At 60.3% G+C, this 182,689-nt stretch carries 162 protein-coding genes and 10 pseudogenes (1 of these 172 running past the window's edge); 115 read left to right on the top strand and 57 right to left on the bottom strand.

The window, feature by feature from the left end; genetic code table 11:
• A protein-coding gene (locus tag DLM46_RS20710; protein WP_115103262.1) for an amino acid ABC transporter permease/ATP-binding protein crosses the window boundary here: on the bottom strand, positions 1-1,011 show its 5' portion. It extends 516 nt beyond the left edge of the window; the window shows 1,011 of its 1,527 coding nt (coding positions 1-1,011); it begins with the start codon at positions 1,009-1,011; its stop codon lies off the left edge, out of view.
• A gap of 75 nt (positions 1,012-1,086) precedes the next feature.
• Positions 1,087-1,956, bottom strand: a complete 870-nt coding sequence (locus DLM46_RS20715) for a transporter substrate-binding domain-containing protein (RefSeq protein WP_115103265.1) — start codon at positions 1,954-1,956, stop codon at positions 1,087-1,089.
• Positions 1,957-2,263: 307 nt separating this feature from the next.
• Here DLM46_RS20715 and DLM46_RS40410 point away from each other — a divergent pair.
• The 13 genes and pseudogenes from DLM46_RS40410 to DLM46_RS20780 form a co-directional block, all read left to right on the top strand.
• Positions 2,264-2,424 (top strand): annotated as a pseudogene (locus tag DLM46_RS40410) (alpha-hydroxy-acid oxidizing protein); the annotation flags it as partial.
• Positions 2,425-2,766: 342 nt separating this feature from the next.
• On the top strand, positions 2,767-3,666 hold the full coding sequence (locus DLM46_RS20725) for a LysR family transcriptional regulator (RefSeq protein WP_115103268.1): 900 nt from the start codon (positions 2,767-2,769) through the stop codon (positions 3,664-3,666).
• Between the two features lie 132 nt (positions 3,667-3,798).
• The gene (locus tag DLM46_RS20730) at positions 3,799-4,473 is read left to right on the top strand and encodes a histidine phosphatase family protein (RefSeq protein WP_115103270.1); all 675 of its coding nucleotides are present in this window, start codon (positions 3,799-3,801) and stop codon (positions 4,471-4,473) included.
• Positions 4,474-4,498: 25 nt separating this feature from the next.
• Positions 4,499-5,515: a phosphotransferase gene (locus DLM46_RS20735; RefSeq protein ID WP_115103272.1), complete on the top strand. Its 1,017-nt coding sequence runs from the start codon at positions 4,499-4,501 to the stop codon at positions 5,513-5,515.
• 42 nt (positions 5,516-5,557) lie between these two features.
• On the top strand, positions 5,558-6,322 hold the full coding sequence (locus DLM46_RS20740; protein ID WP_115103611.1) for an SDR family oxidoreductase: 765 nt from the start codon (positions 5,558-5,560) through the stop codon (positions 6,320-6,322).
• Between the two features lie 80 nt (positions 6,323-6,402).
• A complete protein-coding gene (locus DLM46_RS20745) occupies positions 6,403-7,647 on the top strand; it encodes an acyl-CoA dehydrogenase family protein (protein WP_115103274.1) in 1,245 nt (414 codons plus the stop codon).
• Between the two features lie 218 nt (positions 7,648-7,865).
• Positions 7,866-8,780 (top strand): LysR family transcriptional regulator, encoded by a 915-nt coding sequence (locus tag DLM46_RS20750; RefSeq protein WP_115103277.1) that lies wholly within the window; start codon positions 7,866-7,868, stop codon positions 8,778-8,780.
• 155 nt (positions 8,781-8,935) lie between these two features.
• On the top strand, positions 8,936-9,817 hold the full coding sequence (locus tag DLM46_RS20755) for an RNA polymerase sigma-70 factor (RefSeq protein ID WP_115103279.1): 882 nt from the start codon (positions 8,936-8,938) through the stop codon (positions 9,815-9,817).
• Between the two features lie 188 nt (positions 9,818-10,005).
• Positions 10,006-10,485 (top strand): carboxymuconolactone decarboxylase family protein, encoded by a 480-nt coding sequence (locus tag DLM46_RS20760; protein WP_115103282.1) that lies wholly within the window; start codon positions 10,006-10,008, stop codon positions 10,483-10,485.
• A 73-nt stretch (positions 10,486-10,558) separates the two neighbouring features.
• Positions 10,559-10,966: a cupin domain-containing protein gene (locus DLM46_RS20765; RefSeq protein ID WP_115103284.1), complete on the top strand. Its 408-nt coding sequence runs from the start codon at positions 10,559-10,561 to the stop codon at positions 10,964-10,966.
• A gap of 106 nt (positions 10,967-11,072) precedes the next feature.
• The gene (locus DLM46_RS20770; RefSeq protein WP_115103286.1) at positions 11,073-12,092 is read left to right on the top strand and encodes a LysR family transcriptional regulator; all 1,020 of its coding nucleotides are present in this window, start codon (positions 11,073-11,075) and stop codon (positions 12,090-12,092) included.
• A gap of 232 nt (positions 12,093-12,324) precedes the next feature.
• Positions 12,325-12,498 (top strand): hypothetical protein, encoded by a 174-nt coding sequence (locus DLM46_RS20775; RefSeq protein ID WP_425274008.1) that lies wholly within the window; start codon positions 12,325-12,327, stop codon positions 12,496-12,498.
• 25 nt (positions 12,499-12,523) lie between these two features.
• Positions 12,524-13,039, top strand: a complete 516-nt coding sequence (locus tag DLM46_RS20780) for an Ohr family peroxiredoxin (RefSeq protein WP_115103289.1) — start codon at positions 12,524-12,526, stop codon at positions 13,037-13,039.
• A gap of 55 nt (positions 13,040-13,094) precedes the next feature.
• Here DLM46_RS20780 and DLM46_RS20785 read toward each other — a convergent pair whose 3' ends face one another.
• Positions 13,095-14,213, bottom strand: coding sequence for an AraC family transcriptional regulator (locus DLM46_RS20785; RefSeq protein WP_244306313.1), 1,119 nt, complete (start codon positions 14,211-14,213; stop codon positions 13,095-13,097).
• Between the two features lie 830 nt (positions 14,214-15,043).
• On the opposite strand from DLM46_RS20785, the gene DLM46_RS20790 reads away from it, so the two are divergent.
• Together DLM46_RS20790 and DLM46_RS20795 are read left to right on the top strand one after the other, a co-directional pair.
• The gene (locus DLM46_RS20790; RefSeq protein ID WP_115103298.1) at positions 15,044-17,296 is read left to right on the top strand and encodes a YjbH domain-containing protein; all 2,253 of its coding nucleotides are present in this window, start codon (positions 15,044-15,046) and stop codon (positions 17,294-17,296) included.
• A gap of 132 nt (positions 17,297-17,428) precedes the next feature.
• Positions 17,429-18,160, top strand: coding sequence for a carboxypeptidase regulatory-like domain-containing protein (locus DLM46_RS20795; RefSeq protein ID WP_341868595.1), 732 nt, complete (start codon positions 17,429-17,431; stop codon positions 18,158-18,160).
• Between the two features lie 171 nt (positions 18,161-18,331).
• Here DLM46_RS20795 and DLM46_RS20800 read toward each other — a convergent pair.
• From DLM46_RS20800 to DLM46_RS20810, 3 genes and pseudogenes are all read right to left on the bottom strand, one after another.
• Positions 18,332-18,592: pseudogene (locus DLM46_RS20800) on the bottom strand (SDR family oxidoreductase); the annotation flags it as partial.
• A gap of 89 nt (positions 18,593-18,681) precedes the next feature.
• Entirely contained in the window at positions 18,682-19,302 is a 621-nt protein-coding gene (locus DLM46_RS41430) for an SDR family NAD(P)-dependent oxidoreductase (RefSeq protein ID WP_482811936.1), read from the bottom strand.
• A 142-nt stretch (positions 19,303-19,444) separates the two neighbouring features.
• Positions 19,445-19,828, bottom strand: coding sequence for a hypothetical protein (locus DLM46_RS20810; RefSeq protein WP_115103301.1), 384 nt, complete (start codon positions 19,826-19,828; stop codon positions 19,445-19,447).
• 600 nt (positions 19,829-20,428) lie between these two features.
• Here DLM46_RS20810 and DLM46_RS20815 point away from each other — a divergent pair.
• Together DLM46_RS20815 and DLM46_RS20820 are read left to right on the top strand one after the other, a co-directional pair.
• Positions 20,429-20,683, top strand: coding sequence for a hypothetical protein (locus DLM46_RS20815; protein WP_115103304.1), 255 nt, complete (start codon positions 20,429-20,431; stop codon positions 20,681-20,683).
• 433 nt (positions 20,684-21,116) lie between these two features.
• Positions 21,117-21,515: a DNA-binding transcriptional response regulator gene (locus DLM46_RS20820; protein ID WP_115103306.1), complete on the top strand. Its 399-nt coding sequence runs from the start codon at positions 21,117-21,119 to the stop codon at positions 21,513-21,515.
• Between the two features lie 1,384 nt (positions 21,516-22,899).
• On the opposite strand, the gene galU is transcribed toward DLM46_RS20820, so the two are convergent.
• Positions 22,900-23,781, bottom strand: coding sequence for a UTP--glucose-1-phosphate uridylyltransferase GalU (galU, locus tag DLM46_RS20830; RefSeq protein WP_115103311.1), 882 nt, complete (start codon positions 23,779-23,781; stop codon positions 22,900-22,902).
• A 448-nt stretch (positions 23,782-24,229) separates the two neighbouring features.
• A complete protein-coding gene (locus DLM46_RS20835; protein ID WP_115103313.1) occupies positions 24,230-25,231 on the bottom strand; it encodes a GlxA family transcriptional regulator in 1,002 nt (333 codons plus the stop codon).
• A gap of 662 nt (positions 25,232-25,893) precedes the next feature.
• On the opposite strand from DLM46_RS20835, the gene DLM46_RS39865 reads away from it, so the two are divergent.
• Entirely contained in the window at positions 25,894-26,172 is a 279-nt protein-coding gene (locus tag DLM46_RS39865; protein WP_115103315.1) for a hypothetical protein, read from the top strand.
• Between the two features lie 590 nt (positions 26,173-26,762).
• Here the strand turns inward: DLM46_RS39865 and rfbC are convergent.
• Entirely contained in the window at positions 26,763-27,311 is a 549-nt protein-coding gene (gene rfbC / locus DLM46_RS20850; RefSeq protein ID WP_115103320.1) for a dTDP-4-dehydrorhamnose 3,5-epimerase, read from the bottom strand.
• 1,341 nt (positions 27,312-28,652) lie between these two features.
• On the opposite strand from rfbC, the gene DLM46_RS20855 reads away from it, so the two are divergent.
• From DLM46_RS20855 to DLM46_RS20945, 19 genes and pseudogenes are all read left to right on the top strand, one after another.
• Positions 28,653-30,179: a mannose-1-phosphate guanylyltransferase/mannose-6-phosphate isomerase gene (locus DLM46_RS20855; RefSeq protein ID WP_115103322.1), complete on the top strand. Its 1,527-nt coding sequence runs from the start codon at positions 28,653-28,655 to the stop codon at positions 30,177-30,179.
• Between the two features lie 47 nt (positions 30,180-30,226).
• Positions 30,227-31,606, top strand: coding sequence for an undecaprenyl-phosphate glucose phosphotransferase (locus DLM46_RS20860; RefSeq protein WP_115103324.1), 1,380 nt, complete (start codon positions 30,227-30,229; stop codon positions 31,604-31,606).
• 267 nt (positions 31,607-31,873) lie between these two features.
• The gene (locus DLM46_RS20865; protein ID WP_165848033.1) at positions 31,874-33,046 is read left to right on the top strand and encodes a polysaccharide biosynthesis/export family protein; all 1,173 of its coding nucleotides are present in this window, start codon (positions 31,874-31,876) and stop codon (positions 33,044-33,046) included.
• Entirely contained in the window at positions 33,043-33,483 is a 441-nt protein-coding gene (locus DLM46_RS20870) for a low molecular weight protein-tyrosine-phosphatase (protein WP_115103328.1), read from the top strand. Before DLM46_RS20865 ends, DLM46_RS20870 begins: the two co-directional genes overlap by 4 nt.
• A 3-nt stretch (positions 33,484-33,486) precedes the next feature.
• Complete coding sequence (locus DLM46_RS20875; RefSeq protein ID WP_115103330.1) at positions 33,487-35,691, top strand: polysaccharide biosynthesis tyrosine autokinase; 2,205 nt, start codon at positions 33,487-33,489, stop codon at positions 35,689-35,691.
• Positions 35,692-35,757: 66 nt separating this feature from the next.
• Positions 35,758-36,876 carry a GDP-mannose 4,6-dehydratase gene (gene gmd / locus DLM46_RS20880; protein ID WP_115103333.1) on the top strand — a complete coding sequence of 373 codons (1,119 nt, stop codon included), beginning with the start codon at positions 35,758-35,760 and terminating at the stop codon, positions 36,874-36,876.
• A gap of 5 nt (positions 36,877-36,881) precedes the next feature.
• Positions 36,882-37,832, top strand: a complete 951-nt coding sequence (locus DLM46_RS20885) for a GDP-L-fucose synthase family protein (RefSeq protein ID WP_115103335.1) — start codon at positions 36,882-36,884, stop codon at positions 37,830-37,832.
• Between the two features lie 23 nt (positions 37,833-37,855).
• Positions 37,856-39,253: an oligosaccharide flippase family protein gene (locus tag DLM46_RS20890; RefSeq protein WP_244306314.1), complete on the top strand. Its 1,398-nt coding sequence runs from the start codon at positions 37,856-37,858 to the stop codon at positions 39,251-39,253.
• A 12-nt stretch (positions 39,254-39,265) separates the two neighbouring features.
• A complete protein-coding gene (locus DLM46_RS20895; RefSeq protein WP_115103339.1) occupies positions 39,266-40,414 on the top strand; it encodes a glycosyltransferase in 1,149 nt (382 codons plus the stop codon).
• Complete coding sequence (locus DLM46_RS20900) at positions 40,411-41,646, top strand: glycosyltransferase (RefSeq protein ID WP_115103341.1); 1,236 nt, start codon at positions 40,411-40,413, stop codon at positions 41,644-41,646. The genes DLM46_RS20895 and DLM46_RS20900 overlap by 4 nt, the downstream gene beginning before the upstream one ends.
• Positions 41,643-42,899: a glycosyltransferase gene (locus DLM46_RS20905; protein WP_115103343.1), complete on the top strand. Its 1,257-nt coding sequence runs from the start codon at positions 41,643-41,645 to the stop codon at positions 42,897-42,899. The genes DLM46_RS20900 and DLM46_RS20905 overlap by 4 nt, the downstream gene beginning before the upstream one ends.
• 283 nt (positions 42,900-43,182) lie before the next feature.
• A pseudogene (locus DLM46_RS41295) lies at positions 43,183-43,344 on the top strand (DapH/DapD/GlmU-related protein); the annotation flags it as partial.
• A gap of 366 nt (positions 43,345-43,710) precedes the next feature.
• The gene (locus DLM46_RS41130) at positions 43,711-44,007 is read left to right on the top strand and encodes an LbetaH domain-containing protein (RefSeq protein WP_341868596.1); all 297 of its coding nucleotides are present in this window, start codon (positions 43,711-43,713) and stop codon (positions 44,005-44,007) included.
• Entirely contained in the window at positions 44,004-44,834 is an 831-nt protein-coding gene (locus DLM46_RS20920) for a glycosyltransferase family 2 protein (RefSeq protein ID WP_115103348.1), read from the top strand. The genes DLM46_RS41130 and DLM46_RS20920 overlap by 4 nt, the downstream gene beginning before the upstream one ends.
• Complete coding sequence (locus DLM46_RS20925) at positions 44,831-46,132, top strand: glycosyltransferase WbuB (RefSeq protein ID WP_115103350.1); 1,302 nt, start codon at positions 44,831-44,833, stop codon at positions 46,130-46,132. Before DLM46_RS20920 ends, DLM46_RS20925 begins: the two co-directional genes overlap by 4 nt.
• A gap of 410 nt (positions 46,133-46,542) precedes the next feature.
• Positions 46,543-47,724, top strand: coding sequence for an acyltransferase family protein (locus DLM46_RS20930; RefSeq protein ID WP_165848027.1), 1,182 nt, complete (start codon positions 46,543-46,545; stop codon positions 47,722-47,724).
• Positions 47,725-48,047: 323 nt separating this feature from the next.
• A complete protein-coding gene (locus DLM46_RS20935; RefSeq protein WP_165848028.1) occupies positions 48,048-49,295 on the top strand; it encodes an acyltransferase family protein in 1,248 nt (415 codons plus the stop codon).
• Positions 49,296-49,493: 198 nt separating this feature from the next.
• Complete coding sequence (locus DLM46_RS20940) at positions 49,494-51,005, top strand: hypothetical protein (RefSeq protein ID WP_115103379.1); 1,512 nt, start codon at positions 49,494-49,496, stop codon at positions 51,003-51,005.
• A gap of 49 nt (positions 51,006-51,054) precedes the next feature.
• Entirely contained in the window at positions 51,055-52,461 is a 1,407-nt protein-coding gene (locus DLM46_RS20945; protein WP_133300362.1) for a hypothetical protein, read from the top strand.
• 1,180 nt (positions 52,462-53,641) lie between these two features.
• On the opposite strand, the gene DLM46_RS20950 is transcribed toward DLM46_RS20945, so the two are convergent.
• The gene (locus tag DLM46_RS20950) at positions 53,642-55,015 is read right to left on the bottom strand and encodes a UDP-glucose dehydrogenase family protein (protein ID WP_115103384.1); all 1,374 of its coding nucleotides are present in this window, start codon (positions 55,013-55,015) and stop codon (positions 53,642-53,644) included.
• A 206-nt stretch (positions 55,016-55,221) separates the two neighbouring features.
• On the bottom strand, positions 55,222-55,500 hold the full coding sequence (locus DLM46_RS39105) for a hypothetical protein (protein ID WP_133300363.1): 279 nt from the start codon (positions 55,498-55,500) through the stop codon (positions 55,222-55,224).
• A 179-nt stretch (positions 55,501-55,679) separates the two neighbouring features.
• Here DLM46_RS39105 and DLM46_RS20955 point away from each other — a divergent pair, with 179 nt between their 5' ends.
• The 4 genes from DLM46_RS20955 to DLM46_RS20970 all read left to right on the top strand — a co-directional run bounded on the left by DLM46_RS20955 (position 55,680) and on the right by DLM46_RS20970 (position 58,736).
• On the top strand, positions 55,680-56,141 hold the full coding sequence (locus DLM46_RS20955) for a GDP-mannose mannosyl hydrolase (protein ID WP_115103386.1): 462 nt from the start codon (positions 55,680-55,682) through the stop codon (positions 56,139-56,141).
• 162 nt (positions 56,142-56,303) lie between these two features.
• On the top strand, positions 56,304-56,498 hold the full coding sequence (locus tag DLM46_RS39870; protein WP_208866308.1) for a hypothetical protein: 195 nt from the start codon (positions 56,304-56,306) through the stop codon (positions 56,496-56,498).
• A gap of 544 nt (positions 56,499-57,042) precedes the next feature.
• Positions 57,043-57,396 (top strand): hypothetical protein, encoded by a 354-nt coding sequence (locus DLM46_RS20965; RefSeq protein ID WP_115103387.1) that lies wholly within the window; start codon positions 57,043-57,045, stop codon positions 57,394-57,396.
• A 410-nt stretch (positions 57,397-57,806) separates the two neighbouring features.
• Positions 57,807-58,736: a GlxA family transcriptional regulator gene (locus tag DLM46_RS20970; protein ID WP_115103617.1), complete on the top strand. Its 930-nt coding sequence runs from the start codon at positions 57,807-57,809 to the stop codon at positions 58,734-58,736.
• Positions 58,737-59,835: 1,099 nt separating this feature from the next.
• Here the strand turns inward: DLM46_RS20970 and DLM46_RS20975 are convergent.
• The 3 genes and pseudogenes from DLM46_RS20975 to DLM46_RS20985 form a co-directional block, all read right to left on the bottom strand.
• Positions 59,836-60,921 carry a GlxA family transcriptional regulator gene (locus DLM46_RS20975; protein WP_244306315.1) on the bottom strand — a complete coding sequence of 362 codons (1,086 nt, stop codon included), beginning with the start codon at positions 60,919-60,921 and terminating at the stop codon, positions 59,836-59,838.
• Positions 60,922-61,541: 620 nt separating this feature from the next.
• A complete protein-coding gene (locus tag DLM46_RS20980) occupies positions 61,542-61,835 on the bottom strand; it encodes a DUF1330 domain-containing protein (RefSeq protein ID WP_115103392.1) in 294 nt (97 codons plus the stop codon).
• A gap of 163 nt (positions 61,836-61,998) precedes the next feature.
• Positions 61,999-62,286 (bottom strand): annotated as a pseudogene (locus DLM46_RS20985) (SDR family NAD(P)-dependent oxidoreductase); the annotation flags it as partial.
• Between DLM46_RS20985 and DLM46_RS20990 the strand changes: the two are divergent.
• Positions 62,284-62,487 (top strand): annotated as a pseudogene (locus tag DLM46_RS20990) (helix-turn-helix domain-containing protein); the annotation flags it as partial. The pseudogenes DLM46_RS20985 and DLM46_RS20990 overlap by 3 nt on opposite strands.
• 52 nt (positions 62,488-62,539) lie before the next feature.
• Here DLM46_RS20990 and DLM46_RS20995 read toward each other — a convergent pair.
• Positions 62,540-63,415 carry an SDR family oxidoreductase gene (locus tag DLM46_RS20995; RefSeq protein WP_115103620.1) on the bottom strand — a complete coding sequence of 292 codons (876 nt, stop codon included), beginning with the start codon at positions 63,413-63,415 and terminating at the stop codon, positions 62,540-62,542.
• Between the two features lie 240 nt (positions 63,416-63,655).
• Between DLM46_RS20995 and DLM46_RS21000 the strand changes: the two genes are divergently transcribed.
• The 9 genes from DLM46_RS21000 (at position 63,656) to DLM46_RS21045 (ending at position 74,549) form a co-directional block, all read left to right on the top strand.
• Positions 63,656-64,177 (top strand): DUF3455 domain-containing protein, encoded by a 522-nt coding sequence (locus DLM46_RS21000; RefSeq protein ID WP_115103395.1) that lies wholly within the window; start codon positions 63,656-63,658, stop codon positions 64,175-64,177.
• 466 nt (positions 64,178-64,643) lie between these two features.
• Entirely contained in the window at positions 64,644-65,096 is a 453-nt protein-coding gene (locus tag DLM46_RS21010; protein WP_115103397.1) for a universal stress protein, read from the top strand.
• 133 nt (positions 65,097-65,229) lie between these two features.
• Positions 65,230-65,871 carry a DsbA family oxidoreductase gene (locus tag DLM46_RS21015; protein ID WP_115103399.1) on the top strand — a complete coding sequence of 214 codons (642 nt, stop codon included), beginning with the start codon at positions 65,230-65,232 and terminating at the stop codon, positions 65,869-65,871.
• 169 nt (positions 65,872-66,040) lie between these two features.
• Positions 66,041-67,714 carry an alkaline phosphatase family protein gene (locus DLM46_RS21020; protein WP_115103401.1) on the top strand — a complete coding sequence of 558 codons (1,674 nt, stop codon included), beginning with the start codon at positions 66,041-66,043 and terminating at the stop codon, positions 67,712-67,714.
• Between the two features lie 405 nt (positions 67,715-68,119).
• Positions 68,120-68,782 carry a DUF3313 domain-containing protein gene (locus tag DLM46_RS21025; protein WP_115103403.1) on the top strand — a complete coding sequence of 221 codons (663 nt, stop codon included), beginning with the start codon at positions 68,120-68,122 and terminating at the stop codon, positions 68,780-68,782.
• 57 nt (positions 68,783-68,839) lie between these two features.
• The gene (locus tag DLM46_RS21030; protein WP_115103622.1) at positions 68,840-70,108 is read left to right on the top strand and encodes a paraquat-inducible protein A; all 1,269 of its coding nucleotides are present in this window, start codon (positions 68,840-68,842) and stop codon (positions 70,106-70,108) included.
• Positions 70,101-71,729 carry a PqiB family protein gene (locus DLM46_RS21035; RefSeq protein WP_115103405.1) on the top strand — a complete coding sequence of 543 codons (1,629 nt, stop codon included), beginning with the start codon at positions 70,101-70,103 and terminating at the stop codon, positions 71,727-71,729. The genes DLM46_RS21030 and DLM46_RS21035 overlap by 8 nt, the downstream gene beginning before the upstream one ends.
• Positions 71,726-72,328 (top strand): PqiC family protein, encoded by a 603-nt coding sequence (locus DLM46_RS21040; RefSeq protein ID WP_115103407.1) that lies wholly within the window; start codon positions 71,726-71,728, stop codon positions 72,326-72,328. Before DLM46_RS21035 ends, DLM46_RS21040 begins: the two co-directional genes overlap by 4 nt.
• A gap of 298 nt (positions 72,329-72,626) precedes the next feature.
• Complete coding sequence (locus DLM46_RS21045) at positions 72,627-74,549, top strand: NHL repeat-containing protein (protein ID WP_115103409.1); 1,923 nt, start codon at positions 72,627-72,629, stop codon at positions 74,547-74,549.
• Between the two features lie 70 nt (positions 74,550-74,619).
• Here the strand turns inward: DLM46_RS21045 and DLM46_RS21050 are convergent, their stop codons facing one another.
• Complete coding sequence (locus tag DLM46_RS21050) at positions 74,620-75,642, bottom strand: LacI family DNA-binding transcriptional regulator (protein WP_115103412.1); 1,023 nt, start codon at positions 75,640-75,642, stop codon at positions 74,620-74,622.
• Between the two features lie 365 nt (positions 75,643-76,007).
• Between DLM46_RS21050 and DLM46_RS21055 the strand changes: the two genes are divergently transcribed.
• From DLM46_RS21055 to DLM46_RS21080, 6 genes are all read left to right on the top strand, one after another.
• Positions 76,008-77,165 (top strand): ABC transporter ATP-binding protein, encoded by a 1,158-nt coding sequence (locus tag DLM46_RS21055; protein ID WP_115103414.1) that lies wholly within the window; start codon positions 76,008-76,010, stop codon positions 77,163-77,165.
• A gap of 85 nt (positions 77,166-77,250) precedes the next feature.
• Positions 77,251-78,504, top strand: coding sequence for an ABC transporter substrate-binding protein (locus DLM46_RS21060; RefSeq protein WP_115103417.1), 1,254 nt, complete (start codon positions 77,251-77,253; stop codon positions 78,502-78,504).
• Positions 78,505-78,568: 64 nt separating this feature from the next.
• Positions 78,569-79,474, top strand: coding sequence for a carbohydrate ABC transporter permease (locus tag DLM46_RS21065; protein WP_115103419.1), 906 nt, complete (start codon positions 78,569-78,571; stop codon positions 79,472-79,474).
• Between the two features lie 18 nt (positions 79,475-79,492).
• Positions 79,493-80,344 (top strand): carbohydrate ABC transporter permease, encoded by an 852-nt coding sequence (locus DLM46_RS21070; RefSeq protein ID WP_115103422.1) that lies wholly within the window; start codon positions 79,493-79,495, stop codon positions 80,342-80,344.
• 51 nt (positions 80,345-80,395) lie between these two features.
• A complete protein-coding gene (locus DLM46_RS21075; protein WP_115103424.1) occupies positions 80,396-82,357 on the top strand; it encodes a beta-galactosidase in 1,962 nt (653 codons plus the stop codon).
• Positions 82,358-82,526: 169 nt separating this feature from the next.
• Positions 82,527-83,687: a glycoside hydrolase family 53 protein gene (locus DLM46_RS21080; protein WP_115103426.1), complete on the top strand. Its 1,161-nt coding sequence runs from the start codon at positions 82,527-82,529 to the stop codon at positions 83,685-83,687.
• A gap of 24 nt (positions 83,688-83,711) precedes the next feature.
• Here the strand turns inward: DLM46_RS21080 and DLM46_RS21085 are convergent, their stop codons facing one another.
• Complete coding sequence (locus DLM46_RS21085) at positions 83,712-84,752, bottom strand: LacI family DNA-binding transcriptional regulator (protein ID WP_115103428.1); 1,041 nt, start codon at positions 84,750-84,752, stop codon at positions 83,712-83,714.
• 192 nt (positions 84,753-84,944) lie between these two features.
• On the opposite strand from DLM46_RS21085, the gene DLM46_RS21090 reads away from it, so the two are divergent.
• From DLM46_RS21090 to DLM46_RS21110, 5 genes are all read left to right on the top strand, one after another.
• A complete protein-coding gene (locus tag DLM46_RS21090; RefSeq protein WP_115103430.1) occupies positions 84,945-86,117 on the top strand; it encodes an ABC transporter ATP-binding protein in 1,173 nt (390 codons plus the stop codon).
• 12 nt (positions 86,118-86,129) lie between these two features.
• Positions 86,130-88,115: a beta-galactosidase gene (locus DLM46_RS21095; protein WP_115103432.1), complete on the top strand. Its 1,986-nt coding sequence runs from the start codon at positions 86,130-86,132 to the stop codon at positions 88,113-88,115.
• Between the two features lie 70 nt (positions 88,116-88,185).
• Positions 88,186-89,439 (top strand): ABC transporter substrate-binding protein, encoded by a 1,254-nt coding sequence (locus DLM46_RS21100; protein ID WP_115103434.1) that lies wholly within the window; start codon positions 88,186-88,188, stop codon positions 89,437-89,439.
• An 80-nt stretch (positions 89,440-89,519) separates the two neighbouring features.
• Positions 89,520-90,488, top strand: coding sequence for a carbohydrate ABC transporter permease (locus DLM46_RS21105; RefSeq protein WP_115103437.1), 969 nt, complete (start codon positions 89,520-89,522; stop codon positions 90,486-90,488).
• Between the two features lie 16 nt (positions 90,489-90,504).
• On the top strand, positions 90,505-91,356 hold the full coding sequence (locus tag DLM46_RS21110) for a carbohydrate ABC transporter permease (RefSeq protein WP_115103439.1): 852 nt from the start codon (positions 90,505-90,507) through the stop codon (positions 91,354-91,356).
• Between the two features lie 92 nt (positions 91,357-91,448).
• Here the strand turns inward: DLM46_RS21110 and DLM46_RS21115 are convergent, their stop codons facing one another.
• Positions 91,449-92,462 (bottom strand): LacI family DNA-binding transcriptional regulator, encoded by a 1,014-nt coding sequence (locus DLM46_RS21115; RefSeq protein ID WP_115103441.1) that lies wholly within the window; start codon positions 92,460-92,462, stop codon positions 91,449-91,451.
• 258 nt (positions 92,463-92,720) lie between these two features.
• Here DLM46_RS21115 and DLM46_RS21120 point away from each other — a divergent pair, with 258 nt between their 5' ends.
• The 6 genes from DLM46_RS21120 (at position 92,721) to DLM46_RS21145 (ending at position 98,859) form a co-directional block, all read left to right on the top strand.
• A complete protein-coding gene (locus tag DLM46_RS21120; RefSeq protein ID WP_115103624.1) occupies positions 92,721-93,776 on the top strand; it encodes a fatty acid desaturase in 1,056 nt (351 codons plus the stop codon).
• Positions 93,777-93,793: 17 nt separating this feature from the next.
• Positions 93,794-94,117 carry a non-heme iron oxygenase ferredoxin subunit gene (locus tag DLM46_RS21125; protein ID WP_115103443.1) on the top strand — a complete coding sequence of 108 codons (324 nt, stop codon included), beginning with the start codon at positions 93,794-93,796 and terminating at the stop codon, positions 94,115-94,117.
• 82 nt (positions 94,118-94,199) lie between these two features.
• Positions 94,200-95,234: a sugar ABC transporter substrate-binding protein gene (locus DLM46_RS21130; RefSeq protein ID WP_115103445.1), complete on the top strand. Its 1,035-nt coding sequence runs from the start codon at positions 94,200-94,202 to the stop codon at positions 95,232-95,234.
• Between the two features lie 20 nt (positions 95,235-95,254).
• Complete coding sequence (locus DLM46_RS21135) at positions 95,255-96,502, top strand: NAD(P)/FAD-dependent oxidoreductase (protein WP_115103448.1); 1,248 nt, start codon at positions 95,255-95,257, stop codon at positions 96,500-96,502.
• Positions 96,499-97,341 carry a sugar phosphate isomerase/epimerase family protein gene (locus DLM46_RS21140; protein WP_115103450.1) on the top strand — a complete coding sequence of 281 codons (843 nt, stop codon included), beginning with the start codon at positions 96,499-96,501 and terminating at the stop codon, positions 97,339-97,341. Before DLM46_RS21135 ends, DLM46_RS21140 begins: the two co-directional genes overlap by 4 nt.
• A 345-nt stretch (positions 97,342-97,686) precedes the next feature.
• Positions 97,687-98,859 (top strand): branched-chain amino acid ABC transporter substrate-binding protein, encoded by a 1,173-nt coding sequence (locus tag DLM46_RS21145; protein ID WP_115103453.1) that lies wholly within the window; start codon positions 97,687-97,689, stop codon positions 98,857-98,859.
• 359 nt (positions 98,860-99,218) lie between these two features.
• Here the strand turns inward: DLM46_RS21145 and DLM46_RS21150 are convergent, their stop codons facing one another.
• From DLM46_RS21150 to DLM46_RS21180, 7 genes are all read right to left on the bottom strand, one after another.
• Positions 99,219-99,971, bottom strand: a complete 753-nt coding sequence (locus DLM46_RS21150; RefSeq protein WP_115103455.1) for a FadR/GntR family transcriptional regulator — start codon at positions 99,969-99,971, stop codon at positions 99,219-99,221.
• Positions 99,972-100,147: 176 nt separating this feature from the next.
• Positions 100,148-100,900, bottom strand: a complete 753-nt coding sequence (locus DLM46_RS21155; protein ID WP_115103457.1) for an SDR family NAD(P)-dependent oxidoreductase — start codon at positions 100,898-100,900, stop codon at positions 100,148-100,150.
• A 24-nt stretch (positions 100,901-100,924) separates the two neighbouring features.
• Positions 100,925-101,665, bottom strand: coding sequence for an SDR family oxidoreductase (locus tag DLM46_RS21160; RefSeq protein WP_115103459.1), 741 nt, complete (start codon positions 101,663-101,665; stop codon positions 100,925-100,927).
• Between the two features lie 32 nt (positions 101,666-101,697).
• Complete coding sequence (locus DLM46_RS21165; protein WP_115103462.1) at positions 101,698-102,894, bottom strand: NAD(P)/FAD-dependent oxidoreductase; 1,197 nt, start codon at positions 102,892-102,894, stop codon at positions 101,698-101,700.
• A gap of 36 nt (positions 102,895-102,930) precedes the next feature.
• Entirely contained in the window at positions 102,931-103,761 is an 831-nt protein-coding gene (locus DLM46_RS21170) for an NAD-dependent epimerase/dehydratase family protein (protein ID WP_115103464.1), read from the bottom strand.
• A gap of 9 nt (positions 103,762-103,770) precedes the next feature.
• Positions 103,771-105,453 (bottom strand): hydantoinase B/oxoprolinase family protein, encoded by a 1,683-nt coding sequence (locus DLM46_RS21175; RefSeq protein WP_115103466.1) that lies wholly within the window; start codon positions 105,451-105,453, stop codon positions 103,771-103,773.
• A gap of 14 nt (positions 105,454-105,467) precedes the next feature.
• Positions 105,468-107,567 (bottom strand): hydantoinase/oxoprolinase family protein, encoded by a 2,100-nt coding sequence (locus tag DLM46_RS21180; RefSeq protein ID WP_115103468.1) that lies wholly within the window; start codon positions 107,565-107,567, stop codon positions 105,468-105,470.
• A gap of 533 nt (positions 107,568-108,100) precedes the next feature.
• Between DLM46_RS21180 and DLM46_RS21185 the strand changes: the two are divergent.
• The 4 genes and pseudogenes from DLM46_RS21185 to DLM46_RS21200 form a co-directional block, all read left to right on the top strand.
• Positions 108,101-108,304, top strand: a pseudogene (locus DLM46_RS21185) (ABC transporter permease subunit); the annotation flags it as partial.
• A gap of 44 nt (positions 108,305-108,348) precedes the next feature.
• Positions 108,349-109,098 carry an electron transfer flavoprotein subunit beta/FixA family protein gene (locus DLM46_RS21190; RefSeq protein WP_115103626.1) on the top strand — a complete coding sequence of 250 codons (750 nt, stop codon included), beginning with the start codon at positions 108,349-108,351 and terminating at the stop codon, positions 109,096-109,098.
• A 132-nt stretch (positions 109,099-109,230) separates the two neighbouring features.
• Positions 109,231-110,202: an electron transfer flavoprotein subunit alpha/FixB family protein gene (locus DLM46_RS21195; protein WP_115103470.1), complete on the top strand. Its 972-nt coding sequence runs from the start codon at positions 109,231-109,233 to the stop codon at positions 110,200-110,202.
• A 104-nt stretch (positions 110,203-110,306) separates the two neighbouring features.
• Complete coding sequence (locus tag DLM46_RS21200; protein ID WP_115103472.1) at positions 110,307-111,089, top strand: class II aldolase/adducin family protein; 783 nt, start codon at positions 110,307-110,309, stop codon at positions 111,087-111,089.
• Positions 111,090-111,291: 202 nt separating this feature from the next.
• Here the strand turns inward: DLM46_RS21200 and DLM46_RS21205 are convergent, their stop codons facing one another.
• Positions 111,292-112,260 carry a LacI family DNA-binding transcriptional regulator gene (locus DLM46_RS21205; RefSeq protein ID WP_244306321.1) on the bottom strand — a complete coding sequence of 323 codons (969 nt, stop codon included), beginning with the start codon at positions 112,258-112,260 and terminating at the stop codon, positions 111,292-111,294.
• A gap of 303 nt (positions 112,261-112,563) precedes the next feature.
• Between DLM46_RS21205 and DLM46_RS21210 the strand changes: the two genes are divergently transcribed.
• The 3 genes from DLM46_RS21210 to hpaI all read left to right on the top strand — a co-directional run bounded on the left by DLM46_RS21210 (position 112,564) and on the right by hpaI (position 116,451).
• On the top strand, positions 112,564-114,111 hold the full coding sequence (locus DLM46_RS21210) for a UxaA family hydrolase (RefSeq protein ID WP_115103476.1): 1,548 nt from the start codon (positions 112,564-112,566) through the stop codon (positions 114,109-114,111).
• A gap of 209 nt (positions 114,112-114,320) precedes the next feature.
• Positions 114,321-115,664: an MFS transporter gene (locus DLM46_RS21215; protein ID WP_115103477.1), complete on the top strand. Its 1,344-nt coding sequence runs from the start codon at positions 114,321-114,323 to the stop codon at positions 115,662-115,664.
• Positions 115,633-116,451 (top strand): 4-hydroxy-2-oxoheptanedioate aldolase, encoded by an 819-nt coding sequence (gene hpaI, locus DLM46_RS21220; RefSeq protein ID WP_115103480.1) that lies wholly within the window; start codon positions 115,633-115,635, stop codon positions 116,449-116,451. The genes DLM46_RS21215 and hpaI overlap by 32 nt, the downstream gene beginning before the upstream one ends.
• Here hpaI and DLM46_RS21225 read toward each other — a convergent pair.
• On the bottom strand, positions 116,441-117,112 hold the full coding sequence (locus DLM46_RS21225; RefSeq protein WP_165848030.1) for a class I SAM-dependent methyltransferase: 672 nt from the start codon (positions 117,110-117,112) through the stop codon (positions 116,441-116,443). The genes hpaI and DLM46_RS21225 overlap by 11 nt on opposite strands.
• Positions 117,113-117,639: 527 nt before the next feature.
• Here DLM46_RS21225 and DLM46_RS21230 point away from each other — a divergent pair.
• Together DLM46_RS21230 and DLM46_RS21235 are read left to right on the top strand one after the other, a co-directional pair.
• Positions 117,640-117,813, top strand: a pseudogene (locus DLM46_RS21230) (PIG-L domain-containing protein); the annotation flags it as partial.
• 59 nt (positions 117,814-117,872) lie between these two features.
• Positions 117,873-118,748 (top strand): NAD(P)-dependent oxidoreductase, encoded by an 876-nt coding sequence (locus tag DLM46_RS21235; protein WP_115103485.1) that lies wholly within the window; start codon positions 117,873-117,875, stop codon positions 118,746-118,748.
• A gap of 18 nt (positions 118,749-118,766) precedes the next feature.
• Here DLM46_RS21235 and DLM46_RS21240 read toward each other — a convergent pair whose 3' ends face one another.
• Positions 118,767-120,014, bottom strand: coding sequence for a LysR family transcriptional regulator (locus tag DLM46_RS21240; RefSeq protein WP_115103487.1), 1,248 nt, complete (start codon positions 120,012-120,014; stop codon positions 118,767-118,769).
• Positions 120,015-120,072: 58 nt separating this feature from the next.
• Positions 120,073-120,774: a GntR family transcriptional regulator gene (locus tag DLM46_RS21245; RefSeq protein ID WP_115103628.1), complete on the bottom strand. Its 702-nt coding sequence runs from the start codon at positions 120,772-120,774 to the stop codon at positions 120,073-120,075.
• Between the two features lie 390 nt (positions 120,775-121,164).
• On the opposite strand from DLM46_RS21245, the pseudogene DLM46_RS21250 reads away from it, so the two are divergent.
• From DLM46_RS21250 to DLM46_RS21280, 7 genes and pseudogenes are all read left to right on the top strand, one after another.
• A pseudogene (locus DLM46_RS21250) lies at positions 121,165-121,281 on the top strand (protocatechuate 3,4-dioxygenase); the annotation flags it as partial.
• A complete protein-coding gene (locus tag DLM46_RS21255) occupies positions 121,251-121,490 on the top strand; it encodes a hypothetical protein (protein ID WP_115103489.1) in 240 nt (79 codons plus the stop codon). The pseudogene DLM46_RS21250 and the gene DLM46_RS21255, both read left to right, overlap by 31 nt.
• Positions 121,491-121,622: 132 nt before the next feature.
• A complete protein-coding gene (locus tag DLM46_RS21260; protein ID WP_115103491.1) occupies positions 121,623-122,966 on the top strand; it encodes an MFS transporter in 1,344 nt (447 codons plus the stop codon).
• A gap of 84 nt (positions 122,967-123,050) precedes the next feature.
• Positions 123,051-123,593 carry a hypothetical protein gene (locus tag DLM46_RS21265; RefSeq protein WP_115103493.1) on the top strand — a complete coding sequence of 181 codons (543 nt, stop codon included), beginning with the start codon at positions 123,051-123,053 and terminating at the stop codon, positions 123,591-123,593.
• An 80-nt stretch (positions 123,594-123,673) separates the two neighbouring features.
• Positions 123,674-124,894, top strand: coding sequence for a porin (locus DLM46_RS21270; RefSeq protein WP_115103495.1), 1,221 nt, complete (start codon positions 123,674-123,676; stop codon positions 124,892-124,894).
• 263 nt (positions 124,895-125,157) lie between these two features.
• Complete coding sequence (locus DLM46_RS21275; protein ID WP_244306316.1) at positions 125,158-127,284, top strand: TonB-dependent siderophore receptor; 2,127 nt, start codon at positions 125,158-125,160, stop codon at positions 127,282-127,284.
• 40 nt (positions 127,285-127,324) lie between these two features.
• On the top strand, positions 127,325-128,143 hold the full coding sequence (locus DLM46_RS21280; RefSeq protein WP_115103497.1) for a hypothetical protein: 819 nt from the start codon (positions 127,325-127,327) through the stop codon (positions 128,141-128,143).
• 67 nt (positions 128,144-128,210) lie between these two features.
• On the opposite strand, the gene DLM46_RS21285 is transcribed toward DLM46_RS21280, so the two are convergent.
• Positions 128,211-128,987, bottom strand: a complete 777-nt coding sequence (locus DLM46_RS21285; RefSeq protein ID WP_115103500.1) for an SDR family NAD(P)-dependent oxidoreductase — start codon at positions 128,985-128,987, stop codon at positions 128,211-128,213.
• A gap of 213 nt (positions 128,988-129,200) precedes the next feature.
• Here DLM46_RS21285 and DLM46_RS21290 point away from each other — a divergent pair, with 213 nt between their 5' ends.
• Positions 129,201-129,782, top strand: coding sequence for a TetR/AcrR family transcriptional regulator (locus DLM46_RS21290; protein WP_115103502.1), 582 nt, complete (start codon positions 129,201-129,203; stop codon positions 129,780-129,782).
• 37 nt (positions 129,783-129,819) lie between these two features.
• Here DLM46_RS21290 and DLM46_RS21295 read toward each other — a convergent pair whose 3' ends face one another.
• The 4 genes and pseudogenes from DLM46_RS21295 to DLM46_RS21310 form a co-directional block, all read right to left on the bottom strand.
• Complete coding sequence (locus DLM46_RS21295) at positions 129,820-130,443, bottom strand: ABC transporter ATP-binding protein (protein ID WP_115103504.1); 624 nt, start codon at positions 130,441-130,443, stop codon at positions 129,820-129,822.
• A gap of 190 nt (positions 130,444-130,633) precedes the next feature.
• Positions 130,634-131,536 (bottom strand): metal-dependent hydrolase, encoded by a 903-nt coding sequence (locus DLM46_RS21300; RefSeq protein ID WP_115103506.1) that lies wholly within the window; start codon positions 131,534-131,536, stop codon positions 130,634-130,636.
• A gap of 8 nt (positions 131,537-131,544) precedes the next feature.
• Positions 131,545-132,468 (bottom strand): annotated as a pseudogene (locus DLM46_RS21305) (alpha/beta fold hydrolase); the annotation flags it as partial.
• Positions 132,469-132,533: 65 nt separating this feature from the next.
• Complete coding sequence (locus DLM46_RS21310) at positions 132,534-133,406, bottom strand: M24 family metallopeptidase (RefSeq protein WP_115103508.1); 873 nt, start codon at positions 133,404-133,406, stop codon at positions 132,534-132,536.
• A gap of 282 nt (positions 133,407-133,688) precedes the next feature.
• Between DLM46_RS21310 and DLM46_RS21315 the strand changes: the two genes are divergently transcribed.
• Positions 133,689-134,042 carry a DUF1428 domain-containing protein gene (locus tag DLM46_RS21315; RefSeq protein ID WP_115103511.1) on the top strand — a complete coding sequence of 118 codons (354 nt, stop codon included), beginning with the start codon at positions 133,689-133,691 and terminating at the stop codon, positions 134,040-134,042.
• A gap of 125 nt (positions 134,043-134,167) precedes the next feature.
• On the opposite strand, the gene DLM46_RS39530 is transcribed toward DLM46_RS21315, so the two are convergent.
• A complete protein-coding gene (locus tag DLM46_RS39530; protein WP_165848031.1) occupies positions 134,168-134,329 on the bottom strand; it encodes a hypothetical protein in 162 nt (53 codons plus the stop codon).
• Positions 134,330-134,481: 152 nt separating this feature from the next.
• Here DLM46_RS39530 and DLM46_RS21325 point away from each other — a divergent pair, with 152 nt between their 5' ends.
• Positions 134,482-134,799 (top strand): hypothetical protein, encoded by a 318-nt coding sequence (locus DLM46_RS21325; RefSeq protein ID WP_115103515.1) that lies wholly within the window; start codon positions 134,482-134,484, stop codon positions 134,797-134,799.
• 32 nt (positions 134,800-134,831) lie between these two features.
• On the opposite strand, the gene DLM46_RS21330 is transcribed toward DLM46_RS21325, so the two are convergent.
• A complete protein-coding gene (locus DLM46_RS21330; protein ID WP_115103517.1) occupies positions 134,832-135,752 on the bottom strand; it encodes an ATP adenylyltransferase family protein in 921 nt (306 codons plus the stop codon).
• Between DLM46_RS21330 and DLM46_RS39535 the strand changes: the two genes are divergently transcribed.
• Positions 135,740-135,877 (top strand): hypothetical protein, encoded by a 138-nt coding sequence (locus DLM46_RS39535; RefSeq protein ID WP_165848023.1) that lies wholly within the window; start codon positions 135,740-135,742, stop codon positions 135,875-135,877. The genes DLM46_RS21330 and DLM46_RS39535 overlap by 13 nt on opposite strands.
• Positions 135,878-135,889: 12 nt before the next feature.
• Here DLM46_RS39535 and DLM46_RS21335 read toward each other — a convergent pair whose 3' ends face one another.
• Positions 135,890-136,375 carry an adenosine-specific kinase gene (locus tag DLM46_RS21335; RefSeq protein ID WP_115103636.1) on the bottom strand — a complete coding sequence of 162 codons (486 nt, stop codon included), beginning with the start codon at positions 136,373-136,375 and terminating at the stop codon, positions 135,890-135,892.
• A gap of 355 nt (positions 136,376-136,730) precedes the next feature.
• On the opposite strand from DLM46_RS21335, the gene DLM46_RS21340 reads away from it, so the two are divergent.
• Together DLM46_RS21340 and otsA are read left to right on the top strand one after the other, a co-directional pair.
• Positions 136,731-136,895, top strand: coding sequence for an FmdB family zinc ribbon protein (locus DLM46_RS21340; RefSeq protein ID WP_115103519.1), 165 nt, complete (start codon positions 136,731-136,733; stop codon positions 136,893-136,895).
• Positions 136,896-137,178: 283 nt separating this feature from the next.
• Positions 137,179-138,606: an alpha,alpha-trehalose-phosphate synthase (UDP-forming) gene (otsA, locus tag DLM46_RS21345; protein ID WP_115103522.1), complete on the top strand. Its 1,428-nt coding sequence runs from the start codon at positions 137,179-137,181 to the stop codon at positions 138,604-138,606.
• Positions 138,607-138,645: 39 nt separating this feature from the next.
• On the opposite strand, the gene DLM46_RS21350 is transcribed toward otsA, so the two are convergent.
• The gene (locus DLM46_RS21350; protein ID WP_115103524.1) at positions 138,646-139,791 is read right to left on the bottom strand and encodes an alpha-hydroxy acid oxidase; all 1,146 of its coding nucleotides are present in this window, start codon (positions 139,789-139,791) and stop codon (positions 138,646-138,648) included.
• Positions 139,792-140,046: 255 nt separating this feature from the next.
• Between DLM46_RS21350 and DLM46_RS21355 the strand changes: the two genes are divergently transcribed.
• Positions 140,047-140,820 carry a transporter substrate-binding domain-containing protein gene (locus DLM46_RS21355; protein ID WP_115103526.1) on the top strand — a complete coding sequence of 258 codons (774 nt, stop codon included), beginning with the start codon at positions 140,047-140,049 and terminating at the stop codon, positions 140,818-140,820.
• A 9-nt stretch (positions 140,821-140,829) separates the two neighbouring features.
• On the opposite strand, the gene DLM46_RS21360 is transcribed toward DLM46_RS21355, so the two are convergent.
• The 4 genes from DLM46_RS21360 to DLM46_RS21375 all read right to left on the bottom strand — a co-directional run bounded on the left by DLM46_RS21360 (position 140,830) and on the right by DLM46_RS21375 (position 143,321).
• Entirely contained in the window at positions 140,830-141,522 is a 693-nt protein-coding gene (locus DLM46_RS21360; RefSeq protein WP_244306317.1) for a response regulator transcription factor, read from the bottom strand.
• Positions 141,523-141,555: 33 nt separating this feature from the next.
• Entirely contained in the window at positions 141,556-142,494 is a 939-nt protein-coding gene (locus DLM46_RS21365) for a S1C family serine protease (protein ID WP_115103530.1), read from the bottom strand.
• 170 nt (positions 142,495-142,664) lie between these two features.
• The gene (locus DLM46_RS21370) at positions 142,665-142,928 is read right to left on the bottom strand and encodes a hypothetical protein (RefSeq protein WP_115103533.1); all 264 of its coding nucleotides are present in this window, start codon (positions 142,926-142,928) and stop codon (positions 142,665-142,667) included.
• A 132-nt stretch (positions 142,929-143,060) separates the two neighbouring features.
• On the bottom strand, positions 143,061-143,321 hold the full coding sequence (locus DLM46_RS21375) for a hypothetical protein (RefSeq protein ID WP_244306318.1): 261 nt from the start codon (positions 143,319-143,321) through the stop codon (positions 143,061-143,063).
• Here DLM46_RS21375 and DLM46_RS40970 point away from each other — a divergent pair.
• The 4 genes from DLM46_RS40970 (at position 143,320) to DLM46_RS21390 (ending at position 145,191) form a co-directional block, all read left to right on the top strand.
• On the top strand, positions 143,320-143,442 hold the full coding sequence (locus tag DLM46_RS40970; protein WP_279635211.1) for a hypothetical protein: 123 nt from the start codon (positions 143,320-143,322) through the stop codon (positions 143,440-143,442). The two genes, DLM46_RS21375 and DLM46_RS40970, sit on opposite strands and share 2 nt — an antisense overlap.
• A 62-nt stretch (positions 143,443-143,504) precedes the next feature.
• Positions 143,505-143,996, top strand: coding sequence for a GNAT family N-acetyltransferase (locus DLM46_RS21380; RefSeq protein ID WP_115103535.1), 492 nt, complete (start codon positions 143,505-143,507; stop codon positions 143,994-143,996).
• Positions 143,997-144,288: 292 nt separating this feature from the next.
• Positions 144,289-144,618: a DUF190 domain-containing protein gene (locus tag DLM46_RS21385; protein WP_115103538.1), complete on the top strand. Its 330-nt coding sequence runs from the start codon at positions 144,289-144,291 to the stop codon at positions 144,616-144,618.
• A gap of 204 nt (positions 144,619-144,822) precedes the next feature.
• On the top strand, positions 144,823-145,191 hold the full coding sequence (locus tag DLM46_RS21390) for a DUF190 domain-containing protein (protein WP_115103541.1): 369 nt from the start codon (positions 144,823-144,825) through the stop codon (positions 145,189-145,191).
• Between the two features lie 92 nt (positions 145,192-145,283).
• Here DLM46_RS21390 and DLM46_RS21395 read toward each other — a convergent pair whose 3' ends face one another.
• Genes DLM46_RS21395 through DLM46_RS21405 form a run of 3 tightly spaced genes read right to left on the bottom strand, consistent with a single transcriptional unit; the run spans position 145,284 to position 149,364 of the window.
• Positions 145,284-146,516, bottom strand: coding sequence for an NAD(P)/FAD-dependent oxidoreductase (locus DLM46_RS21395; RefSeq protein ID WP_115103641.1), 1,233 nt, complete (start codon positions 146,514-146,516; stop codon positions 145,284-145,286).
• 19 nt (positions 146,517-146,535) lie between these two features.
• Positions 146,536-148,062, bottom strand: coding sequence for an amidase (locus DLM46_RS21400; protein WP_115103542.1), 1,527 nt, complete (start codon positions 148,060-148,062; stop codon positions 146,536-146,538).
• Between the two features lie 15 nt (positions 148,063-148,077).
• Entirely contained in the window at positions 148,078-149,364 is a 1,287-nt protein-coding gene (locus tag DLM46_RS21405; protein WP_115103545.1) for an MFS transporter, read from the bottom strand.
• 102 nt (positions 149,365-149,466) lie between these two features.
• Here DLM46_RS21405 and DLM46_RS21410 point away from each other — a divergent pair, with 102 nt between their 5' ends.
• Positions 149,467-150,114 carry a helix-turn-helix domain-containing protein gene (locus DLM46_RS21410; protein WP_115103547.1) on the top strand — a complete coding sequence of 216 codons (648 nt, stop codon included), beginning with the start codon at positions 149,467-149,469 and terminating at the stop codon, positions 150,112-150,114.
• Positions 150,115-150,135: 21 nt separating this feature from the next.
• Here DLM46_RS21410 and DLM46_RS21415 read toward each other — a convergent pair whose 3' ends face one another.
• Genes DLM46_RS21415 through DLM46_RS21430 form a run of 4 tightly spaced genes read right to left on the bottom strand, consistent with a single transcriptional unit; the run spans position 150,136 to position 153,633 of the window.
• Positions 150,136-151,428 (bottom strand): NAD(P)/FAD-dependent oxidoreductase, encoded by a 1,293-nt coding sequence (locus DLM46_RS21415; RefSeq protein ID WP_115103550.1) that lies wholly within the window; start codon positions 151,426-151,428, stop codon positions 150,136-150,138.
• 14 nt (positions 151,429-151,442) lie between these two features.
• A complete protein-coding gene (locus DLM46_RS21420) occupies positions 151,443-152,186 on the bottom strand; it encodes an amino acid ABC transporter ATP-binding protein (RefSeq protein ID WP_115103552.1) in 744 nt (247 codons plus the stop codon).
• The gene (locus tag DLM46_RS21425; RefSeq protein ID WP_115103554.1) at positions 152,183-152,839 is read right to left on the bottom strand and encodes an amino acid ABC transporter permease; all 657 of its coding nucleotides are present in this window, start codon (positions 152,837-152,839) and stop codon (positions 152,183-152,185) included. Before DLM46_RS21425 ends, DLM46_RS21420 begins: the two co-directional genes overlap by 4 nt.
• Before the next feature lie 29 nt (positions 152,840-152,868).
• Positions 152,869-153,633 carry a substrate-binding periplasmic protein gene (locus DLM46_RS21430; protein ID WP_115103556.1) on the bottom strand — a complete coding sequence of 255 codons (765 nt, stop codon included), beginning with the start codon at positions 153,631-153,633 and terminating at the stop codon, positions 152,869-152,871.
• 153 nt (positions 153,634-153,786) lie between these two features.
• Between DLM46_RS21430 and DLM46_RS21435 the strand changes: the two genes are divergently transcribed.
• From DLM46_RS21435 to DLM46_RS21450, 4 genes are all read left to right on the top strand, one after another.
• On the top strand, positions 153,787-154,605 hold the full coding sequence (locus DLM46_RS21435) for an IclR family transcriptional regulator (protein WP_115103559.1): 819 nt from the start codon (positions 153,787-153,789) through the stop codon (positions 154,603-154,605).
• Between the two features lie 304 nt (positions 154,606-154,909).
• Positions 154,910-155,191: a hypothetical protein gene (locus tag DLM46_RS21440; RefSeq protein ID WP_115103561.1), complete on the top strand. Its 282-nt coding sequence runs from the start codon at positions 154,910-154,912 to the stop codon at positions 155,189-155,191.
• A 600-nt stretch (positions 155,192-155,791) separates the two neighbouring features.
• A complete protein-coding gene (locus DLM46_RS21445; protein ID WP_115103643.1) occupies positions 155,792-156,370 on the top strand; it encodes a glycine zipper 2TM domain-containing protein in 579 nt (192 codons plus the stop codon).
• A gap of 142 nt (positions 156,371-156,512) precedes the next feature.
• Positions 156,513-157,208, top strand: a complete 696-nt coding sequence (locus tag DLM46_RS21450) for a phosphatase PAP2 family protein (RefSeq protein WP_115103564.1) — start codon at positions 156,513-156,515, stop codon at positions 157,206-157,208.
• A gap of 76 nt (positions 157,209-157,284) precedes the next feature.
• On the opposite strand, the gene DLM46_RS21455 is transcribed toward DLM46_RS21450, so the two are convergent.
• Positions 157,285-158,559: an MFS transporter gene (locus DLM46_RS21455; protein ID WP_115103566.1), complete on the bottom strand. Its 1,275-nt coding sequence runs from the start codon at positions 158,557-158,559 to the stop codon at positions 157,285-157,287.
• 154 nt (positions 158,560-158,713) lie between these two features.
• On the opposite strand from DLM46_RS21455, the gene DLM46_RS21460 reads away from it, so the two are divergent.
• From DLM46_RS21460 to DLM46_RS21470, 3 genes are all read left to right on the top strand, one after another.
• The gene (locus DLM46_RS21460; RefSeq protein WP_115103645.1) at positions 158,714-158,998 is read left to right on the top strand and encodes a DUF4148 domain-containing protein; all 285 of its coding nucleotides are present in this window, start codon (positions 158,714-158,716) and stop codon (positions 158,996-158,998) included.
• The gene (locus tag DLM46_RS21465) at positions 158,998-159,966 is read left to right on the top strand and encodes a LysR family transcriptional regulator (protein WP_115103568.1); all 969 of its coding nucleotides are present in this window, start codon (positions 158,998-159,000) and stop codon (positions 159,964-159,966) included. Before DLM46_RS21460 ends, DLM46_RS21465 begins: the two co-directional genes overlap by 1 nt.
• A gap of 114 nt (positions 159,967-160,080) precedes the next feature.
• Positions 160,081-161,226, top strand: coding sequence for a porin (locus DLM46_RS21470; protein WP_115103571.1), 1,146 nt, complete (start codon positions 160,081-160,083; stop codon positions 161,224-161,226).
• An 88-nt stretch (positions 161,227-161,314) separates the two neighbouring features.
• On the opposite strand, the gene DLM46_RS21475 is transcribed toward DLM46_RS21470, so the two are convergent.
• Entirely contained in the window at positions 161,315-162,562 is a 1,248-nt protein-coding gene (locus DLM46_RS21475) for an MFS transporter (protein WP_115103574.1), read from the bottom strand.
• Positions 162,563-162,668: 106 nt separating this feature from the next.
• On the opposite strand from DLM46_RS21475, the gene DLM46_RS21480 reads away from it, so the two are divergent.
• The 12 genes from DLM46_RS21480 (at position 162,669) to DLM46_RS21535 (ending at position 174,469) form a co-directional block, all read left to right on the top strand.
• Positions 162,669-163,568 carry a LysR family transcriptional regulator gene (locus DLM46_RS21480; protein ID WP_115103576.1) on the top strand — a complete coding sequence of 300 codons (900 nt, stop codon included), beginning with the start codon at positions 162,669-162,671 and terminating at the stop codon, positions 163,566-163,568.
• A gap of 611 nt (positions 163,569-164,179) precedes the next feature.
• Complete coding sequence (locus tag DLM46_RS21485) at positions 164,180-165,226, top strand: LLM class flavin-dependent oxidoreductase (RefSeq protein ID WP_115103578.1); 1,047 nt, start codon at positions 164,180-164,182, stop codon at positions 165,224-165,226.
• A gap of 47 nt (positions 165,227-165,273) precedes the next feature.
• Positions 165,274-166,746, top strand: a complete 1,473-nt coding sequence (locus tag DLM46_RS21490) for an aldehyde dehydrogenase (protein ID WP_115103581.1) — start codon at positions 165,274-165,276, stop codon at positions 166,744-166,746.
• 10 nt (positions 166,747-166,756) lie between these two features.
• Complete coding sequence (locus DLM46_RS21495; RefSeq protein WP_115103582.1) at positions 166,757-167,071, top strand: NIPSNAP family protein; 315 nt, start codon at positions 166,757-166,759, stop codon at positions 167,069-167,071.
• A gap of 62 nt (positions 167,072-167,133) precedes the next feature.
• On the top strand, positions 167,134-168,177 hold the full coding sequence (locus DLM46_RS21500) for an ABC transporter substrate-binding protein (RefSeq protein ID WP_115103585.1): 1,044 nt from the start codon (positions 167,134-167,136) through the stop codon (positions 168,175-168,177).
• Between the two features lie 35 nt (positions 168,178-168,212).
• On the top strand, positions 168,213-169,097 hold the full coding sequence (locus tag DLM46_RS21505) for an ABC transporter permease (RefSeq protein ID WP_115103587.1): 885 nt from the start codon (positions 168,213-168,215) through the stop codon (positions 169,095-169,097).
• Position 169,098: 1 nt separating this feature from the next.
• Entirely contained in the window at positions 169,099-169,899 is an 801-nt protein-coding gene (locus tag DLM46_RS21510; RefSeq protein ID WP_115103589.1) for an ABC transporter permease, read from the top strand.
• 3 nt (positions 169,900-169,902) lie between these two features.
• On the top strand, positions 169,903-170,985 hold the full coding sequence (locus DLM46_RS21515; RefSeq protein WP_115103591.1) for an ABC transporter ATP-binding protein: 1,083 nt from the start codon (positions 169,903-169,905) through the stop codon (positions 170,983-170,985).
• Positions 170,986-171,086: 101 nt separating this feature from the next.
• Positions 171,087-171,770: a GntR family transcriptional regulator gene (locus tag DLM46_RS21520; RefSeq protein ID WP_115103648.1), complete on the top strand. Its 684-nt coding sequence runs from the start codon at positions 171,087-171,089 to the stop codon at positions 171,768-171,770.
• A 272-nt stretch (positions 171,771-172,042) separates the two neighbouring features.
• Positions 172,043-172,630 carry an amino acid synthesis family protein gene (locus tag DLM46_RS21525; protein WP_115103593.1) on the top strand — a complete coding sequence of 196 codons (588 nt, stop codon included), beginning with the start codon at positions 172,043-172,045 and terminating at the stop codon, positions 172,628-172,630.
• Positions 172,620-173,441 (top strand): alpha/beta fold hydrolase, encoded by an 822-nt coding sequence (locus tag DLM46_RS21530; protein WP_115103595.1) that lies wholly within the window; start codon positions 172,620-172,622, stop codon positions 173,439-173,441. Before DLM46_RS21525 ends, DLM46_RS21530 begins: the two co-directional genes overlap by 11 nt.
• 104 nt (positions 173,442-173,545) lie before the next feature.
• A complete protein-coding gene (locus tag DLM46_RS21535; RefSeq protein ID WP_244306319.1) occupies positions 173,546-174,469 on the top strand; it encodes a flavin reductase in 924 nt (307 codons plus the stop codon).
• A 59-nt stretch (positions 174,470-174,528) separates the two neighbouring features.
• Here DLM46_RS21535 and DLM46_RS40425 read toward each other — a convergent pair.
• The 6 genes and pseudogenes from DLM46_RS40425 to DLM46_RS21565 form a co-directional block, all read right to left on the bottom strand.
• Positions 174,529-174,639, bottom strand: a pseudogene (locus DLM46_RS40425) (IS481 family transposase); the annotation flags it as partial.
• A 349-nt stretch (positions 174,640-174,988) separates the two neighbouring features.
• Positions 174,989-175,252 carry a PAAR domain-containing protein gene (locus tag DLM46_RS21545; RefSeq protein WP_115103597.1) on the bottom strand — a complete coding sequence of 88 codons (264 nt, stop codon included), beginning with the start codon at positions 175,250-175,252 and terminating at the stop codon, positions 174,989-174,991.
• A gap of 366 nt (positions 175,253-175,618) precedes the next feature.
• Complete coding sequence (locus tag DLM46_RS21550) at positions 175,619-176,941, bottom strand: T6SS immunity protein Tli4 family protein (RefSeq protein ID WP_115103599.1); 1,323 nt, start codon at positions 176,939-176,941, stop codon at positions 175,619-175,621.
• 1 nt (position 176,942) lies between these two features.
• Positions 176,943-178,718: an esterase/lipase family protein gene (locus DLM46_RS21555; RefSeq protein WP_115103601.1), complete on the bottom strand. Its 1,776-nt coding sequence runs from the start codon at positions 178,716-178,718 to the stop codon at positions 176,943-176,945.
• A gap of 19 nt (positions 178,719-178,737) precedes the next feature.
• On the bottom strand, positions 178,738-181,383 hold the full coding sequence (locus DLM46_RS21560; RefSeq protein ID WP_165848032.1) for a type VI secretion system Vgr family protein: 2,646 nt from the start codon (positions 181,381-181,383) through the stop codon (positions 178,738-178,740).
• Positions 181,384-182,544: 1,161 nt separating this feature from the next.
• A partial coding sequence (locus tag DLM46_RS21565; protein ID WP_133300364.1) for a 4Fe-4S dicluster domain-containing protein occupies positions 182,545-182,689 on the bottom strand: 145 nt, incomplete at its 5' end.

Genomic DNA, 182,689 nt, shown 5'->3' on the forward strand with positions numbered 1-182,689 from the left:
CTGCGCATGCGGTACTTTGCCATGCCGCGCGCGTGGCGGCCACAGGAACGCCTTGTCATGCAGACGCACTTCGCCGCCGTCGAGCGTCTCGAGACCGTTCAGCGTGCGGATCAGCGAAGTCTTGCCCGAACCCGACGGGCCGATGATCGACACCACTTCTCCTGCGCGCACGGTCAAGTCGATCCCCTTGAGCACTTCATGATCGCCGTAGCGCTTGCGGATGCCGATGGCTTCCAGCGCACGCGCCGCGCCGCTGGATCGCGCCGTGCGAACGCCCTTCGTTGCCTGCTCGGGCCGCGGTGTTTCCACGGGAATGACGGCAGCCCCAGCCTGCGTGCGGCGCGTGACATCGAGGTGCTTCTCGAGCAGCTTCAACGCATGGCCGAATACGGTCACGATCAGCACATAGTAGAACGAGACGGCCAGCATCGTCTCGAGCACCTTGAAGTTCTGCGTGTACAGGCGTTCGCCGACCAGCAGGATTTCCGCCAGCGAAATGACGGACACGAGCGACGTCAGCTTGACGATCGTCACGTACTCGTTGATGAGTGCGGGCAGCGCGACGCGAAACGCTTGCGGCAGCACGATCAGCCGTTGCAGGCCGACAAAGCGGATGCCGAGCGCCTTGCCCGCTTCGAGCTGGCCCTTCTGGAGCGATAGCAGGCCGCCACGATGGATCTCGGCGATGTAGGCCGCTTCGCTGATCGAGAGCGCCAGCAGGCCGGCCCAGAACGGGTCGGACAACAAACCGCCCGTCCCCGGCAGCACCTGCGGCAGGTTATAGACGAAGATCAGCAGTACCAGCAGCGGCAGGCTGCGAAAGAGCCAAATGTAGGTGCTGCATGCCACGCGTAGCGGTATGAACGCGGACTGTTTGCCGAGTGCAAGGGCGAAACCCGCGGCAATGCCGATCAGCCAGGTCGCGGCGCTCAGCTCGACCACGAGCCAGGTGGCTTTCCAGAAGGCGGCGTCGAACAGCAGCGAAGCCGTGTAGTGCCAGTCGAATACCATGTGCTTCCCCTCACGGCGCGCAACCACGAGGGCACGGGCGAGCGCCCGGCCTCAGGCTGCGCGTGCTACGCGCAGTTAGTTCGGTGCCGTGCCGAGCGCCTTGGCGATGTCATCGCCGGTCGGCTCGGCGACGTTGTACTGCTTGAGCAGTGCCTGGTATTCGCCCATCTGCTTCATCGACGCAAACGCGCTCTTCAACTGCGCGAGCAGCGCGTCATTGCCTTTCTTGACGCCGAGGCCGATGACGACCGGATAGAGCGGGGTCGCCGACGTAATCGCCACGCGTCCGCCGAGCTTGTTGACGGTCATCTGCGCGACGGCCGAGTCTTCGAATTGCGCGTCGACAGCGTGCGAGAGGACGGCCTGGGCGGCTTCCGGCGAAGTCTCGAACTCGCGCACGTCGATGGCGCCGCGGCCGGCAGGAGCACAGACCTGCTTCGACACATCGTTGAGTTTCGGAATCCACGATGCGCCCTTGATCGAGCTCACACGCTTGCCGCACAGATCTTCTGGCGTCTTCGGTGCGAAACCGGAGTGGCTCATGGCGAGCAGCGAGCCGCCGGTCTTCAGGTAGGGCACGAAGTCGATCTGTTTCGCGCGCTCCGGCGTCACGTAGAGCGCCGACGCGATCACGTCGAAGCGGTTCGCGTTGACGCCGAGGATCAGGTTCGCGAAACGCGTGTCGACGAAACCGGGCTGGAGCTTCAGGTGCCCGGCGAGCTTCGTCATGAACGCGGGATCGAAGCCGGCAGGATCCGCGTCCTGCATGTAGTCGTAGGGCGGATACGTCAGATCCGCGCCGATCGTCAGCTTGCCGGGCGCGACGGTCGGCGCGCCGCTCGAGGCGAACGCCTGAGACGCGGCGCATAACGCGAGCGCGGCGGCGCACTTCGCGATGCGTGGCAGGGAGGGCAGGACAGATTTCAGATCAAGTTGGGCTTTCATGCGGTTCTCGCTCGTCCGGGTGGTAACAATATACATTGTTGAACAATCAAAAAATAATTGTTCAACAATAATTTGTGCATAAGCATGATGCGTGCCAAGGGGATGGCGAAGTAGGTGGACACCACTGTGAGTGGGTCTGGCGCGGCTGTGCGGGAGACGTCGCCTGATCTTCGAAAGGGGCGTGCCCAACGTCGGCGCACCAGTTCCGGGCGCCTACGTGCGCATGCAACTGGCGAACGCGTTCAGGAACGGTGCATGTCGTGACGAAGAAACGGAGCCCCAATATCGGTCTGGTGATCCGTTTGACGGCACGATGATTGGTCGGGCCTTGCTCTGTGAAGTGGCGGCAGCTGGCGGAAGGGCGTGCGACGAATTCTGGAAATCATCGCGGAAGAACTCGATACGACAATGGCATTGTGCGGATGCACAGACATCGCTTCGGTTGGGCCGGAGATTCTCGCGGCTCGTCATTCGCCGCGGTTTTGGCAATCTTTGCGGCGCCGTGGTGCGGCGGTGGCCAGCGGCCGGGAAGGACATCAGGTGGTGTGAGCGCGCTGGCTGGCCAGGTTCGATGTCTTTTTCAATTCCGGGCAGGCAGACGAGCCGATCAGCGTCTTTACGATTGCGCAGAACCGAAGGATAAGCGTGCGGGAAGCGTTGTCATTTCCGTGTTTGGCCCTCTCGCAGCGGCAGGAGTAGACTCGCCGAGGTTGCTCCGCGATACCACGCCGATCGTCGCATTGCGCCGATGCATGCGCGTGAACAAGAGGAGTCTGAAATACAGTTCGAGTGGCGTCGGGGAATTTGAAAATGCGTCTGTCAAAGGTTGATCTGAATCTCTTCGTTGTCTTTGAAGCCGTCTACAGAGCGCGAAACCTGACGCGCGCAGCGGAGATGCTGTTCATCACTCAGCCTGCTGTCAGCAATGCGTTGGCGCGGATGCGCAAAGCATTCGACGATCAGCTTTTTGTCAGTACGTCGGCCGGCATGATACCGACTCCCGTTTCGGAAAACATCATCGGCCGGGTTCGTGAGGCGCTGCAGCTGCTTGACTCGAGTACTCACGTCGGAGGACGCTTCGACCCCGCCTCGTCTGAGCGTACGTTTCGGCTCAGCATGACCGACCTTACGGAGGCGCTTCTTCTGCCCGCACTGGAGGACGTGCTGCAGCGACTGGCGCCCGGCATTCGCATCGAAAGCTACTTCACGACGCGTAGAGAGGTCCCGGAAGCGCTGGCCAGCGGTGCGGTCAATCTTGCGATCGACGCTCCGCTGATTGACGACCCATACCTCGAGCAGGAGCCGGTGGGCCGCGACCGGTATGCATGCATGCTGCGTCACGACCATCCGTTTACCAGGAAGAAGCTGACGATCGACGACTACCTCGGGTTCGGTCATATCCACGTATCCAGTCGCCCCCAGGGAACAGGTCTCGTCGATGCGGAACTGAACAGGTTGGGCCTCAGGCGATCGATTCAGACGCGGGTTCAACACTATCTGGTCGCCCCGTTGATCGCGATGCGAACCGATCTCGTCCTCACGGCGCCCCTCGTGCTCCTTCAGCGGTACGACGCGCGGATCCTTGCGCTGCCGTTCGATCTTCCGGATCTCCAGTCTCATTGCTACTGGCATCGAAGCGTTACCGCGGACCCGGCTCATCGTTGGCTGCGCGAGCAGGTTGGCCGTCTCATGCGGGAAATGAACCAGTAGCCGGAGACGGCGGGGGCATGCGGGGCCTAGGCGTCAGGTGTCACGAAAATTTATTGCTGGCTATCACGACAATCAATTTCCTGAATGACGCAGCGCTGGGTATTCTGTTAGCCATGTTGAAGCGGGGACGGCATGGCAGAACTCTATCTTGTACGGCATGGTCAGGCGTCTTTCGGAGCCGCGAACTATGACGAGCTATCACCTTCCGGTCGTACCCAATCACTTTGGCTGGGCGAGTACTTCGCGCAGGCGAAATTGCGGTTCGATCGCGTTGTCATCGGAACGATGCAGCGGCATCGGCAAACTGCCGATGGAATTCTCGCCGCAATGGGTGGCCCGCAAGTCGAGATCGCGCAAGACGCGGGTTTGAACGAATACGATTTCCAGGCATTGTTTGCAGCCCTCGGCGAAGAGGGCTTGCCGCAGGGTTGGTCGGTTGCAAGTTCAAAGAAGGACTTTTACAAAGGGCTCCAGCAAGTGCTGCAGCTTTGGGCCGACGACCGCTTGCCGGGCCGTGTTCCAGAGACCTGGCATCAATTCCAGGCGCGTGTCCAGCGTGCGCGGATCGACATCCAACGGGCCGGCGGCAGGCGCGTTCTGGTGGTGAGTTCGGGTGGTCCGATCGCGGTCACTGCCCAACAGGTTCTGCAGGCGCCTGCTGCGACCGCGATTGCACTCAACATGCAGATTCGAAACAGCAGCGTTTGCCAATATGTCTTTAACGACGGCGCGATGTCGCTAGTCAGCTTCAACTCATTGCCTCATCTCGAACGTGCCGAGAGGCATGAATTTGTCACGTACGGCTGACCTCAACTGGGATTCCTGCTCAATCATGCATGCCAGTCTTCAATTCGACGTCGAAGATCTCACACGTTATCTGACGGCGCACGTGCCCGGGTTTCAAGGGCCGTTGTCCATCGAGAAATTTCCCGGCGGACAATCCAATCCGACGTTTCTTCTGAAGGCACAAAGCGGTAGCTACGTGCTGAGGCGTCAACCTCCCGGCGCACTGCTCAAGTCGGCACATGCCGTTGATCGTGAGTTTCGCGTGCTGTCGGCGCTCGGCCGAACACGGGTCCCGGTCGCCCGGGCATATCACCTTTGCGAGGCCCGTGACGTCATCGGCAGCCTGTTTTACGTCATGAGCTACGAAGACGGACGAATCTTCTGGAATCCGGCGCTGCCCGAAGTACCCATCGAGGAGCGCGGCTCCATCTACGATGCGCTGCTCGGCACGATGGCGGCGCTCCACGATGTGGATATCGACGAAGTCGGATTGTCGGACTATGGCCGCCCGGGCAACTATTTCGCGCGCCAGATCGACGTCTGGACCACGCAATATCGCGCCGCGCAGACCGATATATTGGAGGCGGTGGAGTCGCTGATCGAGTGGCTGCCTGCCCACTGTCCGGCGGAAGTTGGAAAGCCTTCGCTCGTGCACGGCGATTTCCGTATCGACAATCTCATTTTCATGCACGATGCGCCGCAAGTTCGCGCCATTCTCGACTGGGAGCTATCCACGCTCGGCAATCCACTGGCTGACATCGCGTACTTCTGCATGTGTTTGCGGCTCCCGCCCAACGGTATTATCGCCGGACTCGCGGGCTTGAATCGAGGGGAGTTGGGGGTGCCGGACGAGGCGTCGATTGTCGAGCGGTATTGCGGGCTCCGGGGAATTTCGTCGATTGAGAACTGGAACTTCTACCTGGCGTTCAGCTTCTTCCGGCTCGCAGCTATCGCACAGGGCGTGAAAAAGCGGGCCTTGAGCGGTAACGCATCGAACGAAAAGGCGCGACAGGTGGGGGAGATGGCTGGGGCGCTTGCGAAGATGGGCATTGACCTGATCTGAAGACAGGCAGGAAATCGGAACGTAGACATATTGGGGCTGATTGTGACTACTAATTTGTTTGATCTGAAAGGAAAGATTGCTCTGGTTACTGGCGCCAGCCGAGGTATCGGTGCGGAGATCGCCAAACTACTGGCTGAGCAGGGTGCCCACGTGATTGTGTCGAGCCGCAAGCTGGAAGATTGCGAATCTGTGGCGTGCGAGATCAAGGATGCGGGCGGGAGCGCCGAAGCGCAACCGTGCCATGTCGGGCGAGTCGAAGACATTCTCACGATCTTCCAGCATATTCGCGCACGGCATGGTCGTCTGGACATTCTCGTCAACAACGCGGCGACAAATCCGTATTTTGGCCACATTCTCGACACCGATCTGTCGTCCTTCGAAAAGACGGTGGAAGTCAACTTGCGCGGTTACTTCTTCATGTCCGTGGAGGCGGGCAAGTTGATGCGGGAGCACGGCGGCGGTGCGATCGTCAACACGGCTTCGGTCAATGCATTGCAGCCCGGCGACAAGCAGGGAATCTACTCGATCACCAAAGCCGCCGTTGTCAATATGACGCGGGCATTCGCGAAGGAGTGCGGGCCGTTGGGGATTCGAGTGAATGCGCTGCTCCCCGGATTGACCAAAACCCGATTTGCGGGGGCGCTGTTCGCAGATCAGGCCACGTACGAAAACTGGATGCAGCGCATCCCGCTGCGGCGCCACGCGGAGCCTCGTGAGATGGCGGGTACGGTGCTTTACCTGGTGTCCGACGCTGCGAGCTATACCAATGGAGAGTGTGTGGTCGTCGACGGTGGACTGACGCTCTAGTCAAGGGGGCGAAGCGCGCTCTTGGCCGCGCTGTCGGCTGATGCCTCGGCGACATTATTCAGGATTCTGGAGGAGTAGAAATGGATTTTGCATATAGCCCGAAAGTCGAAGCGCTGCGCACACACGTGCGTACGTTCATGGACGCTCGCATCGTTCCGCGCATCCGGCAATGGCACGAGGAAGTGAGTGCGGGTCAATATCCGGTTTCCTTTATGGAAACCTTGAAGGAGCAGGCGCGTGAAGAGGGTCTCTGGAACCTGTTCCTTCCGCATCTGCGCGATGACGAGCCCGGTACCCGCCTGACGAATCTCGAGTACGCGCCCCTGGCTGAAATCATGGGGCGGGTGTCGTGGGCATCGGAGGTGTTCAACTGCAATGCGCCGGACACGGGCAATATGGAGCTGCTCCATATGTTTGCCACGCCCGCTCAGCGCGAGCAGTGGCTCAAGCCCCTTCTCGACGGCAAGATCCGCTCGGCGTTTGCGATGACAGAGCCGGCTGTGGCCTCCTCGGACGCGACCAATATCACGACGTCGATTCGTCGCGACGGGGATGACTATGTCATCGACGGCCGGAAGTGGTTCATCACAAATGCAGCACACCCGAATTGCAAGCTCTTCATCGTGATGGGCAAAACGGATCCGGACGCGCCGAGCCACCGTCAGCAGAGCATGATTCTCGTGCCCCGCGATACACCCGGCGTCAAGATGATCCGCAATATCACGGTGCTCAATCACCTAGCACCGGAAGGGCACTGCGAAATCGAGTTCAATGGGGTGCGCGTGCCCCGGACGAGTCTCCTCGGTGAGGAGGGCAGCGGCTTTGCGCTTGCGCAGGCTCGCCTTGGGCCGGGACGGATTCACCACTGCATGCGTTCGATCGGCGCCGCGGAACTGGCGCTCGAGTTGATGGTGGAACGGGCCCAGGCCCGCACGGCATTCGGAAAGATGCTGGTTGAGCAGGGCGCCGTCGCCGAATGGATCGCGAAGTCGCGAATCGAAATCGATCAAGCGAGGCTCTTTGTTCTCAAAGCGGCGTGGATGATCGATAACGTGGGCGCAAAGGAGGCGCGCAAGGAAATCTCGATGATCAAGGCGCTGGTGCCGAGTGTTCACACCGCCGTTTGCGACCGGGCGATGCAGGTGTTTGGCGCGATGGGGCTGAGCCCCGACACGCCATTGGCCGATAGCTGGACGTGGGGCCGTGCGTTGCGGTTCGCAGATGGTCCGGACGAGGTTCATTTGCAGAGCATTGCACGCATGGAAATCAAGGCGCAGCCCTACGAGCCGGGGAAGGATAATCCCTACCTGATGGCGTCGGCGTAAGGCATAGAGCCAGTTTCAAAGCGTGGCCTTGCGGGGGGAGCCTTATCCCCCCGACAGGGACCGCGTTTCCTCCGACGGCTCCGCCTGCGACCGTTGTCGATGCGGCCGTCAAATGACGCTTATACTTTTCCAGTTTGAGCAGGATGACGGGTAGGTCATGGCTTGGGGGAATCCAGGCGAGCCGACGGCACAGAACGACAGGACAACAGGAAGACATCATGGACCGCTTCGTTGCGATGAGAGTTTTTGCGCGCGTGGTCGAAGCCGGCAGTTTCGTGAAGGCGGCGGAGTCGCTGCAACTGCCGGTGGCGAACGTCTCCCGGATCGTTCAGGCGCTCGAAGCGCATCTCGGCGCGCGCCTTCTGAATCGAACGACGCGCAGCATCAGCATTTCCGAAGACGGCGAAATGTACTACCAGCGATGCCTGAGCGTGCTTGCCGAGGTCGACGACATGGAGGCCGAACTCTCGCATGCGAAGCTGAACCCGAAGGGCAAGCTGAAAGTGAACCTGCCGGCGGTGGTCGCGCGGACGACTGTCATTCCGGCGCTGCCGGAATTCTTCGCGAAGTATCCGGACATCGGGATCGAGATGGGCTTGACCGACCGGCAGGTCGATATCGTCGAGGAAGGCGTCGACTGCGTGATCCGCGTTGGCGAGCTCGAAGACTCGGGGCTCGTCGCGAGGCGCATCGGCAATATGGCGCGACTCACGTGCGCCGCGCCTGCGTACCTCGCGACGCACGGCGAGCCGAAGACGCCGGACGAGCTGCGCCATCACATCGGCGTCAATTACTTGTCGAGCAACACCGGACGGGTACGCGGCTGGGACTTCGTGATCGACGGCAAAAACGAACTGATCGAGATGAAAGGCATGATCGCCGTCAACGATGCGGATGCCTACCTGACATGCGGGCTGCACGGACTGGGCATCGTGAAGGGCCCTCGCTACATACTCGGGCCGTATGTGGCGACCGGCGCGCTGCGCGAAATCCTCGTCGACTATCCATCGGTGCCGCGGCCGATATCGATTCTCTATTCGCCGAACCGGCACCTGCCGCATCGGATCCGCGTGTTTGTGGATTGGATTGCCGAGGTGTTCGCACGCGAACCGTTGATGCAGTGCAAGAACTGACGCTGCGCATCAATGCGATCGAAGCAAGCCGGACGCGCGGGCGCATCCGGCTTGCCGTGCCGGGAATCTCGAGCGTTGTCCCATCCGTGGCAATATGCAACTGCTAGCCCGCTGTGCGGGCGGCGCTTGTGCCAAACGCGAGAAGAAGTCTGTTCATGGACGACGACACACAGGTCTTTAACGGGCTCCGTCCCCGATTGCAGAAGATTGCCTATCGAATGCTGGGGTCTGTCGCCGAAGCCGAAGATATTGTGCAGGACGTCTGGCTGCGTTGGCATGCGGCGGCCCGCGAGAGCATCGATAACGCGGAAGCGTGGCTCGTCGCGGTCACGACACGGATGTCCATCGACCGTCTGCGCGCCGCGAAGATTCAGCGCGAGCACTACACGGGCATCTGGTTGCCCGAGCCGCAGATGACCGACTCACCGGCTACACCCGAGGAGGTCACGGAGCGTGCGGACGACGTCTCCGTGGCATTTCTGACGCTGCTCGAGCGGCTGACGCCGGAAGCGCGGGCAGCGTTCCTGCTGCGCGAGGTCTTCGACGCGGACTACGGCGAAGTCGCCGAGGCCATCGGCAAGACGGTGGCGGCGTGCCGGCAACTGGTAAGCCGTGCAAAAGCGCAACTACGTGATGAACGCCCGCGTTATGCGGTGCCGCGCGAGACGCATCTTCGCCTGCTGCGAACCTTCGCGAACGCGCTGGAAAGCGGCGACTTCCCTGCGATCAACGCATTGCTGGCCGAAGACGCAATGCTGATCGGCGACGGCGGCGGACAAGTCCCGAGCTTCCCGAAGCCGATGGTGGGCGGCCGGCGTATCGCGCAGCTTTTTTACGCGTCGTCGCTGCGTTACGGCAGCGAAATCGGCGTCAGGCTCGTGGTGCTCAACGGTCAGTGGGCGCTGCTGCGCTTTATCGAAGGCAAGCTCGAGTCGGCGCAGTCGTTCGAAACGGACGGCGAGCGCATCGTTCGCATCCACGTGCAGCGCAACCCCGACAAGCTGGCGCGCATCGCCGCGGCATGCGCCAACGGTTGAACGCTGATATCTCTGCGGCGCCCATGCGCGTCGCACGTTGCCGATTGGTGCCGGGCGGGCAACACCGTGAGCCCGTTCGCATGCCTACCGCGACACGCCGCGCCCACCTACGATGACTTCGTGCGGCTCATTGCCGCTAACGGCACCCGCGAAGCTCGGGTGTTGACTCATCGTCGCCAGGAGAAATCATGACGCAGCGTATCAACTACGTTCAGCAATCGCCGGAACTGTTCAAGAAGTTCCTCGAACTCAGCAATCTGCTTAAGGACAGTGCAATCGAAGAATCGATCCGGGACCTCATGTCGATCCGGGCGTCGCAGATCAATGGCTGTGGATTCTGCCTCGACATGCACGTGAAGGAAGCGCGCATCCACGGCGAGCGGGAACTGCGCATCCATCATCTCGCGACGTGGCGCGAGTCGACGCTCTTCGCGCCGCGCGAACGCGCCGCGCTCGCCTGGACGGAAGTGCTGACGAAGCTCCCCGAACACGGCGTGCCCGACGACATCTACGAGCGCGTGCGTACCCAGTTCTCCGAGAAGGAACTGTCGGACCTGACATTCGAAGTGATGGCCATCAACGGATGGAACCGTGCGAACGTCGCGTTCAAGACCGTGCCGGGTTCGTCAGACAAGGCGTTGGGTCTCGACAAGGCAAACCTGGCCTGAACGGCGGGTTCTGCTGTCCTTCCTTATCTTCGGCCCGCGCGTGCGGGCCGCGTCATTTGGGGAGCACACCACCATGCTTCGCTTGAAATACACAGTACTGGCGATAGCCGCCGCAGTAGGCGCATTGATGGGCGACGCCCGCGCCGCGGCGCCCGCAGCAATCGTCACGCCGTTGATGACGAAGCCGCTCGACGAGTATCCGGGCAGGGAAGCCTTGATGATCACCGTCGAGTATCCGCCGGGTGCCGTCGATCCTGTCCATCGGCATCATGCGCACGGGTTCATCTACGTGCTGGAAGGATCGATCGTGATGCAGGTCAAGGGCGGCAAGCAAGTCACGCTGACGCCCGGACAGACCTTCTATGAAGGCCCGAACGATATTCATACCGTCGGACGCAACGCAAGCCAGACCCAACCGGCAAAGTTCATCGTGCTGCTGTTGAAGGACAAGGGTGCGCCCGTTCTCGTGCCGGAGAAGTAAGCCCGAGCGCACGCCCACGCCTACGCCCCAGAAAAACGGCGGACGATGTCACAAATGGCAGCGCTGATACGTCTAGTCGCGTATGGACTCCACAACTCGCGCTGCCATGTCAGATTACCCATCACGCCGACCCGCTGCCGGCGCCGCCGATCCGTTCGCAAGCAGCTTTGCGACCAGTTACGCCGGCGTCGTTTCTTTTCTGGCCGTCGCCAATGAAGGCAGCTTTGCCCGCGCGGGCGATCGCCTCGGCATCGGCCGATCCTCGGTTAGCCGCAACGTGCAGAAACTCGAGGCCCAACTCGACGCGCGTCTCTTCCTGCGCACGACGCGAAGCACGTCGCTGACGCGCGAAGGTGAACTTTTCTACGAGAACTGTCAGCCGGGCATAGAGCGCATCGCCCAGGCGCTGGAAGACATGCGGGAGCTGCGCAACGGGCCAGCTCGCGGCCATCTGCGCATCGGCTCGACGCCCGGCTTCGGCCGCAAGATCGTCGCGCCGCTGCTGCGAGGCTTTCACACGCAATATCCGGAGATCGCTCTGGAATTGCTGCTGAACGATCTCCCCGCCGACTTCACAGCCGATCGCATCGACGTATCGTTTCGCGATGGACGCATGGAGGACAGCGGGATCGTGGCGCGGCAGCTGATTCCGATGCAGATGATCGTCTGCGCATCGCCCGCCTATGCACGGATTCACGGCTTGCCGCGCCATGTCGACGAACTGGCGGATCATCGCTGCATCAACTTCCGGACGGCCTCGGGCCGCGTCAGGGAGTGGGAATTCAAGGTCGACGGTCTTGCGCAGCGGCGTCAGCCCCCCGCGCAGCACACGTTCAACGACGCGGATCTGGTCCTGCAGGCAGTGCTCGACGGGCTGGGCATCGCGCAGTTGCCGGCCTATCAGGTGTGCGCTCTGCTTGGCGACGGGCAGTTGCTCAGTTGTCTCGCGCAGCACGCACCCGACGACGGCGGCCACTACCTCTGCTATCTCAGCCGCAAGCATCTTCCTGCCCGAATCCGTGTGTTCATCGACTATATGACCGAGCATACGAGAGCGCTCGACCTGCAGTGCGTGACGACGGTGACGACGTTATCGACGTTATCGCCGTTATCGACAGTCGAGTGACGACACCCCGAACGACGATGCGGTAACTGATGCTACTGATGCAACACGGTGGGTCCCGGGCGGCGCTACCGCATGACGTAGTGCAGGCCTACGATGCTTCCTGTACGGACGTCGCGCGAATCGCGGCCAGTCCGGCAAAGCACCGGCCATCCCATACGCAATGGGATGCAAGCCGGATTCGAGAAATTGGCAGCGGCTTGACAGCCGCGCACAAGCCCATGGAGAAAGAGATATGGTGCAGCGTTTCCTCTCAGCGAGTCACGATTCGCGCAAGGCCGTCGAAGATGCAACCGCGCGTTACTTCGGTGCGCAGTTGCAGGACGACACGCTCGTCCCGGGCGCAAATCCGCGTCTCGTTACGGTGAACTTCGACGCGTGGTTCGCCCAGGCACAGGCTGCGAAATAAGCGGCAGCCACAGACGAGGTGCGCCATGACCACTTTGCGTCCACCGCCGCTGACGCTGCTCGACAAGTATCAGGGGCAAGATACGCAAACGCTGTATTCGACTACTGTCACCGTGACGGGCGGCGACGCGGGTCACGGACGCGCGTCGGGCGGAGCACTTTCCGATGACGGCAATCTATCAGTCGATTTGCGAATGCCGAAGGCGCTGGGCGGGCCTGGCGGCGGCACGAATCCGGAGCAGCTGTTCGCGGCGGGTTACGCCGCCTGCTTTCATGGCGCGCTGAGTCTGCTTGCGGCACGGGCGGGTATTCGGATTGCCGGTGCTTCCGTTGACGTGACGGTCGATTTCGGCCGCGACCCAATGGACGGCCTCTTCATGCTGACGGCGCATACCCGCATCCGCTTGCCCGGCGTCGAGCGTGCCGTCGCGGAGGAACTGGTACGCAACACCGAACGCTTTTGCCCTTACACCAAGATGGCACGGCACGGCATTGAGAACATCGTCGCGCTCATGCCGCCGGCCGACGCCGGCGAAACGTAACGCCATCTGTCTGCATCTGTGGACGGTAACGGGACGGCGCCGCCGATACGGCTGGCTACCGCCATTCAGCATGGGGATATCGGTAGTCGTTCAGGCGCATTTCTTGAGGTGTCATTTCGTAGGCGCGCCGAAAGGCGCGCGTAAAGTCGGATGCACTTTTGAAGCCGACTGAATAACCGACGTCCTTGATCGGAACGTTCGGAAATCGAACGAGCTCGTCTGCGGCGGCGCGCAAGCGAAGATGACGGATGAAAGCACCCAGCCCGCCTTCATGTTCGAATAGCCGATAAATCGTGCTGCGTGAGAGCCCCAACGATTCAACCACGCTATCGGGCGATAGTTCGTATCCGTGCAGGTTTGCGCGAACGTAGCGTCGCGTATATTCGAACATGAGCGCGCGGCCTACGGCTCGCTTGCTGCCGCTCAAACCAGCCTCTTCCCCGAATGCGTCTGCGATCAGTTCAATTAGACCGGCGAGCCTGCGGTGAGCATCCTCGAACGGCATGTAGCGGAGGTTTTCGACCAGCGTCCTCGCGCGCTCGACGATAAGCCGCGTGGCAGGCCTGCTCGGCTCGAGCGCGCGTCCGTGTATTGCCCACGGGTCGGAGAACACGTGCCGCAGCAGGTTGGCGGGCACAACGAGCGTGATATACCGGCACGCCTGCCGCTGCAGGCGTATGGGTTGTTCAAAGTCGGTGGCAAGTACGCTGCCTCCACACACGGGGTACTCACGCTTCCTGGCGAGCGTCGTCGCCAAATGAGCTGCGCCATCCAGGAAGATGGTAAAACCGATGCCGCGTACGTTATCGCGCGAAATGCGGGCGACGGTGCGTTCGATCACGACATGATCGGTATAGGTGTCGCTGATACGGAATTCGCCGATGTCGTAACGGTTGTTGATGCAGATAAAGGACTGTCGAACCTGCTCACGCGACGGTACGACCTCGATGATATGGCCGAGCTGCTCCCAATAAGCCAGCAATTGCTGTTGCGGCGGCAGCCCGGAAACATCGAATCGGTTGTAAGCGATTCCATTCGCGAGCATATCGTGATCCCGTGGCAAGGTAGGACGATGAGGATGCGATCCGGCAACGATCTCGCCGCTGAGTATCGGGCGAATGACGAGGTGGCGCCCCGCCGCCTCCGCGCATCCCGCTAACGCTTTTAACTGCACGAGCTTATCTTAACATCGCGAATTTACGCAGGCCCGGCCCTGTAGTGCATTGCCGTTGCCGTATCGAATAGCGAATCTGCTCAGGATGGGATATCCCATCATTAATAGAACACTTGCCAAACCAATGAAAAAATCCGCTCATTAAAATTTCCCGGATTGCATGGAGATGCGAGGCGAGTAGATGTCGCCCTTCGTATGGCCGCATTCGCCAACATTGGGTTTCATTCAGACACGCGGTGTCGGAAATTTTAATTGTTCTATAGGATCGACTCCAGCGACTAAAGACTAAAGCTCTTCAGGGAAGACCCAGGCATTTCTACGTTCAAACGGCACGATTCTCGTGCTGTGCAAAAGTAGCACCAGGAAGGTTTGCCCCGTTGCAATCGTGCGTTTGCCGGGTCTGCAGCGTCGAGGTGGGCTGCAGGCCAATGGACCAGAACCGCGCTCGACCTAGGTCAGTTGCGGATCCAAAAGGAGCGACGTGTCGATTCGAGACTGCGTTGCCCCTGCTCGCCGTCTATAGATGTGCTGGGTCGTTTAGGACCGCGTCCTATTCCATCAGCAGGATCGATCCAACACTGCTCAAGCGCATCCCGTTGGTGCGTCACGCGGGGACCGAATCCTCCGCGCCTGTATAGCGTTTGTCTTTGCTGCGTGACAGTGAGGTGTGTCGGTGTTGCGCACCTTCGTGCGTGCCGGCGACATTTTCTGATTCGTCGAAAGAAGCTAATTGCGTGGAGAAATCCATGAAGTCGACCGGTCCTGTCACGTGGTCTCTGCTTTGCAACTATGTCCGTCAACAGGTTCATCACTAAAAAGGACGCCGCAGATTGCACGCATATCGACCTCAATTCGCGCCGCAAGCGCTGGCGCTCGGCGCTGCACTGGCATTTTCCACGTCGGCGCATGCTGTCGATCCGGCGCTGAACTCGCTCGGCCAGGCAGGCGGCCTGGTGATTCCCTATGCGTACCCGTTGCCGGAGGGTGTCGGCGAAGCACAGTACAACAACTATATCGACCCCCGGTACGGCAAGAAGGCGACCGGTTCCCAGATCTACTGGGGTGCGGTCGGGCTCCTGCCGTATGTTGAGGTTGCCGGCGGGCTGGCGAACTATCCGGGGGATGTGCCGGCGCCGTACTCCGGAGCGGATCATTTGATCCTTCGTCATTTGATGGCCGACGTCAAACTGGCGGTGCCGCAGTTCTTCAAATATCAGCCGGCCATCGCGTTCGGCGTGACCGACATCGGTGGTCAAACACATTTCTTTCGCTCGAAGTACGGCGAGGTATCCCAAGCCTTCGGGCCGCTCAACCTGACAGCCGGCTACGGGCAAGGCGATCGGCTCGATGGCCCGTTTGGCGGTGTTCAGTTGTCGCTTTGGCAGACAGGACTATCGCTGCTGGCAGAGCATGACTCGAAGACGCCCTACGTGGGCGTGCGCTATCAATCTCCCCGCATCAGCTGGCTGGCAGACGCTAATGTAATCGCTACGGTGACGCGCGCGGTCAGATCGACAGACGGCGTATCGCCGCGCACATCGATTTCGGTGGGCATTCAGATACCGTTCGGCAAGCGGTTCAGTCCACAGCGCTGTGCAGGCGGTCTGTGCGACGGTACCGACGCTCCAGTGCAGCATGGGTCAACCGACGCGGGCGCAAGCGAAGCTATCGTGCCGCGTAGCTTGCAGCCGCTTCACGAGGCAGGCATAGCAGAACAGCCGAATCGCCTTGCCGGAGAGGCGGTTCCATTTGTGCCGCCGCTGCAGTCTTACGCGTCGGTCGTCGTGGGCGATGCATCCTCCGCAGTGCCCGCTGAGCGCACGCCGCTCATTTCAGAGTCGCTGGACACGTCCGCGCTCGATTCGATCGCGGCGCAGCTGTTTGCCGCAGGCCTCGAACGCGTGCGGGTGGGGATCAGCGGCCGGGATGTCATCGTCGAATACGAGAACCACAGGTACAACCAGAACGAAGCTGACGCGCTTGGCATCGTGCTGGGCGTAGCGAGCATCGATGCACCGCATGGCATCGAGCGAATCCGCGCGGTGCTCAAGAAGGCCAATGAACCGCTCGCCGACATCGCCGTCGATCGTGAAGCCTACGCACAGTTTCTCGCCGGTGGGACACCCTCAGCGGCAAGCGCATCGATGACGATGCGAACGCGACCGACTTATGACGCGGACTCAATTGCATGGCATGGCAATGATCGGCATCACGGACTCACGCGCATTCAGATCTCGCCTGTGACGAGTTATCTCTATGGCACCGAGTACGGAAACTTCGATATTTCGGTCGGAGCGAATATTCAAGGATTCGTTCCGCTCTGGCGGGGCGCTGAGCTGTACGCAAGCTACATCGCGCCGTTGTACAACACGAAGAATATGGACAATCACAGGGTGTTCAGCCAATACCGCTTGCGTGGCGGGCTGGCCACTGCGGCGTTGGCGCAGAGTTTCTGGATCATGCCGCAAGTCCTGAACGTGGCCGCCGTAGGCAGGTTCAACTACCGCTACGTTGGCATCGAGAACGAAACCACTGCTTTCGTCCCAGGCCGTCCGGATCTCGTGCGACTACGTCTCGCCTATCTGCACCACGAGCCCGGGCAAGATACGCTGCCGCACCAGGAAAACGCAATGATCACCTACCGATGGGTTCAACCTTCGTGGAACCTATGGATCGAGGCTGGGGTGGCGCGCTATGTGGGGGGCGACAAGGGGCCGCTTATCACGCTGACGCGCTGGTTCGACGATGTATTTGTCAGTGTGCATGGCGAACACAGCGGCCGCGGAAGCTTCATGGGTGCAAGCATCAGCTTCCCGCTCACACCACGTCAAGGTATGAAGCCGGGTATCACTCAGGTCGACGGGGCCCAGGCATTTTCGCTGGATTTCCGTACGCGCGTCGGATCGACCAACTACCTGTCGGCCGGTGTCGCGGAGAACCTCAACTTCCCCTATAGCACTGGGCAATATCTGCTGAACCAGGGACGTTTTAGCGCGGCCTATTTTTCGACGCAAATGTATCGCATGCGTGACGCGTATGACCGCTATGCGAGGCCGGGCGATGTTCCGCATAAGTCGAACTGAGATGGCGAGGCAACCGGGTACACCGCTATTAAAAATGGCGCCACGGTCGTGTGTGAAATCTGTTTGCGGGATGTAACGACAGTACAGGCTATTTCGCCTGCCACATTGTGAGTGACTTTCTTTCGGAGAGAAATGATGAAGCTACTTGACGCCCGCGCGTGGCGCGCGCTGCAGTTTGGATCGATTGCACTGGCAAGCAGTGCGCTCGTTGCATGTGGAGGCGGCGGCGATTCGCCAGGCGCGACGATTAAAGGAACGGCGGCGGTCGGCGCTCCGGTGTCTAACGGGACCATCCAGATAAGCTGCAAGAACGGCTCCAGCAGTGCAGCTTCAGATTCGAATGGGGCCTTTTCGAGTACGTTTCACTTCGACGGTCCATGTTTGCTGACGGTCACAAGCGGGTCGATCGTCCTCAATTCATTTGCTGCCGGTGCGGGGACATACAACATTACGTCGCTCACACAGTTGCTTCTGAGCTATCTTGCCGGGCAGCTCGGTACGACGCTCAATGGCTTGATTGCCGGCCTCTCGAGCAATACAACCTACCAGAATGCGCTGACGAATAGCACGGTGATATCGAACGCAGAAAACGCGGTGGCACAGCTGATTAAAAGCATGTATGGCATCACGCTGTCTACGAACTCGTTTCTGACCGTATCGTTCACGCCGGGGCAACCCGGGGCGGACGCGGATCTCGATGCCCTGCAGGCAGTTGGAGCGATCACGAGTAATGGCCAGCCCGCCGCAACGCTTGCGAGCGCGGCGCTTGCCGCGGGCGCCGCGGCACCCATCTCAGGCGGCGGATCGCCTACGCCGACTGGCGGGACGGGTGGAACGGGTGGAACCGGCGGAACAGGGACGTAGACGAGATGTTCCGCGGTGGGGCGGGCAGACGCATCCCGACGCTGCTGCAACTCGGACGGGTGTGAAATGCAGCCTTCAGGCCGTCGCCTCTGGCTCAAGCGCTCCAATCTCGGGCGCGCCAGAGCCAGAGGCCTTCGGGGTGCACACCCGTTCGCGCCTCATCGCCGATTTCTAACCCATGTGCAGGCCACCGTTTAGCGAGAAGTCGGCCCCGGTCGAGAAGGCCGCTTCGTCGCTAGCAAGCCACGCGACGATTGATGCGATCTCAGTAGCGTCCCCAAGACGGCGAACCGGGATGCTCTGAACAATGGCATCGAGTACTTCGGAGCGCACAGCCTTAACCATATCCGTTCCGATGTATCCCGGCGAAACTGTATTCACAGTGATGCCTTTGCCCGCCACTTCTTGCGCGAGCGACATGGTGAAGCCGTGTGTAAGCACCTCGCGAGGGCCGTTCGCAATACGGTGCGCGCGTGAGGCATGATCGGGTATCGGGCGGTCTGGCTCTTGCCCGCTAGCAATCAGTCCGTGGAGGCGGGTGGGCACGGCTGCCTTGGCAGCTTCCTGGCGACGAAGCCGTGAATGCCAGCCTTCGCAGTTGAATAGTTGGTCCGGCCGAACTGCCCCTTCTGTCCGTTCACCGAAGAAATGTTGATCACCCGTCCCCACCCTTTGCTGATCATTCCCTCGATAACCTGCTTGGTCACGTTGAAGAGGCTCGTCAGGTTCGTGTCAATGACATCATTCCAGCTCTCACGCGACATCTTCCGAAACACGCCATCTCTCGTGATGCCCGCATTGTTCAAGACGACAAAAAAAAAAGCCTGCCGCGGGGACGGCAGGCCTAGCGTAACCTCGAGGGGAAAATCCCGTGGGGAAATCACTCGAGTTGCCGATTCCGAGGGCGGCGAACCAAGTTTAGACGCGCGCAAAGCTGCCGTGGGGCCAACGGCGGTGCGGGCCAATGTCTTGGCGAAATTGGCTAATGAAAAGCAGTCCATCAAATAGATGATCCCGACATCACTCATGAAGCTTGGATTTGCAATAGATGATTGGCAGTCGCGAGCAAAAAAAAGCCCGCCCGGATGGAGTCCCGGGCGGGCTGAATCTTGATGGGTGCGAGGACCGATTCGGTCGTCCATCAAGGGCCAGTCAGCAAAATAAACCAAAATAAACCACGCGTTAATGCGATGGCCGCAATGGATACGAGATTGGCGGAATGAGTCAATTCAGGAAGCCGAGGATGGTCTGTGTAGCTCACCCGGCAACAGGTGAAACCAGATGTCAGGTAATACCCGACTTGCCGCGGAAGGATAACTGCCCCGGAAGATTGGCCGCGCAAGCGATGAAGATTTCGAGCACCGCCGGAGACCGGAAGTCGAGGCGCAGGCCGCCGAAGAACATGCCTGCTACCGTTTTTTCGTCATACCTTCTTTGCGAAGTCCGTGCTACATGTTCCGCCAGATGTTGCGCGCGGTAGGCCAGCGTCACGCGCTGCAGCCAGTCGGCTTCGCGACCGTTTAATCGCAGCCAAATATGTGTGGACTCCACAAGATGTTCGACCTTGAGCCAGTGACTGGTTTTCTGGCGCATTGCCAATTGCGAGGCAACTAGATAGGTCAGCAGTTCCGTGCGCGCTCTCATGTCGAAATCAAGCAGCCGAGTCATCGTGGATTGGGTGTGGAGACGGAGTGATATCGCAATGTGTGATTGGCGCGGCATTGCGAGGCATGAGAGCGCAAAAAGCGGTTGTCCCTGTCGCGCGGGCGGCCGCATCTGGCTAACGCCACAAGATAACGCCGCAGGAGATCCAGTATCCCGACGCAGATGGTCCTCCGCACGATCTAACTGCGTGCGCCAAAGCATTGGCGGATTCCGCCGAGCGAATTCACCGCTGTGAGTTGCGCGGTTGACAGTATTGCGCCGCTTGCTCTTTCATTGTCGCTCCCAGTCAATCTAGTGGTCTTGTTCGCCATTCCCATCGCTGTCTGTTCCGGGTGATCTATGATCGAACCCGGTCGTCTCTGGGCGTATCCCTCGTCGCGCCCTCAGATCTTAGCCTGCCGCCTCCAAGGCGAGCAGGCTTTTTTCTTGTGCGTGCCCCTCCAGTGGCGGGCGATCCGCCTAATTGGCCGTGAGCAGTTTCGACGCGATAGGCGTTGTCATTGTCGAGGTGCTGATAGTGGCTTGGATATGTCACTAGTGAGGCAGCTGGTACGGTGATCCCGCCGCCACACACCGCGGCGTATGCGCCGAATGTAGGAAATCGTGAACGAAATCGTTGATCTCCTGGATGAGTATGAGGCGATTCTTGATAAGGACTCGCTATACGCACGCGTGTTGATGTCCTTCATTGTCGAGCGCGAAGTGCGTGTGCGGCACGACCTGGAGAGACGGATCGAAGCGACCACAATAGATCGGAAGCAGTTCGCGCGACTGAGACACTTCGCGCGAACCGCTCCGCTTGGATGCCTCGCCAAGCTATATGAAGAGAATCGCTCCGGGAGTGATGAAATAAGGTGATGCCTTGATGAGTTCGCCCTGCGTCGCGTGGAGCATCGGGCCAATAGTCAGTGTGAGGCCGGAGGTGCAGCGGTCGCTGTGCCACGGAGTTCAGGCAGTAGGATGCTTGCGGCAAAAAAGCTCAATAGCGTCGTGACCGAAGGTCGATTGTGTCTTAATTCGAGAAAATTCACCGCCGTGCTTCAAACGATGCTTCCAGGGGCGATGCGTGCGGTGTGCCGTCGATACTTCGGCCCGATAAAAAATCGAGGGTGTTGAGCAATGTCGGTTGACGGTCGCCCAACCAGCGCGACGCGTCACAGTTCTACATTGTTGGCATTGACATTTGTTAACAAATTTGTTTGATGTTTTCGCGTAGACTTGCCGGCTAATTCGCCGACCTGCTCGCCGTCGACCACTCTCGTCGCTGCGCTCCGCGAGCGCACTTGTTCATATGAGAATCGCCATCCTGGAATCCGATGCCACAGCGCTTGATTCCGCGTTCGAAATCCTGTCATCTGCCGGGCATCTCTGTTTTGGCGCGCTATGCGACAGAACATTGCACGATCTGCTCGATCAGGTGTCGGTCGATCTGGTGATACTCGATTGGGCCGGGCCAGATGCGCTCCGATACGATACTTTGCACTGCCTGTGCAGACATGATCCCGTGGTCCCCGTCATCCTGTGCGTGACGTCGAGCACGTCGCACCAAGCGATAGCTTCTGGGCTGAAAAGCGGCGCAAGCATCTCCCTCGAGAAGCCGCTCGGCAACGCGCGGTCGCTTGCGTACATTCATGCATTGGGGGTGGGTAGCGATTACTTTTCGGCAATCGGTTCAACAACACTCATGTAACTGGACCGCGCGAGCAGGCAGACGTCGATTCCCGACCAGGTTGGACGGTGTCGAGGCAAGGCGCTTCTCTACCGGCGCTGAATTCATCTCATGGTTCCGGACGTGTCCGGTATCGTGCGATCAAGTGATCGCCATATGCGATTATTCGCTTCCCCAACGAGAACGCGCGAAAAAGTGGTCCCACAGACAACGCACCTGTAGTACTCAACCGCCGGCATGCCGCAAAGTTCTCCAATGCCGAATTGGGTGAGCCCTCGGGCCGGTTTCACCATTGACGGGACACCGTGAAGGTCCGTACACAATTCACAGGTTGGCACGTTGCGTTCTCCCGTCTCGCTTTTCTGAATCGAGCGTATCACGACGCAGCGCCGTGTGTGCGCCCATCTCGTGGGTTGACTCTTTCCGCCAATCTCATGTCCGGTACGACCGCAATGCCAACCTCGTATTTATCTTGATCAGTTTCCTGTCCGGCGTTTGATGGGAAACCGTAGCGGTTCTCGCACCCCATCAAGATTCTGCTTGTCTGGAACTCTGTCCGACTGGACTCCTTTTTATTCTCGACTGCAAGTCGTCTATTGCAGGACATGAGTCGTGACTTGTGTCGTGTTCGTATTTGATGGATTCCGACAAGCAACTGATGCTCAGCCAAATCCAGTCGAACGCGGGGTGGCTGCCCGTTATGAAGCGATTCGCCGCTGAGGCGATAAGTTCGGCGAGAGCTTTGGCGGCGTGCGTCAATCCAGGAACCGCCTCATTCATGCCGCCAAAGGCTGTCTAACAGGATGAGTCGAACCTCAAGCCTGAGCCTCCGGTTCAAGTACGGCTCACGTCATCGTGTGCGCATCACACGTGGAAACACAAGCGTCCGGGCGATCTCATGAAGCGTGTCTATTTCGGAGCGCGTCCTCGCGATTGCCCACAGACCGTAGCGCGGCGTGGGTAGCCGACGGGCGTCACCGGAGAAGAGGGCGACGTGCTGTGCCACTCCGCCTTGCGCGCGGCGAATGGTCCGATTCGCACCGACACAATTCCAGCAAAACGGGGCGAGCACGTCAGAGGACCTCACGAGATGGATTACCAAGCCGGCTCCGTCGCCGTCGCGATCGTGGGTAATCTCCCACGAAAGGCGGCCGCCAAGCGTCGGCAGGCCCGTGATCCAGCCGCTCACTTCATGTTCGTCGAAGCCCCATAGGCGCAGGCCGACTCGAAACGTCGCATGCCTGGCGCGCGCGACGTCACCGTGTGGGCGGGAATGCTGACTGACCGCGTGCGTGAGATGCATGGACGTGCTTTCGTGGCGCATGATGAAGGATGGTTGGACCGGCGCCCGCCCGCGGATTTGCGAAGCCGCCGCCGGTCATGTGAAAGGGGATGCGGATGGGCGTCAGCAAGCGAGATCGAGTGGACGCGTGCGTAGATACGCATCGAAATCCGCTGCCACTTCCGGGTGCCTCAGCGCGAACTCGACCGTCGCCTTCAGGTAACCGAGCTTGCTGCCGCAGTCGAAACGCGTGCCGTGGTACTTGTACGCGAGCACCTGTTCGTCGGCGAGCAGCGACTGGATCGCGTCCGTCAGCTGCAGTTCGCCGCCCGCGCCCGGCTTCAGCGCGCGCAGATGGTCGAAGATGCGCGGCTTCAGCACATAGCGGCCCACCACGCCGAGATTCGACGGCGCGGCTTCCGGCGCCGGCTTTTCGACGATGCCCGACATCTTGATGATCGAGTCTTCCCACTCCTTGCCATCGACGATGCCGTACGACTTCGTGTCCGTGGCCGGGATCTCTTCGACACCGATCACCGAGCTGTGATAGTGGTCGAACACCTCGATCATCTGCTGCATGACGGGAGGCTTGCCGTACAGCAGGTCGTCCGCGAGGATCACGGCGAACGGGTTGTCGCCCACCAGTTTTTCGGCGCACATTACCGCGTGGCCGAGGCCAAGCGCTTCCGGCTGGCGCACATAGAAGCAGTCGACATGGCTCGGCTTGATGCTGCGCACCAGCTCCAGCAGCTTGGCCTTGCCGCGCGCTTCGAGTTCGGCCTCGATCTCATAGGACTTGTCGAAATGGTCTTCGATCGCGCGCTTGCTGCGCCCGGTGACGAAGATCATTTCCGTGATGCCCGCTGCCATCGCCTCTTCCACCGCGTATTGAATCAGCGGCTTGTCGACGATCGGCAGCATCTCCTTCGGACTTGCCTTCGTGGCAGGGAGGAAACGGGTGCCAAGACCTGCTACCGGAAATACCGCCTTGGTAACTTTGAGCATGAGTTGTTCTGCTATCCGTAATAGCGACACTAAAAAAGTAGCCTGCACTCTGAAAGAGGCAGGCCAAAGACCGAGGATGACTAAGCCACGTTTGCGCGGGGCCTGATAGATCATCTTTGGGATGACCAGACACAAGCATAAGAGCGAAAAACGGCGCATGGCGCGAGGTGGCGGAAGAAGCCCCGTTTTTGTCTAAAGCGAATACGCGTTTGTTTTGCAGGCCTTATGAGCGCAGGGGCAGTGAGCTCGAATAGGGGCAGACTCGGCTCGACCGTGCGAGTTTGCGATAAATACCGATACATCAAACCGGGCATCGCGGGCCCGGCACAGATTGATGAATGACGCGGCGAAACCGGCCATGTCGAGACATGGCGGCGCGGCTTGCTCTTCCGCCAGGGAAGAGCGCCGCGTCGATGCGCGCGTGCGGGTCTGGCCGAGCTGCGCGTGCTCAGGCCAGGCAGCTCGGAGGCGCTTCCTTGCGCATCCGGTAGTCGGTAGGTGTCGTCGCCAGATACTTCCTGAACAGCTTGGCCAACTGACCGCCGCTGCCGATACCGCAGCGCCGCGCGATCTTGTCGACAGGCAAACGCGATTCGACGAGCATCCGGCAGCTCATGTTCAGACGCGCGCGAAGCAGATAGTCGGAGGGCGTCATGCCGATCTCGCTCTTGAAGCGCCGCAGGAAATTGCGCTCGCTCATCGCAGCGACCTGCGCCGCGTCGTCGATAGAGATAGGACGATCGACATTGGCTTCCAGCCAGCGCGCCGAGGCCAGGATCTTCTCACTGACTTGGGGCTGGGGCATCAGGTTGTCGGTTATGGACGATCTGAAGGGCGCCTTGGGCTGCGGCGCGACCGAATTGGCAACCAGCCGCGCCAGTTCCGGTCCTAGGTCCTCTTCGACGATGCGCAGGGCAGTGTGCACGGCGTCCGGCGCTTCGCTCAGTGGCCGTAGCGAATAAAGGTCGTGCGCTTCGTTGTCGCCATACAGAAGCGGGCAGTAGCGGCTGGGAAGCCCAGCCGCTTCCAGAAGCAGTCGCCCTTCCGAGATTGGATGAACAATCTCGCTGAACGGATGCCTACGGCGCAGCCAATTGGTGAGACGTTCTTCGCGGCACGCCTGCTGCACCCCCGTGCCTCCTGCGATGAACAGCAGGTGCGTGTCATTCGTGCCTCGGTGGGACTCGACGCTCTCGGTCCAGACAAACATCCACGACGAACTCGCGATGCGGCCGCCCGAAGCAGAAAGCAGCGAAACATCATAGAGTGCGCGCCCCGATCGCCGCGATGCGATGAGCGCGTTTGCCTTCTGGAAGATCTCGATGATCGCTGCGACCTTTGGCAGCGTAAAGCCATTAAACAACGCTATGTCGACGCGAGTCGTCTCGCTCGTTTGCATCGGCACGGCGGTTTGCCACGAGCTGCGCGGCGAAGTATTGACCAGCTCCATTGATTTTTCCCCGGAATGTTTTTGACCTGCAGAGTCCCTTCCCAAGACTCTGTCTTTTTTCTTATTGACGAATACTATCCAAATGATTACGAAGTCATTATTGCATGGCCGAATTAACCAACATGTTGGCCGTTCAGGACATTGGATCATTAACAAACGCACGGTCACGCTGCGTACTCGCAGCCGGGTTGCTTCACGCGGTTAGCATGAAGATGTCACTGCTCTGAGAAACTGAGGTTGAGTGTATGGGGCTATTTGAGTTTATTTATATGCGTTTTGATATGTAGCCGGAAATTATTGCGATATCGATACCGATTTATTGGTATTGCTTGTGTAATACACAGTAAGAACTACATTTTGCATTAAAGTCGGGCACTCACTGGGCACGATCGCGGAGCCGGCGGATCGGATGCCGCGCAAGGCATACCTCAGAGCGCAGCATGGGTCCGCTTCCAATCGAACCGGGATTTTTAGGGCAGGGCATGTCCCTGGTTCGTTTTAACGAGGGTGCCGATATCATACGTGCGCCAGGTTCAGTTCGGCTGCCGTACGGGCCGGTTACAGGCCCGAATCAGGCATGATTTTGCCGAGGTCAGTTTTACGATCCGCAAACGATTGCGCTCGAGCCTAAATAAGCCGGGAGCGCGGCCGTTAACGCGTCTATGCACAAACAAGACATTCAATCAATCGTTGATGCCGCCCGCGAAACCGCGGACACCATTGTCGGCGCGCTCGAGTGGAATACGGCCGAAGATGCCAGCGCGATGCACGACGTGATCTTCTGGGACATGATCGCCAAGCGATTGCCCAACATGAGCATTGCCGATCTGCATAGCGCAAAGTGTTTGCCAGGGCAAGTCTACAAGCGTCCTGGCGTTGACGGGCGCGCCACCGGTACCCGGGACCTGGAAATGCGCCGGGCGGAAAAGGGCAATCATTGATACTTCGGGACGAACGCGCATTTCGCGCGTGGACGCGGAGTCGGCGCGGATTCACATCGTCATCGGCCCCGCGGCCAACGTTCACGACGTCAAGGCGGTCGACGCCGTGCGGGACGGCGGCCTCACTGTAGACCCGAAGTTCGATTGGTTTGCGATGCCTGAGAGGGGCAGATTTCGTGGATGTTTACGAAATGAACGCAGACGCGACGAACGACGCGAGGCCGATCGGCACCAACAAGATCGTGCCCAGTCTCATCCGCATCATCAATTTGGCCCTCGCGGCCTCCCAAGGTCCGCGTGCGCGACGCGGCTGGAACTCGAGGAAGATCAGCCTTCGGAAGTGCCGTCTTCCGACTCTCAAAGCGGAAAGGAGGCTGAAGCTCAGATAGACCAGAGTCCAAACGAAACAAAATTTGGAAAGAATCGAAAGAAAGATCGCCATATAGCCGCCCACTTGATTTAACAATCTAGACGTGTGGAGACTACAGAGCGATACAGCCACTTTCCTGACAAACTTTTGTCTTTATCCGTCGAGCATCCTTGTGGTCCCCGGGTCTTCCATTCCCGAATCTTTGCGTCGGCGATGCTGGTCAATAAATCTCGGACATGCTGAAGCTCACTCCGGCAGCGTCGTTCCGGGAAACAATCGGTGGTTCGTCGAGTTCCCATGCAACGCCGATATCAGGATCATTCCAGAGCAAGGTACGCTCATGCTCAGGATGCGAGCGCTCAGTGGTCTTGCAGAGGAGCTCGGCGACATCCGACAACACAACCCAACCGTGGGCGAAACCCGGTGGTATCCACAGTTGCTGACAATTGGACGCAGACAACCTCGCGCCGATCCAGCGGCCGAAAGTCGGTGACCAACGTCGCAGATCAATCGCTGCATAGAAGATCTCACCGACGACGACCCGTACCAGCTTGCCCTGGGGACGCTGGAGCTGGTAATGCATGCCGCGTAGTACATGGCGAGCCGACACCCAGTGGTGGTCCTGGACGAACGTGTAGCCACGGATAATCTTTTCCTCAAATTCACTCTGGTCGAAGCTTTCGAAGAATACTCCGCTTCCATCGCTGGAGATGAGCGGCGCGATCAGCTTGACGTCACGAATCGCTGTATGCATTACCTGAATAGTCATGGGAAAACGATCGAGATGAACTTTGCACAATCGAACCCAGCGCTGCGGCAGTGGGAATCGGCTCGAATGCTGGCGGCTTAGTTGTGTGCGTCAGGTACATGCAGAAGAGATATTGCTGATCATCGGCTGCGCCTCCCGGGTACCACATGCGGCGCTGCATGAAAATCGCGCCTATGAAGGTCGGTATGTTACGAGGAGGGACTGGGTGATTTCGGCTATTTAGTTGGCGTAATCCGCCAATTAATTGTCAATTGCCCAATCTTGTCTAACCCCCGCACCTTATTGATCTAATTGCTCGCCTTGGATTTGACTCGGTAGTGGCAGATTGCGGACCAAGGCAATTGAGCGGGGTTGACTGTCTCGCGTGTGGGGCGACGGCAAGTAGAAGAGAGTAGTCGCAGAAATGGAATGGTCCATGGAACAGATCCAGGCATGCGTTGCGCATTCATTCACGCGCCGCAAAGAATCCTTCGACAGTCAGCAAGGCGGCCGCCGTAATTTCGCATCTCTATTGCCCATTGTGTAGTAGTGAGACATAAGGCATGAAACACGAGACTGGCTTATTCCGTCGTGTAAGAGGCGAGTGGGCTAAAACGCCAACATGTTGGCGTTTTCCGTCAGTCACATTACGTCAGATACGACTCTATGTATGATGCACTGCAACCGAAGTCGAGATTTCTTTCTGCGAGATAACACGTCGCTGCATCGCTCGAGAACATTTTATGGTGTGCATTTGCCTCGAAAAACTGGAGAAGAGAACAGTGTTCGTTTTGAGGAAAAGAGCCAGGGTGCGCGGGACGGGCGTAGGTGAGTATCCCGCGGTGATAGTAACGACCAGGTGAAGAGCGCGTTAGCACTAGTCAGGCGTGACTTCGGCATTGATGTCATGCGCGACATTGCCGAGTGCCAGTCGTTGGCCACGCTAACAAGCTAGCTTCGCTTCTGTCCGATACAAGCGCTGTAGCGCTAGTCACACGGTATGGGCGATCTGCGAACAGCCCATGTCGCCGCAGCTCACGATGAGCGAGCACAATTTTCTGCGTGGCTTCAGGCGCGAAGATCGATGCATGCCGTCTGAGCACGTGTTGCAGTTACATCCGAGGGTGGCCTCGCAACTGCTCACGGAGACAGATGCGCCAATCGAAAAGATCGCGAGGCGTAACGGCTGGACGGAGGGTGACTTTTTTTATAAATGCTCAGCGCTGACACCGTCTAGTACTGAAAACGCAGTTTCGAACAGGTTGGGATGCGCCGGCATAGCGCGGGACAACGGTAGATTTTGTGGTAGGTGAGTTCAAGCGCTCGTTGCTGATCTCGTTTGAACTACGAATAGGAGTGCGTATGGACTACAAGTCGGCGGCGGAAATTGATCATGGCAGTGACGATAGCGAAGTCGTCCCGACCGGGCAGGGATTTTCTGCGGCGCCTGTGCGACTCGTGCCTGTCGTGCTTGCTGGAGGGGCGGGGTCGCGGCTGTGGCCTATGTCGCGCGAGCAATATCCGAAGCAATTGATCGACGTTCTGGGCCCGGACTCGCTCCTGCAAGCTACCGTGCAGCGAATGAAGGGTTTTCAAGCCGACCTCGGGGCTGCGAGCTCACCCATTATCGTATGCGGCGACGAACATCGTTTCGTTACGGCAGAGCAACTCCGGGCGAGAGGAATCGATGCACGCATTGTGGTCGAGCCGGCGCGGCGCGATACGGCACCGGCGCTGACGCTTGCCGCCGCGGCGGCGTGTGCGGACGGTGAAGACGCGATAGTTGTTGTGATGCCGGCGGATCACGCGATTGTGGATGTATCGGCTTTCCAGTTGGCGATCGCGCAGGCAGCGCAGCACGCGGAGCGCGGCGCGATTGTGACGCTTGGCGTGCCGCCGACACGGCCCGATAGCGGCTTTGGTTATATCAAGCTTGGCGTGGCCCTTGCCAGCGGTGCACATCGCATTGAGCGCTTTGTTGAAAAACCCGCGGCCGAATTGGCCGCACAGTATCTCGCATCGGGGCAGTACTGGTGGAATAGCGGGATATTTGTCGTGCGTGCGAGCGTGTGGCTTGCCGTGCTCAGGATGATACAACCGGCGATGTATGACGCATGCGTGTCAGCACACGCACAGGGTGCGAGCGACGGCTTGTTCTTCCGGCCAGGCGCTGACGCCTTCAAGTCTTCTCCGTCGGACTCGATCGACTACGCAGTGATGGAGCGTCTGGGATCGGAGGAAAAATTCGCAAAAGGTGTGGTGATTCCGCTCGAAGCAGGATGGTCGGATCTCGGTTCGTGGGATGCGGTGTGGGAGGCACTCGACAAGGATGCGGACGGTAACGCCGGGCGCGGTCGGGTCGTGTTCGAAGGCGCGACGTCGAGCTTTGCGCATTCGGAAGGGCGTCTCGTTGCGTGCGTCGGCGTGACCAATGTCGTCGTTGTGGAAACCGATGATGCCGTGCTGGTCGCGGACCGTTCGCGTGTGCAGGAAGTCAAGAGTGTGGTCAACCGGATTCGAGCATTGCAAGCGCCTGAGGCCGATGTGCATCGAAAGGTGCGGCGCCCATGGGGTTACTACGATTCAATCGACCATGGTGAGCGCTTTCAGGTAAAGCGGATCGTCGTGAACCCGGGCGGGCGTCTGTCGCTGCAATTGCATCATCATCGCGCCGAGCACTGGATCGTGGTAAGCGGCACGGCGCTTGTCACGCGCGGTAGTGAGCAATTCATGCTCAGCGAGAACCAGTCGACATTCATTCCGCTGGGCGTGACGCATCGTCTGGAGAACCCGGGCAAGCTGCCACTCGAGCTTATTGAAGTGCAGTCCGGATCGTATCTCGGAGAGGACGACATCGTTCGATTTGATGACACATACGGTCGCGCTTGACGCGTCGGCGTGTTACGCAGTCCAACTTCAGGCGGGGGAATCGCGAGATGCTCGGGATACAGGGGTTATTGGCGCGACTTGTCGATGTCGTTCTCATTGTGGCAGGGGCGCTGGTGGCGTCGCACATCCGCTTTGAAGATCTGGGACAAAGTCGGGTAGATGGGGCGTTTATTACGTTTTCTGTCGCGTTCGCGCTTGTGTCGTTTCCGGTCTTCGGCTTGTACGAGTCGTGGCGTGGCCGCTCGATGTTGCGCCTGACTGGGCAGGTATCGCTGGCGTGGCTCGTGGTTCAGGCGTGCGGTCTGGTACTGATGTTTTCACTGCATCGTACCGATTTTATCTCGCGCTTGTGGTTCACTTACTGGATCGCGATCACGGGCGGCGCGTTGATTGTGTCGCGACTGATGCTGCATGCGGTGCTGCGCAGCGTGCGTTACGCCGGAATGAATCTGCGCGACGTGGCAGTGGTAGGGGTTGGCGCACATTGCCAGGAAGTCGTGTGCAAGATGGAAGCGTCGCCGGCTAGTGGCTTTCGTGCATCCGCAATGTTTGACGTGGATCCGGGGGCGGCGGCCATACCGAAGGGTGTGCCGGTATTCGACGACTTTCAGAAATTCTCTGAACACGTTCGGAAAACCGGCGTGCAAGAAATCTGGCTGGCTCTTCCGTTGTCGGAAGAGTCGACCATGCTGCGCTTCGTCAATGAGTTTCGCGACGACCTTGTGAACATTCGCTTCATTCCGGATGTACGCAGCATGGCGTTGTTTGATGGCGGAGTGATCGACCTGATCGGTGCACCTGCAATTAGCCTCGTCGCGTCGCCACTGCCGCCGCGCGCGATATTGCAGAAAGAAATCTTCGATCGCGTATTTGCGGCTCTTGCACTGCTCGCTTTGATGCCGCTGCTGACAGTCATTGCGGTTGCCGTGAAATGTTCATCGCATGGCCCTGTGTTCTTTACGCAATTTCGCAAAGGGGCCGACGGCCGCGTGTTCAAGATCTACAAGTTTCGAACGATGCGGCCGCACGCCGAAAGGACGGGCGTGGTCACGCAGGCTACGAAGGGTGATCCTCGCATCACGCGCCTGGGCGCGCTCCTGCGGCGCACTAGTCTCGACGAGCTACCGCAGTTTTTTAATGTGCTCCGCGGCGAAATGTCGGTGGTCGGGCCGCGTCCCCATGCGATCGAGCACGATGAGCTTTATCAGAAGGTCATCAACGGCTATATCCATCGCTACCGGATCAAACCGGGCATTACTGGCTGGGCCCAGGTGAACGGATTCCGTGGTGAGACTGATCGGGTCGAGAAGATGCAGAAGAGGGTGGAGCATGACCTTTACTACCTGCGCAATTGGTCGTTCGCGCTGGACATGCGAATTGTCGTGACAACGGTAGCGAAGGGACTGGTTAGCAGCAACGCGTACTAACCGCCCGAATGGATGACTCGAGCAGCATTTGAATTTCCGTATTGAAGCCGCCACCCGCGCTTTCAGGCTTGTCCGCCATGAGGCGATGCTTGTCCGATTTCTCCCGTGTGCAGGCCAGGCACTGCGAATTCCGCATGGAGAACGAAATTGACTCCACATGTGACCACACATTTACGGAGTTTCCGGGATGCCTCTTATGCAATTCTGAGCGGCGAAAGAAATCGCGGTAGGAAAGAAGAGTTGAACGAAATTCGAGGGAAATATCTGATGGGATTTTTGGCTAAGTGTCGCGGAGAAAGAGTGGAGCGTCCCGTTCGTCGCTGTACTCGTCTGCTGGTGAGTGTCGCCGCAAGTGCCGCGCTGTCGGCTTGCGCAGTTGCTCCAGGGATGCGGATGACTACTCCCGCGACGCTGCCGGTCGCAAGCGGAAACTCACAGTCACCGCCGACAGAGATGCAGATTCCGATTACTGATATCAACGTCGCTTTGACGGAAAAGATGCGCTTGGAGAATGCGCAGGCAAGCGCGGTGCAACTCCGTGAACTGGTGAGTAAGCCGGAGCCATACACTCTGGGTGTGGGCGACGTGCTACAGGTTACGGTATGGGATCACCCTGAACTGGCGACAGCGCTGGGCGCTCAAGCGCAAACGAACACCCGCTCGTACGATCCCGCACAAGGGTTCCTGATTGACGAAAACGGCAATGTGCAGTTGCCCTATGCAGGAAGCGTTCATGTTGCCGGCCTGCGTGTCGATCAGACCCAGCACGCGGTGTACGCCGCATTGAGCAACGTTTTCGTCCGGCCGCAGGTGACGGTCCGTGTGGCCTCGTTTCGCGCCAAGCAGGTCTATGTCGACGGCGAGGTGCGCGCGCCTGGCGCGATACCGATTAACGACGTTCCGATGACCCTGTTCGAAGCCATCAACCGGGCGGGCGACTTCAGTACGACGGCTGATCAAAGCCGGATGATCCTGGTGCGGGACGGCGTCTCGTATCGGTTGAACCTCTCGAGCATGCTCACTAGCGATCAGAATCCTTCGAAGATTCTGCTAAAGAGCGGCGACTTATTACGCGTCGTTTCGCGCGATGACAACGGTGTATTTGTCATGGGCGAGGTCAATAAGCCCGTGACCGCCGTTCCCATGAAGAGCGGCAAGCTCACGTTGAGCGATGCCATTTCTCAGGCCGGCAGTCTGAATAGCGCCAGCGCCGACGCTGCCCAACTCTATGTGATTCGCGGCTCATCTGACGCGACACCGCAGGTATTCCATCTCGATGCGCATTCGCCGGTTGCAATGGTGCTGGCGAACCAGTTCGAGTTGCAGCCCAAGGACGTCGTGTATGTGGACGGTAACGGCCTGGTTCGCTTCGGCCGGGTGCTGAGTCTGCTGTTGCCAGCTATCAACGCAGGCTTGACCGGGGCGGTTCTCACGAAATGATGGACAGCATTCTTGTTGTGTGTGAAGGCAACATTTGCCGGAGTCCGATGGCACAGGCTCTGCTCGCCAGGCAATTGCCCGGCGTCAGTGTGATGTCCGCCGGTTGGGCCGCGGTCGTCGGGCGCGGTGCCGACCCCATCGCGATCGAGTTGATGGCCGAGCGTGAAATTGACATTGGAGGCCATATCGCCGTGGACCTGAATCTGCACCACATGCGTTCAGCACAGCTGGTTTTGTCGATGACGCAGGCGCAGCGCAGGCAAATCGAAACGGACTATCCATTCGCGAAGGGGAAGGTCTATCGCCTCGGCGAACACCAGGGCATAGACGTACTAGACCCGTACCGCAAAGGACGTGCAGCCTTCGAGATGGCTTTGGCGCAAATCGAACTTGGTGTGGCGCACTGGCTCGACGCAATGGTTCGACTGACTCACTAATCTATGGCAACCATCAATCAAAATCGATTCATCGATTCGCCGATTGGCGACGAAATACACCTTTCCGAATACCTTGCCGTTATTGTGGAGAGCTGGAAGCTGATCGTAGCGATCGCGGCAACTGTGCTGATTGTCGGCACGCTCTATGCGTTTCTCGCGAGGCCGGTGTATCGCGCCGATGCGATGATTCAGGTTGAAGATAGTGCAAATTCAGCCAAAGACGCTCTGGGCCAACTGGCGTCGATTTTCGACACCAAGCAGACCGCTGACGCCGAGATCGAGTTGATCCGCTCGCGGCTCGTGGTCGGCCAGACAGTTGGTTCACTGCACCTCGATATCAGCGCGCAGCCGCGCTATTTCCCGCTAATCGGTGCCGTGCTCGCACGGCATGCCGGGGGCAATGAATTGGCGCCGGCTCTGTTCGGCATGGAGCGTTTTGCGTGGGGTGGCGAGAAGATTGAAGTATCGCTATTCAATGTCCCGAGGGAGAGCTACGACGTCAGGTACACATTGGTGGCACGCGGCGACGACAAATTCGATCTGGTCGATCCGGATGGTGACGTCGTCCTGCACGGACGAGTGGGCGAGAGAGTCCGAGGCATGGAATCAGCTGGTTCGGTTGAATTGCAGGTCGCGCGTCTTGAAGCGCGCCCCGGCACCCAGTTCATTGTGACGCGGGCGTCGACGCTCATCACGATCAATCAGTTGCAGGACGCACTTGTCATCGCCGAGAAGACCAAACAATCCGGGGTGATTGGCGTCTCGCTCGACGGTGCGGACAGCAAGCGTACCGCTGAGATTATCAATACGATCGCGACGACCTACGTCCAGCAGAATATCGACCGGAAGTCCGCCGAAGCGGAGCATACGCTCACCTTTCTGGACCAGCAATTGCCGCAGCTTCGCAAGCAGCTCGATCAGGCAGAGGATCGCTACAACGCATTCCGCAACAAGAAGGGGACGGTCGATCTGACCGAAGAAAGTCGTTTGCTGTTGCAGCAGATCGTCGACAGCAAGACCAAGCTCGTCGACCTGGAGCAACAGCGCATCGAGATGGCGCAGCGTTTCACGCCGTCGCATCCGGGAGTCGTAGCGCTGGCTGCGCAGATCGCCTCTCTCGAGGCACAGCAGGAGCAGTTGAATAAGCGTGTCTCGACTTTGCCGGACACGGAACAGTCGGCGTTGCGGTTGCTGCGCGATGTACGTGTCAACACGGAGTTGTACACAAACCTGTTGGATAGCGCCCAGCAGTTGCGGATCGTCAAGGCAGGTCAGGTCGGCAATGTCCGTGTGGTCGACTACGCCGTTGCGGGCGAGTCGCCGGTCAAGCCGAAGCGACCTTTGGTGATCGTGCTGGCGGCAGTGCTGGGCCTCGTTGCGGGGACGGTAGCGGCGTTCGTCAAGAGTGCGCTATTCGGCGGTGTCGAGAACAGCGAGGAAATCGAGCTGGCGCTGGGCCTGCCGGTCTACGCCGCCGTGCCGCATAGCGAGACGCAGGTGCGTTTGCGGCAAGGCATGCGGCGCGGCCGCGGCGGTCATCACGTTCTGGCGTCGATTGCGTCGCACGACGTGGCTATCGAAGGGATTCGCAGTCTGCGTACCGCGCTGCAGTTCGGCCTGCTCGATGCCGTCAATAACGTGATCGTTATCACCGGACCACGCCCCGAGGTCGGGAAATCCTTTATGTCGGTCAATCTCGCGGCGGTGCTCGCGAGCGGCGGCAAACGCGTCTTGCTGATCGATGCGGACATGCGGCGTGGCGACGTGCATAGCTATTTCGGTGTGTCCAGACAGCCAGGGCTTTCGGATGTCATCGCAGGATCGGACGTTGAAAGTGCAGTCTTGCGCGAAGTGCTGCCAGGCATGGACTTGCTGCCGAAGGGCTCATTGCCGCCGAATCCGGCTGAACTACTCATTAGCGAGCGCTTCAAGACGATGCTCGAGAACCTCTCCAGTCGCTACGACATCGTCATTGTCGACACTCCCCCGTTGCTGGCTGTGACCGATGCAGCTCTGATAGGTAAGCACGCTGGCGCGACCTTGATGGTGGTTCGTCATGGTCGCCACCCGATGCCGGAAATTCTGGAATCTGCCAACCGTCTGCGCAACGTCGGAGTCACGCTCAAGGGCGTGCTATTTACCGACGTGCCGCAGCGACGTCTCGGTTATGGCACGTACTACTACGGCTACGAAAGCAGCGCTGAATAAGCGTCGCAACACCCAAGCATGGCGCGAGGACGACCCCGGCGCATCGACTATGAGGAGCATCAAACCATGAGTCACAAAGTTGCCTTGATTACCGGCGTCACAGGCCAGGATGGTTCGTACCTTGCCGAGTTACTGTTGAACAAGGGCTATGAAGTTCACGGCATCAAACGCCGCGCATCACTGTTCAACACGGAACGAATCGACCACCTGTACCAGGACCCGCACACATCTGATCGCCGCTTCATATTGCACCACGGCGATCTGACGGATTCGACCAGCCTGGTGCGGATCATCCAACGCGCGCAACCGGATGAGATTTACAACCTCGGGGCGCAAAGCCATGTCGCTGTCTCGTTCGAGGAGCCGGAATATACGGCGAACACGGATGGCATCGGCGCGTTGCGCATCCTCGAGGCGATCAGAATTCTCGGCCTCGAAAAGAAGACTCGCTTCTATCAGGCCTCGACGTCTGAACTCTACGGACTGGTGCAGGAAATCCCGCAGAAGGAAACGACCCCTTTCTACCCGCGTAGTCCGTACGCGGTTGCCAAGCTGTACGCCTACTGGATTACGGTCAACTACCGCGAGGCGTATGGCATCTACGCGTGCAACGGCATCCTGTTCAATCATGAGTCGCCGGTGCGCGGAGAAACCTTTGTGACACGCAAGATCACGCGAGCGATCGCCCGTATTGCAGTCGGCCTGCAGGAGTGCCTTTACCTCGGCAACATGTCGGCGCTGCGGGACTGGGGCCACGCGCGCGATTACGTCGAGATGCAATGGTTGATGCTTCAGCAGGAACAGCCTGAGGACTTTGTCATTGCTACGGGTGTGCAGTACAGCGTGCGTGAGTTCGTTCAGCATGCCGCCGCTGAATTGGGCATCAAGTTGCGTTTTGAGGGATCTGGCGTCGATGAGGTGGCGGTTGTCGAGCGGGTCGAAGGTAGCGAAGCTAAGGTGGCGCCGGGCGACGTGATCGTGCGCGTCGATCCGCGCTACTTCCGCCCTGCCGAAGTGGAGACGCTGTTGGGCGATCCGACCAAGGCGCACGAGAAGCTGGGCTGGAAGCCGGCTACATCGTTCGAATCGCTGGTCAAGGAAATGGTGCGGGCCGACTTTCAGGTGGCGAAGCGGGATGCGTTGGTGACGCTCGCGGGTTTCAAGACGTTTGAGTACAACGAGTGAACACCATGGACAAGAACGCTCGAATCTTTGTCGCGGGGCACCGCGGAATGGTTGGCTCTGCGTTGCTGCGCAACCTCGCTTCCCGAGGCTACCGCAATGTCGTGACGCGCAGCCGCGCCGAACTCGACTTGACCAGCCAGGACGCCGTCGAGGGATTCTTCCGCGATGAGGCGATTGATGTAGTCATGCTTGCCGCCGCCAAGGTCGGTGGGATTCTGGCTAACGACACCTATCCGGCGGACTTCCTGTATCTGAACCTGATTATCGAAGCCAACGTGATTAATTCGGCTTATCGTGCCGGCGTTCGGCGGCTGGTGTTTCTCGGGTCGTCGTGCATTTATCCGCGCGAAGCCCCGCAGCCGATCAAGGAGGATTATCTTCTGACGGGTCCTCTGGAGAGCACCAACGAGCCGTACGCGATCGCGAAGATCGCTGGCATCAAGCTTTGCGAAGCTTTCAATCGCCAGTTCGGTACGCAATACATATCGTTGATGCCGACCAACCTCTATGGACCGAACGACAACTACGACTTGAAGACCAGTCATGTGTTGCCGGCGTTGCTGCGCAAAGCCCACGAAGCGAAAGCCAGCGGTGCGGGCAGTCTCACGGTATGGGGAACAGGCCGGGTACGCCGCGAGTTCCTGCACGTCGACGACATGGCCGATGCGGCTGTGTTTCTGCTTGAGCAAGGTATCGCGGCGGGTTGGTACAACGTCGGCTGCGGCGCGGACGTCACGATTGAGGAGCTGGCGCACGCTGCCATGCGTGCGGTGGGGTTCGACGGTCGGATCGAGTTTGACGTCAGCAAGCCGGACGGCACGCCGCAGAAACTGCTCGACGTGAGCAAGCTTGCGGAGTTCGGGTGGCGCGCGAAGATCGGCCTGGAAGAAGGGTTGGCCACAACCTATCAGGACTTCTTGAGGCGCTACGAGACGCAAGTCCTGGAGCGGGCCTAATCGCATTCCGGCAAGAAATGAAAATGATGCGATTCGACGAAAGCAGCGTGACTTGGGTCTTCGCCCAACAGGCGGTATCGCGCCTGCTAGTGGCGTTCAAGTTCTTCCTGCTTGCTCGGTTGTTGGGCCCGCAATCCATCGGTCTGATCGCGGCTTGCCTGATGGCATTGTCGATTGCGGAGTCGCTGACCGAGATGGGTATGAGCCATGCACTGATCCAGCGGCGCGAGCTACTGGATCAGGGTGGTCTGGATGCACTGTGGACCGCGACTGCGCTGCGGGGTTTGTTGCTTACGGTTGTCTTATTTGCCGCTTCCGGCCTGATCGCGCGGTTAATGAATATTCCGGAGGGGAAAACCGTATTGCAGATGGTCGCGCTGGTACCACTCGCGAGGTGTATCGCCAGCGTACGCGTGGTAATCGCGCAGCGCGAACGGCGTTTTCGTACTGTCGCGTTGTTGACGAGCAGCTTTGTCATGGCCGATTTCGTGATGTCCGCTGTCGCGGCATTGACCTATCGCGAGGTTATCTGGGTACTAGCGGCTTTGCCGCTGTCGGAGTTTCTCAAAGCCATCGCCTCGCATATCGTGTTCAAGACAAGGCCACGGCTGAACTTCGACACCAAGCCGCTAGGCGAAGTCATGGAGTTCGGTCGTTGGGTTTGGGCGAGCAGCTTGCTAACAGTGATTGTCAACCAGTTGGACCGGATCATCACGGTCAAGACATTCGGCGTGCAGACTTTGGGTCTGTACCAGACCGCAAGTCGCCTGGCGCAGTTCGGTGTGGCCGACTTTGGCATTGCGATGAGCCAGTACCTGTTTCCGAACTTTTCCGAACTCGCGCGTCACGACAAAAGCCGCGCCGCGCGATATGCGTTGGCGCTGTTCAGTCAACTGGGAACGATAGCACTCGTGGTGGCGACGTTTCTCTGTGTTGCCGCCCCCGACATTATCCGACTGGCACTAGGCAAGCAATGGAGCGGTGCCGTACCGTTTTTCCGCGTCTTCGTTTATCTGATGGCGGCTGGCGTGCTGGTCGGGCTGCTGACGGCCTACCTGCGTGGCACGGGCAGGCCGAGCCGCGTGACACGAGGGACGGTGGTGCAACTGGTGTGCCTGCTGGTCTCATCAGGGATTCTCGTACCGTGGCTTGGACCCATCGGTGTCGCTTTCGCCGCAACGATTTCGGTGTTTGTGTGCGCAGCCATGATGCTCTGCGACGTTCTGTCGGACGGTCGTGATCAGATGCGGCAGTTGCTTCCACTCGCCACGATAGGAGTACCCGCTACGGCCTTGATTGTGATTCTGGGGCAAGTGCTCTCCGCGCTTCCGTATCACGCCGTGGGCATCGGGTTCGTCAGTGCCGTCGCATTGGTCTTGCCTTTACAACGGCTGCGGGCCGGAATAACGCTTACCGTCTAGAGAGGGATTGTTATGCGCATCATGCACGTGGTCCTGACGCCGCGGCATTCCGGAGCCGAAATGCTCGCCGCCACGTTGGCGGAGGTGCACACGAGCACCCAATTCGGTGTGGTTGGCGTCATGGGAATCAATCCGTGCGAGGACGCCTTCGGGCCGGTTTGGGCGAAATTAAAGGAACAGGGTGTCTGGTGCGCGTCGCCTGATCGATTGCTAGGGCGTGTGGGACGCCTTCACTTTATCCGCTCGATGCTGCGCGATTTTCTCCCGGACGTCATTGTTGCGCACTCGGTCATCCCGGCTGCTTACGCACGTCTCGCTTTGAAATTCACGACATCGGCTGTTCCAGTAGTTACCGTCATGCATGCAGCGACCAATGACGACTACGCGGGCGGTCTTCTCAGGTTGAGCGAGCGCATTCTCAAGCGTGATGCAGCGGCCGTTGTCACCGTCACCGAGACCGCCGCAAACAATTACCGTTTGCGGTGCGGCGTTCCGCGCCGGCTTCTGACTATCCCGAATGGCACCGACCTTGACCGCTTCGCATTCGATGAAAACGCCAGACGGCGGCTGCGGGCTGAATTCGAGGTCGACGAAGGTGTGTCGGTGGTGCTTCAGGTGGGGCGCCTGTCGCCGGTGAAGAATCAGGCCGCTAGCGTGCTGGCACTGAAAGACATGCTGCGCGCGGGCTTGTCCGTCGAATTGTGGCTGGCAGGACTGACAGAAGACCCATCCTACGGCGACGCCCTGAAGCGATTGGTCGAGCAGCACGGTTTGTCCGGGAAAGTGCGATTTCTCGGAAGCCGGCCGGACGTTGCGGCGTTGCTCTGCGCAGCGGACGTGTACGTCATGCCTTCGGAGCGGGAGGCACACAGTGTCGCGATGATTGAAGCACTCGCGAACGGCGTGCCAATTGTGGCGTCGACCATACCCGTGTTTGAGTTCGCCTTGCGTTTTCCCGGCGTTGTCACCGTCGATCCAGCGAGTCATCGAGACTATGCAGCGTCGATCACAAAGGTGCTTTCGGCAGCACATGGTCGCCACCAGCGGGACTTGACCCAATATTCGATCGCGCATGTCGCCCGACGATACGCAGCATTATTCGACGAGGTCACGTCGCGTACGCGATTTGGCGCGGACACGGCTCGAGAAGGAGTGACATGAGCAGGCTGCTGATAGTGGAACCTGAGGCGACGGGACACCGTATGGTGCTCTATGTCCGTCTGATTGCCGAAGAGGCGCACCTGCGCGGATGGAAAGTCACGTTAATGACGACCGCTTCGGCGCTCGCCCATTCCGCAACACAAAGCGCGATATCGGCCTTGGGATTCAAGCTGGACATTGCAAAGATGCCGGAGATTGCACGGGGAAACGGATATGGAAAGCTTCAGCTGCTGTCTGGACAGCGAGCCTACCTGCGTGCTTTCGAACAGGGTTACCGCGAGTACCGTAAAACCAATGCGGTCAATTTCGTCTATGTTCCGTACCTTAACTACATTGACAAACTCGCCGGATTGTATGGGTCTCCTTTTGGCGCGACTCCTTTCGGGGGCATGATCCTTGCCGCGAAATTTCATCATCACGCGTGCGGTATCGCGGGACCGAGGGGGAGGATGGATGTCGTCAACAGAGTGTTGTTCCAACGATTGTTGAGCCTTCGGACGCTGGCGCTCGCTACGACGATAGATGAACCACTACCGAAGTATGTGATGCGGAACATGCCGGCGCTGGCACCCAAGATCAGGTATGTACCGGACGCGTCGTTCATCCGTCAACCGGCGGAACGGCGGACATCTCGACGGGCGTTGGGATTGGAGGAAGGCGATTTTGTTGTCGCTTCCTATGGTTCTCTTAGTCCGAGAAAAGGCCTCGCACGGTTATTGAGCATGTTTTCCGCTGCGGACCTTCCCAAACACTTCCGGCTCCTGCTTGCTGGCGCGCAAGATGCCGAGGCCGCCCATCTGATTCGGTCGTTTATGGCGGAGGCGGGGGAGCGTCGGTCGCAGGTGGTCGTTCTCAACAGATTCTGCACCGAGTTGGAAGAAGGGTGGGTATTCGCGGCGGCCGATGCAATGTGGCTGTGTTATGAAAACTTTAGTGGAATGAGTGGCGTGCTGATTCAGTCTGCTCAAGCGGGTGTGCCTGTGATCACCTCAAACTATGGCCTTATCGAACACAATCGGGCAAAGAGTTCACTAGGGTTGCGGTGGGACGATTTTTTGCTCACGGCGTTGCCTGTGCCACGCTTTGACTGGAACAAGTTAGAGTCGGTCGCGTATTCCATTCGGGGCTCATCTCAACTGGCCGAATTCGCGGTCCAACATAGCCCCAAGCAATTCGGGTACAACGTTATAGATGGGATCGCCGGCGTTCAGCGGATGGAGGTGCGCGCGTGACTATCGCTAGCTTGATGCGCTCTCTGCGGGGTCAGAGTTCCGGTGCAACACGGAACTCGCCACGATCGAGAGAATACCAGGGTGCGGACAAGCGCCCCCGGGTCGCCATCGTGTACCACTTTTTCCCGCATTACCGGAAAGGCGTGCTTGATGCGATTAGCCAATGCGACTTTGATGTGACGTTCTTTGGCGATCCCGTGGATCGCTATCAAGGCATACCCTCGCTGCGCTTCGAGGCCAACAAGGATTTCAGGCCGGCGGAAGTCAAGGTGGTCCGTGACATATCGTTTCAGTGGGCTGCGGTACGCGCATCCTTATCGAGCGAGTTTGATGTATTGGTGTTGCTCGCCAACCCCAATTTCCTTACGACCTGGCTGGCGGCGGCGATCGGGCGTCTTACAGGAAAGCGCGTGCTGTTTTGGGGGCACGGATTTCTGTCGGCTAATCGGTCTGTAAAAAATTACGCGCGGCGAATGTTCTTCTCCCTGGGACACGCGCAATATCTATACGGGTACCGTGCAAAATGCATTGCCGAAAGTTTTGGATTTCGCTCCAGGAACCTCTATGTAGGATTTAACAGTCTGGATTACCAATCACAGTTGCGTACGCGCCGTGATTTGCTATCGCGTCCCGAGGTGCCTCGGCAGTCGCCTCAAATTCGTATCCTCGGCGTGTCCAGATTGACTGACAAGTGTGAATACGACGTTTTGATGCACGCGGTGTCATTGGCGGAACGGACGTCGGAGCGGCGCTTCAAGTTGACGCTTATAGGAGGCGGGCCAGCGGAGAGGAAGCTCAAGGAGCTTGCCTCGGAACTGAAGCTGGATATCGACTTCGTTGGCGAACTGTATGACGAGGCGGCGGTGGCGGCATACATCTTCGATTCCGATGTGGTTGTATCTCCCGGAAAAATCGGACTGACCGCCATGCATTCGCTAATGTTCGGTACGCCAGTCATTTCCCACTCTGACATGGATCGTCAAATGCCGGAAGTGGAGGCGGTCGCGCCGGGTATCTCGGGGATTCTGTTCCGTTACGGCGACATGACTGATCTGTCGAAGTGTCTGATTTCGGTTCCGGATGTATTTCATGATCGACGTCAGACGCAAAAGAATTGTTTCAGAATTATCGACGAAATATACAACCCGTACAGGCAATGCGAAGTCCTCTCGGATGCAATTTATGGCAAGCCCGCGGGGCAGGGTAACGACATGGCAGCCCTCTATGGAGATGCGTGTGAAGGTCGCGCTTAGAACAGCGTTGCGCAGCGTCAGAAGATTTCTCTGGCGCAGGATGCTCAGGCTAAACGATGTGCACCCAACGGTGCTGTTTGGCGGATTTGGCGATATTAGTCGCGATTTTCACGCCGACGAATATGTGTACGTCGGACCCGGTTGTCGAATCAATCCAGGCGTTCGTGTCGGCAGCTATTCGATGCTGGGGCCCGACGTGCAGATCGTCGGCAACGACCACATTTTCGATCGGCCAGGCGTCCCTATCATTTTTAGCGGCAGACCAGAGTTTCGCTACACGAATATCGGCAAGGATGTGTGGATCGGCGCCGGCGCGACCATTCTCTGCGGAACGACCATTGGTGATGGCGCGGTTGTCGCTTCGGGAGCTGTTGTAACGCGCGATGTCGAACCCTTCACTGTGGTTGGTGGCGTTCCGGCACGTCTTATCAGACGTCGCTTCGCGATCTTGAGAGATGAATTGGCTCACAGGAAGATGCTCGAAGCACCTGCATCATCGGGTGAATATTGCTCGCCTGTAGCCGCTCAGTTAGAGACTTGAACGATGATTTTGCAAGGTGTGGATTCCAAGGTCGCTCCTTCGTTCTCTTTGAGAAATCGAGTGGCACGCGCGATATGGGGAATCGTATATGTTCTGTTTTTTTTCCCCACGCCTCGTGCTTGCCACGGTTGGCGCAGAGGCATTCTGAGGGCGTTTGGCGCGCGAGTCGGAGCGGGAGCCCACATTTATCCGCGGGTAAGGATCTGGGCTCCGTGGAACTTATCGATCGGGGCGTTAGCGGGCGTTGCCAATGGCGTGACGCTTTACTCCATGGAGAAAATCATCCTGGGGGAACGTTGTGTGATCTCGCAGGGAGCGCATTTGTGCACCGGTAGCCACGATTTCAACGATCCTTTGTTTCAGCTAACGGCACAGCCGATATCCATTGGACGCGAGGCGTGGATTTGCGCCGAAGCGTTTGTTTGTCCCGGCGCGGAAATCGCTGATGGCGCTGTCGTAGGTGCGCGATCGGTGGTGACCCGCAGTCTTCGCGAAAGCTGGACGGTATATGCAGGCATGCCTGCTAGAAAGATATCCATTCGAAGCGGATCTGGAGAAAAGCAATGAGCGGTATCTCAGTCCTCGTTCTGACAAAGAACGAAGAAAAGGATCTTCCAGGTTGCCTGGAGAGCGTCATCGAGTGGTGCGACGACATCCATGTCTATGACTCACTCAGCACCGACCGTACCGTCGAGCTTGCAAAGCGGCTTGGCGCAAAGATAACGCTGAGGGAATTTGATAACTGGGCAAGTCACCAGAACTGGGGGCTGGCCAACATCAAGTTCAAGCACGATTGGGTGCTATATATCGATGCCGACGAGCGCGTCACCGAAGATCTGGCCCGCTCGCTGCGCGAGATGATCTCCACATCGACCGACTGCGTTGCCTTTGAGGTGCAGCGCCGCGATTTCTTCAGCGAACGGTGGCTGAAACACGTCCAGGTCTCGCCTTACTACGTTCGCCTGTTCAAGCCCGCGTACATAAGGTACGAAAGAATGGTGAATCCCTTAACAGTGGTCAACGGAAAGACGGGTAGGATCGGCGGGTTTCTCGATCATCACCCGTTTAGCAAAGGCATCTCTCATTGGCTGGCACGACACAATTCGTATAGTTCGCTGGAGGCCGATCAGTTTCTTATCAATGCATCCAACGGCGAAAAGTTCAAGCTGTCAAAGGCGCTTCTGGCCGAGGATTTTCAGGTGCGCCGCTATCATCAAAAGGGGTTGTTTTACAAATTGCCGCTGCGTCCACTCGTTAAATTTTTCGTGCTGTATGGGGTTCGAAGGGGTTTCCTGGACGGCGGACCTGGATTCGTCTACGCGGTGTTGCAGTCCATCTACGAGTACTTCATTGTGTTGAAGGTGCGGGAGCGTCTGAAGGCGCCGAAAGTATGAAGAGCGCTCTCGTACGGTCCAGCCCGGCCACTGCTGATCAGCGATCTTCAAGGAAGGTCCTGATCTACGGCCTCAACTATGCACCGGAGCTAACCGGCATTGGGAAGTACAGTGCAGAGATGGCAGAATCGCTGGCTGAGGCGGGATACGAGGTGCGCGTTGTATGTGCGCCGCCGTATTACCCGGAGTGGCGGATCGGCGCTGGCCACTCAGCGTGGCGCTACCGCACGGAGCAAAGCGCAACCGTGCGCGTTCAGCGCGCGCCGGTGTGGGTGCCACGCCGTCCCAGTGGGCTGAAGCGCCTCCTGCATCTCGCGAGTTTCGCGGCAGCGAGTCTGCCGGCGGTGTTCGCACAGGTGTTTTGGCGACCGGACATCGTGATTGCCGTTGCACCAAGTCTGATGAACATTCCGGCCGCCTTGATGTTCGGCAAGCTGGTGAAGGCGCGCACGTGGCTTCATATTCAGGACTATGAAGTCGATGCGGCTTTCGAACTTGGGATGCTGAAAGGTCAGCGGTTGAGGAAGCTTGCCTTGGGTTTAGAAAGTTTGTTGATGCGTCGCTTTGACGTCGTATCGACCATTTCCGCGAAAATGATCGAGCACGGCCGCAGCAAGGGCGTAGATGCGAGGCTATTGTTTGAACTGCCCAATTGGGTCGATGTGAATGTCATCTTTCCGTTAGAGCGACCCAGCCTATACCGGGCGACGCTGGACATTCCTGACGGCGCTATCGTGGTTCTGTATTCCGGGAACATGGGCGCGAAGCAAGGTATCGAAGTGTTGGCGCAGGCGGCCGCGGCCCTTGCGCACAGAAACGACATTCACTTTGTGCTTTGCGGTGATGGGCCTTCCAAGGGAGATCTCGTTGCGCAATGCGGGCATCTCGCGAACTGCAGCTTCCTTTCTTTGCAGCCGTTTGAGAATCTTAACGATCTGCTCAATCTGGCGGACATACATGTCCTGCCGCAACGTGCAGATGCCGCCGACCTGGTCATGCCTTCGAAGCTGACCGGCATGCTCGCCAGTGGCCGCTCGACCATAGCGATGGCTCGCGCAGGAACGGAGCTCTTCGATGTGGTTTCTCCGCGAGGTGTGACGGTGCCGCCAGAGGATGTGGAAGCTCTGACGGCTGCTATAGAAAACCTGGCGGATGACAAGGGCAAGCGAATTCGGCTTGGCGCCGCCGCACGCCTTTACGCTGAGACGGAGTTGTCGCGCCGGGCTGTGATGGAGCGTCTCGACGCCAAGTTTCAGATGCTGTGCGATCGAGGGGGCGGCCGTTCGGTTCTTACCTGACGGCGAGCTTGGGTTGGATGCAGGGGGCCGCGGTGGCGCGCGATAGCCGCCTCCGGCCGTTTTGTCTCCAACGGATGGAAAGGTTTTGGCGTTTTTCTACAAGCCATATCACTTAAACTGCTTCTGCGCCGCACAATGCAACCGCTCTTTATCCCGCGTCGGCGCGTCGGTTTGTGGCCAAGTCGAGAAGCACTTTCAGTTTCATTGGCACATTGGTCCCGCTGCTAGCTGTCGATAGGCCGAAGCGTAGTCGCACTGCATATGAGAGTGAGGACGTCGACAGCCACACCCGTAGAGTGGAGAAGATGTCAATCGCTCGACAGATCATGTCGAGGCCATAATTGGGTAGCGTGCTCCTTGATGTTTGTTTGCGTTCCGGCGCTGAAGAGCGTCTCAAACGGTGAGTGTCAGTGGATCAACGTAAACGACTAGTTGCCTTGGACATTGGCAGAGCTTTGGCGATACTCGGGGTGGTTGCCGCGCACCTTTTCCCATGGGTGCCAGAACTACCATACTGGCTCTGGCTGCTGGCCAAAAGCGGACAATACGGGGTCCAGCTTTTCTTTGTGATCAGTGCGTTCACAATCTGCAAAACCCTTTCTGACGATAAAAACAAGTGTCCCGACAATAGCACCCTGATTCGAAGATTTTATCTAAAGCGCTTCGCCAGAATCGCGCCACTTTATTACATTGGCATTGCAGTGTATGGACTGCTTGATCCCGCTGCGGCTAGGATCAGTCACGCGCATGTACTGTCCGAACATAGCTTCTGGGACGTCTTGAAAAATGTGGCGTTTGTCCACGAGTTTTTTCCAACGGCGATTAACAGTGTCGTGCCTGGAGGTTGGTCTATTGGCGTTGAAATGGCATTTTACGTTGTGGCGCCAGCCCTGTTCCTGATAGGCGCAACGCGGCAACGTATGTTGCTCACAACGGCAACGGTGCTTGTTGCAAGCTATGGAGCCATATTGATCGACCAGCATAATTCTGGTAGCCGTTTTATTGTCAATAGTTCGTTTTTGTACTACTGGCCACCCACCCAGTTTCCATGCTTCGCACTCGGAATCCTGGCATGGAGCTATTTCAAGAATAGATTTCTTCATGAGCGTGCGAACTTAAAGCTGATGGCCGTGGCTGGTTTCGGCACGGTAGTAGGATATGCGGCACTGTTAGCTACAGGCGTTGGCTTGAATCTATCGCACGCTATCGCACCTTTCGTTGCTGCAGCAACCGGAGCTTCGCTTCTGTTGCTGCTCGCCGCATCTCCGGAAGCGTTGAAAAATAGCAAGATTATTCGAGGTGTTGGGAAAATGAGTTACGGAATATATATATGGCATTTTTTTGGCATATTATGTTTCAGGCTCATATCAAAAATATTGGGCGATCATATTCAAATTATATCACCCGTGGTGGTTTTTATTTTTGGAATAATGTTTGTGGTCGCGGTCGCATACGCGCTAGCTGCTTTTACTGATCGTTTTATAGAGAAGCCAGTGTCGCGATGGGTAAGCGGAAAGTTGCAACGGGATCCGGTTCACCATTCTATAAATCTCGCTCCGAGCCCGCGCCAGACCGCCGATATTTCCAGGTGACGTGGTGACGTTTGGCCTCAGTTGCTTTGCCCAGAATCTTCGATCTTGCGAACGTGGGCGCCTGAGTTGCTCAGCCCACGAGGAAACGGACGCTGGGAAACTCTCGACGCCTCCCGACGGGATTCATCTTCGGCCGCTTGCTAATCAGATTGTCGCGGCTGCGATCGCCGATCGTTTATCAAACGCATCTCCCCATCTATAGCGATGGTCTAGTCGAGCGTCAGATGGCTTCTTGCAGGTGTAGATTACATCGCGCGTCCGATGCGATTGTGGTGTTTCAGAATAGTCTGGTTAATGCAACTACGAATGCTAAAAGGTGTGACATGAGAACGCAAATCGTCGACTCGAAAATCGAAGCACTAGACGGCATACGCGGAGCTGCGGTTCTGATGGTCATGCTGTACCATTTTGCGCATGTGACACGTGTATCGCACTCGGGGATCGATGCAATATTTTATAAAGTCGCGTTGACCGGGTGGGTCGGTGTCGACATCTTCTTCGCACTGTCCGGCTTTCTAATTTCCGGAATCCTTCTTAGAAGCAAGAACTCTGACGGCTATCTGCGGTCATTCTACGGGCGTAGAGCATTGAGAATTTTTCCGCTTTATTACCTGTACCTGGGCTTCCTGTTTTTTGTTCTCTACCCCTTGATTAGCAATAAAGTAAGCGGCGCGGAGTCCGCCAAGGTGGCGGCCGCACTCGATGCGTGGCCATGGTTTGTCTTTTATTTGTCAAACGTCAAGCAGGCTATTGCCGGCGTGTTCTTTGGCGCAGGCGCTGGACATCTGTGGTCTCTCGCAATCGAAGAACAATTCTATTTTATATGGCCTCTGATTGTACTTCTCGCTTCTGAGATCGCTCTAATATACGTGTGTATCGGATTGCTTTTTTTGGGATTAATCGTTCGAATCTATCTGAGTATGCATGGCGTAAGTCCGGAAGTGATTTACGTATTCACACCGGGGCGTATAGATGGGCTTATCAGTGGCTCGTTGTTGGCGGTTTTCGTTCATCGAAACCTCTTGAGGCCTACCTGCTTCCTGTTGAAGGGCCCGCCCGCAGCATTTTTACTATTTATCGTTGCGCTAATCGCATTTGGTTCGCGCGCCGAAGCGAGTCCTCTTATATATACTGTGGGTTTCTCCATATTAGCTCTCATTGTGGCTGGGCTTATCAACTCTGCACGATACTCGAGCACCAGATCGGTGTTCAGGACGCGAGCATTGATGCTAATGGGTAAATATAGTTACGCGCTTTACATCATTCATCCGATCATTCGTGAGGCAGCACTCAGAATGCTCGGCAAGCCCAGACTTCTATTCGGAAGTCAACTTCCATGGCAAGTGGCTTTTTCAGCTGGGTGCGTGTGTATGTCAATCATCGCAGCCTTGATCAGTTGGCATATTGTCGAGAAACACTTCATGGCGCTAAAGGACCGACTGTTCCCTCACCGTGATCTGGGATCACCGGCCTTCGGTGGGCATAAACCGCGGTCGAGAGCAGAATCGCCGGGCAATTTCGAGGTCATCGACCCCAATAGGAACGCCACCGCCAAGACGCCTCCGATTTGAGTCACTCAACAAGAAGAATCATGATGCGCTGAACTCTCGCGCCGAGCATGACGGAAATGCGCGTCCGTCGTGCGCACCTGAAAATTGCTGATTTTTTGAGTTTTTTCCGACTAGCCATTGGCCTATTACGCCACGAGCGACTTGCGCCATACTTGACTTGATACTATTGGTGACCTCTTTCTGGAATTCTAATTGCGAATGAAGTCTACCCGCCGACTCGCACTCGCACGGTTTGGCCGAATAGGGTTTGGCCTTGCGTTCCTCGGTCGGCTTGGCGCCGCAAGCCCGGCATCGACTAGCCCGGATGTCACCCCTACGCAATTCGACGTGCTCCAGTTGGAGAGCTTTAGCGCGCGTGCCCGTGGTGGTGCGAGAGGTGACGACAGGACGGATGACACGGCAGCGCTTCAAAACTGGATCAACTATCTTGTGGCGAACCACAAGCGCGGCACGCTTGGCGCTGGCGTGTACCGCATCAGTGCTCCGCTGATCATACCCACAGGATACGAGTGGGCGATTGATGGTGACATTGCGGGTGGCACTCGCATCCTGCAGACAACAGACAATGTGCCGATACTGGATATCGGTCCCACCGGTCGCAAGTCGTTGATGCATACGTGGCGGATATCGAACATTGAATTTGATTATCTGAATCATCAGCCCGCATCAAACGAGAATGCCAACCCGATTCTTTTCTCGCAAATGGTGTGCGAGTTCTCGCTGACCGCGTTACGCTTCGCCCGTGGGTCTTACGCGATCAAGGTGAAGCAGGGAATCGGTGGTCCTTGGGGTGGTGTATGGGACGAACTTGTATTCGAGATGGGTTTGAGCGCCGGAGCGATGAAGTGGACCGGTTGCGTCAATGGCGTGCCAAACAACAGATGGGGCCGCTTCTTCGTCGACTGCCATAACATGGTCGGCCCGGTCTTCGACGATGTGCGCGGCTATAACTGGATCATCGACACGATTGAATTTATCGCGGCGCAGCGTGGTGCACAGCTTTTTTCGATTCAGGCTGGAAGCGTGTGCACCATCGGTGCCATAAAACTCGAAAATGGCGTCTACCGCAATGCGGTCAATCTAATTAGCCTCGGTCCTGGCGCGCACGTCACAATCGGACAGTTCCATATCGGCGGCAATGCGATGGTCCTTCATCCAGAGAGTGGCGCGATAACGCTTTTCGCTACGGCCGTGGGTGGCCCGACTGGCATGTTTGAAGTGGATACCCTTGTCGCAAGCGCCACCGAGTTCGGTGGCCAGGTCTTTGTTATTAGCGGGGCAAATGGAAGCATGCGGGTGAAAGATATGTCGTTCGGTGGTCAGCCTTGGCAGATCTGTGACAACAGTGCGACGACGACCGGCGACACGCTAACGATTGATCAGTATAAGAACGACCGTTTGTCCAGAAACTTGGGCGACGCAGACTACTCAGTCACTCTCGGGGATCCAAACATCCTGTCGTTCGAGACGCGGTTCAGTTCGCCCCGCACGCTGGAACTACCTGCCGTTGCGAACCGGATGTTTAACGGCCTCTATTACGAAATTCGGCTATGCGGTGCGGTGAACGCTGAGAATACGCTCACAATTCAATGCGGCGGCACGAAGAAGTTTGTCGTAAAGCACGATAATTTAATGATCCGCTTCGTGTGGCGACGAAACGCAAACGCAGCCGCTGGCTGGATCATGACGCAGTACGAGGCGCTGCCATGAGACGAGCATCCCAGCGTAAGTCGCTGTGATCACACTAACGCGAAAGCACTTGGATATTATCGGGGAAGTAGAAATGCGCGGAAAGGGTGTGCCGTTGTTAGTAGTGCTGTTTCTTTTACCGCTGGCGTTCGACTACAAGAGTACGGACGCCGATCGAAGCCACACGCTCCAGTATGTGCTTGTTGCCCCCGCGCTTATCGTCGGGGTCTTGCTAGCCCTAAAGGGTCCTCGATTCTCGACGAAATCACAGCTCCGATCGCTAGTAAGCATCGCACTTACACTAACCGTGGGAGGGAGCATTGTGCCCCAGCTCCTGCAAGGAAACGCCATTGGCGATTATCTGCGGGTGCTTTTACCATTTGTATTGCTTCTCGTCGGATACCTGGTTGGTTGTCATCCGTGGAGCGAGAGCAGAATGAAGTCGTTCAGTCGGTATATCTTCGTCGGCATGGCGCTATCGATGGTTGCGAGCTCCGGATCGGGAATGGCGTCTGGCGGTTCAATCGACGAGCTTCGGTACCAGATCATCTCTCCTGTGTTGCTGGGATTTCAAGGGTTACTCCTCCACGAGATCGTCGTACGCCGCAGAGCGGGTAAGGTCGCGTCGATATTCTTCAGCGCCACTCTGGCTATCGAACTTTTGAGCGTGACGCGCAGTTTGCTCGTCGGCAGTGTCCTTTTGTTTTGCTTTGCAACATGGCTCGCCGCCCCGACAGTCGGTCATCTTGCAAAGTCACTGTTCCGTACTTTCATTGTTGCGGTAGTGCTGGGCGGCGCTGTCGCGGCCGGCGTGGTTTCGTTCCTTCCGTCTGTGCTCGACCACTGGTCTCAGCGGATCTTCTTTGCCGAAACTACGCAGAGTGGCGAGGATCCGACGACGCTTAGCCGCTTGGCAGAACTCCAGGATCAGTATGATCAAGCCACATCGACCGTCACGTCCTTGATGACCGGAATGGGATATGGGCACCACTTTGGCTATTCCGAGAACTATGTTCTTCGAATGTTAGAGTTCTCGAAACGTGCCGATCTGGAATCGGTCAATGCCTGGCAGGCCGGTCACAATTTCTGGGTATACCAGTTCTTCGCCGGCGGGATCCTTTTCGGTGTCGCGTTGCCAGCTGCGTTGTTGTACGCACTTTATCGATGTTCAATGACTTATCGACGTTGGCGACGTGTCATGCCTGGGGCCGTGTTTCTTGATGATATGGGAAGCTATTTGATGGTCGTCGCCGGCATGATCGCTACCACTGTCGGAGGAAACCCATTGGGTCCGCGTTTTTCTGGGTTGATTTACGGACTCGCACTGGGTCTGCTAGTTGCGGGTCACTCGAAGGGCATCGCCGTGCTTCGAACTGCGCGCCCTCTAGAATCGCAGATGCTCGGTCAACGGGGTGCCCGTAGGGAGAGTTTCGAGCCGGCATTCCGTGAGAGCGGGCGTCGCGCTGGACGCGCATAGCGGCGGATGAAGCTCAGCCGTATGACCACTCTTTTCGACTTATTGGGGAGCCGCTCCATATGCGTAGACGCGCGTTTGTGATTGCCGGAAGCATCCTCGCTATCGTCGAGGTTGGTGCCTGAGTTGCTCGACCGGCGGGGAAACGGGCGCGGGAAAACTCTCGACGCCTCCGCCCCCTGGGTTGGCATCAGCAAACGAGTTTGGCTATCTCAAGTCGCGCTGCGCATTTGAGGTCAAGATAGGCTTTTTAGTGCTGAATACGGCCGAGCTCATACAATCGACAGTGCGAATCAATGGGACTGGGAGCTATCTGACAAAGTGTCCGCCTTCCGCGATCCTGGAAGCAGTCTTGCCAATTGAATCGCTCGAATTGAGTGCGCCCGAAGGCTACCACGGCGACCGATAGAAGCTTGTTGCCGGATCTCCGCTACCCCGCCCCCGCGAATCAGTTCCTGTAACGAACGACGATGCCGGCGCCGCGATCGTAGACCCGCGCGCGTTGCCGTTGCCCGCCTGTCCAGTATTCCGCCGTGACGTCGCCTTCCCGGATGACGACATCCCGCGACTGCCGGATCCAGGCGACGACATTCCTTCAATCGCCGCAAGTCCGAAGCTCCTCACCTGACGCGTCCCGTCCGTTTTTCCAGGTTGGTTTCCAAAGTGCGCCGAGTAGCTATCCTGGTAGTCCTGAGGTGCGCCGTACAGGGAGCTGGTACTTGCGTGTTGAGACGACTTCGCACTACTCGTTTGGTCGTTGCGTGCGGAAGCTTGACTCCGGGTTGAACCCAAGGCGTCAGCACCTGAGAGATAGTCCTGCTCGTAGTCCGGGGGTGATCCAAGCAGAGGACTCAAAGACGAATCCGACCCAGCCTGCCCACCGCGCTGCAGATTGCCGTTGGAATGCTGGGCTCGCATCGAATTCGGGTCACCCTGCGCATGCGCCGATGAACAGGCGATAGCAGTCACCGCAGCCGCGACCGTGGCAATCAGGTGAATTTTCATGAATGAGCTATTTATACGCAAGCCGAAACACCGAGCCGGCTCAGCAGCGCTTGCGTCGCACGGAAACGGATTCGACCCGCCGGCGCGAGCTTGTCGTCCGCTGCTGCCCGCTCTCGCGATGCCCGCGAGCAGCGCAAACACATTGGGCCTGATGCCACGGCGGGTCGTGACCACTTCGTTACCGTGAAGTAGAGTGGGCCGCATCGCGACCGATCGTGTAGTAGGTCCAGCCGCTATCCCTCATAACGCTCGGATCGTACAGGTTGCGTCCGTCGAATACGACCGAGTCGTTAAGTGTTTCTCTCACCTGCTCAAAGTCCGGGCTGCGGAACTCCTTCCATTCAGTCAGGATCACCAGTGCGTCCGCGTTTCGGAGCGCCGCGTCACGCTCCTTCGCGAAGTTGACGCGCTCGTAATAGTCGGGACCGAGATCTTCCGCGAGGCGACGCCGAGCTTCGTCAAGCGCAACGGGGTCGTACACGCTAACCGATGCGCCGCCGCGAAGCAACGCGGCAATCAATTGTCGGCTGGTTGCTGCTCGCATATCGTCGGTGTTCGGCTTGAAGGCTAGGCCCCAAATCGCAAAATGCTTGCCATCGAGTTCGTTGTTGAAGTGACGCTTGATCTTGTCGAACAGCACCGTTTTTTGCAGTGTGTTCACATACTCAACTGAAGCCAGGATATTCAACTCCATGCCGTGTTCGCTGGCGGTGTGCATCAGAGCCTGCACGTCTTTCGGGAAGCAGGAGCCACCGTATCCGCAGCCGGCATACAGGAAGTTGTAACCGATCCGTGGATCAGAACCAATGCCACGCCTGACATGTTCGATATCCGCGCCAACGCGATCCGCAAGGTTCGCGAGTTCATTGATGAAGGAAATTCGCGTGGCGAGCATCGCATTGGCCGCGTACTTGGTGAACTCGGCCGATCGCACATCCATGCACAGGGTGCGCTGGTGATTACGGTTGAACGGTGCGTAAAGCTGCTCCATCAGGCTCTTCGCGCGCAGCCCAGGGACGTCGGAATCGTAGCCCAATACGATACGATCAGGCCGCATGAAGTCTTCGACCGCCGCGCCTTCCTTCAGGAACTCGGGGTTCGAGACCACGGCGAACTGCGCGTCGCTGCCGCGTGCCGCCAATTCCTCCGCGATCGCATTGCGCACCCTGTCTGCGGTACCCACCGGTACGGTCGACTTGTCGACAATGACCTTGAACGAGTTCATGTGCTGGCCGATGCTGCGCGCGGCAGCAAGCACGTACTTCAGGTCTGCGGAACCGTCTTCATCGGGCGGGGTGCCGACAGCGATGAACTGGATATCGCCGTGTGCAACTGCTTTCGCGACATCAGTCGAAAACGTCAGGCGACCGGCGTCCCGGTTGCGCGCAATCACTTCCGAAAGACCAGGTTCGTAGATAGGGACAGCGCCGCTGTTTAGCTGGTCAATCTTGGCTGCATCAACATCGAGACACAGCACATCGTTGCCCAATTCCGCAAGGCACGCTCCGGTGACGAGACCGACATAACCTGTTCCGACGATAGTGACTTTCATGGTTTCTGGTGCGCGTAGAAAGTGGAAATGTTCTTTGGATCGGCGTGGCCGAGGACGCAATGGTCCGACCAGATCGCATCTTTACTGAAGGAAACTTGTTGAGGGGAGAGTTGGCGTATGGCGACAAGGTAATTTCGCTTTCCGTCAAGGTTTGGGCGGTATGTCGAAATTGGCGAAGGCGAAGTTCAGAGTATCTGCTTCGCTAGTTAGGAAGGGGTGATTGGGAAATCTGGAGAGTAAAGTGAAGCGTGGTTTTCGGCGGAAAGGTCGCAATCCCGGGAAATATCCGTATTGTCGGGTTGCAGAGTATGTAGCGATGCATCGAAGAAGTGCGCCGAAGAGACGACGGCGGATAACGTCCCAGGATTGTCGGGTAGGGCGCTATCTTGCAACATATACTTCTCAAGAATAGTTTGTATGTCGATCACTTCGCCGAGCGGAAGACAGGACGGCGGTGTGGGCGCTTCTCTTTCGATTCTCGTCAAGCGTGGTTTCGCTTGGGGCGTTCTGTGATTGCGCCTACCTCATACAGCGCAACGCTGTTAAGCGAGACTTGCGTGAAATGTCTCCCAGTGTGCGAAATCCGGCACTCGCAATCGTTGCGTCGTAGGACGCGTATCGTCGGGTAACAACGTTGTCCTCGATCATTTCCAGAAGAATTGCCATGCTTCCAATCCAAATGTTCTTGAATGTCATCGATGCTACGCCACTGGTAGCTATCGACCTTATCATCGAGAACGAGACGGGTGGTTATCTTCTTGGGCGCCGTGTCAACAAACCCGCTCAAGGTTTCTGGTTTGTGCCGGGCGGTCGCATTCGCAAGAACGAACACCTTGACGAGGCTTTCCGCCGGATCGCGAGCGAGGAACTCGGTCGCGCCGATCTCAGTCGTGCAGACGCCGACCTTCTTGGCGTGTACGAGCACCTGTACGACGACAATTTCAGTGGCCAGCCCGGCATCTCTACTCATTACGTTGTACTCGGGTACAAGCTGCGCGGCACTATTGAACTTGCAAGCCTGCCCGACCTGCAGCACACGGCGTACCGTTGGGCGACAGCAGAAGAGATCACGACCGATGCGACGGTTCATCTGAACACGCAAGCTTATTTCGGTGAACCCGCGTGATGCCGGGTATTTCGAAGTGGACGGCGTTTGAAGGCGACCAGGGGTTTATGACGCAGAGGCTCTGACGCGTTCCTGTGTCACCGCGCGGAGATCGCCTCTCAATATGATGTGGGCACCCGTGTTGCGCGCGGACCCCACTGCTTCGCTAGATTCTCGAATACGTTGGAGCAAGAGCAAGAGCAGGAGCAGGAGCAGGAGCAGGAGCAGGAGCAGGAGCAGGAGCAGGAGCAGGAGCAGGAGCAGGAGCAGGAGCAGGAGCAGGAGCAGGAGCAAGAGCAGGAGCAAGAGCTAGCTCGTGCATGCGCGCTGTGCAGCTTCCAGAATTTATCGTGTCCTTTAACGTCAAAGGCTGGTTGATATCTGCCGTCCCATCCCCAGGCATGCCTGTGCTGGCTCATACTCCATTGCTAATCGGCCTCGGTGAGCGCTTCAATACTTTGAAAATCTCGTGTGTCCCGCCAGTCCGCTGGGTACGCCTTTTTTATTCTGTGCCGAATTGTCGGACGGGGACGGACAACGCGCCCCGTGAAATGCTTGCACACAGCCGCGAGCGGTCACGCGTTAGCGTGTGCGGACAACAAGAGCGATTGCTGATCGGAGAATCAAGCGCTACGCAAGTGCCCTGCACATCGGCCGCTAGTCGGTTGAGACGTAAGGAAAATGAGAATAGACCGAGGGATCGAGGCTAAGTATTTATCCGGCACGCGCTGGAACTCGCGGATAGCGGTAGCGGCCAGTGAATCGACAACGAGACTCGCTTCAACGGACGAGACCGCGAACCATGGACGCAACGGTCAAGGAATGACGCGAACACTATAAAAAGCTGAAGCGTACCAATAGCGCACGGGGCCAGCAGGCGCGGGAAAATCGAAAATGAGGCTGTTAAGCGGGAGAACGATCGATGAAGGGGAATGAAATCATCCAGGAGTCGGCCGCGTTGCGGGGGCAGGGCAAATATCAGGAAGCGATCGACCTCATCGAAGCGAACCTTCCGGACATTGACGGGGACATCCGACTCAATGCTCAATTCGAGGCATTCCGGGCCGCGGTGGAAGCCGGAAATGCTGAGACTGCGCGTGAGTATGCGACGACGATCGCGGCCGAGGAGCTGGCCCCGCCGAGCATCCTTACCGTATCGCTGATCAACGGCGCATTTCATGTCGCTGATCAGGATGGAAACGACGGCGCCGGGCAGCCACGCCTAAACGAACCGCGAGCACGTCATGGCAGTGTGCCAGATCAGGCTTTGATGTGACATCCTCGTCGCCGATAACGTACTTTTTCGCCGCTTGATCTGTCGCACGACCTTCAGCTTGATTCACTGCGCCTCCTCTGTCTGTCATCGCCTTTTCTTCTTGCGCGAGATTGCACGCTCAACAAATTGTTTTCCTTTTCAGGGAAAACTCACTCTATTCATAATGTACTTCGCGGAAGAATGGTCTTTTTTGCACTCGAAAAAGGAATTGCGTCGCTTGCCTCAGGCGCCTGCGCAGTCACAGGCGGGCTGTTAGAAATTATTGTCAAAAAGCTTTCCTGTCTCCGCCAAAGTGTTGGCGTATAAAGCCGCAAAAATCAGGTTCTGGCATGGTTTGTGTAGGATTGCTCAGACGGAGAAAATGCATAAAGACAGTTCGAGCAACAGACTAGTCTTCGATGGACAGTTTGATGAAAAACTATTCGAAAGACTATCGTCGCCATGCGACGCAGCCTCATGGATTGCCTGACGATCGCCCCGTCAGGCGCGTGGGACTTACATTGTTTAGCGGTTTTTCTTTACCAGAAGCATCCTTGATTCTCGAGGCCTTTCACTTCGCAAATGCGCTCAGCGAGGCGGGTGGAGTCATCGGACTACGCTTCGATGTCTATCTGCTATCGGTCATGGGTGGCAAGATCGCCAGTTCGTCATCGGTCTCCGTGTGGACCGACAGCATCGACTCGCGCAGTCGGGAAGATAGTTTTCACGCGTTGTTTATCGCTGGTGGCGCGGGCGTACAAAATGCGCTGCGGGATGAGCGCCTCATCACCTGGCTGCAGCAAATCCATTCACGCAGCGAGCGAATATTCCCGATTTCGGAAGGGCGTCTGCTACTTCAGGCCGCCGGATTCCGTCCCGCCGACGGCGACCCGCTGCAGGCTGCGCTATCGTTGATTGGAGAGAATCTCGGCGTTGAAGTCGTGCGTCAAATCGCCCAGCGACTGGAGTTGCAGTTCGAGAGCCAGTCCACTGAAATGGTGCGCAAGAACACACCGATCATCGTCAGTGAGCAGATCCAGGCATCGGCGCGGTGGCTGGAAATGAATGCCGACCGTGCGATCGCAATGGACGAGGTAGCTCAGGTTGCGTCGATGAGCGAACGGAATTTCTTGCGGCGCTTCAAGCTCGAAATGGGTAAGACTCCGTCTGACTATCTCCTGTTCGTGCGATTGGACATGTGCTGCCGTCTGCTCGCTGAAACGGATCTGCCCGTCGACAAGATTGCCCGGCGTTGTGGACTGAGTAGCGGCGGACGTCTCTCGAAAATTCTCCGCAGACATCTTGGGATCACGCCCACTGAGTATCGTGCAAGCAGGCGTCAATTGACGGATTCAAAGTAACGACGTCTCTTTCCGCTCGGGGCTCAGCGTTGTCTGCGACATGCAAATCAACGAGCCACCTGATCCAACTGTCCGAATCTATCCTGCGTTTGGTGTTGTCACGTTGACGCGTCGGCGAGGGGCTTTTCCAACTTAACGTAGCCAGAAGCAATGGCAGCAGGAGCCGACGAACGCTCAGAATGCTGCAGACGGATTTTGGGCGAGTTCAATGAAGGGATCTCACGGTGCTTCATGTTTAAAAAAAACGGTCGCCTTCGTAGAGAAGACGACCGTTACAAAAAGACCTAAGAGTGGCCTGGAGGGGTCCGGGGGCGATCCCCTCTGGTCGATATTTTCAGGTATTCAACGAGACGCATTCGCCAGAACAATGGTCGATTCCGCCGAACTATGAGGTTTTGCTGCGATAAGGCTGTCCGCTACGATGTGTGGAGCAAATTGAGCGACTGAAAGTCGGATAACGACGTTGAAATAGCCGACTGTCAGAATGTTCGGATACCTGCGCGATTCACTAGATGTACTGACGACATGGGTAAGCTGGAAGGTAGCCTATGCGGTGAGCTCGTCGCGCCTCGTACAAGTGATGGCTAAGTGCGGGATTCCCATGATCATGCGACCGTGTACCGCTGATCGAGGGGCGACTGATTTCGACTGCGTCAGCATGGTGGCAATAGGCACCTGCTTGAGACGACAAAAAAAGCCTGCCGTGGGAGCGGCAGGCCGAACATAAACTCGAGGTGCGATACCCCTGGGAGAAATCCCTCGAGTTGCCGATTCCGAGGACGGCGAACCAAGTGTAGGCGCAAGGAATCTCGCCGTGGGGTGAACGGCGGTGCGGGGCATGGTCTTGGCGAAATAAGCTAATGAAATGCAATCGATCAAGCAGACGAGTCCGACACGAGTTCTGACGCAAATCTCTTCGCAACGGACGGCTTGCAGCCGGGCCTAATCTTGACGGGGTCCAACACTGGTTCGGCCGCCCTTCAAAGGTCGACCGGGAATCTTGTTTCATTGCACTTGGGACGATTCTCTTCAGATAGTTCGCCGTGGCGTTGGAGCGAAGACAAGCGCCTTCATCGCGACAAGACCTTGAAATGGCCCGTTATGCCGACACACTCGAATGGCGCTTGCTGGAGCGATATTCGGTTGGCGTTGTCCCGAGATGCTTCCGGAAGAGTTTCGAGAGTCGACCGCCACTGCCGATTCCGCAGCGGCGTGCGATCTTGTCGACCGGTAGATTGGTTTCGATAAGTAGACGGCAACTCATGTTCAGTCGCACATACAGTAGGAAATCGGAGGGCGTCACGCCCATTTCTATCTTGAAGCGCCGCAGAAAGTTTCGCTCGCTCATCACTGCGGCCTGTGCCGCGTCGTCAATCACGATCGGTCGATTGCCGTTCGCCGCTAACCACCGCGCCGCCGTCTGGATTGGTTCGCTGACGCAGCCCGACGTGCTCTTGCGTAAAATTGCGGTGAACTGCGTCTCCGCTGGTGGCGCCACCCAGTCCGCGATCTGGCCTGCAATTGCCGCGCCCAAATCCGCCTGGACAACTTTCAATGCAGTCTGCAATGGGCTGACCGGAGCGGCCAAAGCGTCAACGCGGGGAGAGTTCCACGTGGTTTCGCGTTCGCCGTAGTGCTGACCGCTGATGGTCTGTCCGAATCCAGCGGCTTCGAGCACCGGCCGCCCTTCACCAGTCGGAAAGACCAGTTCGCCACGTCGATAGGCGTCACGCAGCCAGGTAGTCAGACGTTCGTCGCGCAGTGCGTCTTGCATCTGCGTACCGCCCACAACGAATAGTGCGCGAAAACTGTCGGTTTGACGGAACGCTTCAATGCGTTCCGTCCAGACGAACACCGAAGACGAGCTGGCGATTTTGCCACCGGGCACGGATAGCAGGTCGACGTTGTAACGTGTTCCGCCGGGCTGCACCGTCTCGGCGAGCGCGTTTGCCGATTGGAATACCTCGACGATGGTGGCAGCCTCCGGCAACGCAAAGCCGCCGAACAGAACGATACCAATATGTCCGGCCGGTCGAGGGTTGAGCAGAATTTTCGAGCCCGCCGCGTTGTCGCCGTGAACGTCAGCAAAACACTCCATTTCAATTTTCCCCCGAAATTGATCGTTCTGTTCCAGCTGACTCGGAGCTGGATTAATTCCGACTGATCCTACATAAACATTAATCAAGCTGTTATGTGGTGTCTAAATCCGCCAATATTTTGGCGGATACGATCAACGTCGTTCCTGAATTTCACTTTTCGATGTCTTCGGGAAAAGATTTCATATCTCTTTTGAAATAATTTGAAATAATGGGGCTGGGTGAAATGATTAGCTGATTGGCTTCTCTTAATTAAATTGGATATTTCAACGGAGCCAATAACTTCAGACTGGAGCGCTCGGAAGTCATCTTGAGGGAATCCCGTAACCGCGCCTTCACGCGGAGCTGGGCTCGCACACGCGAGACTATGGCGTGGCCGCCGGCGCGATGTGGAAGCGTTGAGTCAGATGGAAAGCACGCGGAGTTTGTCCGTGGGCACGACGCGATGACGTTTCAGGCCTTGCCTGCAAGCGGATCGGACGCTCGCCTTGGAGAACTAATCCGTAATTCGCTGGGCGCTCGCCGGTCAGAATCATTCCGGGAGAATTGGCTTAGCCAGAACATGCACGGAAAGGCGATGAACTGCCCACCCGGATAAGTAAGAATCGCCAAAAAATCCAAATACCCCAGAGGACCGAAAGCGGTTCCCCCCTTTGACACCTGACCGGCGTTCGATCTCGCGCCGGTCACGTCCGTCGTATCCTGCGAGTTATTCCGCGCCGCGAATGATCCGCAGATCGCGCTCGACAGCGTCGCCCAAGGCGGCGAGCGCTTTCTTGTATGCATCGCTTTCATATGCGGCCACTGCCTGCTCGTATGTCGGAAACTCGATCACGACAGTCCGTTCCTTCAAGCCTTGCTCGCGAACCTCGTCGGCCGATCCGCGCACGATGAATTTGCCGCCGGCCGCGATCACTGCAGGACCTGCCAACTGCGCATAGGCTGCCAGCTTCGACGGGTCTTTCGTCTCTCGATACACGGTCACCCAATATCCTTTGCTCATTTGAATCTCCTTGTTTTAAGGCGAGAAAGCAATTGCTGCCTTGCAAGCAACAGCAAAGGAATTATGGCACGCGTCGACATGCTCGTTGGTTGGCGCGTGCGAATGTTGTAAAGCATTGGGAAGTGAAGGGGCAAGTCCAGCAAGACACTGCCCCTCACTACGCCTAGATAAACAGGCCGCTCGAGACTTCGATACGCTGGGCATTGACCCAGCGGTTGTCTTCGGACAGCAGCGACGCGATCATGGGGCCGATGTCGTCGGGCAAGCCCGCACGACCGAGCGCCGTCGCGTCCGCAACGCGCTTGTTGATCTCGGGATTGTCGCGGACCATGCCGTCGCTGAAGTCCGTGGCGATTGCGCCTGGAGCGACGGTGTTGACGGCGATTCGACGAGGACCGAGCTCCTTCGCGAGATAGCGAGTCAGAACCTCGATCGCGCCTTTCATGGACGCTTGACGTCGATGACCCCGTTGCAATACCAGAAACAGCTGCGCTTGCTTGAAGCGCGCCATTTGATGGTGACAGGAGCCGCCAACGCCGAAGCGGCTGCCTGGCAAGTGGGCTATGAAAGCCCATCGCAATTCAACCGTGAATACTCGCGCATGTTTGGAGCGCCACCCCGGCGTGACATCGCCGCATTGAAAACTGGATAGCCTGGTATTCCGTTCCGTTATCGGCATCTTCAGCGCGTTGGCCGCTGATGCCTCATGAGGCGCCGGTACCCTTCGTCATATTGTCCGCGGGTAACATGCCCGGCAAGGCCTCTACAAAGAAGTCCGCTTGCAAGGCGGCCCCAGCCCGGACGTCGTACTGGGCGAAGTCGCGCACACCCGCCGCCATCAGCACTTCGTCATCGAGGAAAAAGTTTCCTGAACACTCGCGGGCTGGACGCGTCAGGATATAGTGAGCCGCGTCGGCGACTATCTCAGGTGTGCGACACGCCCCGATCATGTCCTCGCCGCCAATTTCGTTTCGCACCGCAGCGGTTGCGATAGCCGTTCTGGGCCACAGCGAGTTGACAGCGACACCACGGTTCCTGAATTCGCCGGCAAACGCCAGCGTGAACAGACTCATCGTGTACTTTGCGATCGTATACGCCGGAAAATCCTTGAACCACTTAGGATCGCTGACCAACGGCGGTGACAGCGTGAGGATGTGCGGGTTCGGCGAATTGACGAGGTGCGGCAGGCATGCTTGTGCACAGACGAAAGTGCCTCTGCCATTGACCCCATGCATCAGGTCATACCGTTTTACGGGGGTGTCGAGCGTGCCGGTCAGTCGAATGGCGCTCGCATTGTTCACGAGTATATCGATGCCGCCGAATCGTCCGACCGTCTCGGCAACGGCTGCCTTTACACGTTCTTCGTCGCGAATGTCCACCACAAGCGGGAGCGCCTTGCCGCCGGCCTCTTCAATCGCGGCGGCGGCTGTATAAATCGTCCCTTCGAGGCGCGAGTCCGGGGCGGCCGTCTTTGCTGCAATCGCGATGTTCGCGCCGTCGCGCGCGGCTCTAAGTGCAATTGCAAGTCCGATGCCGCGACTTCCACCGGATATGAATAGGGTCTTCCCAGCGAGGTTCATGGCCGTCTCCTGACGATTCATAGCAGCATACAATTCTTTAGGCATTCCGGCGCGGGTGCGCAACGGCAACCCCCCTGTCGAGCCTTCCCCCTGGCGGCGCGATCGGGAAAATATTCGATCGGCAACGGAATAACCAGGGCCTTCCAAGTGTTGCGCTCAAGCGCAAAGCCGGGTTCCGGAGCCACCGCTGCGTCTGCATTCCGCTCATCCCTCGAAAACTGCCATCTGAAGGACATCACCATGTCGAACCACTCACGGCAAGCACGAAAGGCCGCAACCGCAACCTTTACCGCCCTCGTCATATCTTGCGCAATGCCGGTCGGCGCGGCCCCGCTGGCGTCGGTTGCCGCACCGCCGGATACGCAGGTGGTCGCGTCGCTGATCGCTTCGGGAGTGCAAGTCTATTCTTGCGAGTTCGACGCCTCGCATCAACTCGGGTGGGTGTTCAAGAGCCCGTTGGCGACGCTCTACGACGCTCGCGGGCAGGAGGCGGTGCATCATTCGGCCGGTCCCCAATGGCAAGCACTGGACGGCAGCACGATAGTGGGCCACGTACTTGCGCAGGCGCCCAGTCAGACAGCCGGCAGCATCCCGCAGCTTCTGCTCGAAACCAGAAGCACCGCGGGCAGCGGCGAATTGTCCGTGGTTCGCTACGTGCAACGCCTCGACACCGAGGGCGGTGCGGCGCCTGCCGCAAGCTGCACGACCGAACACGAGCTTGGCCGGTCGCCTTACGTTGCGAGATATGTGTTCCTGAAATAGCCTTCCGGCCGGCGCGCCGTCTTTCTGGCGGCGCGCGGCGCTCCGTATCCAGGGAAATCCCCAAGCTCGATGCGGTCTATCATGGTAGAAACAGCATTCATCGGCGCAGGAGCAAACCATGCCCTCCAATCCATCCGCTGAGCCGACTGACAAGCCTCTCGACCCCGCGCTGCCCTCATCGTCCGGCACGACCCGCGAGACCGCCTCGCAGGGATCGGCAAAACCCGGACGACGATCTTCCCGACACCGACGCGGCGGCGCCCGTACCTGACGAGCATCTTCCAGGCAGGAGCGACCACAACTGACTTAACCGACTTAGCGCTCCAGGCGCCGACGTCGTCCGCATTGATCCACGCGGCACGCCCGGGAGACGACCACGCGCGCTTTCCCGCCGACGCCGCGAAGTCGAGAAACGGTCGCAGTTCAATCAAGGCATGTTCCGGTTCGAACCGGATGGGAGCAGATCATGCAGAACGTGCTGGTAGGTTATGACGGGTCGCCATCCGCGCGACATGCCGTCAATTTTGCGGTCGATCTTGCCAAGCGCTTTGACGCGCGCCTGCATGTCCTCGTCGTGGCACGCGCGCCGGATTGGGGTGCGATAGAACTGGAAAGAAAGGAAATGGTCGATTTCGAGTTGCGCCACGCCAACGAGATTCTCGACGAAATCAAGGCGAAGCTCGTCTCGTATGGCGAACATCCCGAGTTCGATCTCGTGATAGGGCAACCCGCGAAGGAGATCGTGCTCTACGCGGAACGGCACGATATCGATCATCTTGTCGTCGGGCATCGCGGTCATACGCCGTTCGATCGCTGGCTGATCGGTTCAGTCGCCCGCCAGGTTCTCGCGTATGCGCCGTGCGCCGTGACGATCGTGCGCGATCCGGCGACGATGAAAAAGGCACCACGCGAAGGCTGACTATCGTGACGCGCTGCCCCAAATCACATCCGGGGCGCGGTCCTGCAAATAATGGCGATCCAGGCTAACCTGTGCGCGGCCGTTGCTTCCCACCAAGCCGGCCGCGCAGCAAGTTATCCCCGTTAGGAACGCAATGACACAACCGCTAACAATCGATTTCGTCTCCGACATCGCGTGCCCATGGTGTGCGATCGGCCTATCCTCGCTTCAGCTTGCGCTATCGCGCCTTGGCGAAGCAGTCGACGTCCAGATAACCGTCCATCCTTTCGAGTTGAATCCGCAGATGGGGCCGGACGGCGAGGACATTGTCGGCTACCTCGGCAAAAAATACGGCCGCACACCGGCGCAAATCGCCGAAACGCAAGCCATGATCCGCGAGCGCGGCGCGAGCGTGGGCTTTGCCTTCGGCCCGCGTACGCGCGTCTATAACACCTTCGATGCGCACCGCCTGATGCATTGGGCCGGTATCGAAGGCAGGCAGTTGCCGCTCAAACTGGCGCTGCTGCGGGCCTATCATTCCGAGGGCAAGGACCCGAGCGACCACGATGTCCTGGTCGAAGCAGCCCAATCCGTGGGACTCGATACCGCGAAGGCACTTGGCGTATTGCGAAGTGGGCAGTATGCCGAAGAGGTTCGTGCGGCAGAAGAAAAGCATCGGACGATGGGCATCCAGTCGGTGCCGGCGATCATCTTTAATCATCGCTATCTGGTGACCGGCGGACAACCCGTGGAAGCCTTCGAGCAAGTCATCCAGCAAATCCTCGCCGAAGTGTAGTGTGGCGCCGCCACCGGCGCAGCGGTTCGCCATGACGGTGCCGATACAAGGGCTTCGTTCCATATTGCGTCAGCGAATCGAAAGTACCGGTTCATGCCTATGTCTTAATTCCGTTGCACATTCTCCTGCTCTTACCGAATGTTTCGTGACCACTCTAACAGGACAGGAAATGAAGACGATCAGGAGATGGATGCGCGTACGGAATGCCGTCGGCGCCGGCGTTGTGGTGCTCGCCGGCCTGCACGCCGCAGGCGCGGCGGCTAGTGAAGCGAATGAACACGGGCATGAAAATGAGGCAGTGAAGCACGTGTTGCTGATCAGCTTCGACGGCTTGCACGAGCAGGATGTCGCGCGCTGCATCGGTTCGAACTCTTGCCCCAATCTCGCGTTGCTGGCCAAGGCCGGTACGACGTACACGAATGCCCACACGCCTGGCCTCTCGGATTCATTCCCGGGTCTCGCCGCGTTAGTCACGGGCGGCTCGCCGAAATCGGCAGGCCTGTTTTATGACGTGTCTTATGACCGCACGCTCTACGCGCCATCCGATACCAGTTGCACCGGCAAGCAGGGGTGGAATGTCGTGTTCGACGAGACCACCGGCATCGATGGAGAGAATGGCGGCGCACTGAAGAATCTCAACGGCGGCGGTGCATTCAATCCTCAGGCGATACCGAATGCGTTGATCAACGGTGTCTGCACGCCGGTGTATCCGCATAACTACGTGAAGACGAACACGATTTTCGAGGTGGTCAAGCAAAACGTGAAGGGCGCCCGGACCGCATGGGCGGACAAGCACGCGTGGGGCTACGACTGGCTCAATGGACCGTCGGGAACAGGCGTTGACGACCTTTCCCGCACCGAGATCAATTCGATCGATCCGGCTACTAACAGCGCCTACACCGACGTCTATACGCACACGGAAAAGTTCGACGACCTCCATGTGCGGTCGCTGATCTACGAGATCGAAGGCAAGGATTCGACCGGCAAACCGGGTGCCGGCGTGCCGACCGTCTTTGGCGGCAACTTCCAGACCTTGAGCATCGCACAGAAGGCGCTTGTGACAAAGGGCGGCGGCTATCTGGACGCGAGCTTTACGCCGGGCCCGCAGGTGACGGCTGCGATTACGTACCTGGACGGGGCTTTGGGCCGCATCGTGTCCGAACTCAAGCAGCAAGGCCTTTACTCGTCGACGGCGATCATCGTCACCGCGAAGCATGGTCAGTCTCCGACGGATCATTCGAAGCTGGTGAAGGTCGGCGACACGCTCACGGCGCTGCTTGAAGCAAACAATTATCTGGATCCGAACGGCAACTTTGGGCAGGCCAACACGACGACCGGAAATCTGAATGACGGGACGGGTCTCGTCAATACGGGCTTCGTGCAGACCGACGACGTCGGGCTGATCTGGTTGCGCGATCAAAGTCAGCTGTCAGCGGTTGTGAAGACGCTGAAGGACAATCTGAGCTGCAACGCGCCCGGCATTTGCGCGGATGGCCCGCAAGCGTACATTCTGTACGGCCCGCAGATTGCTGACCGGTTCGGCGATCCCGCTCGCGGACGCACGCCCGACATTATCGTCCAGCCCAACCCGGGCGTCATCTATACGTCGAGCAAGTCCAAGGACGAGGAACACGGGGGCAATGCTCCCGACGACAACCATCTCGGTCTCGTGGTCTACGTACCCGGCGCCCATCACGCCGGCAAGACCGTCGACGAACGGGTGCTGACGACGCAGGTTGCGCCGACAGTCCTGCGCCTGCTCGACGTCGACCCCGACCTGCTGCACTCGGTCGCGACCGAAGGAACGCGCACACTGCCTGGCTTCAATCGCGAGCACTTCTAACGCACAAAGCCGTCATCAGCGGCGGCGAGCGGCAAACAAGCGGCAAACAAGCGGCGCGACGCGACTCCTCGAGACGTTCAACGGTCTCAAGTCGCGTCGCTGCCGGGTTGGGGAGGCCAGCGGGCGGCCTCTCCAGCCGAACATCACTACACGGCACCCTCGCCAATCCATCTGTTCGGACATTTTCAGCGCGGCGCAGATGGCGCGGTTGAATGAAGCGGGCGAACGTCTCTAACGCACATACCATTCGTTGTTACCTCCGATACGCGGAACCGTTTTGACAAAAAACAAACCGCCTGGTCGGTTTACATTTTGAAATTGCGATGTTAGGCTTGCGCCTCACATGAACTGTCAGGTCTGGACCTCCCAGAAAGACAGCCGCGAAATCGGAACCCGGAGAGATAAATGGTTAAGTCAGTCAAGGCGCGGCACCTGTTGATCGCTGCTATCTGCACAGCTTTGATAGGTTGCTCGAGCGTGCCGCCAGTCGCGTACTCGGGGATCCCGTCATCCACCTATTTGCGACCCAATACGCAGGACGACTCGACCCGCGTGCCATATCGCTTTGCGCCCCAGACAGACTGGCAGAAGTACACCAGGCTGATCATCGACCCGGTGACGGTTTATCAAGGCGCGGATAACCAGTTCGGCGACATGCACGACGAAGATAAAGCGGTTCTTGCGAGCTATATGCAAAGCAAGTTTGCTGAAAAGCTGCGCGGCCGATTCCAGCTGGCTAATGAGGCCGGCCCCAACACGTTGCGCCTGAAGCTGGTCCTGACGGGGGCGAAGACCAATACGCCCGTGCTCAGCGCATTTACGCACTTCGACATTGGCGGCAACCTCTATAACGGTGTTCAAGCCGTTCGCGGCCGGGAAGGCGCCTTCATGGGTTCGGTTATCTACGCAGTCGAGATCTACGACGCTTCGAGCAACCGCCTCCTCAGTGCTTACGTGACCAAGCAATACCCGAACCCATTCAACCTCGGCGCGAGCTTCAGTTCGCTAAGTGCGTCGAAGACCGGGATCGACAAAGGCGCGGACGCGCTGGTTGCGCAATTCAAATGACCTGCCGTATAGAGGGGTGACGCTTCTGGATCGTGTGCCCGCAAGCGGATGCCGAAGATGAATAAAGCCAGCCTGATCGCGTGTCACGAATGTGATTTTCTCCAGCGGGAGACGCCGCTAGTCAAGGGCGGCACCGCGCGGTGCCGTCGATGCGATGCAGTCCTCTACCGATGCGTGCCGGCAACGCACGATCGCGCACTGGCGCTCACCTTGGCCGCGGCGATCCTGTTTGTGGTCGCCAATCGCTTTCCCATCTTCGGACTCTGGGTCAATGGAGCGCTTGTCGAAACCACGCTTTTCGGCGCGGCTTCGTCTCTGTACGCAGACGGTATGTGGCCGATCGCGGGCCTTGTCTTCGTGACAACGATTTTGATGCCGTCACTGAACATAGCGGCCGTGATCTATCTACTCCTGCCGTTGCATACAGGCGGATTTCCCCATAGGCCTGAAATTGTTCTTCGTGTGCTGAGGCATGTTGCGCCATGGGGAATGATCGAGGTTCTGATGCTCGGCATGCTGGTCGCGCTTGTCAAACTCCAGCACATCGCAACAGTCGTCCCCGGCGTCGCGATCTGGGCATTCGGAGCGGTGATGGTGCTGCTTGCGGCAGCGTCCGTTACGTTTAACACGCGTGATCTATGGGCGCGTATCGATGCGATGCAAAGCGACGGCGGCGTATCACACCTTTTGAGCGCAGGTACCACACCGGCCACGGCCGCGCGCGCAGGGCTGTTCGTTTGTCACGACTGCGGTCTGCTCTCGAAGCCGCTCGCACACGTCCACGGTGGGAGCTGTCCGCGTTGTCACGCAGCGCTGCATTTGCGCAAGCCCAATAGTCTCGTTCGCACCTGGGCATTCCTGTTCGCCGCCATGATCCTTTATGTCCCCGCGATTCTCCTGCCGGTCATGGTCACGAGTACCTTGTTCGGTGCGCGATCCGACACGATCCTGAGTGGCGTCGTATTTCTCTGGACCTCCGGGTCGTGGCTGCTTGCCGCGATCGTGTTCATCGCAAGCCTTGTGGTGCCAATGCTCAAGATTCTGTCGTTAGCTTATCTCGCGTGGAGTACCCAGCTGCGCTCTCCGCTAATTCCTCACGAACGCACGCGTATTTACCGGCTGGTGGAGCTCGTTGGCCGCTGGTCGATGCTCGATATCTACGTGATTACCATCCTTGTCGCTTTCGTGCAGTTCGGTTCGGTGGCCACCATCGACGCAGGTCTCGGGGCGATTGCATTCGGTGCGGTAGTCGTGCTAACCATGTTCGCCGCATTGTCATTCGATCCACGACTCATCTGGGACGCAGTGGAGTCAGAAGGTGAATAAGTTGTCCGGACAGAACGATGAAGAGAATGCACCCGGCCTTCCAGCAGTCGTTGCCGCCAAACCGTCGAAGTGGCGTGTGCAGCTTGTATGGTTGGTGCCGCTTGTTGCAGTGCTGATAGCCGGCTGGCTGGTCGTGCAGTCCGTCATGCAAAAAGGCCCGACCGTCACGATCAGGTTTTCCACGGGTGAGGGGATTGAGGCCGGCAAGACGAAGATCAAGTTCAAGAATGTCGATATCGGTGTAATCAAAAACGTTGAACTCTCCGACGATCACAAGACGGTGCTCGCCAGCGCTGAAATGTCCCGCAACGCTTCCAGCATGCTCGTCGACGATACCCGCTTCTGGGTCGTTCGACCGCGCATCTCGGGCGGCACGGTATCGGGCATCGGCACGTTATTGTCCGGTTCGCACATCGGAATGGATATCGGTACATCGCAAAAAGCGCGACGTGATTTCGTCGGACTCGAGTCGCCGCCCGTCCTCGCCTCAGGTGCGCCGGGGCGAGAGTTCGTGCTGAAAAGCGAGAACCTGGGCTCGCTCGATATCGGCTCGCCGGTGTTCTTCCGGCGGCTTCAGGTGGGTCAGATCGTCTCTTACGCGCTCGATCCCGAGGGCGCGGGAATGACCCTGCACGTCTTTATCAATGCGCCTTACGACAAGTACGTGACGAACGACACCCGCTTCTGGCACGCAAGCGGCGTCGATGTGACTCTGGATACGACCGGTGTGAAGGTAGACACCGAATCGCTGGTATCGATCCTGATCGGTGGCCTTGCATTCGAAAATCCGCCTGACACGACGAACAGGGTTGAAGCCGACGCGAAGCACCAGTACGAACTTTTCGTCAATCGGGCCGAAGCGATGAAGCGGCATGACGCGATCATCGATAGATACGTGCTGAACTTCAAGGAGTCCGTGCGTGGGCTGACCGTGGGCGCACCCATCGACTTTCGCGGGATAGTCATCGGCGAGGTATCGGCGATCAACACGCACTTTGATCCGGCCGCGCGGGCGTTCAGCATCCCGGTCGAAGTCACCATTTTCCCGGAACGCTTGATTTCACGCGACGAATGGCAAAGCCAAAAAGGGCAAATATCGTCGGAGCGCAAAGAGTTTGCGGACTACCTGGTATCGAAGGGGCTGCGGGCACAACTGAGAACGGCAAGCCTGCTTACCGGACAACTGTATATCGCGATCGATTTCTTCTCCTCCGCCCCGAAGGCGAAGATGGATTGGAGTAAAAAGACGCCGGAATTGCCAACGGTGCCGGGTAACCTGCAGGGGCTGCAGGAATCGATTACCAGTCTCGTCGCTAAACTGAACGAGATTCCGTTCGATGGCATCAGCAAGGATCTGCGCAAAACCCTCGGTGATGCGGACACGCTGCTGAATACCATCAATACGGATATTGCACCTGACGCCAAAGCGACGCTGGCCGCGGCTCGCGAAGCGCTCACGTCGGCGAATCGCACGTTGCAAAGCGACTCGCCATTGCAGCAAAGCACCGCCGAGACAATGCGGGAGTTGTCGCGGGCCGCGGTCTCGATCCGTTCGCTTGCGGAGTATCTCGAACGCCATCCGGAGGCGCTGATCCGTGGCAAGACCGAGGACAAGCCATGAGCCGATTTCCATCGTTAGCGCTGAGCATGATCGTGCTGACCTTGTTCGCGGGATGCGCCACCTCGCCGAGCTCGAAGTTCTACACGTTGAGCCCGGTTCAGATTGTCGAACAGCGGCCGAGCGCCAGTCCGATCGCAATCGCCATCGATCCGGTCACGGTTCCCGAACTGGTCGACCGGTCGCAAATCGTCATGAAGCTCGACGCGAACCGCGTGTCTATCGACGAGTTCGCGCGCTGGGCCGATCCATTGAAGAGTCAGATTCCGCGTGTACTCGCTGCGGATCTCGCGCAGATCATGCCTGGAGCGATCGTCTCGACCTATCCACAACGTGTGGGCGATAACGCTTACCACGTATCGGTTGACGTGCAGACTTTCGATTCGTCAGCGGACGGTACGGTGGCGCTGGCGGTGCTCTGGTCGGTGCGTCCGCCGAAGCGAAGCGAGCCGTTTAGCGGGCGCTCTGTGGTGCACGAGGCCGTGAGCGGGCCTGGCTACGACGCCCTGGTCAACGCGCACAGCCGCGCCCTCGCGTCCGTAGCGAACGATATCGCGGCAGCGACGCGTCGTTCTATGCCAGCAATTACATCGAAGGACTGAGCAAAGGCGACATCGCTCCCGTAGCCGCGACGAACGCGGGCCAGAGCACGCGTCAGCGAAATCGATCGAGGCAGACCCATGCACGGCGCATCGCCGTCGTTGCGCGTCGTTGCGGTATCGCGGGCAGTTTCACGAGTCTGCCGTCTTTCGCCACTACGATCGCCATGGACTCGATGGCATCTCCTACACTCCAGAAGACCGCTGATTTAACGACGGTCTGTGCGTAGCCGAAGCCGCCGAAGATATCGCGCCCTGCGATTCACGTTATAGCGGCGCTACAGTCAGGAGGGCATCGCTCATGGCCAGGAAACGAATCTATGCCGCATTCCTTACGACAGCGCTGATCGCCACGATGGCGCCGGAATGCCAGGCGCAGTACACCACCGACTGGGTGGCGAATACATACGGAACCATCGCCACTCACGTGGGCAACGGAGCTCGTTCCATGTGGGTCGCTCCGGAGGGAACCCTCTATACCGCTTCGCTGTGGGACGAAAACGAGGGCGGCGTCGCCCTATACCGGAATGGCCAAAGCATCGGTTCGATAGGCATTAACAGCGAGTTTCAGGGCGGCGCCATTACGGGTAATGCAACCTCGATTTTCGCTGCTTTGGCATTTAGCAGGAACGGCGGCAGCGGCAGGGTCGGGCGCTACAACCGAACCAGTCAAACTCGCGATCTTCTCCTTGCCGTGAGCGCGACAACGAATGAGCAGCGGGCCGATGTCGTCACCGGACTTGCGACGTCGGGCTCACTTCTTTATGCGAGCGACTTTCCCGGCAATCGCGTGCGGGTCTACACCACCGACGGCGTCTGGCAGCGGGATATCGGCGTCTCGGGCCCTGGCGCGCTCGCCGTGGACGGCGCGGGAAATATCTGGGTTGCGCAGAAGAGCGCGGGCACGATCCTCGAATTCAGCACGTCCGGTGCGCCGCTGAACACCATCCAGATGTCCGCTGCCTCGCGGCCGTCCGCGCTGTATTTCGACGCGGCGACTGGGCAGCTCATGATCGGCGACGAGGGACCCGACATGAACATCAAGATCTACACCATCTCGGGCATTCCCAGTCTGGCCGGCACGTTCGGCATTCAGGGCGGATATCTCGACACCACGACTGGCATCAAAGGCCAGGTCGGCGACAAACGATTCACACGGGTCACGGGCATCGGCAAAGACTCCGCCGGCAACCTCTATGTGCTCAACAATCCGTGGGGCGGGACGTGGGACCTCGGGCGCAACGGCGGCACCGACATTCACGCCTACGACAGCACGGGCAAGCTGCAATGGAAGCTCCAGGCCCTCAACTTCGAAGGGATCGGCGCCCCGGACCCGGGTACAGACGGCGCTTACTTCTATGGAGGCGCCCACATCTTCACCGGCACCGCTGGAGGAAGCTACGTAGCGAACACCGTCAATCCATTCGACTATCCGTCCGATCCACGACTCAACCTCAACGATACGCAACGCAACGAGCACTTCGGTCAGCTCACCAGCGTCGGCGCCAACCGGATCCTCGTGGCATCCGGCCAGAACCCCGCGATCTTCTACTTCTTCCACTTCAATGCCGCGAATGGCTACATCGCCATACCGGACGCCTCGATACCCGGCACGGCGTTCAATACGGCCAGGCCGGTCACGGGGGGATTTTGCCTCGATAGCAAGGGAGACGTCTGGGCCGGTCTGGACAGGACGAACCACATTTACCACTATCCGCTGACGGGCTTCGATGCCGACGGCAAGCCGACATGGGGAGCAGCCATTGCAACTCGCATTCCGATGAGCATCAGACCGTTGACGCGAATCATCTACCTGCCGGATAGCGACACCATGATCCTCGCGCAGGGCATCGCCGGGAGCTGGGACTGGACGGCCATGAACACGAGGATCGAGGTGTATCACGGCTGGCGCGCAGGTAACACCACCACTCCCAATCCGGTGATCAACATCACCAGCGCCAATCCCAAGTCGATCACGGCAGCCGGCAACTATCTCTTCCTCGGATACGTGCACACCGCGCCCAACATCGACGCCTTCAATCTCATCACAGGCAATCTGGACACCACGTTGATCAACAGCAGTTCCGGCAATGTGGACGTCGGCAATGACGTGGATTCGATGTACGGCCTGAGATCGTACCTTCGCTCGAGCGGGGAATACGTGGTCACGAAGGACAACTACAACGGCTCCAGCATGGTTGTTTATCGTTGGACGCCCAGATAGAAAATCCTCCTGGGTCCGTCGTACCTGCTTTCCCGGTGTCCGGCTTGCAAGACTCTCGAGCTTTGCAAGCTCACCTCGATCCCGCTCGCCGCGGGCCCGTCGATGCGCGCACGACGAGTTCCGGCGCAGGGCCAACCACCATCGACGGTTGCTGTGTGGGCGCCTGGATAAGGCGGATGAGCCTGTCGACCGACAACTCGGCGACGGCAGCGGTCTGGATCGCCACCGTCGTCAACGCCGGGTGCACCTGATGAGCCAGTTGAATGTCCGTGATGCCGATGACCGAGACGTCATCCGGCACCGCGCGGCGCAGGGTGATCAGGGCCTGGGCGGCGCCGATCGCGAGCAGATCGTTGGTCGCGAAGATCGCGCTCAGTCGCGGCCTGTTCGCCATCAGTTGCATGCAGGCGATGTAGCCGGCGTCGATCGAGTCGCGTACCTGCAGCATCGCAGCAGCGTCGGTTTCGATCCCGGCCTCGCGCATCACCGCACGAAAGCCGTTGGAGCGCGCATCCTGCAAGCCGCCGCAGCCGTCGCCGACCAGCATGCCGATATCGCGATGGCCCAGTTCGAGCAGATGCGTGGCGGCCAGCGCGCCCGCTCGCGCGAAGTCCACGGCGATGCACGGTAGGGGAGGCGGGGTCTCGGGATGCTCCCACATCGTCAACAGGATCGGCGCACTCTGTATCGTTGAAATACAGAACTCGTTGAACGCGATATCCGTGTTCATGACGAGGACGCCGTCGGCAAACGTTCCCGCGATCTGGTTCAGGTAGGCCCGGCCGACCTCGGCATCGTCGTCGGTATTGCACACCATCAGGAAGTGCCCCGCCTTGCGCGCCGCGCGCTCGGCCGCCAGCACGAACTCGGGATAGAACGGATTCGAGATGTTCGACAACATCAGCGCCAACGTCGACGAGCGGCCCTCTGCCAGCGCGCGCGCGTTCAGATTCGGCCGGTAGCCGAGATCGGCGATGGCTCGCAATACGCGTTCCGCCGTTTCCGGGCGGACCTTCTCCCGATTGCGCAGCACGTTGGAAACCGTCGCAGCGGTAACCCGCGCGCGTTTGGCGACTTCAGACAAGGTGACCATTTCTCTTATCCCATATTCAGGGAATGTGATTCAAATGTTGCAAGCGACCCGCGACGTTTGCTAAGTTTCGTGCAAACACACAGGAGACAAAATCATGCGAGCTTTCCCGAACCCCGAATTTAAGCGATTAAATGCCTGCTGCACAAGGGCTGGCCGATTTTTTTTGAAACAAATTTAAGCGTTTAAATCCGGAGGCATGATGAACTACCCCCACGCTCACATTCGTTCGCTGCCCCCCAAGGGGGCCGCTGCCTCCCTTGGGGCGGCCCGGCGGGAGGCATGATGAACGACCCCCACACTCACATTCGTTCGCTGCCCCCCAGGGGGGCCGCTGCCTCCCTTGGGGCGGCCCGGCGGGAGGCAGCATGACCACAATCCATCTCGCGAACGTGCAGAAGTCGTACGGCGATCATGCGCCGGTGATCCGGCGCGTGAATCTGGATATCGCGCAACACGAGTTCTGCGTTTTTCTTGGACCGTCGGGTTGCGGCAAGTCAACCTTGCTGAGAATGATCGCCGGTCTCGAAGACCTGAGCGAAGGCGAATTGCGGATCGGTGGGCGTCTCGTGAACGACGTGCCCGCCGCCGAGCGGGGTGTCGCGATGGTGTTCCAAAGCTACGCGCTGTTTCCGCACATGACCGTGTTCGACAACATGGCGTTCGGTCTGAAGCTCGCGAAGCAGCCGCGAGACGTGATCGACCGGAAGGTGCGCGAGGCCGCGCGCATTCTGCAATTGGACGCGCTGCTCGAGCGTTATCCGAAAGCCTTGTCTGGCGGCCAGCGGCAACGCGTGGCGATCGGCCGGGCGATCGTGCGCGAGCCCGGTGTGTTCCTGTTCGACGAGCCGTTATCGAATCTCGACGCCGCGCTGCGAGGGCAGACCCGTGTTGAAATCGCCAGGCTGCACCAGCGCTTCGAGAATGCGAGCGTGGTGTACGTCACGCACGACCAGGTCGAGGCGATGACGCTCGCCGACCGGATCGTGCTGCTGCACGCGGGCGCGGATGCCGAGCGATTCGGCAGCATCGCGCAGAGCGGCGCGCCGCTCGAGTTGTATCACCATCCGAAGTCGCGCTTTGTGGCGGGCTTCATCGGTTCGCCGCGGATGAATTTCATCGATGCCGTGGTCGACTCGATCGACGCGGGCAGCGTAACGGTGTCGCTCGCGCAAAGCGGCGAACGGCTGGTCGCGCACGTCGACGGCCGGCGTCTGCAACCCGCTCAGCCGGTCACGCTCGGCGTGCGTCCGGAACACCTGCGCCTTGACGGCCTCCATGGCCTCCACGGCAAGGAGCAGTCCATTCAGTGCGCCACGGTGCTTTCGGAACGGCTCGGCGAACACAGCTATATCCATGCGGATCATGCGGGCGGAACGCTGATCGCCAAGGCGCCAGGCGATTCGCCGCTCGGTTCCGGCGAGCGCATTCGCGTTCACGTTCCGCCTTCCGCATGTCATCTGTTCGATGCCGACGGCATCGCGCTGCGGCGCAGCGCGCTCGAACCTGAGCGAGTCGCGGCCTAAGCAAAGCCGAACTCCGCCACAGAGCGGATTTCATCGCCTGACAGCAGTGCGCTGTCAGCTAACAAGGTAGTTAAGGAGACAAAAGATGATTGCTTATCGCCTTCGCCGGCTGGCTCACGTATCGGTTGCCGCCTCTCTGGTTACGGCCGTGCTTGCATGCGCCGCGGCCGACGCCGCCACGCTCGCGGTCAATGTGTCGGCGCGCGGAAATCAGCGTTCGACCTGGCAGGATGCCTTCGACAAGTTCAAGAAAGCCAACCCCGACGTCGATCTCAAGGTGACCTACGTCGCCGAGGAGGCCTACAAGGTGCAGTTGGGCGGCTGGCTCGCCACCGATCCGCCTGATGTCGTGTCGTGGCACGACGGCGAGCGCATGGCGTATTACGCGCAGCGTGGCCTGCTCGAGGACCTGTCGCCGGACTGGAACAAGAACGGCTGGTCGCAGCAGTATGCGTCGGTCAAGGAAGCGTCCACTTATAAGGGCAAGCAGTATGCGGCGCCGCTCGGCTACGACGCGTACGGCTTTTTCTATCGCAAGGATCTGTTCGAGAAGGCGGGCATCAAGGGCGAACCGAAGACGTGGGAAGAATTTCTCGACGCCTGCAAGAAGCTCAAGGCAAGCGGCGTCGCGCCGATCGCCGTTGCCGCACGCGATAGCTGGACGCTCGCCGCATGGTTCGACTATCTCGACCTGCGCATCAACGGCAACGCGTTCCATCAGAAGCTGATGGCAGGCGAGATTCCGTACACGGACGCGCGTGTGAAGAAGGTCTACACCGCGTGGAAAACCTTGATCGACGAGCACTATTTCATCGACAACGCGCTGTCCTACGATCTCGATTCGATCGCGCCGTTTCTCGTGAACGGCAAGGCGTCGATGATGCTGATGGGCACGTTCTTCTCGGCGAGCATCCCTGCCTCCGTCAAACCCGAGACCGGCTACTTCCGATTCCCCGTGATTGATGCCAATGTGCCGATGGCCGAAGACGGGCCGGTGAATGTGCTGTTGATCCCCGCGAAGGCGAAGAACAAGGCCGATGCGCGCAAGCTGCTGGCGTTCATGGAGCAGCCGCAAATCAACGCGGATCTCGCGAAGGGATGGGGCACGTTACCGTCCAACAGCCAGGCGGCCGAGCCTGAAGATGCGATCTCGAAGGTTGGATTCCAGACGCTCGCCAACACCAAAGGCGGCATCGCGCAGTTCTACGATCGCGACATGACCAAGGAAATGGCCGACGAAGGCATGAAAGCGATGCAGCAGTTCTATAGCGATCCTTCGCAAATCGATGCGCTGCTTGTGCGCCTCGAAGCGACCCGCAAGCGCATCTACAAAAAGTAAGCCGGTGAGCGTCAGCGATGTTTCGACGACTGACGCTCGCCTTCGATCCCTGACGAGGCCAATCATGTCTCATCCCGTAGCGGGCCGCCTGCCGGCGGCTCAGCACCGGCACGTCTCGACAACGCGCCGTCACCAGAACCGCGCCGCATTTTTTTTCCTGTTGCCGGGTTGCGCGTTGTTTTGCCTGTGCGTGATCTACCCGATCATCAGCAGCATTTCGCTCAGCTTCTATAACTGGGACGGTATGACGCCGAAGACCTTCGCCGGACTCGACAACTACATCGAGCTGTTCCATTCGGACACGTTCTACACGGCGCTGAAGAACAACCTGATCTGGCTTGCCTTGTTCCTGCTCGCGCCGCCGCTCGGCTTGCTGTTCGCGTTGTACCTGAACCAGCAGATTCGCGGCATGCGGGTCGTGAAGTCGCTGTTTTTCGCGCCGTTCGTGCTCTCGGGCGTCGTGGTCGGTCTTGTGTTCAGCTGGTTTTACGATCCCGGCTTCGGGCTGCTGCGCCTGATCGTCGGACACGGCATCCCTGTGCTGGGCGACGCGCACACGGTGACGTTCGGGATCATCTTCGCCGCGCTGTGGCCGCAGACGCCGTTCTGCATGGTGCTGTATCTGACCGGCCTCACGGCCATCAATCCGGAGGTGGTCGAGGCGGCGCGCATGGAGGGCGCGAAGGGCATGCGTCTTCTGTGGCACGTGATCCTGCCGCAGCTTCGGCCCGCCACCTTCATGGCCGTCGTGCTGACCGTGATCGGCGCGCTGCGCAGCTTCGACCTGATTGCCGTGATGAGCGGCGGCGGTCCGTTCGACAGCTCCACTGTGCTGGCCTATTACATGTACGACCAGGCGATCAAGTACTACCGCGAAGGCTATTCCGCGTCGATTGCCGTCGTGCTGTTCGCCATCATGCTCGTCTATATCGTGTTCCATCTGCGCCGCATGTTGCGCGAAGAACGCTGAGTTCCTGGAGTCACGCTCATGTATCCGCTTCCCGTCGAACGCTGGAAACCATTGAACCGCACGCTGTACAAGGCGTCATTGCCGGTCGCGCTGCTTGTCTGGCTGATGCCGATGCTGGCCGTGCTGGTCACGTCGATCCGATCCTCCGATGAACTGTCGCAAGGCGACTACTGGGGTTGGCCGAAGCATGTCGCGCTGCTCGAAAACTACGGTACGGCGCTCACGCAGACGCCGATGCTGCACTACTTCGCCAACAGCATTCTGATCACGGTGCCTTCGGTCATCGGCGCGATCGTGCTGGCGTCGATGGCGGGCTTCGCACTCGCGACCTACCGGTTCCGCGGCAACACCGCCGTGCTGTTCGCCTTTGTCGCGGGCAACTTCGTGCCGATCCAGATCCTGATGATTCCAGTGCGCGACATGGCGCTGAAGGTCGGCCTGTTCAATACCGTATGGGCGCTGGTGATCTTTCACGTGTCGTTCCAGACCGGCTTTTGCACGCTGTTCCTGCGCAATTTCATCAAGCAGTTGCCGTTCGAATTGATCGAAGCGGCGCGTGTGGAAGGCGCGAGCGAGTGGACGATCTACAGGCGCATCGTCCTGCCGCTGATCCGTCCGGCGCTGGCCGCGCTCGGCATTCTGGTTTTCACCTTCGTCTGGAACGACTACTTCTGGGCGCTTTGTCTGACCCAGGGCGATGAAGCCGCGCCGATCACGGTCGGCGTGGCCGCGCTCAAGGGCCAATGGACCACGGCATGGAATCTCGTCGCCGCCGGCTCGGTGCTCGCCGCACTGCCGTCCGTGCTGATGTTCTTCGCGATGCAGAAGCATTTTGTCGCCGGCCTGACTTTCGGCGCCAGCAAGGGCTGAGCGCACAGGCGGTTTTTGGTCGGCATCTCTTCCTTTGAACGAGACTCTCTCATGCAACTTGGTGTGTGCTATTACCCGGAACAATGGCCCCGTGCGATGTGGGCCGACGACGCGCAGCGCATGGCCGCCCTCGGCATCACGCACGTACGTATAGCGGAATTCGCGTGGAGCCGGATGGAGCCGCGCGCCGGCCAATACGTGTGGGGCTGGCTCGACGAAGCGATCGATACGCTTTCGGCCCGGGGCTTGAAACTGATACTCGGCACGCCGACCGCGTCGCCGCCGAAGTGGTTGATCGACGCGTATCCGGACGTGCTGCCGGTGCGCGCGGACGGCACGCGCTGGAACTTCGGCTCGCGCCGGCACTACGACATTTCCAGCGAGACTTACCGCGAGGCCTGTTTGCGGATCGTGACCGCGATGGCCGAGCGTTATGGCGCGCATGCGTCGATCGTCGCGTGGCAAACAGATAACGAACTCGGCTGCCATGAAACGGTGCCGAGTTATTCGCCCGCCGCGCGGCGGCGTTTTCAGGCCTGGCTGCAACGCCGCTACGAGACCGTGCACGGCTTGAACGAAGCGTGGGGCAACGTGTTCTGGAGCATGGAGTATCCATCGTTCGACGCGATCGGCCTGCCGAACCTGACGCCTACCGACGCCAATCCAATCCATCTGCTCGACTTTCGCCGCTTCATGTCCGACGAGGTGGCGAGTTTTCATCGCGAGCAGATCGACGTGCTGCGGCGCCTCGCGCCGCACGCGGATCTGCTGCACAACTTCATGGGCTTTTTCACGACTTTCGATCACTACCGGTTCGCCGCGGACAACAGCATCGACGTGGCCGCGTGGGACAGCTACCCGATAGCGCGAACCGAGTCCATCGCGTTGCCCGAAGAGCAGAAGGCGCTCTACGCACGCACGGCGCATCCTGACGTCTCCGCGTTCGATCACGACCGCTACCGTGCGATCGGCGGCGGGCGCTTCTGGGTCATGGAGCAGCAGGCGGGGCCGGTGAACTGGGCGCCGTGGAATCCGGTGCCTGCGAAAGGCATGGTCAGGCTGTGGGCCTACGAGGCGTTCGCGCACGGCGCGGAACTGGTGTCGTATTTTCGCTGGCGCCAGTGCCCGTATGCGCAGGAGCAGATGCACTCGGGACTCAACCTGCCGAACAACGAACTGTCGCCAGGCGGGCTCGAAGTGCAGCAGGCGGCGCGCGAGATTGCCGCGTCCGAAGCGCTGTCCGGGCTCGACGCGCCGGCGCGCGCCGCGACCGCGCTCGTCTTCGACTACGAGACGCAGTGGATGTTCGAGATCCAGCGGCACGGCAAGACCTTCGACTATCAAACGCTCGCATTCGACTACTACGAGGCGCTGCGCGAACTCGGCCTCGATGTCGATATCGTCTCCAGTCGAGCCGATCTGTCGCAGTACGGGCTCGTCGTAGTGCCGGGCATCGCGGTGATCGACGATGCGCTCATCGGGCAGATCGAGCGGAGTTCGGCGCAATGGGTGTTCGGTCCGAGGAGCGGTTCGAAGACGGCGGACTTCGCCATTCCGTCGAACCTCGCGCCCGGCGCGTTGCAGCGGGTACTGCCGATCCAGGTGCTCGAAGTCGAATCGCTGCGCCCGACGCTCAGCCCCGCGACTTCGATCGGCGGCACGCGCGGAGTCGCCGTGCATTGGCGCGAGCACGTTCGAGCCAATGGCGAGACTCGCGTCGAAGCGCATTTCGACGACGCATGGCCGGCGGTGCTGGCTCACGGACGGGTTCGCTATGTGGCCGGGTGGTTATCGCATGCATTGCATCGGGCCGTTCTCGAGCAGGCGGCGAAGGACGCGGGCATCCGGGTTCACGTGCTGGCTGAGGGCTTGCGTATCCGTCGGCGCGGCAATCTGACGTTCGCGTTCAACTTCGGCGCGGCCCAGGTCGAGGCACCGGCGCCGGTCGATGCGACTTTCGTGCTCGGGCAGCCGCAGCTCGGAACCGGCGATGTCTGCGCGTGGCAGACGTAGAAACCGACGTATGAGACCGCGGGCCGGATGCTTCGCGCCGGCCCGTGGACCCGGCTGAACCGTGCGGACTGTGTTTGAGAAGGGCTTGTCGGAGGCAGGAATTTAAGCGCTTCAATTTTTCGGGCGGGCGGCCCCCGATGAGCCGCCATTCAACAATGGAGGATGACACATGAACAGAAGGCAAATGCTGTCCTGGCTGGCATCGACGGCGGCCGCCGCAGGCGTCGGCGCAACGATCGGCGTTCCGGCGCTGGCCGGCGAGCGTGCTGTGGCCGGACCCGGCAGCCGCTTCGCAAAGGGTGCGGACGTGTCGACGCTCATCGAGCTGGAGGCGAACGGGGCGCGCTTTTACGAGCACGGCGAGCCGCGCGACTGCCTCGCCATTCTGAGGAGCCACGGCGTCGACTCGATCCGTATCAAGGTGTGGAACGATCCTGGCAATCCGAACTTTTATCCGGCCGACCAGAGTCCCGCCGCGGGATACAACAACGCCGAGCATGTTCGTGTGCTGGCTCGCCGCGCCGCCGCGCTCGGCATGCGCGTGCTGATCGATTTCCACTACAGCGACTGGTGGGCTGATCCGGGCAAGCAGTTTCCGCCGCATGACTGGGCCGGCAAGGACATCGCGCAAACCTGTGCGTTGTTGTCGGACTACACGTCGGGGGTCCTCGAGATGCTCAGGAAGGACGGCGTTCATCCGGAGTGGGTGCAGGTCGGCAATGAAATCACCGGCGGGATGTTGTGGCCGCTAGGCAAGTACGACCAATGGGACAATCTCGCGCAGTTGCTGAAAGCAGGACACGATGCGGTCAAATCGGTCGATGCGCGGACCAAAGTCATGCTGCATATCGACAGCGGCGGCAACAATGCGACGAGCCGCTGGTGGTTCGACAGTGCGATACAGCGCGGCGTCACGTTCGATGTGATCGGCCTGTCCTACTATCCGCAGTGGCAGGGCTCGCTCAGCGATCTGCAGAACAACGCGAACGACCTCGCCACGCGCTATGACAAGGACGTGATCGTCGTCGAGACCGCTTATCCGTGGACGACCAGCGACGGCGATTCCGAGCCGAATGCGATGACCAACACCGGCTCGGTGACCTATCCGCCGACACCCGCCGGGCAGGCGCAGTTTCTCGGCGCGCTGACGGACATCGTGCAGGCGATACCCGGCGGCCACGGCAAAGGCGTGTTCTGGTGGGAACCCGAATGGATACCGACGCCGAACGTCGGATGGAAACTCGGCGCCGGCGATCAGTGGGATAACAACACCCTGTTCGATTTCCACGGCAATGCGTTGTCGTCGCTGGACGCGTTCCGCAAGCGCTAGCGTCTGCGTCGAGCCGTTTCCCGTCTATTCCGGGCGAGCCTTTCGCGGGGCCGCTGTCGATGCCCGGACAACCAGTCTTGGACTGGACGCCGTGCGCATCGGCGGGCCGTTGGCGCGGCCGCCCTCACAACGCGGCGCCGTTTCTATCAACTCGCGCAACAGCGATACCGCGAGTTCGGCGACTTCGACGGTCGGCACGGCGATCGTCGTCAGCGCGGGCCGCGAGTCGCGCGCGAGCTGGATGTCGGTGATGCCGATCACGGATAGATCGCTGGGCACGTTCAGGCCGAGATCGGCGGCGGCATGCATCGCACCGAGCGCCGGCAGGTCGTTGGTCGCATAGATCGCAGTGAGCTTCGGATTGGCTTCCAGCAACGCGCGCGCCGCGGTGTAGCCGCCGTGTATCGTATCGGCCGCATGTTTGATCGGACCTTTCCGCACACCGGCTGCACGCAGCGCATCGACAAAACCTTCATAACGGGCCGCGTGAATGCCCGAGGCCTTGCTGCCGACAATCGCGCCGATCCGGCGATGGCCGAGTTCGAGCAGGTGCGCGCCGGCCAGCTCGCCTGCCAGGCGAAAATCGACCGCGACGCACGGTAAGCCGGGTGGCTCGTTCGGCCGTTCCCACATGCACAGCACCACGGGCGTGCCGCGCGATTCGGTGGTGTGAAGATCCGCAAAGTCGAGGTTTGCGTTCGTCACGAGTACGCCTTCGGAAAGCGTCCCGGCGATCTGATCCAGATACGCCCGGCCGTTCAACGGATCTTCGTTCGTGTTGCAGATGATCACGAAGTGGCCGCTCGTGCGCGCCGCGCGTTCGACGGCGAGCGCGAACTCCGGATAGAACGGATTGGCGATGCTCGACACCATCAGCGCGAGCGTCGGCGCACGCCCCTCGGCGAGTGCGCGGGCGGCAAGATGCGGGCGATAGCCGAGCGCGTCGACCGCGTCGAGCACCCGCTGCCGGGTGCTCGCGCCGACCCGGCCGCGATTGCGCAGCACGTTGGACACCGTGGCAGGGGTGACGCCGGCATGACGCGCGACTTCGTTGAGCGTGGGCATGGTCTCCTCAATATATGGGATGGCTTCTCGACATTTGCATCATCGCCAAAGGCGCGGCACCATTTGCCGCACAGACAAAACGAATTCGGAGACAGGCAAGGCTGGACGATCGCACGCGATCGAATTTTTTGGCCTTGCTGATTAAGCGCTTAATCTCCGACTTCGAGCCGATTAAATCACGGAGTCGATGCGATGGCGAGCATTTCGTTGAGAGGCGTGCAGAAGGCGTATGGCGACGGCGCGCTGGTGATCCGCGACGTCGATCTGGAGATCGGCGAGAACGAGTTCTGCGTGTTTCTCGGTCCGTCCGGTTGCGGCAAGTCGACCTTGCTGCGAATGATCGCCGGTCTCGAGGACGTGACCGACGGCGACCTGTCGATCGGCGGGCGCCTCGTCAACGACGTAGCGGCGGCGCAGCGCGGCGTGGCGATGGTGTTCCAGAGCTACGCGCTGTTTCCGCATATGACTGTGTTCGAGAACATGGCATTCGGCTTGAAGCTCGCCAAAACCCCAAAGGACGAAATCGACCGCAAGGTGCGGGAAGCCGCGCGCATCCTGCAGCTGGAGGCGCTGCTCGAGCGCCGGCCGAAGGCCTTGTCCGGCGGTCAGCGGCAGCGCGTGGCGATCGGCCGGGCCATCGTGCGCGAGCCTGGTGTATTTCTGTTCGACGAACCGCTTTCGAATCTCGACGCGACGCTGCGCGGCCAGACCCGCGTCGAGATCGCGCGGCTGCACAAACAGTTCTCCAAAGCCAGCGTCGTCTACGTGACGCACGACCAGGTCGAGGCCATGACGCTCGCCGACAAGATCGTGCTGCTGCACGCGGGCAAGGACACCGAACGCTACGGCAGCATCGCCCAGATCGGCGCGCCGCTCGAGTTGTACCACCGGCCGAGGAGCCGTTTCGTGGCGGGTTTCATCGGCTCGCCGCGGATGAATTTTCTGCCGGCGCGGGTTGCGTCGGTTGGTCCGCACGGTGTGACCGTCACACTTGAACAGACCGCTGAAAACGTGCGCGTGCCGGTGAGCGGCGACGGCTTGCAGCCATCGCAAGCCGTCACACTCGGCGTGCGTCCCGAACACCTCGAATTCATCGACCCGGCAGCGGCCCAGTACGCGGCCCCGGCCATGACGGACGATGCCGTTCTGACGCGCACCGTTGCGCTCGTCGAACATCTCGGCGAGCACAGCTACGTCCATCTCGATCAGCCCGGCGGCGCCGCGCTGATCGCCAAAGCGCCCGGCGACACGCGCCTGCTGCCGGGCGACCGCGCGGGCTTGCGCGTGCCCAGCCGCGCTTGCCATTTGTTTACCGAAGACGGCTTTGCCGCCGCTTCGCTCGAGTTCGTCGAACACTACGCATAAGAGGACCTTCGGATGCGCCTAGGAGTCTGTTATTACCCGGAACACTGGCCGGAGTCGATGTGGGAAGACGACGCTCGCCGGATGAAAGCGCTCGGCATCGAGCAGGTGCGGATCGCCGAATTTGCGTGGAGCCGCATCGAACCGACACCTGGCGAATACGACTGGGGCTGGCTCGATCGCGCGATCGACGTACTCGGCGCGGCCGGGTTGCAGGTGGTCATGTGCACGCCGACCGCGACGCCGCCCAAGTGGCTGATCGACCGCCATCCGGACATCCTGCCGATCGGCGCGGACGGACGTCCCCGCGCGTTCGGCTCGCGCCGCCATTACGATTTCTCTTCGCCGTCGTATTTCTCCGCGTCGCAGCGGATCTGTACGGCGGTGGCCGAGCGGTATGGCAAGCATCCGGCGGTCGCGTACTGGCAGACCGATAACGAGTTCGGCTGCCATCACACGGTGGTCAGCTATTCGCCGGCGGCAGTAGGGCGCTTTCGCGAATGGCTGAAGGCGCGCTATCAAACGGTCGATGAACTGAACCGCGCGTGGGGCACGGTGTTCTGGAGCATGGAGTACCGCAGCTTCGACGAGATCGATGCGCCGGTGGCGACCGTCACCGAAGCGCATCCGTCGCACCGGCTCGACTATCGGCGCTTCGCGTCCGACGAGCTCGCGCGCTACAACCGCATGCAGGTCGAGATCATCCGCGCGCATTCGCCCGGACGGCCGGTCGCGCACAACTTCATGCAGCTCTTTACCGAGTTCGACCATTACAAGGTCGCCGCCGATCTCGATGTCGCGACCTGGGACAGCTATCCGCTCGGCGCGCTCGAAGAGCAATGGTTTGCGCCGGAGATCAAGGCGCGCTGGCTGCGCACCGGGCATCCCGACTTCGCTTCGTTCAATCACGACGTCTACCGCGGCATGTCGAAGCTGCCGTTCTGGGTGATGGAGCAGCAACCGGGGCCGGTGAACTGGGCGCAGTGGAATCCGGCGCCGCTGCCCGGCATGGTGCGGCTGTGGAGTTGGGAAGCCTTCGCGCACGGCGCGGGGTGCGTGTCGTATTTCCGCTGGCGCCAGGCGCCGTTTGCGCAGGAGCAGATGCACGCCGGGTTGAACACGCCCGACAATCGGCTCGACGTCGGCGGCAATGAAGCCGCGCAGGTGGCCGGCGAGATTCGCACGGTGCTCGCCGCGGACGCCGGCGCCAATGCCGCGATTCGCGCGAAGGTCGCGCTCGTCTACGACTACGAAGCGAAGTGGCTGTTCGAGATTCATCCGCAGGGCGCGGACTTTCACTATCCGCGTTTCGCGTTCGAGTATTACTCGGCGCTGCGCGCACTCGGGCTGGATGTCGACGTGGTTCCGGTGGACGCGCCGCTCGACGGCTATCGTGTGATCGTCGTGCCGCCGCTGCCGGTCGTGCCCGCCGATTTTGCCGCGCGGCTGGCAAAATCGGGCGCCCAGGTGGTGCTCGGCCCGCGCACCGGCTCGAAGACGGAGGATCTGCAGATTCCGGCGAACTTGCCGCCGGGCGCGCTTGCTTCGGTGCTGCCGCTGCGCGTGTGGCGCGTCGAATCGATGCGGCCGAACGTGACCGAAGCGGTGCGGCTCGCAGACAGCGCGGACGTTTCCGCGACCGACGGCTTCGCGCGCCACTGGCGCGATTTCATCGACAGCGACGGCGCGGCTTCGCTCGACGTTCGCGCGCGCTTCGCCGACGGCCATCCGGCGGTTGTGCGAAGCGGCGCATTCCACTACTTCGCGAGTCTGTTCGACGATGCGCTCACGCTCCGTCTGTTCGCGCAGATCGCCCGCGAGGCAGGCATCGAGGCGACGCCGCTTGGCGACAGCGTGCGGATCAGCCGGCGCGGCGCACTGACCTACGTATTCAATTACGGCGAGCAGGTTCACACGCTCGCCGGTGTGGACGACGACGCTTTCGTGATCGGTTCGCGCCAGATCGGCCCGCAGGGCGTAGCGGTTCATCGATCGACCTGACGAGCCGGCCTGAGGATTCCATGCAGTAACGACAACGACGCCATATCAAGGCATAAAGGAGACAGAGAGCATGACACTGAAACCCCGCAGAATTCTGCTTGCACTCGCGCTCGTCGCGGCCGCCGCAGGAACCTCCGTCGTCAGCACCGCGCAGGCCGGCACGCTTGCAGTCAACATCGCGTTCAAGGGCGCAAGCCAGCGCGCGGTCTGGCAGTCGACCATCGACGAGTTCAAGAAAGCGCATCCCGATGTCGACGTGAAGGTGTCGTTCGTCGACGAAGAGGCGTACAAGGTGCAACTGCCCGGGTGGCTCTCGACAGTCGCGCCCGATATCGTCAACTGGCATGACGGCGAGCGCATGGCGTATTACGCGCAACGTGGCCTGTTCGAAGATCTGAGCGGCGATTGGGCGAAGAACGGCTGGAGCGATACGTACGCGTCGACGAAGGAAGCGTCGTCGTACAAAGGCAAGCAGTACGCCGCGCCCACCGTGTATTACTCGTGGGGCATGTTCTATCGCAAGGACCTGTTCCAGAAGACGGGCATTGCCGGCGAGCCGAAAACGTGGGACCAGTTTCTGGACGCCTGCAAAAAGCTGAAGGCGGCCGGCATTACGCCGATCGCCGTTGCGGGACGCGATGCGTGGACGCTGGCAGGCTGGTTCGACTATCTGGACCTGCGCCTGAACGGCAATGCGTTCCATCAGAAGCTGATGGCGGGCGAGGTGCCGTACACCGATCCGCGCGTCAAGAAGGTGTACGCGGCCTGGAAGCAACTGATCGACGCCGGCTATTTCATCGACAACTCGCTCTCCTACGATCTGGACGCGGTGCAGCCGTTCCTGTTCCAGGGCAAGGCCGCGATGATGCTGATGGGCACCTTCATCACGGGTGGCTTCCCGTCGAATGTGAAAGCGGAAATGGGCTACTTCCAGTTCCCGATCATCGACGCGAAGGTGCCGACCGCCGAAGACGGTCCGGTGGAATCGCTGCATATTCCGTCGAAGGCGAAGAACAAGGCGGATGCCCATACCTTCCTCGCGTTCGTCGAGACGCCTGAAATCGGCGCGAAGCTGGCGGCGGGTCTCGGTTCGCTGTCGGCGAACAGCAAGTCGCCGGAACCCGAAGATCCGATTTCGAAAATCGGCTTCCAGATTCTGGCGAACACGAAGGGCGGTATTGCACAGTTCTACGATCGCGACATGACGAAGGAAATGGCCGATGAAGGGATGAAGGGGATGCAGCAGTTCGTCGCCGATCCCTCGAAACTCGACGACGTGCTCGCGCAACTCGAGCAGACGCGTAAGCGCATCTACAAGAAGTAAGCGGTGGCGGCCTTTGGGCCGCCTGCTTTGGCCACCCGCTTTGGCCACCATTCGCCACGTTCGATCGGGAGAGGTTAATCGTGTCGCACTCCGTCAGCCGTCACACTGTCACTGGTCCTGCCGATTCTGGCGTACCGGCTTCGGGCGGCGCATTGCGCGGCGGGCCGCCCGCCCTGGCGCACCGGCGCCGTCCATCGCCGACCGCGCGCCGGCAACGGCGTGCTGCCTTCCTGTTTCTCGCGCCGGCTTGCGTGATGGTGGCCGTCTATGTCGTGTGGCCGATCCTGTCGACCATTCGCCTGAGCTTTTTCAACTGGGACGGCATGACCGAGCCGGTCTTTGCCGGCCTGGCGAACTATGTCGAGCTCTTCCATACACCGGCGTTCTATACCGCGCTGAAGAACAACCTCATCTGGCTGCTGTTGTTCCTGCTCGCTCCGCCGATGGGACTCGCCGTCGCGCTGTATCTGAATCAGGCCGTGGCCGGCATTCGCATCGTCAAATCGCTGTTCTTTGCACCGTTCGTGCTGTCGGGCGTGGTGGTCGGCCTGATCTTCTCGTGGTTCTACGACCCGACTTTCGGCTTGCTTGCGCTGATACTCGGTCATGGCGTGCCGGTGCTCGGCGACGCCCGCTATGCGACCTTCGGGATCGTATTCGCGGCCCTGTGGCCGCAAACCGCCTATTGCATGATTCTTTACCTGACCGGCCTGACGTCGCTGAACGCCGAGCAGATCGAGGCCGCGCGCATGGAGGGCGCGCGCGGCTGGTCGTTGCTGTGGCACGTGATTCTGCCGCAATTGCGGCCGACCACGTTCATGGCGATCGTCGTCACTGTGATCGGCGCGTTGCGCAGCTTCGATCTGATCTCGGTGATGACCGGCGGCGGACCGTTCGAGAGTTCGACCGTGCTCGCGTATTACATGTACGACCAGGCGATCAAGTATTACCGCATCGGCTATTCCGCCGCGGTGGCGGTGGTGCTGTTCGCCATCATGCTGGTGTACATCGTTTATCACTTGCGGCGGATGCTGCGCGCCGAGCAATAAGGTCAAGGAGCCGACCATGTTTCCGATCGCCATCGACAAATGGAAGCCGGCCACGCGCCGTGCGTACAAACTGACCTTGCCGCTCGCGCTGCTGATCTGGCTGCTGCCGATGATCGCGGTGCTGGTGACCTCGGTGCGCTCGTCGGAAGAACTGACCGAGGGAAATTACTGGGGCTGGCCGAAGCACTTCGCGATGCTGGATAACTATCGTGAGGCGTTGACCACCTCGCCGATGCTGCATTACTTCTGGAACAGCGTGCTGATCACGGTGCCTGCCGTCGTGGGGTCGATCGCGCTTGCGGCGATGGCGGGATTCGCGCTCGCCACTTACCGGTTCCGCGGCAATTCGACGTTGTTCGCGACGTTTGTCGCGGGTAATTTCGTGCCGGTGCAGGTATTGATGATTCCGGTGCGCGATCTTTCGTTGCAACTCGGCCTGTTCAACACCGTGAGCGCGCTGATTCTGTTTCATCTGTCGTTTCAGACAGGTTTCTGCACGCTTTTCCTGCGCAATTTCATCAAGGAGTTGCCCTTCGAGCTCGTCGAAGCGGCCCGTGTGGAAGGCGCTGGCGAATGGCAGGTGTTCTACCGGATCGTGCTTCCTCTGATTCGGCCGGCGCTCGCAGCGCTGGGGATTCTCGTCTTCACGTTTGTCTGGAATGACTATTTCTGGGCGCTGTGTTTGACACAAGGGGACGAGGCCGCGCCGATTACCGTCGGTGTCGCGGCATTGAAGGGGCAGTGGACTACGGCATGGAATCTCGTTTCGGCCGGGTCGATTCTTGCCGCGTTGCCCTCCGTGGCGATGTTCTTCGCCATGCAGAAGCATTTCGTGGCCGGGCTGACCTTCGGTGCGACAAAAGGCTGAGCGGCCCGTTATCCGTTGCGAAGATTGACCTGCTTGCGAGGCGGCGGGTAGCAGGAGCGCTCACGCGAGCGCTGCTACGTCGGGGCGACAGGTCAATACAGCGAGTAGCGGGAATACGTTTCTATCGGAATGATCGCTTGCGCGGGAACGGTTCGACCTTCGCGTGCGGATTTCAAATGCCCGACAGATGTGCGCAACAGCAGCCGAAGGTCCTGTGTCAGCAAATAGTCGATGGCGTCGGAACGCAACAGCGGCTCCGTTATCCGGTTGACTTCGTGGGTCACATAGATCGTCCGGCCCGTCAGATTGCGTTCGCGCAGCGCCGCCGCCAGTCCTTCGTTTCCCCCCGCCACGTTGTAAATGCCGTCGAGCTTCTTGTGCTCGTCCAGAAAGCGCAGAGTTGCTTCATAGGTCGCGGCCCCGGAGTCAGCGCCCTTGATGACCTCCACCAGGTTCACGTTCGGGAATCGCTGTCTTAACAGTGAGCGGAACCCGATCTCCCGATCTTCGTGACATGTGTAGGAGAACGTCGCGACGACTACCGCCACATCCGGGGACGTGTGCGCCTGCAGATGCCGGCCCATGAGAAATGCAGCTGACTGTCCGGCCGCCCGGTTATTGACCCCGACATACGTATGACGGGCGTCGGCATCGACGTCGGTGATGAGCGTAACGACCGGCTTGCCTGCCGCCATGCATTCGCGCAGGGCGGCGCTCGTCGTTGGGGTGTTCGTGCAGATGATGCCGATGCCGTCGGCTTCGGCGCTCGCCTCGCGCACCTGGGCAGCAACCTCGTCGTCGGACGCTCCCACACACCTCACGATGGCGAGACTCGCCCCGGACGCGACAAATTCCGGCTCGAGCTCTGCCGCGGTGCGCGTCAACTCGTCGGTGAACGCGTCTCCTGCCTGGGCCAACAACCTGAAATCGTAGGTGCTCTGCCTCGCGCGAGTCGGCGAGCCGGAGCTCAATTGCCTCAATGCCGCTTCAACAGCGCTGCGCGTGCGCGGATGCACACCGGGCCGATCGTTTAGCGCGCGATCGATGGTCGCCCTGCTGAGCTGCGTGATCTCCATCAGTTGTTTGAGCGTCGGCTTGCCTTTCATTGTGAGTCCCCAAACTTGCACGCGGGCCGAGGCGCCCGCACAACCGTCATTTTGCCTCATGTTGAGCCATAGAGGCATTTCTCGAATGACCCAGAAGAAAAAGGTCGACAGCATCTCGTGGAATACCCTTAATGACTCAATATGAGTCATATTAGTCTTTGACTGGTGCTCATTAAGAGTCTTAAATGAGCTCATCGATGAGTCATGTTTCGAGCGATTCATCATTCGGTCAAACATCAGGTACTGGGGTGCAAGCTCATGTCCGTACAGCAAGACAACACGAAAGCGATCACCATGGACGACTGGTACAAATGCCGGCTCGACAGAAAGGTGCTCAAAGAGGTCACCCGTCGTAACGACCGGGATGCGCTCCTGCATTTCGGCGGCTTCATAGGATTGGTCGTGGGAAGCGGCGTGCTTGCGTGGCTGTCGCTGGGCACGCTCTGGTGCGTGCCGGCGTTTCTGCTTTACGGAACGCTCTATGCATTCGCGGAGGCGATCGAACACGAATTGCGCCATCGCACGCCGTTCAAGAGCGAATGGCTGAACGGAGCGGTGCATTGGCTGATCTGCTTCATGACTTGGCGCGAGCAGATCTATAGCCGGTGGTCCCATGCACAACATCACACGTACACGCATCTGACGGCAACGGTGCCGTCAGATGTCGAACTTGCGGTGAAGCGTCCGCCGAACTACCTGAAACTCGCCACCGATTTTCTACGTATTTCGCACGGCATTCATCACCTGGGCAACCTTGTCCTGCACAGCTTCGGCATCGTTTCGAACAGGGCTAAAGCCGTCGTGCCGCCCACCGAGTATCGCGCGATGTGCCGCAATTCACGCGTCATTCTCGCGCTGTATGTCGGCGTGGCAGGGTGGGCGATCGTTGCGCATAGCTGGCTGCCCGTCGTCTTCCTTCTGCTGCCGCGCTCCTACGGCGCCTGGTTGCATGAGCTGCTGGCACTCACCCAGCACACGGGACTGCGTGAAAACGAGCTCGATCACCGCTTCTCGACGCGAACCATCAGGCTTAACCGCTTCCTGCAATTCCTCTACTGGAACATGAACTATCACGTCGAGCACCACATGTTCCCGAATGTGCCGTTTCACGCGCTCCCGCAACTGCGCAAGGCGATCGAAGCGGATCTGCCGCCCGCCTATGACGGCCTTTTCAGCGCGTGGAGCGAAATTCTGCGCGTCTTCAGGATGCAGCGGCGCGATCCCGACTACATGGTGACCCCTCGCGTACCCGGAAAGGTCGCCGTTGCGGCAGAGCGAACTGACGATGCGCCGTTGATGGCCCAAGCACGTTAAGCGTAAAGAGAGAGGCAATGAACATCCTTCAGTGGCATCACGTCTGCGCGTGCGATGACGTCGACGAAGAAGACGTCATCGAGTTCCAGCACGACGGCAAGCTGTATGCGGTTTATCACACGCCGAGCGGCTTTTACGCATCGGCTGGTCTTTGTACGCATGAAACGGCGCGCCTTACCGAGGGCCTTGTGTTTGGGGAGGTGATCGAGTGTCCGATGCACATGGGGCGCTTTCACATTCCGACGGGTGCAGCCAAAGGCGCGCCGGTGTGCATCAATCTTGTCGTTCATCCAGTGAAGGTCGAAGACAACAACGTGTTCATCGGTTTGCCTTGCGATTGACGGCACTGCCCTGAGACCGTGGCAAAGCAATGACGGCCGATTGCGTGACATCGGCAAATAGACCATAAACAAGGAGACAGTTATGAAATGCTCTATAAGGAAGGTACTCGGCCTGACCGCCGCAGTGTTGAGTCTGGGACTATGCACGGGCGTGGGCGCAGAAACGGTTGCCCATTTCGATTTCATCACTCACGCGCCGGACTCGGATGCGTGGTGGAACACGGTCAAGAACGGAATCAAGCAGGCCGACGATGATTTCAACGTTCAGACCGACTATCGCAATCCGCCGAATGGGGACCTTGCCGACATGGTGCAGCTGGTCAACCAGGCGGCAGCGCGAAACTATGACGGCGTTGTAACAACCATCGCCGACTTTGACCTGCTCAAGGGCTCCGTCTCACGGCTGAAGGCGAAGAACATCCCGTTCATCACGGCTAATACCGGTACTGAGAAGCAGAGCGCTGAACTCGGTGCGTTGATGCATGTAGGCCAGCCTGAATATCTGGCCGGCAAGGAAGCAGGGCTGCGCGCGAAGGCTGACGGAATCAGTACGTTTCTCTGTGTGAACCACTACGCGACCAATCCGCTGTCGTTCGAGCGTTGTCGCGGGTTTGCGGAAGCCATCGGCGCAGATATGAAGGCGTCCGTGCTCGATGTCGGTACCGACCCGACTGGCATCGAAGGGAAAGTGAGTGCCTTCCTGCGGACGCATCCGAACACGCAAGCTGTCCTGACCCTGGGTCCGACTTCTGCCGACCCCACCATTCGCGCAGTCACCAGAATGGGCCTCGCCGGTAAGATCTGGTTCGCGACGTTCGACATCGATGCTGACGTCGCCAAGGCAATCAAGGACGGCACGATCAAGTTCTGCACCGATCAACAGCCGTATCTGCAAGGCTACATTCCCATCGCCATGCTGGCGATCATGCACCGAACTCACAATACGGACGTCCTGCAGGCCCGCTCCGAACTCGAAAAGGATCCCAGGTTCATCAAGCGTCTTCAGGACTATGGACTGAAGCCTGTCTACGAGGGGCGCAACATCAGTTCGGGACCGGGCTTCATCACGCCACAGAACATCGAGCAGGTATCGGCGCTGGCCGGCCGCTACAGGTAATCTCGACGGGGAGCTTGCAGATGAGTTCGACAGATCCGATGGTGATCGTCGGCGGTGGGCAGTGCGGCGCGCGAGCCGCGCATGCGTTGCGCGAGAACGGCTGGGACGGTGCGATTACCTTGCTCGGTGATGAAGGACTGTTGCCATACGAGCGGCCGCCGTTGTCGAAGTCCGTGCTGCTTGGTCAAAAGACAGTAGGGCAGTGTGCGATCTACGATAAAACGTTCTTTCGGGACCAGCGCGTGGACGTGCGCGTCGATGCGTCCGTGACGGCCATCGATCGTGCTGGACGCAAGGTGATACTTGCCGGCGGCGATAGGCTTGCGTACCGCCGGCTGCTGATTGCGACGGGTGCCCAGCCGCGCCGGCTCGACCTGCTGGGGGCGACGCTGCCAGGCGTACATGTGCTGCGCGGGGCACCCGATGCGCTTGCGATTGCCGACGAACTGCTGGCCGGACAGCGGATCGCGGTGATCGGCGCGGGCTTTATCGGCCTCGAAATTACGGCGGCGGCTGTGGCGCGCGGGTGCGAGGTAGTCGTCCTCGAGGCGGCGCCGCGCGCGTTGATGCGCGCCGTGCCTGAGGCGGTGGCGAATTGCCTCGTCGAACGACACCGCCAGATGGGGGTGGACGTGCGCTTTGCCGTACAGGTCGAGCGCATTGCCGGTGAAACGCGTGTCAGTGGAGTGCAGCTCGCCGACGGCACTGTCGTGCCCTGCGATGCGGTCGTGGCCGGTATCGGCGTGACACCGCGCACGGCGCTCGCGGAGGCCGCCGGCATCGACATCGCAAACGGCATTGCGGTCGACGAGACGTTGCGCACGAGCGATCCGTCCATCTACGCGGCTGGCGACGTCTGCTCATTTCCACACCCGCTGTTTGGTCGCCGAATCCGCCTTGAGTGCTGGAAGAACGCCGAGGATCAGGCGCGTGTGGCCGCGCGAAACATGCTCGGTCACAGCGAGACGTGTTCGTCGGTGCCGTGGTTCTGGTCCGATCAGTACGACATGACGATCCAGATTGCCGGGCTGCCCGCTCTGGGCCCGACAACGGTGGTGCGCGAGACTGGAGCGGCATCGCGGGTTTTTTTCTCGCTCGATGCAAATGGCGTGCTGGTTGGCGCGAGCGGCGTGGGGCAGACCGGCGAGATTGCGCGCGACGTGCGCATCGCACAGGAGCTCATTGCGCGGCGCTCGTGCGTTGAGCCGGCGCTGCTCGCTGACCGAGATACGAAGCTCCGCTCGCTGCTGGTCGCGCAGGCATCATGACGCAACGCCTGCTGGTGTTTCAGTCCCTGTGGGCCATGGAGCGCCGCCATACCGACCGTCGCGAACGCTCGCTGGAAGAGAACGTGCGAATGATTGCCGATGCGGGTTTCGATGGCTTGAGCGCGCACTATACGGATCGCGCGTATGTCCGGCGGCTGGCTCAGTTGCGCGCCGAATATGGGCTGGACGTGGAAGGGCAGTGCTTTCCGCGCACCATCGACGATTTGCAGCCGGTGCTGGAGAACGCTGTCGAGTTCGGCGTGCATCACATCGATCTGCAGCCCGACGTGCGTCCACGTACCGTGGCGGAATGTGTTGCGCTGCTCGACGGATGGCAGCGGCTGGCCGACCAGGTCGACTTGCCCGTCTACATCGAGACCCATCGGGACCGGATGACCACCGACCTTTACTTCACACTCGATCTGCTCGATGCGCGGCCCGATCTGAAATTGCTCGGCGACGTCTCGCATTATCTGGTGGGACGCGAATTCGCATGGCCGGTGTCCGACGAGAATCACGCCCTGATGCACCGCATCCTCGACCAGTCGTGGGCGTTTCACGGCCGTGTCGCGAGCCGCGAACAGGTGCAGATCGAGCTTTCCTTCGAGCCGCACCAGATGTGGGTCGATCTTTTCCTCGACTGGTGGCGCTATGGCTTTGCGTCGTGGTGCCGGCGCGCGGGCCAGAGCGACACGCTGGCCTTTACCTGCGAACTGGGGCCCAAACCGTACGCGATTATTGGCCGCGACGGCAATGACACGACCGACAGGTGGGCGGAGTCGCTGCTGCTGCGCGACTGGATTCGCGAGGTGTGGCAGGACTTGCAGTTCAACGCGTAACCGGCGGGCATCGCAGTATCCACGCCCGACATTCGAACCTTTCTCCTCCGATAAAGTCCGGAAATCTGGCGCTGCCCGCTGGCCGGTTGTCCTGCCAGCGCGGCTTGCAGTGTGGTTTTCCGGTCAGAAAATCGTCTTTGACCTCTCGAAAACCCTGGATCGCGGCGTATTTTTTACTCGTTGACATATGACGTCTCACCTAATACCTTGACGAAAGGCGTACAGGTGAAGACGACTCGCGTGACGCGCGACTCTGCCCATTCATACGCCAAAAACGCCGACGCCCGATTGCGACAGCACAGGGCTTTGGTCGATTGATCAATTCGAAAACCGCTGAGGTATCAAATGAAGACCCCGCTTTCAATCACACGCTTTGCGTTGGCTGCGTCACTGGCTGCTGGCGCATCTCTGTCTGCTCCTGCCGCCTACGCCGGTGACGTAACGCTCGGCTTCGCCGCCCCCTTGACGGGCGCTTCGGCGCATTACGGCGTGGATCTGAAGCGCGGCGTCGAGCTTGCCCTTGACGATGCAAACGCGAAGAAGCTCGTCATCGGCGGGCAGCCGGTTCATTTCGTCCTCGACGCCGAAGACGATCAGGGGGATCCGCGTATGGGTTCGCAGGTTGCGCAGAAGATGGCTGACTCGAAGGTAGCGGGCGTGGTCGGTCATTTCAATTCGGGCACCAGCATCCCGGCCTCGCGCATCTATAACACCGCGAACATTCCAATGGTTTCGCCGACGGCCACCAATCCCACGCTGACGTCGCAAGGGTTCAACAACGTGTTCCGTGTCGTCAACTCCGACGCGCAGATGGGGCAGCTCGCGGGACATTCCGCCGTCCAGGCCCTGAAGGGCAAAAGCATTGCGGTCATCGATGACCGCACGGCATTCGGGCAGGGCATGGCCGACGAGTTCGTCAAGGGCGTGGAGACGGCAGGCGGCAAGGTCATCGACCGGGAGTACACGACAGACAAGGCTGTCGACTTCAAGGCACAGCTCACGCGTATCAAGTCGTTTAATCCGGACGTCATTTTCTGGGGCGGTCTCGATCAGCAAGCGGGTATGCTGATGAAGCAGATGCGACAACTCGGCGTCAAGGCGATCATGCTGGGCGGCGGCAGTTTCGAAAACGAAACGTTCCTCAAGGTCGCTGGCGATGCCGCCGAAGGCGCGATGTCCTGGGACTACGGGATTCCACTTTCGAAGATGAAGACGGGCCGGGAGTTCGACGAGAAGATGAAGGCGAAATACAACGAAGGCGTGGTTGCTTATGCGCCGTCCGCCTATGACGCCACCTGGGTGCTGATCAATGCGATGCAGAAGGCCAATTCAACCGACCCGAAGGTGTATGGCTCGTTCGTAAAATCCGTCTCGTTTACCGGTATCTCCGGAAACATCGCGTTCATGCCCAATGGCGACATGAAGGATCCGACTGCAACGTTCTACAAGGTAGTAGGCGGCAAGTGGGTTCCTCAGGCTGTTGCGACAGGCGACAAGGTCGAACCATTCACCCACTGACATGCATCTGAGGAAGTCGAGCACCGTGCCGGCTGAGCCGGCTCAACAGATGAAAACGCGAGCAGGGTTGTAGAAGACGCTGCAGTACTCATTCCAATAACGAAACAACAACGAAAGGTTTGGGGAATTATATGAGGACTACATATAGTAAAGCTTTGATATTCTCAACAGCATTTTTCGCGTCGCATGCCTATGCGGAAAATTCGGTAACGCTATACGGTGTCGTTGACACTGGCTTTATGCCTCAGCGCGGTCGATCAACGTTGCGCGCACAGTCGGCAATTATGTGATCGGTTCGATTAGGCGAAGCGACATGGGCTCTGGCATCAGGTCCTCGAATTAGCACGAGGACCTGAGTGTCATTCAGAACGCGTGCTCGACAGGTGGTGGTAGCGTTCGAGACTTTCGTTCAGATGGCGCCGCATGGCCCGACGCGCCGCAGTCTCATCCCTGCGTTCGATGGCATCGAGAATATCGCCATGCTCCCGCTGGATGCGTTTGATATACGTCTTGCGCTCTTTGGGATTGGCTTTGCCGTGTTTCAGGCGCAAGTCGATGATGATTTCCTGACCCAGCGTGCGCAGGATCGACGCGAAGTGTGGATTCTCCGAGCATGTGGCAACCGCCAGATGAAACTCGAAGTCGGCCCGTGCGCATTCTGCATCGTCGTCCACGGCGACGATTTCCATTCGCGCATAGATTTCCTTCAGCGCGCGAAGGTGTGCCTCGGACCGGCGCTGGGCAGCGTAGGCCGCGCATTCCGTTTCAACGCCAGTGCGCAACTCAAGCACATGCATTGAATTGTTCAGTGTGGCTGTGTCGAGATAACCCGGTTCTGCCGACGGGCCATTGCCATCCGCAACGAAAACGCCAACGCCGTGACGCGCAATCAGCCGGCGACCCAGCTTAAGCGATGCCACTGCTTCGCGAACCACCGTGCGGCTTACGCCAAATTCGCTACAGAGTTCGGGTTCAGTGGGCAATTTTGCGCCTGGAGCGTATTCGCCCCGCTCGATCTTGTCGCTCAGTGCCTGGATGACCAACTCGGTCAGGCTGCGGCGTTTTCCAGAACTGGCAGCATTCTTCAGTAAGGTTTCAGCGTCCAGAGTCATTCCTAATGCTCCACACCGGGTCAGGAGAGCTCTGCAATTCACGGATGCAGACATACCGCGCCGACGCGGGTAGAAATTGTCTGACCTGCGCCGTATGACATATTATGACTTTACCACAGTCACGTTACGGTCGCGGCTCACCCCACTGACGACAGGGGGTGAGATATTGATGTCGCTCAAGCGTAGATATAGCCGCCGCTCACGATGACATTCTCGCCCGTTGCGTAGGTGTTGCGGGCGCTTGCCATCATGACGACCCACTGCGCAATTTCCTCGGGTTCGGCCGCACGTCCCAATGGATTTGCCGCAGCAAGCTCGCCGAGGAAACCCGCTTTCTTTGCTTTTTCGGTTGCAAAGCCGGCCGGCGCGACCGAGTTGACGAGAATGCCATCCTTCGCAACTTCGGCCGCGAACGACTTCGTCAGGCTCACAACGGCGGCTTTGGTCGCCGCGTAGTGAGCGTTCTGCGGGTGTGCCTTGAAAGCGTCGACCGATGTGATGTTGACGATGCGGCCTGCTACGTGAGCCTCCACTTTCGGGCGGTTGCGCATGTGTTCGATCGCCGCGACCATCATGTGATAGGTGCCCTTGATGTTGACCGCGTTTTCCAGATCCCAGTCGTCGTCCGAAATATCCAGGATCGGCCGGCGCGGATAGATCGCAGCACTGTTTATCAGGCAGTCGACACGGCCGAGCGCCGCAACGGTCCGCCGAAAAACTTCGTGTGCGGACTCTTTGCGCGTAATGTCGCCTTCCGCTCCGAAGACATGGTGGCCTTCTTTCTTCAGTTGACTGACAGTCTCTTCGAGCAGGGGTCCATTCTTGTCGATCAGCGCGATACTTTCCGCGCCGTCCGACAGCATGAGTCTTGCGACAGACAGACCAAGGCCGGAGGCGCCGCCAACGATTACCGCTCTTTGATTCTTCATGGTTCGGGTTATTCCAGTTAGAAGTTACTTCACCGAGACAATCTGCGACCCACCGGGTGCCTGATCGGTTGGAAAGACTTCCATGCGCGACAGGTCGACAGAGTCTGGAAGTTTGATCGCCGTCGCGACCAACTCCGCGATGTCCTCAGGTTGTATCGAGCGATAAGCCTCGTAGAGTTTCTCGTTGGCGCCTTGCTCACCGAGCGCGGTGCGATACAGGTTCGTCTGCACCCGCCCCGGGGCGATTTCGGTCACGCGGACCTTACTGCCCAGCAGGTCGCAACGCAGCGAATCACAGAACATGCTGATTGCAGCTTTGGTAGCGCCGTAGACGGCAGTGTTCGGATGCGGGAAACGGCCCGCGCTCGAACCGATGAAGAACAGATGTCCGCGCCTTCTTTTCATCATGCCGTTAAGGGCCATGTGTGCGAGACGCAGTGGTGCGCGAAGGTTGATGTCGACCATCGCATCGATATCGTCGGTTGCGCATTCGTCGAATCGGCTGAGCGCGGGCAGGAGTCCGGCATTGTTGACGACGACGTCGATCTCGACGCGCTCGAAGAGTTCGCGCAGCCCGGATGTGTCACGCAGATCGATCACGATCGGCGTGACATTGCCTTCCTGCGCCAGGCTGTCGAGCGCGCCCGCGTCACGGCCCAAGGCGTACACATGCAGCCCTTCTTTAGCGAGCCGGCTTGCCACCGCTCGGCCAATACCACTCGATGCGCCAGTCACCAGTGCGGCACGATAGGAATGAGAGTTCATGGATGTGTCGAATTAACGGGTAAAGGGCGGCGTCAGATCACGCCTTCTTCGAGGAACGGCCTGTTTTCAACTACACGTTGATAACCTAGCGGCGCGAGATCGAGTGCACGGTATTCCCCATAAGTGATGAGTTCACTCAACCCGCGACCCACGGCGGGCGACTGCTGCAGGCCATGACCGCTGAAGCCGTTCGCAAACAGGAAGTTCGTGACCTCGGCGTGAGGCCCGACGACCGCGTTGTGGTCGAGCATGCAGAAGTCGTAGTGTCCCGCCCACGAATTGACGACCTTGATGGCTTCGAATACGGGAATCCGTTCGGCGAGGGCCGGCCATATCACCTCATCGAATTCAGAATGGATCACGTCGAAGTCGTTCACGTCGGCGAGCGGGTCCGGATCGGGATAGCAGCCGGTCAGATAGTATTTCCCTTCGGGCCTGAAGAAGATGCCTGTTGTGTCGATCGTAAGCGGCACCGTGCCCTGCAGCGGCGTACGGCAATCGAATACGAACAGGCAGCGTTTGCGCGGTTCGACAGGGATATCCAGGCCTGCCAGCCGAGCCATCGCCGGCCCGCGCGTGCCGGCGGCGTTGACCATCGTCCCACAGCTGATGGTTTCGCCGCTCTTGAGCACGACGCCGGTGATCTTCGAGCCTTCACGACGAATGTCGACCACCTCGTTCTCGACGTATTCGATGCCGAGAGCGCGTGCTTTGCGTCGCATGCCTTGTAGCAAACCGTAGCTGTCGAACCAGCCTTCGCCGGTCTGGCCGTAGACGCCGTTGACGAGTCCATCGGTATTGAGCCATGGGAAGCGGGTCTTGAGCTTTTCCTGATCGAGCAACACGACATCGGCGCCGTTTTCTCTCTGCGTTGCGTAGTTGCGCTCGAACATCGGCGCCCCCGTCGCGTCGCCGAGATACAGGTAGCCGTTCTCCTTGAAGCCTAGTTCCGGCGCGTCGCCATCGACTTCGACGAGCTCACGGAAATGACGAATGAATTCAGTGCCGAATTGCGAAATCTTGATGTTCAACGGGTTGGAGAACTGATGCCGGATTGAGGCGCTCGACAGAGCAGTCGCAGACTGCGCGTATGACCAGTCACGTTCCACGACCAGGACTGAGCCGTTGAAATCGGGATTCTTCGCAAGAAAATAGGCGGTGGCGCTGCCTACGACCGCGCCGCCCACGATCACCACGTCGTAGTGTGTCTTTGATGCTTGCTGTGCCATCTTGGTGCTTTCCGAAAAGACGTTCTGGACCGAAGCCTAATTGGCGTTCGGATCTTCGTAATGGCCGTCTGCTGCAAACTGGCCACCCTGATAGCGCACAGCGGGGTGTCGCGGGTCAGGTACCGGCGTATTCGCGTAAATCTCTGCGCGGTACGAGTCAGCGGAATCCTGCGGTGAATAGCCGAGGTACGCCGCCTCCGTGTTGTCCCAGAAGTTGGCGCTGTTTTTCGAATTGCCGTACACGATCATGTGGCCGACACTGGATGCCATCACCGCGCGGATGCACAGGTGAGAGAAGTCGTCGTAAGAAAGCCAGGTAGCCAGCATGCGCCGGTCGACGGGCTTCGGGAAGCACGAGCCGATCCGCATGCACACCGATTCGAGTCCGAACTTGTCGAAGTAGTAGCGCGACAGGTTCTCCACGAACGTCTTGCTGACGCCGTACAGGCTGTCCGGTCGTTGAGGCACGTTCGCGTCGATGGTCTGCGTGCATTCGTAGAAACCGATCGCATGCACGGAACTCGCGTAGATCACTCGCTTCACATTGAACTGGCGCGCGGCCTCGTAGATGTTGTAGCTGCCGACGATGTTCGAATCCAGAATGACCTGGAAAGTGTTCTCGCGCGGTGCGCCGCCGAGGTGGACGACCATGTCGACGCCTTGCATCATGCCGAAAACAGCGTCCCTGTCAGCCAGATCGCAGACAACGAGCTTTTCGTTCTCGCGTGCCTCACCCAGTGGCTGACGATCGCTGAGTGTCAGCGTTTCGGCGTAGGGTCGCAGCGAGTCGCGCAGTACGGCGCCGAGCGCGCCGGCGGCGCCCGTGATCAGAATGTTCTTGAACGGGGGCGTAGTGATGTCGGTCATGTCTGTTCCTTACTGTTCAGCCGATGTCTTCAGGGCATCGAGTGTGACGCTATAGTCGTCACGCAGTTGCTCTTCAGAGATGTATTCGTTGCGGATATCGCGCAGAAGCGCGTGCCTGTCGCGCTCTGACGGAGAGCCGACGCCACCCCCACCAGGCAGGCAGAGCGTCACGCGCTCATGTTCCCCGACCATCTGCGTGCCTTTGCCCTTCATCTTCGTGCCGTCCGACAGAGTGACCTGGCCTGCGGCGCCGGACTTGCCGCCGGACTGTCCGCGCGCCGGGTGGTCAATGCGATCGAACATGGCGTTGAAGCGGAACTGATAGCCGGCACGCGGTCCGATTTCAACGATCTGTCCAAGGCCGCCGCGCAGCTTGCCGGCGCCACCCGAACCCGAGCGCATTTCCTTGCGCCAGACGACGATCGGGCCAACCTGCTCGGTGGCCTCGACCGACATGGCGTGAACGCCGCTGGGGAAAGCGGTTGCAGACAGACCGTCGAGCTCTGAACGTGCGCCCGTGCCGCCGCTGTTGAACATCAGGATTTCACTGCCTTTCAGGCCAGAACCTTCGTGTACCGGACGCGCGCTGACGTGCAGGTTCCACAGCGCACCGGAGCCTTCGGCCGGTACGCGGCCCGGCAGAATCTTGTGCAATGCGCCGAGCACGAGGTCGGGCACGAAGTGGCCCAGCACATGGCGAACCGCAACCGGGCTCGGGCGCTGGGCGTTCAGGATGCAGCCCTCGGGCGCCTGCACGCGAAACGGTTCGAGCGACGCAGCGTTATTGGGCACCTCGGGTGCGATGATGCATTTCAGCCCGTAGCAGGCGTACGCTTTTGCATACAGCAAGGGCACATTGATGCCGTACGGGCTGGACTGAGACGTACCCGCGAAGTCAGCCATCAGATGATCGTCGCCGACTGTCAGCGTGACGTTCAACGTGACGGGCGTGTCATAGCCGTCGAGCGTCATCTGATTGGTCTCGGTCTGCTTCGGCAGCGCGGCGATGCGTTCGAGCGTCGCTTCGCGGCTGCGCGCCAGGATGAATTCGCCGATGCCTTCAACGTCCTTCAGGTCGAATTCCTTCAACATCTCGAGCAGGCGCTTATGACCCGTTTCGTTACATGAGGCGAGCGCATACAGATCGCCCACGACCTTGTCGGCTTCGCGCACATTGTTGCGCAGGATATTGATCAGATCGCGATTGACTGCGCCGCGCTCGATCAGTTTCATGATCGGAACGAACAGTCCCTCTTCGTAGATCTCGCGCGAGTCGGGACCAAAGCCGCGGCCCCCAATGTCCACCACGTGCGCGGTGCTGGCGAAGTAGCCGATCAGTTCGCCATTGTGGAACGAAGGGGAGACGACAGTGAAGTCGTGCAGGTGACCGGTGCCTTTCCACGGATCGTTGGTCAGGTAGACATCACCCTCGTACATGTTGTCCGTGCCGATCGCGTTCATGAAGTGCTCGACGGCTTCGGCCATCGTGTTCACGTGACCCGGTGTGCCCGTGACCGCCTGGGCCAGCATGCGGCCGCGCTTGTCGAAGATACCCGCGGAGAGATCGCCCGCTTCACGAACACTGGTGCTGAACGCCGTACGGATCAGGGCCATGGCCTGTTCTTCGACGACGGAGATCAGGCGGTTCCACATGACCTGCATGTGGATGGTGTCAAGGTTGCTGAGGGACATGGTTCTACTCCTGATTACTTGGCGGCGTTCAGTTCTTTGGCGACCACGAGCAGGCAGCCATCGGGCTGCACCATGGCGTCGAACGAAGACGTGACGAGCGTCGACGTTTCGGGCTCGACGATGATGGCCGGCCCCGTTACGCTCTCGCCGACCTTCAGCGAACCGCGCTCGACGATGGCTGCCTCCACAAAACGATGCAGTGCCGCATCGAAAATCTTGCGGGTTTTCGGCGCAACGATCGCGTCGCGGGACGTCACGAGCTGCAGACGCTCGACAGGCGGCAACGGCGAGCTGGCCTTCACGGCCCAGCTGACGATTTCGATGTCGAGACCGTCGATCGGGCGGCCGAAGAACTGCGTGTACGCCTTCGTGAACGACTCCGCGAACGTGACGCGATCTTCAGCGTTAAAGCGCCGATACGGGACGGCGACAGGAATTTCCCAGCCTTGGCCGACATAGCGCATGAAGGTCTTGATTTCGACAATCGGCTCCGCGTCACCGGAGCCCTGGCGCGCGAAGCGCACGGCTTCCTCGCTTAATTGATCGACGATCTCGTTGAGTGCGTCGGCATCGAACTCGTTAAAGCGCATGCTGGCGCTGCGCACGCTTTCATAGCCGAACGGCGCGCGCAGAAAGCCGATTGCGGAGCCGACGCCGGCACCCGGCGGCACGATAAATTTCCTGATGCCGCTTTTCTCGCACAGGCGCGCCGCATGAAGCGGACCGGCACCGCCGAACGTGATCATCGTGTAGTCGCCGATATCCTTGCCGCTTTCGACTGCATGCACACGCGCGGCGTTACTCATGTTTTCGTCGACGACTTCGGCAACACCATAGGCCGTTTCTTCCACGCTGAGATTGATCGCGCCGCCTATCTGCTTGACCATTGCACTGGCTGCATCGTCGATCGAGAGCGGGATCGAACCGCCCGCGAAGTTCGCGGGGTCGAGGCGGCCGAGCAGCAGATCGGCGTCGGTCACCGTCGGCTGCATGCCGCCACGCTGATAGCACGCGGGACCCGGCTCGGAGGCCGCGCTGTGCGGACCCACGCGAATCTGGCGCATCACGTCGACGGAAGCGATCGAGCCACCGCCGGCACCGATTTCGACCATTTCCACGACGGGAATGGAGATCGGCATACCGCTGCCTTTCTTGAAACGGTAGGTGCGGGCAACTTCGAAGGTGTTGGCGGTTTTCGGCGTGAGATCGTCGATCAGGCAAATCTTGGCGGTAGTGCCGCCCATATCGAACGAGAGAACGGTGTTCAGGTCGTAGCGCGCTGCAATATGCGCGGCGAAGATTGCACCGCCGGCCGGCCCCGATTCCACCAGACGCACAGGGAACTCGGACGCGCTTTCGACTGAGACGATGCCGCCGCCCGAGTGAATGATGAAGATCGGACACACCGCGCCGGCTTCCCGCACTTTTCCGAGCAGGCGGTCCAGATAGGACTTCATGATCGGGCGAACATAGGCATTCGCACAGACCGTGTTGAAACGCTCGAATTCGCGGATCTGAGGCGACACTTCGCTCGAGATGGACACAGAGACATCGGGCAGGCGCTGCTCGATCGCATCACGCACCATCCGCTCATGCATGCCGTTCACATACGCGTGAATGAAGCCCACGGCGACGCTCTCGTAGCCACCCTGTTCAATACGCTGGACGATCGCGGCGATCTGGGCCTCTGTCGGCGCCAGCAGCACGTCGCCCTGAGCGTCGATGCGTTCGCCCAGCGTGAACCGGTCGCAGCGCTCGATAAGGGGAGGAGGGAGCTTGATGTTCAGATCGTACTGTTCGAACCGGTTTTCGGTTCGCATCTCGATCGTGTCACGAAAACCTTCGGTCGTGACGAAGGCGGTTTTCGCGCCACGCCGTTCAATCAGCGCATTCGTGGCGAGGGTAGTGCCATGGATGATGACGCCAATATCCTTCAGCTCGATCCCAGCCTTGTCTGCGACGATGCCGATGCCTTTGATGATGGCGCGCTCGGGCGCCGTGTAATCCGTAAGGACCTTGGTGGAGAACAGCGCTCCACCGAGTTCGAGCGCGACGTCGGTGAACGTCCCACCAATGTCCACACCAACCCGTGCCTTGTCGTGACTGGCCACCATGACTCTCCTGTTTAAAACCATCACATGCGCCGGGCAAAACGCCTGGCGAAAAATCTCGTTGACTAGCATCGGAAGGCGTACGCGCGGACACGTTGCGCCGTCCTGCCCGGCCCTTCGCCGCCTATCCCGATGAGCGCCGAAGCCTTTATTTTTTGCCCGTTGACATATGATGAGTGACGTCCTACAGTGATGTCAACACGAACAAATTAAATTTCGTGTTCCCGGTTATTGATATCGTTGTGTTTGGTGTTGTAAGACATTGTTGTATAAGACGTTTTGGTGATTTTTCGCGCGGCGGTCCATTGGCCGGCGATACCGGTAAACCACTATACCTGCAGACGGTAATTCTGCGAAAAACTATATTTTTAGAGGATTTTTTGAAGGGGTGAGGCTGTCCTGGTTGGTGCGTTTCGTGGCCCGTTTGCGAGGCACCTTTTGTCTTCGGGATTTTTTCGTCGTGCCAGCGTAAATCCTGGTGCGACCGATCAGTTTGCTCCCGCAGTTGGGGCGTATTGGGATGTATTGGGGGGGCGGTGGATATCTGTATTCAGCCAATCCCGAATGGACGGGTGCTGGGTAGCATTTACGCCATCATCGCACTCGCTCACACGATGATGGTGTACGGGATCCTGGGCATCATTAATTTCGCGCACGGTGACGTGCTCATGGCTGGCGCTTTGGTCGCTTTATCGGCCATCTCAGTGCTGGAGAATCACTTAGGTCGGGTGAGCAGAGTGTTTGCTTCCGACTGGCGCAATGACGGCAAGGCAAAGGAACGATGATGAAGGTATTGGTGCCAGTGAAGAGAGTGGTCGACTACAACGTGAAAGTCCGGGTGAAGTCGGACGGCACGGGCGTCGACATCGCGAACGTGAAGATGTCGATGAATCCGTTCGACGAAATCGCAGTGGAAGAAGCAGTTCGTCTGAAGGAAGCGGGCGTGGCGACCGAAGTGATCGCCGTGTCGTGCGGCGTGACGCAATCGCAGGAAACGCTGCGCACGGCGCTGGCGATCGGCGCGGACCGCGCCATCCTGATCGAGTCGAACGAAGAACTGCAGCCGCTGGCGGTGGCCAAGCTGTTGAAGGCGCTGGTCGACAAGGAGCAGCCGCAGCTGATCATCCTCGGCAAGCAGGCCATCGACGACGATTCGAATCAGACCGGCCAGATGCTGGCTGCGCTGGCGAACCTGCCGCAAGCCACGTTCGCCTCGAAGGTCGTTGTCGCCGACGGTAAAGCGACCGTGTCGCGTGAAGTGGACGGCGGCGCGGAAACGCTGTCGCTCACGCTGCCGGCCGTGGTCACAACCGATCTGCGCCTGAACGAGCCGCGCTATGTGACGCTGCCGAACATCATGAAGGCGAAGAAGAAGCCGCTGGAAGTCATCAAGCCGGAAGACCTGGGTGTTGACGTGGCACCGCGCCTGAAGACGCTGAAAGTCGCCGAGCCGCCGAAGCGCTCCGCCGGTGTGATGGTGCCGGATGTGAAGACGCTGGTCGAGAAGCTGAAGACCGAAGCCAAGGTGCTTTAAGTAACACGGCAACAATGTTGCATGGGACCGGAGTAAGCGCTAAAGCGCCAACTCCGGTCGACACAACAATGTTGCATGGGACCGGAGTAAGCGCTAAAGCGCCAACTCCGGTCGACACGGGAGACGGAACAAATGACGAATCTGGTAATAGCGGAACACGACGCCTCGAAGGAAGCCCCCTTGGGGGGCAACGCGTCGATCAAGGCCGCGACGCTGAACACGATTGCAGCGGCGCAGAAGATCGGCGGCGACATTCACGTGCTGGTGGCGGGTCACAACGCGCAGGCTGCGGCTGATGCGGCAGCAAAGATCGCAGGCGTCAGCAAGGTGTTGCTGGCCGATGCGCCGCAACTCGCAGCGGGCCTCGCGGAAAACGTCGAGGCGACGGTGCTGACGCTTGTGCAAGACCCGGCGGAGAACTACACGCACATCCTCGCGCCGGCGACCGCCTACGGCAAGAACATCGCGCCGCGTATCGCCGCGAAGCTCGACGTCGCCCAGATCAGCGACATCACGGCAGTGGACAGTGCCGACACGTTCGAGCGTCCGATCTACGCAGGCAACGCGATCGCTACGGTGCAATCTAGCGATCCGATCAAGGTCATCACGGTCCGCACCACCGGTTTCGACGCAGTGGCGGCAGAAGGCGGCAGCGCAACGGTCGAGAAGATCGAAGCGGCAGCAGACACCGGCATCTCGCAGTTCGTGAGCCGTGAAGTGACGAAGCTGGACCGTCCGGAGCTGACGTCGGCGAAGATCATCGTCTCGGGTGGCCGCGGTCTGGGCAATGGCGAGAACTATACGAAGGTGCTGGAGCCGCTCGCCGACAAGCTGAACGCGGCGCTCGGCGCATCGCGCGCGGCGGTCGATGCGGGCTTCGTGCCGAACGACTATCAGGTCGGCCAGACCGGCAAGATCGTCGCGCCGCAACTGTACGTGGCGGTCGGCATCTCGGGGGCGATCCAGCATCTGGCAGGCATGAAGGACTCGAAGGTGATCGTGGCGATCAACAAGGACCCGGAAGCGCCGATTTTCAGCGTCGCCGATTATGGTCTGGTGGACGACCTGTTTGAAGCATTGCCGCTTCTTGTCGCCGAGCTGTAAAGCCTCCCCAACTAACCAACCCGAACAACAGCTGGATGCGTCGCTCCGCAGCTGATGAATTGCTCGTGACAAGTCGTTAATCTTAAACACAGAGAGATTTCAGCATGATTTCCACTACTGATCCGCACGTCAATCGCAAACCCCGAAACATTTCCCAGGCAGAGTGGGATACTCGTGTCCAGCTCGCCGCGGCGTACCGCTTGGCAGCCAAATTCGCGCTCACTGACCTGATCTACACCCACATCTCGGCCCGAGTGCCTGGCACAGACGACCAGTTCCTGATTAACCCGCACGGCTGGTTCTTCGACGAGATCACGGCGTCGTCGCTCGTCAAGATCGATGTGAACGGCAATCCGGTCGATGACGACCGGTTCGAAGTCAACGCTGCAGGATTCACGATTCATAGTGCGTTGCATCAGGCGCGTCACGACGTCGAATGCGTCGTGCATCTGCACACGACTTACGGCATGGCCGTCGCCGCGATGGAGTGTGGCCTCCTTCCGCTGAATCAGATCAGCATGCAGTTCTATAACCGTGTCGCATACCACGAATACGAAGGTATCTCGCTTGAACTTGACGAGCGTGAGCGCATAGTGAAGTCGATCGGCAATAAGGATTACCTGATCTTGCGCAACCACGGCCTGTTGACGACCGGCCGCTCGGTTGCCGAAGCGTTCACCCGTATGTATTACCTGAACAAGGCCTGCGAAATTCAGGTCGCAACGTTGTCGGCCGGACAGAAAGTCGTCATTCCTTCGCCGGAGGTCTGCGAGCACGCAGCCAGGCAGCACGATGACTATGCATACCTCGACACGGTGCACCTCGACCGGGAATGGACGGCATTGCTGCGGCTTCTTGATCGGGACGGCGGAAGCTACAAGGCGTGATCTGCCGGCCAGGTGTTGCGCTGGCCGTCGGCCCAGCGTGCGGTGCGATGCATTGCCCACTTCAGGATACGCGTCGCGCTTGAATAGTTATTGCCGATCCTGAGCCGGGCGGAGGCGGCTACCGTTGTTGACCCCGCGCGCCGGCCGCGCGAACTTTGCCCTGAATGGCCTGCGGTTGTCAGCCTTGGCGGACAGGCGCCTATCAGGCGCTGTCGCGCTCGACCAGCGTGAAGCCGACGTCGACGATACGTTGCGTTTCGGCGCTGCCTTCAATCTTTTCAACCAGCATGGACGCCGCCAGTTTGCCGATTCGGGTGCCGTCGATCCGGATGGTGGTGAGAGGCGGGTCCGTATCCGGCGCGAAGTTCTGATCGCCATAACCGATTACCCGCAGTTGCTGCGGGACCGGCAGGCCCCGGCTTCGAGCCTCCATCAGCAAGCCGAGAGCAAGGATGTCGGCGCCGCAGAACACGGCATCGATGTCGGGGTGCTGATCGAGCAGGGCGCTCAACGCTCGCCTGCCGTCGCCCAGATTGGCGGGCGATTCGACCGATATGACGGGAATCCCGGTTGCGGGACCGAACGCCTTCACGAATGCCTGGGCGCGCACTTGCGCACGGCGATCGCTCGGGGTCACGACGGCCGGCCGTTGCGCACCACGTGTTTGCAGATAGTGCGCGGCGGCCTTGCCGACCTTCTGATGAGAAAAACCAACCAGCATGTCGAGCGGCGCCCGCGTGATGTCCCATGTTTCGACGACGGGAATGCCTGAAGCCTGAAGCTTTTGCCTGACGTGTTCCGAGTGGATCACGCCGGTCAGCACGATGCCTGCGGGACGCCTGCCCACGACCGCGTCGAGCAGCGCGTCTTCACGCGATTCGTCGTAGCCGCTCTGGCCGATCAGCAATTGATAACCCGCGGCGGCCAGTTCGTTGGTCAGCGCCGCCACGGTTTCCTGGAAGACGCTTCCCGCCATAGCCGGAATCAGCGCGACGATCAGGCGGCTGCGATTCGAAGCCAGCGACCCCGCGATCAGATCCGGCGTGTAACCCGTTTGCCGCACCGCCTCGCGTACGCGTTCGAGCGTGTCGACCGAGACGAGATCGGGGGTGTTCAACGCTCGCGAGACCGTGACCTTCGTGACGCCCACCAGCGCCGCCAGATCGCTCAGCGTGACGCGGCCGGTGCTTTTGCGGGCGCGGCGGGAGGCGGCGCGCTCGGCCGGCGTGCTGGAGTCTATCCGGGTCTTGTTCACAAGAAATTTTTTGTCGAATTGAAAAGGTGGCTGGCAATTATCGCAAAAGCATACTACGATAGCAGCGATGTTACCGGTTACATAAACCGGTAACATTCGTGGCATCGACACGTAAACATCAACATTGAGACACTGCTTGCCAGTACCGTGGCGAGCGGCAGGTGACGGCTGCGAACGTTCGCGTCAACGTTCGTCACGCAGCGACGGAGGACGAAGAGGATGTTGCAGGCAAACACGGCTTTCACAGGCCCGTTGATCAGGCTCAACGAGGCGGACAACGTGCTGATCGCGCGTGAGGCGCTGTCTATCGGCCAGTTGCTGCAGTTCGACGGCGCCACGGTCCGCATGCGGGCGCAGGTCGCACCGGGTCACAAGGTCGCCGTCACGCGCATCCTGCGCGGCCAGCCCATTCGCAAGTACGACACGGTGATTGGGCGGGCGTCGCGCGATATCGAAGCGGGCGAGCACGTTCATGCTCACAACATCGAACTGATCGATTTCGAGCGCGATCCGGGTTTCGGCCAGGATGTTCGCCCGATCGACTACGTGCGCGAAGCCGATCGCGCCACCTTTGCCGGCATCGTGCGTCCGGACGGGCGCGTCGCCACGCGCAACTTCATCGGCATCCTCGCCTCCGTCAATTGCTCCGCGACGGTCATCAAGCACATCGCCGCGTGGTTCACGCCGGAGCGTCTCGCACGCTACCCGAATGTCGACGGCGTGGTGGCGTTCGCGCAGACGAGCGGTTGCGGCATGTCCTCGCCGAGCGAGCATTTCGACGTTTTGCGGCGCACGCTGGCCGGTTACGCACGGCATCCGAATCTCGCCGGCGTGCTGGTGGTCGGCCTCGGTTGCGAACGCAACCAGGTGGCGGACCTGCTGGAATCGCAGGGGCTCGCGACCGGCGAGACGATGCACGCACTCGTGATGCAGAACGAAGGCGGCACCCGCGCGACAATCGAAAGAGGCGTGGCGGCCATCGAGCAGATGCTGCCGGCGGCGAACGACATCGAGCGGCGCCGCGTATCGGCGAGCCATCTGAAGATCGGCCTGGAATGCGGCGGCTCGGACGGCTTTTCCGGCATCACGGCCAATCCGGCACTCGGCGCGGCGATGGATCTGCTGGTGCGCCACGGCGGCACCGCGATTCTCTCGGAGACGCCGGAGATTCACGGGGTCGAATACATGCTGACGCGCCGCGCGGTGACGCCCGAAGTCGGGCAGAAACTGCTCGACCGGCTCGCCTGGTGGGAGCGCTACACGCATGGCCACAACGGGCAGTTCAACGGCGTGGTCGGTCCGGGCAACCAGCAGGGCGGCCTCGCGAATATTTTCGAAAAGTCGCTGGGGTCCGCGATGAAAGGCGGCACCACGCCGCTGCAGGCGGTCTACGAATACGCCGAACCGATCGACCGCGCGGGTTTCGTCTTCATGGATTCGCCCGGCTACGATCCGGTTGCGGTGACCGGTCAGATCGCGAGCGGCGCCAACCTGATCTGCTTCACGACCGGGCGCGGCTCCATGTTCGGCTCGAAGCCCGCGCCGACCATCAAGCTCGCCAGCAATACGCCGATGTTCAGGCGGCTTGGCGAGGACATGGATATCAACTGCGGACTTATCCTCGACGGCGTGCGCTCGGTGCAGGAGATGGGGCAGGACATCTTCGAGCACATTCTGCGCACCGCCTCGGGTGAACGGACCAAGAGCGAATTGCTGGGCCTGGGAGATCAGGAGTTCGTACCGTGGCATATGGGTATCGTGAGCTGACGCCTCGAAGCGTCGCACGATACGCAACCGGAAGTGTAAATACAAAACAACAACCACCTTTCATGGGACCGGAGTAAGTGCTAAAGCACTAACTCCGGTCGACCGCTGCGGGCCTGGAGTAAGTGCTGAAGCACTAACTCCAGGCAACCTCAGCATGGGACCAGAGTAAGCGCTAAAGCGCTAACTCTGGTCGACACAGGAGACAAGACATGCAAGACGACCCGCAACGGGAGTCACGATCGAAGGTGCGCTGGCTGGTGGCCGGCCTCATGTGGGCGGCGATCGCGATCAACTATATCGACCGCACCGTGCTGTCCGCCGCGGCGCCGCACATTCAGGGGGAGTTTCATCTGAGCGCGGTGGAAATGGGCATCGTGATGTCGGCGTTCTTCTGGTCGTATGCGCTGCTGCAATTGCCGGCCGGCATGCTGGCCGACCGGTTCGGCCAGAAGAAGGTGCTCGGTTTCGCGGTCTTCTGGTGGTCGCTGGCGACTGCCGCCACCGGGTTCGCCAGCGGCCTCAAGTCGCTTGTCGCACTGCGTGTGGCGCTCGGCATCGGAGAAGCGGGCGCTTATCCGAGCAACGCCGGTATCGCCTACAGATGGTTTCCGAAGAAGGAGCGTGCAACGGTCGCGGGCATTTTCGACAGCGGCTCGAAGCTCGGCGGCGCGATTGCCTTGCCGTTGATCGCTTACCTGCTCGCGACCTTCGACTGGAAAATCACCTTTGCGATTACCGGTTCGCTGGGTCTGGTCTGGTGCGTCGTATGGCAGTTCACATTCAAGGACTCGCCTGCCGATCACAAGCGGGTCAACGCGGCGGAACTCGCTCATATCCGCGACGGGCAGCGCTCGTCGCGCGCCGATACCCTCAAGGCGAGAGCATCCTGGAAGAAGCTATTAGCGCATCGAAACATCTGGGCGATGTGCATCGGCTTCTTCATGATCAACTACAACTCGTACTTCTTCATCACGTGGCTGCCCACCTACCTGGTCAAAGAACGCGGCATGAGTCTGATGGAGATGGGTTTCATGGCATCGCTGCCGCTCGTGATATCGATGTTCGTCGAAGTGCTGGCGGGATGGGCGTCCGACCGCGTCTACAGCTCAGGCAAGCTTTCGCTCACCGCCACCCGCAAGCTCTTTCTCGTCATCGGTCTGGTCATGGCATCGAGCATCGGTCTCGCGGCCTTTGCGCAATCCGCGGTCATGGCGGTCGTTCTGCTCTGTATCGCCAAGTCGGGCACGACCGTCGCCGCGTCTCAGGTGTGGGCGCTGCCTGCCGATGTCGCGCCGCGCAACATGGTGTCGATGGTGGCGGGGACTCAGAACATGGTGTCGAACATGGGTGGCGTGGTCGGTCCGGTGGTGACGGGCGCCATTGTCGGCGCGACGGGATCGTTCATCCCCGCGCTGGTTTTCTCATCGGTGCTGATCGCGATCGCCATCCTCAACTACGTGTTTCTGCTTGGCAAAGTGGAACCCATCCAGTTCGAAGACAATCCTGTGGAGTTCGACAACCATGATCAACGCAACGCGGACGTCAGTGCTTAATCCGTTCAAATCCGCTCTCGCCGCCCGGCGCCGCCGGATCGGCTTCTGGCTTTCCATGGCCGACGCTTACCTGGCCGAAGTGAGCGCGACCGCCGGTTTCGACTGGCTTCTGATCGACAGCGAGCACGCGCCGAACGATCTGCGCAGCATCCTCGCGCAATTGCAGGCGGTGGCGCCTTACGGAGCGGAGGCGGTGGTGCGTCCGGTCAATGGCGATCCGGCCTTGATCAAGCGCCTGCTCGACATCGGCGCCCGCACGCTGCTGGTGCCGATGATCGACACCGCGGAGCAGGCGAACGCGGTCGTGTCCGCCGTGCGCTATCCGCCGCATGGCATTCGCGGTGTGGGCAGCGCGGTGGGCCGCGCCTCGCGCTGGAGCGCGCGGACCGATTATCTGGAGGTCGCCGACAGCGAAATCTGCGTGCTCGTGCAGGCGGAGACCGTGACCGCGCTGGAGAATCTCGAGTCGATCTGCGCGGTCGAGGGCGTGGACGGCGTGTTCATCGGACCGGCCGATCTGGCGGCATCGATGGGCTATCGCGGCAAGCCGGGGCATCCTGAAGTCCAGCGGGCGATCGATGCCGCCATGCGCACGATTGTCGAGTCGGGCAAAGCCGCCGGCACGTTGACGTCGGACCCCGCTCTCGCGCGACATTACCTCGAACTGGGCTGCACCTTCGTTGCCACTGGCGTCGACATCCTGATGTTCGCCAACGCGGCGCGCAAGCTGGCTCAGGAATTTGCCGTACCGCAGGCCGATCCGACCAGTCACGTGGCTACGGTGTAGGCGGCATGCTCAAAGCGGACGCTTCACTGTAGTTGGTCAGTGGATTCGCGGCAATCTTGTCCTCCGTATCGGGAAAATGCGCCGCCTTCCAGCGGTGCAGAAGGCGAAAGAACAGGTCCTCGGATTCCGGAGGGAGTGCGTCGACGAAGATCTTTAGAGAGCTTGCCTCGAACGCGTCGTCGCGAAGAACAGGTTCGGCGATTGAGATCCGGCCACCCGGCCGCAGAATCCGGTGGAATTCCCGCATCGCGGCAAGCTTGTCGGGTACATAGGCGAGCACCGCCCGAGTCGTGACGGCATCGACCGACGCGTCGTCAATGTCTTTGAGCGCTTCGGCGGAGCATTGAATAAAGGTGCACTGATCCCGGACATCACGTTGAACCGCGAGCGTTTCAGCGTGACGAAGCAGGGGGGCCGAGATGTCCGCCATGAGCACGCGCAGCGTCGGACCGATGCGGTCGATGGCGCGCAAGGCAATCAGGCCGTCGCCGGAGCCGATGTCCGCGAGCGTCATGCCTGAGGTAAGCCGCGCGCCGTCGAGGACACGCTCGGCGTAGTGTTCGAGTTCGGCATGGAGGACCCGTTCGTGCTCCGGATCGTTGGCATGCCGGGTATGCAGCAGCCAATCGGACCACAGATCGGACCACAGATCGGACGACACATCGGACGACACATCGGACGACACATCGGACGACACATCGGATTGCCAAGGGGAATCGCTGCTATTCATATCTGGTGGGCGCGTTCGTGGTCGGGACACCCTGCCGGCGTATCGCGGATGACTGAAGACTTGTGCGTTATCGGGCGCTAGTCGGCAGGTACCGTGAGACGGCCATCGGTGGCTGCGCAGGGAATCTAGATGGATTTAGCTTATGAGAACCTGATGGAAGCCGCCTCGATCACCCAATCATTCCACCCGCCACACATCGGACTGCGCTGACGGCGCTAAGCGATCGTCGGTAGTTCCACAGAGGCTATCGCGGGTATCACGTCGTCGTATCGGCGGTGGAACGTGCGTATGGAGCGTGGTCACACCGCTTCAAGCGCACTGCCGGAGGCGAAAAATTCGCCTGTGCAGCACGATCGATAAACAGATTGGATGGCCTTGCATACTGCTTTAGGTACTTCCATGGTTCCCTCGAATCCTACAATGATGCCTGTCACTTAGCGAACCGTGGTGGGTTGGAAATGAAAGACAAGGCAATGCCGGTAGTCAGTGCACAAGGCGCCGACTTCGTGTGGCGTGCAGGCGGCGCAATCGCACTACACAAACAGAATGGATACCGTGTGAAGGTCGTGTGTCTTTCGTTCGGTGAGCGCGGCGTGCAGGCCAGGCGCAACATCGGCATCACCGCGGTGCGCGACATGAGGTATGCGCAAGGCTATCGGCGGCTCACGCCGGCTGTCACCGGAGATCTGGCATGAAACGGGTCGCGTTCGTCGGGTTCGGCGAGGCAGGCGGGATTCTCGGCTCGGCGCTTGCCGCCAAAGGCGTACAGGTATCGATGTACGACTTGCGACGGGACCTGCTTCGCGAGCAAGCCGTCGCTGCAGGCGTTCGCGTAGGCGACACGCTGGCTGGCGCGATCGACGGTGCGGATATCGTCGTATCCGCCGTGACCGCGCAGGCCGACCTCGAAGTGGCGGGAGCCGTCGCGCGATGCATTACGCCGGATCAGATCTACCTCGATATCAATTCCGTCTCACCGCGCACCAAGCAGCACGCGCTGGCTTGCATCGAAGGCGCCGGCGCGCGGTACGTCGAGGCCGCCGTCATGGCGCCGGTGCCGCCGTACGGACTCGCCGTGCCCATGCTTCTGGCCGGCCGCGGCGCCGCACGCCTCGCTGTCGTGCTGAATGCAGCCGGTTTCAATGCGCGTGCCGTATCGGAGAAGGTTGGCGTGGCCTCCGCAGCGAAGATGTGCCGCAGCGTCATGATCAAAGGCATTGAAGCATTGACCGTGGAATGTCTGCGCGCAGCGCGGCTCTACAATGCCGAGTCGATCGTGCTGGCCTCGCTGGGTGAAACCTTCGAAAAAATGCGCGATGACGCGGACCTGCCGGGCTACCTGGTCAGCCGGGTAGCGGAACACGGCCGCCGGCGCGCGGCGGAAATGCGGGAAGTGTCGCAGACCTTGCAGGAAGTCGGCATTACGCCGTTCATGAGCGAGGCCTGTGCGCGTCTGCAAGACAGTATCGTCACGACGATGTCGCAACGAGGCATCGACTATCGATCGCTGCCCGTACCGTTCGACTGGCGCGCGTTCTTCGATGGCCTGCCAGGCGAGACATCGTAAAGCCAACGCGCGCGGCGTCTAATTTCCGGCAATGGTGATCGTACGCGCGACGTCCACCACCGACAGACGGATCGCGTCGATCAGCGCACGCGCGGCGGGCGAAGGGGTGCCGGCCGCGCGCATGGTCAGGCCGATGTCGCGCCGGGTATTGCGCAGCTTGACGTCGAGCACCTGCAGCTGACCCGACTGAACCTCATAGTGCAGTTGCTGGGCTGACAGCGCGGCAACCATGTCCGTGCCGAGCAGCAAACCGCGAATCACCGCGAGGTCCGCGGTCTCGACCGTCGGCATGGGCGGCTTCACTTTCATCCGCTTGAACTGCGCTTCGAACAGCGCACGAGCCGGCGCGTTGCTGCGCGGCAAGATCCATTGCGCGTTGCGCATGTCGATGACCGTCAGATCGCGCTCGCGCGTGAGCGGATGATCGCGGCGAACCAGAACCACCATGTCTTCCGACATCAGCCGCTCGTTCTTCAGGCCGCTGGCGGCGTCATTGTCGCGCAGCGCGCCGAGAATGAAATCGATATCGCCTGCCCGCAGCCCCGCAACCAGCGCCTCGTAGGCGCTCTCGTCGGTGACGACCCGCGCGCCCGGATTTTGCGCGGTCATGCGCGCAATCGCTCTGGGCAGGATCAGCGTGCGCCCGAGCGGCAACGCGCCAACGGTCACCGCCCCCTGGATCTTGCCGTGCAAGGCGGCGATATCGTCCGGCACATGCCGTAACTCGTTCAGCGCGCGGCGCACGTGAAGCAGAAACGTCTCGCCTTCGGTGGTGAGCAGAATGCCGCGCGGGCTGCGATGGAACAGACTCAGGCCGGAGCCGCTTTCCAGCACGCGAATCGCGGTGCTCACGGCCGGCTGACTGATGCCGAAGGTCTTCGCTGCACTCGGCATGTGTCGATGACGCGCCAGCGCCGTGAACAACTGGAGCCGCCGGGTGTTGAGCAGATAGGCCGGCAGAGAGCCTTCTACTGCCGGCCGCCGGCGCGCCTGTTTGGCGGAGCACCACTGCGCGAGCTCTTCCAGTTCGGCGAAGATCCGCTCGCAGCGCTGAAGTACGGCACGGCCAACCGCCGTCGGCAGCATGCCCGAGGGACTGCGGTCGAAGAGCGGCTCGCCGAGTGCCGACTCCAGTTCCTGCACGGAACGTGTCACGGCCGACTGGGCACGGAACAGCGCTGCGGCCGCACGTGTCGCACTGCCCATGTCGGCGACGAGTCGAAATGCGCGCAGTTGCGCCAGGTTCAGAAATTCTTTGCTGCTCACGGAGGGTGACGCTCTGGCTAGCTGAAGGTTGTTGTTGATGAGGCTGCCCGTGCTGTCGTCATGCCGCGCCTGCGATCAGGCGCAACGCCGGCAGCGACAGATTCAGGCTTTCTTTCGATATTTGCGTATGTTCCTTCATCAACGCTTCCACGCGCGCGCCTTCACCTTTTTTCAGCGCGTCGGTGATCGCATGATGCTGGCGATGCGCATACATGAGCATCATGAACTGGCGTTCCCTCGCGGATTCGTCGAAGGCGATCGTGAACGGAGAGACAAATGGAATCTTGTCGTTCAGGCTCAAGGCGGCGCTGACCGCGGTGTTCTGGGCAGCCTCGACGATGAGCGCGTGAAAGCGCCCATTCATCGCCGCATATCGCACGTCGTCGCCTTTCTGCAGATGCCCCGCGTTGAAGATAGCGTCGCCTGCCCGCAGGCAGTCCTCGAGGGCAGCCGCCAACGCCGCACCCACTCCGCCTTCGGCGACCGCACGGGCGGCGAGTCCTTCGAGCACGCCGCGCACGTCGATGGCGTTGAGCACATCCCTGACGCTGAAGCGCCGCACGACATAGCCGCGCGCGCCGGATCTGTCGAGTAGCCCTTCCGCGGACAGGACGCTCAGCGCATAGCGCAACGGCGTGCGCGACACGCCGAGCCATTGTGCGAGCTGCGCTTCCACCAGGCGCTGTCCGGGCGACAGTTCGCCCGCAAGAATCTTCTCGCGCAACGTCTGAACAATCGCCTGCTGGGTAGTCTCGTTCATGGGGAGGTACTCGTTCGACACCATCCAGTATAACGACGCGCCAACCGTCGCACCACGCTTGCAAACCAGCTTGCGACTTCGTTTCAGCGCCATCTGTTCTGTTTATCGCCTATCGATAAGCGGTTGAGTGGAAGCGAAGGCGGCACGCCTGCCCGGGATACCGTGCGCCCTTGATGCAGTGGGGCTCGCAGCGGCTGCTGGCGCGTCCGGGCGGCAATGCTCAGGCACCTTACGAACAATTTTTCGCGATCGTATGTGGTTTACCCGTACTACCCGGATACCCATGCAATCCATATCTTTGTATCCCAAGACGGTTGCGGTGGTTGCCTCCCCGGTAGCGGCGACCTATCCGATCGGCGTGCAGCATGAAGTAACGGAAGGCAACGGGATATGGCAAGAATCATCGGTGGAATTGGCACGTCGCACGTGCCGACGATCGGCATGGCGTACGACAAGGGCAAGCAGAACGATCCCGCATGGGCGCCGCTCTTTGCCGGCTACGAGCCGCGTACGACGCTGCCGGTCTGACGGCGGAGGAACGCGCGCTCGTCGACAACACGGACTGGCTTGGCCTGATTCGCTATGGCGTGTACTTCTTCGCCCTCGAGATATTTGCGCGGGTGGTGAAGATCGCCAACCTGAGGATAGACGCGAGCCTGCGAGGTGAAACGCTCGAAGCGTTCCTGAAAACGCGCCGGGTGCCCGAAGCCGTCTGACCGCGCGCGCTCACTCTGCCGCATTCGTTTGGCGGCTGTTTATTTCGATACCTGTCGATACCTTTCGATACCAACAACACCCCGGATTCGACGGAACTCCGGGGCGGGAAACTATTTTCTCCGGAGACACGCATGAAATCTGCAGACTCGGTCGACATCAAGGCGTTCATCGACGCACGAAAAATGTCGGCATATCAGTGGCTCGTCCTCGTTCTATGTTTTCTGATCGTGATGATGGATGGGCTGGACACGGCCGTGATGGGCTTTGTGGCGCCTGTCATCATGCACGACTGGAGCGTCAGCCGGGCGGCCTTCGGTCCTGTCATGAGCGCCGCCATGGTCGGGCTGGCGATCGGCGCGCTGGCCGCCGGGCCGATCGCCGATCGCATCGGACGCAAGAAGGTGCTGATCGCTTCCGTGTGCTGCTTCGGCATCTTCAGCCTGATCTGCGCCTATGCCGAGTCACCCATCCAGCTCGTCGCACTGCGCTTCTTGACGGGACTTGGATTGGGCGCCGCCATGCCGAACTCGACGACGCTTCTGTCCGAGTACGTTCCGTCGCGCAGCCGCTCCCTGCTGCTCACCATCATGTTCACCGGTTTCAATTTCGGCTCGGGAGCCGGCGGTTTCGTGGCGGCTTCGCTGATCCCGCACTTCGGCTGGCGTGCGGTGTTCATGTTCGGCGGCATCCTGCCGATCCTGAGCGTTCCGTTGCTGCTGTGGCTGTTGCCTGAGTCCGCGCGTCTGATGCTGGTGCGCAAGATGGCGGCCGAGCGCATCGCGGCAACGCTGGGACGGGTCTGCGGATACGCCTTTGGGCAAGACACGCGCTTCACCGCCCCCGAGCCTGTGATCGCTGCGAAGGCGCCCGTGCGGATGCTGTTCGCGGACGGCTACGCGCTCAGCACGCTGATGCTGTGGCTCACGTACTTCATGGGCCTTCTGATCATCTATCTGCTGACCGGCTGGCTGCCGACGCTGATCAAGGACGCGGGCTTGCCGGTCGAACGCGCCGCCGCGATCACCGGGATGTTCCAGTTGGGCGGGACGGTGGGAGCGGTTGCGGTCGGCTTCGCGATGGACCGGATGGATCGAAACGCAGTGATCGGCGCGGCGTATCTGCTTGGCGGCGTGTTCATCTTTGCGCTGGGCATGGGGACGCTCCAGTCGACCCTGCTTCCGGTTCTCGTCACGTGTGCGGGTTTCTGCATGAGCGGCGCGCAGACCGGACTCAACGCACTCGCGCCGACCTGTTACCCGACCCGCGCTCGTGCCACCGGTGTGAGCTGGATGCTCGGGTTCGGCCGGCTCGGCGGCATTCTGGGTTCGCTCGTGGGCGGCGCGTTGCTGTCGCTGGGATTCAGTTTCGCGACCGTCTTCTCCGTGCTCGCCGTGCCTGCCGTCATCGCGGCCGTGGCCATCGTCATGAATCGGCTTGCGCTGCGTTTCATTACCAGTCCCGTGGCCGATGCCTGAGCGGCTCTGCAGCGGTCTTATGACAAGAGACGGGGACTGTCGGCGTCACGACGCCCGTTATGGCGAGTTTCAAGGAGAGCAGACATGGGTGGCAATTTCAGCGTGAGCGGAACTGAGCTCAACCAACCTACGACGTCCGGCGTTTCGGACTGGCCAAGCCGCCACGCGATGATCCGTGCGGGGGTGACCGGCGGGCTGATCGGCGCCGTGATCATCTGGATTTACGAAGCCCTGATCTGGGTCGGGGCGCAGCACCTGATGCCGTTGGCAGGTATTCCGCGCAACGCGACGGGTCTGGTGTTCGGCAAGCAGGTGCAGGAGTCGATCGGTATATGGGCTTATGTGGTCGGCACGGGCATTCACTTCGTGTTCGCGATTGCGTGGGGCGTGCTGTTTGCGACGATCTGGCCTTACTTTCGCCGGCGCGGCTACGAAGCGACGTTGGTGGCGTTGTTTTACGCGGTGCTGGCGTGGATCGTGATGCATGTGGCGATCATGATCGCCTCCGACAATCACCCCAATTACTACGATCCGGCTGTGATCGTCGGCGGCTTCATGTCCCACTTCTTCTTCACCGTTCCGCTGGCCTTGACGGTGAAGCGAATGCTGCAGTCGCGGGGGGAATAGTACGGAGAACGCGATGCGCGTTTCTCAGCAAGACTGAATAAAAAAGTTCGACAACAGGTAGAAAACTGGAGATCTTGAGAATGATTAAAAGGACCAAGCGAGTAGAGGCAGTGTTGTGCGGGGTTGCGATGGCGGCCTCGGTGCCCGCTTTCGCTCAGAGCAGCGTCACGTTGTACGGCATTGTCGATAACGGCATCGCCTATCAAAGCAATTCGTCGAGCCTCGGCTCGACGAGCGGAGGGAAATCGGTCGTCAAGATGACGCCGGGCGTGTGGGCGGGCAGCCGCTTTGGCTTGAAAGGCGGCGAAGATCTGGGCGGCAACACGAAAGCGATTTTCCAGCTCGAGTCAGGCCTCAATTCGGCAACGGGCGCCCAGCAGTACACCAACGCGATGTTCGGTCGCCAGGCGTGGGTCGGTGTGACCAACCCGGCGTACGGGACCTTCACCGCAGGCCGGCAATACGCGTCGTATTACCAGATGCTGTCTTCCTATAGCCCGACGACGTGGCTCACGGGTTTTTACGGCGCGCATCCTGGCGATATCGACGGCCTCGACACCATCTACCGTGCGAACAACACGCTGGAATACACGTCGCCGACGCTCTATGGCCTGACGGTCAGCGGCTCGTATTCGTTGGGCGGCGTCGCGGGCAGCGTGAACAGGGGTTCGACGTGGGCGACGGCGGCGAAGTATGTGATGGGTCCGGTCGGCCTGGCGGTCGGCTTCTCGCGGATCAACAACTCGACGGAGGGCGGCGGCGCGTGGGGTGCGGATTCGACGACCACGAACGGCGGCAGCCAGATCGGCGTATCCGCGCTGACGAACGGCTATCAGACCGCGCAGGCGCAGCAGCGCTTCGCGGTGGGCGCCGGCTATACCTTCAACAGCGCGTGGGACGTCACGGCCACCTACTCGAACGTTCAGTACATTCCTGGCAGCGGCTCGAAGTTCCACGACACGGCGATCTTCAATACCGGCGGCGCCGTATTGCACTGGAAGCCGCTCACCACCTGGGATTTCGGCGCTGGCTACAGCTACACGCGCGCCACGCGTGCGAACGGCATCCAGAGTAACGCGCAGTACCAGCAGTTCAATCTCTCCGAGTATTACTCGTTGTCGAAGCGCACCGGTCTTTACGCGCTGGAGGCTTATCAGAAGGCGAGCGGCAAGACGCTGGGAACGAACGGCGCCGGGCAGATCATCAATGCGACAGCGACGCTCGGCGACGGCTTCAATACGACGCCATCGTCGTCGGCCAGCCAGTTTGCGTTCGGCGTGGGCATCGTTCACCGGTTCTGATCCGCGGCTGACGCCGCAATCATCCCGCTGCTATCCGCTTCATCGCTACACCGCCTGTTTCGGGCGGTGTAGCGATGTGCTTTTTCCCCTTGAACTCCGCAAACTTTTACGCTATAAATGCGAACGATTCGCATTTGCGATTGTAAGATAAAACAACAGGATGTTTCGACATGCGCGAAACATCGCTTCGCGGGGAAGTCATGCAACGTGGTGCATTAAACAAAATCAAAGGCCGATTCTGGGCGTCGAAGGAATTTCGATCATTGGCAGCAGCAGGAATCATTGGGGTGGGTTGTCCTGTCGCAACATACGGGCAGGCTAGCGGCGCCGGCGCAACGGAGGCGGTTCAAGCCGACGCGGAGTCGAGCGCGGAGCAGGGTGCAAAGCAACTCGCACCGGTTCGCGTCACCGGCAGCAAGGATCGCAGCGGCTATGCGCCCGCCACGGTCGAGACCGGGCCGTATCGTGGCCTCAATGCGCTCGATGTTCCCGCCACGGTGAACGTCGTGACGCGCGAAGTGATGGATGAACAGGGCGATACCGGACTCTACGACGCGCTGCGCAACGTGGCGGGCGTGACCCGGCAACAACTGAACGGCCTCGCGTACGATAACCTGGCAATCCGCGGTATCACGCTCGACAATCGTTCGAGCTACTACCTGAACGGCGTCCTGCCGATCGACAACAACATCTGGATGCCGATGCAGGACAAGGAGCGCGTCGAAGTGCTCAAGGGCGCATCCGCCCTGTACTACGGTTTCGCCGTGCCGGCCGGCATCGTCAACATGGTCATGAAGCGCGCGGGCAGCGAACCCGTGACGAGCGTCTCCCTGCTGGGCGATACCAACGGCTCGATCGGCGTGCATGCCGACATCGCGCGCCGTTTCGGACCTGACAATCAGTTCGGCATCCGCGTCAACGCGATGGACCAGCACGTGGAAACGCCGATCGACGGCGATCGTGGCTATCGCAAGTTCGCGAGCGTCGCGCTCGACTGGCAAGCGACTCGCAAGCTGTCGTTCAAATATGACCTGGAGCGTATCGAGCAACGTGTGGTCGAGCAGGCGGGCATTGTGCCGCTCGCCGCGAAAAACGGCGTCATCAGCCTGCCCGCACTGCCCGATGCCAGCCGCCTGCTCTCGCCGAACGACAAACCGACCACCGCCACCGCGACGAGCCAGATCCTGCGTGCCGACTATCTGTTCTCCGAAAACTGGAGCGCGAGCTTCACCGTCGGCCAGTCGATTACGCGTCGCGACCGCTGGCTGTGGGTCTTCCAGAAGTTCAACGTCAACACCGGTGCGGGCACCTTGCAGGGCAGCAAGCAGAACGGCCAGATGTACGAGAACAAGAACGTGCGTTTCGAAGTGAACGGGCTCTTCAAGACGGGCTCGATCGGCCATGACGTGACCTTCGGCGCGGTCGACAACTGGCTGTTCCAGCCGGACTTCACGACCTATTACTACACCGCGAGCCAGAATCTCTACAACCCGGTCAGCATCACCTCGCTGACTGCCGCGGGCTCGAAGCAGTTCTACGCGCAGCACGTCAACAATCGCGGCGTGTACGTATTCGATCGAATCGAACTGACGCCGAAATGGCAGTTCGTCGCAGGCTTGCGACGCTCGGAGTATCGAAGCACACAAGCGGGTACGGCGACCTATGACGTGAGCAAGACCACACCGTCGGCCAGTCTTGTCTTCAAGGTGACGCCGCAGACCAGTATCTACGCGAGTTATATCGAAGGGCTCGAGTCGAGCGGCGCCGCGCCGGCCACGGCAGCGAACGCCTATCAGGTGCTGCCGGCCGCCGTCAGCCGTCAGGAGGAAATCGGCATCCGGCATCGCTTCGGTAACAACACCCTGGCGTCGGTGGCGCTGTTCAACCTGCGTCAGCCATCGGCCGGGACGAATGCCAACAACGTGTATGCGCTCAATGGCAACGCCCGCTATCGAGGGCTGGAGTTCTCGCTTCAGGGCGATTTGACCCGGGATATCGCCGTGGTCGCGACCGGCATGCTGCTCGATGCACGTGTTGTCGATTCGTCGGATACGTCGCTAATCGGCAAAACGCCGGAAAACACGCCGCATGTGACGGGCAGCCTGTTCGCTACTTACCGTGTTCCGCTAATCGCCGGATTGTCGTTCAACGGCGGGGTGTACTACGTCGGGCCGCGTCCGGTGAACGACGCCAATCAGGCGACCATTGGCGGCTACACGCTGATTTCGGCGGGCGCACGCTATTCGACGCGTCTCTTCGGCAAGCGGGCCACGTTCCAGGCCAATCTCGAGAACGCGGCCAACAGGCATTACTGGAGCGCGGCCGGTTCGAGTCAGCTTGCCGTCGGGCTGGAGCGCACGCTTGCGCTGACTTCGACGTTCGAATTCTGAGCGGCTTCATCGCATCGCATCACTTCACAGGATTGTTTTCATGGCTGATTTGAACTTGACGCATTGCCGTTCTGCCGTACGTGGTTTTTTCAAAGTGCGACTGCGCCGGCTCGTCTTGCTGGGCACGCTTGCCGGCATGCTGTGCGTGCCGGTTGCGCGCGCACAGCAACAGGAGGCCCAGGCAAGCGCAGCGAAGAAGGTTCTGTATGTCACGCGTCTCCAGCATCGGGACAGGGTGATCGACGACAAGGTGCGTGCCTATCTCGAGAAGCGCGGGCTGAGCGTGACGATGGTCGATCAGACCACGCCGTCGAGCGCGGCGCTCGGCAACGATCTGGTGATCATTTCGTCGGTGGTCAGTGCGCGCGACCTGGCGGGCACCTCGTACAAGGACGTTAGCGTGCCGCTGCTCACCTGGGAGGCGGATCTCTTCGATTCGCTGCGCTTTACGGGTGCGAAGAAAGGCGAGGACTTCGGCGAGGTCGAAAAGGAACATTACATCAATGTGGTGAACGCACCGAGTCCGCTTGCCGGCGGGGTGCCCGCGGGGAAGCGCTGGGTCTATCCGCGCGATGACGAAATGGGCTGGGGTAAGCCGGCGCCGGGCGCGACCGTCATCGCGACGATTCCAGGCGAGCCGCAGCACGCGGTGGTGTTTGCCTACGAAAAGGGCGCAACGATGGACTATGACTTCATCGCGCCGGCACGGCGAGTGGCGCTGTTTCTGGGTAACCGTACCTTCGAAAAGCTCAGTCCCGACGGCACGGCCTTGTTCGACGCGGCGCTCGACTGGGCCATCTCGACTGACGGCGCTGCTGCCGGACAACAGCGGTCAGATCGGACCGGCGCGCTCGAGTAAGACGGTGCCTGTGGGCGTGAGCCAATCCGGCCGCTCGTCGACAAGCGACCGGATCGAGCCGCGGTCCTTAGCCCTTGCGGAACACAGGCGCGCCCCACGGCGCACCGATGGTGCCGCCGTCTACGACGATTTCCGCCGCTGTGATTCCCGAAGCATCATCGGACGCGAGGAACAGTGCGGCCCTGGCAACCTCTTCAGGTGTCGCGAGGCGAGCCATCGGAATGCGCGGCGCGAACGCTTCTTCGGTCCCGTCGATCGTTGCGCCGGCCCGCGCGCCGCGCGTCCAGATCGGCGTACGTGTGCCGCCTGGAATCACCGTGTTGACGCGAATGCCGCGCTGCACGAGTTCAGACGCAAATACCTTCGCCATGCCGGTGATGCCCGCCTTCGTAGCGGCATAGGCGGCCGACCCCGGCGAGCCTAGCTCGCGCATCACGGAACCGTTCAGCACGATCGAACCACCGGCGCTCATCAACGGAAGGGCCGCTTGAACCGTGAGAAAGACCGCGGTGAGATTGGTGCGAAGCACCGCCTCGAACGCGGCGGCGGTCGTGTTGCCGAGCGGCGTGGGACCGGAGATCCCGGCGTTGGCGAAAACGACGTCGAGCGATCCGAATGCTTCCTTGATCTGCTTGAACATCGGCGCGATCGCGGTTTCATCGTCGAGATCGACTTGAATACCTAGTGCGTTTGCGCCGAGTTCGGATACCGCCGCATCCAGTTTGGCGCGATCGCGGCCAGTGATTGCAACACGGGCGCCTTCGGCGATCAAAAGCTGCGCAGCAGCAAAGCCAATGCCGCTGTTGCCGCCGGTGACGAGTGCAGTCTTTCCAGTAAAACGCATGTCCTTCTCCTGTATTCCTGGGTGTACCAGGCCGCGAAATTGCGTCGAAAGCCGCGCCTGATGGCGGCGCGAAATCCTCTTATGCCGCGCTGGACAGCCGCTGCATCCGGATTGGCATGAACATCGTCAACACGTCATTCTGTATGTTGATCGTCATGCAGAAATTCAGTATTATTCCCATCATGCAGATTGTCAAGAGTGATGAGACGAAAAATGGGTTATTCGCAGGCACAAAAAGCTGAGAGCAGGCAGCGCGTTCTGGAGACCGCGTCCAGGCAGATCCGCGAACACGGCATCGAGGCGCTCGGCGTCGCCGACTGCATGCGCAGCGCGGGGCTCACGCACGGCGCGTTCTACGGCCATTTTTCGTCGCGTGATGCGTTGATCCTGGAAGCGCTCGAACACGCGGTCAGTCAGAGCGAAAAACGCATGGCGTCGGTCACAGCTGGTTCAGGAAAGCGTGGGCAGACGCCTCTGCGATCTATTGCCGAGGCGTTCCTCAATGAGCGTCACGTGAAGAATCCGGGCAACGGATGCGCGTTGTGCGCGCTCGCTGGAGAGGCGCGTCATGCGAATCCGGACGTCAGGGAACAGCTGACAAAGTACGTGCGCCAACTGGCGTCGCGAATAGCGCAAGCCGTGTCCAGCGATAGCGAAGAGATGGCGCTCGGTATCGTCGCGACGATCGTGGGGGCCATTACGCTTGCGCGCGCGGTGGACGACGACAAACTGGCGAAGTCGATTCTCGGCGCATCGCTCGCGCTGGTCATGACCCACGACGGCGGCGCGCAGTAGCTTCGCGTTAGCGTCGCAGGGATTGTGCGACTGCGCGTTAAACGCTCATGCCGAGATCGGCGAAGCTGATCGTTTGCGCGTTGCACGCTTGCATCAGCGCCGTGTCATAGCTCGAGAAAAAGACCGTGCGGTCTTCGGCCAGCGTTTTGAACCAATCGACCAGCACGGCGCGCGCGGCTGCGTCGAGTCCGCCGGTCGGCTCATCCGCGATGATGACGGCGGGCCTGCCGAGCGCGGTCGCTGTCAGGAACATTTTCTTCCGGGTGCCGAACGACATCTGCTCGAAGCGTTTCTCGAGATGCGGCGCGAGCCCGAAGCGGTGCGCGAGGTCGAGCGTGCGGCTGTCGACTATCGTTTGTCTGGTCGACGCTACCTGGTCGAGAAACGCGCGGCCGGTTTGCAGCGGATTCGCGATGCAGTCGTCGGGGATCGACGCGAGTGTCGATCTGGCCTCGAGCGGGGCGGTGCGCAGCGAATGGGCGTCGAGCCACACCTCGCCTTCGTCGGCCTCGATCGTTCCTGCGAGGATGCCGAGCAAGGTGGACTTGCCGCTGCCGGATTCATCGTTGAGCGCCACGCATCCTGCGCCGATGCTGTAACGCAATCCCTGAAAAATGATGCGTTCGCCGTAGCGTTTGCAGAGATTCTCGAATCGAAGCATGAATTGCAGAGTTTGTCTGACGAAGATGGGTCGCGCGAGCGGCGCTCGAGATCATGCCAGACAGTTCCGGTTTCGGCGAGCGTCTCGCGCCAGCGGCGGCATTTCTGTGCCGCAAGCACGCGGTCACGACATTGACCGCGCCGTAGCGCCGTCGCCTCGCTTCGATGTCGATGTCAGCGGCGCGGCCGTATCAACCCGCATCACGCACCCAGTTGCCCCCATGCGCGGCGGCTTGCGCAGCAGGCGAGGTCGCAAGATAGGCGAGCGCCTGCTCGGTGGAACCTTCGTGATGCGGCGAATAGCGCGGACTGAAATAGCGCAGCGCTGCGGCGATCATTTTCCAGAACGACGGCAGGCAACGGCGCCGCGCGCCGGTGCGCCAGGCGAGCATAAAACCTCGGTACGCACCGGCATCGGGATCGCGCTCGTGCATGTAGCGCGCACCGCGCGTCAGAAAGTACAGCAGAAGCATGATGGTCGAAAGCATGTGAAAGCAGCGTTCGAAGTAACTGCCGCCCATATGCCGGAAGATGTCGAAGGCCACGGTGCGATGCTCCACTTCTTCGGCGCCGTGCCAGCGCAGCAGGTCGAGCATGGTGGGGTCGGCATCGGCGGCATCGAGCCCGTCGGCATTGAGCACCCAATTGCCGAGGTAGCCGAAAAAATGTTCCAGTGCGGCGATGATGCCGAGTTGCTGGCGCAGCCAGAAGCGCGTTTTGCCGATCTTCAGCCCAAGCGGTTGCTCCCCGAGCAGCTTGCCGAACAACCAGTCGAGTTTCTTTGTGAAGGGTTGCGTGTCGATGCCGTGAGCCTTGTAGTAGTGCGTGAGCACACCGCCGTGCGAGCGCGAATGCACCGCTTCCTGCCTGAGGAACCCTTGTGCGTCGTCATGCAGCGCCGGATCGGTGATCAGCGGCAGCGCCTTGTTGTAGACGCGGCAAAACCACAGTTCGCCGGCAGGAAACAGCAGGTTCAGCACATTGATGACGTGCGTGCTCGACGGGTCGCCGGGAACCCATTGGATGGGCGTTCGGCTCCAGTCGAACTTCACGTGGCGTGCCTTGATCTTGTACGGGGTGGCTGCTTCTGTCATGACGGTCTCCGGCGTCCTGTTGGCGATGTCGTATCCGGTTGCGCGCCGCCTTCAGCGCCTTCAGCGTAATCGACGAGTTCGCGCACCATCTGCGCCATCTGTTCGGGATGGGTGAGCGGCACCCAATGCCGTTCGGCCAGTTCGCGGCGCCAGTACTTCGGCACCCAGCGCGACAGATCTTCGGACAGCGCCGGGCTGACGTATTTGTCCAGTGTCGGCACGATCACCTGCACCGGCGCATGCGCGTAGCGTTGGCGCGGCGTGAACAGACAGCGAATGAAGTTGGCGCGATACAGCGATACGCCGCGTACGCCGTCCTGCGTTTGCGTCGGGCGAGGCGCGATCCGTGTCTTCTCCACACGAAGCAACACTCGCGGCCACGCCCGGCCGAGCCACAAACGCCAGATCAAGGCAGGGAGCACCGGCAAGTGGAACAGCAGCACATACCAGGACCGCACCAGCTGACCCGCTAGCTTGCCGATCGAGCGTGGCGTGGGATGCCGCAGCCGTGCTCGCATCCAGTACGCGACATGGTCGAGGCAAGGGCCGGAGCACGATGTGTATGAGGCAATACGCCCGCGCAGCCGTTCTTCGGTGACGAATTCCCAGCCCTGGATCGAACCCCAGTCGTGCGCGACCAGATGAACCGCGCGATGGGGACTCACCGTGTCGATGACGGCAATGAAGTCGTCGGTCAGTTTTTCCAGGCAATAAGCCGCCGTACCCTTTGGCGCGGTGGATTGACCCGCGCCGCGAACATCGTAGGCGACCACATGGAAATCGTTTGCCAGTAGCGCGGCCAGAGCGTCCCAGACTTCGCTGCTGTCGGGGTAGCCGTGCACCAGTATCACGGTTGGCCGGTTGGGATCGCCCCATGCCCTGGCGGCGAGCGCCACGTCACACGAGCGCACCGTGAAGCCGGTGCAAGGCATGGCCGGCGATGCCGCGTATAGCGTGGGCGACGCGGGTTCGGTCAGAAGCGGCATGGGCGCCTCCGTCATGCAGCGAACTGTGCCTGCCCGCGCTGCACCCAGCGGCGCACATGCGGCAGGTCGTCGTCGAGCCAGTAGGCGTCGTCATCGGTGATGACCAGCAATTCTTCGAATTTGGCGCCCACGCCCTGAAAGCCGAGATGCGGCTCGACGGCCCACAGGCCGGGCGTCGGCGCGTGATCCGAGCGGCGATCGATCGACCACAGCGGCGACCAGCCTTCCTTCCTGCCTGCGCCGGCCTGGTCGAGGATCAGATTGCGCGTGGCGTTCAGGCCGAAACGCGCGACGAAGCGCGGCTTGGCGGGGTTGTGCAGCTTCGCGACACGATGCGCCAGCACCTTGAACGGGTAAGCTTTGTGGCGCGGCTCCACGCCCTGTTTCCTGCACAACTGGTCGACTGCGCGCGCGACGTCGGCAAGCGTGCGCCGCTGCTTCACCATGCTGACGATCAGCGCGCGATGTTCGGCCAGGTCGTCCTTCAGTTGTTCGAGAATGGGATTCGTGCCGACGCAGGTGGCGTAGCCGACATCGGCGATTACGCCGTTCAGTACCGGCGCCACGTCGAGAATGACCGGCATGTTTTCTTCCAGCCGGCGCGAACTCGGGAAGAACGCCAGGTTGAAGCCGGCCATGTGCGACAGCCCGGAAAAACCTTCGAAGGCGGTCCGGCCGCCGAACCAGGCGAAGGGTTTGTGCAGCCAGTCACGCACGCCGTGGTCCTGCAACCAGACGGTCAGCAGCCGGGCGGCGTCTTTTTCCGTGATGCCCGGCCGGAGCATGCCGCCGACGCTCTCGACGCACCGATAAGCCAGTTGCTGGACTTGGCGGAACTGCGCCAGTTCGTCCACGTCGACGTGTGGAATGGCCTTGTCACCCATACCTGTCTCCCGAATAGGCTGTCCGGCGGGCGTGCGGCTGCCCGTCACAATGACATTTTTTATTGTTACATTGAATAATGTAACGATTGGATGCTACACCAAGGAAATGGCTCGTCCACTGGTTGTTTTCCCTGGTGGGCCGCGATGAAGGGCAACAGGATCGCTGTCGATTTTGCGGTGTGCCGTTCGTCGTGCTTACAGGGGCGCGGTGCGGCGATGGCGGGTCGAAACCACGTCGCTTTCCGTCCCCGATTCGATTGTTAATCCGAAAGGAGCGCGTTCATGACTTACGTCGATGGATTTGTCGTGCCGGTAGCCACGGTCGACCGTGACAAATACAGAAAACAGGCTGAAATGGCCGCGGGCGTCTTCAAGGAGAACGGCGCGTTGCAGGTGGTCGAGTGCTGGGGAGATGACGTCCCGGAGGGCAAGCTGACGTCGTTTCCGATGGCGGTAAAACGCAGGGACGACGAAACGGTGGTGTTTTCCTGGGTGGTCTGGCCGTCGCGTCAGGTGCGCGATGAGGGTATGAAAAAAGTGATGGCGGATCCGCGGCTGCAGCCGGACGTGAATCCGATGCCTTTCGACGGCAAGCGGCTGATCTACGGTGGCTTCGAAGTCATCGTGGATGTGTGAGTCGAAGTCTCAGCGGAGGCCGGGGTAGCGTGCATGCGCCATGCTCGATCTGGAGCAGTTTATTAAGTCCTCGAAAAATAGCGCTGGCGCACCCCGGTACTTCCGGAAATCATCTGTCATGCCATTCAGTGTTTATGGCGCATCCACCAGTCCCTGATCTGATGCGTGTCCAGCCAACGGGCAGCCGGCTGGTCCTTGTGTTCCCGCCTGTAGCGGGTCGCGACAAATACCACGACGCATAGCAGCACCGCGATTCCCACGACAAAACTGACCATTGACTCAGTCATGGCAACCTCCTTTGAGGTCAGAACCATGCCTGTATTTTAGGTGACCGGAGAAATAGCGACGGCATGCGCCGATATCTGCTGCGCAGAGCGATAGTTGAGGTCCTCCGACCACGGAGATACACTCGAACCGAGTCAAATCCTGGAGCGATGCCATGGCCGACGCTACGCCTCAAAGCACCTTTCGCGGTCTTCCCTTGACTCCGGAACAGGACGCGGAAGTCAGACACTACATAAAAATCAAAAAACGGCATGGCGCGCCGTGGGACACGCCGGAGTTGGCGGCCATGCTTCGGGACATGCTGGAGCCTCCGGGCGACGACGACGCAGAGTTCGACCCGATCGTCGATGAAGCGACGGCGGTGACGGAACGCGCGACTGCTTTCATCGACGATGACATGGACCCCATCGAGGCCGGCGAGGAGCGCAATGCCGCGATCGAAGCCGAAAGCATGAAGGGCTCCAAGCGTTGAAACGCAGACGGTGCGGATATTGCAGATAAGGCCTATCGCTCCCTGACGGCAGGGAGCGCGACTCGCTGCAGCACGGTCATCGGACCGAGATTCCTGATGATTTGCAGCTGTGCAGCGTCGCGCACGAAGAGCGATCCCGCGAACCCCAGCGCATTCACCGAAATGCCCTCGACGCATTCCGAAGACCTCGGCACGAGCAGCATCCATCGGGGGGTGACCAGCAGGTTATACGGCGCCGGGTGATGCAGCTCGCCATTGACTTCGATTGGTCGCAGGCCGGCGGCTTCGAGCAACGCGTGGTAGCAATCCAAAGCTGCATGTGCTGCGTGCCGCGAAGCCGCAGGAGCCCATTCCAGATGGGCGAAGGCGTGCCGAAAAGCCAAGACTGGAATCGTGCCGATCGGACCTTCCATGCGCGCCGCCGCGAGCACGGACTCGATGGGTAGCGGCGGACCTGATTCCCCAAGCGGCAACGGCACGATCTGCAGATGCTTGTGGGGCTGACTCGCGCCGGCGTCCACACCGCCGTTGTAGAAGCCCAGGCCGTCGAACTCGGCCATGCAGGCGATCAAGGCGGCGAAGTCCGCGAGATCGAGCAGCGTTTCCTGCGACCTGAAGCTCCTCGTGACGATCAGCAGATGATGGTCGATGACGTTGAACTTGTTGAGCAAGGCGACGTGGGTGTCCGAAATATCGGCCACGAAGAGGTCTGGGTCATAAGGCAGGAACGGATTGACCGCGCGGCGCGCGCCGGCATCCGCTTCAGGCGCGTGCCGGGCTGCCTTCTTGCGAGCGAGGCTCGAGACCTGGCGGACAAGGAAACTGATGCCGCATTCTTCGATCAGGGTCTGGGTGGTTTCGATCGGCCGCAGTGCGCCGCGGCGCAGCGCATGCCCGGTCCGGCGCAGAATGGCCGGCCACAGGGTGCCGGGCTGGAGAGATGGATGTTCCATGGATCAGCCAGACCGGCGTGCATGCTGCAAGCGCGCGTTTTGCTCATGCGCGTGTGGCCAATGCGCATGTCGCCTACGCGCATGCCGCCTACGCGCATGTCGCCTACGCGCATGTCGCCAAATGAGAGCAAGCGAGGCTACGCTTTGTAACCGATCGCACGCAACAGATTCTTGCGCCACTGAACGTCCTCTTCATTCTCCACACCAAGCGGTGGAAAGCCGTCGACCACCCCCAGGATGGCGCGTCCCTGGTCTGTCTCGGCAACCAGAATCTGTGTGGGATTCGCTGTCGCGCAGAAAATCCGGCATACCTCCGGCACGGTCTTGATCGCATTCAGAACGTTGACCGGGTAAAAGCCTTCGCCGAGAAAGATCATGAAGCAGTGGCCTGCCGCGATGGCCATCGCATTCTGGCATGCCAACTCGATCAGGTCGGCGTCCGTGCCGGACTGGCGCACGAGTCGCTTGGCCGACGCTTCGCAAAACGCCAAACCGAACTTGATGCCCGGAACGGTGCTGACCATGACCTCGTGAAGATCCTCGACAGACTTGATGAAGTGGCTTTGTCCCAGGATGAAGTTCGTCGTTTCGGGTTTGACGATTGTTACCGTAAGCAGATGCATATCGGACCTCGCTCTGTAGCACCAGAAACACCGGGGGAGAGGCAGCGGATGGCAGTTCGCCGGCTTGCGCTCGATGGCGCCCGACGGCGACGGCCTATCTTCGTTAATCAAGCGTAGTACAAACAGCGGTCGGCGGAAGTACCGGTCCGCTGATAGCGCGGCGATGTGACATCGCGTGTCCGTGGGCGGCGCGTTGCAGGCGTGCCGTCGCAGCCACAGCCACAGCCAGTAAGCGTCGAGCGAGATGAGGCGCATGGCAGCGCATTTCCTGCACTAGAATGAATTTTCACAGTACCGGACCGTGCCGGCGCGTCGTCTATGGCCGGCACAGATGGATTCATGTTGGAGGAACGCAATGCCGACGTACCAATATCGTTGCGAGAAGTGTGGCGAGTTGTTCGAGCACGCGGAACATCTCGCTGAACACGCGGATGCCCATCCGCGTTGCCCAAAGTGCGGAAGCGAGGCGTGTCAGCATGTACCGACGCCGTTTGTCGCCCTGACCTCGAAAAAGAGCTGAGTTTTACCGCTTCAGCGGCGATGCTCCATTTTTCGTGCATGAAGTATGCAGGCGAAGCCTGGGCGTGAGTATGTGTTAACGACGTAGTAAACTGGCTCATCAGAATGTGTCCCTTGTCCGGCATGGCTGGCTACGCCGCAAGTTCCATGCTTTGTGAACGCGCGGCCCCCGCTGCGCCGGCTTCAGTCAAAACCGCGTACGTTCGCCGTGCGCCGGCAGGGGAGGTCATGTCCCCTTGGCCGCGCCGGATATCGCAACGTGAACGCAACAACACAAGGACCCCATGAGTCGTCTAGTCGTCGTTTCCAATCGCACTGCCGATCCTCGCAAGCCTGCAGCTGGCGGACTCGCCGTAGCGTTACGCGAAAGCCTGCAACAGACTGGCGGGCTCTGGTTCGGCTGGAGCGGCAAGATCCAGGAAGCAGCGGATGCCGCACAACCCGGTCACGCCGACGTCCATATCCAGACGGCCGGCAACGTTACGCTTGCGACACTCGATCTGAGCCGGGAGGATCACGACACCTATTACCTGGGTTACGCGAACGATGTCTTGTGGCCGGTATTCCACTACCGGCTGGACCTGGCCAATTTCGACACGCGCTTCGCGGCGGGCTATCGCAGGGTCAACCAGTTATTCGCGCACAAGCTGCTGCCGCTGTTGAAGCCCGACGATCTCATCTGGGTTCACGATTATCAGTTGATCCCGCTCGCCGCCGAGTTGCGCGCCATGGGATGTACCAATCGCATTGGCTTCTTCCTGCATATTCCGATGCCGCCGCCGCTGATCATGGCGGCGATCCCGGAGCACGAATGGCTGATGCGCTCGCTGTTTGCATACGATCTGGTGGGCTTCCAGAGCGAAGCCGACCTGACGCATTTTTCTCACTACGTCGAATCGGAAGCGCAGGCGCAACGGTTGAGTCCGGATCGCCTCCGGGCGTTCAATCGAACGCTGCGGGTCGGCGCGTATCCCATCGGCATCGACGTCGACGAGTTCATTCGTCTTGCCGATTCGAAGGAAGGGCGCGACATGTTCGCCCGGATGCGCGCCGAATATTCGCGGCGGCGTCTGCTGGTGGGCGTCGACCGGTTGGATTACTCGAAGGGCCTGCCGCAGCGCATTCATGCATTCCGCGAGCTGTTGACCTACTACCCGGAAAATCGCAATAGCGCGACGCTGATCCAGATCGCTTCGCCTAGCCGCGAGGACGTCGGCGCTTACGACAATCTGCGGCGTCAGATGGATAGCCTGTGCGGCGCGATCAACGGCGACTTCGGCGAACTGGACTGGATGCCGCTGCGCTACATTCATCGCAACGTGGCCCGTAAGCGTCTGCCGGGCCTCTATCGCGCGAGCCGGGTCGCGCTCGTCACGCCGTTGCGCGACGGCATGAATCTGGTCGCGAAGGAATTCATCGCCGCACAAGATTCCGCCGACCCGGGCATGCTGGTGCTTTCGCGATTTGCCGGCGCCGCGGAGCAATTAAAGGAGGCACTGCTGGTCAACCCCTACGACACGCAGGGTACCGCGCAGGCCATTCAACGCGCGCTGACGATGTCGCTCGACGAGCGGATCAACCGGCATGAAGCGCTGCTGCGCCGGATCCGCAAGTTCGATGTGCACTGGTGGAGTTCGACCTTTCTGCAAGCGCTGGAAGAATGCGTCCCGAAAGAAGAAGCCGTCAAGGACGTGAGCCGAACCTCTGGCTGAAAGCCGGGCACGCGCGAGGCATCGCGCCCGGCGCGGCGGTCAGCGTCGTTCAGGAAGAATGATTCGTTCGTCTACCTGACGGATATCCGTATGGCCGCAGAAGGCCATCGTGATGTCCAGTTCCTTGTGGATGATCTTCAGGCACTGCTCGACACCCGCCTCGCCCATTGCACCCAGGCCGTAAAGGAAGCTGCGGCCGATCAGCGTGCCCTTGGCGCCGAGCGCAATGGCTTTCAGCACGTCCTGTCCGCTGCGGATGCCGCCGTCCATCCACACTTCGATGCGCGACCCGACCTCGCGTGCGATCTCTGGGAGCACCGAGATCGAGGAGGGCGCGCCGTCGAGTTGACGGCCGCCATGGTTGGAGACGATCAGTGCGTCGGCGCCGCTGTCGGCGGCGAGGCGCGCATCTTCGACATCCATGATGCCTTTCAGAATGAGTTTGCCGCCCCATTGCTTCTTGACCCATTCGACGTCTGCCCAGCTCAGCGCCGGATCGAACTGCTCGGCGGTCCACGAGCTGAGGGACGACAGATCGCCCACCCCCTTCGCATGACCGACGATGTTGCCGAACGTACGCCGCCGGGTGCCGAGCATGCCGAGGCACCAGCGCGGCCGGGTCGCGAGATTGACGAGGTTCGCGGGCGTCAGTTTGGGCGGCGCCGACAGCCCGTTCTTGATGTCCTTGTGGCGTTGGCCGAGGATCTGCAGATCCAGCGTCAGCATCAGCGCGCTGCACCGTGCCGCGCGAGCCCGCTCGATCAGGCGCACGATGAAATCGCGGTCGCGCATCATATAAAGCTGGAACCAGAACGGCTGGGTGGTTCCGGCAGCCACGTCCTCGATCGAGCAGATGCTCATGGTCGACAAGGTGAACGGCACACCGAACTTCTCAGCCGCGCGCGCAGCGAGAATTTCTCCGTCGGCGTGTTGCATGCCGGTCAAACCAGTCGGCGCGAGCGCCACCGGCATGGCGGCCGCCTGTCCCGCCATTTCCGTGCGCGTGCTGCGCCCCACCATGTTGACCGCCACTCGCTGACGCAGCTTCAGGCGCTGAAAGTCGCTTTCATTCGCGCGGTAGGTGCTCTCGGTCCACGAGCCGCTGTCGGCGTAGTCGTAGAACATGCGCGGCACGCGCCGTTGGGCAAGCACGCGTAAATCTTCAATGCAGGTGATGGCAGGCACGGTTTCTCTCAGCGCGGGGAAGAGCGACGAGTGTACGTGGTCGCTACGCTTGTCGGGTATTCAGGGAATTCCTGGGAAAGTTCAAACCTGCGCCTTGGCTCCATGCCGCCATACGGGACACAGCGAGGACACAGCGGGGCACCGCCAACCCGCATACTGATCTTCAGCTTTACGATGACCGGATATTTTTGCTGGAAATTCTGGCTGTGATATTCCTTCTGACGTTCTCAACCCTATCCCCTATGGAGCTGGCCTATGAAATTCGTTGTCGCGTTGACCTTGCTGCTTGCGCAATCCTTTGCTTTCGCCCAGACCCCGTCGCCATCCACGCTGGCTCGCGTGACGCAGAGCGGCATCCTGCGCGTGTGCACGCCAGGCGATTACAAGCCGTTCAGTTTCCAGCGGGCGCCGGGCGAGTTCGAAGGGTTGGACGTCGATCTGATGGGCTCGCTTGCGACTGCCCTCAACGCGAAACCGCAATTCGTCAAGACCACATGGGCGAATCTGCTGCCCGATTTCGTCGCGGGTAAATGCGATATCGCGGCAGGCGGCATTTCCGTTTCGCTCGAGCGGCAGAAACAGGCGTACTTCAGCATGCCTTATATGGTCAACGGCAAAACACCGATTACGCGCTGCGAAAACGTTGCGAAGTATCAGACCATCGAGGCGATCGACCAACCGTCGGTGCGCGTGATCGCGAACCCGGGCGGCAGCAACGAGCGCTTTGCGAAAGCCAGGCTGAGCCACGCGCAACTGACGATGGCACCGGACAACCTCACGATCTTCGACGAGCTCATCAAGGGCCACGCAGATGTCTTCGTCACGGAAGCGGCGGAGGCGATCGTGCAGAGCAAGGCGCATCCCGAGTTGTGCGCGGTGAATCCCGGCAAGCCGCTGCAATATGCCGAGATGGGCTATCTCTTGCCGAACGGCGACGAGGTGTACAAGCACTTTGTCGACCAGTGGCTGCACCTGAGCCAGGCCAATGGCGAATATGCGCAAACGAGCGCGAAATGGCTGGGCAAATAAAGGTTCCGCCTACAACATGACGAAGCCGTGCCGCATCCCGAGCATCACCGCTTCGGTGCGGTTGGTCGCGCCCAGCTTGCCGAAAAGGGCGGCAAGGTGGAATTTCACGGTGTTGTCCGAGATATCGAGCTGGCGCGCGATTTCCTTGTTGCTGAGCCCTTCGGCAAGCATCATGAGGACTTCGATTTCGCGTGACGTGAGGATTTCGACCGGCGTGCCGGTCGCCGTCTGCCGCGGCGGCGTCCGGCCGGACAGCAAGCGCCCGACGATCTCGGGCGAGAGTACGTAAAGACCCGCGGCCACCGCTTCGATGGATGCGACGATTTCGCCAGGCATCGCATCCCGCGGCAGGATCGCCGTCGCGTCGCCGGGCAACGCGTCGAGGATCCATTCGCTGTCGGCCTCGTCGGTCAACATGACGAGCGCCGACGGGGAGTGCCCGATGTCGAAGCCGGCTTTGGGCGCGTCGCTCGCCTCCGGTTCCGCGTCGAACACGATCACATCCGGGACCGATCCGGCGAGACGGTCGGCGAGCATGCGCGCGTCGGCTGCGCTACCCGCGAATCTGAGCGTCGGACTCGCCTCGACAAGCGCTTGCAGGCTCGCGCGCACCTGCGGCGAATCAGCGATGATCGCCACCCGGACCGGGCTCCCCATCTGTGCCGTCTCTGCCGTCTCTGCCGTCTCTGCCGTCTGTGTCATCTGTCCATCCGACCTTTGAGCGCTGGCTGGGCTTCACCGCCACGAATCCCGTTGCGGGCGCTCACCCACGGTTAGCGAACATTCTGTGCGTTCCCCACCCCGGATCAGCGCGATCTTCAGCGGCTGTCCAATGTTCGTGGCGCCGAGCACGGTGTGCACGTCGTCGATATCGCAGCACGGCTTGCCGTCCAGTTCGATCAGCACGTCGCCGAGGAGCACGCCCGCCTGCTCAGCGGGACCGCCCCGCGCGAGCGAATTGACCAGCAATCCATGCTTCGCGGACAGGTTCATTTTGTCGATCCACGCCTCCGACAGATCCACCTGCTGCGTACCGACACCGAGATAGCCCCTGGAGACGCGTCCTTTATCCAGCAGCTCCTCGGCGACACGCTCTACGGTCATGGCGGGGATCAGCATGCCGGCGCCACGCACGAGCCCCGAGGTGCAAATCCCCATGACCTGTCCGCCCGCATCCGCGAGGGCCGCGCCGGAGAAACCCGGGTGCAGGCCGCCGTCGAGCCGCACGAACGCATCGAGCTGACCGCCTCGCCAGGTGCGCCAGGGGCCGCCTGCGTTGCCGATCACGCCGAAATCGGCACTGGCGCCGAAGCCGTCGCCCCGCGCCACGGCGAGTACAAAATGGCCGGCCTTGAGCGAGCGGGCATCGCCGGATTCGACCGGGTCCAGATCCACGCCGTCCAGTTTCAGCACGGCAACGTCGGTGCCGGTGTCCCGGCCCGCGAGGACGGCTGCGACGGTGCGGCCGTCAGGCAGCGTAACCTCGATGCCCTCCATGCGTCTGAGCGTGTGTGCAGCCGTGACGACGACGCCATGCCGCCAGATTACCCCGCTTGAGGCCACGCGATGCCGGCCGTGCACCGCGACGACGCCTTGTCCGACTCGTTCGACGATCCGCGCCAGATTGTCGGACAGATCCTGCAACGGATTACCGTTGGATGTTGAGGTTTCCATGTGATTTCTCCTGCCTTCGCCTGTCATTTGCGACACGCTCCACGCGTGCCTCACCCGCCTATCGCGCGCAAATCCGGTGCGCGCGATAGGCGGCGAGCGAACTCAGAATGACAGAACGACGCTGGGAGTACACCACCCTAACGGGTAGGCGGCCGCGCCTATTCCGGCGCCTATTTCGGGTCCCGCCGAGATCGCGGCGATCCCGAGCTGGCCGGCAACCACGGCTGCCAGGCGCGCAGGAGGTCCGTCCATAGCGAGAGCGGGGGCGCGAATGGAAACAGGCCCGCGGCGAGGAGCCATTGCGCTGCCGCGTCGAACGTGGGTGTCGCGGTGATGTGAATGGTGATGGCCTCGGCATGATGCTCGGGGACCGTGCGCCGCGTGATCTCTACTTCGACCGTCGGCAGGTGAGCAGTCAATTTTGTTTGATCCATGTTTAACCTCACGTTGACGCGCCAGCCAGCAAACAGGGCATTCGTCGGCTTGCGTCCCCGGGCAGGACGGGCTGCATTGCGCCGTCCCGAACCGCGCGAACCGTCGATGCGACAAATCGATGAATCACGACACTACCGACGTCCGCTGCGGCCCCACACGTAGCGCACCCAACGCTGCCACCGGCTCTGTGGCGGAGCGGGCGACTTGCGCGCCGCCTGTGCTTCCCGGTCGCGCTCGACGCTTTTCTGCACCTGTTCGTGGATCTGGCGCAACGTCATGCCGCCTGGGCCTTTCAATTGATCGGGGTCGGGATCGGGATCGTCCGTCATGGGATTGCCGATTGCTGACGTGATGATTTGATCTTGATACACATGGGGAGTCATGGCAAGCATGCGAAATCAGTCTGCCGTGCAGTTCGCCGCTGCGGGTGCGGCTCAGCATTTGTGCGTGCGCTGCAAAGCGGACGTGACACCGGCGCCGCCGACCGCGCTGGCGCTGGCGGAACACCGTTAAACTGGATGCGACAACACGCCTGGCATGTCGAGGCTTCGGCCAGATTAGCGGATATTTTCAACATGACTAAAATCGAAACAGCCGGATTCCCGCAGCACCTTGAAGTTGTTCGGGCGATTTTTCGCGAGTACGCGAGCAGTCTCGGCATCGACTTGAGCTTCCAGAATTTCGAAGCAGAACTGGCTGGCCTGCCGGGAAGGTATGCCGAGCCTCACGGCCGAATTCTGCTCGCTTCGAACGAGGGGCAAGTGATCGGCTGCGTGGCGATGCGCCCATTGGATGCTACGACCTGCGAAATGAAGCGCCTCTATGTACGACCTGCCGGACGCGGCCAACAGCTTGGAAAGCAGCTGGCCGCATCCATCTGCCGAATCGCGAAAGAGGCCGGCTACGCGCGTATCGTTCTCGACACCCTGCCTGACATGCGCGCGGCACAGCAGCTCTACGCGTCATTCGGCTTCAAGGCTGTCGCGGCCTACACTTTCAATCCGGTCGCCGGAACCCAATTTCTGGAACTCGATTTGACTGAGTGGGGCAATCAGGTGGAATCGTGATCGTTCGCACTGAACTGGCGATCTTTTCACCGTGTGCCGACAGCAACCCGGTAAAGCGCGCGTTGAGCTACTGTTCGAATTCGGTTGCGACCTCGGGACGGAGCGCAAGCCGACGACCGGGCTGCTACTATGAAGAAGGACAGTCCGCTGGCCGCGAAGTATCCAGGTCCTGCCGGGGGACTGAGTAGCGAACCGCCAGGCATGAGACGTTGTCGGCGTGCGTCGGCGCGGATATCCCGGACAGCGTGCCCAGCGGTAATCGGCGCCTTTTCCGGGCCAATCGGAGGTCCTCATGAAAGGCAGTCATCTGACGGTGTTCGCGGCCAACCAGAGTCGCCGGAAAAACCATATGTTGGTGGCCGACTGGATCGTGGACGAGGTGAAGCGGGCCGGCATTCTGGGGGCCACGGTCATTGAAGCGGCGCAAGCCATCGACGCACGCGGCAAGTATCACGCGGCCCGCTTCTTTGAACTGGCCGACCAGCCGGTTGCAGTCACCGTTGCCGCGGACGACGCTCACATCGATGCGCTGCTCGAAAGTCTCAGGCGCGGGGGCGTTCCTCTCTTCTATACGCGCTGTCCCGTCGAGTACGAAATGCTTGGATCAGAGGGTGCGCAATAGCGGACCTCAACGGCAAGCCGGGCAGCAGGATAGTACAGTGCCGGTCCGCGGCGCAGCACTCGCGTCAATAGCACGTATTGCGCCGCACCATTGCGCTTGGCGATTCTCCATGAACTAAGATTAAAAAGGTGGTCGGCGATGACGGCGTTGCGAGACGCCGCGAAGGCGGAAGCGGCCGGCCATTGCGCGCGACGGAGGCGAGTTATGCAAGGCTATCAACTGACGTTCTATACCGAGCAGAACCGCAAGCACGGCCATCAGACCGTCTGCGAATGGCTGTTGCATCAGGTTCGCGAGTTGGGCATTCATGGCGCGACCGTCATCAACTGCGCCGAAGGCATCGGTCACGCGGGCGCGCATCACGCGGCACATATGCTCAAGCTTGCCGACCAACCGCAGCAGATCATTCTCGCGGTGACCGACGAGGAAGCCGAGCAGCTACTGGACCTTGTACGTGCGGAACACGTGCGCGTCTTCTACGTGCGTTTTCCAGTCGAGTTCGGTCAGATCGGCGATGACGTGCCGAGCCACGCGTCCAGACATTTTTCGCTCTTCGGCAAGTCGGCGGGATAGGCGCAAGTGCCGGCCTTAGACGCGCCGGCCGGTACGTCAGCTGACCTGCGGAAAGCCGAGAGCCGAAAGCCGAAAGCCAACGGAAACAGTCGCTAGAACCGCTCCACCCTGAACGGATGAGCATCAACGATCGTTGGTTCGCCGGTTATCATTTCAGCAATCAGCCGGCCGGTCACGGGTCCGAGAGTCAGTCCGTGATGGGCGTGCCCGAAAGCAAACCACAGATTCTTGTGATTCCCCGCCGGTCCGATAATCGGCATCATGTCGGCCGTGCAGGGGCGGCGGCCCATCCACGGTTCATCGTCGAGACGCTCGCCCAACGGAAACAGCTTGCGCGCGATCGGTTCGACAGCGGCGAGTTGCGTGGGTGTCTTGGGTGCGTCGCGGCTGGCGATCTCTGCGCCCGTGGTCAAGCGGATTCCTCGCGCCATGGGTGCGAGCAGATAACCGTTTTCGACATCCAGCACGGGATGATTGAGGCGCGCCTCAGCGCGTGCGGCGTAGTGCATGTGATAGCCGCGTTTGACGGCGAGCGGCAGGCGATACCCGAGCCGCGCACTCGCGTGATCCGACCATGGCCCCAACGCGATCACCGCCCCCGATGCCTGGATCGTCCCCTCGTTCGTATCGACTTCCCATTGAGGACGAAGCGAGTCGGCATCGCCGAAAAAAAAGCGTCCGCCAAGCCGCTCGAAATAGTTCGCGTACGCCGTGACGAGCGCATTGGGATCGCTGACGGAATCCGACTCGGTATAGAGCAATCCGCCCAGCAAAGCGGTGTCGAGATCGGGCTCGGCCTGCCGCAAGCGGGTTGCGTCGAGCGATTCGAACGCCACGCCATATTCCTGACGCCATCGCTCCGCGAGCCTTGTTTCAGCGTCCTGTTTCCCGGCAGTGCGAAAAACCTTCATCCAGCCGATGGGGCGCAACAACGCGCTGGCACCCGCGTCGGCCGCCAGCGCCCGGTGTTCGCTCACGCAATGCTCGATCAACGTGGAGTAAGAACGCGCAATAGCCGCATGCTTCTCCGGGTGCGAATTGCGCCAGTATTGCCACAGGAATGGCGCGACCTTGAGCATGGCATCGGCGTGGTACCGAACGTCGAGCGATTCGTTGCGCACATAGCGGAGCAATGTGCCGAGGTCGCGCGGGAACGCGTAGGGATAAACGCCCTCGCGCTGGATCAGGCCGGCGTTGCCAAACGATGTTTCATTGCCCGGCGGCTTGCGGTCCACGAGCGCCACCTTGCGGCCGCGCTTCTGAAGATGAACGGCGACCGACACACCCACAATGCCCGCGCCGAGTACGACAGTATCGAATTTCATGGTGTTCCCGGTCATGTTGCTAGACCGCTGAAATGCCGCTCTGGCTGTCGCCGGTTTGATTGAAGAGAGGAGGCGCGGTAACGATGGACGTCAGCGAAGGATTCGCGTGAGCGAGCTTCGACACATCCGGCCTCGGCCGGCGCAACATGGGAGAAGGCTCGAAGGCCTGTTCCAGCGCATGCGCGACGGCGAGTGTTGGCCGGTCGCCCTGAAACGGTCCGATGATCTGTAATCCGAACGGCATGCCGGCGCGATCGACGCCGCACGGCAATGAAATTGCCGGATGCGTGGTCAAGGTGACCACATAAGTCAGCGCGAGCCATCGATAGTAATTTTCCTGCCCGCGTCCGTCGATTTGCGCGGCGTAGAGTTGCTGCCACGGAAATGGCGAGACCGGCGTGGTCGGCGAAAGAATCACATCGTAGTGTTCAAATGCACGTTGGAATTTCTTGAAGATGCGCGTCTGCTCGACCTGCGCCCACGCGCTATCCGCAAGGCTCATGCGCGCGCCGAGTTCATAGTTGGCGCGTGTGTTCGGTCCGAGCTGGCTCGGATCGCGCGCGTAGGCCTCGCGCAATCCCGCGACAAAACTCTCGGCGCGAATGACGTCGAAGCAGCGGTGCACGTCGCCAAGATCGAAGCTCACTTCCTCGCAGGTATGGAACATCGGCGCGAGTGCCGCCATGCGCTCGCGAAAGACTTGCCTGATGTCCTGATCGACGTCGCAACAGTTGAAGTCTTCGGTCCAGCCGACCCGCAGCGTGCTCGGATCGACGGCGGCGGGCAACGCGAAGCTCAACGGATCGAGCGGCCAGGTCAGCGGATCGCCTGCGGAAACACCGGCTGTCGCGGCAAGCTGCAAGCAGGCCTCGGCGACGCTGCGGCCCATCGGGCCGACGACCGAGATCGGCGTCCATCCCAGCAACCGGCGTGAATTCGGCACCAGTCCAGGCGATGGCCGGAACCCGACCACGCCGCACTTCGATGCGGGTATCCGCAGCGAGCCGCCTGTGTCGGAGCCGGTGCAGACGGGCAGCATGTCGCACGCCAGCGCCGCTGCTGAGCCACCCGACGAACCGCCCGCGTTCAGCTCCGGATTGAACGGATTGCCGGTCGCGCCCCACACCGGATTGCGCGTGTTCGCACCGGCACCCAGTTCGGGAACATTGGTCTTGGCGGTCAGGATCGCGCCCGCTGCACGCAGGCGCTCGACCAGCACGACGTCGCGCGTGGGCACGTTGCCTCGCGACATCGACGAGCCGTAGGTGGTGAGCAGGCCGGCCGTATCCTCGAGGTCTTTTACGCCCAGCGGCAAGCCGTGCAGCAAGCCGAGCGGCGCCCCGTCGAGGACCTGCTTTTCCGCTTCCCGGGCGGCTTTCCTGGCCTCCGGGTAAGCCGTTGCCGTCACGGCGTTCACGGCGGGATTGAGCGCCTCGATCCGTTCGATACACGCCTCCAGCAGCTCGACCGGCGATATCTCCCTGGCTCCGATCATGCGCCGCAATGCCACGGCGCTCAGGCCGACCAGCTCGTCGTTACCACTCATTGCATTATCTCCGTATCAGGCGAGCGCTTCGCCGGTGCGGTCCTTGAGCCAGATCACCGGGACGAGCGACACAAGGCAGGCGGCGGCGACGTACCACGCCGGGGCCAGCGGATTGCCCGTCTGTGCGACCAGCCAGCTTGCGATAAACGGCGAGAAGCCGCCGAAGAAGGATGCGCTGACCACATAAGTCAGCGCGATCCCTGTCGCGCGAACGTGCTTGGGGAACAGCTCGGGGATCATGACGAGCACCGGTACGATCTGCCCCGCCACGAGCACTGCGAGTATGCCGGAAACGACGCAGAGCGACATGACCGACGGATGTGCGCCGAGCAACGCGAACGCGGGATAGACGAGCAGCAGCATCGCTACCCGCGACGCGACCAGTACGCGCTTGCGGCTGAACCGGTCGGCAAGGATGCCCGCGAGCGGCGCCGCGACGAACAACGCGAGCGAGCTGACGATACCGGAGGTCACGGCCGTCGTCGGCGATAGATGCAGCGCGCGGACGGCATGGCTCGGCAGGAAGAACGCGACGATGTACACCGAGACGGAGCCGCCCAGCTCGGCGAAAGTGCCGAGAATGGTGAGCTTGACGTGCGTGCTCAGCGCGGCTTTCAGTGCGCCTTGTGGCCGAACTGCATCGGTGGAGTGAACCACCAGCGTTTCGTCCAGCCGCTTGCGAATCAGCATGCCGGCCGGCGCCGCGACAATGCCGAGCAGGAATGGAATGCGCCAGCCCCATTCGAGCACGGCCTGTTTGGGCAGCAGCACGTTGACGAGCGTCGCGACGGCCGCGCCGAGCGCGAGACCCGCGGCAGTGGCCGCAAAGTTCCAACTGGCGAAAAAGGCGCGGGTATGGTTCGACGCGTATTCGATCAATAACGTCGTGCCCGGACCGAACTCGCCGCCCGCCGCGAATCCCTGGATCAGCCGCGCGGTCAGGACGATGAACGGCGCCGCAAGACCGGCGACGGCATAGGTCGGCGCGCAGGCGATCATCGCGCAACTCAGCGCCATCAGCATGATGGTGAGGACCATCGCCTTCTTGCGCCCGGCGCGGTCCGCATAGGCGCCGATTACGATTCCCCCGAGTGGCCTCACGACGAACCCCACGCCGAATACGCCGATGGACAGCAGGAACTGATTGACCGGCGACGCGCCCGGAAAGAACAGCTGTCCGATCTGAATCGCAAAGAAACTGTAGATGGTGAAGTCGTAGAATTCGAGGGCCGTGCCGATGGTCGTGGCGGCGATAACGTGCTTCTTCGTCAGACCGGACTTGCTGAGTACGAGCGTAGACACAATATGCCCCCGTCGAATGGGTGGAATCGGTGTGAGTTATCATATACGAGAAAAAATAAAATTCTCGTATCCGAGAAAAATCGAACTTTGGAAGCAGGCGCGATGGCAAAAGCAGCAGTAGCGGAAGTGGCGGAGGGCTCGCAGGCTGCGCCGCCGGCGCTCGATCACAAAACGGTCGGCGCGCATCTTCGCCAGGCGCGCAAGCTGCGCGGGCTGACGCTGATGGAGTTGTCGGAGCGCTCGGGGATTGCCGTGTCGACCATATCGAAGGCGGAGCGCGGCGATATCGCGCTGACCTATGACAAATTCGCGGCGCTTGCGCATTCACTGGAACTCGACTTCGATGCGATTTTCGGCCGGCGCCGGAAGGCGGCCGCTGGGCCGATGAAACCATCGTTCACGGCATCCGGCAAGCAGGTGATCTACGACACGCCGAACTACGAGTACGGCATGCTGGCGAACAATCTGACCGGCAAGCGGATGGTGCCGATGCGGGCTCACATCCGCGCACGCGCGCTAGCCGATTTCCCCGAATTTATCCGGCATTCAGGCGAGGAATTTGTTTTTCTCCTGGGTGGAAAACTGGAGCTGCGTTTTGAGAACGGCAAGGCGTTCAAGCTGATGCCGGGCGACAGTCTCTATTTCGACAGCTCGATCGGGCATGTGTATCTGAGCCTGAGTAAGGAGGATGCCGAAGTATTGGTGTGCTGCGTGGATACGGAAGATAACCGGCCGCGCGGCGCCATCTGAGCGCGCTGCGCGCGATCCGCGTCAGGAGAGTGCGTCGAGCAGTCCGTACCACGCGACCCCGGCGCTGATGTAAAAACGCTGCAGCGCGTGAAGCGGAATCGGCTTGATGGACGTCGGCGGCAGCGGCAATCCCTGCGCCGTGCCCGCCAGATGCGCGGCGAGATGTTTGCCGAGCGTGGTCGCCATCGCGATGCCGCGGCCGTTGTAGCCGAGCGCGATCGTCAGTCCCGGCGCCGGGAGATGCACGTGTGGCAGGAAATCGCGCGTGATGGCGATGCGCCCCGCCCATCGATACTCGTACTCCACCTCTTTCAGTTGCGGGTAGAGAAGTTGTGCCGCGCGTTCGAGATGCGCCCAGTCCGACGCGCCGCGCGGCTCGCGAAACGGGCCGCGGCCGCCCATCAGCAGACGTCCTTCGGCGTCACGCCGGAAGTACAGCAGGAGACGCCGCGAATCGGACGCCACTTCGCGCCCCGGCAGAATGCTAGCGCCGATATCGGCGGGCAGCGGCCGGGTTGCCACGATGAAACTGTTCGCCGCGATCATCGACTGCGCGAGTCCGGGCCAGAGCGAATCGCTGTAGCCATTGGTCGCGACGAGGACTTGCCGCGCGTCGATGGTCGGTCCGTTTGCGGTGTGGATGCGCCATCCGCCGTCGCGTTGTTCGAGCTTTTGCGCGCGCGTCGCGCGATGGATCGACACGCCGCGCGCCATGGCTGCGCGCGCGAGACCGCGGGCGTAACTGAGCGGCTGCACGCTGCCCGCGCGCCGGTCTACCCATCCACCGACAAACGCCTGCGTGCCGAGCCGCTGCGTGATCTGCGCGCGGTCGAGCAATTCGACCTGCGCGCCGCGCGCTTCCCACTGGCGCGCCCGCGCATGCAGCGTGTCCAGCAGCTTCGTCGAATGGGTGGGCTGGATCCAGCCGGCACGCCTCGCATCGCACGCGATACGGTGGCGCTTGATCAGGCCGAACACCGTGTCGGCGGCGCCGCCCGCCATGTCCAATATCGTCTCGCCGTCACGCGGACCGAAGCGGCGCATCAGTTCGGCGGGATCGTATTTCAGGCCGGGAATCACCTGTCCACCGTTGCGGCCGGATGCGCCCCAGCCCGGCTCGTTTGCGTCGATCACGCATACGTCGATCCCGAGTTCGCTCAGATGCAGCGCGGTGGATAGGCCCGTATAACCCGCGCCGACGATCGCCACATCGACACGCTTCGAGGCCTCGAGCGGCGGCGTCGCCACGGCAGGTTCGGCGGTCGCGGCCCACAGCGAAGGCGGCAACGGCTGGCTTGCTTCGACTCTCTTCATCGTGCTGTTCAGTTCTACGCGGCTACGTTGTCAGGGGTGAGCATGCGGCGCAGAAATTCTCGCGTGCGCGGGTGGCTTGGGCGCTCCAGCAACTCGGCCGCCGGGCCCTGCTCGCAGATCGTGCCGTCGTGGAGAAAGCACACGTGGTCCGCGACTTCGCGGGCAAATCCCATCTCGTGCGTGACGACGATCATCGTCATGCCGTCGTCCGCCAGTCGCCGCATCACGCTCAGCACTTCGCCGACGAGTTCAGGGTCGAGCGCCGACGTGGGTTCGTCGAACAGAATCGCCTTCGGCTCCATGGCGAGCGCGCGTGCGATGGCGACGCGCTGCTGCTGGCCGCCCGACAGTTCCGCCGGATAAGCATCGATCCGATGCGAGAGACCGACCTTGTCGAGCAGGCGCCGTGCTTTTTCGCGCGCTGCGTCGCGCGCTTCCTTCTTCACGTAGAGCGGTCCTTCGCAGACGTTTTCGAGCGCCGTGCGATGCGGGAACAAGTTGAAGCGCTGAAACACCATGCCGACATGCGTGCGCAGTTCGTGAATCTGTTTCGATTTCGCATCGACGCGCTCGCCTTCGACGGTGATCGTGCCCGCATCGTAGGTTTCGAGGCCGTTGATGCAGCGCAGGAGTGTCGATTTGCCCGACCCCGACGGCCCGATCAGACACACCACCTGACCCGCGCCGACGCTGAGGCTCACGCCCTTGAGCACTTCCTGATCGTGAAAGCGCTTGTGAATGGATTGAACTTCGATCATCGTTTTCCCTTGAGGCCGAGGCGGCGTTCGAGCCGCCGCAAGCCGTAGACGAGCGGCAGACTGAGCGCGAGATAGAGCAGGGCGACGAGCGTGAATACCGTCATGTTCTGAAACGTCGACGAAGCGATCAACTGGCCGGCGCGCGTCATTTCCGCGACGGTGATCGTCGACGCGAGCGACGAGTCCTTCAGCATCATCACGAGCGTGTTGCCATAGGGCGGCAGCGCGATGCGAAACGCCTGCGGCAGGACCACGCGGCGCATGATCAACGCGCCGCGCATGCCGATGGACTGCGCGGCTTCGATCTGCCCTTGATCGATTGCCTCGATCCCGGCACGGAAGTTCTCAGCCTGATACGCCGAATACGCAATGCCGAGCCCGATGAACCCCGCCTGAAACGCGCTCAATTGAATGCCGAGATCGGGCAGCACGAAGTAGATGTAGAACAGCTGCACGATGATCGGCAGGCCGCGGATCACGTTGATGATGGTGGCCGCGGCATGCGAGAGCACCTGGTTCGCCGACACGCGCATCAGCGCGAGCGCGAGGCCGAGGATCGTGCTCAGAACAAACGAGCAGAAGGTGATCTCGACCGTGACGACCGCGCCCTTGAGCAGGATCGGCAGGAAGTCGAGCGCGTTCTGGATGAACATGGCGTGTCCCTTTCAAGCCGGTGGCCGTGTCATTCCACTTGCCATTTCTTGATGATCTGCGTGAGCGTGCCGTCCGATTTGATCTTCCGGAGGCCGGCGTTCAGCTTTTCGAGCGTCTCGTTGTCGCCCTTTCTCACGACGAAGCACAACTGGCCTTTCACGGACGGCTGATAGCCCTCGACGAGACGCAGCTGCGGATTCGGGTTCTTCTGCAACTGATAAGCGATGATCGGGTGGTCGCCGAAGCCCGCCTTGATGCGCCCGAGCGCGACGTCGCGCATGATGTCGGCGACCGAATCGTAGGTGCGCACTTCCTTGAAGATGCCTTTCTTGTTCAGCGCATCGACGAACGCGGTGCCCACTTGCGCGCCGACAACCTCGCCCTTGAGATCGTCCATCGACGTGTAGTTGCCCTTGTCGTCGGCCCGCACGATGAGACCTTCGCCATACGAATAGACCGTGTCCGAGAAGTCGACGATCTGCTGGCGGGCCGGCGTCTTCAGCATCGCGGCGGAGATCACGTCGATTTTCTTCGTGGTGAGCGACGGGATCAGCGCGGCGAATGTCGTCTGTTCCACCTTCACGTCGAAACCGGCGGCCTTGCCGGTGGCCGTGATCGCATCGACGAGCAGGCCCTGGATCGAATTGCTCTTCACGTCGAGGAAGGTGAACGGCACGCCGGTGGCAGTGGCGCCGACCGTGTACGACGGCGCGGCGTGCACCAGTGCCGGCGTTGCCGCGATGACCAATCCGGCCATGGCGGCGCCGGCAATACGCTTCACAAACTGGATCATGAGACTCTCCACGACGGTAAAAGACAGCGGTTGAGGTATCGGTACACAGCGTGTTCGAATCATATTCGAGTCAAAAATATCGAATAACATTATTTGCGTATCGATATTCGATATGCTAACGTCGAAGATGACTATTCACCATTGGGTATTTCCATGAGCGGCAAGAGCACGGAACAGGCGAACGAGATCGAAGCGCCGGATGCGCCGGACGCGCTTTTCAACCAGTCGCTGGAGAAGGGCATTGCGGTGCTGCGCGCTTTCAGCGCGCAACGCCGAACCATGAGCTTGCCGGAAGTGGCCGAGGCGACCTCGATCACGAAGAGCTCGGCGCAGCGGATGATCTACACGCTCGAAAAGCTGGGTTACGTGCGCAAGCACCCGCGTACGAAGCGCTATCAACTGACGCCCCGTGTGATGCAGATCGGCTTTAACTATGTCGCCGCGGACACGCTGATCGACGTCGCCAATCCGTTTCTATCCGAACTCACGAACCTGACTGGCGAGACCACGAGTCTCACCGAACCGGACGGCGTCGAGATGCTGTATGTCGCACGCTTCGTCTGTACGAAATTCGTGCCGATCCACATGCCTATCGGCAGCCGCATTCCCATGTACTGCACCGCTTCGGGCCGCGCCTATCTCGGCGCGCTTGCCGACGACGAAGCGCGTGCACTGCTCGAAGCGAGTACGCGCGTGGTGCACACGCAGTACACGGTGACGGACATCGGGGAAATCGAGGCGCTTCTTGCGCAGGGACGGCGCAATGGCTATACGTCGAATCGCGAGGAACTGTTCATCGGCGACATGACGATCGCGGCGCCGGTGCTGGACGGTGAGAGAAGGCCGGTCGCCTCCGTGCATGTGGTCGCGCCGACCAGCCGCTGGACGCTCGCCGACGCGGAGCAACGTCTGGCGCCGGCGGTAATCGATTGCGCCCGTGGGATCAGCAATTCGATTCGGACCTTGGGTTAGGCCACTGCCGTACTCGCCTGCGCGAAAGCTTTGTAACTGCCAGTAACGCTGACGTAATGCGGCGCGAGGCGCTGGCTGATCCGCTGGCGATCAAAACAATCGGGCGATTGGACGCCTCGCTTCCGTGCGACACCGGTCTTTGCCGGCCGGCTTGCGATCCGCAGAACAATCCGTTACAAGTTCGCGTTGAAGCTCGCACGGCAAGGATTCACACTTGCTGCGATCAACAAACGACGGCTACGCGTGACGTGGCCAACTGGCAGCGCTTATGGCTAACTTATGGCTGCTTCTTTCGGGGGATAACATGAAACGCATTCTCATTGCCGCAGCGTTCGCGAGTATTGGAATCGGCGCGTCAGGACTGGCGAATGCTGTCGACGTCGGGGTTGGCATCAACATTGGTGTTCCGCCGCCTGTTGTGGTCGCGCCGGCGCCGGTGGTCGTCATAGCGCCGGGTTGGCATGGCGACCGTTACTGGGACGGACGCCGCTACTGGGATCGTGACGAATGGGAAGAACATCGTCACCATCACGGGCATGGGGACGATCACTGTCCGCCGGGACACGCGAAAAAGGGCGAATGCTAACCCTTGTTTCAAAGCGCTTCGCTCGCCTCGTCGAGTGAAGCATCCAGGAGTGCGCCCGGCAAGCTCGTTCTCGATATGACCTTCTGATTTCGTGCGCCGACTCGTCGGCCGACGCGGCCCGACGTTCATGCGCCGCATTCCGGCTGCCTTCCTCCATATGGAAGGCAGCCGGAGCATCGGCGTAATCGAACGCATGAAAGATCGCCTCCGGATGTGACGCGTTTCCTCTCCCTGTTCTTGCGCCGGGTACTGGTGCAAGGGCTGGGCGCAGGCGCCGGAGTCCCGGCAAAGGAGACGGCGGCGCCCCCTCGATGTCGTGCACGCAGCTGCTGTTACACGGCGCTGCGCTAGCCGCGCTTCTTCCCGCGGCAGGGTCGTCGCCGAACCGGGAATCGTCCCTTGCGTTGATGGCGGCAACAGTTCGCGATGTCTCGTTAGCGGCAACATTTGCCGCAGCACCAACCAGGTTGAGCGTTTGCAGTGGAACAACTTACACACTGTTACGCGGCACGATGAATTTTTTCGAAATGGCTTCCTTATACTTCGTGCCGAACCTCAACTTCGCCGACTGACATGCGGCGTCACGATGTCGAGAGCATCATGCACAACACTCAATTTGCCAAACCCATCTTCTACATCGCGCTGTGCGCGGCGTTGCCTCTGAGCGGGTGCGTGATGCCCGGCGCAGGCATGCCGTACGGTTCGAATCCAGCGCAGCCAGTCTATGCGCAACCCGCGTACTCCCAGCCGGCTTATGTGCAACCCGCCTATGCACAGCCAGCCGATAGCGCGGGCGGCTATGGAAATGCGCCTCCCGCAAGCTCCGGTTACGGACTTCAGTATGGGGTGATCTCCGCCATTCAACCTGTCGCGACAGCCAACGCAATGAGCCCTGGCAACGTCATGGGCACCGTGGTCGGTGCGGTCGTCGGTGGAGTGGTCGGCAATCAGTTTGGTGGCGGACGTGGCCGCGACGTGGCGACCGTCGTGGGTGCGCTTGGCGGCGCGGTGGCCGGCAATCAGATCGCGCAACAGTACAGCAGTCCAAGCGTGAGCGCGTACCGAATCGTTGTCCAGCTCAATGACGGATCGTCACGCTCCTTCGACGTGGCCAATCCTGGCGATCTCCGTCCGGGCGACCGCGTGCGGATTGACGGCAACCGGTTGGAGCGTTCCTGATAGGTCTCGATGCCGGCATGGCCGCTTGCAGTGCCTGGCCGGTCTTTTCCAACCATGAGCCGGCCGGTCCGACGCCGCCGGCTCTGTCCTGCATGGCCTGATTGCGGCACAGGGTGAGACGAATCGAAACGGAGGTGTTGAAATGAACAGTTTCGATACATGGATCCAGGTTTTCCTGACACACAACGCTTTTCATTCGGTGGCGATGAATCACGCGATCAGAGTGATTGCGGGTCAGGTCATATTCAAGGGCCTCGTGCTCATCCCCATCTTGTGCTGGCTATGGTTCCGTCCCAGTCGGCGTACCGAATGGGAGCGCGAGATGATCATCGCGACGATTGCGAGTGGCCTTCTAGCGCTCGCGATCGGCAGACTTCTTGCGCACTACTTGCCGTTTCGCGTGCGGCCGCTCTATAACCCCGCGTTGCACCTGGACTTTCCATCGGTCGGTCTGCAGGAGGCCGTCGTGCGCACATGGAGCTCCTTTCCGAGCGACCATGCGCTGCTGTGGATGTCGGTTGCGATGGGCATCTTTCTCGTCAGTCGCCGGGTCGGTGCACTCGCGCTGCTTTACACAGCCGTGTTCATCTGCATGCCGCGCGTTTATCTCGGGTTGCACTATCCCACCGATGTACTCGCGGGAGCGGTGCTCGGCATTGCCATCACCTATATCGCGACCCGGGACGCTGTCAGAGCGCGCTACGCAGCGCCGATCCTGCGATGGATGAACGGGTCGCCTGGGCCTGGTTACACGTTGGCGTTTCTTTTGTGTTTTGAACTGATCACCCAGTTCGACGAACTGCTTCTATTCCTGCGGGCGGGTTTAAAAGCGTTTTAAGCGAAATATCGTTAGCGATACGATGGCGTGGCGTTCACGCTGCATGCTCAGCGCATCGCTTGTCTTCTCTGCTCAATCATCGTGTCGCGTCTGCGTGAATCGCATCGGCTTCGAGCAGTTTGCCGTTCAGTTGTCGAATTCCTTTCGACAGCAACAATAGTGAGCCAGACAAGCTCAGACCCAGCAGACAAACAAACAGAGTCCCCCGCGGCCCGATGCTCGAACTTGCCGCCAGTCCTCCGAGCAGCGTTCCAACGGGATCGACTCCCCAACTGATAAAGCGGGTAGTGGCGGTGATTCGAGACAGGTGCTGGTTGTCCACTGTGACCTGGCGAACTGTCTGTTCGACAATCAGATGAACGACAATCAGGAAGTCCCACGCGGCCAGGCTGCATGCGATGACGGTTGCGCGCCCAGGAAATGCGAGTTCGTCGGCGAGCAAAACAGGCGCTCCCAAGGGGCCAATAATCAGCAGAGAACCCACTAGCGCGGTGCGCGGCCCAAGCATCTCAATCAGCCTCGGTGCACAGAGCGCGGCAAGCAGGCCGAACAAGCCGACGACTGAAATGAGACTGCCGAACGAGACTGCTGAGAATCCTAATTCCTTTATTGCAAAAAAAGAGAACACTGTGAAAAACGCGGTATGAAAGAGATTGAAGGCGCCGGCGGCTATCGCGATCGCCTTGTGGATGTCGCTTCGCCAAAGCAGTTTGATACCCTCCGCGATGTCGGAAATGTGGGAGCGCTTTTCGTTCGTCTCCTGCTTCGCGGCACGTAGAGAAGCGCCTTTAAGGCTTAGCGTACTGGCAAGATATAAGGCAGCGTTGGCGAGAAATGCGGCACTGGCCGAAAGCGTCTGCAAGAGCCATCCCGCGATCGCAGGCCCGATCGCGAACGCTGTCGAGTTCAAGGCCTCAAACCAGCTGTTTGCCTTCGTTAGTCTGTCCCGGTGAACGATCGTAGGAATCACCGCTACAACCACGCTGTCGAAAAGAAGCTTCACGGCCGATAGTCCAAAACTAACCAGACATAGAGCTGCGATACTCAACTGATCTAACAGAAACAGAAGTGGCACGACTCCAACCAGAAGCAAGCGGGCGATGCCGCACCAGAAGAGAGTCCTTGTACGCTCCCAGCGTTCTGCCAGAGCGCCAGCCGATAAACCAAGCATCAACGGGGCAGCCGTACCGGCAGCCGCAAGCATGCCAACCTCTACCGAGCTCGCGTCAAGAGAAGCCATGGCGATGAGCGGCGTCGCGACCAGCAGCATTGAGCTGGCGGTCGTGTTCAACGCTTCGGAAGCAAGCACTCGAGAAAAAGCATTCCCTCTATCGGTATTGCCGATGGTCATTGTTTTTAGCTGAAAAAGGGGTTTAGAGACGCGTCATTCGGCGATGACCCAAGATAACGAAACCGTAATCCTGGGGTAAGAGTCGGGTCAAGATGCTTCTCCAACAATGGGAACCGTAGCAAGCATGTTTAGCCACGATTCCCAGGAGAGCATCATGAAATTTCTTACAGCAGTTGCCCTTGCGGCCCTCAGTCTGCCGTTCGGCGCCAATGCATTTGCACAAACCTCGACACCCGGTCTCACGCGCGCCGAAGTTCGCGCGCAGCTTGTCGAGGCCCAAGCGGACGGATTGGTGCCTTCACCCAGAAACGACTATCCGCCGAGCGCACAGACTATCGCGCGCAATCGGGAAATCTACGCTATCCAGCATCAGGAGAGCGCTGGCACGGCTTCTGCGTCGGCGAGCGCGCCGCGGACTTCCGGTGCCGCTGCGGACTGATGAACCAACTTGCCGCCATTCGCATATTTGCCAAGGTCGCCGAGTGCATGAATTTCGCCGAGGCGGCTAAACAACTTGGCATCTCGAGCTCGGTCGTCACGCGCAGCGTGGCGACACTCGAGCAACATCTCAGTGTGCGCCTGATCAATCGGACCACCCGCCGCGTGTCGCTGACGCCGGCCGGCCAGTTGTACTGGGAGCACTGCGGGGAATTGCTCAGGCAGCTTTCCGCGATGGACGAGTGCGTGGCAACGACCGCGCATCAATCGGGAGGCATGCTCCGTATCGCCTCGTCGTCTTCTTATGCCACGACTGATCTGCCGGAGGTACTGGCGGCTTATCGGCTGCAAGAGCCGCGCATGCAGTTCGACTTGACGGTTTTCGAGAACATGGCGGAAGTCACCGTGACGAACTTCGATCTTTGCTTCAGCGCCGAGCGCCGTCTGCGCGACTCCTCGCTGGTTTGCCGTCAGCTCGCGCACACGCGGGACGTGATTGTCGCGAGCCCTGCCTATCTTTCGCACCGGCGTGCGCCGCGCACGCCGGCAGAACTCTCTTCGCACGATGTACTCGTGGCCTCGGACTCGCCCAGCCGTTACTGGGAGTTCCGCGACCAGCACGGCGCGCATCGCGTGGTCGTACGGCCTATCCTGAACATGCAGAGCCCGCTGCTGGTGAAACGCGCAGTGCAGGCAGGCCTCGGCATAGCGCGCCTGCCAAGGTCGCTCATTCAAAGCGAGTTGGCGGACGGCACCTTGCGGCCGCTGCTCACGCAGGTCGAATTGTGCGGCGACGAGCGCACCGTCTGGGTTCTCTACTCCGGCCAGCCGCACATGGCGCTGGCGCTCAGAAGTTTTATCGACTTCGTGGTCGAACGCTACCGTCAAGCTGCTGCGGAAAACAAGCGGGAGATCGTCGCGACCGTGGGACTGGCACAACACCATTTTGGCAACACTGAATTGCTGTAGGGCGGCATTTTGGAGGTCCTAAAGTGCGAGCACCTGTCGCCGACATGCTTCTCTCTTCGCCATGGCGCGACTGAGATGCCGGTGAGGTTCTTACACATTCAGGAGGCTACATTCATGAAGCGTATTCTAGTTGCGGGTGCAACGATCGGTTGTGCGATCGTCCCAATGGCAGCCATGGCGCAAAGCAGCGTCACGCTGTATGGCCTGATCGACGAAGGTCTGAACTACACGAACAACACCAAAGGTCATTCCGCTGTGCAGATGGAAAGCGGCTTTGCACAAGGCAGCCGGTGGGGCGTGAAAGGCACCGAAGACCTGGGCGGCGGAACCAAAGCGGTCTTTCAGCTGGAGAACGGTTTCGACGTCAATTCGGGCGCACTTGGCCAAGGTTCGCGGATGTTTGGGCGGCAGGCTTATGTCGGCCTGAGCTCGGCTCAATTCGGAACGCTGACGATGGGGCGCCAATACGATTCTGTCGTCGACTTTCTCGCACCGCTCACTGCGAACGGCAACTGGGCGGGCTATCTCATGTCGCATCCGTACGATAACGACAACACCGACAATTCGTTTCGCCTGAATAACAGTGTCAAGTACACGAGCAACACCTACGGCGGATTATCGTTCGGCGGTCTTTACGGCTTCAGCAATCAGCCTGGCGGCTTTGCGAACAACCGCTCGTATAGCCTCGGCGCACAATACGTGGGCGGCGCCGTTTCAATTGCCGCGGCGTATATGCAGATCAACCATGCCGGCGCAAACGCCGGCGGTTCGCTCGCGACCGACGATACCGACTTCTTCGCCGGCCGTCAGCAGGTCTGGGGCGCCGGCATCAACTATACGATCGGCCCGACGGTACTCGGCTTCGTGTACAGCCACACGACACTCAACGACGCGACGGGATCCGTGTATGTGGGCAACTTCGCGAACACCGCGAGCAGCCTGAAGTTCGACAATTTCGAACTGAATGCCAAGTACCAGTTCGCGAAGAACGCTTACGTCGGTGCGATGTATAACTACACGCTGGGTCACTTCAATAGCGCGGCCGGCGACTCCAAGCCGAAGTGGCATCAAATCGGCTTGATGGCGGACTACAACCTGTCGGTGCGCACCGACGTGTACGTGCAAGGCATGTATCAACACCTCGCGGGAGGAGACGCGTCCGCCGCGCCGCTCAACACCGCGTTTATCACGGGGGCGGACGCCCCGTCGTCGACCGCGAATCAGGTCATCGCGCGCGTGGGTATTCGACACCAGTTCTAAGGCCGACTGGTTCGCGACGACGGCAGGGCCCGGCATCCCGGGCCCTTTCACGTATCCGGTCTATCCAGGATTCACCGTCCGGGGCGCCTCACGCCGAGCGCACGCGCAGCCATTGCGCAATGGCGATTGCGGCCAGCAGCAGCGTGCTCGTCATGGCGATCACCCCATACCAGCCGCACAGGTTCCAGAACACGCCGCCGAGCGAGCCGACCACGCTCGATCCGAGGTAGTAGGCAAACAGATAGAGTGACGACGCCTGTGCCTTGCCCGTCTGCGCGCGGGCTCCGACCCAGGCACTCGCGACCGAATGCGTGCCGAAGAATCCGATGGTCAGCACGGCGATGCCGACGACGATCAACCAGAGTTCGCCGGACAAGGTGATCAGCGTTCCGGCCAGCATCAGGGTCAAGGTAACCGGCAACACGGCCCGGCGGCCGAGCCATCCCGACAGGCTGCCCATCCACGCCGAACTGACGATACCGCAGACATAGACCGCGAAAATCAGGCCAATTTCCGTCTGGCTGAGCGAGAACGGCGGCGCGATCAACCGGTAGCCGACGTAGTTGTACACCGTCACGAAGGCGCCCATCAGCAAGAAGCCCTCCGCGAACAGCCATGGCAGGATGCCGTCGCGCAAGTGCGTGCTGAATGCCCGCGACAGCGGCGCGAGGCGAAGCTCACGCCGCGTGAAGTGACGCGATGCCGGCAGGTAGCGCCAGAGGATCGCGGCGCACATGACCCCGAGCACGCCGATCACCGTCACGGCGGTTCGCCAGCCCCAGATATCGGTGATCACGCCCGTCAGCAGGCGACCTGCCATTCCGCCGAAACCCGTACCGCCGACGTACAGCCCCATCGCCAGACCCAGTGAACGCGGATGCATCTCTTCGCCGACATAAGCCATCGCAACCGCCGGCAATCCGCTGAGCGCCACGCCCATCAGAGCGCGGACCGCGAGCAGCGTCGGCCAGTGCGGCAACACGGCGCAGACCAGCGTGAGAACACCCGAAAGCAGCAACGACACCACCATGATCGGCTTTCGGCCCCACGCTTCCGACAGCACGCCGGCGGCCAGCATCGACACCGCCAGAAAGCCGGTAGTCAGCGACAGGGCCAGGCTGGCGCCCGCGGCGCTCACGCCGAAGTCCTCGGAGAACAGCGGCATCAGCGGCTGCACGCAGTAGAGCAGGGCGAAGGTCGCAAATCCGGCGGCAAACAGGGAGAAATTGGTGCGCCTGAATGCAGGCGTGCCGTGTTCGATTTTCTCGGCCGCCTCGCGCGGTATGGAGGCTGCCTTGATTACGGCCTCCACCGCATCGACGCTCTGTTCTTGCATGACTCGCTCACTCCCGCTGAAAAATGGCTTTCGAGCGTGAATGATCGAACTTCGTCATGTCGGTGTCCAATATCGATTTCGTGGAAATTGATACATAATTCATATCATGGATCTACGCCGAATCCGCTATTTCATCGTGCTGTCCGAGGAGCTGCATTTCGGCCGGGCAGCCGTGCGCCTGAACATGGCGCAGCCCCCGCTCAGCCAGCAGATTCGTGTGCTCGAGGAAGAGTTGGGCGCGCGGCTTTTCGAGCGTAGCAACCGGCATGTGGAGTTGACGGCGGCGGGCAAGGCGCTGTTGCCGGAGGCCCGCGCGCTGGTCGCGCAGGCCGAACGTGCGGGCATCGTCACGCAGCGGGCCCAGCGCGGCGAAGTGGGCGAACTGCGGGTCGGGTTCACCGGCTCGGCTGCATTCAGCACCGTCATTCCGCAACTGATCTTCGAATACCGACGTCGTTTGCCGGGCATGCACTTGCGGCTGGAGGAACTGACCACCCGGCAGCAATTGACGGCGCTGCTCGAACGGCGGCTGGAGGTCGCGTTCGTGCGCGGGGTGACACTCCCGGACCTGCCGCCGACCCTGCAGGCCACACGTCTTTTCGAAGACTCCCTGGTGGCGGTGCTGCCGTCGCAACATCCGCTGGCCGCGAGCCGGGCGGCGCTTTCCGTGGGCGCGCTGAAGCATGAAGCATTCGTCATGTATCCACGCGAGAGCGGCACCGGAGTGTATGACCAGATCGTCGCCCTGTGCCGGCAGTCCGGGTTTGCGCCGCAGGTGGCGCAGGAAGCGCGGGAGGCGCCCACTATCGTCGGATTGGTGGCGGCTGGGCTTGGCGTTGCATTCGTGCCGGCCTCCCTGCGCTGCATCAACGTCAATGGTGTGGTTTACCGGCCGCTGCGCGAGAAAGGCGCGCGCTCCGCGATGTGGCTGGTGCTGCGCGCCGGCGAACTGTCGCCGCAGGAAGCGCTGTTCGCGGAACTTGCCGGCGAAATCGGTCCGGGTTGATCCGTCCGCACCGCTTGATGATCCGGAGTGCAAAGCTTGTCCGCGTGACCTGAAGGTCGCGAATACAGCCTGAAGGGCGGTCGAAAAGGCGGTCGGCAGCGTGGCCAGAAGCGTGGCCAGAAGCGTGGCCGGCAGCGTGACCAGAAGCGCGACCAGAAGCGTGACCAGAAGCGTGACCAGAAGCGTGACCAGAAGCGTGACCAGAAGCGTGACCAGAAGCGTGGCCGGCAGCGTGGCCGGCAGCGTGGCCAGAAGCGTGACCGGCAGCGTGACCGGCAGCGTGACCAGAAACGCGACCAGAAACGCGACCGGCGGCGGGCCAGGCCAACTGCCGGACGAATAGCAAGTAATCGATGACTCGCCTTCCTCCGGGCGCCTGAAACGTTCCCCTTCCCGCGCCCGCGGCACCCCGCTCCAGCCGCGCCAGACCAGCACGCATTCGCGTTCAATATTATGGAATACCATAATATTGAAACGCTTGCGCCGGCTCATTTGATGGAATACCGTAATACCAACCGCGACATTCCTGCGGTCGGCACGAAGCGGTGCGTCCAGCTCCACTGCGCCCGCGGCACGACAGATTCGTCGTTTTCCTGCATACAGGGTCGATCATGAAATTCTCGTTGTTTCTGCACATGGAGCGGTACGACACGGCGACGCCGCACCGGCAACTCTTCGACGAACTCACCCAGCTGGTCCAGATCGCGGAGCAAGGCGGATTCGAGACCGCCTGGATCGGCGAGCATCACGCGATGGAATTCACGATCGCGCCCAATCCCTTCATCAATCTCTCGTATCTCGCGGCGCGCACCGAAACAATCCGCCTCGGCACCGGCACGGTCATCGCCCCGTTCTGGCATCCGATTCGCCTTGCCGGGGAGGCCGGCATGGTCGACGTCGCGAGCAATGGGCGGCTCGACCTGGGCATCGCGCGCGGCGCCTATTCCTTCGAATACGAACGGCTGCTGCCGGGCCTCGACGCATTCGGTGCAGGCGCGCGGATGCGTGAGCTGGTGCCCGCGCTGCGGCAGTTGTTCAGGGGCGACTCCGCGCATCAGGGCGAATTCTGGTCCTGGCCATCCACCACGCCGGTGCCGCGCCCGGTCCAGCAACCCGCGCCGCCGATGTGGCTCGCGGCCCGCGATCCGAATTCGCACGAGTTCGCTGTGCGCAACGGCTGCAACGTGCAGGTCACGTCGCTGGCCGCGGGCGATGGCGAAGTAGTCAGCCTGATGGAGCGCTTCAACGCGGCCTGCAAGGCGAATCCCGACGTGCCGCGGCCGCAGATCATGATGCTGATGCACACCTTCGTGGGCGCGGATCCGGCCGAAGTGGACGCCGCCGTGGAAGATCTGAGCCGCTTCTATTGCTATTTCAGCAAATGGTTCAAGAACGAGCGTCCGGTCCAGCAAGGTTTCATCGAGCCGCTGACGGCAGAGGACATCGCGTCGTTTCCGCAATACGCGCCGGAACAGATTCGCAAGAACCTCGTGATCGGTCAGCCGGCGGCGGTGATCGAGCGGCTGAAACAGTATGAAGAACTCGGTTTCGATCAATACAGTTTCTGGCTCGACAGCAACATGAGTTTCGCGCGCAAGCGCAAGTCGCTCGAACTGTTCATCTCGGACGTGATACCCGCGTTCGAGTCCCGCGGCTGAAGCTGGATGTCTTGCGCGACGACATCCAGCCACGAGGAGCGGATTCCATGTTGAAGTCTTTCCAGCATTACATCGACGGCGAGTTCAGCGACGCTGCCGAAACCTTCGAGAGCATCAACCCGGCCACCGGCGACGCGTGGGCCACAATGCCCGCGGCGAGCGCCGCCGACGTCGATCGTGCCGTGCGGGCCGCCGACCGCGCACTGTTCGCGCCCGCATGGGCGGACCTGAGCGCGAGCCAGCGCGGCAAACTGCTGTACCGGCTGGCCGACCTCGTCGCGGCAAACGCGCAGGAACTCGCGGAACTCGAGACGACCGATACCGGCAAGATCATCCGCGAGACGCGCAGCCAGATCGGTTATGTCGCCGAGTACTACCGTTATTACGCAGGTATCGCCGACAAGATCCACGGCGCCTTCCTGCCGGTCGACAAACCCGACATGGACGTGTTTCTGCGCCGCGAGCCGGTTGGCGTGGTCGCCGGCATCGTGCCGTGGAATTCGCAACTGTTTCTCTCGGCGGTGAAGATCGGTCCGGCCCTCGCGGCCGGTTGCACGATCGTGATCAAGGCGTCCGAAGAGGGTCCTGCGCCGCTTCTCGCCTTTGCGCGGCTAGTGCATGAAGCCGGCTTTCCGGCGGGCGTGGTGAATATCCTGACGGGCTTCGGTGCGGATTGCGGCCGTGCGCTGACGAGTCATCCGCTGGTGGCGAAGATCGCGTTCACGGGTGGGCCGGAAACGGCACGCCATATCGTGCGCAATTCCGCGGACAACCTCGCCGCGACTTCGCTAGAACTCGGCGGCAAGTCACCGGTGCTGGTATTCGACGACGCCAGCGTGGAAAGCGTCAGCAACGCCGTGATCGCGGGGATTTTCGCGGCGACGGGGCAGAGTTGCGTCGCGGGTTCGCGGCTGCTGGTTCAGCGCGGCATTCGCGATCGCCTGGTGGCTCGCCTCGTCGAGAAAGCTCGAGCCATCAAAATCGGCGATCCGCAAGACGTGGCGACCGAGATGGGTCCGCTCGCCACGCGCAGGCAGCGCGACCATATCGAGGCGGTGCTCGCCGCGAGCCTTGCCGCGGGCGCCACGCTGCTGACCGGCGGCACTCGCCCGGCGGCGCACGAGAAAGGTTTCTTCTTCGAGCCGACGATTGTCGACTGTGCCGACGCCAGGGTGCCGAGCGTGACCCAGGAACTGTTCGGACCGGTGCTGAGCGTGATGAGCTTCGACACCGAAGCCGACGCCATCGCGCTCGCCAACGACACGAAGTACGGGCTGGCCTCAGGCGTGTTCACGCGCGATCTCACGCGCGCCCATCGGCTCACGCGCCGGCTGCGCGCGGGCATTGTCTGGGTGAACACTTATCGCGCCGTTTCGCCGATCGTTCCGTTCGGCGGCTATGGGCTGAGCGGGCTGGGCCGCGAAGGCGGGCTCGATGCGGTACTCGACTACACCCGCACCAAATCCGTCTGGATCCGAACCTCGGACGAGCCGATCGCCGATCCTTTCGTCATGCGCTGAAGAGGGCACGATGTATTACGAAATTCGCACGTACAAGATCAGGACCGGCGCCGTGCCGGCCTATCTGAAACTCGTCGAGCAAGAGGGTATCGAGTTGCAGAAACGCCATCTCGGCGAACTGGTGGGTTATTTCTTTTCGGAGATCGGGCCGCTCAACCAGATCGTCCATATGTGGGCCTACCCGAGCCTCGACGAACGCGAGGCGCGCCGTCAGCGTCTTGCTGAAGATCCCGCGTGGCAGGCATTCTCGCCGAAGATCCAGGCGCTGCTGGAAACGATGGAGAGCAAGATCATGAAGCCCGCGCCGTTCTCACCGCTCAAATAAAAAAGCCGTTCTCTGCCGATCCTGTCCGGATCGCTACGTTTTCATTTTAAGGAGTATTCCTCATGAAAGAAGTACTACGTTGGCGCGCACTTGGCCTTGCCCGCGCAGTGGCGGTGACGGCGATCGTCTCGGCTGCCGCGCCTGTTTTCGCCGCCGACGCGCCGATCGTGTTCGCCAGCTGGGGCGGCACGACCCAATCCGCGCAGCAGAAGAATTGGGCCCAGCCTTTTACCCAGGCGTCCGGCGTGCAGGTGCTGATGGACGGCCCCACCGACTACGGCAAGCTCAAGGCGATGGTCGATAGCGGCAACGTGCAATGGGACGTGGTCGACGTGGAGGGCGATTTCGCCTATGCGGCATTGCGCGACGGACTCGTCGAGCCGATCGACTATTCCGTGGTGAACCGGAGCGACCTCGATCCGCGCTTCACGTCGGCGGGAGCGGTGGGCAGCTTCTACTACTCGTTCGTGCTCGGCTACAACAAGGCGGCGTTCAAGAGCGGCGGTCCCGCCAACTATGCGGACCTGTTCGATACCAAACGTTTCCCCGGCAAGCGGACCTTCTACAAGTGGTCGGCGCCGGGCGTGCTTGAAGTCGCCTTGCTGGCCGACGGCGTGCCGCCGAACAAGCTCTATCCGCTCGACCTCGATCGCGCGTTCAGGAAACTCGACACGATCAAAAGCCAGATCGTCTGGTGGAGCGGCGGCGCGCAGTCGCAGCAACTGATGGCTTCGGGCGAAGCACCGATCGGCGTGTTCTGGAACGGCCGTCTGCACGCGTTGCAGCAGACCGGCGTGGATGTCGGCGTGTCGTGGAATCAGAATCTGACGGCGGCCGATATGCTGGTGGTGCCGAAAGGCGCGAAGCACAAGGCCGAGGCGATGAAGTTCCTCGCGAGCGCAACCGGTCCGCAGGCGCAGGCAAATTTCGCCGCTGAAACAGGATATGCACCGGTCAATCTGAAATCGGCGGCGCTGCTGTCTGCCGATGTCGCCAAGACTCAGCCTGATCAGTACAAGGCGACGCAGATCAACCTCGACATGAAGTACTGGGCCGACCACCGCGACGAGATTGCGAAGCGCTGGTATGCGTGGCAGTCGAAATAAGGCGGTTGCCGGCCGAACACATCGAGGGAGTCGTCATGTCGAATGCATTGAGTACCGTCGCCGAGCCTGCCGTGGGTAAGCTGCAACTGGGCGCCGGATTCAGGACCGCGCGGCTGGTGTTGCCGGCGGTGCTGCTGCTGATGGTGTTCTTTCTGTTGCCGGTGCTGTCGCTGCTGCTGCATAGCGTGCTGGAACCGAGCCCCGGATTGCAGAACTATACGCAGTTGTTCGGTTCGACGACTTATCTGAGAGTATTCGGCAACACGTTCTTCGTGGCCACGGTGGTGACGGCGGTGACCCTTGTGATCGGTTTTCCGACCGCGTGGTTGCTGGCCATCGCGCCGCGCTGGATCGGCAAGCTGGTGTTCGCGATCCTGCTGCTTTCGATGTGGACCAACCTGCTGGCGCGCACGTTCGCGTGGATGGTGCTGCTGCAGCAAACCGGGCCGATCAACCGTCTGCTGATGTGGCTCGGGGTGATCGACGCGCCGCTTACTCTCGTCAACAATCTGACCGGCGTCACGATCGGCATGACCTACATCATGCTGCCGTTTCTCGTGATGCCGCTGCACGCCACACTGCGCGCGATCGATCCCACCACGCTGCGGGCCGCCGCCATCTGCGGGGCCAGCCGTTGGCAGGCTTTCTGGCGCGTGCTGGTGCCGCTTGCGATGCCGGGCATTGCGAGCGGCGCCCTGATGGTGTTCGTGATGGCGCTCGGCTATTTCGTGACGCCTGCGCTGCTGGGCGGCCCGGAATACATGATGCTCGCCGAACTGATCGCGCAACTCGTGCAGCAATTGCTCAACTGGGGGCTTGCGGGCGCCGCGGCCTTTGTGCTGCTGCTCGTCACGCTGTCGCTCTATGCGCTGCAGTTGCGCTTTTCCGGGCGCGCGGCCGGTGCTTCAGGAGTCCACTGACATGCTGCTCGATTTCGATCGCCTCGGACCGTTGCGTTGGCTGCTCCTGGCGGTCGGCGCGTCTGTGTCGCTGTTCCTGTTGTTGCCGGTGCTGTTCATCGTCGCGTTGTCGTTCGGCAATTCGCAATGGCTGATGTTTCCGCCGCCGGGCTGGACCCTCCAGTGGTATCGCCTGCTGCTCTCCGATCCCGGCTGGCTCGATTCGCTGATGACCAGCGTCGAGCTGGGCCTCGTGGTGATGGTGCTGTCGGTGACGCTGGGTCTGTTCGCTTCGCTCGCGCTGACGCGCGGCAATTTCCGCGGGCGGGCGCTGCTCAAGGCATTTTTTCTCACGCCGATGGTGTTGCCGGTCGTCGTGCTCGCGGTCGCGTTGTACGCATTCTTCCTGCGCATCGGCCTGACCGGCACGCTGGTCGGCTTCGTGATCGGGCATCTGATCATTGCGCTGCCGTTTTCGATCATCGCGATCAGCAACTCGCTCGAAAGCTTCGACACCACGCTCGAAGATGCCGCGCTGATTTGCGGCGCGGGGCCGTTCGAAGTGAAGTGGCGCGTCACGCTGCCCGCAATTCGTCTCGGCCTGTTCGCGGCGGCGATCTTTTCGTTCCTCGCCTCATGGGACGAGGTGGTGGTGTCCATTTTCATGGCAAGCCCGACGCTGCAGACCTTGCCCGTGCGGATCTGGAGCACGGTGCGGCAAGACCTGACGCCGGTGATTGCCGCCGCATCGTCGCTGCTGGTCGGACTGACCGTCGTGCTGATGTTGCTGGGACTTGTACTCAAGCGTACTCAAGCGAGGTAAATCGTGAGCTCACCGTTTCTGCAGATTCAACGGCTTCGCAAGACCTACGATCAGGTCGTGGCCATCGATCAAGTCTCGCTCGACATCAGGAAGGGCGAGTTCATGACTTTTCTCGGACCCTCGGGTTCGGGCAAGAGTACGACGCTCTACATCGTTGCGGGTTTCCAGTCGCCCACCGAAGGACGCGTGCTGCTCGACGGCAAATCGCTGCTGTCGGTCGCGCCGAATCGACGCAACATCGGCATGGTGTTTCAGCGCTACACGCTGTTCCCGCATCTGAGCGTCGGCGAAAACGTGGCGTTTCCGCTGCGCGTGCGGCGCTTGCCAGACGCCCAGGTGAAGTCGAAGGTCGAACAGATGCTCAAGCTCGTGCATCTCGGCGATTGCCGCGACCGCATGCCGGGGCAGTTGTCGGGCGGCATGCAGCAACGCGTGGCGATCGCGCGCGCATTGGCCTACGACCCGCCGGTGCTGTTGATGGACGAGCCGCTTTCCGCGCTGGACAAGAAGCTGCGCGAGGAATTGCAGACCGAGCTGCGCCGCATTCATCAGGAGACTGGCGTGACGATCCTCTACGTGACCCACGATCAGGAGGAGGCCTTGCGCCTGTCCGACCGGATCGCGGTGTTCAACAAAGGGCGTATCGAGCAGGTCGGAACCGGCGAGGATCTGTACGCACAGCCGGCATCGCGTTTCGTCGCGAGTTTCGTCGGCAATTCGAATTTTTTGCCGGTCACGCTGGCAGACGCCAACGGCGGATCGCACGCGGTGTTCCCGAACGGCAAGCCGGTGCAGGTGGGCAGTTTCGATCGCGCGCTGAGTGCAGGCAGCGACGGCGCCTTGATGCTGCGTCCCGAGCAGATACGGATTCGCACGCAGCCCGTGCAAAGCGCCGACGGCAGTTTGCCGGTGACGGTGCGTGACGTCACCTATCTGGGCGACACCATGCACTATTCGGTGGCGACGCCGTGGGCGCAGGAGATCGCGGTGCGCGCACCGGCCGGTTTGCGCGAAGCGAACCTGGCGGTCGGTGCGCAAGCATGGCTCGACTGGGATAGCGTGAGCGCCCGGGTCTTTCCTGTCTGAGAGCCGCGCACTTCGGATTTGCCGGGTGTCGGCTATGCGATACTATGGGATTCCAAAAACCACGATATCCGGACGTCGCCCGGAGACGGGAGAGAGTCATGATGGATCAAATGCGTGTCGACCGCAGTGCGCCGACGCTGCGCGAACTGACGCTTGAGAAATTGCGCGAAGCCATTTCTCAGGGCTTCTATCGGCCCGGCGACCGCTTGATCGAGCGTACGCTGTGCGATCAACTCGGCGTGAGCCGCACGGTGGTGCGCGAGGTATTGCGTCACCTCGAAACGGAAGGTCTGGTCGAAACCGGCTCGCATTCGGGTCCGATCGTCGCGAGGCTCGATCCGGCGCAGGTCGAGGAAATCTACGAAATCCGCGCGCTGCTGGAGTCCGAAGCCGCGCGCGCCTGCGCCGAGCGCGCCACGCCTGCGCTGGTGAAGCAGCTGCGCGATATCCGCAAGGAGATCGAGGACGCGTTCGACAAGGCGGACTTCAAGCGCGTGTTGCTCAACACCGAACATTTCTACGAAACGATGTTCACCGGCGGCCAGAAGCTGATGATGCATCAGGTGGTCAAGTCGCTGAACGCGCGGATCAACCAGTTACGCTCGGTGACGATTTCATCGCCTGGGCGCGGCACGGATTCGAATCGTGAGATGAACAAGCTGCTCGCGGCCATCGCGAAGAAAGATGGTGAAGCGGCGGCTGCCGCATCGCTTGAGCACGTGAGGCGCACCGCCGGCATCGCCATGGCGGCGCTCGCCGAAAAGGAAGCCGCAACCAGCGACTGATCCACAGTCCGGCAGCAAGGCAGGAAGCCGTCCGTCGAGCCGTCGATTCCGACGGCTTTTTTTCGCCCGCGATTTTTGACAGCGATGTTCGCCTGCGGTGTTCGACCGCGGTGTTTGGCGGTGAATCGCGGCTCGTTCCCGTACGTCCACCCCACCCCCGCGTAAACCCGCCGACGCCTGAAAATTCTTGCGTACAATAATATGGAATACCATAATACCTTCAAGGCGCTGTCGCATGAGGCCATGGCGCAAATGCCCACGGAGAAAGTCTTATGAAGCTCGAGATTCGCAAGCTGGTCACCTATGTGGAAGACACCTTCATCGAGGGTGGGAAAGCGGCCTCGAAGCCGCTGAAGCTCTTCGCTGCTGCCGCCGTGCTGCGCAACCCCTGGGCGGGACGCGGTTTTGTCGAAGATCTGAAGCCGGAGATTCACGGCCTCGCGCCGCAACTGGGCGAAATCCTGACGGCCGAAATCCTGCGCATTGCCGGCTCCGGCGCGGCTGTCGAGGGCTATGGGAAAGCGGCGATCGTCGGCACGTCGGGCGAGGTCGAACATGCGTCGGCGCTGATTCATACGCTGCGTTTCGGCAACAAATTCCGCGAGGCGGTGGGCGCGAAGAGCTATCTGAGCTTTACGAATCTGCGCGGCGGCCCGAATTGCCCGGTCACGATCCCGCTGATGCACAAGGGCGACGAGGGCATGCGCTCGCATTACCTGACCGTCCAGTTCTCGATCGTCGATGCGCCCGCGCCCGACGAACTCGTGATCGCGCTGGGCGCGTCGATCGGCGGCCGGCCGCATCACCGCATTGGCGACCGTTATCAGGATCTGAAGGAGCTGGGGTCCAATGAAGCCTGAGACCGTCATCGAGCGTGCGTCGACGAGCGGTACGTTCGACGGCACGGCATACAACGTGACAGGCGAGGGCGCGGCACTCGTGCTGATCCACGGTGTGGGGATGAACCGCAGCGTGTGGGCGCCGCAAGTGGCCGAGTTGCAGGCGCACTTTCGGGTGGTGTCGTACGACATGCTGGGACACGGCGCGAGCCGTCTGCCGGCGGCCGAGCCGACCCTCGCCGAATACGCCGCGCAACTGGCTGCGCTGCTCGACCATTTGCAGATCGGGGCGGCGCATGTGGTCGGTCATTCGATGGGGTCGCTGATCGCGCTGGAATTCGCGTTGCGTTATCCGGAGCGGGTGGCGAGTGTCGTCGCGCTCAATGCGGTCTACGACCGCACGCCGACGCAGCGCGCCGCGGTCATGCAGCGGGCGGCGTCGCTCGATACCGGCGGCATCGAACAGCCGAGCATCGACGCGACGATCGCGCGCTGGTTCGACGATCCGGTGCCGGGGCATCTTGCGGACGTGGCGGAGTTGGTGCGTTCGCTGCTCGAGTCGGTCAATCCGGAGGGGTATGCGCGGACCTACCGGCTCTTTGCCAGTTCCGATCGGGCGCACGTTGGCCGTTTGCCGCAACTCGGCATGCCGGCGCTTTTCATGACCGGCGAATGCGATCCGAACTCGAGCCCGGCGATGTCGCAATCGATGGCGGCCGCCGCGCCCAACGCGCGCGCCGAGATTGTCGCGAACGAGCGGCACATGATGAACGTGACGGCGCCGGCGGTGGTGAATCAGCGGCTTCTGCATTTTTTCAGCGAAGTCAAATGAAGCGAAGTGGGAAGTGAAGCGGGAAGTGAAGCAAGAAGTGAAGCAAGAAGTGAAGTCAGTGATCCGGGCCCGGACCGGAGTTGTTTATCTTGAGGAGTAAGACCGTGGGCGAATCCGTTTTCGATGTTGCTGAATTCCGCCGGGCGCTGGGCGCCTTCGTGACCGGTGTGACCGTGGTGACCACCATTCAACCGGACGGCTCGCCGCGCGGCTTTACTGCGAACTCGTTCACGTCGGTTTCGCTCGACCCTGCGTTGATCCTCGTGTGCATTGCCAAGACCGCGTCGAGCCATCCGGTGTTTTCGCAAACGCAGCGTTTCGCGGTGAGCGTGCTGGCCGAAGATCAGAGGTCTGTCTCGGGCGTGTTCGCGTCGAAGAGCGCGGACAAGTTCGCGCAGGTTGCGTGGCACGCGCGTCAGACTGGCAGTCCGTTGATAGACGGCGCGGCGGCGAGTTTCGATTGCGAGACCCATCAGGTGGTGGATGCGGGCGATCACATCATTCTGATTGGCCGCGTGGTGGCGTTTGCGAATACGAGCGCGACGCCGCTGGGGTATTGCCGCGGGGCTTATGTCGATTTCAGGCTGTCGCAGGAGGCGCTTGCCGCGACGGGGCAACGCGCTCAGGTTGGCGCGATTCTCGAGCATCCGCTGGGGTTGGTTTTGATTGAAACCGCTGCCGGGTTGGAGTTGCCTACCGGCACGCGGCTTGAGCCGGTTTCTGACGCTGCCAGCTTGCGGGGCGTGCTCGACGGGTATCGGTTGAAGGTGAATCTGGATTTTTTGTTTGCTGTCTTCGAAGCGAAAGGTGTGACGCATATTTATTATCGCGGACGTGTTGAGGATGATGCCTCTGTTGGCGAGGTTGTTCGTTATGTACCGCTTAGTGAAATTCCGTGGGATGAGATTCGCGATCCCGCGGTGGGGGCGATGCTGCGCAGGTATGTGAAGGAGCGGATGGAAGATGCGTTTGGTATTTATGTGGGGGATGTGGAGTCGGGGACGGTGAGGTCGTTGGTGATGAATTAGTTGTATTAGCGTGGACCGGACCTGACAGGTAGTCGGAGAAGCGAGTTAAGGAACGCGATTTAGTGAGGAAGCAGTTTCTCCCTGGCGAGTTCGAGTGAATCGAGGAAGGTACGCAGAGGCGTCTTGCCGTAGCACCATCGCCCTTGATGTTCGCGCTCATTGTTGTACTGGTCAAGCCATCCGCCTCGATCAACAATTGACCTTGATCGGCTTGCCAACCGAGATGAAGTGAAATCGCACGCTGCTGTTGATACTCACGCGGCGGTTCATCCCGAAACGCCATAGGATGAGTTTGCGACGCGGGTTTGTGACCGTGCTTTCGCAGAAAGAGCCGGGTTCGGAATTTGGTTTCGATTTGCGCATCAATTGCAGACAGAAAGCATATGGGCGCATGACCGTAGGGCGTGAACTCCCCCCGCACGCCGTCCGGCCCTAGCGTTTCATCGATCAGAACGAACGGGTCCAGTTTGTACGTCGTCCACTTCGCCAGCTTCTGCCGCACTTCCTCCGGACTCGTGTTCACACCGTCCCGAAATTCCCGAGGGTCGATTGAAGCGTTGCACCACAACTCGTATGGTGGCCTTCGAACGCTACGGCGCGCCCTCCAATCACGAAATTCGGATCGCCTTCGACAATAACGCACGCCTGATGCCCGGCAATCGGGCAGATACAGGTATCGCCAACGCGGGCGACGGCACGTCCATCCACGACGAATTCTGAATCGCCGGATTCGACAACGCCGCCATGGCTCGTCGGGTCACCGACACGGATAACATTTTTCATGACGTGACCGAAATTTAGAAAAGTTTCATACCTGGGCACGTGCGAACCGGAACTTCCCGACGCTCCCAACCGTGCTCCCTCATGCATTGATTTAATTTAGGCACATAACAATTTCTATCAACATAATCCACATTTGGATTTGATTTAATCAGCCCAGGGTCAATTTTGCACTTTTCGATCACTGAATCCAATTTACTATTACACAGAGTTTCTGTTGAATCGTAGTCTGTGGCTGACGAATTGGTCTTCACCCATCGCATCTCCGACGAAACAACACTCGGTCCCCACATGCAACATCCTGACAGGGCTATAGAGCTAAAGGCGATAAAAACAGTTGAAAAATTCTTTTTCATCTTTCTCAGAGATTCACGCCGGATCGGTGTTGGCTTGATCGAGCGACCCGGTGTTCGCTCCATCAACCTGGTCGAAGCCGACCAGTTGCCAAGTAGTATTTACGTTGTATTGGGGTCGCTTACCGAGCAATCGGTCGGCGAAATTCTGACTCCCCAGTACCGTCGCAACCGGCATCACCGAACCAGCAACAAACCGTTGCCGTCCGCCTCCAACGACTTCATGACCATTCGCCTCTGGGCACGTCCACCAGCCCGTCTGAGGGCAAATTGAGCCGGTTTGCACAAGCGTCCCTAACGGCAACACGGCAGAAGATTCGACACTGGACATCTTGCCGCCACTGGTCGGACGCAGCCGGATCGAATTCACGACCGCATCGAAAATCTCGACGGCCTGCTCATCCGTAATATTCGGTCGCAGCGGGTTCCCATGATCGTCCTTGAACATTCCGCTTTCGAACTCAACAATCAACGTTGGCTTCAGCGGTTCGCTTACCTGCGTACCTTGCGCTTCCCATCGAAACTGATGCGTGCGGAACCCGAGGTCGGTCGGGTAGGTTTCAAGAATTTCCTCACCCTCGCGACCGTTGACCGTTCGATTTCCCTTACGCAATGTCTTGATGAGGCCAATGACACCCTTCAGTGCATCAGGTACAGGTGCGCTATTGATTCTCTCAAGCAACTTCGGCTCGCCAAGCTTCGTCACGGTCATCGTATGAACTGATACGAGAACCCCGGGCCAACGAGCGAATTTGAAACTAATTCCGGTGTCTTCGTGTTGCGCCTTAGAGCCATCATCAGTGATGAAACCATTCTTGAGGCAGAAACCGGAACGAGTGGGAATATCATTTATATCCCTGAATTTCAACTTGGCAAAGATTTCATTTTGAATGCCGCTGATAACAGACGATATCTTATCCTGCGCATAGCCCACGCCTTGCATAGAATACGTGCCGCCCTGATCCCACTTATAAATCTCAAACCCTGACGCAGGTCTCGTTATCAATTTCCTTGACAATTCAAAAACATAGGTATCCGAAGGAAAGTGGCGATCTCCAACGTATAGAAATCCATCTTTCTGTTTTCCTGCCTTCAGTTCGGTAGCTCGTACTCGCATTCGTTCTTCAAAACTGGACTTGCTCGTACTTTCGTTCGATACGTTTATCTGACCATAGTCATATTCATAAGCCTGACCATTGATTTGTGCATCAACGGGGACATCAACCAGATAGCGGCCGAAACAATAGGTCTTGGTATCACTCATCGCTGGCCCTTTCGCATAACAAACGGTAGTAACAATTGCGGCGCAAAGCGCCGCCACGAATTTTCGACTAGCCATGTCATTCCTTGGTCGATGGTAGCTCACTGATGGGCGGAGCTAGCTGCACAATCTTGGCAACGCAATAAAGCACATTGTATTGAACGTTCTGATTGGCATAGCTCATCTGATGATCGAATCCCGTCATTTTGAAAACCTTTGGCGGCGGATTTCCCTGAGTAAGAATCGCCCCGGAAGGCATCGGGACCGTGCCGTCACCCGAATTCGTCTTGTCGTATTCGGTGGGCGCCTTTTTGCTCTCCAGCTTGAACTTGGCCTGCTGTTCACCCGCACCGAGCGTCGCTGCGCCGAGATATGTGTAGGACGCGGCTTGAGCGGTTGGCATAGCCGATGCTAAGTCGCCGCCCACCTCATCGGTGGTGATCCACTTCACGTTTCCAAACGAAATCTGTCCGCTGTCGCTGCCATAATGAGCGTAGGTGACGGGGTGAAAGTCGAGCTTCAATTTTTCGTGGAAGCTCTGCGCCTTGGTTAAGGTAACGCCGTATAGGTCATACGGTTCTAGACCTTTGGGCGTGAGATTTGCGGGATCGATCAACTTGTCGTCAACCATGCCCCACCAGACATCCTGCACCCGCTTCGCATAGATTTCCGAGTACGGATCGGAAACGGGCAGGGGTGGCATAACGTCCTGTGCCTTGCCGCTCCGATGTTGTTCGAACTTCAGCCAACCGGGCGGATAGTATGTGTTCGGCAAAAGCTCCAGCGGTCCCGCTGACTGGGCTGCCACGCACGTGAAATCGGACGAGTCCCAGCCGAGGATAGTCGCCAGTATCATGCCCGGGATATCGAAGGCACCACCCGTCTCGACCCCCGAACGGAAACGACGATATACCACGGGCGCACCGCCAACCGGCAGCACGCTATGTACGACGCCCAGCATCGAATCCCCGACCTTCTGCGCCGCGCGGCGCGTCACGAGGCCGCCCATCGAATGGGTCAGGACAATCACTTTGTCGGTCGGAATCCAGTACTTGCCCTTCTTGTACCAATCCCTGATTTCCTGAATTCGCTGAACCAGCAGGTCGGAGGAGACTTCGTTGCTGTCCAGCCAGTTGTAGCCGCACACCCACACGGGATAATAGTAATCGTCAAGTCGCGCGAATTCGGTTTCAGTCAGCGGCGGCACATCGGAATTGATCGGATGCCAATCATGCTGAACCACATCGACGGTCTCGCTGTGCATCGACATGAAACCACTCTTTTCCACGCGCTTGAGCGTCTGCGCTGTTTCCCACACCGGCATTGGTTCTATCTTGCCGAGCGGTGTTTCATGGTACTGGTCGTTCAATGCCGATTCTAGCTCCGCCAGAATGCCGCCGTAGCTGTCGAGGTGTATTTGCCCCCAACCCCGCCGCTTCGCTTCCTTCTCGGTCAGCGTAAAAAGCCCCCGCTGGATGCTGACCGGTCCTTTGTCGTTCACCTTCACCGCAGCAGGATTCATCTGCTTCTGACGCTCGGTGGGTGTCTGCTTTCTGCGTCTGCCGAACTCACCCAGCCCCGCCATCTTTCCATTGGGGGGCGTCCACGCATCGGTTCCCTCTTTCTGCGCTGTTCCGTTCGCACAAAGATTCGTCCCCATGATGCCCGGTACGAAGATAACCGGAATCACGTGCCTCGGTGGCAGGACACAAAGCGCGCGCATCTTGAAGCTTTCGGGACTGGTCACGCTATCGAAATACGGGTCACCGTTCTCGTCAAACTGCAACGGTACGCGTCGGCGTGCTTTCGCATGAACAGGTTTAGTGGTACAGGTTTCGTCGGCAGAGGTCGTCATGTCGCGAATCTTCTAGGAATTAGAGTTTCGGAATCAGCGTAATCGGCCTGATTTGCGTGTCCTGCACGATGTTCTGATTGGCCCCGTCTGTCGCCAGTTTGCCCGCGTCACGCACGGTGCTGGTTTCGTCGGCGACCTGATGCTGAAGCTGCTGGTACGCGTTCCCGTTACGCGACGCCACGGCAAACTGCTCGTCGGTCTTCATCGAGGATGCAGGCATATGCGGCAGATCCGGATTGCCGCCACCACCGCCCGTATGGCTGAATCCACCCGACTCGATCCGGTGTTCGCCGCTCGATGACGCAAGCACCTTGCCGTCGCCCAATGAGTAAGTTACGCCATTGGCCTTGAAAACGATGCTCTGCGCTTCGATCACCAGTCGCTTCAACGAGTAGATATGCGCGTCGTCGGCTGAACCGATTTCCATCTTGCCCTGCTGGGCCTGAACAGTGATGTCGCCGCTGCCCGCGATCAGCTTCATGCCGGCCTTCGCGAACGCGGACAGCCCCTGTGCAGCACGCATCAGGATCTTGCGGCCGGTACTGATGTTCGCGTCCTGAACCGCCACCATGTCAATGTGCGTACCAGCCGACGCCACAACATTGTGCGGGCTGGACAGGGCGATGCCATCCGGAGCAGAAAGGGCGATGGCTGCGCCGTCCTGCCTGCCCGTGTCCCATTGCCTGATCTGCTCGACAAGCTTTTCGTGAGGTCGCGTATCGGTCGCGTCCGCTTCGTGTGTCGATGACAGGTCGCCAAGCTGTTTCACAATCGCCAGCGCGGCCTCAAGCTGTCCGATCAGTTCCTGCCGATCCAGTATTGCACCTTTCGCATTCGGCCGAAGGTCCGTCGAGATCAGTAGCTGCGCCGCGCGGACCGCCCCTGAGCGGTCGGAGCGCAGCTCGAATCCTTCGCCACGCCGCTCGGATTTTCCGTTGTCGCGAGGATGACCGATCCAGCCTTGATTCAATTGCGTCTTGCCATGCTCGGACGAAAGTTTTGTCTTCGTTTCATTCGTTGAGTCATCAAAAAGTAGCTCCCCGTAGCCGGTCCCGCCCACTTCCTTCGACCGGATGCCGTACAGCGCTGCGTTGGCTGGCAAGCTACCCGTGCCTGAAAACTGTGTCGGCGCGTAGTTCGCACCATGCATCATCGCAATCGCAATGGGTTTGTCCGGGTCGTTCTGCTGGAAGACGATCAGGACTTCGCTACCCACTCGCGGCCAGAGCGCAGTGCCTGCCTGGTTGTCGGCCCACGGCAATGCGTACCGGATACGGGCCGAATCGCGCGATGTGCCACTCGCCCCGGCGCGCGGATGTTCATCGGCTCGCGCAAACGGAAACTGCACGGCGATACAACCGTCCTTGTCCACGTCGATTTCCATGCCTGGCCCACCGACAACACGGGCACTTATGGGGCCGACGGTCGGCACGCTGGACGGATCAAAATCTGGCACAACCGGAATATCGGCACGGATGCATTCGAAGCGGTTGATATAGGCGGGACCATCCTCATCAAGCGTCAGCGGCCCCTTGCCCGGAGAACCTGTCAGCAGGTGATTGCGCACGCGGGTTTCAATACGGGTCAGCACCAGTCGCCGCTGTTCGGCCGGATGCTGATCCATCTCCGCGTGGCCGGTTAACGAAAATACCGTACCCGCGCCGCCGCTAAACGCACGCACGACGGCTTCGCCCGTGAAATTCTTCGTCCGCCGTTCATGTGCCTGCTGGCGTCGCAGGTTGATCTGCTCGTAGTGCTGTGAGTCGTTCGCGACGTGCGGCGAGTCGTACTGGTAGTCCGTTAGCGTGCCCGCTAGCGCCTTGCCATGCTTGCCTTGATCCCGGAGGTTCGTTTCGCTGACTTCCTGAATACGCCCCGTCCGGTAGTCGGGCGACGCAGCGAGCACCGCGCCCGGCATCAGATAGCGATGAGCCTGAAACGACGTAATCGTATCGTCCTTCTCGGTTGCGTCAGCGCGGTGGAAGCGCACCGTTCCGGCAGGATTGTCCTGCCACGCATGCACGTTATCGACCAGATGCAGGGTATGGACCGGCCAGCCGTCCTTGACCTCGTGCGAAAAATACCAGCAGATTCCCTCGAAGCGCCAGTGACGCATCAGAAACGCCGCATCACTTTCGCCCGCCTGCATCGTGAACGCCCGGGCCGGGTAGGTCGCCATCAAGCCCTTCGTATCGAACGCAAATGCGCCGCCCAATACGCCGTTGCCTTGAAGGTGTCCGGAGAGAATTTCGAGCGAAATATCGACCACCGACTTGTCGCGGAAGACGCGCCATGTTGTGCGATGAGCCAGGATCGACAGCGCGTCTTGGCAAACAAACTCGTTCAGCACGAATCCGCCGTCAGAGGCAAGCTGATGCGCGCTCGTAACAATCGCGCTGATGGTGCGATGAGCGCCCGTGAAGTCGCCGATCTGGAACGCGATGGGTACGCCGTTCAGTGCCTTGAGCGGCAGGCGAATGTCCGTCGAGAGCCAGCGCGGCGTGTAATGCAGCGGTTCGCAAATCCCTTCACTACCGGTTAGCTCATGCGGCAGGATCGCATTGCCGGAAATGCCTGCGTCTGGTGCGAGCTGCACCTGTAGCTGACGTTGCGACTGGCTGAATATTGACCACAATTGATCGAAGTTCTTGAATGCAGCAGACAAGCCTTCCAGTGGATTTTGAGAAGGAACAGACGCAAATGACGATATCGGCATGGTCTCATCGGCAATGGAATCACACGCAGATTGCGCGATCCATTCTCGCCCCGGAATAATGAATACTCGAATTGACCGCCATTCGACGGTCACCGCCTGTTCTTACAACTCGAACACGGTTGCCCGGAACCTCTCAATCCCGCAACACCCGCGCGAACCCTTCGCGCTGACCGGCTCCCGGGCTAACTGTCGCTGGCGATTTCGCCCACGATATCGAAGCACTGCGTTCTACCTACTGCCAAATCATCGCCACGCATTTAACAATGATTAAGCCGCGTGAACAAGCAACGATGCCGTCATTACCCGTCCCGGGAGCGAAACCGGCATCTGCCCGTCCCGTTTAGCCATCGTGTGATGCACGAGGGCGCGCCACGGCAGGCGGACCCCCCATGCATATAGCATAGGATGACTGACTAGGCACACATGGATTTTCCAATCAACCGCCCGGGAAATCCGGATGGCAATGCCACGGCATACGGAAGCGACTCGGTATTATGCGACGGAATGCCCGTGTTGTTCCACCTGAAATACCGTGCTCAATGCATCTAACGCGCGGTCTTCAATCGCAACCAGTGCGTCGTCCAGCGCGTGCGCAATGCGCCCATAGTACGTATGGGAGCGTCCAAACACATCCGAGATGGTACGCGGCGTAATGGGCGTCATCCAGATCCGAAAAAATGTCAACTTTTGTCAAACTAATTAATTTGGCATTACAGATCGTTATCGAGATAAGCAAATTTCACAGTATTGCGGCGTCGTGGTAGACGAGCCAAGGGCGCACGGCTCTATCCCGACAGCTACCGCGGCATGTGCTTCCAGTTGCGGCAGCACCACATCGCGCAGTAGCTGGAGCTGGTCCAGTTGCAGTTGCAGGTCGTCTGCTGGATGCTGCTGTGTCCGAGCTATTTTCTGATGCGCTCGATGGGTACGCCGTGTTGTGCGAGGCTATGCCTGAGGTCACGCCAGCCTGACGGTATGCGCCGTTGTAGGGTACCTATGCGATGCATGCAAATCCCCCGCACAGGGGCAGCGCCAATAACCAGAAAGAATAGAAAAAGCCAACGCCGTGGGCATCCGACCAGCGGCGCCGTGCAGGCAGAAAAAACAGAATCACATATTCGGATAATTCGGCCCACCGCCGCCCTCAGGCGTGACCCAAACGATGTTCTGGGTCGGGTCCTTGATATCGCAGGTCTTGCAGTGCACGCAGTTCTGCGCGTTGATCACGAGGCGTTCGCTGCCGTCGTCGTTCTTC

The organism is Paraburkholderia lacunae (assembly GCF_003353175.1).
Classification (GTDB): Bacteria; Pseudomonadota; Gammaproteobacteria; order Burkholderiales; family Burkholderiaceae; genus Paraburkholderia; species Paraburkholderia lacunae.

Excerpts from the sequence above, each read along its gene's own strand:
- DLM46_RS20715 (WP_115103265.1), bottom strand. The coding sequence starts at position 1,956 with ATGAAAGCCCAACTTGATCTGAAATCTGTCCTGCCCTCCCTGCCACGC.
- DLM46_RS20725 (WP_115103268.1), top strand. The coding sequence starts at position 2,767 with ATGCGTCTGTCAAAGGTTGATCTGAATCTCTTCGTTGTCTTTGAAGCC.
- DLM46_RS20730 (WP_115103270.1), top strand. The coding sequence starts at position 3,799 with ATGGCAGAACTCTATCTTGTACGGCATGGTCAGGCGTCTTTCGGAGCC.
- DLM46_RS20735 (WP_115103272.1), top strand. The coding sequence starts at position 4,499 with ATGCATGCCAGTCTTCAATTCGACGTCGAAGATCTCACACGTTATCTG.
- DLM46_RS20745 (WP_115103274.1), top strand. The coding sequence starts at position 6,403 with ATGGATTTTGCATATAGCCCGAAAGTCGAAGCGCTGCGCACACACGTG.
- DLM46_RS20750 (WP_115103277.1), top strand. The coding sequence starts at position 7,866 with ATGGACCGCTTCGTTGCGATGAGAGTTTTTGCGCGCGTGGTCGAAGCC.
- DLM46_RS20755 (WP_115103279.1), top strand. The coding sequence starts at position 8,936 with ATGGACGACGACACACAGGTCTTTAACGGGCTCCGTCCCCGATTGCAG.
- DLM46_RS20760 (WP_115103282.1), top strand. The coding sequence starts at position 10,006 with ATGACGCAGCGTATCAACTACGTTCAGCAATCGCCGGAACTGTTCAAG.
- DLM46_RS20765 (WP_115103284.1), top strand. The coding sequence starts at position 10,559 with ATGCTTCGCTTGAAATACACAGTACTGGCGATAGCCGCCGCAGTAGGC.
- DLM46_RS20770 (WP_115103286.1), top strand. The coding sequence starts at position 11,073 with ATGTCAGATTACCCATCACGCCGACCCGCTGCCGGCGCCGCCGATCCG.
- DLM46_RS20775 (WP_425274008.1), top strand. The coding sequence starts at position 12,325 with ATGGTGCAGCGTTTCCTCTCAGCGAGTCACGATTCGCGCAAGGCCGTC.
- DLM46_RS20780 (WP_115103289.1), top strand. The coding sequence starts at position 12,524 with ATGACCACTTTGCGTCCACCGCCGCTGACGCTGCTCGACAAGTATCAG.
- DLM46_RS20795 (WP_341868595.1), top strand. The coding sequence starts at position 17,429 with ATGATGAAGCTACTTGACGCCCGCGCGTGGCGCGCGCTGCAGTTTGGA.
- DLM46_RS41430 (WP_482811936.1), bottom strand. The coding sequence starts at position 19,302 with ATGGACGACCGAATCGGTCCTCGCACCCATCAAGATTCAGCCCGCCCG.
- DLM46_RS20810 (WP_115103301.1), bottom strand. The coding sequence starts at position 19,828 with ATGACTCGGCTGCTTGATTTCGACATGAGAGCGCGCACGGAACTGCTG.
- DLM46_RS20820 (WP_115103306.1), top strand. The coding sequence starts at position 21,117 with ATGAGAATCGCCATCCTGGAATCCGATGCCACAGCGCTTGATTCCGCG.
- galU (WP_115103311.1), bottom strand. The coding sequence starts at position 23,781 with ATGCTCAAAGTTACCAAGGCGGTATTTCCGGTAGCAGGTCTTGGCACC.
- DLM46_RS20835 (WP_115103313.1), bottom strand. The coding sequence starts at position 25,231 with ATGGAGCTGGTCAATACTTCGCCGCGCAGCTCGTGGCAAACCGCCGTG.
- DLM46_RS39865 (WP_115103315.1), top strand. The coding sequence starts at position 25,894 with ATGCACAAACAAGACATTCAATCAATCGTTGATGCCGCCCGCGAAACC.
- rfbC (WP_115103320.1), bottom strand. The coding sequence starts at position 27,311 with ATGACTATTCAGGTAATGCATACAGCGATTCGTGACGTCAAGCTGATC.
- DLM46_RS20855 (WP_115103322.1), top strand. The coding sequence starts at position 28,653 with ATGGACTACAAGTCGGCGGCGGAAATTGATCATGGCAGTGACGATAGC.
- DLM46_RS20860 (WP_115103324.1), top strand. The coding sequence starts at position 30,227 with ATGCTCGGGATACAGGGGTTATTGGCGCGACTTGTCGATGTCGTTCTC.
- DLM46_RS20865 (WP_165848033.1), top strand. The coding sequence starts at position 31,874 with ATGGGATTTTTGGCTAAGTGTCGCGGAGAAAGAGTGGAGCGTCCCGTT.
- DLM46_RS20870 (WP_115103328.1), top strand. The coding sequence starts at position 33,043 with ATGATGGACAGCATTCTTGTTGTGTGTGAAGGCAACATTTGCCGGAGT.
- DLM46_RS20875 (WP_115103330.1), top strand. The coding sequence starts at position 33,487 with ATGGCAACCATCAATCAAAATCGATTCATCGATTCGCCGATTGGCGAC.
- gmd (WP_115103333.1), top strand. The coding sequence starts at position 35,758 with ATGAGTCACAAAGTTGCCTTGATTACCGGCGTCACAGGCCAGGATGGT.
- DLM46_RS20885 (WP_115103335.1), top strand. The coding sequence starts at position 36,882 with ATGGACAAGAACGCTCGAATCTTTGTCGCGGGGCACCGCGGAATGGTT.
- DLM46_RS20890 (WP_244306314.1), top strand. The coding sequence starts at position 37,856 with ATGATGCGATTCGACGAAAGCAGCGTGACTTGGGTCTTCGCCCAACAG.
- DLM46_RS20895 (WP_115103339.1), top strand. The coding sequence starts at position 39,266 with ATGCGCATCATGCACGTGGTCCTGACGCCGCGGCATTCCGGAGCCGAA.
- DLM46_RS20900 (WP_115103341.1), top strand. The coding sequence starts at position 40,411 with ATGAGCAGGCTGCTGATAGTGGAACCTGAGGCGACGGGACACCGTATG.
- DLM46_RS41130 (WP_341868596.1), top strand. The coding sequence starts at position 43,711 with ATGGAGAAAATCATCCTGGGGGAACGTTGTGTGATCTCGCAGGGAGCG.
- DLM46_RS20920 (WP_115103348.1), top strand. The coding sequence starts at position 44,004 with ATGAGCGGTATCTCAGTCCTCGTTCTGACAAAGAACGAAGAAAAGGAT.
- DLM46_RS20925 (WP_115103350.1), top strand. The coding sequence starts at position 44,831 with ATGAAGAGCGCTCTCGTACGGTCCAGCCCGGCCACTGCTGATCAGCGA.
- DLM46_RS20935 (WP_165848028.1), top strand. The coding sequence starts at position 48,048 with ATGAGAACGCAAATCGTCGACTCGAAAATCGAAGCACTAGACGGCATA.
- DLM46_RS20940 (WP_115103379.1), top strand. The coding sequence starts at position 49,494 with ATGAAGTCTACCCGCCGACTCGCACTCGCACGGTTTGGCCGAATAGGG.
- DLM46_RS20950 (WP_115103384.1), bottom strand. The coding sequence starts at position 55,015 with ATGAAAGTCACTATCGTCGGAACAGGTTATGTCGGTCTCGTCACCGGA.
- DLM46_RS20955 (WP_115103386.1), top strand. The coding sequence starts at position 55,680 with ATGCTTCCAATCCAAATGTTCTTGAATGTCATCGATGCTACGCCACTG.
- DLM46_RS20965 (WP_115103387.1), top strand. The coding sequence starts at position 57,043 with ATGAAGGGGAATGAAATCATCCAGGAGTCGGCCGCGTTGCGGGGGCAG.
- DLM46_RS20970 (WP_115103617.1), top strand. The coding sequence starts at position 57,807 with ATGAAAAACTATTCGAAAGACTATCGTCGCCATGCGACGCAGCCTCAT.
- DLM46_RS20980 (WP_115103392.1), bottom strand. The coding sequence starts at position 61,835 with ATGAGCAAAGGATATTGGGTGACCGTGTATCGAGAGACGAAAGACCCG.
- DLM46_RS20995 (WP_115103620.1), bottom strand. The coding sequence starts at position 63,415 with ATGAACCTCGCTGGGAAGACCCTATTCATATCCGGTGGAAGTCGCGGC.
- DLM46_RS21000 (WP_115103395.1), top strand. The coding sequence starts at position 63,656 with ATGTCGAACCACTCACGGCAAGCACGAAAGGCCGCAACCGCAACCTTT.
- DLM46_RS21010 (WP_115103397.1), top strand. The coding sequence starts at position 64,644 with ATGCAGAACGTGCTGGTAGGTTATGACGGGTCGCCATCCGCGCGACAT.
- DLM46_RS21015 (WP_115103399.1), top strand. The coding sequence starts at position 65,230 with ATGACACAACCGCTAACAATCGATTTCGTCTCCGACATCGCGTGCCCA.
- DLM46_RS21020 (WP_115103401.1), top strand. The coding sequence starts at position 66,041 with ATGAAGACGATCAGGAGATGGATGCGCGTACGGAATGCCGTCGGCGCC.
- DLM46_RS21025 (WP_115103403.1), top strand. The coding sequence starts at position 68,120 with ATGGTTAAGTCAGTCAAGGCGCGGCACCTGTTGATCGCTGCTATCTGC.
- DLM46_RS21030 (WP_115103622.1), top strand. The coding sequence starts at position 68,840 with ATGAATAAAGCCAGCCTGATCGCGTGTCACGAATGTGATTTTCTCCAG.
- DLM46_RS21040 (WP_115103407.1), top strand. The coding sequence starts at position 71,726 with ATGAGCCGATTTCCATCGTTAGCGCTGAGCATGATCGTGCTGACCTTG.
- DLM46_RS21045 (WP_115103409.1), top strand. The coding sequence starts at position 72,627 with ATGGCCAGGAAACGAATCTATGCCGCATTCCTTACGACAGCGCTGATC.
- DLM46_RS21050 (WP_115103412.1), bottom strand. The coding sequence starts at position 75,642 with ATGGTCACCTTGTCTGAAGTCGCCAAACGCGCGCGGGTTACCGCTGCG.
- DLM46_RS21055 (WP_115103414.1), top strand. The coding sequence starts at position 76,008 with ATGACCACAATCCATCTCGCGAACGTGCAGAAGTCGTACGGCGATCAT.
- DLM46_RS21060 (WP_115103417.1), top strand. The coding sequence starts at position 77,251 with ATGATTGCTTATCGCCTTCGCCGGCTGGCTCACGTATCGGTTGCCGCC.
- DLM46_RS21065 (WP_115103419.1), top strand. The coding sequence starts at position 78,569 with ATGTCTCATCCCGTAGCGGGCCGCCTGCCGGCGGCTCAGCACCGGCAC.
- DLM46_RS21070 (WP_115103422.1), top strand. The coding sequence starts at position 79,493 with ATGTATCCGCTTCCCGTCGAACGCTGGAAACCATTGAACCGCACGCTG.
- DLM46_RS21075 (WP_115103424.1), top strand. The coding sequence starts at position 80,396 with ATGCAACTTGGTGTGTGCTATTACCCGGAACAATGGCCCCGTGCGATG.
- DLM46_RS21080 (WP_115103426.1), top strand. The coding sequence starts at position 82,527 with ATGAACAGAAGGCAAATGCTGTCCTGGCTGGCATCGACGGCGGCCGCC.
- DLM46_RS21085 (WP_115103428.1), bottom strand. The coding sequence starts at position 84,752 with ATGCCCACGCTCAACGAAGTCGCGCGTCATGCCGGCGTCACCCCTGCC.
- DLM46_RS21090 (WP_115103430.1), top strand. The coding sequence starts at position 84,945 with ATGGCGAGCATTTCGTTGAGAGGCGTGCAGAAGGCGTATGGCGACGGC.
- DLM46_RS21095 (WP_115103432.1), top strand. The coding sequence starts at position 86,130 with ATGCGCCTAGGAGTCTGTTATTACCCGGAACACTGGCCGGAGTCGATG.
- DLM46_RS21100 (WP_115103434.1), top strand. The coding sequence starts at position 88,186 with ATGACACTGAAACCCCGCAGAATTCTGCTTGCACTCGCGCTCGTCGCG.
- DLM46_RS21110 (WP_115103439.1), top strand. The coding sequence starts at position 90,505 with ATGTTTCCGATCGCCATCGACAAATGGAAGCCGGCCACGCGCCGTGCG.
- DLM46_RS21115 (WP_115103441.1), bottom strand. The coding sequence starts at position 92,462 with ATGAAAGGCAAGCCGACGCTCAAACAACTGATGGAGATCACGCAGCTC.
- DLM46_RS21120 (WP_115103624.1), top strand. The coding sequence starts at position 92,721 with ATGTCCGTACAGCAAGACAACACGAAAGCGATCACCATGGACGACTGG.
- DLM46_RS21125 (WP_115103443.1), top strand. The coding sequence starts at position 93,794 with ATGAACATCCTTCAGTGGCATCACGTCTGCGCGTGCGATGACGTCGAC.
- DLM46_RS21130 (WP_115103445.1), top strand. The coding sequence starts at position 94,200 with ATGAAATGCTCTATAAGGAAGGTACTCGGCCTGACCGCCGCAGTGTTG.
- DLM46_RS21135 (WP_115103448.1), top strand. The coding sequence starts at position 95,255 with ATGAGTTCGACAGATCCGATGGTGATCGTCGGCGGTGGGCAGTGCGGC.
- DLM46_RS21140 (WP_115103450.1), top strand. The coding sequence starts at position 96,499 with ATGACGCAACGCCTGCTGGTGTTTCAGTCCCTGTGGGCCATGGAGCGC.
- DLM46_RS21145 (WP_115103453.1), top strand. The coding sequence starts at position 97,687 with ATGAAGACCCCGCTTTCAATCACACGCTTTGCGTTGGCTGCGTCACTG.
- DLM46_RS21150 (WP_115103455.1), bottom strand. The coding sequence starts at position 99,971 with ATGACTCTGGACGCTGAAACCTTACTGAAGAATGCTGCCAGTTCTGGA.
- DLM46_RS21155 (WP_115103457.1), bottom strand. The coding sequence starts at position 100,900 with ATGAAGAATCAAAGAGCGGTAATCGTTGGCGGCGCCTCCGGCCTTGGT.
- DLM46_RS21160 (WP_115103459.1), bottom strand. The coding sequence starts at position 101,665 with ATGAACTCTCATTCCTATCGTGCCGCACTGGTGACTGGCGCATCGAGT.
- DLM46_RS21165 (WP_115103462.1), bottom strand. The coding sequence starts at position 102,894 with ATGGCACAGCAAGCATCAAAGACACACTACGACGTGGTGATCGTGGGC.
- DLM46_RS21170 (WP_115103464.1), bottom strand. The coding sequence starts at position 103,761 with ATGACCGACATCACTACGCCCCCGTTCAAGAACATTCTGATCACGGGC.
- DLM46_RS21175 (WP_115103466.1), bottom strand. The coding sequence starts at position 105,453 with ATGTCCCTCAGCAACCTTGACACCATCCACATGCAGGTCATGTGGAAC.
- DLM46_RS21180 (WP_115103468.1), bottom strand. The coding sequence starts at position 107,567 with ATGGTGGCCAGTCACGACAAGGCACGGGTTGGTGTGGACATTGGTGGG.
- DLM46_RS21190 (WP_115103626.1), top strand. The coding sequence starts at position 108,349 with ATGAAGGTATTGGTGCCAGTGAAGAGAGTGGTCGACTACAACGTGAAA.
- DLM46_RS21195 (WP_115103470.1), top strand. The coding sequence starts at position 109,231 with ATGACGAATCTGGTAATAGCGGAACACGACGCCTCGAAGGAAGCCCCC.
- DLM46_RS21200 (WP_115103472.1), top strand. The coding sequence starts at position 110,307 with ATGATTTCCACTACTGATCCGCACGTCAATCGCAAACCCCGAAACATT.
- DLM46_RS21210 (WP_115103476.1), top strand. The coding sequence starts at position 112,564 with ATGTTGCAGGCAAACACGGCTTTCACAGGCCCGTTGATCAGGCTCAAC.
- DLM46_RS21215 (WP_115103477.1), top strand. The coding sequence starts at position 114,321 with ATGCAAGACGACCCGCAACGGGAGTCACGATCGAAGGTGCGCTGGCTG.
- hpaI (WP_115103480.1), top strand. The coding sequence starts at position 115,633 with ATGATCAACGCAACGCGGACGTCAGTGCTTAATCCGTTCAAATCCGCT.
- DLM46_RS21235 (WP_115103485.1), top strand. The coding sequence starts at position 117,873 with ATGAAACGGGTCGCGTTCGTCGGGTTCGGCGAGGCAGGCGGGATTCTC.
- DLM46_RS21245 (WP_115103628.1), bottom strand. The coding sequence starts at position 120,774 with ATGAACGAGACTACCCAGCAGGCGATTGTTCAGACGTTGCGCGAGAAG.
- DLM46_RS21255 (WP_115103489.1), top strand. The coding sequence starts at position 121,251 with ATGGGCGCCGCTCTTTGCCGGCTACGAGCCGCGTACGACGCTGCCGGT.
- DLM46_RS21260 (WP_115103491.1), top strand. The coding sequence starts at position 121,623 with ATGAAATCTGCAGACTCGGTCGACATCAAGGCGTTCATCGACGCACGA.
- DLM46_RS21265 (WP_115103493.1), top strand. The coding sequence starts at position 123,051 with ATGGGTGGCAATTTCAGCGTGAGCGGAACTGAGCTCAACCAACCTACG.
- DLM46_RS21270 (WP_115103495.1), top strand. The coding sequence starts at position 123,674 with ATGATTAAAAGGACCAAGCGAGTAGAGGCAGTGTTGTGCGGGGTTGCG.
- DLM46_RS21280 (WP_115103497.1), top strand. The coding sequence starts at position 127,325 with ATGGCTGATTTGAACTTGACGCATTGCCGTTCTGCCGTACGTGGTTTT.
- DLM46_RS21285 (WP_115103500.1), bottom strand. The coding sequence starts at position 128,987 with ATGCGTTTTACTGGAAAGACTGCACTCGTCACCGGCGGCAACAGCGGC.
- DLM46_RS21290 (WP_115103502.1), top strand. The coding sequence starts at position 129,201 with ATGGGTTATTCGCAGGCACAAAAAGCTGAGAGCAGGCAGCGCGTTCTG.
- DLM46_RS21295 (WP_115103504.1), bottom strand. The coding sequence starts at position 130,443 with ATGCTTCGATTCGAGAATCTCTGCAAACGCTACGGCGAACGCATCATT.
- DLM46_RS21300 (WP_115103506.1), bottom strand. The coding sequence starts at position 131,536 with ATGACAGAAGCAGCCACCCCGTACAAGATCAAGGCACGCCACGTGAAG.
- DLM46_RS21310 (WP_115103508.1), bottom strand. The coding sequence starts at position 133,406 with ATGGGTGACAAGGCCATTCCACACGTCGACGTGGACGAACTGGCGCAG.
- DLM46_RS21315 (WP_115103511.1), top strand. The coding sequence starts at position 133,689 with ATGACTTACGTCGATGGATTTGTCGTGCCGGTAGCCACGGTCGACCGT.
- DLM46_RS39530 (WP_165848031.1), bottom strand. The coding sequence starts at position 134,329 with ATGACTGAGTCAATGGTCAGTTTTGTCGTGGGAATCGCGGTGCTGCTA.
- DLM46_RS21325 (WP_115103515.1), top strand. The coding sequence starts at position 134,482 with ATGGCCGACGCTACGCCTCAAAGCACCTTTCGCGGTCTTCCCTTGACT.
- DLM46_RS39535 (WP_165848023.1), top strand. The coding sequence starts at position 135,740 with ATGGATGTTCCATGGATCAGCCAGACCGGCGTGCATGCTGCAAGCGCG.
- DLM46_RS21330 (WP_115103517.1), bottom strand. The coding sequence starts at position 135,752 with ATGGAACATCCATCTCTCCAGCCCGGCACCCTGTGGCCGGCCATTCTG.
- DLM46_RS21335 (WP_115103636.1), bottom strand. The coding sequence starts at position 136,375 with ATGCATCTGCTTACGGTAACAATCGTCAAACCCGAAACGACGAACTTC.
- DLM46_RS21340 (WP_115103519.1), top strand. The coding sequence starts at position 136,731 with ATGCCGACGTACCAATATCGTTGCGAGAAGTGTGGCGAGTTGTTCGAG.
- otsA (WP_115103522.1), top strand. The coding sequence starts at position 137,179 with ATGAGTCGTCTAGTCGTCGTTTCCAATCGCACTGCCGATCCTCGCAAG.
- DLM46_RS21355 (WP_115103526.1), top strand. The coding sequence starts at position 140,047 with ATGAAATTCGTTGTCGCGTTGACCTTGCTGCTTGCGCAATCCTTTGCT.
- DLM46_RS21360 (WP_244306317.1), bottom strand. The coding sequence starts at position 141,522 with ATGACACAGACGGCAGAGACGGCAGAGACGGCAGAGACGGCACAGATG.
- DLM46_RS21365 (WP_115103530.1), bottom strand. The coding sequence starts at position 142,494 with ATGGAAACCTCAACATCCAACGGTAATCCGTTGCAGGATCTGTCCGAC.
- DLM46_RS21370 (WP_115103533.1), bottom strand. The coding sequence starts at position 142,928 with ATGGATCAAACAAAATTGACTGCTCACCTGCCGACGGTCGAAGTAGAG.
- DLM46_RS40970 (WP_279635211.1), top strand. The coding sequence starts at position 143,320 with ATGCGAAATCAGTCTGCCGTGCAGTTCGCCGCTGCGGGTGCGGCTCAG.
- DLM46_RS21375 (WP_244306318.1), bottom strand. The coding sequence starts at position 143,321 with ATGCTTGCCATGACTCCCCATGTGTATCAAGATCAAATCATCACGTCA.
- DLM46_RS21380 (WP_115103535.1), top strand. The coding sequence starts at position 143,505 with ATGACTAAAATCGAAACAGCCGGATTCCCGCAGCACCTTGAAGTTGTT.
- DLM46_RS21385 (WP_115103538.1), top strand. The coding sequence starts at position 144,289 with ATGAAAGGCAGTCATCTGACGGTGTTCGCGGCCAACCAGAGTCGCCGG.
- DLM46_RS21390 (WP_115103541.1), top strand. The coding sequence starts at position 144,823 with ATGCAAGGCTATCAACTGACGTTCTATACCGAGCAGAACCGCAAGCAC.
- DLM46_RS21395 (WP_115103641.1), bottom strand. The coding sequence starts at position 146,516 with ATGAAATTCGATACTGTCGTACTCGGCGCGGGCATTGTGGGTGTGTCG.
- DLM46_RS21400 (WP_115103542.1), bottom strand. The coding sequence starts at position 148,062 with ATGAGTGGTAACGACGAGCTGGTCGGCCTGAGCGCCGTGGCATTGCGG.
- DLM46_RS21410 (WP_115103547.1), top strand. The coding sequence starts at position 149,467 with ATGGCAAAAGCAGCAGTAGCGGAAGTGGCGGAGGGCTCGCAGGCTGCG.
- DLM46_RS21415 (WP_115103550.1), bottom strand. The coding sequence starts at position 151,428 with ATGAAGAGAGTCGAAGCAAGCCAGCCGTTGCCGCCTTCGCTGTGGGCC.
- DLM46_RS21420 (WP_115103552.1), bottom strand. The coding sequence starts at position 152,186 with ATGATCGAAGTTCAATCCATTCACAAGCGCTTTCACGATCAGGAAGTG.
- DLM46_RS21425 (WP_115103554.1), bottom strand. The coding sequence starts at position 152,839 with ATGTTCATCCAGAACGCGCTCGACTTCCTGCCGATCCTGCTCAAGGGC.
- DLM46_RS21430 (WP_115103556.1), bottom strand. The coding sequence starts at position 153,633 with ATGATCCAGTTTGTGAAGCGTATTGCCGGCGCCGCCATGGCCGGATTG.
- DLM46_RS21435 (WP_115103559.1), top strand. The coding sequence starts at position 153,787 with ATGAGCGGCAAGAGCACGGAACAGGCGAACGAGATCGAAGCGCCGGAT.
- DLM46_RS21440 (WP_115103561.1), top strand. The coding sequence starts at position 154,910 with ATGAAACGCATTCTCATTGCCGCAGCGTTCGCGAGTATTGGAATCGGC.
- DLM46_RS21445 (WP_115103643.1), top strand. The coding sequence starts at position 155,792 with ATGCACAACACTCAATTTGCCAAACCCATCTTCTACATCGCGCTGTGC.
- DLM46_RS21450 (WP_115103564.1), top strand. The coding sequence starts at position 156,513 with ATGAACAGTTTCGATACATGGATCCAGGTTTTCCTGACACACAACGCT.
- DLM46_RS21455 (WP_115103566.1), bottom strand. The coding sequence starts at position 158,559 with ATGACCATCGGCAATACCGATAGAGGGAATGCTTTTTCTCGAGTGCTT.
- DLM46_RS21460 (WP_115103645.1), top strand. The coding sequence starts at position 158,714 with ATGAAATTTCTTACAGCAGTTGCCCTTGCGGCCCTCAGTCTGCCGTTC.
- DLM46_RS21465 (WP_115103568.1), top strand. The coding sequence starts at position 158,998 with ATGAACCAACTTGCCGCCATTCGCATATTTGCCAAGGTCGCCGAGTGC.
- DLM46_RS21470 (WP_115103571.1), top strand. The coding sequence starts at position 160,081 with ATGAAGCGTATTCTAGTTGCGGGTGCAACGATCGGTTGTGCGATCGTC.
- DLM46_RS21475 (WP_115103574.1), bottom strand. The coding sequence starts at position 162,562 with ATGCAAGAACAGAGCGTCGATGCGGTGGAGGCCGTAATCAAGGCAGCC.
- DLM46_RS21480 (WP_115103576.1), top strand. The coding sequence starts at position 162,669 with ATGGATCTACGCCGAATCCGCTATTTCATCGTGCTGTCCGAGGAGCTG.
- DLM46_RS21485 (WP_115103578.1), top strand. The coding sequence starts at position 164,180 with ATGAAATTCTCGTTGTTTCTGCACATGGAGCGGTACGACACGGCGACG.
- DLM46_RS21490 (WP_115103581.1), top strand. The coding sequence starts at position 165,274 with ATGTTGAAGTCTTTCCAGCATTACATCGACGGCGAGTTCAGCGACGCT.
- DLM46_RS21495 (WP_115103582.1), top strand. The coding sequence starts at position 166,757 with ATGTATTACGAAATTCGCACGTACAAGATCAGGACCGGCGCCGTGCCG.
- DLM46_RS21500 (WP_115103585.1), top strand. The coding sequence starts at position 167,134 with ATGAAAGAAGTACTACGTTGGCGCGCACTTGGCCTTGCCCGCGCAGTG.
- DLM46_RS21505 (WP_115103587.1), top strand. The coding sequence starts at position 168,213 with ATGTCGAATGCATTGAGTACCGTCGCCGAGCCTGCCGTGGGTAAGCTG.
- DLM46_RS21510 (WP_115103589.1), top strand. The coding sequence starts at position 169,099 with ATGCTGCTCGATTTCGATCGCCTCGGACCGTTGCGTTGGCTGCTCCTG.
- DLM46_RS21520 (WP_115103648.1), top strand. The coding sequence starts at position 171,087 with ATGGATCAAATGCGTGTCGACCGCAGTGCGCCGACGCTGCGCGAACTG.
- DLM46_RS21525 (WP_115103593.1), top strand. The coding sequence starts at position 172,043 with ATGAAGCTCGAGATTCGCAAGCTGGTCACCTATGTGGAAGACACCTTC.
- DLM46_RS21530 (WP_115103595.1), top strand. The coding sequence starts at position 172,620 with ATGAAGCCTGAGACCGTCATCGAGCGTGCGTCGACGAGCGGTACGTTC.
- DLM46_RS21545 (WP_115103597.1), bottom strand. The coding sequence starts at position 175,252 with ATGAAAAATGTTATCCGTGTCGGTGACCCGACGAGCCATGGCGGCGTT.
- DLM46_RS21550 (WP_115103599.1), bottom strand. The coding sequence starts at position 176,941 with ATGGCTAGTCGAAAATTCGTGGCGGCGCTTTGCGCCGCAATTGTTACT.
- DLM46_RS21555 (WP_115103601.1), bottom strand. The coding sequence starts at position 178,718 with ATGACGACCTCTGCCGACGAAACCTGTACCACTAAACCTGTTCATGCG.